168 protein-coding genes, 1 tRNA gene and 1 riboswitch (1 of these 170 only partly in view) are annotated in these 230,686 nt (G+C 71.4%); of the genes, 93 read left to right on the top strand and 76 right to left on the bottom strand.

Features of this window, described 5'->3' with window-relative positions; genetic code table 11:
- Nucleotides 1-4,576 carry the 5' portion of an ATP-dependent helicase gene (locus AWX74_RS10530; protein WP_207550294.1) on the bottom strand. It extends 308 nt beyond the left edge of the window, so the window shows 4,576 of its 4,884 coding nt (coding positions 1-4,576); its start codon is at nt 4,574-4,576; the stop codon falls past the left edge of the window.
- A 145-nt stretch (nt 4,577-4,721) separates the two neighbouring features.
- Here AWX74_RS10530 and AWX74_RS10525 point away from each other — a divergent pair, with 145 nt between their 5' ends.
- The 4 genes from AWX74_RS10525 to rny all read left to right on the top strand — a co-directional run bounded on the left by AWX74_RS10525 (nt 4,722) and on the right by rny (nt 9,453).
- Nucleotides 4,722-4,916, top strand: coding sequence for a DUF3046 domain-containing protein (locus tag AWX74_RS10525; protein ID WP_035955154.1), 195 nt, complete (start codon nt 4,722-4,724; stop codon nt 4,914-4,916).
- Nucleotides 4,917-5,279: 363 nt separating this feature from the next.
- The gene (gene recA / locus AWX74_RS10520; RefSeq protein WP_054564952.1) at nt 5,280-6,323 is read left to right on the top strand and encodes a recombinase RecA; all 1,044 of its coding nucleotides are present in this window, start codon (nt 5,280-5,282) and stop codon (nt 6,321-6,323) included.
- Between the two features lie 50 nt (nt 6,324-6,373).
- Nucleotides 6,374-7,009 carry a recombination regulator RecX gene (gene recX / locus AWX74_RS10515; protein WP_242666171.1) on the top strand — a complete coding sequence of 212 codons (636 nt, stop codon included), beginning with the start codon at nt 6,374-6,376 and terminating at the stop codon, nt 7,007-7,009.
- A 332-nt stretch (nt 7,010-7,341) separates the two neighbouring features.
- A complete protein-coding gene (rny, locus tag AWX74_RS10510; protein ID WP_091274348.1) occupies nt 7,342-9,453 on the top strand; it encodes a ribonuclease Y in 2,112 nt (703 codons plus the stop codon).
- 21 nt (nt 9,454-9,474) lie between these two features.
- Here the strand turns inward: rny and AWX74_RS10505 are convergent, their stop codons facing one another.
- From AWX74_RS10505 to AWX74_RS10490, 4 genes are all read right to left on the bottom strand, one after another.
- A complete protein-coding gene (locus AWX74_RS10505) occupies nt 9,475-10,344 on the bottom strand; it encodes an amino acid ABC transporter permease (protein ID WP_091274344.1) in 870 nt (289 codons plus the stop codon).
- Nucleotides 10,341-10,982: an amino acid ABC transporter permease gene (locus AWX74_RS10500; RefSeq protein ID WP_091274342.1), complete on the bottom strand. Its 642-nt coding sequence runs from the start codon at nt 10,980-10,982 to the stop codon at nt 10,341-10,343. The genes AWX74_RS10505 and AWX74_RS10500 overlap by 4 nt, the downstream gene beginning before the upstream one ends.
- 197 nt (nt 10,983-11,179) lie before the next feature.
- Entirely contained in the window at nt 11,180-12,148 is a 969-nt protein-coding gene (locus AWX74_RS10495; RefSeq protein ID WP_091274339.1) for a glutamate ABC transporter substrate-binding protein, read from the bottom strand.
- Between the two features lie 491 nt (nt 12,149-12,639).
- A complete protein-coding gene (locus tag AWX74_RS10490; protein WP_091274335.1) occupies nt 12,640-13,374 on the bottom strand; it encodes an amino acid ABC transporter ATP-binding protein in 735 nt (244 codons plus the stop codon).
- A 526-nt stretch (nt 13,375-13,900) separates the two neighbouring features.
- Here AWX74_RS10490 and miaB point away from each other — a divergent pair.
- The 6 genes from miaB to hflX all read left to right on the top strand — a co-directional run bounded on the left by miaB (nt 13,901) and on the right by hflX (nt 20,940).
- Nucleotides 13,901-15,430 (top strand): tRNA (N6-isopentenyl adenosine(37)-C2)-methylthiotransferase MiaB, encoded by a 1,530-nt coding sequence (gene miaB, locus AWX74_RS10485; protein WP_091274331.1) that lies wholly within the window; start codon nt 13,901-13,903, stop codon nt 15,428-15,430.
- Nucleotides 15,427-16,221 carry a class III extradiol ring-cleavage dioxygenase family protein gene (locus AWX74_RS10480; protein ID WP_091274328.1) on the top strand — a complete coding sequence of 265 codons (795 nt, stop codon included), beginning with the start codon at nt 15,427-15,429 and terminating at the stop codon, nt 16,219-16,221. Before miaB ends, AWX74_RS10480 begins: the two co-directional genes overlap by 4 nt.
- Nucleotides 16,218-17,117 carry a tRNA (adenosine(37)-N6)-dimethylallyltransferase MiaA gene (gene miaA / locus AWX74_RS10475; protein ID WP_091274690.1) on the top strand — a complete coding sequence of 300 codons (900 nt, stop codon included), beginning with the start codon at nt 16,218-16,220 and terminating at the stop codon, nt 17,115-17,117. The genes AWX74_RS10480 and miaA overlap by 4 nt, the downstream gene beginning before the upstream one ends.
- A gap of 53 nt (nt 17,118-17,170) precedes the next feature.
- Complete coding sequence (locus AWX74_RS10470; protein ID WP_091274324.1) at nt 17,171-18,310, top strand: EAL domain-containing protein; 1,140 nt, start codon at nt 17,171-17,173, stop codon at nt 18,308-18,310.
- Complete coding sequence (gene dapF, locus AWX74_RS10465; RefSeq protein WP_091274321.1) at nt 18,307-19,242, top strand: diaminopimelate epimerase; 936 nt, start codon at nt 18,307-18,309, stop codon at nt 19,240-19,242. The genes AWX74_RS10470 and dapF overlap by 4 nt, the downstream gene beginning before the upstream one ends.
- Nucleotides 19,243-19,431: 189 nt before the next feature.
- Complete coding sequence (gene hflX, locus AWX74_RS10460; protein WP_091274316.1) at nt 19,432-20,940, top strand: GTPase HflX; 1,509 nt, start codon at nt 19,432-19,434, stop codon at nt 20,938-20,940.
- 107 nt (nt 20,941-21,047) lie between these two features.
- Here hflX and lexA read toward each other — a convergent pair whose 3' ends face one another.
- Nucleotides 21,048-21,797 carry a transcriptional repressor LexA gene (gene lexA, locus AWX74_RS10455; protein ID WP_054564940.1) on the bottom strand — a complete coding sequence of 250 codons (750 nt, stop codon included), beginning with the start codon at nt 21,795-21,797 and terminating at the stop codon, nt 21,048-21,050.
- Nucleotides 21,798-21,906: 109 nt separating this feature from the next.
- Nucleotides 21,907-22,551, bottom strand: a complete 645-nt coding sequence (locus AWX74_RS10450; RefSeq protein WP_091274312.1) for a hypothetical protein — start codon at nt 22,549-22,551, stop codon at nt 21,907-21,909.
- 333 nt (nt 22,552-22,884) lie between these two features.
- On the opposite strand from AWX74_RS10450, the gene AWX74_RS10445 reads away from it, so the two are divergent.
- The 3 genes from AWX74_RS10445 (at nt 22,885) to AWX74_RS10435 (ending at nt 27,522) form a co-directional block, all read left to right on the top strand.
- Complete coding sequence (locus tag AWX74_RS10445) at nt 22,885-23,136, top strand: LysM peptidoglycan-binding domain-containing protein (RefSeq protein ID WP_091274309.1); 252 nt, start codon at nt 22,885-22,887, stop codon at nt 23,134-23,136.
- 232 nt (nt 23,137-23,368) lie between these two features.
- Nucleotides 23,369-24,019: a transcriptional regulator NrdR gene (gene nrdR / locus AWX74_RS10440; RefSeq protein ID WP_226932923.1), complete on the top strand. Its 651-nt coding sequence runs from the start codon at nt 23,369-23,371 to the stop codon at nt 24,017-24,019.
- A 497-nt stretch (nt 24,020-24,516) separates the two neighbouring features.
- Complete coding sequence (locus AWX74_RS10435) at nt 24,517-27,522, top strand: vitamin B12-dependent ribonucleotide reductase (protein ID WP_091274302.1); 3,006 nt, start codon at nt 24,517-24,519, stop codon at nt 27,520-27,522.
- A 539-nt stretch (nt 27,523-28,061) separates the two neighbouring features.
- On the opposite strand, the gene AWX74_RS10430 is transcribed toward AWX74_RS10435, so the two are convergent.
- Nucleotides 28,062-29,759: an amylo-alpha-1,6-glucosidase gene (locus AWX74_RS10430; protein ID WP_242666170.1), complete on the bottom strand. Its 1,698-nt coding sequence runs from the start codon at nt 29,757-29,759 to the stop codon at nt 28,062-28,064.
- 990 nt (nt 29,760-30,749) lie between these two features.
- Between AWX74_RS10430 and AWX74_RS10425 the strand changes: the two genes are divergently transcribed.
- A complete protein-coding gene (locus AWX74_RS10425; protein WP_091274294.1) occupies nt 30,750-32,027 on the top strand; it encodes a sigma-70 family RNA polymerase sigma factor in 1,278 nt (425 codons plus the stop codon).
- Between the two features lie 221 nt (nt 32,028-32,248).
- Here AWX74_RS10425 and AWX74_RS10420 read toward each other — a convergent pair whose 3' ends face one another.
- Nucleotides 32,249-33,895, bottom strand: a complete 1,647-nt coding sequence (locus AWX74_RS10420) for an AMP-binding protein (protein WP_311984600.1) — start codon at nt 33,893-33,895, stop codon at nt 32,249-32,251.
- A gap of 200 nt (nt 33,896-34,095) precedes the next feature.
- On the opposite strand from AWX74_RS10420, the gene AWX74_RS10415 reads away from it, so the two are divergent.
- From AWX74_RS10415 to AWX74_RS10390, 5 genes are all read left to right on the top strand, one after another.
- Nucleotides 34,096-35,397, top strand: coding sequence for an acetoin utilization protein AcuC (locus AWX74_RS10415; RefSeq protein WP_091274680.1), 1,302 nt, complete (start codon nt 34,096-34,098; stop codon nt 35,395-35,397).
- Nucleotides 35,394-38,174, top strand: coding sequence for a bifunctional acetate--CoA ligase family protein/GNAT family N-acetyltransferase (locus tag AWX74_RS10410; RefSeq protein WP_091274289.1), 2,781 nt, complete (start codon nt 35,394-35,396; stop codon nt 38,172-38,174). The genes AWX74_RS10415 and AWX74_RS10410 overlap by 4 nt, the downstream gene beginning before the upstream one ends.
- A 134-nt stretch (nt 38,175-38,308) precedes the next feature.
- On the top strand, nt 38,309-42,361 hold the full coding sequence (locus AWX74_RS10405) for a SpoIIE family protein phosphatase (protein WP_242666169.1): 4,053 nt from the start codon (nt 38,309-38,311) through the stop codon (nt 42,359-42,361).
- A 99-nt stretch (nt 42,362-42,460) separates the two neighbouring features.
- Nucleotides 42,461-43,285: an ABC transporter ATP-binding protein gene (locus AWX74_RS10400; RefSeq protein WP_091274282.1), complete on the top strand. Its 825-nt coding sequence runs from the start codon at nt 42,461-42,463 to the stop codon at nt 43,283-43,285.
- Nucleotides 43,286-45,051: 1,766 nt separating this feature from the next.
- Complete coding sequence (locus AWX74_RS10390; protein WP_006542630.1) at nt 45,052-45,393, top strand: histone-like nucleoid-structuring protein Lsr2; 342 nt, start codon at nt 45,052-45,054, stop codon at nt 45,391-45,393.
- Nucleotides 45,394-45,649: 256 nt separating this feature from the next.
- Here AWX74_RS10390 and AWX74_RS10385 read toward each other — a convergent pair whose 3' ends face one another.
- Entirely contained in the window at nt 45,650-47,056 is a 1,407-nt protein-coding gene (locus AWX74_RS10385) for an aminopeptidase P family protein (protein ID WP_091274677.1), read from the bottom strand.
- A 2,173-nt stretch (nt 47,057-49,229) separates the two neighbouring features.
- Here AWX74_RS10385 and AWX74_RS10380 point away from each other — a divergent pair.
- Nucleotides 49,230-50,411 (top strand): LCP family protein, encoded by a 1,182-nt coding sequence (locus AWX74_RS10380; RefSeq protein WP_311984601.1) that lies wholly within the window; start codon nt 49,230-49,232, stop codon nt 50,409-50,411.
- Between the two features lie 128 nt (nt 50,412-50,539).
- Here the strand turns inward: AWX74_RS10380 and AWX74_RS10375 are convergent, their stop codons facing one another.
- From AWX74_RS10375 to ppgK, 4 genes are all read right to left on the bottom strand, one after another.
- Nucleotides 50,540-51,643: a YihY/virulence factor BrkB family protein gene (locus tag AWX74_RS10375; protein WP_091274278.1), complete on the bottom strand. Its 1,104-nt coding sequence runs from the start codon at nt 51,641-51,643 to the stop codon at nt 50,540-50,542.
- A gap of 163 nt (nt 51,644-51,806) precedes the next feature.
- Nucleotides 51,807-52,007 (bottom strand): DUF7455 domain-containing protein, encoded by a 201-nt coding sequence (locus tag AWX74_RS10370; RefSeq protein WP_006542635.1) that lies wholly within the window; start codon nt 52,005-52,007, stop codon nt 51,807-51,809.
- A gap of 162 nt (nt 52,008-52,169) precedes the next feature.
- Nucleotides 52,170-54,905: a septation protein SepH gene (gene sepH / locus AWX74_RS10365; protein WP_165615555.1), complete on the bottom strand. Its 2,736-nt coding sequence runs from the start codon at nt 54,903-54,905 to the stop codon at nt 52,170-52,172.
- A gap of 417 nt (nt 54,906-55,322) precedes the next feature.
- Nucleotides 55,323-56,150, bottom strand: coding sequence for a polyphosphate--glucose phosphotransferase (gene ppgK / locus AWX74_RS10360; RefSeq protein WP_091274271.1), 828 nt, complete (start codon nt 56,148-56,150; stop codon nt 55,323-55,325).
- A gap of 495 nt (nt 56,151-56,645) precedes the next feature.
- Here ppgK and moaA point away from each other — a divergent pair, with 495 nt between their 5' ends.
- From moaA to AWX74_RS10345, 3 genes are all read left to right on the top strand, one after another.
- On the top strand, nt 56,646-57,632 hold the full coding sequence (gene moaA / locus AWX74_RS10355) for a GTP 3',8-cyclase MoaA (protein WP_091274264.1): 987 nt from the start codon (nt 56,646-56,648) through the stop codon (nt 57,630-57,632).
- Nucleotides 57,629-58,384, top strand: a complete 756-nt coding sequence (mobA, locus tag AWX74_RS10350) for a molybdenum cofactor guanylyltransferase (protein WP_091274262.1) — start codon at nt 57,629-57,631, stop codon at nt 58,382-58,384. Before moaA ends, mobA begins: the two co-directional genes overlap by 4 nt.
- A gap of 70 nt (nt 58,385-58,454) precedes the next feature.
- Complete coding sequence (locus AWX74_RS10345) at nt 58,455-58,769, top strand: DUF6457 domain-containing protein (RefSeq protein WP_091274260.1); 315 nt, start codon at nt 58,455-58,457, stop codon at nt 58,767-58,769.
- Between the two features lie 58 nt (nt 58,770-58,827).
- Here AWX74_RS10345 and AWX74_RS10340 read toward each other — a convergent pair whose 3' ends face one another.
- On the bottom strand, nt 58,828-59,259 hold the full coding sequence (locus AWX74_RS10340; RefSeq protein WP_054564928.1) for a hypothetical protein: 432 nt from the start codon (nt 59,257-59,259) through the stop codon (nt 58,828-58,830).
- A 549-nt stretch (nt 59,260-59,808) separates the two neighbouring features.
- Between AWX74_RS10340 and AWX74_RS10335 the strand changes: the two genes are divergently transcribed.
- Both AWX74_RS10335 and AWX74_RS10330 read left to right on the top strand, forming a co-directional pair.
- Nucleotides 59,809-60,477, top strand: a complete 669-nt coding sequence (locus AWX74_RS10335; RefSeq protein ID WP_054565428.1) for a hypothetical protein — start codon at nt 59,809-59,811, stop codon at nt 60,475-60,477.
- Nucleotides 60,474-62,978: an AAA family ATPase gene (locus AWX74_RS10330; protein WP_091274257.1), complete on the top strand. Its 2,505-nt coding sequence runs from the start codon at nt 60,474-60,476 to the stop codon at nt 62,976-62,978. The genes AWX74_RS10335 and AWX74_RS10330 overlap by 4 nt, the downstream gene beginning before the upstream one ends.
- 88 nt (nt 62,979-63,066) lie before the next feature.
- On the opposite strand, the gene AWX74_RS10325 is transcribed toward AWX74_RS10330, so the two are convergent.
- The gene (locus AWX74_RS10325; RefSeq protein ID WP_091274253.1) at nt 63,067-64,554 is read right to left on the bottom strand and encodes an MFS transporter; all 1,488 of its coding nucleotides are present in this window, start codon (nt 64,552-64,554) and stop codon (nt 63,067-63,069) included.
- 248 nt (nt 64,555-64,802) lie between these two features.
- Between AWX74_RS10325 and AWX74_RS10320 the strand changes: the two genes are divergently transcribed.
- A complete protein-coding gene (locus AWX74_RS10320; protein ID WP_091274249.1) occupies nt 64,803-65,390 on the top strand; it encodes a DUF222 domain-containing protein in 588 nt (195 codons plus the stop codon).
- 181 nt (nt 65,391-65,571) lie between these two features.
- Here AWX74_RS10320 and AWX74_RS10315 read toward each other — a convergent pair whose 3' ends face one another.
- From AWX74_RS10315 to AWX74_RS10275, 9 genes are all read right to left on the bottom strand, one after another.
- Nucleotides 65,572-66,975 carry an acyl-CoA carboxylase subunit beta gene (locus AWX74_RS10315; protein WP_091274247.1) on the bottom strand — a complete coding sequence of 468 codons (1,404 nt, stop codon included), beginning with the start codon at nt 66,973-66,975 and terminating at the stop codon, nt 65,572-65,574.
- A gap of 340 nt (nt 66,976-67,315) precedes the next feature.
- On the bottom strand, nt 67,316-68,542 hold the full coding sequence (fabF, locus tag AWX74_RS10310; RefSeq protein ID WP_054564923.1) for a beta-ketoacyl-ACP synthase II: 1,227 nt from the start codon (nt 68,540-68,542) through the stop codon (nt 67,316-67,318).
- The gene (locus AWX74_RS10305; RefSeq protein ID WP_006542261.1) at nt 68,539-68,787 is read right to left on the bottom strand and encodes an acyl carrier protein; all 249 of its coding nucleotides are present in this window, start codon (nt 68,785-68,787) and stop codon (nt 68,539-68,541) included. The genes fabF and AWX74_RS10305 overlap by 4 nt, the downstream gene beginning before the upstream one ends.
- Before the next feature lie 176 nt (nt 68,788-68,963).
- Nucleotides 68,964-69,902 carry a beta-ketoacyl-ACP synthase III gene (locus AWX74_RS10300; RefSeq protein WP_091274245.1) on the bottom strand — a complete coding sequence of 313 codons (939 nt, stop codon included), beginning with the start codon at nt 69,900-69,902 and terminating at the stop codon, nt 68,964-68,966.
- Nucleotides 69,899-70,888, bottom strand: coding sequence for an ACP S-malonyltransferase (locus tag AWX74_RS10295; RefSeq protein ID WP_091274243.1), 990 nt, complete (start codon nt 70,886-70,888; stop codon nt 69,899-69,901). Before AWX74_RS10295 ends, AWX74_RS10300 begins: the two co-directional genes overlap by 4 nt.
- A gap of 207 nt (nt 70,889-71,095) precedes the next feature.
- A complete protein-coding gene (locus AWX74_RS10290) occupies nt 71,096-72,739 on the bottom strand; it encodes a PucR family transcriptional regulator (RefSeq protein WP_091274241.1) in 1,644 nt (547 codons plus the stop codon).
- Nucleotides 72,740-72,760: 21 nt separating this feature from the next.
- Nucleotides 72,761-73,291 carry a lytic transglycosylase domain-containing protein gene (locus AWX74_RS10285; RefSeq protein ID WP_091274239.1) on the bottom strand — a complete coding sequence of 177 codons (531 nt, stop codon included), beginning with the start codon at nt 73,289-73,291 and terminating at the stop codon, nt 72,761-72,763.
- A gap of 192 nt (nt 73,292-73,483) precedes the next feature.
- Nucleotides 73,484-74,239 (bottom strand): tyrosine-protein phosphatase, encoded by a 756-nt coding sequence (locus AWX74_RS10280; RefSeq protein WP_091274236.1) that lies wholly within the window; start codon nt 74,237-74,239, stop codon nt 73,484-73,486.
- Nucleotides 74,240-74,318: 79 nt separating this feature from the next.
- Complete coding sequence (locus AWX74_RS10275; RefSeq protein WP_091274233.1) at nt 74,319-75,059, bottom strand: NeuD/PglB/VioB family sugar acetyltransferase; 741 nt, start codon at nt 75,057-75,059, stop codon at nt 74,319-74,321.
- A gap of 279 nt (nt 75,060-75,338) precedes the next feature.
- On the opposite strand from AWX74_RS10275, the gene AWX74_RS10270 reads away from it, so the two are divergent.
- On the top strand, nt 75,339-76,310 hold the full coding sequence (locus AWX74_RS10270; protein WP_165615554.1) for an NAD-dependent epimerase/dehydratase family protein: 972 nt from the start codon (nt 75,339-75,341) through the stop codon (nt 76,308-76,310).
- 5 nt (nt 76,311-76,315) lie between these two features.
- On the opposite strand, the gene AWX74_RS10265 is transcribed toward AWX74_RS10270, so the two are convergent.
- The gene (locus AWX74_RS10265) at nt 76,316-78,370 is read right to left on the bottom strand and encodes a nucleoside-diphosphate sugar epimerase/dehydratase (RefSeq protein ID WP_091274229.1); all 2,055 of its coding nucleotides are present in this window, start codon (nt 78,368-78,370) and stop codon (nt 76,316-76,318) included.
- 115 nt (nt 78,371-78,485) lie between these two features.
- Here AWX74_RS10265 and AWX74_RS10260 point away from each other — a divergent pair, with 115 nt between their 5' ends.
- From AWX74_RS10260 to AWX74_RS10250, 3 genes are all read left to right on the top strand, one after another.
- The gene (locus AWX74_RS10260) at nt 78,486-80,318 is read left to right on the top strand and encodes a tyrosine-protein kinase domain-containing protein (protein WP_091274224.1); all 1,833 of its coding nucleotides are present in this window, start codon (nt 78,486-78,488) and stop codon (nt 80,316-80,318) included.
- A gap of 224 nt (nt 80,319-80,542) precedes the next feature.
- Entirely contained in the window at nt 80,543-82,282 is a 1,740-nt protein-coding gene (locus AWX74_RS10255; RefSeq protein ID WP_242666166.1) for a DUF4012 domain-containing protein, read from the top strand.
- Nucleotides 82,283-82,380: 98 nt separating this feature from the next.
- Nucleotides 82,381-83,691, top strand: a complete 1,311-nt coding sequence (locus tag AWX74_RS10250; protein ID WP_131799444.1) for a hypothetical protein — start codon at nt 82,381-82,383, stop codon at nt 83,689-83,691.
- Nucleotides 83,692-83,930: 239 nt separating this feature from the next.
- Here the strand turns inward: AWX74_RS10250 and AWX74_RS10245 are convergent, their stop codons facing one another.
- From AWX74_RS10245 to AWX74_RS10230, 4 genes are all read right to left on the bottom strand, one after another.
- A complete protein-coding gene (locus tag AWX74_RS10245) occupies nt 83,931-85,196 on the bottom strand; it encodes an NAD(P)/FAD-dependent oxidoreductase (protein ID WP_091274216.1) in 1,266 nt (421 codons plus the stop codon).
- A gap of 207 nt (nt 85,197-85,403) precedes the next feature.
- Nucleotides 85,404-86,147: a succinate dehydrogenase/fumarate reductase iron-sulfur subunit gene (locus AWX74_RS10240; RefSeq protein WP_091274213.1), complete on the bottom strand. Its 744-nt coding sequence runs from the start codon at nt 86,145-86,147 to the stop codon at nt 85,404-85,406.
- 265 nt (nt 86,148-86,412) lie between these two features.
- Nucleotides 86,413-88,377 (bottom strand): fumarate reductase/succinate dehydrogenase flavoprotein subunit, encoded by a 1,965-nt coding sequence (locus AWX74_RS10235; RefSeq protein WP_091274210.1) that lies wholly within the window; start codon nt 88,375-88,377, stop codon nt 86,413-86,415.
- A gap of 1 nt (nt 88,378) precedes the next feature.
- Nucleotides 88,379-89,083, bottom strand: a complete 705-nt coding sequence (locus AWX74_RS10230; RefSeq protein WP_091274207.1) for a succinate dehydrogenase cytochrome b subunit — start codon at nt 89,081-89,083, stop codon at nt 88,379-88,381.
- Nucleotides 89,084-89,174: 91 nt separating this feature from the next.
- Here AWX74_RS10230 and AWX74_RS10225 point away from each other — a divergent pair, with 91 nt between their 5' ends.
- From AWX74_RS10225 to AWX74_RS10200, 6 genes are all read left to right on the top strand, one after another.
- On the top strand, nt 89,175-90,107 hold the full coding sequence (locus AWX74_RS10225) for a LysR family transcriptional regulator (protein WP_091274204.1): 933 nt from the start codon (nt 89,175-89,177) through the stop codon (nt 90,105-90,107).
- A 338-nt stretch (nt 90,108-90,445) separates the two neighbouring features.
- A complete protein-coding gene (locus tag AWX74_RS10220; protein WP_091274664.1) occupies nt 90,446-90,817 on the top strand; it encodes a hypothetical protein in 372 nt (123 codons plus the stop codon).
- A gap of 419 nt (nt 90,818-91,236) precedes the next feature.
- Nucleotides 91,237-92,331 carry an amidohydrolase family protein gene (locus AWX74_RS10215; protein WP_091274201.1) on the top strand — a complete coding sequence of 365 codons (1,095 nt, stop codon included), beginning with the start codon at nt 91,237-91,239 and terminating at the stop codon, nt 92,329-92,331.
- A gap of 190 nt (nt 92,332-92,521) precedes the next feature.
- Complete coding sequence (locus tag AWX74_RS10210; protein WP_091274198.1) at nt 92,522-93,478, top strand: CAP domain-containing protein; 957 nt, start codon at nt 92,522-92,524, stop codon at nt 93,476-93,478.
- A 358-nt stretch (nt 93,479-93,836) separates the two neighbouring features.
- Nucleotides 93,837-97,172: an ABC transporter permease subunit gene (locus tag AWX74_RS10205; protein WP_091274197.1), complete on the top strand. Its 3,336-nt coding sequence runs from the start codon at nt 93,837-93,839 to the stop codon at nt 97,170-97,172.
- Between the two features lie 8 nt (nt 97,173-97,180).
- Nucleotides 97,181-97,909 (top strand): ABC transporter ATP-binding protein, encoded by a 729-nt coding sequence (locus AWX74_RS10200; RefSeq protein WP_091274194.1) that lies wholly within the window; start codon nt 97,181-97,183, stop codon nt 97,907-97,909.
- A gap of 341 nt (nt 97,910-98,250) precedes the next feature.
- Here AWX74_RS10200 and AWX74_RS10195 read toward each other — a convergent pair whose 3' ends face one another.
- From AWX74_RS10195 to soxR, 3 genes are all read right to left on the bottom strand, one after another.
- Nucleotides 98,251-99,507: an ABC transporter substrate-binding protein gene (locus AWX74_RS10195; protein WP_091274191.1), complete on the bottom strand. Its 1,257-nt coding sequence runs from the start codon at nt 99,505-99,507 to the stop codon at nt 98,251-98,253.
- Nucleotides 99,508-99,825: 318 nt separating this feature from the next.
- Nucleotides 99,826-100,578 (bottom strand): NADPH-dependent FMN reductase, encoded by a 753-nt coding sequence (locus AWX74_RS10190; RefSeq protein WP_091274188.1) that lies wholly within the window; start codon nt 100,576-100,578, stop codon nt 99,826-99,828.
- A gap of 113 nt (nt 100,579-100,691) precedes the next feature.
- Nucleotides 100,692-101,159 (bottom strand): redox-sensitive transcriptional activator SoxR, encoded by a 468-nt coding sequence (gene soxR, locus AWX74_RS10185; protein ID WP_054564902.1) that lies wholly within the window; start codon nt 101,157-101,159, stop codon nt 100,692-100,694.
- Between the two features lie 258 nt (nt 101,160-101,417).
- On the opposite strand from soxR, the gene AWX74_RS10180 reads away from it, so the two are divergent.
- Nucleotides 101,418-102,611, top strand: coding sequence for a UDP-glucose--hexose-1-phosphate uridylyltransferase (locus AWX74_RS10180; RefSeq protein ID WP_091274659.1), 1,194 nt, complete (start codon nt 101,418-101,420; stop codon nt 102,609-102,611).
- A gap of 135 nt (nt 102,612-102,746) precedes the next feature.
- Here AWX74_RS10180 and AWX74_RS10175 read toward each other — a convergent pair whose 3' ends face one another.
- From AWX74_RS10175 to AWX74_RS10160, 4 genes are all read right to left on the bottom strand, one after another.
- Nucleotides 102,747-103,865 (bottom strand): CE1 family esterase, encoded by a 1,119-nt coding sequence (locus tag AWX74_RS10175; RefSeq protein ID WP_242666165.1) that lies wholly within the window; start codon nt 103,863-103,865, stop codon nt 102,747-102,749.
- A 399-nt stretch (nt 103,866-104,264) separates the two neighbouring features.
- On the bottom strand, nt 104,265-108,533 hold the full coding sequence (hrpA, locus tag AWX74_RS10170) for an ATP-dependent RNA helicase HrpA (protein WP_091274655.1): 4,269 nt from the start codon (nt 108,531-108,533) through the stop codon (nt 104,265-104,267).
- A gap of 649 nt (nt 108,534-109,182) precedes the next feature.
- The gene (locus AWX74_RS10165; protein WP_091274182.1) at nt 109,183-109,644 is read right to left on the bottom strand and encodes an anthrone oxygenase family protein; all 462 of its coding nucleotides are present in this window, start codon (nt 109,642-109,644) and stop codon (nt 109,183-109,185) included.
- A gap of 391 nt (nt 109,645-110,035) precedes the next feature.
- Entirely contained in the window at nt 110,036-110,902 is an 867-nt protein-coding gene (locus AWX74_RS10160) for a helix-turn-helix domain-containing protein (RefSeq protein ID WP_006545544.1), read from the bottom strand.
- A 1,558-nt stretch (nt 110,903-112,460) separates the two neighbouring features.
- Between AWX74_RS10160 and AWX74_RS10155 the strand changes: the two genes are divergently transcribed.
- The gene (locus AWX74_RS10155; RefSeq protein WP_006545546.1) at nt 112,461-112,697 is read left to right on the top strand and encodes a DUF397 domain-containing protein; all 237 of its coding nucleotides are present in this window, start codon (nt 112,461-112,463) and stop codon (nt 112,695-112,697) included.
- Between the two features lie 632 nt (nt 112,698-113,329).
- Nucleotides 113,330-114,049 carry a hypothetical protein gene (locus tag AWX74_RS10150; RefSeq protein ID WP_091274651.1) on the top strand — a complete coding sequence of 240 codons (720 nt, stop codon included), beginning with the start codon at nt 113,330-113,332 and terminating at the stop codon, nt 114,047-114,049.
- 337 nt (nt 114,050-114,386) lie between these two features.
- On the opposite strand, the gene AWX74_RS10145 is transcribed toward AWX74_RS10150, so the two are convergent.
- Complete coding sequence (locus tag AWX74_RS10145) at nt 114,387-115,106, bottom strand: hypothetical protein (RefSeq protein ID WP_226931270.1); 720 nt, start codon at nt 115,104-115,106, stop codon at nt 114,387-114,389.
- Between the two features lie 721 nt (nt 115,107-115,827).
- Between AWX74_RS10145 and AWX74_RS10140 the strand changes: the two genes are divergently transcribed.
- Nucleotides 115,828-116,235, top strand: coding sequence for a PPOX class F420-dependent oxidoreductase (locus AWX74_RS10140; protein WP_054564894.1), 408 nt, complete (start codon nt 115,828-115,830; stop codon nt 116,233-116,235).
- Nucleotides 116,236-116,293: 58 nt separating this feature from the next.
- Here the strand turns inward: AWX74_RS10140 and AWX74_RS10135 are convergent, their stop codons facing one another.
- Nucleotides 116,294-116,875 (bottom strand): hypothetical protein, encoded by a 582-nt coding sequence (locus AWX74_RS10135; RefSeq protein WP_091274175.1) that lies wholly within the window; start codon nt 116,873-116,875, stop codon nt 116,294-116,296.
- Nucleotides 116,865-117,806: a ParA family protein gene (locus AWX74_RS10130; protein ID WP_006544859.1), complete on the bottom strand. Its 942-nt coding sequence runs from the start codon at nt 117,804-117,806 to the stop codon at nt 116,865-116,867. The genes AWX74_RS10135 and AWX74_RS10130 overlap by 11 nt, the downstream gene beginning before the upstream one ends.
- A 512-nt stretch (nt 117,807-118,318) precedes the next feature.
- On the opposite strand from AWX74_RS10130, the gene AWX74_RS10125 reads away from it, so the two are divergent.
- From AWX74_RS10125 to AWX74_RS10115, 3 genes are all read left to right on the top strand, one after another.
- A complete protein-coding gene (locus tag AWX74_RS10125; RefSeq protein WP_006544860.1) occupies nt 118,319-118,786 on the top strand; it encodes an SCP2 sterol-binding domain-containing protein in 468 nt (155 codons plus the stop codon).
- Between the two features lie 593 nt (nt 118,787-119,379).
- Nucleotides 119,380-119,634: a hypothetical protein gene (locus tag AWX74_RS10120; RefSeq protein WP_006544861.1), complete on the top strand. Its 255-nt coding sequence runs from the start codon at nt 119,380-119,382 to the stop codon at nt 119,632-119,634.
- An 808-nt stretch (nt 119,635-120,442) separates the two neighbouring features.
- Nucleotides 120,443-122,395 carry an ABC transporter ATP-binding protein gene (locus AWX74_RS10115; protein ID WP_165615562.1) on the top strand — a complete coding sequence of 651 codons (1,953 nt, stop codon included), beginning with the start codon at nt 120,443-120,445 and terminating at the stop codon, nt 122,393-122,395.
- Between the two features lie 26 nt (nt 122,396-122,421).
- Here the strand turns inward: AWX74_RS10115 and AWX74_RS10110 are convergent, their stop codons facing one another.
- The gene (locus tag AWX74_RS10110; protein ID WP_091274171.1) at nt 122,422-124,101 is read right to left on the bottom strand and encodes an alkaline phosphatase D family protein; all 1,680 of its coding nucleotides are present in this window, start codon (nt 124,099-124,101) and stop codon (nt 122,422-122,424) included.
- A 476-nt stretch (nt 124,102-124,577) separates the two neighbouring features.
- On the opposite strand from AWX74_RS10110, the gene AWX74_RS10105 reads away from it, so the two are divergent.
- Nucleotides 124,578-126,062: an LCP family protein gene (locus AWX74_RS10105; protein WP_091274165.1), complete on the top strand. Its 1,485-nt coding sequence runs from the start codon at nt 124,578-124,580 to the stop codon at nt 126,060-126,062.
- A 152-nt stretch (nt 126,063-126,214) separates the two neighbouring features.
- On the opposite strand, the gene AWX74_RS10100 is transcribed toward AWX74_RS10105, so the two are convergent.
- Together AWX74_RS10100 and AWX74_RS10095 are read right to left on the bottom strand one after the other, a co-directional pair.
- Entirely contained in the window at nt 126,215-126,580 is a 366-nt protein-coding gene (locus tag AWX74_RS10100) for a winged helix-turn-helix transcriptional regulator (RefSeq protein ID WP_091274162.1), read from the bottom strand.
- A 20-nt stretch (nt 126,581-126,600) separates the two neighbouring features.
- The gene (locus AWX74_RS10095) at nt 126,601-126,882 is read right to left on the bottom strand and encodes a hypothetical protein (protein ID WP_091274158.1); all 282 of its coding nucleotides are present in this window, start codon (nt 126,880-126,882) and stop codon (nt 126,601-126,603) included.
- A 244-nt stretch (nt 126,883-127,126) separates the two neighbouring features.
- On the opposite strand from AWX74_RS10095, the gene AWX74_RS10090 reads away from it, so the two are divergent.
- The 5 genes from AWX74_RS10090 to AWX74_RS10070 all read left to right on the top strand — a co-directional run bounded on the left by AWX74_RS10090 (nt 127,127) and on the right by AWX74_RS10070 (nt 133,564).
- Nucleotides 127,127-127,199, top strand: a tRNA-Asn gene (locus AWX74_RS10090).
- A gap of 431 nt (nt 127,200-127,630) precedes the next feature.
- A complete protein-coding gene (locus tag AWX74_RS10085) occupies nt 127,631-128,119 on the top strand; it encodes a mycothiol transferase (protein WP_091274154.1) in 489 nt (162 codons plus the stop codon).
- A 722-nt stretch (nt 128,120-128,841) separates the two neighbouring features.
- On the top strand, nt 128,842-131,172 hold the full coding sequence (locus tag AWX74_RS10080) for a PKD domain-containing protein (protein WP_091274150.1): 2,331 nt from the start codon (nt 128,842-128,844) through the stop codon (nt 131,170-131,172).
- Between the two features lie 166 nt (nt 131,173-131,338).
- A complete protein-coding gene (locus AWX74_RS10075) occupies nt 131,339-131,971 on the top strand; it encodes a hypothetical protein (RefSeq protein ID WP_226931272.1) in 633 nt (210 codons plus the stop codon).
- 774 nt (nt 131,972-132,745) lie between these two features.
- Complete coding sequence (locus AWX74_RS10070; RefSeq protein WP_091274147.1) at nt 132,746-133,564, top strand: class I SAM-dependent methyltransferase; 819 nt, start codon at nt 132,746-132,748, stop codon at nt 133,562-133,564.
- Between the two features lie 89 nt (nt 133,565-133,653).
- On the opposite strand, the gene AWX74_RS10065 is transcribed toward AWX74_RS10070, so the two are convergent.
- The 3 genes from AWX74_RS10065 to AWX74_RS10055 all read right to left on the bottom strand — a co-directional run bounded on the left by AWX74_RS10065 (nt 133,654) and on the right by AWX74_RS10055 (nt 135,795).
- Entirely contained in the window at nt 133,654-133,953 is a 300-nt protein-coding gene (locus tag AWX74_RS10065; RefSeq protein ID WP_091274143.1) for a hypothetical protein, read from the bottom strand.
- Between the two features lie 80 nt (nt 133,954-134,033).
- On the bottom strand, nt 134,034-134,897 hold the full coding sequence (locus AWX74_RS10060) for an SDR family oxidoreductase (RefSeq protein ID WP_091274140.1): 864 nt from the start codon (nt 134,895-134,897) through the stop codon (nt 134,034-134,036).
- Nucleotide 134,898: 1 nt separating this feature from the next.
- Complete coding sequence (locus AWX74_RS10055) at nt 134,899-135,795, bottom strand: SDR family NAD(P)-dependent oxidoreductase (RefSeq protein ID WP_242666164.1); 897 nt, start codon at nt 135,793-135,795, stop codon at nt 134,899-134,901.
- Between the two features lie 106 nt (nt 135,796-135,901).
- Between AWX74_RS10055 and AWX74_RS10050 the strand changes: the two genes are divergently transcribed.
- From AWX74_RS10050 to AWX74_RS10040, 3 genes are all read left to right on the top strand, one after another.
- Nucleotides 135,902-137,257 carry a flavin-containing monooxygenase gene (locus AWX74_RS10050; protein ID WP_091274137.1) on the top strand — a complete coding sequence of 452 codons (1,356 nt, stop codon included), beginning with the start codon at nt 135,902-135,904 and terminating at the stop codon, nt 137,255-137,257.
- Nucleotides 137,254-137,970 (top strand): TetR/AcrR family transcriptional regulator, encoded by a 717-nt coding sequence (locus tag AWX74_RS10045; RefSeq protein ID WP_207550293.1) that lies wholly within the window; start codon nt 137,254-137,256, stop codon nt 137,968-137,970. The genes AWX74_RS10050 and AWX74_RS10045 overlap by 4 nt, the downstream gene beginning before the upstream one ends.
- Before the next feature lie 122 nt (nt 137,971-138,092).
- Complete coding sequence (locus tag AWX74_RS10040) at nt 138,093-139,016, top strand: alpha/beta hydrolase (protein WP_091274134.1); 924 nt, start codon at nt 138,093-138,095, stop codon at nt 139,014-139,016.
- Nucleotides 139,017-139,083: 67 nt separating this feature from the next.
- Here AWX74_RS10040 and AWX74_RS10035 read toward each other — a convergent pair whose 3' ends face one another.
- Nucleotides 139,084-140,772: a glycosyltransferase gene (locus tag AWX74_RS10035; RefSeq protein ID WP_242666163.1), complete on the bottom strand. Its 1,689-nt coding sequence runs from the start codon at nt 140,770-140,772 to the stop codon at nt 139,084-139,086.
- A 569-nt stretch (nt 140,773-141,341) separates the two neighbouring features.
- On the opposite strand from AWX74_RS10035, the gene AWX74_RS39470 reads away from it, so the two are divergent.
- On the top strand, nt 141,342-141,581 hold the full coding sequence (locus AWX74_RS39470; RefSeq protein WP_131799443.1) for a hypothetical protein: 240 nt from the start codon (nt 141,342-141,344) through the stop codon (nt 141,579-141,581).
- 124 nt (nt 141,582-141,705) lie between these two features.
- On the opposite strand, the gene AWX74_RS10030 is transcribed toward AWX74_RS39470, so the two are convergent.
- Nucleotides 141,706-142,365, bottom strand: coding sequence for a TetR/AcrR family transcriptional regulator (locus AWX74_RS10030; RefSeq protein ID WP_091274127.1), 660 nt, complete (start codon nt 142,363-142,365; stop codon nt 141,706-141,708).
- A 249-nt stretch (nt 142,366-142,614) separates the two neighbouring features.
- Here AWX74_RS10030 and AWX74_RS10025 point away from each other — a divergent pair, with 249 nt between their 5' ends.
- The 3 genes from AWX74_RS10025 to AWX74_RS10015 all read left to right on the top strand — a co-directional run bounded on the left by AWX74_RS10025 (nt 142,615) and on the right by AWX74_RS10015 (nt 145,903).
- Nucleotides 142,615-144,132 (top strand): MFS transporter, encoded by a 1,518-nt coding sequence (locus AWX74_RS10025; RefSeq protein ID WP_091274635.1) that lies wholly within the window; start codon nt 142,615-142,617, stop codon nt 144,130-144,132.
- A gap of 824 nt (nt 144,133-144,956) precedes the next feature.
- On the top strand, nt 144,957-145,325 hold the full coding sequence (locus AWX74_RS41200) for a helix-turn-helix domain-containing protein (RefSeq protein WP_242666162.1): 369 nt from the start codon (nt 144,957-144,959) through the stop codon (nt 145,323-145,325).
- Nucleotides 145,326-145,693: 368 nt separating this feature from the next.
- Nucleotides 145,694-145,903: a response regulator transcription factor gene (locus tag AWX74_RS10015; protein WP_091274121.1), complete on the top strand. Its 210-nt coding sequence runs from the start codon at nt 145,694-145,696 to the stop codon at nt 145,901-145,903.
- A 142-nt stretch (nt 145,904-146,045) separates the two neighbouring features.
- Here the strand turns inward: AWX74_RS10015 and AWX74_RS10010 are convergent, their stop codons facing one another.
- The 4 genes from AWX74_RS10010 to AWX74_RS09995 form a co-directional block, all read right to left on the bottom strand.
- Nucleotides 146,046-146,975: a hypothetical protein gene (locus AWX74_RS10010; protein WP_131799442.1), complete on the bottom strand. Its 930-nt coding sequence runs from the start codon at nt 146,973-146,975 to the stop codon at nt 146,046-146,048.
- Between the two features lie 283 nt (nt 146,976-147,258).
- On the bottom strand, nt 147,259-147,657 hold the full coding sequence (locus tag AWX74_RS10005) for a peptidase inhibitor family I36 protein (RefSeq protein ID WP_091274115.1): 399 nt from the start codon (nt 147,655-147,657) through the stop codon (nt 147,259-147,261).
- Nucleotides 147,658-147,767: 110 nt separating this feature from the next.
- On the bottom strand, nt 147,768-149,039 hold the full coding sequence (locus AWX74_RS10000) for a sensor histidine kinase (RefSeq protein WP_091274113.1): 1,272 nt from the start codon (nt 149,037-149,039) through the stop codon (nt 147,768-147,770).
- The gene (locus tag AWX74_RS09995; RefSeq protein WP_091274110.1) at nt 149,036-149,692 is read right to left on the bottom strand and encodes a response regulator transcription factor; all 657 of its coding nucleotides are present in this window, start codon (nt 149,690-149,692) and stop codon (nt 149,036-149,038) included. Before AWX74_RS09995 ends, AWX74_RS10000 begins: the two co-directional genes overlap by 4 nt.
- Nucleotides 149,693-149,893: 201 nt before the next feature.
- Here AWX74_RS09995 and AWX74_RS09990 point away from each other — a divergent pair, with 201 nt between their 5' ends.
- From AWX74_RS09990 to AWX74_RS09975, 4 genes are all read left to right on the top strand, one after another.
- Nucleotides 149,894-150,445 carry a hypothetical protein gene (locus tag AWX74_RS09990; RefSeq protein WP_131799441.1) on the top strand — a complete coding sequence of 184 codons (552 nt, stop codon included), beginning with the start codon at nt 149,894-149,896 and terminating at the stop codon, nt 150,443-150,445.
- Nucleotides 150,442-151,560 (top strand): peptidoglycan-binding protein, encoded by a 1,119-nt coding sequence (locus tag AWX74_RS09985; RefSeq protein ID WP_091274104.1) that lies wholly within the window; start codon nt 150,442-150,444, stop codon nt 151,558-151,560. The genes AWX74_RS09990 and AWX74_RS09985 overlap by 4 nt, the downstream gene beginning before the upstream one ends.
- Nucleotides 151,557-152,282, top strand: coding sequence for an ABC transporter ATP-binding protein (locus tag AWX74_RS09980; protein WP_311984605.1), 726 nt, complete (start codon nt 151,557-151,559; stop codon nt 152,280-152,282). Before AWX74_RS09985 ends, AWX74_RS09980 begins: the two co-directional genes overlap by 4 nt.
- Nucleotides 152,283-152,368: 86 nt before the next feature.
- A complete protein-coding gene (locus AWX74_RS09975; RefSeq protein ID WP_242666161.1) occupies nt 152,369-153,553 on the top strand; it encodes an ABC transporter permease in 1,185 nt (394 codons plus the stop codon).
- A gap of 31 nt (nt 153,554-153,584) precedes the next feature.
- Here AWX74_RS09975 and AWX74_RS09970 read toward each other — a convergent pair whose 3' ends face one another.
- Both AWX74_RS09970 and AWX74_RS09965 read right to left on the bottom strand, forming a co-directional pair.
- Nucleotides 153,585-154,301, bottom strand: a complete 717-nt coding sequence (locus tag AWX74_RS09970; protein ID WP_226931276.1) for a class I SAM-dependent methyltransferase — start codon at nt 154,299-154,301, stop codon at nt 153,585-153,587.
- Between the two features lie 101 nt (nt 154,302-154,402).
- The gene (locus AWX74_RS09965; protein ID WP_091274096.1) at nt 154,403-155,980 is read right to left on the bottom strand and encodes an aminotransferase class V-fold PLP-dependent enzyme; all 1,578 of its coding nucleotides are present in this window, start codon (nt 155,978-155,980) and stop codon (nt 154,403-154,405) included.
- Between the two features lie 37 nt (nt 155,981-156,017).
- Nucleotides 156,018-156,133: riboswitch (SAM riboswitch) on the bottom strand.
- Between the two features lie 395 nt (nt 156,134-156,528).
- On the opposite strand from AWX74_RS09965, the gene AWX74_RS09960 reads away from it, so the two are divergent.
- The 7 genes from AWX74_RS09960 to AWX74_RS09930 all read left to right on the top strand — a co-directional run bounded on the left by AWX74_RS09960 (nt 156,529) and on the right by AWX74_RS09930 (nt 164,333).
- Nucleotides 156,529-157,830, top strand: a complete 1,302-nt coding sequence (locus AWX74_RS09960; RefSeq protein ID WP_091274093.1) for a COG4705 family protein — start codon at nt 156,529-156,531, stop codon at nt 157,828-157,830.
- Nucleotides 157,831-157,985: 155 nt separating this feature from the next.
- Nucleotides 157,986-158,591 (top strand): GNAT family N-acetyltransferase, encoded by a 606-nt coding sequence (locus AWX74_RS09955; protein WP_091274090.1) that lies wholly within the window; start codon nt 157,986-157,988, stop codon nt 158,589-158,591.
- Nucleotides 158,592-158,776: 185 nt separating this feature from the next.
- On the top strand, nt 158,777-159,460 hold the full coding sequence (locus AWX74_RS09950; protein WP_091274086.1) for a response regulator transcription factor: 684 nt from the start codon (nt 158,777-158,779) through the stop codon (nt 159,458-159,460).
- Between the two features lie 160 nt (nt 159,461-159,620).
- Nucleotides 159,621-160,457: an undecaprenyl-diphosphate phosphatase gene (locus AWX74_RS09945; protein WP_091274083.1), complete on the top strand. Its 837-nt coding sequence runs from the start codon at nt 159,621-159,623 to the stop codon at nt 160,455-160,457.
- 79 nt (nt 160,458-160,536) lie between these two features.
- Entirely contained in the window at nt 160,537-162,036 is a 1,500-nt protein-coding gene (locus tag AWX74_RS09940; protein WP_091274081.1) for a sensor histidine kinase, read from the top strand.
- Nucleotides 162,037-162,169: 133 nt separating this feature from the next.
- Nucleotides 162,170-162,832 (top strand): response regulator transcription factor, encoded by a 663-nt coding sequence (locus tag AWX74_RS09935; RefSeq protein WP_242666160.1) that lies wholly within the window; start codon nt 162,170-162,172, stop codon nt 162,830-162,832.
- Nucleotide 162,833: 1 nt separating this feature from the next.
- The gene (locus AWX74_RS09930) at nt 162,834-164,333 is read left to right on the top strand and encodes a sensor histidine kinase (protein WP_091274077.1); all 1,500 of its coding nucleotides are present in this window, start codon (nt 162,834-162,836) and stop codon (nt 164,331-164,333) included.
- A gap of 44 nt (nt 164,334-164,377) precedes the next feature.
- Here AWX74_RS09930 and AWX74_RS09925 read toward each other — a convergent pair whose 3' ends face one another.
- Entirely contained in the window at nt 164,378-164,755 is a 378-nt protein-coding gene (locus AWX74_RS09925; protein ID WP_479724494.1) for a PepSY domain-containing protein, read from the bottom strand.
- Between the two features lie 266 nt (nt 164,756-165,021).
- Between AWX74_RS09925 and AWX74_RS09920 the strand changes: the two genes are divergently transcribed.
- Complete coding sequence (locus AWX74_RS09920) at nt 165,022-165,873, top strand: phosphatase PAP2 family protein (protein ID WP_091274074.1); 852 nt, start codon at nt 165,022-165,024, stop codon at nt 165,871-165,873.
- A gap of 181 nt (nt 165,874-166,054) precedes the next feature.
- Here the strand turns inward: AWX74_RS09920 and AWX74_RS09915 are convergent, their stop codons facing one another.
- From AWX74_RS09915 to AWX74_RS09900, 4 genes are all read right to left on the bottom strand, one after another.
- A complete protein-coding gene (locus AWX74_RS09915) occupies nt 166,055-167,293 on the bottom strand; it encodes an AbrB family transcriptional regulator (RefSeq protein WP_242666159.1) in 1,239 nt (412 codons plus the stop codon).
- A 744-nt stretch (nt 167,294-168,037) separates the two neighbouring features.
- Nucleotides 168,038-168,724, bottom strand: coding sequence for a DedA family protein (locus AWX74_RS09910; protein ID WP_091274071.1), 687 nt, complete (start codon nt 168,722-168,724; stop codon nt 168,038-168,040).
- A gap of 232 nt (nt 168,725-168,956) precedes the next feature.
- Nucleotides 168,957-169,880, bottom strand: coding sequence for a M56 family metallopeptidase (locus AWX74_RS09905; RefSeq protein ID WP_091274068.1), 924 nt, complete (start codon nt 169,878-169,880; stop codon nt 168,957-168,959).
- Nucleotides 169,877-170,305, bottom strand: coding sequence for a BlaI/MecI/CopY family transcriptional regulator (locus AWX74_RS09900; protein WP_091274066.1), 429 nt, complete (start codon nt 170,303-170,305; stop codon nt 169,877-169,879). The genes AWX74_RS09905 and AWX74_RS09900 overlap by 4 nt, the downstream gene beginning before the upstream one ends.
- Before the next feature lie 227 nt (nt 170,306-170,532).
- Here AWX74_RS09900 and efeU point away from each other — a divergent pair, with 227 nt between their 5' ends.
- The 3 genes from efeU to efeB all read left to right on the top strand — a co-directional run bounded on the left by efeU (nt 170,533) and on the right by efeB (nt 174,142).
- Nucleotides 170,533-171,426, top strand: coding sequence for an iron uptake transporter permease EfeU (gene efeU / locus AWX74_RS09895; protein WP_091274063.1), 894 nt, complete (start codon nt 170,533-170,535; stop codon nt 171,424-171,426).
- 77 nt (nt 171,427-171,503) lie between these two features.
- On the top strand, nt 171,504-172,694 hold the full coding sequence (gene efeO / locus AWX74_RS09890; protein ID WP_091274061.1) for an iron uptake system protein EfeO: 1,191 nt from the start codon (nt 171,504-171,506) through the stop codon (nt 172,692-172,694).
- On the top strand, nt 172,691-174,142 hold the full coding sequence (gene efeB / locus AWX74_RS09885; RefSeq protein WP_091274058.1) for an iron uptake transporter deferrochelatase/peroxidase subunit: 1,452 nt from the start codon (nt 172,691-172,693) through the stop codon (nt 174,140-174,142). Before efeO ends, efeB begins: the two co-directional genes overlap by 4 nt.
- Before the next feature lie 640 nt (nt 174,143-174,782).
- Here the strand turns inward: efeB and AWX74_RS09880 are convergent.
- Nucleotides 174,783-175,238 carry a UTRA domain-containing protein gene (locus tag AWX74_RS09880; RefSeq protein ID WP_091274055.1) on the bottom strand — a complete coding sequence of 152 codons (456 nt, stop codon included), beginning with the start codon at nt 175,236-175,238 and terminating at the stop codon, nt 174,783-174,785.
- Nucleotides 175,239-175,337: 99 nt separating this feature from the next.
- On the opposite strand from AWX74_RS09880, the gene AWX74_RS09875 reads away from it, so the two are divergent.
- Entirely contained in the window at nt 175,338-175,730 is a 393-nt protein-coding gene (locus AWX74_RS09875) for an FAD-dependent oxidoreductase (RefSeq protein WP_242666157.1), read from the top strand.
- A gap of 15 nt (nt 175,731-175,745) precedes the next feature.
- On the opposite strand, the gene AWX74_RS09870 is transcribed toward AWX74_RS09875, so the two are convergent.
- The 5 genes from AWX74_RS09870 to AWX74_RS09850 all read right to left on the bottom strand — a co-directional run bounded on the left by AWX74_RS09870 (nt 175,746) and on the right by AWX74_RS09850 (nt 180,559).
- Nucleotides 175,746-176,753: a potassium channel family protein gene (locus tag AWX74_RS09870; RefSeq protein ID WP_091274048.1), complete on the bottom strand. Its 1,008-nt coding sequence runs from the start codon at nt 176,751-176,753 to the stop codon at nt 175,746-175,748.
- Between the two features lie 135 nt (nt 176,754-176,888).
- A complete protein-coding gene (locus AWX74_RS09865; RefSeq protein ID WP_091274045.1) occupies nt 176,889-177,494 on the bottom strand; it encodes a TIGR03086 family metal-binding protein in 606 nt (201 codons plus the stop codon).
- Between the two features lie 33 nt (nt 177,495-177,527).
- The gene (locus AWX74_RS09860) at nt 177,528-178,031 is read right to left on the bottom strand and encodes an SRPBCC domain-containing protein (protein ID WP_091274042.1); all 504 of its coding nucleotides are present in this window, start codon (nt 178,029-178,031) and stop codon (nt 177,528-177,530) included.
- A 16-nt stretch (nt 178,032-178,047) separates the two neighbouring features.
- A complete protein-coding gene (locus tag AWX74_RS09855; RefSeq protein WP_054564846.1) occupies nt 178,048-178,413 on the bottom strand; it encodes an ArsR/SmtB family transcription factor in 366 nt (121 codons plus the stop codon).
- Nucleotides 178,414-178,537: 124 nt separating this feature from the next.
- Nucleotides 178,538-180,559, bottom strand: a complete 2,022-nt coding sequence (locus AWX74_RS09850; protein ID WP_091274040.1) for a WD40 repeat domain-containing serine/threonine protein kinase — start codon at nt 180,557-180,559, stop codon at nt 178,538-178,540.
- 615 nt (nt 180,560-181,174) lie between these two features.
- On the opposite strand from AWX74_RS09850, the gene AWX74_RS09845 reads away from it, so the two are divergent.
- The 5 genes from AWX74_RS09845 (at nt 181,175) to AWX74_RS09825 (ending at nt 191,328) form a co-directional block, all read left to right on the top strand.
- Nucleotides 181,175-182,782: a DUF4407 domain-containing protein gene (locus AWX74_RS09845; RefSeq protein WP_091274037.1), complete on the top strand. Its 1,608-nt coding sequence runs from the start codon at nt 181,175-181,177 to the stop codon at nt 182,780-182,782.
- A gap of 125 nt (nt 182,783-182,907) precedes the next feature.
- A complete protein-coding gene (locus AWX74_RS09840) occupies nt 182,908-184,959 on the top strand; it encodes a hypothetical protein (protein WP_091274034.1) in 2,052 nt (683 codons plus the stop codon).
- Nucleotides 184,956-186,092 carry a hypothetical protein gene (locus AWX74_RS09835; RefSeq protein ID WP_226931277.1) on the top strand — a complete coding sequence of 379 codons (1,137 nt, stop codon included), beginning with the start codon at nt 184,956-184,958 and terminating at the stop codon, nt 186,090-186,092. The genes AWX74_RS09840 and AWX74_RS09835 overlap by 4 nt, the downstream gene beginning before the upstream one ends.
- Nucleotides 186,089-189,589 (top strand): hypothetical protein, encoded by a 3,501-nt coding sequence (locus AWX74_RS09830; RefSeq protein ID WP_242666156.1) that lies wholly within the window; start codon nt 186,089-186,091, stop codon nt 189,587-189,589. Before AWX74_RS09835 ends, AWX74_RS09830 begins: the two co-directional genes overlap by 4 nt.
- On the top strand, nt 189,586-191,328 hold the full coding sequence (locus tag AWX74_RS09825) for a hypothetical protein (RefSeq protein WP_091274029.1): 1,743 nt from the start codon (nt 189,586-189,588) through the stop codon (nt 191,326-191,328). Before AWX74_RS09830 ends, AWX74_RS09825 begins: the two co-directional genes overlap by 4 nt.
- A gap of 77 nt (nt 191,329-191,405) precedes the next feature.
- On the opposite strand, the gene AWX74_RS39925 is transcribed toward AWX74_RS09825, so the two are convergent.
- From AWX74_RS39925 to AWX74_RS09810, 3 genes are all read right to left on the bottom strand, one after another.
- A complete protein-coding gene (locus AWX74_RS39925) occupies nt 191,406-192,146 on the bottom strand; it encodes a hypothetical protein (RefSeq protein WP_165615552.1) in 741 nt (246 codons plus the stop codon).
- A 153-nt stretch (nt 192,147-192,299) separates the two neighbouring features.
- Nucleotides 192,300-194,405, bottom strand: coding sequence for a hypothetical protein (locus AWX74_RS09815; protein WP_091274024.1), 2,106 nt, complete (start codon nt 194,403-194,405; stop codon nt 192,300-192,302).
- A gap of 38 nt (nt 194,406-194,443) precedes the next feature.
- A complete protein-coding gene (locus tag AWX74_RS09810) occupies nt 194,444-195,613 on the bottom strand; it encodes a hypothetical protein (protein WP_091274022.1) in 1,170 nt (389 codons plus the stop codon).
- Between the two features lie 381 nt (nt 195,614-195,994).
- Here AWX74_RS09810 and AWX74_RS09805 point away from each other — a divergent pair, with 381 nt between their 5' ends.
- The 5 genes from AWX74_RS09805 (at nt 195,995) to AWX74_RS09785 (ending at nt 204,707) form a co-directional block, all read left to right on the top strand.
- Nucleotides 195,995-196,690 (top strand): hypothetical protein, encoded by a 696-nt coding sequence (locus AWX74_RS09805; RefSeq protein WP_091274019.1) that lies wholly within the window; start codon nt 195,995-195,997, stop codon nt 196,688-196,690.
- 82 nt (nt 196,691-196,772) lie between these two features.
- Complete coding sequence (locus AWX74_RS09800) at nt 196,773-198,059, top strand: protein kinase domain-containing protein (RefSeq protein WP_193209828.1); 1,287 nt, start codon at nt 196,773-196,775, stop codon at nt 198,057-198,059.
- A 27-nt stretch (nt 198,060-198,086) separates the two neighbouring features.
- Nucleotides 198,087-199,217, top strand: coding sequence for a hypothetical protein (locus AWX74_RS09795; protein ID WP_091274014.1), 1,131 nt, complete (start codon nt 198,087-198,089; stop codon nt 199,215-199,217).
- A 1-nt stretch (nt 199,218) separates the two neighbouring features.
- Entirely contained in the window at nt 199,219-201,651 is a 2,433-nt protein-coding gene (locus AWX74_RS09790; protein WP_091274012.1) for a hypothetical protein, read from the top strand.
- Nucleotides 201,648-204,707: a penicillin-binding transpeptidase domain-containing protein gene (locus AWX74_RS09785; protein WP_091274010.1), complete on the top strand. Its 3,060-nt coding sequence runs from the start codon at nt 201,648-201,650 to the stop codon at nt 204,705-204,707. The genes AWX74_RS09790 and AWX74_RS09785 overlap by 4 nt, the downstream gene beginning before the upstream one ends.
- A 23-nt stretch (nt 204,708-204,730) precedes the next feature.
- Here the strand turns inward: AWX74_RS09785 and AWX74_RS09780 are convergent, their stop codons facing one another.
- Complete coding sequence (locus AWX74_RS09780; RefSeq protein ID WP_091274008.1) at nt 204,731-205,558, bottom strand: TIGR03620 family F420-dependent LLM class oxidoreductase; 828 nt, start codon at nt 205,556-205,558, stop codon at nt 204,731-204,733.
- 175 nt (nt 205,559-205,733) lie between these two features.
- Here AWX74_RS09780 and AWX74_RS09775 point away from each other — a divergent pair, with 175 nt between their 5' ends.
- From AWX74_RS09775 to AWX74_RS09760, 4 genes are read left to right on the top strand one after another with little or no spacing between them, the layout of a single operon-like run.
- Entirely contained in the window at nt 205,734-206,408 is a 675-nt protein-coding gene (locus AWX74_RS09775) for a sigma-70 family RNA polymerase sigma factor (RefSeq protein ID WP_226931278.1), read from the top strand.
- On the top strand, nt 206,392-207,573 hold the full coding sequence (locus tag AWX74_RS09770; RefSeq protein ID WP_091274004.1) for a DUF4367 domain-containing protein: 1,182 nt from the start codon (nt 206,392-206,394) through the stop codon (nt 207,571-207,573). Before AWX74_RS09775 ends, AWX74_RS09770 begins: the two co-directional genes overlap by 17 nt.
- On the top strand, nt 207,570-208,589 hold the full coding sequence (locus AWX74_RS09765; protein WP_091274001.1) for an ABC transporter ATP-binding protein: 1,020 nt from the start codon (nt 207,570-207,572) through the stop codon (nt 208,587-208,589). Before AWX74_RS09770 ends, AWX74_RS09765 begins: the two co-directional genes overlap by 4 nt.
- Nucleotides 208,586-209,587 carry an ABC transporter permease gene (locus AWX74_RS09760; protein WP_226931279.1) on the top strand — a complete coding sequence of 334 codons (1,002 nt, stop codon included), beginning with the start codon at nt 208,586-208,588 and terminating at the stop codon, nt 209,585-209,587. Before AWX74_RS09765 ends, AWX74_RS09760 begins: the two co-directional genes overlap by 4 nt.
- Nucleotides 209,588-209,675: 88 nt before the next feature.
- Here AWX74_RS09760 and AWX74_RS09755 read toward each other — a convergent pair whose 3' ends face one another.
- The 3 genes from AWX74_RS09755 to AWX74_RS09745 form a co-directional block, all read right to left on the bottom strand.
- On the bottom strand, nt 209,676-210,371 hold the full coding sequence (locus AWX74_RS09755; protein ID WP_091273997.1) for an ABC transporter ATP-binding protein: 696 nt from the start codon (nt 210,369-210,371) through the stop codon (nt 209,676-209,678).
- A gap of 6 nt (nt 210,372-210,377) precedes the next feature.
- Complete coding sequence (locus AWX74_RS09750; RefSeq protein WP_091273995.1) at nt 210,378-213,311, bottom strand: ABC transporter permease subunit; 2,934 nt, start codon at nt 213,309-213,311, stop codon at nt 210,378-210,380.
- A 190-nt stretch (nt 213,312-213,501) separates the two neighbouring features.
- Nucleotides 213,502-214,680, bottom strand: a complete 1,179-nt coding sequence (locus tag AWX74_RS09745; protein ID WP_242666178.1) for an ABC transporter substrate-binding protein — start codon at nt 214,678-214,680, stop codon at nt 213,502-213,504.
- A 422-nt stretch (nt 214,681-215,102) separates the two neighbouring features.
- Here AWX74_RS09745 and AWX74_RS09740 point away from each other — a divergent pair, with 422 nt between their 5' ends.
- The 4 genes from AWX74_RS09740 (at nt 215,103) to AWX74_RS09725 (ending at nt 219,702) form a co-directional block, all read left to right on the top strand.
- Nucleotides 215,103-216,566: an aldehyde dehydrogenase family protein gene (locus AWX74_RS09740; RefSeq protein ID WP_193209829.1), complete on the top strand. Its 1,464-nt coding sequence runs from the start codon at nt 215,103-215,105 to the stop codon at nt 216,564-216,566.
- A 67-nt stretch (nt 216,567-216,633) separates the two neighbouring features.
- Nucleotides 216,634-217,638 carry an LLM class flavin-dependent oxidoreductase gene (locus tag AWX74_RS09735; RefSeq protein ID WP_165615550.1) on the top strand — a complete coding sequence of 335 codons (1,005 nt, stop codon included), beginning with the start codon at nt 216,634-216,636 and terminating at the stop codon, nt 217,636-217,638.
- Between the two features lie 50 nt (nt 217,639-217,688).
- Nucleotides 217,689-218,441: an SDR family NAD(P)-dependent oxidoreductase gene (locus tag AWX74_RS09730; RefSeq protein ID WP_091273989.1), complete on the top strand. Its 753-nt coding sequence runs from the start codon at nt 217,689-217,691 to the stop codon at nt 218,439-218,441.
- 49 nt (nt 218,442-218,490) lie between these two features.
- Complete coding sequence (locus AWX74_RS09725; RefSeq protein WP_165615549.1) at nt 218,491-219,702, top strand: cytochrome P450; 1,212 nt, start codon at nt 218,491-218,493, stop codon at nt 219,700-219,702.
- Between the two features lie 262 nt (nt 219,703-219,964).
- Here AWX74_RS09725 and AWX74_RS09720 read toward each other — a convergent pair whose 3' ends face one another.
- Both AWX74_RS09720 and AWX74_RS09715 read right to left on the bottom strand, forming a co-directional pair.
- Entirely contained in the window at nt 219,965-221,197 is a 1,233-nt protein-coding gene (locus AWX74_RS09720; RefSeq protein ID WP_091273983.1) for a cytochrome P450, read from the bottom strand.
- 37 nt (nt 221,198-221,234) lie between these two features.
- On the bottom strand, nt 221,235-222,497 hold the full coding sequence (locus AWX74_RS09715) for a cytochrome P450 (RefSeq protein WP_091273981.1): 1,263 nt from the start codon (nt 222,495-222,497) through the stop codon (nt 221,235-221,237).
- Between the two features lie 200 nt (nt 222,498-222,697).
- Here AWX74_RS09715 and AWX74_RS09710 point away from each other — a divergent pair, with 200 nt between their 5' ends.
- On the top strand, nt 222,698-224,215 hold the full coding sequence (locus tag AWX74_RS09710) for an NAD(P)/FAD-dependent oxidoreductase (RefSeq protein WP_193209830.1): 1,518 nt from the start codon (nt 222,698-222,700) through the stop codon (nt 224,213-224,215).
- Between the two features lie 184 nt (nt 224,216-224,399).
- On the opposite strand, the gene AWX74_RS09705 is transcribed toward AWX74_RS09710, so the two are convergent.
- The gene (locus AWX74_RS09705) at nt 224,400-225,011 is read right to left on the bottom strand and encodes a TetR/AcrR family transcriptional regulator (protein WP_091273979.1); all 612 of its coding nucleotides are present in this window, start codon (nt 225,009-225,011) and stop codon (nt 224,400-224,402) included.
- Nucleotides 225,012-225,200: 189 nt separating this feature from the next.
- Here AWX74_RS09705 and AWX74_RS09700 point away from each other — a divergent pair, with 189 nt between their 5' ends.
- A complete protein-coding gene (locus AWX74_RS09700) occupies nt 225,201-226,697 on the top strand; it encodes an NAD(P)/FAD-dependent oxidoreductase (protein ID WP_091273976.1) in 1,497 nt (498 codons plus the stop codon).
- 57 nt (nt 226,698-226,754) lie between these two features.
- Here AWX74_RS09700 and AWX74_RS09695 read toward each other — a convergent pair whose 3' ends face one another.
- Complete coding sequence (locus tag AWX74_RS09695) at nt 226,755-228,767, bottom strand: glycosyltransferase family 2 protein (protein WP_091273974.1); 2,013 nt, start codon at nt 228,765-228,767, stop codon at nt 226,755-226,757.
- Between the two features lie 614 nt (nt 228,768-229,381).
- Here AWX74_RS09695 and AWX74_RS09690 point away from each other — a divergent pair.
- The gene (locus AWX74_RS09690) at nt 229,382-230,575 is read left to right on the top strand and encodes a glycoside hydrolase family 53 protein (protein WP_091273971.1); all 1,194 of its coding nucleotides are present in this window, start codon (nt 229,382-229,384) and stop codon (nt 230,573-230,575) included.
- Nucleotides 230,576-230,686 lie beyond the last annotated feature (111 nt).

Genomic DNA, 230,686 nt, shown 5'->3' with positions numbered 1-230,686 from the left:
CCGCCGGACGTGGGGGCCACGGCAGCGCGGCGCCGTACGGATTCGCCGGATCCGCCGCGGCGAGCACGACAGCCCGCGCATCGGCTTCACCCGGACGCGGCACACCGAAGCCCGCCCCGCCGGCCAGGCGCGTGCTCGCGACGTGCCCGGCGCCCGCGCCCGCCATGCCCGCGCCCGCCATGCCCGCACCTGCTGCCATGCCCGCACCTGCCATGCCGGCTCCCGTGGCGAACGGTCCGGCGGCTGCCCGGTCGGGCTGGCCCGAGGCTGCCCAGCTGGGCTGGTCGGCGGCGTCGCGCTGAGCCGCGGCGATGGCGCGGAGCCGGTCGACGGCGCCCGGGACGGCGAACTGCGCCGCACCCAGCGACTCGACGAAGTAGCCGCGGCGGCAGCGCCCCGCCTCCTCGAATGCCGCCAGCACCCGGTAGACCGCCGCGAAGCCGCCCGGCGTGTGCTCGGCGGCGACCGCACCGCGGGTGACGATGCCGTGCCGCTCCAGCAACGCCTCGGCCAGTGCATGCGCGCGCCGGGTCGGGTCGCTCTCCCGCTCGGGGAGCAGCGACCACCGGCCACCGACCGTCGGAGGGCCGGTCCGGCGCGGCATCACGGGCCGCCCGCGGCCGAGCCGGGCGACCCGGCCGCGGGGGGCCCGGCGGCTCGCCTGCGCCGGATGGCCCGCTCCGAGCTGGACGCGCAGCGCGGCGAGCGTGTCGTTGGTGACCAGACCGGCCCACACCAGATCCCACAGGGCGCTCGCGAGGGCGGTGTCCTCGACGAGCCCGGCGTCGTCGAGGCTGCCCACCCGGTCGGAGAGGCCGCGGAAGAACAGTGCCTGGCCGTCCGCGAGCGCGTCCAGGATGGCGCGGTGGGCCGGGCCCGCCGCCGCGTCCGGGTCGGGCTGCGGCAGCAGGTCCTCGGCGGTCTCGGCCAGGACGAGGGTGAGCCACCCGTCGTTGCCGGGCAGCCCACCGGAACCGGCCCACAGCACCTCGCCCGTGGCACACAGCTCGTCGAGCATCGCCGGCGCGTAGTCGCTGACCCGGGACGGCAGCACCAGCTGCTCCAGCGAGCTCGCCGGCACCAGCGCGCCCTGGAGCTGCTCGATGGCACGCAACACCCCGTCGACGCCCCGGCCGCGCCGGGTCGTCACCGACTGCCAGGCTGGCAGGAACTCGCCCATCGCCCGAACCGGGACGGCCTCGACCTCCTTGCGCAACGCGGCGAGGCTGCGCCGGCGCAGCGCGCGCAGCACCCCCGCGTCGCACCACTGCTCACCCGCGCGGTCCGGGTGCAGCTCGCCGCGGACCAGACGCCCCTCGGCGGTGAGCCGCTCGAGCAGGCCTTCGACCACCGCGATGCCGAGCCCGAACCGGCCGGCGACGTCCGCGGACTCGAACGGGCCGTGTGTGCGGGCGTAGCGTGAGATCAGGTCACCGAGCGGATCGCGCACCGGCTCGGTGAACGCGGCCGGAACGCCGACCGGCAGTGCCACGCCGAGCGCATCGCGCAGTCGGCCCGCGTCCTCGACCGGAACCCACCGCTCGGCCCCGGTGATCCGTACCCTGATCGCACGACCGGCCCGCTCCAGCGATTCCAGCCAGGAGTGCTCCACGCCGCGGGCGGCGGCCTCCTCCAGGCTCAGATCCCCGAGCACCCGCAGCAGATCGGCCGCGGACTCCGCGTCCCGCGCGTGTCGTTCGGGCACCAGCCGCTGCAGCTCGGCGACGATCCGTTCGAGAACGCGGGGATCGATGAGCTCCCGCAGCTCCGTCTCGCCGAGCAGCTCGGCGAGCAGCGAGCTGTCGAGGGAGAGGATCTGGGCGCGGCGCTCGGCCAGCGGGGCGTCGCCGTCGTACATGAACGCCGCGACGTAGCCGAACAGCAGCGACGAGGCGAACGGGGAGGGCGCCGTGGTCTCCACCTCGACGACCCGCAGCGACCGTGCGTCGACCTCGCGCATCAGCCCGACCAGGGCTGGCACGTCGTAGACGTCCTGCAGGCACTCACGCATCGTCTCGAGCACGACCGGGAAGTCACCGAACGTGGCGGCGACCGACAGCAGATGCGCGCTGCGCTGGCGCTGCTGCCACAGCGGTGTGCGCCGGCCGGGGGTGCGGCGCGGCAGCAGCAGGGACCGGCTCGCACATTCGCGGAAGCGGCTCGCGAACAGGGCACTGCCGCCGACCTCTGCGCGCACGACCGCCTCGATCTCCGCGGGGTCGAAGACGACCAGCTCCGCCCGGGGTGCCTCGGCCGCGTCCGGGACGCGGGCCACCACACCGTCGTCGGTGTGCATGATCTGCACCTCGGAGCCGTACCGTTCCCGCAGGCGGGCACCGATCGCCAGCGCCCAGGGCGCGTTCACCGGCGCCCCGAACGGCGAGTGGACGGCGAGCCGCCAGTCACCCAGCTCATCCCGGAACCGTTCGACGATCAGATGCCGGTCGTCGGAGAGATGGCCGGTGGCCGCCCGCTGCTCGTCCAGGTAGCTCAGCAGGTTGCCGGCAGCCCAGTCGTCCAGCCCGGCCGCGCGGACGCGGGCCGTCGCCGCCTCGGGCGCCAGCGTGGCCAGCTCCCGCAGGAACGCGCCGAGGGCACGGCCCAGCTCGGCGGGCCGGCCCGGCGCGTCCCCGTGCCAGAAGGGCAGCCGGCCGGGCCGGCCGGGCGCGGGCGTGACGAGCACCCGGTCCGGCGTGATCTCCTCGATGCGCCAGCTCGACGAGCCGAGCAGCACGACGTCGCCGATGCGCGACTCGTAGACCATCTCCTCGTCGAGCTCGCCGACCCGGCTGGCCTTCTCCCCGAGCAGGAAGACACCGAACATGCCACGGTCGGGAATGGTGCCGCCGCTGGTGACGGCGAGCCGCTGCGCCCCGGGCCGGCTCGCGAGCACACCAGTGGCCCGGTCCCAGGTGATGCGGGGACGCAGCTCGGCGAAGTCGTCGGACGGATAGCGCCCGGCCAGCATGTCCAGGACGCCCTCGTACGCCGAGCCGGGCAGGCCCGAGAACGGTGCCGCGCGGCGAACCAGCGCGCCCAGTTCGTCCACCTCGCGGTCCTCCATCGCGAGGATCGCCACGATCTGCTGCGCCAGCACGTCCAGCGGGTTGCGCGGGTAACGGACGGCCTCGATCTGCGCGGAGCGCATCCGCTCGGCGACGACGGCGCATTCCAGCAGGTCGGAGCGGTGCTTGGGCAGGACCACGCCCCGGCTCGCGGCGCCGACCTGGTGCCCCGCCCGCCCGATCCGCTGCATACCGGCCGCGACGCTCGGCGGTGACTCGATCTGCACGACCAGATCGACCGCGCCCATGTCGATGCCCAGCTCGAGGCTGGAGGTCGCGACCACGGCGGGCAGCCGCCCGGACTTCAGATCGTCCTCGATCAGCAGGCGCTGCTCGCGGCTCACACTGCCGTGGTGGGCACGCGCGACCTCGACGCCCACCGGTGGCGCGGCGCCGCCGGCCGGACCCATCAGATCCGCCGGTGACAGACGCACGGTGCTTTTCACCGTGGTCTGCCCGCCAGCCGTGGCCTGTTCGAACCCCATTGTCTGTTCGAACCCCGTGGCCTGTTCGAACGCCGTGGCCTGCTCGAGGCGGTCGGCGTACAGCTCGTTCAGCCGGGCGCACAGACGCTCGGCGAGCCGCCGCGAGTTCACGAAGACGATCGTCGAGGAATGGGAGAGGATCAGATCCAGCACTCGCTCCTCGACCGCGGGCCAGATCGACGCGCGCGGGCCCGGGCCGGCGGCGGGCCCCTCGGCGACGGCCTCCAGCGGCAGGACCTGTGGCGGCGTCATCGGTGTCGGTGTCTCGTCGAGGTTCGCCATGTCCTCGACGGGGACGGCCACCTCGATCTGCAGCGTCTTCTCGGACGGCGGTCGGATGACCGTCACCGGGTGTGGCCCGCCGAGGAAACGGGCGATCTCCTCCACCGGGCGCACGGTCGCGGACAGCCCGACCCGCTGCGCCGGGGCGTCGAGCAGATCGTCGAGGCGTTCCAGACTCAGTGCCAGATGCGCGCCCCGCTTGGTGCCCGCGACGGCGTGGACCTCGTCGACGATCACAGTCCGGACGCCGCGCAGGGCTGTGCGGGCGGCGCTGGTGAGGATCAGGAACAGCGACTCCGGCGTGGTGATCAGGATGTCGGGCGGAGTCCGGCCGAATGATCGGCGTTCGGCGGCTGGAGTGTCGCCGGAGCGGACACCGACGGACACCTCCGGGACGGGCTGGCCCAGCCGCGCGGCGGCGGCCCGGATGCCGGCGAGCGGCGCCCGCAGGTTGCGCTCGACGTCGACCGCGAGTGCCTTGAGCGGGCTGACATACAGCACCCGGCAGCGCAGCGTCGGGTCCGCCGGAGGGTCGGAACGAGCCAGACCGTCCAGCGACCACAGGAAGGCCGCGAGCGTCTTGCCGGACCCGGTCGGCGCCACCACCAGGGCACTCGCGCCTCGGGACACGGCCGACCAGGCCCCGGACTGGGCCGGGGTCGGCGCCGCGAAGGACGAGGCGAACCACTCGCGGGTCGGGGCCGTGAAGGCGGCGAGGGGGTCCGGGACGTCCGAGGCGGTCACGGCATCAGTCTGCTTCCTGCCACCGACACAAATCCCGCGGTCCACGGCCGGGTCCGCCCGGCGTCGCCGGACGGTCACCGGACGGTCGCCGGTATGAGGACCCGGCCGTGGCCGGGGCGCGGTCGGCGGCGTGCAGACTGGAGCGGTGCGACTGACCGAGTTCTGGGCGAACATGAACAAGCAGTTCGGCGCTGCCTACGCCGACTCGCTCGCACGCGACCACGTGATCGCCGGTCTGGGCGGGGCGACGGTGGAGGCGGCGCTGCGGCGGGGGGACGACGCCAAGCAGGTGTGGCGCGCGGTATGTGACGAGTTCGACGTGCCGGCTCGCGACCGCTGACGCCGGCACCTTGGTGGGCCCGGCGTCGAGTTGGTGGCAGCCGGTCGCGGCGGATGGCCGCGGCCGTGGGCGGCCACGGGTGGTGGCCGAGTGGCGGCAGTGGCGGGTGAGTGGTGGCCGAGCGGCAGTGGGTCGTGGCCGAGTGGCGCCGGAACCCGGCCCGGCAGGTGTGCGGGGAGCGGTGGGGCCACCCGTTCGGGTGAGCCGCGGCGTGTCGTTGAGGCTTCGAACGAATGTTCGGCTACTGTTGTCCACATGCTCTCCGATGTCCACAGAAGCGACCCGGCTCTCGAAACTGTCGGACCCACCCCCTAGCGTCGGATCGTGGCCAAGACTCGACGACCTCTGCATGGAGTAACTCCAATGGTTGGACCCGACCGCGAGAAGGCGTTGGAGAACGCCCTTGCGCAGATCGACAAGCAGTTCGGCAAGGGCTCGGTCATGCGCCTGGGGGACGACACCAGGCCGCCGATCCAGGCGATCCCGACCGGATCGATCGCGCTCGATGTCGCGCTCGGTATCGGGGGTCTTCCCCGTGGGCGCATCATCGAGGTCTACGGGCCGGAGTCGTCCGGAAAGACCACGGTCGCCCTGCACGCTGTGGCGAACGCCCAGGCGGCCGGTGGTATCGCGGCCTTCATTGACGCGGAGCACGCGCTTGACCCTGAGTACGCGGGCAAGCTGGGCGTCGACACGGACGCGTTGCTGGTCTCCCAGCCCGACACGGGGGAGCAGGCGCTGGAGATCGCGGACATGCTGATCCGCTCCGGCGCGCTGGACATCATCGTCATCGACTCGGTGGCTGCCCTCGTGCCGCGTGCCGAGATCGAGGGCGAGATGGGTGACAGCCACGTCGGCCTGCAGGCCAGGCTGATGTCCCAGGCGCTGCGGAAGATCACCGGTGCGCTCGCGAACTCGGGCACGACCGCGATCTTCATCAACCAGCTCCGGGAGAAGGTCGGCGTCATGTTCGGCTCCCCGGAGACGACCACCGGTGGCAAGGCGTTGAAGTTCTACGCCTCCGTCCGGCTGGATGTCCGTCGCATCGAGACCCTGAAGGACGGGCAGGAAGCCGTCGGTAACCGAACCAGGGTGAAGGTCGTCAAGAACAAGATGGCGCCACCTTTCCGAACGGCCGAGTTCGACATCGTCTACGGCGGCGGCATCAGCCGTGAGGGCTCCCTCATCGACATGGGTGTCGAGCACGGCATCATTCGCAAGTCCGGTGCCTGGTACACCTACGACGGCGACCAGCTCGGCCAGGGGAAGGAAAATGCGCGTTCATTCCTGCGCGACAATCCTGATCTGGCGAACGAGATCGAGAAGCGGATCAAGGAGAAGCTCGGTATAACGCCGGCGCTGGACGCTGACGCGGATGCGCCCGCTCCGGTTCCGGTCGACCTCTGACCCGGGGTGCCGTGTTCCCGCCCGAGCTGTCGTCAGCTGTGCAGGATGTGGTGAAGGGGGAGAGCGGGCCGGCGGCAGCGGATCGCTCGTCGGTCACGTCGGGTGCCTCTGCGGCGTCGGCCCGCGCGGGCCGGGCCGACCCGTTGGCAGCCGCGCGGGAGATCTGCCTGCACCAGCTCGCGGCCCGGCCGCGCAGCCGGGCAGAGCTCGCGGCGGTGCTGAGTCGCCGGGGCGTCGAGGAGGAGATCGCCGGGCTGGTTCTCGATCGTCTGGCCGAGGTTGGTCTGGTGGACGATGAGGCCTTCGCGGCCGCGTTCGTCTCGTCGGCCCGGGCTGGGCGGGGATTGGGCCGTCGCGCGCTCGCCGTCGAGCTGCGACGGCGCGGGGTGCAGCCCGAGGTGTCGGAGGAAGCCCTGGCGGCGGTCGGCACCGAGGACGAGGAGGCGACCGCACGTTCCCTCGTCTCCCGGCGTCTTCGTGTCATGGAGGGCCTGCCGGCATCAGTGCAGGCCCGCCGGCTGGCCGCCCTGCTCACCCGAAAGGGCTATCCGCTCGACCTCGTCCGGCGAGTCGTCGAGGAGGCGGTCGAGGCGGTCGTCGAAGAGGAGGCCGAAGAAGCGGACAGCGACGTCGACAGCCTGGACCGGGGCGTGCAGCGCCGGCCGCGGAGCCGCTGGCAAAGCTGAATGGGTGGCTCCCTCCCGGCTGTCCGGGTGCGGTGGATCGGCGATGTTTTTCTTGACCGAATGAAAGTTACAGACCTACCCTTTCACAAAGGTGCAAGGGTAGCCGCGCGTATGCGGTTCCAGATAGCTGGCCAACTTCACATCAGGGCGGTGTTCCTTCGACCGTCGGTGGTCCTGCGCTGTCGGCAGGCTCGGCTTTCGGTGCCGATGTGCCCTCCGGTGGCCTGATTTAGGGCACCGGTCGATACGTGCCGCCTGCTCGCTGGCTGGTCCTGGTCCCGTGCACCTCACGCCTGTCATCACAGGCGTGAACAGAAGCGGGAGGAGCAACCGTGGGTGTCGCACTCATAGCGCTTCTCGTCCTGCTTCTTCTCGCAGTGGTCGGTCTGACCGTCGTTCTGTTGCACCTGGTGCGGGCTGGAACGCTCGGCGTAGGCGGCGGTGTCGCTCCCGGTAAGCAGGGTGACCCGGACGGCGCTTCCACCGCTTCCACCACTGACTCCACCCCTGCGGCCAACGCCCCTGTCACAGATGACACCGCCGGCGCGCCTGTCATCGCGGATACCGCTGTCACCACGGATGCTGACACCGCTGTCGCTGCTGACGGCGTGGCCCGGCCCACGCCGGACGTTCCCGCTCGTCTGGACGGTTCGCCTTCGCCCGATGCGCGGGCGGACGCCCAGGCCCAGGCGGAGTCGGTCGACCCACAGGCGCCTGAAGCCGGCGAGGAACGGGCCGCGATTGTGGGGGCTGCCCAGGCAGAGGCACCTCAGGTGGAGCCGGCTCAGGCGGAGACGGCACTGGTGGAGGTAGCCCGAAACGATCTGGCCACCCTGTCCGCGAAGCTGGTCGACCTGCGGCGGCAGGCCCGCGACGCCGAGGACGACGCCGACCGCATCCGGCGGCGCGCCGAGCAGGACGTCGCCGAGCAGATCGCGCGAGTCGATCGTGACGTCGCGCAGATCCGTCGGCATGCCGAGGAGGCAGCGGAGGCGATCCGGGTGCGGGCCGCGGAGGATGCCGAGCTGCGTGCCTCGAAGGCCCGGACGGAGGCGCTCGAGGCGATCCGGGTGCAGCGCGAACAGCTGCGCGCCGAGCTGGAGGAGGACCTGCGCTCCCAACGGGCGGAGCTGCGTGGCTGGGACAGCAGGGTGGCACAGCGCGAGCAGCGGCTGGCGGACCAGGCCACCGCCGTCGAGGACCGGGCTCGGCGGCTGGAGACCCGGGAGGAGGAGCTCGCCGCCCGGGAGGTGGAGCTGGGTGGCCGTGGTGCCGAGCTGACCGGCCTGGAGACCCGCCTGCGTCAGGAGCTCGAACGCGCCGCCGGCCTGACCTCCGCCGAGGCCCGCACCGAACTGGTCAAGGTGGTTGAGGACCAGGCGCGCCTCGACGCCGCGGTTCGGGTACGGGAGATCGAGGCCCGGGCGGAGGAGGAGGCGGAGGATCGCGCCCGTCGGATCGTGACCCTCGCCATCCAGCGGGTGGCCTCCGAGCAGACCGCCGAGTCGGTCGTGTCGGTGCTGCACCTGCCGAGTGACGAGATGAAGGGCCGCATCATCGGGCGGGAGGGGCGCAACATCCGGGCGTTCGAATCCGTCACCGGCGTCAATGTGCTTATCGACGACACGCCCGAGGCGGTGCTGCTGAGCTGTTTCGATCCGGTGCGCCGGGAGACGGCGCGCATCACCCTGGCGGCGCTGGTGTCGGACGGGCGTATCCATCCGCACCGCATCGAGGAGGAATACGCCCGCGCCGAGCGGGAGGTGATGGCGAAATGCGTCCGGGCCGGGGAGGACGCACTGATCGATGTCGGTATCGCAGAGATGCATCCGGAACTGATCACCCTGCTCGGGCGCCTGCGGTATCGGACCAGCTACGGGCAGAACGTCCTGGCGCATCTCGTCGAATGCGCGCATCTCGCGGGAATCATGGCCGCCGAGCTGCGGCTGCCACCGGCCATCGCGAAGCGCGGCACGCTACTGCACGACCTCGGCAAGGCACTGACGCATGAGGTGGAAGGCTCACACGCGCTGGTCGGCGCGGAGATCGCCCGGCGTTACGGTGAGCACGAGGACGTCGTGCACGCGATCGAGGCGCATCACAACGAGGTCGAGCCGCGTTCCATCGGCGCGGTGCTGACCCAGGCGGCGGACCAGATCTCCGGGGGGCGTCCCGGGGCGCGCCGCGACAGCCTGGAGTCCTACGTCAGGCGGCTGGAGCGGATCGAGCAGATCGCCGGGGAACGGCCCGGCGTCGAGAAGGTCTTCGCCATGCAGGCCGGCCGCGAGGTGCGGGTCATGGTTGTCCCGGAGGTCGTCGACGACGATGCCGCGCACCTGCTCGCCCGCGACGTCGCCAAGCAGATCGAGTCCGAGCTGACCTACCCGGGCCAGATCCGGGTCACCGTTGTCCGCGAGACCCGCGCCATCGGCCTGGCCCGCTGACCCCAGGTCGCCGACGCGCGCTCAGGCGGCCACGTCGACGCCCGTGCCGGCGCCCGCGCCGGTGGCCGCTGCACCGGTCGAGCCGCCCGCGCGGACGGACTGGCGACGCTCCAGCCAGCGTGCCGTCAGGGACAGGCTGCCGTTCACGATGATGTAGATGACGGCCAGCGTCGTGTAGATGGGCAGTGCGTACCGCCCGCCGAGGTACTCCACCGCGGTACGCCCCTGCCGCAGCAGCTCGGTGTAGCCGATGACGAAACCGAGCGAGGTGTCCTTGAGCAGGGTCACCAGCTGGCTCACCAGCGTCGGCGACATCCGGCGGACCGCCTGCGGAAACTGGATCAGGGCGAAGATCTGCGTGCCGCGCATCCCGAGCGCCGCCGCGGCCTCCGTCTGGCCCCGGTCGATGGACAGGACGCCGGCGCGGAAGATCTCGCTGAGCACCGCGCCGTTGTAGGCCGTGAGGCCGAGGACCAGCGCCCAGAAGGCCGAGAGGTTCACGCCGAGCGCGGGCAGGCCCAGAAAGGCGAAGAAGATCAGCATGAGCAGCGGCAGGCCGCGCAGCGTCTCGACGAGCACGGCGGCCGGCCTGTGGATCTCCGGGCGGGGCGACAGCCGGGCGAAGGCGAGTGCCACTCCCAGCGCGACGGCGAACACCATGCCGGTCGCCGCGGCGCGCAGCGTGTCGAGCAGCCCTTCCCACAGCAGGGTGCGCAGGTCGGGCTCATCGATGAGGACCCGCCAGACGTCGGCGTCGAGCCGCCCGTTGTCCGCCAGCCGGCGCACGGCGAGCACGGCGAGTGCCGCCAGCATCGCGACGGCCAGCACGCTCGCGACGAGGATGCGCCGCCGGGCACGCGGACCTGGCGGGTCCGCCAGTTGGAGGCTCACCGTGGCTCCCCTCTCAGCCGGCGCTCGGCAACACCGACCGCGCCCGCCAGCGACAGCGTCAGCACCAGATAGCAGACGATCCCGGCGAGCAGGATGGCGATGACGTCACCGGGGTTGGCCGTCGCCAGCCCCTGGCTGACGCCGGTCAGCTCCTGCACGCTGAAGGCCGCCGCGATGGACGAGTTGCGGATGAGCGCGCTGCCCACGCTGCCCAGAGGCTGGATGACGTTACGGAAGGCCTGCGGCAGGATCACCAGCCGCAGGCTCTGCGAGAAGGTCAGGCCGAGGGCACGTGCGGCCTCGGCCTGACCGACTTCCACGCCGTTCACACCGGCCCGAACCGCTTCACAGACGAAGGCCGTGTGGTAGATCGTCAGCGCCATCACCGCGAAGGCGAAGAAGCTGAAGACGATGTCGACCTGCGGAAGTACGAAGACCACGAAGAAGAACACGATGGTCAGCGGCGTGTTGCGAACCGTCTCCACATAGGCCGTTCCCGCCCAGCGCAGCGGCGGGACCGGGCTTACCCGCATGGTCGCGAGGACGCTGCCGAGCAGCAGCGCCCCGACGGCGGAGAACAGGCTCAGCCCAAGGGTTCGGACGAAGCCGTCGCGGAAGACGTGCAGGTTGTCGAGCACCGCGTCGATGGGAGACCACCCGTCGTGGAATCGGCCGTTCCGGCTGGCACCGGCCGGTCTCGGCTACGCCGGCCGCCTCGGCTGTCCGGGCCGCGGCGGCCGGCGAAGGATCAGACCGGCGAAGGTTCAGATGTGCGTTCGCGATCAGACGTGCGTAGGTAGTCGGACATGCACAGGTAGTCGGACGTGCGTACCTGTCAGGAGGTGTAGTTGTCGACCGCCGGGGGCTTCGGCATGTTCGGCTCGACCTTGCCGAGGGTCGACTCGTAGGCCTTCTCGTACCGGCCGTCGGCGTAGGCGGCGGTCAACGTCTCGTTGATGAAGGTGCGGAACTCGTCGTCACCCTTGGCGATGCCGATCCCGTACGGCTCGGTGCTGAACGGCTTGCCGACGAGCTTGAAGGTGCCCGGGTCGGAGTCCATCAGCCCGAGCAGGATCGCGTTGTCGGTGGTGACGGCGTCGACCTGACCGTTCTTCAGGGCCTCGGCGCACTTGCTGTACACGTCGAACAGGACGAGCTTGGCCTGCGGCGCCTCGGTGCGGATCCGCTCGGCCGGGGTCGAACCGCTGACCGAGCAGACGTTCTTGCCGGCCAGGCTGTCCTTCCCGGTGATGGCGGACTCGCCGGCCCGCACCATCAGGGTCTGGCCGGCCACGTAGTACGGGCCGGCGAAGTCAACGACCTGCTTGCGCTTGTCGTTGATGGTGTACGTGGCGACCACCATGTCGACCTTGTGCTGCTGGATGAACGGCTCGCGGTTGACCGAGACCGTCTCGACGAACTTGACCTTGTCCGCCGGGATGCCGAGCGCGTTGGTGATGATCTTCGCGATCTCGACGTCGAAGCCCTCGGGCACGCCGCGGAGGTTCTTCAGCCCGAACAACGGCTGGTCGAACTTGGTGCCGACGGTGATGGTTCCGCCCGCCTGCAGCTTGGCCATGGTGCTGCCGGCGGGGAAGGTCGTGGCGGGTGGGGCCGCGGGCTCGACCTCGGCTTCGTCGTCGCTGCCGCAGGCGCCCAGCGCGAACACCGCGAGCAGCGCGGTGCTGAGCAGCAGTGCCGTGCCACGCGCCGTCCGGCGCCTGGGTTCACGGTGGCCGGCGGCTGCCGCCCGCGAGGTCGTGTGAGCCGATCGCTGTCTGGTCCGGGTGAGCGACATGCGCATGAGTAATCCCCTGGAGAAGGTTGGCGTCGGAATTCAGGTATCGGTTTCGGCGAACCTCGTTCGCGGGCCGGACGACGCCCGGCCCGACAACACTAGCCAGCGCGCCGCCGATGACTCCGCATCGGTGACGCGGCAACAGTGACCAGGTACCGGGAGGGCGTCTCGGCCGGCGAGGGACTTCGCCGGTGGAGTAGCTCGCCGAGGGCGAACCAGGTGACTGGTTGTGGTCCGATCAAATCCTGCGGGACGACCTCGGAGCGGCCAGGTCAGCGGTGTGTTCAATGGTCCTTTTCCATCTCACGGTCCATGATCCTGGATGTCTCGAGTCGAGTCCGGGGATGGGAAAGGCTTGATGGGCGTTCTCCATCGTCGACTCGGCCGCGTCCCTCTCCCTGACCACGCGCCGTGAGACGGAAAAGGTTCAATGAGTCTTTTCCATCGTCGGCTCGGACCTCGCCCCTCCCGGTCACGTGTCGTGAGATGGAAAAGGTTCAATGGGTGAGAACCTTGGCCAGGAAGTCCGCCGCTCGTTCGCTGCCGGGCGCGGCGAAGAACTCCCCGGGGGGCGCGATCTCCAGGATCTGCCCGTCGGCCATGAAGGCGACGCGGTCGGCCGCCGAGCGGGCGAAGCCCATCTCGTGGGTGACCACGATCATCGTCATCCCGGACGCCGCCAGCGACCGCATGACGTCGAGGACCTCCTGGATCATCTCCGGGTCGAGGGCGGAGGTCGGCTCGTCGAAGAGCATCAGCTTCGGTTCCATCGCGAGGGCTCGCGCGATCGCGGCGCGCTGCTGCTGGCCGCCGGAGAGCTGGCGGGGAAGGCGGTCCGCCTTGTCGGCGATGCCGACCCGCTCCAGCAGCGCGCGGGCCGCCTGCTCGGCCTCCGCCCTCCCGACGCCCAGCACCTTGCGCGGCCCGAGGGTGATGTTGTCCAGCACGGTGCGATGCGCGAACAGATTGAAGGACTGAAAGACCATGCCCACCTGGGCACGCATTCGCGCCAGCTCGCGGCCCTCCGCCGGCAGCGGGCGGCCGTCGAAGGTGATACGGCCCTCGTCGATGGTCTCCAGGCGGTTGACACACCTGCAGAGCGTGGATTTACCGGAGCCCGACGGGCCGATGACGCACACGACCTCGCCACTCTCGACGGCCAGGTTGATGTCGCGCAGCACCCGGTTCCGGCCGAAGGACTTTCCCACGCCCTCCATGGTCACCAATGCCATGACATACCCCCGAAACCCGGTTCCCGGCCGGCGGGCGTGGATGCGGACGCTGACGTGGTACCACCCGAAACCTGACGGCGAACGTGTCGACGAGATCGGTGGCGCCCACCCGGAACGGCTTCCGGCTGCGGTGTCGTGCTCCCGAGCATTTATGGATGTTACGTCCCAGCCATTCGTGACGGTGCCGGCCGGTGGAGTTCTGCCGGTCAGGCAACGGGGTTTACCTGCCATCCCGACGGGTGACGAATCGCCCGCCCAGGGTGGAGGCGCGCCGCCAGCCGGGGTGGAAGGGAGACCGGCGTCCGCGTGGGTCCGGGCCGGCCACCCCAGCGGTAGCCCGCGCGGCCTGGATCGTCCGGGCGTCGTGACCCGACGTGGTGACCCGACGTGGTGACCCGACATCGTGCCCGCCCGCTGCCCGACGTGGTGACCCGACGTCATGGTCCGGCATCGGAGGACGGGCACGGACCATCGCCCGCGATCGGCGCGTCGAACGGCGACCGCGGGCGGGCCGTACGCTGGTCGGGTGAGCGGACGCAGCTATCAGGTCCGGACGTTCGGCTGCCAGATGAACGTGCACGACTCCGAACGGCTTGCCGGCCTCCTGGAGTCGGCCGGTTATGTGCCGGCGGCACAGGGAGCCGACGCCGACGTCGTCGTGTTCAACACCTGTGCGGTCCGTGAGAACGCCGACAACCGGCTGTACGGAAACCTGGGTCACCTGTACCCGACGAAGAAGAACAATCCCGGGATGCAGATCGCCGTCGGCGGGTGCCTCGCCCAGAAGGACCGCTCGGTGATCCTCGACCGCGCGCCCTGGGTCGACGTCGTCTTCGGCACGCACAACCTGCACCGGCTGCCCGTCCTGCTGGAACGGGCCCGGCACAACGCGGCGGCCCAGGTGGAGATCGCCGAGGCGCTGGAGGTCTTCCCCAGCAGCCTGCCGGCGCGGCGGGCGAGCCATCACTCGGCCTGGGTGAGCATCAGCGTGGGCTGCGACAACACGTGCACGTTCTGCATCGTCCCGAGTCTGCGCGGCGGTGAGCGCGACCGGCGCCCCGGTGACGTGCTCGCGGAGGTCGAGGCGCTGGTGGCGGAGGGCGCGCTCGAGATCACCCTGCTCGGCCAGAACGTGAACTCATACGGGCGGTCACTCGGTGACCCGGGGGCCTTCGCGAGGCTGCTGCGCGCCTGCGGCAACATCGAGGGCCTGGAGCGGGTGCGTTTCACCTCGCCGCATCCCCGCGACTTCACCGACGACGTCATCGAGGCGATGGCGCAGACGCCGAACGTGTGCCCACAGCTGCACATGCCGCTGCAGTCCGGGTCCGACGCGGTACTGCGGCGGATGCGGCGCAGCTACCGTCGCGAGCGCTTTCTGGGAATCGTCGAGCGGGTGCGCGAGGCCATTCCCCACGCGGCGATCACGACCGACATCATCGTGGGCTTCCCCGGCGAGACCGAGGAGGACTTCGCCGACACCCTCGACGTCGTCCGTGCTGCTCGTTTCGCCGGGGCGTTCACCTTCAAGTACTCGCCCCGGCCGGGCACACCGGCCGCCGAGATGGACGGCGCCGTCGACCCCGCTGTCGTCTCCGAGCGCTACGAGCGGCTCGCGAGCCTGCAGGACGAGATGTCCTGGGCGGAGAACCGCGCGCAGGTCGGGCGCCGGGTCGAGATCCTCGTCTCCGAGGGCGAGGGCCGGAAGGACTCCGAGACCGGCCGGCTCTCCGGCCGGGCGCGAGACGGCCGGCTCGTCCATCTACTGGTGACCGGTCCGCACGCCCAGGACGGTGTCGTGCGCCCGGGCGACGTGATCGAGGCCGTGGTGACCAGGGGTGCCCCGCACCACCTGACCGCCGACGGGCCGCTGCACAGCCACCGGCGGACCACCGCCGGCGATGCCTGGGAGGCCGCCAGATCGCGCGGCTCCGAAGCCGGCTCGGAGGCTGGCCCGGAGGTTCTGTCGCCGGCCGGCTCGGTGTCCCCCGGCTCAGGGCAGCCCGCCGTCTCGCTGGGGATGCCGACCCTGCGTACCGGGCCTGCCGCGCGGTGACGCTGCTCGCCGCGGCCGTCTGCCCGCACCCGCCGCTACTCGTCCCGCAGGTCGCCGGCCGGGACCCGATCGACGTCCGGGATCAGGCCCTGGCTGCCGTGCGCCGGCTGTGCGCGCTGGAACCGGATCGGATCGTGCTGGTCGGAGACGACGCGACGGAGGCCGTGTACGACGAGATGTCCGTCGGCTCGCTCGCCGGCTACGGCGTCGATCTGATCTTTCCGCTCGCCCGGGCGGCCACGGCGAAGACCACGGCCACGGCCCCTGCGGCAACCCCAGGCGTGGGTGTGGGTGCCGGCTCGAGCCGACGTCTGCCGCTCTCGCTGACGATCGGCGCCTGGCTGCTGGGTGAGGTGGGCTGGGCCGGGCCCTGTGCGGCCCGCGGCGTGCCCGCCACGACGACTCCGGCCGCGGCGGCCGAACTGGGTGCCGGCCTCGTTGACGCCGCGGCGGCGGACGGATCGCGGCTCGCACTTCTGATCATGGGAGATGCCAGCGCCCGCCGCACGGTCAAGGCGCCCGGCAGCCTCGACCCGCGCGCCGACGCCCACGACGCGTCGGTCGCCGCGGCGCTCGCGGCGCTCGACGTCGACGCGCTGCTCGCCCTCGACCCCGAGCTGTCCAGGGATCTCCTCGCACCTGGCCGGGCGTCCTGGCAGGTCCTCGCGGGCGCCCTGCGCCGCGCGACGCCGACGGATCCGGCGAGGTCCTGGCGCAGTGAGGTCCGCTACGACGACGCACCGTTCGGCGTCGGCTACCTTGTCGTCGGGTGGGAGCGCAGCGGTCGATGAACGAACGCCGTGGCCCCGTCGTCGCGGTGGTGGGCCCGACCGGCGTGGGGAAGAGCGACTGGGCCGTCGAGATCGCCCTGGAGCTCGGCGGGGAGATCGTCAACGCCGACTCGATGCAGCTCTACCGGGGAATGGACATCGGCACGGCCAAGATGCCGGTCGAGGAGCGCCGCGGGATCCCGCACCACCTGCTCGACGTGTGGGAGGTGAGCCGGACGGCCGATGTCGCCAGCTACCAGCACGACGCACGGGCCGTCATCGATGGCCTGCTCACGGCGGGCCGGCTTCCGGTCCTCGTCGGCGGCTCGGGCCTGTACGTGCGAGCGGTACTCGATGACCTGGCCTTTCCCGGGACGGATCCGGCGGTGCGCGCGCGGCTCGAAAAGGAGCTTGCCGAGGTCGGGCCGGGGCCCCTGCACGCCCGACTCGCGGCGCTGGCCCCCGACGCGGCGGAGGCGATCCTGCCCAGCAACGGGCGCCGCATCGTCCGGGCACTGGAGGTCGTCGAGCTGACCGGCACCTTCGTGGCCACCCTGCCAGAACACAGCTCGATCTACGACGTGGTCCAGGTGGGTCTCGATCGCCCTGATCTCGACGAGCGGATCGAACGCCGCGTCGAGCTGATGTGGCGTACCGGGCTGGTCGAGGAGGTCGAAGAACTGGCCGCACAGGGCCTGCGGGACGGCCGCACGGCCTCGCGGGCGCTGGGCTACGCGCAGGTCCTGGCCGCGCTCGACGGGGCAATGGGCTCAATGGCCGAGGCCAAGGCGGCCACGACCATCGCCACCAGGCGTTTCGCCCGGCGGCAACGGTCGTGGTTCCGGCGAGACCGGCGGATATCCTGGTTCGACTCTCCGGATCTCGCCGAGGTGCGACGTCTGGTCGGCGCGCTCTGACGGGTGGTCGGCCTCCTGCCGAGGCGTCTGGAACACGGCGTCTGGAGTCTGACGTGACCGCGCTCGACATCGGCCTGGTGCCCGCGCTGTACGCCTCGTTCGACGACGGCACGCTGCGCCTGCACTACCAGCCCGACGTCGACCTGCGCAGCGGCTCCGTGCCCGGCATGCGGGCGTACCCACGCTGGGCGCATCCCGAGCTGGGTCTGCTGGGCCCGGCGGACTTCATGCCGGTCGCGGCGGCAGCGGGGCTGGTCGGCCAGGTCCACCAGTGGGTGCTGCGGATGGCGGTCACCGAGGCGCGCACCTGGCATCGCATGGCGGCGGGCACCGGGGTCCGCCCGCCCCGGCTGTGGGTGCGGGTCGACAGCGCCCAGCTCGGCCGGCCGGACTTCTTCGACGAGATCGAGCGGCTGGTCCTCGGGCGGTCGCTGCCACCTGGGGCGATCGGCCTGCAGTTCACCGAGAACACGCTGGCCTTCGCGCCGCCGGGCCTGCCCCACCTGCTCGGGCGGCTGCGTGCGCTGGGTGTCGCGGTCGGCGTCGACTCGTTCGGTACCTGGTCCGCGTCGGTGGCGACGCTCGACAAGCTGCCGCTGGATCTCGTGCGGATCGATGGGCGCTTCCTGCGGGCGACGATCCGCGACCTGGAGGGTCAGGCGGTTTTCGCGTCCATGCTCCAGATCGCACACCGTCGCCGCATGGTCGTGGTCGCCGAGGACGTCGACACCGCGGCGCTGGCGGCCGCCGTGGGGCGGACGGAGTGCGACCGGGTCTGCGGTCCGCTGTTCTGCCCGCCCGTTCCGGTCGAGGACGCCCGGATGATCGCGCTCGGCCGGGGTCGGCCGGACCGTTGGTACAAGCCGTGGACGGACTCCTGGGAGGGCGTCGGCACCCGTCGCCCGACCGGCGAGCCGTCGAATCCTTCGAGCTCGGCCAGCTCCGCCGACTCGGCAGGCTTTGGCAGCTCCGCCTACTCAGCCAGCTCGGCCAGCTCCGGCAACGCTGCGAACAGGGCGGGCCCGGGAAGCGGTCATGCGGGCGCGGCGGGTCGTGCGGGCCGGCGGACGCCCGCGGGCCCGCCACCCGCGGCACCGCCACGCGACCCGGCGAGGGCGTGCCAGGACTCGCAGAACGGACGTCCCGGCAGTTCCGGACGTGGTGACCGCTCTCGGGCGGCCACGGCCGGATGAGGCGCCCGGCGCCGTACGATCGCCGCGTGCGGTACGTCAAGGGACACGGGACAGGCAACGACTTCGTCATCCTTCCGGATGCTGACGGTGATCTCGACCTGTCGACACAGCTGGTGCGCGCGATCTGCCACCGCGGAACAGGGGTCGGTGCCGACGGGGTGCTGCGGGTGGTCCTCGTCGCCGCGGAGCCCGCGGCGGCGGCCTACCTGGGCGCTGCCCGCTGGTTCATGGACTACCGCAACGCCGACGGCTCCATCGCCGAGATGTGCGGCAACGGAGTCCGGGTCTTCGCGCGGTATCTGGTGGACGCCGGCTACGAGATGCCTGGCAGCCTCGTGATCGCCACCCGGGCGGGCCTGCGCTCCGTCGAGGTGCCGCCGGCCGGTGACGTGAGCGTGGACATGGGCCCGCCGGCGTTCGCCGCGGGCACCGTGCCGGTCACCGTGGTCGGCCGCGAGTTCGCCGCGGTGGGTGTTTCGATGGGCAACCCGCACGCGGTCTGCTTCGCCGACGACCTGGGGCCGTCCGAGCTGGCGCGCCTGGACCTGGGCGCTCCCGTCTTCCCGGCCGAGGCCTTCCCCGACGGGGTGAACGTCGAGGTCGTCGTGCCGAGTGCGGATGGCGTCGCGATGCGGGTCTTCGAACGCGGCGTCGGCGAGACGGCCTCCTGCGGCACCGGCGCCTGCGCGGTGGCGGTCGCGTGGGCGGCGCGGGTGGGCGGTACGCCGCCGTCCGAGGTGCTGGTCGATCTTCCCGGCGGGCGCCTGACCGTTGACTGGCGGGAGACGACCGTCATTCTGCGCGGTCCCGCCGTTCTTGTGTCTGATGGTGTCCTTCGTCCCGAATGGATCCGCCAGGCCGCCGAGGTCGCCTCCGGTACTGCCGCTGCGGGTGCCCAGGCACTGGTTCCCGCCGGGACCGGCCGGAGCTGACCGACAGGGCCGTTCCTACCGGGCGCCGGGCCGGTAAACGGCTCGCGATCGCGGCACCGGCGTGTCACTCTGGGGCTGCGGAGGTTCCGCTGCGCCGGGGCACCGAGCCCGGGTACAGCGGCACCGGCCCGCTCCCGAACGGGGCGGGCGGAATTCGACGGTCACCGTGCCGCGTTGAGAACGGATGGTATGAGTCTTCCCGCTGACGCCGCCATGGCGTCCACCCGGTACCCGAACCCGAACCTGAGCCCGAGCTTCGACGGCGACGACGGGGGCGTGGTCCTCCTCGGTGACGGCGAGGGGTTCTCCTTCTTCGACGAACAGGGCGACGGCTTCGACCTGGAGGAGCGCGGCGCGCTGCGCCGCATCCCGGGTCTCACCACCGAGCTCGAGGACGTCACCGAGGTCGAGTACCGCCAGCTCCGACTGGAGCGGGTGGTGCTGATCGGGGTGTGGACCTCCGGGAGCCTCCTGGAGGCCGAGGCGTCGATGACGGAGCTCGCGGCCCTCGCCACCACCGCGGGCTCGATGGTGCTGGACGCGCTCGTGCAGCGCCGCGACCGGCCGGACACGGCGACCTTCGTCGGTTCCGGCAAGGCCCGAGAGCTCGCGGACGTCGTCGCGTCGACCGGTGCGGACACGGTGATCTGCGACGGCGAGCTGACCCCTGGGCAGCTGCGCCAGCTCGAAGAGGTCGTCAAGGTCAAGGTGATCGACCGGACGGCGCTCATTCTGGACATCTTCGCCCAGCATGCGACGTCCCGGGAGGGCAAGGCCCAGGTGGAGCTGGCCCAGCTCCAGTACATGCTCCCGCGGCTGCGTGGCTGGGGTGAGTCGATGTCCCGGGCCGCCGCGAGCAGTGGTGGCCGGGCGCCCATCGGTACCCGCGGCCCTGGTGAGACGAAGATCGAGACCGATCGGCGGCGGCTGCGCACACGGATGGCCAAGCTGCGGCGCGAGCTGGCCGCGATGGCCACCGTCCGGGAGACGAAGCGCTCCTCGCGGCGGCGGGGTGCCGTGCCGGCGGTCGCGATCGCCGGGTACACCAACGCCGGGAAGTCCTCGCTGCTCAACCGTCTGACCGGAGCCGGTGTGCTCGTCGAGGACGCCCTGTTCGCGACCCTCGACCCGACCGTGCGGCGGGCGACCCTGCCCGACGGGCGGGTGTTCACCCTGGCCGACACCGTCGGTTTCGTCCGGCATCTGCCGCACCAGATCGTCGAGGCGTTCCGGTCGACGTTGGAGGAGGTCGTGGACGCGGATCTCGTCCTGCACGTCGTCGACGGTTCGGCACCGGACCCGATGGGGCAGATCACGGCGGTCCGTGAGGTGCTCGCCGAGATCGACGCGGCCGGGGTTCCCGAGCTCGTGGTCGTCAACAAGGTCGACGCGGTCGATCCGACGACGTTGGCGGTGCTGCGCAAGGCGGTTCCGGACGCCATCTTCGTCTCGGCTCGGTCCGGAACGGGCCTGGCGGAGCTGGTCGACGCCCTCTCGGAGCGGATACCGCACCCGGAGATCGAGATGTCACTGCTGGTGCCCTACACCCGTGGTGATCTCGTCTCCCGGATCCACCGCGACGGCGAGGTGCTGAGCGTCGAGCACACCGGCGCGGGCACGGCGGTGGCGGCCCGGGTGCCGGTGAGCCTTGCCGCCGAGCTGGAGCCCTTCAGGGTCGCTGAAGCCCTTCGGAACTGACCGAGCCGGCGGGAAGCCGAGCCAGGGGCCGCCTGGCTCGGCATGGCGGCTGGCTCGGTGGCCGGCTCTTCCCCAGGGGGCCAGCGCCCCCTGGGGTCGCGTTCGGGTCAGACCCGGCGCATCACGGCGACGATCCGGCCGAGGATGGTCGCGTCCTCGGCCGGGATGTCGGAGAACGCGGGGTTCTCCGGCGCCAGCCACACCCGGCCGTCGCGCTGGCGGAAGCGCTTGACTGTCGCCTCGCCGTCGATCATGGCCGCGACGATCTCGCCGTTGTCGGCGACCGGCTGCTGGCGGACGACGACGTAGTCACCATCGCAGATCGCGGCATTGATCATCGACTGCCCGACCACCTTGAGCAGGAACAGCGTGCCCTCACCGACGATCTCCCGCGGGAGCGGGTAGACGTCCTCGACGGCCTGCTCGGCGAGGATCGGCCCACCGGCCGCGATTCGCCCGATGAGGGGCACGTAGGTCGGAGTGCCGCCCTCGGCCGCGACGGCACCACCCACCTCCGCCGGCGTGGCGCCGGCGGAGCGCAGCCGGGCGCCCGCCTTCTGGCCGCCGATCGGCAGCACTTCCATGGCCCGCGGCCGGTTCGGGTCGCGCCGCAGGAAGCCCTTCTCCTGGAGCACCTTGAGTTGGTGCGCGACGCTGCTGGTGCTGGTCAGACCGACAGCCTCGCCGATCTCGCGGACGCTCGGCGGATAGCCGCGCTGCTCCACCGCGGCGCGGATGACCTCGAGAATCCCCTTCTGTCGTTGCGTGAGGCCTGAGGCGTCCGCGGGGCTGTCGGGAAGATCCCGGACATTGCCGCGGGCGTCGCCTCGGCGGGTACCCCGTGCCTGGCTGGTCATCGCCTACCGCTCTCCCTGTCGATGCATCCGGCGGCGGGGCTTCGCCCGCTACCGGCTTCTCCGCGACCGGTGGCTCGGCGGTTCCGCAGCCGGCGGGCCACCCGGTCGATCAACCACTTTGTCCTATTAGTAGCTTCTGACCGGTTCGGGTGGATTCTCCGTGCTCGCTTCTTCTCGCACGATCGTCCACAACTGATCGTCCTTGACGGTAGTCGGCCGGTCGCCGAATCTCAAACGTCTGTTCGAGCGTGTCGGGGGAAGTGTGCGTGGCGGCCGTGTAAGAATCGCTCAGGTGTTCGAGCGGGCGGATGCTCGCGCCTGGGAGGTTGACATGGCCGACCCTGATCTGGCCAACGCTGATCCGGCCGACCCTGATCTTTCCCGCGCCGGTCTGGCTGATGCCGACGTGACCGACGTTGCCATTGTCGATATCGCCATTGTCGATGTCGATGCGGCCGACCGTGACCTTCGGCCGGCCGCTGGCGACGTTGGCGTGGCTGCTGGCGATGTCGACATCGCGGATGGCGACCGGGCGCTCGGCGGGGGAGCCGGTCCTAGGTGTCGGGCGTTCCGCGTCGGCGCGGCGCGGCGGTCCGCGGCCGTCGGAGGAGGTGCGCCGGCGGGGGGCGGCCATGGTGGTCGCGCGCGTCCGCGTCCTCGTGCTCGCCGTGGTGCGGCGGTCAGCGGGGTCGTGGTGCGCGGCCAGGCGGTGCGGGGCAGGGCCGTGCGTGGTGGTGATCGGCGGCCGGCGCATCGCTCGGCCCCTTCTCGTTGTCTCGGCAGTGGTCCTTCACCTGCGGCGGGCCCGTGCGGCGCACAGCCGTCCTCGGCGGCGGTCGACTGCGGCGAGGCCCAGGTCATCGAGATGCCCGGGCTGGAATGGCGTGCCCGCGCCGTCGGGTACGCGTTGCCGCCGCCCGGTGGCCAGAGGCTACGGACGAGACCACGGCGCCGGTGGCTGAGTCTGCGGCGCAGCTCGTCCCCGAGCTCGCGAGCCCAGCCCCCGGGCGCGCAACGGCTCCGTCCGGGCTCGCGACGCCGCCCGCGGCGACAGCCGCCGCTGAGGCTGACCCGGCGGGGCAGGCTCGTGTTCGCGGCGCTCGCGTGCCTGTCCGGTGCGCTGGTGCTCTCGCTGGCGTTGGTCACCGCGTCGCAGGCGTTCACGGCCACCCCGGTGGACTGTCAGGTCCACGTGGTGCGCCAGGGCGAGACGCTCTGGGAGGTGGCGCGCGGGATCGACCCCGAGGCCGACACCCGTGCGGTTGTTCGTCGGCTCATGTCCCTGAACGATCTGCCCACCGCGGATCTCGTTCCCGGCCAGCCGCTCTGCCTGCCCTGACGGTGGCCCGCCCGACGGCCGGCCACCGGGCGGGATCGGCTGCCGATCAGGTGGCGGCGGCCCCGCGGCAGCGACACGCCGGAGGGGGAGGGGCGGTGTCGGACCTGTCGGGTGCGTGCGCTACGGTGAACACAACATCTTGTAGTTACAGCACCGTAAGTCATCCACAGGTTGTGCATCGATATCCACAGGTTGTCAGTTGGCCACCCCCGGAGGGTGGTCGGCCGGTGGCATGTGGGCACCTGCTGGGGCGTGCTCCGCGTGTGGCAGCCAAGCCGCCCGGAGCGGAGAGGAGTGTGCCGTGCGCTGTCCCTTCTGCCGCCATTCCGACAGCCGTGTCGTCGACAGCAGGGAGGCCGAGGAAGGCGCCGCGATCCGGCGGCGCAGAGCGTGCTCGGAGTGTGGGCGCCGGTTCACGACGATGGAGGAAGCTTCGTTGCGGGTGCGCAAGCGTAGCGGTGCCACCGAGCCGTTCAGCCGGGCCAAGGTGATCGTGGGCGTGCGCAAGGCCTGCCAGGGGCGCCCGGTCCGGTCGGACGATCTCGCGCTGCTGGCCGAGCGGGTCGAGGAGACGGTGCGTTCCTCCGGCTCCGCGGAGGTGGCTGCCGAGGACGTCGGCCGGGCGATACTCGGCCCGCTCCGGGAGCTGGACGAGGTCGCCTACCTTCGGTTCGCCTCCGTCTATCTGGCCTTCGAGTCACTCGCCGACTTCGAGGTGGCGATCGCGGCGCTTCGTGCCGACGCGGGGCAGAGCTCCGAGGCCGCAGGCGCCCCGCTGGCGGAGTCGTCCCGGGCCGCCGGCCCGGAGCTGGGCGCCGCCGGGCTCACCCGCGGGCCGCACCTCGCCGCCGCGCCGGGCCTGCGCGCGGCCGCGGGCCCCTGAGCCGCCGCAGGCCCCTGAGCCGCCGCGGACCCTGAGCCAGGCCGGGTGCGGCCTCGGCCAGGCCGGGTCGGGTGTGGGGCGGCCCGGGAAGTCGGGGCATTCCCGGCACCGGGCGTATCACTGACAACCGCACCGGCAACCGCACCGCGCTGAACCACCGCGGCCCGACCACCGCGACTGACCACAGCATCATGATCGCGCCCTGACCGCCGCGCCACGTCGCTCCACCACCGCCACGAACCACTGCATTCGGCGGTCGCCTGCGCCACCACAGCCGTCACCGCATCGCGCACCGACGGCGTGGTCGCCTGCGCTGCCACAGATCCCAAAGCACGTCGGACCGATCGGCAACGAGGCTGATCCGGTCATTTCGGCGTGCCATCCAACGGCGGGGCCACCTGCCCGGCGAGCGCCGAGCCCGGCGTGGACCGGGCTCATCGGGCAGGTAACTCCGGCCGCCATTGTTGAACCTGTCGAAAGCGAACACGAGGAGTGCCATGACCGAGACCCGCGGCAAGGGCAGCAGATCGGCCGCGAAGGTGGCTGGCCTGAAGATCCGGCGGGTTCGAACCACGCCCGGCGTCCACCCCTACGACGAGGTGGAGTGGGAGACCCGGGACGTCGTCATGACGAACTGGCGTGACGGTTCAGTCAACTTCGAGCAGCGCGGGGTGGAGTTCCCGGCCGCCTGGTCGGTGAACGCCTCCAACATCGTTGCCAGCAAGTACTTCCGCGGCGCGCTCGGCTCGGCCGAGCGCGAGTCGTCGCTGCGCCAGCTCATCGACCGGGTCGTGCACCGCTACACAGTGGCCGGCCGCGAGAACGGCTACTTCGTCTCCGAGGACGACGCCGAGGCCTTCGAGCACGAGCTCACCTGGATGCTGCTGCACCAGGTTTTCAGCTTCAACTCCCCGGTCTGGTTCAACGTCGGGACCTCGGCGCCCCAGCAGGTCTCGGCCTGCTTCATCCTCGCCGTCGACGACACCATGGAGTCGATTCTCAACTGGTACCGGGAGGAGGGGCTGATCTTCAAGGGCGGGTCCGGTGCCGGCCTGAACCTCTCCCGGATCCGGTCGTCGAAGGAACTGCTCTCCTCCGGCGGAACGGCGTCCGGCCCGGTCAGCTTCATGCGTGGCGCCGACGCCTCGGCGGGCACCATCAAGTCGGGCGGCGCGACCCGCCGTGCCGCGAAGATGGTCGTGCTCGACGTCGACCACCCCGACATCGTCGAGTTCGTGGAGACGAAGGCACGGGAAGAAGACAAGATCCGTGCCCTGCGTGACGCCGGGTTCGACATGGATCTCGGCGGCCGTGACATCGCCTCGGTGCAGTACCAGAACGCCAACAACTCGGTCCGGGTAAACGACGAGTTCATGCGGGCCGTCGTCGACGGGACGTCCTTCGACCTGCGCGCCCGGCTGGACAACCGGGTGATCGAGTCGGTGGACGCCAAGGGGCTGTTCACCACGATCGCCCAGGCGGCCTGGGAATGCGCCGACCCGGGCATCCAGTACGACGGGACGATCAACGACTGGCACACCTGCCCGGAGTCCGGGCGGATCTCCGCGTCGAACCCGTGCTCGGAGTACGTCCACCTGGACAACTCCAGCTGCAACCTGGCGTCGCTGAACCTGATGAAGTTCCTGCGGCCGGATCGCACCTTCGACGCCGAGGCGTTCGTCGCGTCGGTCGAGCTGATCATCACCGCGATGGACATCTCGATCTGCTTCGCGGACTTCCCGACCCCCGAGATCACCACGGTGACCCGGGCCTACCGCCAGCTCGGCATCGGCTACGCCAACCTGGGCGCGCTGCTCATGGCGAGCGCCCGGGCGTACGACTCCGAGGGCGGGCGCTCGCTCGCCGCGGCGATCACCTCGCTGATGACGGCGACGGCCTACCGCCGCTCGGCGGAGCTCGCCGGCACGGTCGGCGCGTACGACGGCTTCGCCCGCAACGCCGACGCGCACCGCCGCGTCGTGCGCAAGCACGCGGCGGCGAACGACGCCGTCCGCACCGTCCACGCCGAGGACGCCCGGCTGATCGCGGCCGCCTCAAAGGAGTGGGAGCGGGCGCTGTCGGTGGGGGAGAAGAGCGGCTGGCGCAACGCGCAGGTCAGCCTGCTCGCCCCGACCGGGACCATCGGGCTGGCGATGGACTGCGACACCACCGGGATCGAGCCCGACCTGGCCCTGGTGAAGATGAAGAAGCTGGTCGGCGGCGCCAGCATGAAGATCGTGAACCAGACGGTGCCGGCGGCCCTGCGGGCGCTGGGCTACCCGGAGGAGACGACCGAGGCGATCGTCGAGTTCATCGCCGAGCACGGCCATGTCGTCGACGCCCCCGGCCTGCGCCAGGAGCACTACGAGGTCTTCGACTGCGCGATCGGTGACCGCGCGATCAGCCCGATGGGGCATGTCCGGATGATGGCGGCGGTCCAGCCGTTCCTGTCCGGTGCGATCTCCAAGACGGTGAACATGCCGTCCACTGCCACGGTCGCCGACGTCGAGGAGATCTACCTCGAAGGCTGGCGGCTCGGGCTCAAGGCGCTGGCGATCTACCGGGACAACTGCAAGGTCGGCCAGCCGCTGACCGATGTGAAGGGCGCGAAGCGGGACGCCGAGGCGGCCGCCGCCGCCGACGCCGCGCTCGCGGGTGCCGCAGCCGCGGCCACCGCCGGGGTCACCGCGGCCGGGCTCCCGCAGTGGCCCGCCGGCCCCGGGGAACACCGCCCGGTCCGGCGGCGGCTGCCCAAGAAGCGCCCGTCGCAGACCGTCTCGTTCACCGTCGGCGGTGCCGAGGGCTACATGACCGCCGGGTCGTACCCGGATGACGGCCTCGGCGAGGTCTTCATCAAGATGTCGAAGCAGGGCTCGACGCTCGCCGGCGTGATGGACGCCTTCTCCATCGCGATCTCCATCGCGCTGCAGTACGGCGTCCCGCTGGAGGCCTACGTCAGCAAGTTCATCAACATGCGCTTCGACCCCGCCGGCATGACCGACGACCCGGACGTGCGCATCGCCCAGTCGATCATGGACTACCTGTTCCGCCGGCTGGCGCTGGACTACCTGACCGAGGAACAGCGCGAGGAACTCGGCATCCTCTCCGCATCCGAGCGGACCAGGAAGCTGTCCGAGCAGTCCGGTGGCCCGGCGGCCGGCCCGGCGGAACCCGAGGTCGACATCGAGGCGCTGCGGACGTCCGCGCCGGTGGAGGGTGACGCAACGGCCGCCACCGGTGCCGGCGCCGGCACCGGTGGCGCCGATCGCGCCGCACGTAACGGGGCGGCCCCGTCGGCCGGAGTGGGCGGCCTCAGCGGCCCGGCCGCGGGTGCAGGTCCGGAGCTGGTGGCGCGTGAGCTCCGCGTGGCCATGCCGGGCGGCTCGCTCACCGCGCAGACCGCCGTCGACGCCCCGCTGTGCTTCACCTGCGGGGTGAACATGCGCCCGGCCGGCAGCTGCTACGTCTGCGAGCAGTGCGGCTCCACCAGCGGCTGCAGCTGACACCGAGCGCTGGTGCGGCAGGGCACCAGTGCGGCAGGGTGGGGGTGGCGAGCGAGTCCGCCTCGCTGCCCCCACCCTGCCCGAGACTTCAGATCCGTCCCGAGGGTTTTGGCGAGTCGCGAGAAGTAAGGATCTTTGTCGTTCCTGAGCCTGTCACGGACTGGCGCCGATCAAGATCGCCGGCCGAACGTGGCCGAACCTCCGGGAACCCGCCAGCCCGCTTTGACGAGTCGCAAGAGTGAAGGATTCTGGTTGTTCCCACGACCAAAATCCTTCACTCTTGCGGGTTCCCAGGTGGGCCCGTGCCCTTTTTATCCATTTCGAGATGAATTGCCGGGCGCTGCGCGGGAGGTTCGGGATCTTCGATGGGTGGCCGTGCGGTGCGGTTCGCCCTCCGTCGGCACGGCTCCGCCAAGCCCATGGCGGTGCCCGGATCCGCCGCCTCTCAGGGATTCTGCTACGAGCTCTCCGCTACGAATCTGTCGGGCCTCCGGCCGCGGAATCCGCGGCACTTCTGTCACGGATTCCGCGGGCTTCCTTCACGGATTCGTCGTGTTGTCCGCCCTGGTCAGGGCCACCTGTGGGTGGGTGGCGAGGATGTCGATGAGCAGGGCCGACGTCCAGGAGAAGCGGTTGCTGCCGGCGCCGGAGCCGTCCAGCGGCGAGTAGTACTCGAACATCGATCCGGACGCGCGGATCACCTCGACGGTGTTCGCGCGGATCGCGTCGGCGGCCTCCCGGCGGCCGTAGCGGTCGAGCCCGTCGGCGATCAGCCAGTTCATGTTGACCCAGACGGGGCCCTGCCAGTAGCAGCGGGGCAGGAAGGCCGGGTCGTCGGTGGGGACGCTGGCGATGCCGTACCTCGCCCAGTACCGCGGCGACAGGAGGGTCTTCACCAGACCGTCGACCTGGTCGTCCGGGACGACACCGGCGTAGAGCGGCAGGAAGCTCGCGATGGTGGGGTGGTGCAGGAGCTCGCCGGTGCGGAAGTCCCGGCTGAAGTAGAGACCGTCCGACCACAGCTCACTCATCGCCGCGCGGCTGCGCCGCATCGACCGGGAGAGCCAGCGGGGGATGGGGATGCCCGCCTCGTCGGCGATCGTCACGAGGTGCTCGTTCGCGCGGATCAGGATCGCATTGAAGGCGACGTCCTGAACCAGTGGGACGAAGGTGTCTCGGATGGTGCGAAAGTCGTAGCGGCTGCGGCGCAGCTCGCGGACGATCCGGTACAGCGTGAACAGGTCCGCGGAGGTCAGCCGCTCGTCCGGCGGCACCTCCTTGGAGTCACGGCGCAGCGCGTCGAGCGCGTCGTCGCCGTTGATCCGGCGCAGCGCCCGCACGGTGCGCGGGGCGACCGGCTTGGTCATCTCCATCCAGGTCGGGGTGTTGTCCATGCCCGACTCCCAGGAGTGGACCAGCGCGACCAGCCCGCTGTCGTCGGGGTCGCGCTCGCGGTAGAGCCACTCGTGGAACCGGATCAGCCCGGGTGCCAGGCGCCGGTAGAAGTCGACCCGCTCGTCGCGGGTCATGGCCTCCCCGACCCGGACGGCCGCCTCGGCGATCATGGGTGGCTGGGTGACCCCGGTCGACTGGACCCCGCCCGCGGTGGTGCACACGCGGTCGCAGCGCCACCGCTGCGGGCCCGCATGGTAGTAGTCGGTCGTCTCCGCGAAGATCACGTGCGGGATCATGCCGCCCGGCCACTGGCCCCGCAGCAGGGAGAGCAGTTCGGCCGCGGCGCGCGCGGGGTCGAGGTGGCGCAGCCCGATGGCGATGAAGCAGCTGTCCCACAGCCACTGGTGTGGGTAGAGGGTCGGCGACGGGCGGGTGATGTCACCGAGGTCGTTCGCGCGCAGGACGCCGACGGCCGTCTCGCGCAACGCGGCGAGGTCGGCCGGCAGCGGAATCTCGCCGGCTGGCGACGGCACGGGTGGTGCCGGCGGCGTGGCGGAGGCTGACGGTGCCGCGGGCACCGTTGTGCCGGCGCGGGACCCGGCGACCTCGACAGTGGTGGGCATCACATCGACCGGGTCGGCCGGGCCGGCCGGGCGGGGGACGTCGATGGCGGGCACCTCACCGCTGCCGGCGGGGTCCGCCAGTGGCCGGTTGGGGCCTGCCGATCCCACCGTGGGGTGGTCGGCGGCACGGCCGGTCGGCGTCTCCGGCGGCGCCGCGGCAGGGGAGGCGCCGCGCGCGGAGGCCGGCGTGATCGGGCTGGACGAGGAGTGCGCGGGCATCGGGGAAACCGACATCGTGAGAGAGTAGCGGTTACACCCCGTGCTCGTCTGGTGGGGGTCCCCGGCGCGGCCAGGGGTGGTGGAAGAAGGTTGCGCAGGGGCTACCGAAGCGTTGCATCGAGCGCGTCGTTCGCCGGTGAATCAGCAAAAACGCCAGGTTCGGGGCTCCTGTGGTGGGTGTGGGGGTGGCGTGGGTGGCCGAGGTGCCCGGCGCGGTGAGGGCTCGCCCCGCGGCGGGGGCGCGCACCATGAGTTGTTACCGAGAGTGATCATCGGTCTTGCTGCGGGAAGATCTACGTCGGGGTCCGCCTCTGGCCGGCTGGTGCGCGCCGACTCCGCCGTGTGGGCGAAGAAGTCGCGGTTCGGTGGCGCGGCGAGGTGGGGGTTGATGCGGTCCGTGAGCGTCGCGAGTCGTTACCCGGAATACATCCGCCGGCGCGGCGGGCTGGTTGTCCGTGGATCGGCTCACGTCGTGCCGGCGGCCGTGTGGTTCGGATGTGATCCGTCTCTCGCCGGCGGCGGCGCTCCGGACGGGTGAAGTGGCGCTCATGGGGGTACGGAGTCGGTCTGTCGGTGGCCTGATCGTCTCTCTGTGGCATCGGCGCAGCTGGTTGGATGGTGTTCGCTGGCGGAGGGCGTGCGTGGTGGACCCTCGCCGCGGCGCGCGGAAGGTGACGCCGATCTCTGGATCGAACTCCCGAAAGTGGTGTTACGGCAACGCTGCGTTGTGAACTGTCACTGACAGTCGAGGACTGACCGTGGAAGCCGCCGAGATAGTTGCTCGTTCTCACCACACCGCGCGATCTGCCAGGTAGTCTTCGCGACAGCGGGTTCAGCGTCCCGAAGGCAGGGGTCTACACTTCTCTGTAGGCCCGGCGATCGCTGACGTCCGGCTGTGCCTGCACGGGAATGGTTGCGCCTCTTCGGTCGTTACCTCCACGTGCAAGGAAGTAGACGACCCACCCGCACCGACCATCGGATCTGCCACTGATGACGCTGCCTGCCCTGGAACTAGCCGAGCGCACCGACGAGTCACGCCCGCGTCCGCGGCGCCCCCGTCGCTCCGCTTCTCCTGTCCGTAACGCTCCAAGCCGCACGCTCGCCGCGGTCCCCGATGAGCTCGATGAGCTCGACGTCTCCGCTGTCGCCGAGCTCATCGCCCGTGGTCGCGAGACCGGGGAGCTCAGCCGTGCCGAGCTTCGCGAGGCCCTTGAGGCCGCTGATATCGGCGTCGAGCTGCTGCCCGCGCTGATCGCCCGTCTCGGCGCCGCTGGAATCGACCTCGTCGAAGAGGAAGAGGAAAGCGAGCGCGCCCCGGCCGGCGCCACCACGCCTGGCCGGACCGTCGCCGACCACGCCGGTACGGCGGACCTCGTCCGCATGTACCTGCGCGAGATCGGCAAGGTTCCGCTGCTCAACGCCGCTCAGGAGGTCGAGCTCTCCAAGCGCGTCGAGGCGGGGCTGTTCGCCGAGCACAAGCTGGAGACCGGTGAGGACCTCGCTGAGGACCTCCGCCGTGACCTGGGCCTGCTCGTCAAGGACGGCCAGGCCGCCAAGCAGCAGCTGGTCTCCGCCAACCTGCGCCTCGTGGTGTCGGTGGCGAAGAAGTACAGCGGCCGCGGCATGACCCTGCTGGACCTCGTCCAGGAGGGCAACCTGGGCCTCATCCGCGCGGTCGAGAAGTTCGACTACGCGAAGGGCTACAAGTTCTCGACCTACGCGACCTGGTGGATCCGCCAGGCCATCGGCCGCGCGCTGGCCGACCAGGCCCGAACGATCCGCATCCCGGTTCACGTGGTCGAGCAGATCAACAAGATCACCCGGCTGCAGCGCCAGCTCGTCTCGACCCTCGGCCGTGAGCCGACGGACGAGGAGCTCGCGTTCGAGCTGGACATGCCGATCGAGCAGGTCGTCGAGCTGCGCCGTTACGCGCAGGACACGGTGAGCCTGGAGACGTCCGTCGGTGACGACGGCGACTCCGTGCTCGGCGACTTCATCGAGGACTCGGATGCGACGTCGCCGGCCGACGCTGCGTCCTACGGCGCCATGCAGGACGAGATCGACAACGTCCTCGGCGCGCTGAACCCTCGTGAGCGCGAGGTCATGCGGCTGCGTTTCGGTCTCGCCGACGGAAAGCAGCACACGCTCGCCGAGGTCGGCAACCGGCTCGGGCTCACTCGTGAGCGCATTCGCCAGATCGAGCGGGACACGCTGCGCGAGCTGCGTAAGCCCGCCGTGGCCGGGAGGCTGCGCGAGTTCCTCGACTGACGAGCGGGCGGCTGGGCCGAGGTCGTCTGATGGGCGCCGGCAACGCGGGCCGGCGCCCGTAGCACAGCCCGGAGCAGGGGCAGCCGTCCTCGCTCCGGTACGGGTGGTCGGAAGCCGGATCCTCGCCATGAGGATCCGGCTTTTCCTATTGGAAGCCGGCCTGTCGAAACCGGGCCGGCGAGACGCCAGCCCGTCAGCGGGCGGCCCCAGCGGCCGGCGTGTCAGTAGCCTGCGCGGACGCCGGATGGCAGGAGCGTCGGGTACAGGACGTTGCCCACGGCGAAGGCCCCCGACGGTGTCAGGCGCGCGTACTCGTTCTGCGACCACCAGCCGGGGAAACGTGCCAGCCGGGTCTGGAAGAGCCACGATCCAGCTGGATCGCCCCAGACGAACAGTGGCATCGACGGCATCGGCATGGTCACGACCAGCTCACCGTCGACGTCCGCCGGGCCCCTGGCCGGGTAGCCGGCCGGGTCGACCACGGCGACGGCGCAGCCCAGCGCCGCGCCGGCCTCACCGGCCCGCACCGGCGCGGTGGGCAGCGCCGCGATCGTGGGCGCGCCGAGGTCGCCACCGCCACTCATGGCGCTGAAGGCGACCGACGGGCTCACCGTCTCGTAGACCCACGCGGCCGCGTCCGGCGTGAACGGCGATCCGAAAGCCGCCACGGTGCGCAGCAGTGAGAGATCGGCGACGCTCGCCGGCACCAGCCCCGAGCCGTGGCACGCCTCGACGAACGAGGCGGGCAGGCCCAGGCAGGTCACCTCGACCGCCTCCGCGAGCCGCCACAGGATCGACAGGTCCGGCCGGGCCGGGCTGCCGTCGTACAGGACGATCGCCGACCCGGTGAGCAGGCCGGAGACCAGGAGGTTCCACGTGGCCTCGCCGGTGGTGGCCAGCCAGCAGAAGCGGTCGTCCGGCCCGAGATCCAGGTGGAGCACCAGCGATTTCAGATGCTCCAAGAGGATCCCGCCGTGCCCGTGGACGACGGGCTTCGCCACGCCGGTGTCCGGGGAGCTGAACTGGATCCATAGCGGCGCGTCAAACGGGAGCCGGGCCCAGGCCAGGTCCTCCGTCGCGGCGAGCAGGTCGTCCCAGGAGGTCAGGGCCGGGGTCCGCGCCTGCGCCGCCCGGGTCAGGGCATCGGCCGCGAGGTAGGGAACCACCACCGTCGCGGCCAGATTGGGCAGGCGGCGGGCCAGGTCGGCCAGCGACTGCACCGAGTCGAAAACCTGGCCCTCGCGGGTGTACCCGTCGACGCCGATCAGCACCTTCGGCGTGATGGGGGCGAAACGGTCGGCGATGTCCGCCAGGCCGAGCTCGGGCGGGCCGCAGGCCCACACCGCGCCGAGGCTCGCGGACGCCAGCATCGCGACCACGGCCTGCGCGCCGCTGGGCAGCACCGCGGCGACCCTGTCTCCGGGGCCGACACCGAGGCGGCGCAGGCCGGCGGCGGCCCGTGCGACCTGCCGTCGAAGCTCGTCCCAGCTGACGACGGTGGTCACGCCGTCCTCACGGACGGCGATGATCGCGGGTGCGGGGCCGCGGCGGCTGAGCGCGTTCTCGGCGTAGTTGACGCGTGCGGAGGTGAACCAGCGGGCATCGGCCAGCCCGGTGCCGGTCAGTGCCGGGCCGTCGCCGCGGTCGCCCTCGACGGCGCAGAACTCCCAGACCGCGTCCCAGAAAGGGCCCGGTTGGGTGACCGACCAGCGGGCGAGCCCGGTCCGCTCGGCGAAGGACACGCCGTGGTCCTGTGCGAGCCAGTCCTGGAAGCGGGTGACGGATGCCTCCGCGACGCGCTGGGCCGACGGCTCCCACAGCACGGTTCCCACCGGCGTGCGTGACGGTGCGGCGCGTGACGACGCCACGCGTGACGTTCCCGAGCCGGTGGCCGCGAAGTGGCCCGTACCCGCGGGCGACTGATCGCGCGATTCGTCGTCTACTGGACTTTCATCTCCCGCCACGTGATCTGACCCTAACGTGTCCTCGCCGGTCAATCGCCCGCGAGTCGACGAGCGGTCGTGCCGGAGAGCCACGGGAGTTACCGTCTTGTCGTGTGAGCGGGTCCGTGAACGTCCAGCCAGTGCAGTCGTGGTCGGTCGGGTCCTCGGAGGCTGATCGGGCCGCCGGGGATGGCGGCCCGGGCGACGGCACCCTCGTGGTCTGGGACCCGGGGATGCTCGACTACAACTTCGGCCCGGCCCATCCGCTGCATCCGGTCCGGCTGGCGCTGACCATGGAGCTGGCCACCGCGGCCGGCCTGCTGGAGGCGCCCGGGCTCACCGTCGCCGCCGCCGGCATGGCCGCCGACGAGCTGATCGAACTGGTACACGACCCCGACTACGTGGGCGCGGTCCGCGCGGCCTCGCCGGGCTCGGCGGCGGGCAGCCTGCTGGCGGCGAGATACGGGCTCGGCACCGCGGACAATCCTGTCTTCGACCGGATGCACGCCGCCTCCGCCCTCATCACCGGCGGCACGCTGGCCGCGGCGCGGGCGGTGTGGGAGGGCACCCACCGCCATGCGGTGTCCCTCGCGGGCGGCCTGCACCACGCGATGCGCGGTGCGGCGAGTGGGTTCTGCGTCTACAACGATCCGGCGATCGCGATCGCCTGGCTGCTGGCGGCCGGTGCCACCCGGGTCGCCTACGTCGACATCGACGTCCACCACGGTGACGGGGTGCAGGCCGCGTTCTACGACGATCCGCGGGTGCTGACCATCTCGCTGCACCAGAGCGGAATGTCGCTGTTCCCCGGGACCGGCTTCCCCCGGGAGGTCGGTGAGGGCAGCGCCGAGGGCACCGCGGTCAACGTCGCACTGCCGCCGGCCACGGGTGACGCCGGCTGGCTGCGGGCGTTCTCCGGGGTGGTGCCCGTCCTGCTGCGCGCGTTCCGGCCGCAGGTTCTGGTCACCCAGCACGGGTGCGACACGCACCTGCTCGACCCGCTCGCCGACCTGCGGCTGTCCCTGGACGGGCAGCGTGCCTCCTACGAGGCGCTGCACGCCCTGGCCCACGAGGTCTGCGAGGGCCGCTGGGTGGCCTGCGGCGGTGGTGGCTACGCCCTGGACGCCGTGGTTCCCCGGGCCTGGACCCAGCTGCTGGCGATCGCCTCGCACACCACCCTGGACGGGGCCCGCGCGCTGCCCGAGGAATGGGTCGCCGCGGCTCCGGCCAGGGTGCGGGCGGCGACCGGCCACACCTCGGTCGGCGCCGCCGGCATGCCGTCCACCTTCGGCGACGGCGCGTCGACGCGCTATCACCCGTGGGACGCCGGCACCGGCGACCAGGACGATCCGCTCGACCGGGCGGTGGCCGCGACCCGCAACATGGTGCTGCCCCTGCACGGCCTCGACCCGCTCCGGGACCGTTGAGCGCCGCGCCGCCCGCCGCGGGGCCGCCACCGCAGCCATCACCGCAGCCGCAGCCGCAGCCAGCACCGCAGTCGCAGTCGCAGTCGCAGTCGCACGACTATCCGGCCCACTGGGAGGCCGACGTCATCCTCTCGGACGGTGGCACGGCGCACATCCGTCCGATCCGGCCGGCGGACGGGGAGCTGCTGCGGCCGTTCTGGTCCCGGCTGTCGACCCGGACGATCTACTTCCGGTACTTCAACGTCCGCCGCGGCCTCAGCGACGCCGACATCGCCCGGACGACCAACGTCGACCAGCGGGTCCGCGGCGCGCTGGTGGCACTGATCGGTGGTGAGCTCGTCGGGCTCGCGCACTGGGAGCGCGGGCAGTCACCGGACGCCGGGCCCACCCCCGAGGCGGAGGTCGCGTTCCTGGTCGAGGACGCCCAGCAGGGCCGCGGGATCGGCTCCGTGCTGCTCGAGCACCTGGCCGCCGCCGCGGCCGAGCGGGGGGTGCGGCGCTTCGACGCCGACGTGCTCAGCGAGAACCAGCAGATGATCAGGGTTTTCCTGGACGCCGGCTACACGGTGTCGCGCGCCTGGGAGTCCGGGGCCGCCCACCTGTCGTTCGACATCGCGCCCACCACCCGCTCCGTCGATGTGATGCGAGCCAGGGAGCACCGGGCCGAGGCCGCGTCCGTGCACCGGCTGCTGCACCCACGGGCGGTGGCGGTGATCGGAGCCGGCCGCGACCGGGAATCGCTCGGCAACATCGTCCTGCGCAACCTGCTGGCGGGCGGGTTCGACGGCCCGGTCTACCCGGTGAACCCCGTGGCGGCGGCCACCGGCGGCGCCGTCGCCTCGGTGCGGGCGTACGCGTCGGTCGAGGACACGCCGCCACCGGTCGATCTGGCGGTGCTGTGCGTGCCGCCGGGCGAGATCCCCGGCGTGGTCGCCTCCTGCGGCCGCCACGGTGTGCGCGGCCTTGTGGTCATGACCGACCAGCGCGATGACGAGGCCGACGCCCGGCTCGCCTCCGACGCCCGCGCCCGCGGCATGCGGGTGGTCGGCCCGGCGAGCCTGGGCCTGCAGAACGTCGCCGCCGGCCTGAACGCCTCGCTGGTGAACCAACTGCCCGCCCCCGGACGCATCGGCTGCTACTCCCAGTCCGGCCCGCTCGGTGGCGCGCTGCTGGAGGCGGCGGCCGCGCGCGGGCTGGGCTTCTCGGTCTTCGTCTCGGCGGGTGACCGCGCCGACGTCAGCGGTAACGACCTGCTCCAGTTCTGGAAGGCGGACACGTCGACCGGTGTCGCCCTCATGCATCTGGAGACCTTCGGCAACCCGCGCAAGTTCGCCCGGCTGGCCCGCTGGCTGGGCCGTGACACCCCGGTGGTCGTCGTCCTCTCCGAACGGACACCGTTGGACGAGGCGCTGCTGCGCCAGGCCGGGGTGATCGGCGTCGACCGGGTCTCCCAGGGGCTGGACGTCGCGCTGCTGCTCGCCACCTGCCCGCTGCCGGCGGGCAACCGGGTGGCGGTCGTCGGTGACTCACGGGCTCTGGTCCGGTTCACCGCCCGGGCGGCGGACGCGGCGGGGCTCGCGGTCGAGGAGGTGCTGCTGCCGGCCGGCAGCAGCACCGAGGCCTTCCGGGCCGCGCTGGTCTCCGCCGCCTCCCGGACGGATGCGCTGATCACCGTCGCGGTCCGGCTGCCCACGTCGCTGCCGGGCCCGAACTCGGACCTGAACCCGGACCCGGACCCGGCTCCGGCGGCTCTCGGTGCCGCCGCCGCGGCGAGGGCCGTCAGCGTGCCCGTCCTCGCCACCGTCCGGGGCACGCGGGTGCCACCGGAGCTGTCCGGGCTCCCGGTCTACTTCTCGCCCGAGGCCGCGGTCGGAGCGTTGCGCGGAGCGGTCGCCTACGCCGACTGGCGTGCCCTGCCAGCGGGGACCATCCCCACCACGCCGGTTCGGCGCGACGAGGCCCGGCGACTGACCGACGGTGTGACCGGCCGGCTCACCGCCGGCGCCGCGAGTGAGCTCCTCGACTGCTACGGCATCGACGTCGTTCCCAGCCAGGTCGTCCGGAACGCGGACGAGGCGGTGGAGGCGGCCGAGCTGTTCGGCTGGCCGGTGGCGCTCAAGGCCCGCGCGAGCCGCTATCGGCACCGGCCGGAGCTGGGTGGGCAGCGCCTCGACCTGGCGGACCCGGCGGTGCTGCGGACGGCCTGGCGGTCACTGGTGGAGCGCGTCGGGCCGGACGGCCCGATCGTCGTGCAGCGGATGGTGCCGACCGGGGTGGCGGTGGTCCTCGGCGCCGAGGAGAACCCCCGCTTCGGTCCGTTGGTGTCCTTCGGGCTGGCGGGCGCGGCGACGGAGCTGCTCGGCGACCGGGTGCACCACATCCTCCCGCTGGCCGACGCCGACGCCGCGCGGCTGGTCCGGTCCGTGAAGGCGGCACCGTTGCTCTTCGGCTACCGCGGCGCCGCCCCCGTCGACGTCGCCGCGCTGGAGGACCTGCTGCTGCGGCTGGCGCGCCTGGTGGACGAGACCGGCGCGGTGCGGCGCCTGGCCCTGGAGCCCGTGATCGTCTCGGCGGACGGGGTCAGCGTGCTCTCCGCGGAGGTCGTTCTCGCCCCGCCGATCCCGCGTGCCGACGCGGGCCCGCGTCGCTTCTGGCGGGCGGGTTCCCAGGGCGAGCCGGCGGGTTCCGCGGCGGGTGCCACGGCGCGTGTCGCGGAGGCCGACACACAGCCCGGTTCGGCACAACGTGTCCCCACCGTCCACAATCGTCTGCCATGACCACGCCGTACCCTGCCCAGCCAACAGGCCGGCCGTCCGACGGCCCTGAGACGGGCGGCCGTGACGCCGTCGGTGACGAACCCGCTGGATCGGCTGGCCCGGGTCCGGTTCCGGGCCAGCCGGGCGGGGAGCGGGTGGGATCACCCGTCGTCGGCTGGGACGACTTCGGCCGGGCTCTGGACGGCTGGAACGACCAGAGCAGCGAGAACGGCTGGTCGTCCTACCCGGACGTCACCGGTGCGCGGGCCGCCGTCGGCCAGCAGCGGACCCCGTCCGGCTGGGAGCCCCTCGTGGGGGATGACGACAGCGAGACCCACGGGCCGCTGTCATCGGCGGGCTTCCCGCTGCCAGTGCCCGCACGGCCGCCGGTACCGCCGCCCACAGCGCCGCCGCCTACGATCCCGCCGCCGCCGACTGTGCCGCCGCCGACCAGCGCGCCACCGGCCGCGCCGCTGTCAGGACCGCCGCTGTCCGGCCTGCCGCAGTCGGTTCCTCCTCTGTCAGATCCGCAGCCGCCCGTCCCGCAGCCGGCAGCGTCGTCGATGCCGCCGCCGACCGCCACGCCGCCGCCGACCGCCACGCCTGGGCCGGGGCCTGGGCCGGGGCCGGGGACGCCTGGGCCGGGAGCGTTCGGGGCATCGGCCGCCGGCCCTGGCACGGACGGAGGCCTTCTCGCGGGGGAGCCCGGGTCGGGCTTCGCCGGCATCCCCGGCTTCCCGTTGACGCCTCCACCCGGCACGGGTGTGGCGCCACCGTCTGATTTCGGTACGTCCTGGCGCGGTCCGGCCCTCGAAAACAGCGCGGCGGCAGGTGGCGCGGGCGGCGGTCCCGGTGGATTCGGTGGTTCCGGTGGTTCCGTGGGTCCGGGCAGCGCGGTCCCGGCCCTGTCCGCGACCGGCGCCGGCGCCGGCACCGAGCCGGGCTCGTCACCGCCGCTGCCCACCGATCTCGTCGGCCAGGCCCTGCGCGAGGCGCTGTTCGACCGGGCGCCCGTCGGGCTCGCCCTCTACGACACCTCCGGCCGGTATGTCCGGGTCAACGAGGTGCTGGCCAGCCTCAACGGCCGTTCCGCCGCCGAGCATCTCGGCCGCACGATGCCGGAGCTGCTCGGCGACATCGGCCAGGAGATGGACGTCCTGCTGGGGCGGGTCCTGCGGACCGGTGAACCGGTCACCGATCTTGAGATCGGGGTCGCCACGGGCGGCTCGGGGCCGAACCAGACCTGGCTGGCCAGCTGGTACCCGGCCACGGACCGGCTCGGCGCGCCCGCGGGAGCGGTCCTGGTCGCGATCGACGCGACCCGTGCGAAAGCCGCCCAGGCCGACCTCGGCCGGTCCGTGGCCCGTGAGCGCGCGCTGGCGGAGGCCACCGCCGCCGATGTCTTCCACGGCGGCCCGGACGGCGCGCTGGACACGGATCTGCCCCGCTGGCGTGCCATGACCGGCCAGTCGGGCGCCCAGACCGCCGGCTTCGGCTGGCTCGACGCGCTGCACCCGGACGACCGGGACCGGGTCCGCCGGGCCTGGCGCGCCGCGGTGGAGCGCCGGGAGCCGTTCGACGGCGAGTTCACCATCCAGGACGTCCTCGGCGCCCCCCGGAAGATCACCGCGCGGCTGCTTCCGACGGCGGTGGACGGCCAGCAGGGCCAGCACGTCGAGTGGGTCGGCGTGCTCACGGACGTCACCGAGGCCCGGTCTGCCGCGGTGACGCGGGCGTCGGTCGCCGCGGCCGCGGACGAGGCGGCGTGGCGCCGGGAACAGTCCCGCCGCCTCACCACGGCGCTCGGCCGGGCGGTGACGGTCGACGACGTGGTAGCCGCCGTGGTCGAACACGGCGGTCGCGCCGCGCGTGCCATCAGCCGAGGGGTCGCCCTGATCGACTCCGCCGACGACCGGCTCCGGTTCGACGCCCTGGTCGGCGCCTCGGCGGAGTACGCCGCGCACTGGTCGGAGGTCTCGCTCGGCGCGATCCATCCACTGGCCGAGGTGGTCCGCGGCCGGCGGCCGATCTTCCTGGGCAGCCGGGACGAGCTGAGCGCGCGCTGGCCTGTCGCGGAGCTGCTCGGCGCGGTCGAGTCCGGCCCGGAGCACAGCTGGGCCCTGCTGCCGCTGGTGACTACGGACGCGCCGTTCGGCGTGCTGCATCTGGGGTTTCCCGACGCACGCGAGTTCGGCGGCGACGACCAGGACTTTCTGCTGACGCTGGCTGAACAGACCGCGCAGGCGCTGGAGCGCGCGACCCTGTTCGAGCGGCTCGCCACCGAGGCGGCCGGGCGGCGGGTCGCCCGTGAGGAGGCCGAGGCGGAGCTCGCCGCGGCGCGGCTGGCCGCCGAGGCCCATCAGGCGGTCGCCGACGGGGCGCTGCGGCGGCTCGAGGTGCTCGCGCAGGCCAGCACCGCGGTGGCCGCGGCCGCGGACGCCGACCGGGCGCTGGCCGCGCTGGCCTCGGTCGTGGTCGGCGAGATCGCCGACGTCTGCCTGATCTACCTGAACCCCACGGTGGACGATCTGGAAGCGGCGGACGCGGCCGCGGGTGTGCGCCCGGTGGCCGCGGCGGTCAGGAACGGCCTGACCGCCGCGCCGCTGCCCGGTGGACCCGCGCTCGTGCTGCCCGCGACCGGCCCCCTGGCCGCTGCCGCCGACGGCGACGATGACGGCGACGGTTCGCCTGGCCGGACCGTGCCCGTCCTGTTGTCCCTGGGGGAGGGCACGGCGCTGCCCGGCGATCCGACGTCCACGGGCCTGGCGCCCTTCCTGGACGGAGCTCTGGCCCCGGACCTGGCCCGCTGGGTACGCGACGCCGAGGGCCACAGCGCCGCCGCGATCCCGATCATGCGGCGTGGACGTCCCGCCGGGGTCATGGTGATGATCGCGGCCGGTGAGCGGGCCGCGTTCACCAAGGACGACCTGACGTTCCTCACCGAGATCGCGGCCCACACCGCGCCGGCGCTGGAGCGCGCCCAGGCCGGTGGCCGGGCCGGTGGCGAGGCCCGTGCGCTCCAGACCGCCCTGCTGCCGCGGATGCCCGTCGTGGCCGGCCTGGAGCTGGCGGCCCGGTATGTCCCCGCCGGGGATGCGGACGAGGTCGGCGGTGACTGGTTCGACGCCATCGACCTGGGCGCCGGCCGGGTGGCCCTGGTCATCGGGGACGTCATGGGCCGCGGCCTGCGCGCCGCGGCGCTGATGGGGCAGCTTCGCAGCGCGGTGCGCACCTGCGCCCGGCTGGACCTGCCGCCCGTGGAGGTCCTCACCCAGCTCGACCGGCTCGTCGCCGACCTCGGCGAGGATCTGATCGCCACCTGCATCTACGCCGTGCTCGAGATCGAGACCGGTCAGCTCACCCTGGCCAGCGCGGGCCATCCGCCGCCGCTGGTGGTCGCTCCGAACGGGCTGGTGTCGCGCCTGTACATGGCGGTCGCTACGCCGCTCGGGCTGGCCCGCGACGCGATGACCGAATACACCGTGCAGCTGGGTCCCGGGGCGCTGCTCGCCCTGTTCACCGACGGGCTGGTCCGGGGGCGGTCCACCGACATCGACGCGGGCGTGTCGAACCTGGCCGCCGTGCTCGCCCGCCCGGCCGAGGACTGGGACGGCCGGCTCGACCTGCTTGCCCGGGCCGCCTGCGCGGCCGGGTCGCGGGCGGGCGATGCTCGTCCGGACGGCCCGGGTTCGGGCCCGGGTTCGGGCCCGGCGCCCGCACCGGCGTCAGCGTCGGGGCCGGGTGACGATGTGGCCCTGCTGTTGGCCAGGCTGCCCGAGGCGGGCCCGGCGGTGGATCCACTGGACGTCACCGTCGATCCGGCCGGCGGTCTCAGCCAGGTTCGGGCACACGTCCGGGTCGCCATGGAGAACGCCCTGGTCGCGCCCGCGGTGATCGACACCGTCGTGCTCGTGCTGTCCGAGCTCGTCGGCAACGCGCTGGTGCACGGCCGGTCGCCGCTTTCGGCGCGGGTCCGGCGGATGGGGATCGCGGGCGGGGCCGCGGGCGCTGGTGGCGGGAGCTCTCGGCGGTTGCTGATCGAGGTCACCGACGCCGGCGGACGGATGCCGCGCCGGCGGCACGCCAGCCCGGACGACGAGGCGGGCCGCGGGCTCGACCTGGTCGGGCGGCTCGCCATGCGCTGGGGTACGCGCCCCTTGCCCGAAGGCAAGCTGGTGTGGGCGGAGATCGATCCGGACGACCTCTGATCGTCCGGGCCTTCGGCGGCCGGCCATCGAGAGGGCGCAGGCGGGCTTTCTCGCGGCCGGGCCGTCGGATCCCACGCCGCCTCGCGTAACGTGAGCGTCATGCCGGAAGCGGTGCTGCGCCTAGAGAACGTCACGGTCAGGCGCGATGGGGTACACCTGTTGCGGAACGTGAACTGGGTGGTGAACCAGGGCGAGCGCTGGGTGCTGCTCGGCCCGAACGGCGCTGGTAAGACGACGCTTCTTCAGATCGCCTCGTCACGGCTGTTCCCGACCGCCGGCGAGGTTGATCTTCTCGGCGAGCGGATGGGCCGGGTCAATCTGCAGGACATTCGCTACCGGGTCGGGGTGGTCAGCCCGGTTCTCAGCGACAAGCCGCCGAACCACGAGCGGGTGCTCGACGCGGTGGTCACCGCGGGCTGGTCGGTGCTCGGGCGCGGCCGCGAGGAGTACGACGAGGTCGACCTCAAGCGGGCGGCGGATCTGCTGAGCCAGTTCGGTTGCCGGAGCCTGTCCGAGCGGAGCTTCGGCACCCTCTCCGAGGGAGAGCGTAAGCGCGTCCAGATCGCCCGCGCGCTGATGACCGACCCCGAGCTGCTGCTGCTGGACGAGCCGGCGAGCGGCCTCGACCTCGGTGCCCGGGAGGCGCTGCTGCGGCGGCTCACCCGCTTCGCGGCCGATCCCGGTGCTCCGGTCACGGTCCTTGTCAGCCATCACGTGGAGGAGATCCCCGTCGGGGTCACCCACGCGCTGCTGTTGCGCCGCGGCGAGGTTCTCGCGGCCGGCCCGGCGGCCGAGGTTCTGGTCTCCGAGCATCTGTCGGCCTGTTTCGGGCTTCCCCTGGAGGTGACGGCCGCGGCGGGCCGGTACTCGGCTCGACTGGCCGCTCCGGGGCCACGGCGACCGTCTGCTTCGGTCTCAGCCTGATCTCCAGCTTCGACTCGGCCGGCCGTTTCGGTCCGGCCCGTCCGTCCGGCCGGTCCAGCGCGGGCCTGACCCGCATCGGATGCCGGCCGCAGCACTGGCACCACCTGGCCTGATGCGGCGGCCGGGCGGGGATTCCCGCACCGGGCCCACCATCCTGGGTGGCTTCGTGGCGGCGGCCTCGTGGTGAGTGGCTTCGTGCACGGGGAACGCAACCGGTGGGTGCCCGCGCAGGCGCCGTGGCGATGGCGGGCCGTCGGTCCCATGCCGGTGTTCGGGCCGGCTGGGGGCCTCGGGATCCCGTACCGGATGTGGCCCGGCCCGATGGCGAGGGGTCGGGCGCCTGGGCGAGCGGCTCAGAGCGTCTGTGTGCCGCGCCGCGGCGAATCCGGGGTTTCATTTACCCTCTCGCCTTTCGAAGGCTTGTCTGACCCGCTGAGGCGGCCCGCTGGCTCTCGTGTGGGCAGGCGTGCCGGTCGGCCACGGAGCGCGGTCCCGCCGGCGGTGTCGCAACGCCCGACGGGCCGTCATCTGGCGGGCCGAATGCCTGACGGGTGAGAGCCTGACGAGTGGGTGGCGGCGGGCCGAGTGCCTGATGGCCGAGTGCCTGACAGCCGAGTGCCTGACAGCCGAGCGGAGCAGGGCCGATCCACGGATGGCGCGAGGGCTATTGGTTCGGTGGCCGGAACTTGTCGGCTCCCGGGGCCGTGCCGGGTGGGTGTGATTCCCCGCATAGTGATTTCCGGCATATAGGTGTACTGACCCCGTCAAGGACATCCCGGAGCCAGCCAGAGCCCACCACCCGTGCGCCCAGCGCGCGAACGCGATCTCGCAGTGCCTGATCCGATGTCACGACCAGAGTCGGTGGTGACGTGGTGCGTACCGCTTCCACGATCGTGTCGTCCCCACTGGCCGGTGCATGGATCACCAGGAGCCGTGGGGGTTCCACGCTCATTCTCAGTAACGGTGACTTCAGTTCCGGTGCTGCTGCCGGTGTCCGGTCTTCCCGGTCGCCGGCGGAGATTTCGCTCGTACCGGCCGCGGTTGGTGCGAACTTAGCCATGGTCGGCCCGGCCGGTACACCGGCCCGGGCGGCTCCCTCGAGAACAAGAAGCACCTGTGACGGTCGATCCGCCGGAGTGCGGAGTCCATCCGGCCGGCTGAGCAGGGTGAGAATGTCCCTGTGTAGTCGCCCGGCGGCGGCGGCGCGATCCCGCCACCAGCCGTCTGGTCGTGTGCCAATGACGTTCGCCGCGTCGACGACCCAGGTGAGCCGGTAGTCCATGGCAGTCGGGCGCATAGCGTCAGGAGCGGAATCCGGCGTACTCATCCGGCGCCGCGGGTCGGCTTTGGCAAACACGACGGTGGGTTCACGGGCCCGGGCTTGACCAAAGACGCCGCTGCGCGGGTGGCCTCGTTTGCCGGGCAATCGAACGGTCCGGAGGCGTACGAAGCCTGCTGACCGTCCGCGTACCGGTGTCTCGGTGCCGAGGCGGGTCGCCGGTGGGTTGCCGCGTGCCGTCGTCGGGACGTTCGTGGGTCGACGTTTCGAACCGGAAGGTGTGATTCGAAGAACATGATCATCTCTCTATCATGTCGATGTCGATCCACTCCTTTGGGCTGCGTCGTGCGTCCACTCGCGGTGGCCACTTGCGCCATCGTCACGGTTGCCGCGCGAGTCTGACGAACCAGGCGTGACAGTTCACGGTGTTCTCGTGGTAATACTAGACCCGTAAGTTCTGCGGTCCGCTGACCTGAAGGAGAGTGGCATGGCCCAGAAGACCATCGTCTCGTTGATTGACGATCTCAGCGGAGAAGAGGCCGACGAGACAGTCCGGTTCGGACTGGACGGCGCACAGTATGAGATCGACCTGTCGGAGAAGAACGCCACGAAGTTGCGGGAGTCGCTGGCGCCGTTCGTCACCGCCGCTCGTCGTTCCGGCGGGCGCGCTGCCAGTGGCCGGCGTGGCGCCCGGGCCGCTTCGCGGCGTACCGGTGGAACCGACCGCACCGCCGACATTCGTGAGTGGGCGCGCAGCAACGGCTACACGGTGAGTGACCGTGGGCGTATCGCGTCGAACATCGTTGAGGCGTACGACAAGGCTCACTGAGCCAGGTCCCACTGCTTTACGGGTCGACGTGTCGAGTCATCGACCCAGGTACTACCCGAGCACAACCCTGATAGTTGGTGTGGGTCTCCTCGGGCCGGCGGCCGAAGAAGACGTGATCATGTTTCGCGTCCTGGTTCCTGCCCATCGAGTGGTCGATGGGCAGGAACCAGACCACGTTGTGTCGATTGCCGGCCAGTGGCCGTACTGCGGCCGGGGGCGACCAAATGGGCGGCCGGCCGGCTGGATCCCCGTGGTTTCAGTACCTGACGGCTTCGCCGGCCATCCACTTTTCGACATCGTCGGCCGAACGCGGGAGCGCGGCCGACATGTTCCGACTTCCCTGTGACGTCACCAGGATGTCGTCCTCTATCCGGACGCCGATCCCACGAAGCTCCGGTGGGACGGTGAGGTCATCGGGCTGGAAGTAGAGGCCCGGTTCGACGGTCAGCACCATCCCGGCCTCCAGCGCCGCATCCCGGTATGTCTCGTCGCGTGCGTGCGCGCAGTCGTGCACATCCAGTCCGAGCATGTGTGACGTGGAGTGCAGCGTGTAGCGCCGATGCAGACCGGCACCCGGTGCCTTCGGATCCTCGCTGAGTGACTCGTCGGGCGTGACCGGAAGCAGCCCCCAGTCGTGCAGGGCCTGTGCGATCACCCGCATCGCCGCGCGGTGTGGATCGAGGAAGGCCGCACCTGGCCGGACCGCCGCTATTCCAGCCTGTTGTGCCTGGTAGACGATCTCATGGACCTGGCGCTGCAACGGGCTGAAGCGTCCGTTCACCGGCAGCGTCCGCGTCACGTCCGCGGTGTACAGCGAGCGGCTCTCGACGCCCATGTCGAGAAGCGCCAGGTCACCGGGCCGCACGGGGCCGTCATCCCGCACCCAGTGCAGTGTTGTCGCGTGTGGTCCGCAGGCCACGATGGATCCGTAACCGACGTCGTTGCCGTCGACCCGGGCCCGCCGCCAGAAGGTTCCCTCCAGCCAACGCTCACCGTTGGGCAGTGTCGCCGCATAACCGAACTCGGTCACACACTCGGTGAAGCCGACAATGGTCGCGGCGACCGCCTCGTCCAGCCGCGCGATCTCGAAATCATCCTTGACCAGTCGAAGTTCGGACAGCGTCTGGGCGAACGCGGCATCCCGGTCGACGGCCGTGCCGGGCGGCGCCCAGCGGCTCACCGCCCGATCAACTCGGCTGTCCAGCCCGCGCAGAACTCTCGTCCTTGCCGGAGAGAGCTGGGCGAGTGCTTCGGGCAGTTCCGGCAGCGGCCTGCATTCGATGTCGAGCGCGGCTGTGGTCTCCCGCACGCCAGGGCGAGGGCCGACCCATAGTTCGCCGTATCGGCGATCGGTGTAGAACGCGGAGCTGGAGCGGTCGGAACGGTCGGCGAGATAGAGCACGGCGTCATGGTCGCCGGCCGCGTTGGGATGCAGGATCAGGACGGCGTCCGGTTCGTGACAACCGGTGAGCCAGAAGAAGTCACTGCCCGGGCGAAACGGGTAATCGGTGTCGTTCGCCCGCACATGGAGCCCACCGCTCGGTACGACGAGTGTGTCGGAGGGGAATCTTGTGGTGAGAAGCCCACGCCGCTTGGTGGTGTAGGGAGCACAGTCGTCACGCGGTGCGACGGTCGCGTCGACCGGTGCCCACCCGCTCGCCATGAAACGCCTGAAGGCCGCGTGGGGCGTCTCATCGTGTTTGGCCTGTCCGTTCCTGTCCGGTTCGTCCGCGGCTTGTTCATCCGTCGTCACACCGCCCGCGGCGGGCAGTGGTGCCCGTGGATCCGTGGCAATCTTCGCCGACTCCTGTGGCCGAGTTGTCCCGATCGTCGGCCGGGACGATTCCTGATCCTCCTCGCCCGGGTTTTCCGCGGACCCCGTTGCGGATGCGGCCGGTGCGGAGACACCCGTCGAAGACCGGACGGACGCCACTTCCGAGCCGCCCGAAGTGAGAGAGCTCCGTTGTGCGCTGTCCGCGGTCGGGCTGTCCTGCGACGGGGCCGCGGCGGGGTGTGAAGCTGGTGTTTGGTGGGACTGGGCGCTCATACCGTTAACGGTAGGCCGATCGAGCCATGGTCGGGTAGCGGCGCTCGCTGTGGCGGACCCGGCCGGTTCGCGTCGCGGCTCATCTCGCACCGGATCTCGCCCAGATTTTGTCTGGATCCGTTAGCGATGATGATGCGTACTCATCGTGACACCTGGAGCGTCCGGTGCGACGCTCGAGAGGCGGTACGGTCCGCGATCCCACGGCCCGGTCACCGGCAAATGATCGTCGCAGTTCACGGGGAGTGGCGGCGGTTCGCAATCAGGCGTTCCGCACCCTGGCGCGATGCGACGGACCGTAACTTCACGTCGCGGATCGTTGCCGACATCGGTGTTCGGCCGGAGATGTTCGGTGGAAGAACTACCGGGGTGGTTGTGATAGGGGCCCAACCTGTGGGGGAGGGGTACGTCGCCTTCGGTTCGTGCCACGTCTCGGCACCGAATTCGGGCGGGGGCGCTCCGGCGACGGGTAAACCGGTGCACCCGTGGGCGGAAGGGGCGCGGGCCTCGGCCACGGGGGGCAGAGTATGGCGTTCATCACTTACCGCCGGTCGCGGTGAGGGTGCAAACCCGCCAGGTCGATCGTGGAAGACCAGTCGATCGTGGAAGACCAGGACTTCCGTGTTATCGGCGCCACCGGTGCCAGCCCGCGACGCGCGGTGCCCGGAGGCCGGGTGGTAGCGACGATTGCGCCGGGTGGAAGGCACTGGTCGCGGCCCTCCAATTTCTAATCCTTTCAAGTCTGGTGGTATTCAGACCGCGTGATCGCCGCGACGGGCCGGACCCGGGTGGTCCGTCCATCGGCCGCGGCCGCGCCACCACCAGGCGGCCGGGCTCCGCGACCGGCGTCCGCGACGTGGCTCCGCGAACGGCGTCCCCGGCCCGGCCGGTGGGCTCGGCGGGACGGCGTCGCCTGCCGGCCGTGCCCGTGCCTGTGCCTGTGTCGGCTGTCGGACGTCGGGCGGTATCGGCCGGATGTCGGCGGTTTGATGATGTCGACTGTCGAGTCGGGCAATCAGATGCCGGACAGAGATATCGGTAGAACCCTGCGGGTCGCCAGAACACAGGTAGAAAAGGGTGGGCCGCTGTGGTGGTCCGCGTAGCCGTGCCGACCGAGGCTCGCGGCTGCCGCGGCGGCCGTGGGGATGTCGAGCGGCGTCGGCAGCGGCCAGCCTGGTGCGGCGTCGGATGAGATTCCGACGGCCTTCGGCGGTCGATCCAGCCGAAGGTTCGACGGGCAGGCGCTCGGCGGCAGGAGTCCGCCGGCTCCGTGGGGGCGACGTGGCTCGTCCCGGCGGGTGAACGAGGGGACGTGGCCGTGAGCTGGCCTCCGAACAATGACGATCCGGGCCACTGGGATCCGCGTGACCGTCGTCGCACGCCACCGGGCCGAGGGTCTGGCCGACCGCTGCCTCCGGATTCCGGAGCACCTCGGCAGCCCGGAGCACCTCGGCAGCCCGGAGCACCCCGACGCCCCCCGGCGCGCCAGCCCCGGCCCCAGGAGCGCCCGGCGGCCCCGGAACGCGGTGGTCCGCCCCGTCCGGGCCAGGCACGTCCCACTCCACCGCCCGCGGGGGGTTCCGCCCGGCGTGCGCCCGGAGGGGAGAACTGGCCTGCCGGCAGCTGGCCGCAGCGTGAGCCGAGGCCAGCTCCGAACGGTCCTGCCCGCCACGGCCCACCGGGTGGACCGAACAGGTCGGGTAGGCCGGGCGGGCCTCGCGACCCCTATGACTCCTACGAGCCCTATGGGCCCGCCCCCGACCAGGAGGAGCAGCGCCGGCCGGTCAGTGGGATGCGCCGCACCGTGACGGCGTGCGCGGCGCTCGTCTCGATCGTCCTTCTCCTGGGGGCGACCACCGGCTGGGCCGTGCTGCGGCACTACGACGGCAAGGTCGGGCGTGTGGAGCTGAAGTTCTCCGACGCCTCCGCGCGCCCGGCCGCGGCCGGGGCGGGCACGCAGAACATCCTTCTGGTCGGCTCTGACACCCGGGCCGGTACCGGGGGCGAGTTCGGGCAGACCGAAGGGCAACGGTCGGACACCACGATCCTGGCCCACCTCGATGCCGACGGCTCGACAACCCTGCTGTCCTTTCCTCGGGACCTCTGGGTCCAGATACCCGCCTACACCGACTCAGCCGGTGTCGCGCACGAGGCGCAGAAGTCCAAGCTCAACGCGGCCTTCGCCTACGGCGGGCCGTCGCTGCTCGTCCGCACGATCGAGACGCTCACCAACATCCGCGTCGATCACTACCTGCAGATCGACTTCGTGGGCTTCCAGGCGATGACGGACGCACTCGGCGGCGTGACGGTCTGCGTGAAGGAGCTGTCGGCCGATCTGAAGGCGCGCGGCTTTAACAACCTCAGCGACCGGTACTCCGGCTGGCAGGGGCAGGTCGGCACCAACACGCTCAACGGTGAGCAGGCCCTGGCGTTCGTCCGGCAGCGCTACGGCCTTCCGGAGGGCGACATCGACCGCATCCGTCGCCAGCAACAGTTCCTCGGTGTGGTCTTCAGATCGGTCGCCTCGACCAGCACGCTGCTGAACCCGAAGAAGCTCCTGGATGTCGTCGACGCGGCCACCTCCGCCCTGACCCTGGATCAGAACACCTCGCTGGCCGACCTGCGTCTGCTGGCCATCCGGATGCAGGGGATCAGCAGCGGTGCGGTGACCTTCGCGACCGTGCCGGCCACCCCGGGGAGGGCGGGCGAGCAGTCGGTACTCCTGGCGAAGCCCGATGAGCTGGCGGAGCTGTTGGACAAGCTTGGCGGCGCCCCGCAGCGCAGCGCCGCGGCACCCCGCACCGGCGACACGACGATCACGTCCGCACGTGCGGTGAACTGGTCACCCGCCATGGCCGCCCACCCGGCCAGGACGGCCAGCCTTGTGACGCAGCTCGACGAGGTGGCGCCTGGCACCGTCATGTTGGCCCAGGCCGCGCCCGCGCCGGCGGAGGGAGCCGGCTGCACCTACTGAAGCCCGCCCGCACCTGCGCCAGCCCGCACCTGCGCCAGCCCGCACCTGCGCCAGTCCGCGCGCACCTGTTGAAGCCCGCACCCGTGCTGACATCCGCCCTGGCGAGAGCCGAGGGAGATGCCAGCACGCTAGCGCGGACGGGCCCGATGCTCACCGCCCCGGCGTGGGCGGGGCGGTCGTTCGTCCAGTGCGGCGTTCAGCTCCGCGCCGAGCAGCACCGCGAGCGCGGTGATGTAGAAGAACAGCAGCGCCGCCACCGGTGCCGCGAGCGAGCCGTAGACAAGCTCGTTGCTGAAGACCAGCTCCAGGTACATCCGAAGCAGATAGCTGCCCACCAGCCAGAGGAACAGCGCGAGGGCGGCGCCCGGCAGCGCCCGTCGCCAGGGGCGTCGCTGGGGCAGTGCGAGGTGGTAGAGCGTCGTCAGCATGGCCAGCGCCACCACGCCGACCACGGGCCAGAAGACGTCCCGCAGCAGCTCGTCCACAGCTGGGTGCCGGCCGGCGTCGAGCAGGTCGGAGAGCAGGCTGGGCCCGAGTACCAGCGCGGGCAGCAGGATGACGCCGGTCGCGACCTGGGCCATGAACAGCCACAGCGCGAGCAGGCGGCTGCGGACCGCGGAACGGAGGTCCCGCTGGCCGTAGGCGATCGTGATCGTGTTGACGAAGGTCGCCATGGCGGTGGACCCGGTCCACAAGGACAACAGGAAACCGATGGAGATGACGTCCGGGCGGCCGCGAGAGAGGATCTGGTCGATCGTCGGCCGGACCGTTCCGTCGACCACCGACGCGGTCAGCAGGTTGTCGGCACCGCCGAGGATGCTCTGCCGGACGTTGTCGACGGCATCACCGCCGAGGATGTCGCCGAGGTAGCCGATCGCACCGAGCAGCGCGAGCAGCAGCGGTGGCATGGAGAGCAGCTGCCAGAAGCCCGCCTCGGCGGCGAGCCCGAGGACGCGGTGCCGCCACGCGTTGGCGACCGTCGCCCGGGCCAGTCGCAGCGCGCCCCAGGGAACCCAGGACCTCGGTTGCAGCAGCCGACGGGCAAGATCTCGCACGGCCTCGCCCCGATCTGGGCCATCCGACCGCGCGAACGCCCGGAACCAGGTCAGGGCGCGCAACGCCCGCCTTGCGGCAACCCGCGCGCTGTTCGGCAGCGCACGGCTCTGCAGTGCACGCAGCCCACCTTCCGGGGCAGCCAGGGTGCGGCCCGGCTCGTTCCCGGTGGTGGACACACACTTACCGTATGACTGCCCGGCTATGGCGCGGGTGAGGGCACCGGAGCTCGGCAGCCGTCAGCAGCGGCTCGTACGCCCGGCCTGGCGGCCACGACACCAGGCCGGACGTGAGTCGGGGGCATGCCGTGCGATCACGGCATGCCCCCGGTTGCGTGATGTGTCAGGAGACACTCAGCTTTTCGGTCTCGTCGTGGTACTCGACCGCGACCGAGCGGAGCTTGGAGTCGTGCGACTTCGCGTGGTGGCGGCAGAACAGCAGGTCTCCGCCCCCAGGCAGAACGACCCGGACGTAGGCCTGTGCGCCGCACCTGTCGCAACGGTCGAGGTTGGTCAGCGTCGGCTTCGTGGTAGTCCCTGTCACACCTTCTCCAACTGTGTTGAGCGGCCAGACGTTCCGCCTGACCATGTGACGGTTTACTCACAGCCGGCTCTCTCGGCGTCGTTGCACCCAGAGCGGCTTCCGCTGCCGGTGCCCCATGGTGGCGGACCGGTGGCGGACCTCGCCTTTGGTGCCCCCCGCCGGTCAGGGCCGGCGAGCACCAAACACGATGTCGTCCCATGCTGGCACCGACTTGCGTCCGCGTCGACCGCCTGCGGGACGTTCGCTGCCACGACCTGTCCCGTTCTGGCGCCCACGATTACCCGCAGCAGTGGTCTGATTGCCCTTGGACGTCTTCGAGGTGCCGTCCGTGGCGTCTTCCACACTGTCGGCATCCGCCGAGGTCGGCGCGGCTTCGGCCGCCGTCGCCGGTGCGGTGGCGGCAGCCTCGTCGAACGCGGCGTCAGCGGTGGCGGTGGCGGCGGCGGTGGCCGCGGCGGCGTCTGAGCCTTGGGCTGCGCCGGCGTCAGCGGGCACCCGCTCGTCCGGAACGAAGTCACCGGCTGGCGCGGTGCCGGCTGGTGTGGTGCCGGCGGCGCGTGCGGCCGCCGCGGGCGTGCCGGTGGCGGAGGCCTGCGGCCGTCCGGTCGCGGCCCGGGCTGCCGGCGCCCGGCGGGCCCCTCCGGCCGCCGCGGCGGCCGCGGCGGGGCGCCGCGCTGGCCGTCGACTCGCCCCGGCGTCGTGGGTCTCGGCGGCGGGCACAGCGGCTGCGGGCGCGGTCGGGGCGGGTGCCACGGGCTCCTCGGGCGCGACCGCCGCCGGCGGCCGGGTAGCCGCGGCCGCGCGTCGCGGCGCTGCCGGCTCCTCCGCCGCCGCAGCCATGCTCGCGGCAGCGGCAGCGGGTTGGCCTGGCAGGCCCGCGTGTGGCGGCTCGCTGCCCGGCTCCCGGGCCGGGACGGCCTCGCTATCTGGGACGGTCTCGGCCGCGAGGTCGGCGTCGAATGCCGCCGCTGTGCCGTCGAAACCGTCGCCCTCGAAACCGTCGCGGTCGAGCCGCTCGTCCTCGAATCCGAGCCGTTCGCTCTCGAACTGTTCGCCGGTGGCGCCGTCGGTCCCGAATCCCTGGCGGTCGTCCGGCTCGGCCCAGCTCTGCGTAACCTCGTCGCCGGCAGCCTCCGCCGGCTCACGGACCTGCGCGGGCCGGTGCGGCGTGATCCGGGCGGGGGCGGCGGTACCCGCCCGGTCGCTGACCGGAGCGTCGTGGCCGGTGGGCACGCTGTGGTCGGCAGGAACGTGGCTGTCGGCAGGAGTGTGGCTGTCGGCGGGAGCGTGGTGTTCGACCGGCGACACGTCGTCGGATCCCGCGACCGTGCGGTCGCGGGATCCGAACCTGCCCGTCGGCGGCGCCGCGCGCCGGCCGGCTGCCTGCCGGCTGGGAACGCCGGGCAGCCCACCGGGGCCTCCGGGCCACGGGGTGGCGGCCGCGCGGCGCGCGGCGGATGCTGGGCGGCTCGGCGCGGACGGCGCGGCGGGGGTGCTGGATGGGGCCGAGAACTCGTCGGAGGCGCTGGCAGCGGGGCCGGTACCGGCGAGGTGTCTGCCTGCGGCGCGTTCCCTCCTGGACCCGTCGGCGGGGACGCGCCGTTCCGGCACCGCGCCGGCTTCCGTGGTGGGGCGCAGCCCGCCGTTGCGGCCAGCGCCGATCCGGGTCGGCCCGGTGTGCTCGGGTGACCTGGCACGGGGGGCGCCGTGGCCGGAGTTGCCGCCGCGGTCGGGCGCATAGCCGGTGGGCCGGTATCCGTCCGCGTCACCATCGGCCTCATGGCCGGTGCCGTATCCACGGGCCTCGTCGCCGGTGGTCTCGGACCCGGCGGTGTCGTACCGGGCGGTGCCGTAGCCGTTGGCCTCGTAGCCCGTGGCGTCGTAGCCGTTGGCCTCGTTGCGGTACCCGGCCTCGGGCCCCGGCCGACCGGGCGCGGCCGGGGCGTAGCCGGCCCGCTCGTAGTCGTTGGCCTCCCGGCCGGCGGTGGCGGCCGGGACGGATGCGCCGGCCGTGGCCGGCCCGTGCGCGGCCGGGGTGAATCCGTCGCCGTCAGGCTGCGGTGAGTAGTGGTCGGCGGGCTGGTAACCGGCCTCGTCCGTGGTGGATCCGTACCCGGCGGAGGAGCCGCCCGGCGGGTAGCCCGTCGCGTTCGCGACCGCCGCGGACGGGAAGGCCGCCGGCGTGGCGGGATGCGACGACGGCTGGCTGTAGCCCGCGGCAGCGCCCATCGCGCCCGGGTGAGCCGGTGCGGCCCCCTGGTCATGCACGAGCGTGAGCGCGGGTCCGCCGGGGCGTGCCGGTGGCTGTGTGGGCGGCTGCGCCGGCGGGGGCTCGGCGGACTCGGGGGCGACCAGCGCGCGGGCGGCGTCGTCGTGCGGGCGCACGCGACGGACCACCGGGTCCCACGTCCAGCGGGCGCAGCGACTGTCGGAGGTGAGCTGAACCAGCCAGATCCCGTCCACGCGGCGCCAGGCGTCCCACTGGGCGGTCTCCGGGTCGTCCTGGACGCTGAGCAGGCGTGAGTCGACGACCTCACCAAGCGGGCGCCCGGGGATCCCGCCGGGATCCTTGGGCAGCAGCGCCGCCCGGGCCTCCTGGACCACTCGGGCACGTTCGGCGAGCACGGGACCCTCGTACCGCTCGACCCGCTCGACCGGGATGCCGGCGGCGCGCGCGACGTCCGCCGCGGTCTCACCGGCTCGCAGCCGCGCCTGGATCTCACGGGGGGTCAGCGCGCTTTCCGCGCGTACTTCACTACGTCGGGCCCCGCGCAGGGCCGCCCGTAGTCGATCATCGACGGCGACACGGAACTGTTCCGCGTCGCTCCGCCCGGCTGCGTCGGCGAGTACGAGGTAGCCGCCGTCCTCGCTGAGTGCGACCGCCCGCAGCTCGCGCATGGCGCCTTCTCCTCCCGTCGATCTCCTGCCGTGGGGCCGCCGCGGCGCACACACCGTGCCGCGGCGCCCGCACGGGGCCGAACACCGGTGTGCCCCGCTGGACACCCTGAGGGCGCACCGGAGCACGGAGTGCGCGCGCAACCGCCTCGCCGCCATGCGTCCCGGTAGGTGACAGCCTGCCATTGATGGCGCCAGACAGTCGCATTGCGGCGGACGACACGCACAGTCTGACTCTCGCCGAAGGTTCTGGACACGTCGGGGGCTTGTCGGCGGGGCCGGTGTGACGAATCACCGCCCGAGGTGCCACCCGTTCCGGATGGCCCGTTCGGGTGGTGTCGGTGTCGGTTTCGACGCCGGCTTCGGTGCCGGATTCGTTGGGCGCGAGGGGCGCCGCCCGCCTCGGGGGCGCCGCCCGCCTCAGGGGCGCCGGCCGCCGGGGGGCCTCGTCGCCGGGCCGCGGCGGCGGGTCGGTCGTGGCACCGGCCGCGGGCGGGTCTGGTCACCGACGGCGACGAGGGCGGCGCCGATGATCCCCGCATCGTTCTGGAGCTGCGCGGGGACGACCTTCGTCCGCAGCTGGAGATGATCGAAGAACTTGTCGGCCTTCTTGCTCGCACCGCCGCCGATGATGATCAGATCTGGCCAGAGCAGGGCCTCGACCGTGGCCAGATACCGGTTCACGCGCTTGGCCCACTTGTCCCAGGAGAGGTCCTCGCGCTCCCGGGCCGCCTCGGAGGCCTTCGTCTCCGCGTCGTGGCCGTGGATCTCCAGATGCCCCAGCTCGGTGTTGGGGACCAGCTGCCCGTGGAGGAACAGCGCAGTGCCGATGCCGGTGCCGAAGGTCGTCATGACGACGAGACCGGACGTGTCGCGCCCGGCGCCGAAGGCCATCTCGGCGACTCCGGCGGCGTCGGCGTCGTTGACGACGGAGACCTCGGTGCCGCCCAGAGCCGAGCCGAGCGCGGTGGACAACGTCGCGGACACATCGGTGTCCACCCAGCTTGGATCGACGTTCGCCGCGGTGCGCGCGACCCCGGACTTGATCACGGCGGGGAAGGTCGCGCCGACCGGACCCGACCAGTCGAAGTGCTCGACCACCTGGGCGACGGTCCGGGCCACCGACTCCGGGTCCGCCGGACGGGGCGTGGGAATCCGGAAACGGGGCGCGGCGAGCGTTCCGTCCTCGATGTCAACCGGGGCGCCCTTGATGCCGGTTCCGCCGATGTCGACCCCGAAGACCCGCATCTACCCCGTCCTCTCCGTCATGCTCCGCAGTGTTCCGCTTCAGCGCGCCCCACGGTGCGCCGGGGCGCCGCAGGCCGTTCGTGGTCCGTTGTACGTACGTCCCGTCGCGGTATGTCAGGTCGACGTACCGTGTCTCGCGATGTCGTTGTGTCGCCGTGCGTCCGGCGTGTCGCTCTGTGTGCCCTCCGCCGGAGGTCGGCGCTGACCCGGCCGGGCCTCGGGCGCGGAGGCCGCCCGGTACCGGGCCGGTCGGTGTAGCGGGCCGGCCTGCTGGCACCTGTTGTAGTTTCGCAGGCCGGCGGGGCGTCGTGGCAGCGACGGGCGCTTTCGGCGGTGACGGTCGTTCATATGTGGCACGGTCAGCTCGCGCCGGTCGGTTCCCCGCGCTGCGTCGTCGCGCCCCCCGGGCGGTTCGGCGGTCGGTTCGGTGGCCGGTCCGCGGCTGGTGGCGGGCCAACGCGTGTGCCGGGTCCGCGGCCCACCTACTCTGGCCAAATGCGGCTAACCGATTCCTACGGGCGAGTCGCGACTGACCTGCGGGTGTCGCTGACCGACAGGTGCAATCTGCGTTGCGCCTACTGCATGCCCGCCGAAGGCCTCGACTGGCTGCCGAGCGCCGAGGTGCTGACCGACGACGAGGTGCTGCGGCTGGTCGGGATCGCGGTGACCCGCCTGGGCGTCACGGAGATCCGGCTGACGGGCGGCGAACCCACGCTGCGCCCCGGTCTGGTGCACCTGGTCGAGCGGATGTCGGCGTTGTCGCCCCGGCCCGAGATCTCGCTCACGACGAACGGCCTGCGGCTCGGTGGCCTGGCCGCCGACCTCGCCGCCGCCGGCCTCGACCGGGTCAACGTCTCCCTGGACACCCTTCACCCAGACCGTTTCGCCCGGATGACCCGCCGTGACCGGTTGGACGACGTTCTGGCGGGCCTGGCCGCGGCGTCCGAGGCCGGTCTGACTCCTGTCAAGGTCAACGCGGTACTCGTCCGTGGCCTGAACGACGACGAGGCCGCCGCCCTGCTGCGCTGGAGCCTGCGGCTGGGGTACGAGCTGAGGTTCATCGAGCAGATGCCGCTCGACGCGCAGCACGGCTGGCGCCGCACGGAGATGGTCACCGCCGGCGAGATCATGGAGCTGCTTCGGGCGGAGTTCACCCTGGAGCCGATGCCCGGGCGGGGCAGTGCCCCGGCCGAGCGGTTCAGCGTTGATGGTGGCCCCGGCACCGTCGGCGTGATCGGCTCGGTGTCGGCGCCGTTCTGCGCCGCCTGCGACCGGGTGCGGCTCACCGCCGACGGCCAGGTGCGCAACTGCCTGTTCGCGCGGGAGGAGTCCGATCTGCGCGGGCCGATGCGTGCGGGCGCCGACGACGAGGACCTGGCGCAGCGGTGGCGGCACGCGGTCTGGGGCAAGCATGCCGGCCACGGCATCGACGCCCCCGGCTTCCGCCAGCCGCAGCGGCCGATGTCCGCGATCGGCGGATGACCGCGCCCGTCCCGGGCGCCCTCGGAGCCCCCGGTACCCAGGGAGCCCTCGGAGCTCAGGGATTCCAGGGAGCCATCGGAGTGCGAGGATTCCAGGGCGTTCAGGGCGACGCCGAGCCGTGGGACGCGCTCGTGCTGGCGGGTGGGGCGGCCCGGCGCATGGGCGGCGACGACAAGGCGGTGCTGAGCGTCGGCGGAGCCCGTCTGCTGGACCGGGTGCTCGACGCCGTGGCGGCGGCCCGCACGGTGGTCGTCGTCGGGCCGCAGCGCCCGCCGGTACCGGGCACGCGCGCGGTCAGGTGGGCCCGTGAGGACCCGCCCGGCGGCGGTCCGGTCGCCGCGATCGCCGCCGGTCTGCGGCTCGTCACGGCCACCCGGGTCGTCGTGCTGGCCGTGGACCTGCCGTTCCTCGGCGCCGCTGAGGTTCATGGCCTGCTGGACGCGGTGGCGGCCGGCGGTGGCCCCGGCGGCCCGCAGGTGGCGCTGCTGAGTGACCCGGCCCAGCGGCCGCAGTACCTTGCCGCCGCCTGGCGCACCGTCACGCTGCGAGCCGTACTGCCGGTCGACCCGGCCGGCCGGTCGGTGCGGTCGCTGCTCGCGGGCCAGTCGGTGCGCACCGTCGCCGCGACCGAGCGCGTCTGCCTGGACTGCGATGATCCGGCTGCCCTCGCCGTCGCCAGGGCCTGGGCCGTCAGCCCGGTCCCGGTCCCCGACCCGGGCCCAGGACCGGGACCGGGACCGCTCCCCGAGTAGGCGCCGGCCGCGGGCGAGCGGTAGAAGGCAGGCGGCAGGCGGCCGCGGTGTCGGACAGGTGAGGTGGCTGATGGCGAGCACGAGCACGAACACGAACACGAAGCGGCCGGAGGACGGCGGGATCGAGGCCGTCCTGGATGGGTGGACGGCCCGGGTGGTCTCCGTGCTCGGGCTCGCGCCCGACAGCGTCGACGCCACGCTCGTTCTCGACCTCACCCGCGATGTGGCGCACGGTGTCGCCCGGCCGGCGGCTCCGCTGACCGCGTTTCTGGTGGGGCTGGCGGCCGGGCGGGCCGGCGGCGACTCGTCTGCTGTCCGGGCCGCCGTCGACACGGTGCTGGCGCTGCTGCCGTCCGGCGACGGTGCCGGAGATGGCGAGCCGTGACGGCCCGCGTGTCGGGACCTGGGCGGTCGGCGTGCCGTGACCGGCGGCGGTGCCGCGGTCAGCGCATGCGTATCGCGCCGGTCTCGTCCAGGTAGCCCCGCATGTCGATGGCCATGGTGTGGACGTCCTCGGCCGCGGGTTCGGGGGCGTCGTCGGGCCCCGGGGCGTAGCGGAACGCCAGCCGCGGCAGCATCTGGGTGGGGGCGTCGACCAGCCCGGGGGCGGCTTCGATCAGCCCGGACTCCCAGTCGAGCTCCTTGCCGCTCAGCGGCCCCGACGGCAGGCTCTGCGCCGCCGGTGAGGTCGTGACCAGCACGAAATCGACAATGCCCAGGACCGCGATCACCGCGAGCGCGGGCAGCGCCGCGATCGGCTGCCACGCCGCCAGGCCGACCATGACGAAGACGGTGACGACGGTCAGCCCGCCGACGATGTGCCTGCGCACCGGGGGCAACGCGGGCACTTTGCGGCCACGCCGGTAATGGGCCATACCCAACAGTGTGCCCCCTGGGCCGCAACTGTCCGGAACGTGGGTGGCTGTTCGTCGCATGGCGGTATGCCCCGCCTGGCGTCGGTGGCTGTCGGTGACTGTCGGCGGGGCCGTAGGCAGTGCCGTCGGAAGTGCTGTTGGCCGCGCTGGCACGGGCCTGCGCCAGTGCTGCCGTGGGTCTGCCGGCCATGGGCCGACCGTGGCGGTCACTGTGGGTAGTTACCGAGTGGCGCCCCCGGGGAGGGGGCCGCAGGGTGGAACCCGGCGGGGCCCGCGAACGGAGGAGTCGGCCGCGACAGCGGAGGGTATCCGCAATGACCCTTTCCGGCGAAATCCAGGTGATGTTGCGCCGGAACGAGTCACACTTGTCATGGGAAATGTGGATCCATGGCCCGGTGCCGCACCATGGGATCGACCTCGCGAGGCTGGAGGATCGCCGTGGAGGTTAAAAGTCGTGGCCACCTGCCGCGGCCACTGCCACCAGCCCGGCCGAGACGCGGGCCGTGGTCGCGCCTGAGGTCAGGCCCCGTCCTGGTCATCGCCGCGGTGGTGGCACTGCTGGCCGGAGCGGCCGGATGTGGTTCGCCTAGTTACCAGTATGTGACGAACAAAAAAGACGGCGCGTTCCTGAAAGTGCCGGCCGGCTGGACGCATCAGGAGATGCCTGGCCCCGCGCTGTTCGGAATCGATGCCCGCAATGTGAGCCCGGAGATGCTGCGAACCCTCATGTCGAGGGAGTGGGTGGTCGGGCTTGACGCGTCGGAGAAGTTCGACGAGACGAGTCTGTTCGTTCCGGATGCCGCGTTGCCGAAGGGTTTCGTCCAGGTTCGTCATCTCCTCCCGGAGGAGGCCCGTTCGGTCTCCACCAATGATCTGCGCAACTTCGTCGTGACCGTCGACGACGCGGTCGCGGCGCAGGAGGAGGCGGTGCGCCGCGACCCCTACGGCGCGCGGCTCGCGCCGAGTTTCCTTCTGCTGCGGGACGAGTCGGTCTCGCGGGACGCCGGCGTCCATGGCGTGCATCTGATCTACCAGGTCGCGACCGCGGCCGGTCTGGTGACCATCGACCAGACGAGCCTGCTGGACCAGAACCAGACCGTGCTCTACCAGCTCGTCCTGGCCTGTTCGGCGTTGTGCTACGCCCAGCACGGCGTGCAGATCAGCGAGGTGACGGGCTCGTTCACGATCAAGCCGACGGACCGAGGGCAGAAGGCATGAGCACAGGCGACCGGGCGCGAGGCACAGAATCCTCCGCCACCGGCAGTGCGACCGAGCCGACGCAGCCGAAGCTGCCGGTGCAGCCGAACGGGCCGGATCAGTCGGAGCCCGATGGAGGCTCGCCGGCCGGTACCGGGCAGCGTCGCCGTCCGGCGGCGTTCTGGGACAGGGCGAAATTCCTGCTCCTGCTCGGAGCGCTGTTCATGTTCGTGGTGGCGGCGGATGTCTCCGGCAACCCGCTGATGACCTGGGGTGACGCGTTCCGCATCCAGGCGGAGTCCAGCTGGTGGATCCTGGCGCTGCTCGGCCTGGAGATCGTCCACCAGGTCCACATCTTCCTCGGTGAAAGATCGTCCGCCTACTACCTGTTCTGGACGGACAAGGTCTTCGGCCGCGCCGAGCGCCGGCTGCTGCGCCTCAACGACTGGAACCGGTTCCGGGTCAGCCGTGCGCTGAAGCTCGTCACGGCCTTCGCGCTCTTCCTGTTCATCTACGCGCGGATCGTCGACCAGTCGGTCTTCGAGGCCATGGTCGGCCTTCCCGGCGCCGCCTGGGACGCGATCCCCTACGTGCTGCAGCTCGTGCTGCTGCTGCTCGTCGTGGTCGGTCAGTTCGTCGCGATCTTCTGGTTCCTGTCCAAGGGCGGCGTCGAGGTCTACTTCCCGGAGGACATCAAGACCCGCTTCTCGGACGTCTGGGGCCAGGACCACGTGGTCAGCCGGGTCCGGGAGAACGTCTTCTACCTGGAGCGCCCCGAGGAGATCGAGGACCGGGGCGGCTACGTCCCGGGCGGCATCCTCCTGTGGGGCCCGCCTGGGACGGGTAAGACGCTGATCGCCGAGGCGGTCGCCGGCGAGACCGGCAAACCCTATGTCTTCGTTGATCCAGGCGCCTTCTCCGCGATGTTCGTCGGCGTCGGCATTCTGAAGGTGAAGTCGCTGTTTCGGCGGCTCCGCAAGCTTTCGCTGCGTTACGGCGGAGTGATCGTCTTCTTCGACGAGGCCGACACCCTTGGTAACCGAGGTCAGCTCGCCACCGGGTTCGGTGGAAAGCTCGGCGGTGCCATCGGGGCGTCCACTCGCGGGAACGGAGTCTTCTCCGGCGGGCCGGGCACGTTTTCCGCCGCGCACAGTGCGTTCGGGGTGCCCGTGGGCCCGCACTCGCCCGACGTCTGCAACGGGTTCTCCTATCTGGACCCCTCCGCGCAGGCCCGAATCGCCCGTGACCACACCGAGCGGCACAACTTCGTGATGGGTGGAATGGGTGGCGGCGGCGGGAACTTCGACGGAACCCTGCAGGCGCTGCTGACCGAGATGTCCGGGCTGAAGAAGCCCCGCGGATTCCTCAACCGGGTCGTCCGGCGCACGCTCGGAATGCGCCCGAAGCCGCCGCCGAAATACCGAATCCTGGTCATGATGGCGACGAACATGCCCCAGTCGCTGGACGAGGCGCTGCTGCGTCCCGGTCGTATCGACCGCATCTACAAGGTCGGCTACCCCAGCAAGGAAGGCCGCATCAGGACCTTCGAGGGGTACCTGGCCAAGGTGAGCCACGAGCTGACGCCCGAGCAGATCGAGCGTCTGGCGATCATGAGCCCGGAGGCGACCGGAGCCACCATCAAGGACACGGTCAACGAGGCCCTCGTGCAGGCCATCAAGGATGGCCGGGAGGTCATCACCTGGCAGGACATGCTCCGCGCCCGAGTGATCAAGGAGTACGGCCTCGCCGACGACCACGAGCACATCGCGCGTGAGCGGCACAGCATCGCCCTGCACGAGGCCTGCCACGCGGTGGTCGCCTACCGGACCCAGCGTGGCCGGGTGATCGACCTGGCGACCATCGAGCGGCGCGGCGGCGTCGGTGGCTTCGTCGCGCACGTCGCGGTCGAGGACCGCATGTTCATGTGGAAGTCGGAGATGGAGACCCAGGTGATGGTCTCGCTGGCCTCCCTGGTCGGCGAGCGCATGTTCTTCGACGGCGACAACACCGTCGGCGTGGGTGGTGACCTGCGCACCGCCACGCTGCTCGTGTCCGGCCACATCTCCGCGTCGGCGATGGGCGAGACGCTGGCCTCCCGATCGGTCATGATCGAGAGCCAGCTGGGGCAGGCGTCCATCGATGTCGACCGGCCCTTCGGCGAGCAGGTCGAGGCCAAGCTGCGCGAGCTCTACGAACGCACCGAGGCCGTGCTCGCCGCGAACCGGCGTGAGGTGCTGGCCATGACCCATGCCCTGGAGAAGTACAAGACGGTCAGCGGGGAGGACATCGAGGCCATCATGGAAGGGGTGGCCGGGCCGACCATCGACGGCAGCAGCTACCTCGACCCCGGCTTCCTGGTCCTGGTGGAGGACTACCACCGCACGGCCGCGCTGGCACACCGCGGGCCGCAGCAGCGGGACCTTCCCCGGGAGCTGCCCGGGCTCGGCAAGGCGGCGGCCCGCGAGGCGCGGCAGGCCGCGCCGCAGGTGCTGCCGGAGATGCCGTCGCCCTCCGAGAACTGAGCTGACGGCGCGGAACGGTGCCGACGGCTGACGCGGGCATGGCCACAGGTCTGCCGTCAGCGCCGTCTGCCGTCGGCGCCGTCGGCCATCAGACGTCCTGCAGGGCGGTGGCGGAGCGGCCCGCTGCCGGGACCTGCCCGGCCGCTCCTGGACGCCCGGCGCTCCCTACCCCCAGGGCCGGCCTGGCCGCCGGCTCGTCAGGTCCGTCCGGCCCGTCCGGCCCGTCCGAGACGTTCGGAACGTTCGGAACGGAGCCGGCGGGCACAACCTGGCACGTCTGGGCCTGCTCGGACGCCACCGCCGCTGTCGCGCGGTCGGCGGCCTTGCGTAGCGAGGCCAGGGCATAGAACGCTCCGGCGACGGCGGCGGCGCCGGCCAACACCAGCCCGGCACGGGCACCGAAGGTCTGGGCCACCCAGCCCGCGATCGGTCCACCGACCGGCGTCGAGCCCAGGAACGCGACGGACCACAGCGCCATCACCCGGCCGCGCATCTCGGGCGCGGACGACAGCTGCACGGTCGCGTTGCCGGTCGCGATGAAGGCGACGCTGGCCGCACCGACCAGGACCAGCGCGACTACCTCCAGAGCCAGCGTCGGAGCCGCCGCGGCGAGCAGGAGTACCACGCCGAACAGCCCGGAGGCCAGGGCGAGGGCGGCGATGCCGACGCTGCGGCGCCGGGCCACGAACAGGCCGCCGACCACGGCACCGGCGCCCATCGCGCCGGTGAACAGGCTGTAGGTCGCCGCGGAACCGTCGAAGGTCTCGCGCGCGACCAGCGGCAGGACCACCTGGAACTCGTACGCGAGTGCGCCGACCACCGCCATCATGATCAGAGGGACCCGCAGCCCGGTCGTCCGCATCGCATAGGCGAGGCCGGAACGCACCTGGCCGGGCGCCCGTGCTACCGGCTTGCTGGGTACCAGCGCACCGGCGTCCATCCGGCGCAGCGCCAGGACGACGGCGGCGAACGACGCCGCGTTGAGCAGAAAGCAGCCGCTGGTCCCGATCAGGCTGATCACCAGCCCGGCGATCGCCGGGCCGACGACCCGGGCCGCGTTCACGGTCACCGAGTTCAGCGTGACCGCGTTGGGTAGATGCTCAGCCCCGACCATCTCCTGGACGAAGCTCTGCCGGGTCGGGTTGTCCACCGCGGTGATCAGTCCGATCGCCGCCGCGAGGGCCGCGACCATCCACAGCCGCGCCACGCCCGTCAGATCCAGGATCCCGAGCAGGGCGGCGAGCGCGGCCAGCGAGACCTGGGTGCAGATCAGCAGCCGGCGGGAGTCCGAGCGGTCGGCGATCAGACCGCCGTAGGCACCGAAGAGCAGGACGGGCAGGAACTGGGCCGCGGTGACGAGGCCGAGCTCGGTGCCCGACGCGCCCAGCGAGAGGACCAGCCACCCGAGGGCGATCATCTGCATCCAGGTGCCGCACAGCGAGACCACCTGGCCGCCGAGGAAGAGGCGGAAGTTGGGCACCTGGAGCGCGGCGAACGTGCCGGTCCGCGACCGTGTGCTGTCGTGTGCGCCGACCGTGTCGCGCTGGACCACCCTCGACGTGACCGTGCGTCTCATACAGTGCACCTCCGTTCCGGTCAACGTCTCCATGCCGCCAAATTATTTCGCGATGCTAAGTAATTTTGCGGACGACTCTGGCCCGGATGGGCGCCTCGTCGGCTCGGTGACCCGACGTCGGCGACCCGGCGCCGTCTGTGTGTGGCGAGGCGGGGTGGTGCTGGGGTGCGCGACCGAGTAGTGTCGAACATACGTTCGAAGACGACGTTGTCGGCGGCGCGTGGGCGTGCGGGAGTCGGGAGGTCGCGATGAAGGACGTCGACGAGCAGGTGGCTCACCTGGCCGCGGTGGATCCAGCCGATCTGCCGGACGGCGAGCTGGCGGTGCTCGTGACCGACATGCGGCGGCTCGTCGACGCGACGGATGCCTGCTGGATCCGGCTGCTCGCCGAGTTCGACCGCCGCGGGCTGTGGCGGCGTGACGGCACCAGGTCGGCCGCGGCCTGGCTGCGCCGGGAGTGCAGGCTCGTGCATCCGTCGACGACAGCCGCGCTGCTCGTGGCGAGTGTGCTGCGGGTCCTGCCGGTGACGGCGGAGGCGTTCCGGGTGGGCTCGATCAGCTTCGAGCACGTCAGGGCGATCGCGCCGGCGGCGGAGGGCGGCCGGGTCGACCTGGTGCGCAACGCGGATCCGATCTTCGCGCGCGCGGCGCTGTGGATGAACCCGCGTCAGATGGGCAACGTCGTGCGGACGTGGATTCGTCTCACCGAGACCGAGCATCCGGAGCCCGCGGCGCCCGCGGAGAACTCAACGCCTGTGAAGAACTCAGCGCCCGCGGGGAACTCAGCGCCCGCGGAGCGCCTGGAGCCGCCGGAGGGGGCGCCCAGCGGTCCCTGAAGGCGGCCTGCGTCGGCCCCGCGACGGCGGGGGCGGGGGCCCGAGAGCCTGGGCGGCCAACTACCGGGGCCGGCCGAGAGCGGGGAATCCCGGCCGGGCCGGGGGGCGCCCGGTATGCGTCCGCCTCGCTGTCAGCGGCACACCGGGTGCGACTGACAGCGAGGCGGAGACGAGCGCAGAGCTACAGCGGGATGTTGCCGTGAACGTTCTTGTCCGTGCGGGCGGCGGCCAGCGCCTCGGCGAGCACGGTCGCGACCGCGCCACGGGTCTCGCCCGGGGTGACGACGGCGTCCACCACACCCAGCTCGACGGCACGGTCGACGCCACCGACGGTGCGCACGTGCTCCTCAGCCAGCTCGGCCACCACATCCGAGCGGCGCTGCGCGGGAACCTCGGCGATCTTCCGGCGGTGGATGATGCCGACCGCCGCCTCGGCTCCCATCACCGCGAGCTGGGCCGTGGGCCAGGCGTAGACGGCGGTCGCGCCCAGGCACCGGGCGTTCATCGCGATGTAGGCGCCGCCGTAGGCCTTGCGCGTCACGACGGTGACCCGGGGAACGGTGCACTCGGAGAAGGCGTACAGCAGCTTCGCGCCGCGGCGGACCACGCCCTCCCACTCCTGGCCCACTCCGGGCAGGTAGCCGGGAACATCGACGAGCACCACCAGCGGGACCCCGAAGGAATCACACATCCGCACGAAGCGGGACGCCTTCTCCGCCGACAGCGCGTCGAGGCAGCCACCGCGGCGCAACGGGTTGTTCGCGACGACGCCGACGGTGCGCCCGCCGATGCGGCCGAGGGCCGTCACGATGTTGCGGGCCCACTTCGGGTGCAGCTCGATGACCTCGTCGTCGAGCAGCCCGGCCACCAGCGGGCGGACGTCGTAGGCGCGGCGCGGGTTCTCCGGCAGCAGCGCACCGAGCTCGCGCTCCGGGACGTGGCCGATGGCACCCTGGTCGGCCAGCAGCGAGGTGATCGCCCGGGTCTTCTCGAAGGCGGCATCGTCGGAGTCACAGGCGAGGTGGACCACACCGCTGCGGGTCGAGTGCACCTCGGGCCCGCCGAGGCTGTCCGCCGTGCACTGCTCGCCGGTCACCGAGCGGACCACGTCCGGGCCGGTGACGAACACCTTTGCGTCGGGCCCGGTGATGACCAGGTCGGTCAGGGCCGGGCCGTAGGCCGCGCCGCCGGCCGCGGCGCCCAGCACCAGCGAGATCTGCGGCACCAGACCGGAGGCCCGGACCGTCGCCGCGAACACCCGGCCGACCCCGTCGAGCGAGGCCACACCTTCCTGGAGGCGTGCTCCGCCGGAGTGCCAGATCCCGATGACGGGGCAACGCATCCGGACGGCCGACTCGATCGCGTGCACGATGCGGGCGCAGCCGTCCCGCCCCATCGCACCGCCCTGGACGGTGGGGTCCGTCGCGAAGGCGACGACCTCGTTTCCGTCGACAAGGCCCTGGCCGGCGACAACTCCCGAGCTGTCGGCGGCGGCGAACAGAGAAAGGGAATCCGGGTCAAAAAAACGGCTCAGCCGCGCGACAGGTGTTCTCGGGTCGGTGCGATCGATGGTGGACAGACTCACCGTAGGTCTCCTAGGTTGAGCGGTATCAGTCTGCTCCTGCGCAGATGGCAGCGATGGACCTGGCTGCCGCGGGCTGTGGAGGGCGGCTACAGCCTGAGCCGGAGAAGCCGTGCTGTGAGCCTTTTCCTTCCCACATCTGTCGAATGCTGTTGAGGCAGGTTCAGCGTCGATGATGGAAAAGGCTCGGTAAAGCGGAAAAGCTGTGTTGTCATGCGAAACCGTGCGTTGACAGATGCGTGTCCGGGTTTCCCAGGCATGCCGTCGCCGGTACGTCGGCATGATGCCCTGGGAAGACGCCGAACTCTGTCACACCGTGAATCCGTCTTGCGTCGTGATTCTGTTACACCGTGAAGGCGAGGCAGACGTCGTGCCCGCCGAACCCGAACGAGTTCGACAGCCCGGCGCCTGTTCCGAGCTCACGGTTGTCGATGCTCACGACGTCGAGAGCGATCTCGTCGTCGAGCGCGTCGAGGTTGCGCGTCGCCGGAACGATCCGCTCGCGCAGCGAGAGGAGCGTGACCACGGCCTCCAGCGCGCCAGCCGCCCCGAGCAGGTGACCTGTCATCGACTTCGTCGAGGTCACCGCGATCGAGTCGAGGGCGTCACCCAGCGCCAGCCGCAGGCCCACGCCCTCGGCGACGTCGCCGATCGGCGTCGACGTGGCGTGCGCGTTGATGTGGATCACATCCGTGGGCTCCAGCGAGGCCGAGCGCAGTGCCGCCCGTACCGCCCGGGCGGCACCCGCACCGGTCGGATCCGTCGCGGCCACGTGGTAGGCGTCCGAGCTGATACCCGCGCCGGCGAGGGTGCCGAGCACCCGCGCTCCCCGGGCGGCGGCGTGCTCCGCGGACTCCAGCACGAGAACGGCCGCGCCCTCACCGAGCACGAAGCCGTCCCGGCCCTTGTCGAACGGCCGCGACGCGGTCTCCGGCGCGTCGTTGCGCTTGGAGAGCGCCTGCATCTGGGCGAAGCCGGCGATCGGCAGCGCGGCGATCGCCGCTTCCGTGCCGCCGGCGATCACGATGTCCGCCCGCCCGGCGCGGATGATGTCCAGCGCCAGCGCGATCGCCTCCGAGCCGGAGGCACAGGCGCTGACCGGAGCGTGCACACCGGCCTTGGCGCCGAACGCGAGGCCAACCGTGCTCGCCGGGCCGTTCGGCATCAGCATCGGGACGACGTGCGGGGAGACCCGCCGCGGCCCCTTCTCCCGCAGCACGTCGTGCTGGTGCAGGAGAGTGAGCACGCCGCCGATCCCCGACGCGACGCACACCGCCAGCCGCTCGGAGTCGACCTCCGGCGAGCCCGCGTCAGCCCACGCCTCCCGTGCGGCCACCAGTGCCATCTGCTGGCTGCGGTCGAGGGTTCTCGCCTCGACGCGCCCCAGCGGAGGCTCCACGGCCAACGGGGCGGCGATCTGGACGGGGAGCTGTTCGACCCAGTCCTCGGTCAGGCGACGCGCGCCGGAGCGGCCGGAGAGCAGCCCCTCCCACGTGGACGGCACGTCGCCGCCGAGGGGAGTGGTTGCCCCGAGGCCGGTGACGACGACCTGCCTGGGGGTGGGTGTCACGCGGCGACACCCGCCCGCTGGATGTAGGAGACGGCGTCACCGACGGTCTTGAGGGTCTTGACGTCCTCGTCCGGGATCTTCACGCCGAACTTCTCCTCGGCCGCCACCACGACCTCGACCATGGACAGGGAGTCGACGTCCAGGTCGTCGATGAAGGTCTTGTCGGCGGTGACGTCCGCCGGCTCGACACCGGCGACTTCCTCGAGGATCGCGGCGAGGCCGTCGAGGATATCCGCTTGCGACATTGCTTTCCTCCTGGTTGCGGGATGCTGGTTACGCGAACCGGTCGAGCCGGCGGCTGACGGTCGGCCCCAGGTGGGCCGGCCCGGTCAGCGATGGTGCGTGCGGTGCCTCGTCACGGGGGCGATGACACAGGGGAACGGGTGCTCGGGGGCAGTCGACGCACCCGGGGACATGGTGTTCAGGGGCATCGAACCACCTGCCCGCAGTAGGTCAGGCCGGCGCCGAAGCCGAACAGCAGTACCGGGTCTCCCGAGACCACCTCGCCGGCTTCCATCATCCGGTCAAGTGCGAGGGGGATGCTGGCTGCGGACGTGTTGCCGGAGTCCACCACATCGCGGGCGATCGGCACGTCGGGCACGCCGAGGCCGCCGGCGAGCGCCTCGACAATACGCAGGTTTGCCTGGTGCGGCACGATCGCGGCGAGATCCTCGGGCGCGATTCCGGCCCGTTCGCAGACCGTGCGCAAGGTGGGGACCAGCGAGATAGCCCAGCGGAACACCGCCGGGCCCTCCATCCGGAAGGCGTTGTCACCGCGCCCGGGAACCTGGATCGCCTCCGGCCGCGAGCCGTCGTGCCCCCAGACGGCCGGGCCGATCCGGTCGGCGTCGGCCGGGCCGATCACGACCGATCCGGCGCCGTCCGCCAGCAGGATGCAGGTGGAGCGGTCGCTCCAGTCCGTGTAGTCGGAGAGCCTTTCCGTCGCGACGACCAGGACGTGCCGCGCGCTGCCGGCCCGCACCATGTCGGCGGCGGTGGAGACCGCGTAGCAGAAACCGGCGCAGCCGCCGTTGATGTCGAAGGTGCCGGCGCTGGACGCACCGAGACGAGCGGCGATCTGTGGCGCGGTTCCCGGGATCTGTGACGGCGCGGTACAGGTCGCGCCGATGACGGCGTCGACGTCCGCGGCCGCCAGCCCCGCGGCGGCCAGCGCCTTCTCCGCGGCGTTGGCGCCCATCACGACCGTCGACTCCTCGCTGTCGGCGATGCGCCGCGTCGCGATGCCGGTCCGGGTCTGGATCCACGCGTCGGAGGTGTCGACCTGGCGGGTGAGGTCGTCGTTGGTGACCAGCCGGGCCGGCCGGTAGGTACCCAGCCCCAGCATTCCCGCGCCGGTCATGAGCTCGCCCCGACCAGCGGGGCCGCCTGGGCGGGCACCGCCGCGGCGGCGGGCAGGTGCTCGGCGACGAGCTCGCGGGCCGCGTCGAGATCTGCCGGTGTCTTCACCGCGACGATCTTCGCTCCACGCAGCTCACGGCGGGCGATGCCGGCCAGCGTCCCGGCGGGCGGAAGCTCGATCACCGCGGTGACGCCGGCTTCCCGCATGGCGGCGAGGCACAGGTCCCACCGCACCGGCGCGGCGACCTGGGTGACCAGCCGGGCGACCAGGTCGGCTCCGTCGTGGACGAGTGCGCCGTCCGCGTTGGAGAGCTGGCCGAGTGCCGGCGTACCGGGCTGGATTCCCGGGGCGACGGCGCGCAGCGCGTCGCGGGCGGGCGCCATGTGCTGGGTGTGGAACGCGCCGGCGACTGACAGCGGACGCAGCTTCGCTCCGGGGGGCGGGGTGTCGGCAAGCCGGGTGAGATCCGCCAGGGTGCCGGCGGCGACGATCTGCCCGGCGCCGTTGCGGTTCGCGGCGGTCAGGCCCAGCGCCTCCACCGCGGTGGCGATCTCCTCCGGGTCACCGCCGAGCAGCGCGGTCATGCCGGTCGGCGTCCGCGCCGAGGCCTCGGCCATCGCGCGGCCACGCAGCCCGACGAAGAGCAGGGCGGCCTCCGGGGTGAGGGACCCGGCGATCGCGGCGGCGGTGATCTCGCCGACGCTGTGCCCGGCGACCAGCGCCTGCCCGCCGGCGGCGATGGCCGGCGATGCCGGCAGCAGGCCGAGCCGCTCGGCGGCCAGCAGGCCGTTCGCGACGATCAGTGGCTGGGCGACGGCGGTGTCCCTGATGGTGTCCGCGTCTGCTTCGCAGCCGAGGTCGATGAGGTCCAGCCCGGCCGCGGTGGAGTACCAGCGGAGCCGGGACTCGACGCCGTCGAGCTCCAGCCATGGACGTAGCTGTCCAGGCGTCTGAGCACCCTGTCCCGGTGCGAGGATCGCGAGCACGTATCCACCTAACCCCGTGTGGCCGGTCGTTGTCGCTGGTGACGAGTCACCGATGTCTCGTCAGCTCATTGTGGATGCCCTACAAAGGGCCGGCGCCGACGGTACGTTAGTCCTGGTGCGGGTCACCTGGTTGTAATGCGGTGACCCGGCAGTAAATCTGCTTGCTGTGACCGTTGTCGCACCGCCGGCGCCAGCCGGTTGGGGCGGTCACGGACGGGGTCGTGGTCCGGGGCGATCTGTAGGTTGCGCACCGTCGAGACGGCCGAGAACAAGGGCGATGTGCAGGACGAATCGCTCCCGGTGATCGGCCGGGTCGAGCCCGCAGAGATCCGCGGCCTTGCGTAGTCGGTAACGCACCGTGTTGGGGTGAAGGTAGAGGGCCCGGGCGGTCGCCTCCAGCGACGCGCCGTAGTCGAGGTATGCGCCGGCGGTCTCCAACAGCGGGCTGCCGGCGTTTTGTAGCGGCAGATACACCTTTCGGATGAGGCTCTGGCGCGCCTCCGGATCGCCGGCCAGGGCCAGCTCGGGCAGCAACGCGCTCGCCGAGACCGGGCGCGGCGCGGCGGGCCAGGCGCCGACGACATCCGCGGCGGCGAGCGCCGCGCGGGCGCAGTCCGGGGCTCCGGTGAGATCCGCGGCGATCGGCCCGACCACCACCGGGCCGGGGCCGCACGACGGCAGCAGGGCCCGGCCGGCGTCGAGTGCGGTCTCGGCGCCGCCGTGGCCGGCGCCACCACCCGAGGCGCCCGAGGTGCCCGAGCCACCGGCTGCGCCGTCCGCCGGGCCGGCTCCGGTACCGCCCGCCGCGGCGGAGGCGGCGTGGGAATCCCCGCCGGCCGGGCCGAAGGCCCCGCCGACCACCATCACGAGCCGGTTGTGGTGCACACCGGCGAGCACTTCGAGCCCGGCGGCCCGCGCTCGCCGGTGGACCTCGTCCACCGCGGCCTCCGGGGACGTCGGCGGTGCCGGACCGACCACGACGGTGACCGCCGGTGGGTTGCGCCAGCCGACCGCCGCGGCCCGGGACGGCAGGCTGCGGTCGACATCGCCGCGCACGACCTGGTCGACGACCAGGGCCTCGAGCCGTGCGTCCCAGGCCCCGCGTTCCTCGGCGGCCCGCGCGTAGACCACCGCGCCGGCGAAGGCGATGTCCCTGGAGTAGCGCAGGACGTCCGCAAGCAGGTACTGCTCGTGCTCCGGCCCGGCGAGGGCGGGTACCTCCACCTCGATCGCCTCGACGGCGACCCGCACCAGGTCCACGAGGCGGCGGAAGGTGACCGCGCGGACCAGCTCGCGGGGCGCCACCCGGAAGACGTCGCCGGACAGTTCCCGGGCATGCTCGGGGCGCCGGCACCAGGCCACGAAGGAGGAGATCCCGGCCTGCACGACCAGCTGGATGTCAGCGCGGTGGCGCGCGGACATCCCCGGATACCAGGGAAGCACCTCGGTCATCCGGGCCGCGGCCCGGGCCGCGAGATGCCCGCTGGCCCGCTCGACCCGGCGGATCACCTCGTCGGTCGTCCCACGGGCGTGCGCCGGCCCGCCGCCGGAGGCGCCCGCCGCTCGCCGCTCGCCGCTCGCCGCGCTGCTGCCGTCACCGCCGTCGGCGTCGCTGTCGGGTTGCCAGGCCGGTGTGGTCACGTGACCAGGGCCCGCGGTGGACGACACCGGGGTGGACGAGGAGAAGGACGCAGAAGTCGCGGGGGAGAGCGACGGCGGCAGCAGTGGCGGCTCCGCCAGGGGTTCGTCGGCCCGCACACCTGCGGACGGGGCGCGGTCGAGTGCGGCGGCCGGGCCGAGCCTGCTGCCCGGGGACGCCTCGCCTACCTCGCCTGCCTTGTCGACCGCCACGACATCCAGGATGACATGCCGTCAGAGCTGGTCGGAGTAAGTGGCTGCCCAGTCATGCACCCGTGCGACGTAGGCCCGGGTCTCGTCGAAGTCCGGGATGCCCCCAGCGGTGCGGACGGCGACCGGGCCGGCGTTGTAGGCGGCGAGGATCAGCGAGATGCGGTCGCCGGGAAGATCTGCCAGGGACTCGGCGAGGTGGGCCTCGTAGTTCGCGGCGGACGGGATCGCGTCCCGTGGTTCCAGCGGATCGGCCAGCCCGTCGCCGCTGCCGTCGACGCCGAACTGCGCCCAGGTCGTGGGCAGGAACTGCATCATTCCGCGGGCGCCGGCGTGCGACACGGCCCGCGGGTCGAAGCTGCTCTCCACCCTGGCCTGGGCGGCGAGCTGGGCCGCCGTCAGCACTCCGTAGGTGGCGGCGGCGGCCTGGAAAACCGGAACGAGGTCGGCGGGCACGTCCTCGAAGGACCGGTCGAAGATGTGGCTGCAGCCCGAGAGCAGGGAGATCACGATGATGGTGATCAGAACCGCGGGGGCAGGTGCGCGCCGGATCATGCCCCTCATTGTCGGTTCCGCCTCGGCGATGTGTCCGTGTGGTCGGGAACTTTCGGGTTACAGCCGTGGCACGGCAGCAGGCGGCTCGGCGCACGTCTGCCCGGCGCACGTCTGCCCTGCGCACGTCTGCCTTGCGTGCATCGCGCCGGCACCTGTCGCGCCGGCCGGCGTCGACGCGGCGGAACGACACCCTCACTCGACAAGGCGGGTCCGCAGCGAGTGCAGGTCGGCCTCGGTGACCCCGGCGTGCAGCGCCCATGCCGTCGGCCCGCCCCAGATCCGGTCGACGGCTTCGAGGAAGCCGCGCATCACCTCCGGTCGGCAGCTCAGACTGTCCACCGTGATCGCGTTGTCGGTCCGGCGGTAGGAGGGGCGTCGCGCCAGCCGCGCGTCGACCAGCGCGATCCGTTCGTTGGTCAGCGTGTAGTCGCTGATGATCGATTCCCGGTCGACCCCGACGATGTCGAGCACGAGCGCGGCCAGCACGCCCGTGCGGTCCTTGCCCGCCGCGCAGTGGAACAGCGCCGGCCCGGTCGTCGGCTGGGCGAGCAGGCGGACGGCGCGTGCCGCGGCGTCCCCGGCCAGCCGCAGGTAGCCCAGGTAGCGCTCGACCCGAGCGGCCGAGTCGAGATCCACGACGATGGCCGCGTGCCGCGGGTCGCCCGGCATCACCCACTGGCCCGGCAGGAACGAAAGGTGGTGGTAGACGACGCTCTCGAACTCCAACGGCCCGCGCCCCTCGTGCGCCACCTCCTCCTCGGCCCGCAGGTCGAGAACGGTGCGCAGGCCGAAGGTCTGGCGCAGCCGCACCACATCCGCCGGGGTGAGCTCCTGCAGCGTGTCGCTGCGCAGGAGCACACCGCGGCGGGTCAGCCTGCCACTGGATGTCGGCATCCCGCCGAGGTCACGGGTGTTGTCGGCGCCTGCGAGATCGAACCACCGATGCACCCGTTGATCATAGAGCCATTCTCGTCGCCGTTCTGGCCTCGTGGCAGGCCTGACCCTGGCCTGTGGGAGGGAACAGGCCCTACAGGTCGGCCCGTGGGGCGCCCGGCTCGGGTTCGGGCTTTCGCGGCGAGACGATCGGGGGGCGCGCTTCGGAGACGCGGCCGTCCGACGCGTCGATGGGGCGCGCCGGGACGCCGGCCACGACGAGCCCCGGCCGTACGTCCTCGGTGACGACGGCGCCCGCGCCGACGACCGCGCCGGCACCGATCCGGGTGCCGCGCACGACACTCGCCTGCATGCCGACCCATGCTTCGGGGGCCACCTCGACCGCGCCACCGAGACGGGCGCCCGAGGCGACGGTCGTGTAGTCGCCGAGGCGGCAGTCGTGGGCCACCCCGGCGCCGATGTCGACGACCACGTGCCGGCCGGTCTCGATGTTGGTCGTGAGGCTGGCGAGCGCGCAGACGATGGTTCCGGGCCCGAGCTTGACGTCGCCGCCGAGGTAGGCACGGGGGTGGACGAGGGTCGCCGGGCGGCGGCCACAGGCGCTCGCGTAGCGGTCGATGCGTGCGCGCGACGCACCGGCGGCGACACCGATCAGGTAGTCGGCCTCCAGCCGGGTCAGCAGGTCGAGCCCGCCGAGCACCGCGGTTCCGCGCCGCGCGAGTGGGTCGGGGTCGACCTCGCCGTCGTCGAGAAACCCCAGGAAGCGGTAGACATCCTCGGCGGCGGCGGCGTTGATCGCCTCGACGAGGTCCAGGAGCTCGCGGCCGTGACCGCCGGCTCCCACGATGACGAGCTGGCGTCGGTCGTCGGACACGGGGCGACCGTAGAGCGATGACCGCTCTCGTTCAATCGGACACTCTGAGTAGTCAAAGTGCGAGTGAAGATGCCGTTCGTGCGCATCGGGTGGACGTGTCGGGCCGGTCGGGATGCGCTTCTCGGGAATGGTGCCGCCGCGCTACTACTATGAGTGTTCGGTCGACTTCTTATGGTGTCCAGATATGCGCGGGGCTGGTTGACCTCAGGGCCCAGGCGCTTCGCAGGGAGTGATCCGGACGATGCAGGTGGGACGCGTGGAACCGGTGGGGCGGGCTCGGTGAGGGTCGTGGTGACCGGCGGTGCCGGCTTCATCGGCGCCCACCTGACCAGGGCGCTGCTCGCCCGCGGCTGCGAGGTGGTCGTCGTTGACGACCTGAGCACCGGTGCCCGGTCGAACCTGACCGGGCTGTCGGTGAAGCTCGTCCTGGGCAGCGTCACCGACCGGGAGCTCATGGAGGAGGCCTGCACCGGGGCCGCCAGCATCGTGCACCTGGCGGAGCGGCCGTCCGTCGAGAGATCGCTGCTCGACCCGCTGGCCACCCACCACGTCAACGCGACGGGCACGCTCACCGTGCTCGACGTCGCGCAGCGCAGCGAGACGCACGCCGTGATCGTGTCCTCGTCGGCGGTCTACGGCGACCGTGACGGCCGCCCCTGTGCCGAGTCCGATCCGCCCTGGCCGTGCAGCCCGTACGCGGCCAGCAAGCTGGCCGCCGAGGCCTACGCGCTCGGCCACCAGGCGAGTTTCGGGCTCCCCGTGCTGGTCGTGCGGCTGTTCAACGTCTACGGCCCGAACCAGTCGGCCCGGGCGGCGCATGCCGCCGTGATTCCGTCGTTCATCGACGCGGCGCTGCGCGGCCGTCCGCTGAACGTGCACGGCGACGGACGTCAGACCAGGGACTTCACCTATGTGGGCGCGGTCGCCGAGCTGCTCGCGGAGGCGGCCTGGCGCCGGATGACCCACCCCGGGCCGGTCAACCTCGCCTTCGGGAGCAGGACGGACCTGCTGTCGCTGGTCGGCCACCTGGAGGTGGTCCTCGGGCGTCGGCTGGAGGTCGCCCACAGTGCTCCCCGCACCGGGGACATCCGCCACTCGCGCGCCAACACGGACGTCATGCGGTCGCTTTTCGGTGCTGTCGAGGGCCAGGACCTGCGTGCGAGCCTTGCCGCGACGGCCCACTGGCACCGGGCCCGCCTGCATGAGAGCGCGGCCGGCACGACTCGCGTTGTCGGTGGCCCGCGCCGCTGATCGATCTACCGCGCCGGGCTCCCGTCTCCCGCTCCCGCCGGCTCGGGAGCAGCCGTCCGTTCGGGGGTGGCCGGCCGCCGGGGCGCCGGGATGCCGAGCCCGTGCTCCGCGACGTGTGGTTCGCAGACGTGTGGTTCGAAACGGCGCGGGTTGGCGGCGAGCGTGTCCGCGGCGAGCTGGTCGGCGGTGTGGTGGCTGGCGGTGTGGTAGCTGGTGGCGAGCTCGGCGAGGGCGGCGCGCAGCACGTCCGGTTCGGCGTACGGGTCGACGGACCAGGCGTTCGCCGGGTCCAGCGGTGGCACCGGGACCTGTGAGATCAGCGGGTGACGCGGTCGGGTGTCGAGCTCGTCGGCGCCGAGCAGATCCTCGTGCAGCTTCTCGCCCGCGCCGAGGCCGGTGTACACGATGCCGACCGGCTTGGGTGCCCGCAGCGCGAGCCGGCGGGCGACGTCCGCGATACGGACCGGTTCCCCCATGTCGAGGACGAGTGCCTCGCCGGGCGAGCCCAGCGCCGCGGCCTGCAGGACGAGCTGGACGGCTTCCTGGATGGTCATGAAGTACCGGGTGACCTCCGGGTCGGTGACGGTCAGCGGCCCGCCGGCGGCAAGCTGGCCCGCGAACACCGTCAGAACCGATCCGTTGCTGCCGAGCACGTTGCCGAAGCGGACGCTGACCAGCACGCCGGTGGCCCGTGCGGCGATGTGCGCGGTCAGCCGCTCGGTGATCCGTTTCGAGTAGCCGAGCACGCTTCCCGGGTTCGCGGCCTTGTCGGTCGAGATGTTGACGAGCCGCAGCACCCCGCTGGCCGCCGCGGCCTCCAGAACGTTCAGCGTTCCCCAGAGGTTCGTCTTGACGGATTCTCCGGGAAAGCGCTCCAGCAGGGGCAGATGCTTGAGGGCCGCCGCGTGGAAGACGACCTCCGGCCGACGCCGCTCGAACAGGCTGGTGATCAGATCGACGTCCCGGATGTCGGCGAGAACAGTGGAGTCGTCGTCGAGCATCGCCCGGCCATGCAGGGAGAGCTGGACCGCGCGCAGCGCGGACTCGTCACGGTCCAACATGATCAGCTCTGCTGGGTCGAACGCATGGATCTGTCGGCACAGCTCGGAACCGATCGATCCGCCCGCGCCGGTCACGAGCACCCGCCGGCCGGCCAGGTACGCCCTGGCGGCCGTCATGTCGGTCTGGACCTGGCGGCGCCCGAGCAGGTCGGCGAGGTCCAGGTCACGGATGTCGCCGACACCGACGGTGCCGTCGATCAGGTCGACGACCCGAGGGAGCACCTTCACGGCGAGCCCGGCCGACTCGGCGAGCGCGCTGATCTCCCGCAGCAGGGCGGCGTCGGCGCTCGGGATCGCCACGAGCAGCGTGCGGGCCGCCGTCGCCGCGGCTACGGCGGGGATGGCCTCCCTCCCGCCGCGGACCCGGACCCCGGAGAGCTGCAGGTTCCAGGTGCTGGGGTCGTCGTCGAGCAGCGCCACCGGTAGGTAGGGGCTGTCGGGTGTGCGCAGCATCGCGGCGATCACCAGCTGGCCGCCGTCGCCGACGCCGAAGACGATCACCGGCTCGGCGGCCTCCGGCGACGGCCGGCGCAGCCGCTCCTCGATCCGCCGCCACAGATAGCGGATGCCGAACATCAGTACCAGGGTCACCGCGCCGCCCAGCGGCGGGACGCTCAGCGGAATCGGGCGTGGTGAACCGAATGCGAGAACGACCGCCAGTACTCCGGCCACGGTGAGTGCAACCGCGATCACAATGCCCAGAATCTCGTCGAATCCGCCGAACCGGTACCGGCCGAGGTAAAGGTGCAGCGCGGTGCCCAGGAAGTGCAGCAGGCACAGCGCGAGAAAGAGAATGACCCAGAAGTCGGGGTCCGCGAGTGCGGCCGGATCCAGGTCGAGCCGTCCGACCTGTGCCGCGATGAGGCCGAATGCCAGCGAGCAGACGTCCAGAGCGATCTGCAGGCCGACACGTTGACGGAGATTGAGCCGCGACACGCGCTGTGCCAGGCCTGTCGTCCACAGACCGTGACGCGGCCCGTCTACTGTACGTCTCCACATGAGTCCACAGAGTAACTGTGGCTGTGGGTAAATGACCGACTACCAATTGGTAAGTTGCGTTTGCTGAGTGTCACGGTGAGTGTTCGGGTGAGCTTCCCGGGAAGGCGGTCGACGAGTGGAACTGCGCGAATATGTGCACGTCCTGCGTCGAAGTTGGTTGCTTGTGCTGGCGTGTGTGCTGCTGGGCGGTCTGCTCGCGGCGGCGACCAGCTGGCGTCAGACGAAGATGTACGCGGCCTCGGTGACGATGGTGGTCTCCTCCTCCGAGGAGGCCGCGAACGCAGCGAGCGCGTACCAGGGCGGGCTACTCTCGCAGCAACGGGTCAAGTCGTACGCCAACCTCGTCGCCAGTGAGCGGGTCGCGAGTGATGTGATCGCCCGGCTCCACCTGGCGGAAAGCCCTGCCGCTCTGAGCGCGCGGATCGAGGCACAGGCCGTGCCGGACACCGTCCTGCTGCGGGCGGTTGTGCATGACGCCGACCCCCAGCGGGCGAAGTCGATCGCGGACAGTGTCGGCGAGGCCTTCTCCGCGGCGGTCGAGCGGATCGAACGGCCGGCCGAAGACGAGCCACCGTCGGTGCATGTGAGGGTGTGGGAACGAGCCAAGGTGCCGACCGCACCGATCTCTCCGCAGCCCGTCCGCAACGTGGCCATCGGCCTGTTCCTGGGCGTGATCGTCGGGATTGCCGCCGGCATCGGCCGGCACCGTCTCGACACCAGCATCGGCGGGGACTCCGACGCGAGCGTGATCACGGGCGCCGCGACCCTCGGCATGATCGGCTACGACTCGGATGCCGGCCGCCACCCGTTGATCGTCCACCTCAGTCCTCACTCGCGGCGCGCGGAGGCTTTCCGCCAGCTCCGTACCAACCTGCAGTTCGTCAACATCGACACCGGCCCGCGGTCGATCCTGGTGACCAGCTCGGTCGCGCAGGAGGGCAAGAGCACGACCGTCTGCAACCTCGCGATCGCCCTCGCCCAGGGCGGGGCGCGCGTGTGCCTGGTCGAAGGCGACCTGCGGCGACCGTCCTTCGGTGAGTACCTGGGAATCGAGTCCGCGGCGGGGCTGACGTCGGTGCTGATCGGCGCCGCGGAGCTGGACGACGTGCTCCAGCCCTGGGGCGAGGGCCGGGTTGGTGACGGACGGATCGAGATTCTGCCCAGCGGCCCCGTCCCGCCGAACCCGAGTGAGCTGCTCGGCTCGCGCAACATGGCGGAGCTGCTCGAGGTTCTCGACAGTCGCTTCGACATCGTCCTGATCGACACGCCGCCCCTGCTGCCGGTGACGGACGCCGCCGTTCTGGCCACCCGTGTGGATGGTGCGCTGCTCGTCGCCCGTACCGGCCGGACGCGCCGTGAGCAGCTGCGCCGGGCGGTCGGGGCGCTGCGGGCAGTGGACGCGAACCTGCTCGGCACCGTGCTCACGATGATGCCGACAAAGGGCGCCAACTCTCACTACTACGGCGACTACGAGATCTATGCCCCGCATCCTCGGCACCTGCGTTCCCGCGGGGAGGCCGGCATCCCGAACGAGTTGTCGCCCGCCATCCCGGCCCAGGGCCGGGTTCGGGCCACCTCCGCGGCGGGCACGTCGTCGTCCGACGGCAGGCCGGCCGACAGCAGGCCGGCCGACGGAGGGTCGTCCGACACCCGGGTGGCCGATGGCCGCGCCGCCAAGCCGACGGCGGCTGCGCGCAAGGCGGCGACCAGGGCCGCGGTCGAGGCTGACAGCCGGCTCGGCGGCCGTCGAGGCTCCCGATCAAAGCCGCGTTCGGCCCCGGAGCCGTCCACGCAGTCAGCGACGTCGGCGGCGGCGGAGGGGACGGATCAGGTGAGCGCCGAGGATTCCCCGGCGGTCGAGATCGCCGCGCAACGGCAGCCGGATGAACCCACGGCACCGCTGGCCTACGGCACGGCCGACTATCCGGACCACCCGGCGGGCCGGTGACGGAGCCGCCGACGGGGGGAGCGGAGCAGCCGTCCGCGCCGTCGGCACTGCCGGCGGCGCGGACCGCGCCGCCGGTGCGGGAGACGGCAAGGCCCGCAGGGGAGCCGGTGGGAGGGGATGGCCCCGGACGCCCGAGAGGCGGCCGGGGCCGACTGCAACACCCGCGGCGACGGTTCATCCTGGCCGCCGCTTTGCTTGCCGTGGTGGTGTCTGCCGGTGCCTGGGTGGGTGTGCGCGGACTGCTCGCCCGGTCGCAGCTGGAGGCCGCCCGGGCCCAGATCACCGGGCTGCAGTCCGCGCTTTCGGGCGGCGCTGTCCCCGGGGCGGCGGACCTGCGCCGAACAATGGACGAGATCGTCGCGCGGACGAACTCGGCCCGGTCACTGACGTCCGACCCGCTGTGGTCGCTGGCCGGGCATCTCCCGTTCGCGGGCTGCCCGCTGCGTTCCAGTGCAGCGCTCGCCGCCGCGCTGGACGGGGTGGCGACGAACGCGCTGGGGCCGGTCGTCGAGCTGGGGAACCGGTTGGACCCCAGCACCCTGCGGTCGGGTACGGCGATCAACGTGACGGCGCTGGCCTCGGCCCGGGCTCCCGCCGAGCGGGCGCGCGTGGCGGTCACCTCGTTCGAGAACGCGGTGCGGCGGGTGTCGCCCTGCGACGGCCTCGGTGATCAGCTGGGCGTCGACGCGGCCCGGAGCGAGGCGGCCGCGACCGGCGAGAAGCTGCACGGCGTCCTGGACAGCCTGGTGCTCGCCACCCGGCTGGGCCCGGATCTGCTCGGCGCGAGCGGGCAGCGCCGCTACCTGCTGGTTGTGCAGAACCCGGCCGAGTCACGTGCGAACGGCGGCATCATCGGCGGGTTCGGCGTGCTGACGGCCACCCGTGGCCGGCTCGAGCTCGACGACATCTCCGGTAACGGGAACCTGCCGGGCGGTCCGACACAACTGCGACCGGCCATGAAACTGCCCGCGGAGTTCGCGACCCGCTACGGCCAGTTCTGGCCGGCCCGGGTGTGGGCGAACGCGAACCTCACGCCGGACTATCCGACGGCGGGGCAGCTCTACTCCGCGCTCTACCGGTCTGGTACGGGTAAGGCGGTGGACGGGACGATCAGCCTCGACCCGACGACCCTGGCCTACCTGCTGGCCGTGACCGGCCCGGCGGTCCTGCCGGACGGCCAGACGGTGCGGGCCGATCAACTGGTCGAACTGGTCGAGTCCCGGGTCTATGCGCAGATCGACGATGTCCACCGGCGCGACGAGTTCTTCGCCTCGGTCGGGGAGGCCGTTTATCAGGCTGTGGTCACCGGCGGGGGTTCCGCGGGTGACACCGCGAAACTCCTCCGGGCGTTGGCGCGTGCCGCCGGCGAAGGGCGCCTGCTGGTGTCAAGTAACCACGCCGAGGAGGAGGCGACGCTTTCGACGACCGCACTCGGTGGGGCACTGCTGGATGTTCCCGGGCCTTTCCTGGGAGTGGTGACCCAGAACGCGTCGGCGAGCAAGCTCGACTTCTGGCTACGGCGCAGTACCGAGTACCGCATCGACCGCCGGCCGGACGGAACCGGACTTGCGACGATCACTGTTTCGCTGACGAACGCCGCACCGGAGGGTCTCAGCGATTACGTCCGCAACCGCGGAGACGTCGACATCCCCGGCTGGCGTAATGAAGGGGCGCAGAACAACATCTGGATCTCCCTCTATACCGGGCGCGGGAGCGTGCTCGTCGATGCCAGCGTCGACGGGAAGCCGATCTCGCTGGCGGTGGGGGAGGAGAAGGGGCGCCCAGTCCTGTCGAGCTATCTGACGGTTGACCGGGAGCAGACTCGGACGCTGCGGGTCCGGGTGCTGGAGCCTTCGGCCGGACCTGTGCTGACTCTCCGTAGTCAGCCTCTGACGTTTCCCGAGCGCCTCGTGGTAGAGGGGCTTCCTGTGGAGCGACCGTGGTCACGGAGAGTTATTGGATGACGGCTGCGGGTCGTAGACACGGAGAGTAACTCTCTGTAGTCTCCCCGTAGTCAATCATCCGACTGCTTGAACTGATCACCCGCAGGGAGAGTATCTGAATGAAGTTCCGAACTCTCGGCGTCGCGCTGGTAGCGGGCGGCGGGCTGGCGCTCGCTGCGCTGCCGGCTTCTCCGGCGACGGCATTCGATGACAAGGACAGACCCTACCCACCCGTCTCCTGTGCCGGAGACAGCGGGGAAGGTCATGTCACCAAATCCCTTCTCCTGTTGGGTGAGCACACGACCTTCAGTGGATGTGGATTCGCGCCTAACACATCAGTCGATATTCAGATCGACGGAGTCAGCACCATCTCGGCCTCCGTGAACGGCTCCGGGCTCTTTAGCCAGCAGATCACGCCCGGCACCGTGGGCACCCACATTCTCACTGGCGTGGGTGTGGCGGGCGGGCCCACGACGGCGTTCCCGGGCGCCGACGACGAGGAGTTCTCCGACTCGGCCGGCGGCGACACGTTCGCTGACCCGGCCGGCGACGAGTTCGACGACGGCTTCGGCGACGGCTTCGGTGACGGGTTCGACGACGGCTTCGACGACGAGGGCACGCCGCCGGCGGACGATCTGCCCGTCGACGGAGCATCGCTCGGCGGCCCGGACGTGGGCGGCCCGGTGGTCGACGTTCCGCCGACCACCAGCGACGTCCAGCCACCCGCCACGGTGGACAGCCCGGCCGAGGACTCGCCGGGTGGGCTCGCGTCCGTCGTCCATCCGTGGAAGAAGACCCGGGTCGTCACCGCCAAGGTCACCGTCATCGGTATCGGCCAGGGTGGGATCGACCCGATCGTGGCGGCTGATCTGATCAGCGACTGGGTCCGCTGGGGCCTGGACCACGACAAGGACCGGTTCAGGGACGGGAACGGTTCCTGCTTCGGTGACGGGTTCGACAAGGACCGCAACAAGGACTTCGACAAGGACCGCAACAAGGACTTCGACAAGGACCGCAACAAGGACTTCGACGACAAGAACATCCGCAACGACAAGGATTTCAACGACAAGGACCGCGTGCACCGTGACGGCCTTGCCGCCCCGGTGGTCACTCCGCTGGCCGACGGTGACAAGGACGGCCGCTTCAACGACAAGGACGGCCAGTTCAACGACAAGGATGGTCTGTTCAACGACAAGGACCGGCGCCGGGACGGTGACTGCATCATCGCTGGTGGAGTCGTCGGTGTGGGCGTCGGTGGAGCCGGGGTCGGTGCGGCTGGTGCCGGTGCTGGCGCTGGCGCTGGCGCGCTGCCCTTCACCGGTGTCGAGACCGGCGCGATGATGTCGATCGCGATCGCGCTGCTCGGTGGCGGTGTCCTGCTCCGGGTTGCCGCCCGGCGGCGTCGGCTGGCCGGCCGGGTGCAGGGCTGACCTGGACGGATAACCAGCGGGGACAGAGACCACATCCCCAGGGTGGAATGATCCAACCCGGCGACTGAGGACGATCGTCCGCAGCCGTGGCGCGGACACGCGGCCACGGGCCGTGGTCAGGACAACCGGAACCGTTGGTTGATTCACGGTGCATCCGGTGCCACCCATGAAAGGCACGGGCCGCCCGCGTAGAGCGCGGGCGGCCCGTCGCCATGCCAGCCGTCGCCGGTCAGCGACGATCAGCGGGAACCACGGCGCAGCGGATCGAACGGAGCCAGCTCGGCGGGCAGGCGCCCGTCGACGAGCGTCTCCGCCACCAGCCGGCCGGTGATCGGCCCCAGGGTGATGCCCCACATGCCGTGCCCCCCGGCCACATGTACCCGCGGCGAGAGCGTCGGCCCGATGAGGGGGAGCCCGTCCGGGGTGCATGGCCGTGGCCCCATCCACTCCAGGGCGCGGGCGTCGAGATCGACACCGCGCAGCAGCCTGCGCGCGGCCGTGACGATCGCGTCGATGCGGCGTGGGTCGGGCGGTGCGTCCGGTCGGCGGAACTCCATCATTCCGGCGACTCGCAGCTCGGCGCCGATCGGTGTGCACGCCACCCGGGCGCCGGGAAAGTAGAGCGGCCCGGTGGGCGGCTCCTTCACCGCGACGCTGAAGCTGTAGCCGCGTCCGGCCTGCACGACGGTCCGCACGCCGAACCGGGCCGCCAGCGGCGACAGCCAGGCCCCGCCCGCCAGCACCACCGCGTCGAACCGCACCGGCGGACTGGCATGGTCGGCCATGGTCAGCACCACCCGGGAGCCCAGGTCGATGACCTTGTCGACGGTGATGCCTTCCCGGATGACCCCACCGCGCTCGCGCACGGCATCGGCCAGCGCGGCCACGAACCGGCCGGGATCGCAGTAACGCTGGCCGTGGATCTGGATCACGTCGGTGATCTGGTCGGACAGCAGCGGTGCCAGGTCCCGGGCCGCCAGCGGGTCGAGATCCTCGGCGTCGACGGGCTGGCCGCAGTGGCGCACCTCGTCGAGCTCGGTGCGGAACGCCTCGGCGCCGGCCCGGTCCTGAAAACAGGCCAGGAACGGGGCGGCTGCCCTGGTCGGTGCCGCGACCCCGCCGTCGGCGAGCTCGTCGAAGGCTTCCAGGCTGCGCTGGGTGAGCGGAGAGAGGGCGCGCATCGCCCGGCGCCAGCGGGCCTGGGTGCTGTGCCGGACGAACCCGGCGAGGAAGCGGGCGAGAACGGGGTCGGCGGCGGGCGGCAGGAACACGGGGGAGTCCGGGCGCAGGAACATCCGCAGCCCGTAGCTCAGCACCGCCGGTTCGGGCAGTGGAGTGGCCAGACCCGGAGTGAGCCATCCGGCACTGCCCCAGGACGCACCGGCGCCGCCGTGCACCGGACCGGGCGTCACCCGGTCACGTTCGAGGACCGTGACGCCCACACCGCGTTCCTGCAGGTACCAGGCCGTGCAGAGGCCGACCATGCCGGCACCGACGACCGCCACCTGATCCGGGCGCGGATCAACAGACAAACCAGACGGGGGACGAGGGTCCACGCCCCAGATGTTCCCCCGCACGGGCGGTTCAGCCGTCCGGCCCGGGTGAGCTGGCCCAAAAGGGCCCGCCCACGGGCGGCGGCCGGCACGCTCCGTGCCTGTCGCCGCCCGTGGGCGGGGTTGTGCGGGTGCGGGTGCGACCGAGGCCGCGGCTGGCTACCGCTTGGTCAGGGCCCGCAGGTACTCGCGGTTGAGGTTGCCGATGCTGGTCAGCGGGATGCCCTTCGGGCAGGCGACGGTGCACTCGCCGGTGTTCGTGCACCCGCCGAAGCCCTCTTCGTCCATCTGCGCGACCATGTCGCGCACCCGGCTCTCGCGCTCCGGCGCGCCCTGCGGCAGCAGGTTGAGGTGGGTGACCTTGGCCGAGGTGAACAGCATCGCCGAGCCGTTCGGGCAGGCCGCCACGCAGGCACCGCAGCCGATGCAGGTCGCGTTGTCGAACGCGGCGTCGGCGATCGGCTTCGGCACCGGCGTCGCGTGCGCCTCGGGCGCGCTGCCGGTGACGACCGAGATGTAACCGCCGGAGCCGATGATCCGGTCGAAACCGGAACGGTCGACGACCAGGTCGCGCACCACCGGGAAGGCGGCCGCGCGCCACGGCTCGACGTCGATGACGTCGCCGTCGGCGAACTCGCGCATGTGGAGCTGGCAGGTGGTGGTCCGGTCCCGCGGGCCGTGCGCCTGGCCGTTGATGACCACGCCACACATGCCGCAGATGCCCTCGCGGCAGTCGTGGTCGAAGGCCACCGGGTCTTCGCCCTCGAGGATGAGCCGCTCGTTGAGCACGTCGAGCATCTCAAGGAACGACATGTCCGGGCTGACATCGGCCAGCTCGTAGGTGACCATGGCACCGCGGTCCTCCGGGCCGCGCTGCCGCCAGATCCGAAGGGTGAGGTTCACGGTCGGGGCTCCTTCGAGTGCTGTGTGGCTCGTCGCGCGGCATGCGGACGTCCGTGATCGCGCCGCCTGCGGCGCTGTGGAAGCGGATGGCAGGGAACAGGGGCAGGGGCGGATGCACAGGCGGCTGGTGCCCCCGGAGTCAGTGCCCCCGGAGTGATCCCCCCAGTGGCCTCCGGAGCTGGTGCCCCCGGAGTGGGTGCCCCCGGAGCCGGCCGCCACCATGCCGCCCCGACGGGGGCGGCCGGGCGACGGCCGGCAGCGAGGATCACGAGTAGTTGCGCTGGGCCAGGTGGACGTAGTCGAACTGGAGCGGTTCCCGGTGCAGCACCGGGGCCCCGCCCGTGTACTCCCACGCCGCCGCGTACGCGAAGTTCTCGTCGTCGCGCAGTGCCTCGCCGTCCGGGGTCTGGCTCTCCTCGCGGAAGTGCCCACCGCAGGACTCGGCGCGGTGCAGGGCGTCGATGCACAGCAGCTCGCCGAACTCGAGAAAGTCCGCGATCCGGTTCGCCTTCTCCAGCGACTGGTTCAGCTCGCCGGAGTCGCCCGGCACCTTCACCCGCCGCCAGAACTCCTCGCGAAGCTCCGGGATGCGGGAGAGCGCCTTGCGCAGGCCCGCCTCGGTGCGGCCCATGCCGCACTCGTTCCAGATGATGTCACCGAGCTCGCGGTGGAACGAGTCGGGCGTGCGATCGCCGTTGACTTCCAGCAGCCGGCCGAGCCGGCCGGTGACCTCACCGAGGACGGACGTCACCGCGGGGTCGTCCAGGCTGACCGAGCCCAGCTTGGTGCTGGCGATGTAGTTGCCGAGCATGGGGGGCAGCACGAAGTAGCCGTCGGCCAGGCCCTGCATGAGGGCGCTGGCGCCGAGGCGGTTCGCGCCGTGGTCGGAGAAGTTCGCCTCACCGATGACGAACATGCCCGGGATGGAGCTCTGCAGGTCGTAGTCGACCCACAGCCCGCCCATCGTGTAGTGGACGGCCGGGTAGATCCGCATCGGGACCTTGTACGGGTCCTCGCCGGTGATCCGGTCGTACATCTCGAACAGGTTGCCGTACTTCTCGCGGACCTTGTCCTCGCCCATGCGCTTGATCGCGTCGGCGAAGTCCAGGTACACACCGAGGCCACCCGGGCCGACACCGCGGCCGTCGTCGCACTGGTACTTCGCCGCACGCGACGCGATGTCACGCGGGACGAGGTTGCCGAACGCCGGGTAGATCCGCTCCAGGTAGTAGTCGCGCTCGGCCTCGGGGATCTGGTCGGGCGAGCGGGTGTCGCCCTTCTGCTTGGGCACCCAGATGCGGCCGTCGTTACGCAGCGACTCGCTCATCAGCGTGAGCTTGCCCTGGTACTCCCCGGAGCGGGGGATGCAGGTCGGGTGGATCTGCGTGTAGCAGGGGTTGGCGAAGTGCGCCCCGCGCCGGTGCGCCCGCCACGTCGCCGTGGTGTTGGACCCCTTGGCGTTCGTGGAGAGGAAGAAGACGTTGCCGTAGCCGCCGGTGGCGAGCACGACCGCGTCCGCCAGGTACGGCGTGATCTCGCCGGTGACCAGGTCACGGGCGACGATGCCACGGGCCCGGCCGTCGATGACGATCAGGTCGAGCATCTCGGTCCGGGGGTGCATCTCCACGTTGCCGGCGTCGATCTGGCGCGACAGCGCCTGGTAGGCGCCGATCAGCAGCTGCTGGCCTGTCTGGCCCCGGGCGTAGAACGTCCGCTGCACCTGCACACCGCCGAAGGAGCGGGTGTCGAGCAGGCCGGAGTACTCGCGGGCGAACGGCACACCCTGCGCGACGCACTGGTCGATGATCTGTGTCGAGATCTGGGCGAGCCGGTAGACGTTCGACTCGCGGGCGCGGAAGTCGCCGCCCTTGACCGTGTCGTAGAACAGCCGGTAGACGGAGTCGCCGTCGTTGCGGTAGTTCTTCGCCGCGTTGATGCCGCCCTGCGCGGCGATCGAGTGCGCGCGCCGGGGCGAGTCCTGGAAGCAGAACTGGATGACGTTGTAACCCTGCTCGGCCAGCGTCGCGCCGGCCGCGCCGCCGGCGAGGCCGGTGCCCACCACGATCACGGTGTGCTTGCGGCGGTTGGCGGGGTTGACCAGCTTGGCGGCGAACTTGCGGCGGTCCCAGCGGGTCTCGATCGGGCCGTCGGGTGCGGCGGTGTCGGCGATGTCGTCGCCGACCGTCCAGTAGGCGCTTCCGCCGGAGCCGAGAGACGTCGTCTCAGGCATCTCAGTCCACCAATCCGGCCAGCACGGCGATGGGAACGACCATGAAGCCCGCCGAGATGAGAACCGCCAGAACGGTCGCGGCGATCTTCAGGTTCTTCTCCCGGGCCGCGCTGTGCACGCCGAGGGTACGAGCAGCGCTCCAGAATCCGTGATGGATGTGTAGTCCGAGCGCTAGCATGGCGATGATGTAGAAGAGTGTGACCCACCACACGGAGAAGCTGGACACCACGTTGTCGTACGCGGCGCCTTCGACTCCGTTGCGGTTCAGCGTCAGAGCCGTGAAGTCGAGGAGGTGGTAAATGATGAACAGGGCGAGGACGATGCCGCCATACCGCATCGTGTTCACGGCGTAGCTGGCCTCGAGGCGCTGCCGGTGTGAGTACTTCTGCGGCCGGGCCTTGAGGTCACGCCGGCTGAGCTGGTAGGCCGACGTCGCGTGCAGCACGACTGCCACCGTCAGGACGGCCCGCATGATCCAGAGGAACCAGGCTCCGTGGAGCGCGGGGTCGCCGATCGTGCGCAGCCAGTGCGCGTACTCGTCGAAGCTGGTGCGACCGAAGAAGATCTTCAGGTTGCCCAGCATATGGACGAGTAGATAGAGCAGCATCACTGCTCCGGTGACGGCCATCACGGCCTTCTTGCCGATGGTCGACCGCCAGAAGATGCCTACGGGGGACGTAGGCCGCGCGTCGTTCGTTACAGCCACGCTGCGAACCCTAGGGATAAGTTCCCGAGTGGTCCAAGACATGATGGACCTGAGCTCGATAGCCTCTGCCTATCCTCGGCTACTCTTAGGTGTGCAGCTTCATCAGCTTGCGTATTTCGTCGCCGTCGCCGAGACCAGGCATTTCACTCATGCGGCAGAGCGTGAGCACGTGGCGCAGCCCTCCCTCTCGCAACAGATCCGTGCCCTGGAACAGGAGCTGGGAAGTCCACTCTTCAACCGAATGAGGGGGAACATCACACTGACGGTGGCGGGTGAGACCCTGCTGCCGCTGGCACGTCGGATCCTCGCCGACACCGAGACGGCCCGCCGCCAGGTGCAGGAGCTGCTGGACCTGCGCACCGGCACCGTCCGGCTGGGCGCGACGCCCAGCCTGTGCACCGGCTTCCTGCCCGACGTGCTGTACGCCTTCCACCGGGAGTACCCCGGCATCCGGCTGATCGTCGAGGAGGGCGGCTCCCGTGACCTCGTCCGTAACCTCGCGCAGGGGAACCTGGACCTCGCGCTGATCATCCTGCCGCTGCACAGCTCGGACCCGGCACTGTCGACGACTCCGCTGCTGCGCGAGGACCTCGTCCTGGTCACCTCGGAGAACTCGCCGCCACCCGCACGAGACGGTCAGCTGCGGGTGGGCGACCTGCGCGGGCGGCCACTGGTGATGTTCCGCCGCGGCTACGACCTGCGGGAGTTCACTGTCGGGGCCTGCCGGCTGGGCGGGTTCGAGCCGACGTTCGCCATCGAGGGCGGGGAGATGGACGCGGTCGTCGGCTTCGTCGAGGCCGGTCTGGGCGCGGCCGTCATCCCGAGCATGGTCGCCCGGCGGCAGCGGCTGCGCAGCACCTCGTTCGCCCCGCCGGGCCTGCACCGGACGATCGGGCTCGCGCACCGGCGCGATGTCGAGCCGCCGCAGGCGGCCCGTGAGCTGCGGCGCAGCCTGCGGGCCTACCTGAAGAGCACAGCCGCGGCCGGAACCCTCCCGCCTGGAACCGATCTGCTGCCGGACTGACCGTCGCGGACCTGCGTCATACGGTCAGATTTTTTACTTAGTTGTGATCATTGCCGTTCGCTGGTGATCCGGATCTGGCTAGCGTTGCCGAGATCGGAGCTTCTGGCGGTGGGTGACGGATTCGTGCACCCGAAGGTGGGTGCGTGGTCGTGACCGTGCTCGGTGATCGGGCCGAGCGCATCGGCCTGTGGGCCGGGATGCGCCGGCGGGCGGAGAGCACCCGGACCGGGCGGTCGACGGTGGCCGTGGCCGTCGCCGCACCGGCGCAGCCGGAAAGCTCATGGGAGCTCTCGGAGCGAGACGCTCCGAACGCTCGGGAGACTCGTGCGGGAGGAACTGTGAACAGCGTCGACGTAGCCCTCAAGGAGGCAATGGCCACCGAGGGTGCGATCGGGGTCGCCCTGGTGGACTTCACCAGCGGGATGACTCTCGGCACCCTGGGCAGCAGCCACAGCTTCGACCTGGAGGTGGCCGCCGCCGGCAACACCGACCTGATCCGGGCGAAGATCCGGACGATGGAGAGCCTGGGGCTCGCCGACACCGTCGAGGACATCCTGATCACCCTCGGGCGGCAGTACCACCTGATCCGCCTGCTGCAGAGCCACACCGGGCGGGGGCTGTTCCTCTACCTGGTCCTCGACAAGTCGCGCGCCAACCTCGCGATGGCCCGGCACCGGCTGCGCACCATCGAGTCGTCCCTCGACATCTGAGCGGCGGACGCGGCGCGGTGGCCGAGGACCTGCCGCTACCCGAGGTGAGGGCTCGCCGGGCCTGAGCCGAGGTCACCGCCGCGCGGGTGGCCCGGTTTGGCGAGTCGCAAGAGCGAAGGATTTTCGTCGTTCCGGCAACCAGGATCCCAACTTCTTGCGGATCGCCAGGTGCATCTACGCCCCTTTTGTCCAGCTTGAGATGAAGTGCTGGTGCTGGGTGGCGGTGCGGGATCTTCGATGGGTGGCCGTGCGGGCGAGGTTCGCCTTCCAGCGACCCGGCTTCGCGAAAGCCCACGCTGGTGGCCCGGATCCGCCGCGTCCCAGGATTCCGCCGCGGACTCTATGTGGCCTTTGCCGCACTCGGTGAAGCGGGGTGCCGTGGTGGTGGTCGCGGGCCGGCCCGGGTGAAGGATGGTGGTGTGACCACCACGCCGACACTGCGGATCACCGGGCGGGTTCTCGTCGGGCCCGAGGACGTGCGGGACGACGTCTGGGTCGTCGACGGGCGGGTGACCTTCACCGCGCCGGTCGGCGCTGCCGCGCGGGACGTCCGGACCCTTTCGGGCTGGGCGGTTCCCGGCCTGGTCGACGCCCACTGCCATGTCGGCCTCGTCTCCACCGGCGCCACCGACGCCCGGACCGCCGAGGAACAGATCCTCGCCGACCGGGCCAGCGGCGCCCTGCTGCTGCGCGACGCGGGATCACCGTCGGACACCCGGTGGATCGACGAGCGCCCGGAGCTGCCACGGCTGATCCGCGCCGGCCGGCACATCGCCCGCCCCAGGCGTTACCTGCGCGGCTACGCCGCCGAGGTGGAGCCGGGCGATCTCACGGCCGAGGTCGCCGAGCAGGCTCGTCGTGGGGACGGTTGGGTCAAGCTGGTCGGCGACTGGATCGACCGCGCCGAGGGTGATCTGGCGCCCTGCTGGCCGGCGGAAGCGGCCCGTGCGGCCATCGAGACCGCCCACGCGGCCGGCGCCCGGGTCACCGCACACTGTTTCGCCGAGAGCTCGCTGGTCGATCTCGCCCTCGCCGGCATCGACTGCGTCGAGCACGCCACCGGGCTCACCGGCGAGACCATCGGGCTGTTCGCCCAGCGCGGCATCGCGATCGTGCCGACCCTGGTGAACATCGCGACGTTCCCCCAGATTGCGGCCGGTGCCGAGGAGAAGTTCCCCGCCTACGCCCGGCACATGCGTGACCTGCACGCCCGCCGGTACGACACGGTCGCCAGCGCCTTCGAGGCGGGCATCCCGATCTACGTCGGCACGGACGCGGGCGGCTCGCTGCCCCACGGCCTGGTCGCCGACGAGGTCGCGGAGCTCGTCGCCGCCGGGCTCCCGCCCCGCGCGGCGCTCGGTGCGGCCTGCTGGGACGCCCGCCGCTGGCTGGGCCGACCGGGCCTGGACGAGGGCGCCTCGGCCGATCTCGTGGTGTACCCGGCCGACCCGACCGCCGACGTCCGCGTGCTGCGCGCCCCGGAGCTGGTCGTCCTGCGCGGTCGGGTGGTCTGACGGGCGGTCTGGCGGACCGCCTGACTGCCTGACGGGCAGTCTGACCTGGCCGGGTTGCGCCCGGGGAACCTCGGGCCCGGCCACTCGTTGTAGCCGGTGCGGGCTCTGACCCGGATGGGCGGTGCGGTCGCGCGGTGCGCGCGGTCGGGCGGTGCGGGCGGTGCGGCGGCACCCAGGAGCGGGAGGCCAGATGGCGGAGCTCGTGTCCGGAGCCAACACCGAGCTGTCCGGCACCGTGATCTCCATGGAGCTGCCAGGCCCCTTCGATCTCTCGGCGCTCGTGCTCGGGCCGGACGGGCGGGTGTCCGGCGATCGGGACATGGTCTTCTACAACCAGCGGTCGGCACCAGGCGTCATGCTGCGCGCCACGCCGGGCTCGCCGGCCATCGAGCTCGATCTGAGCCGGCTGCGCCCGGGTGCCGAGCGGGTCGTGCTCGTGGCCAGCCCGGCGGACGGCGTCACGCCCTTCGGCCGGCTGCCATCGCCGCAGGCGACTGTCAGCGCCGCCGGCCGCACCGTCGCAACCCTGCGCCCGCCGCCGCTCGGCACCCAGACGGTCCTGCAGATCGCCGAGATCTACCGGCGCGGGCCGGGCTGGAAGCTGCGAGCGCTCGGCGCCGGGTACGCGGACGGGCTGGCCGGCCTCGCCCGTGACTTCGGCGTCGACGTGGACGACTCGCCCCCGGCGCCCGCTCCCGGGCGGTCGGCGCAGGTGCCCGCTTCCGGGCGGTCGGCGCCGGTTCCGCCGCCCGCGGCCCCGGGGGACGTCCTCGCCGAGGTGCTGGCGCTCACCAACGCCGAACGCGCCCGGGCGGGGCTGGCCGCGCTGACCGCCGAGCCCCGGCTGGCCGCGGCGGCCGCCCGGCACAGCGCGGACATGGCCGCCCGCGGCTTCTTCGCCCACGACACCCCGGAGGGGATCAGCGTCGCCGACCGGGTCCGGGCCGCCGGTTACGACTACTCGGTGGTCGCCGAGAACATCGCCGCCGGTCAGCGGACGGCACGCGAGGTCGTCGCCGGCTGGATGGACAGCCCTGGGCACCGGGCGAACATCCTGCGGCCGCAGGTTCGTCAGCTCGGCGTCGGCCGGGTCGAGGGAGGCGAGTACGGCGTCTACTGGACGCAGGTCTTCGGGTCGCCCAGGTGATCCTCCGGGTGCGGAGGTGATCAGGTACCCGGTCGTGGTGCCACCGACAGGTGTGCGCGGGGCCTGTGGCGGATGTGGCGTAGGTCCGATTGCGGTGGCCGCGTCGAGCCGAAGGTCCTGACCACGCCGACCGCGAATCGGGCCGGGCGGGGCCGGAGATCGCAAATTGTGGGTGGTTTGCTTGCCGAGCAGGTCTTTGTGACCATACGTTCCCAGCTGTCACCGTGATCCGTGATCAGGGTTGTTCGCGTTGATCAGGTGGGTCCACGTCGCGTTCGTGGGCCATGTCCGGAGGCGCTCGTGGCCCTCCTTGAGCGCAGGCAGACACCGGCCACCGGTGTGATGCGAGGTGGTGGCCGTGAACGACGTCATGGGCTACGTCCTGTTGAGCCTGGGCACCGGTGCCCTTTACGCACTGGTCGCCACGGGTGTCGTGGTGGTGCAGCGGGGCGCAGGTGTCCTGAACATGGCGCAGGGTGCGCTGCTGGCCTGGTCCGCCTACGCGTTCCACGGCGCGAGCAGCGTCTGGGGGCTGCCGCGGGCACTGGCGGCGCTGCTCGCCGTCGGCTCCACGATGGCCATCGGGGTCGCCTTCCAGCACCTGGTGCTCCGCCCGATGCGCCAGGCGACGGCCGTGCTGCGCCTGATGGCCACGCTCGGACTGCTCATCGTCATCCAGTCGTCGCTGACCCTGATGTACGGCAGCGACGTGCGGAACTCGCCGACAGTCCTGCCGACGTCCAAGGTGACGTTGTTCGACACCGCGGTGGGTGTGGACGTCTTCACCCGCCTCGCGGTGGTGGTCGTGGTGGTGGCGGGGCTGTGGGCGGTGTTCCGGTTCACCACGCTCGGGCTCGCGGCGACCGCGGTGACGGAGAACGCGCGGGCCGCGGCGACCCTGGGCTGGTCGCCGGACGCCGTGGCGAGCTGGGCCTGGCTCGCCGGGTCCGCGCTGGCCGGGCTCGGCGGTGTGCTGCTGGCGCCGCTGCAGAACCCGCTGTCGGCCGGTGGGCTGATGCTGCTGATCGTGCCGGGCCTGGCCGTCGCCCTGGTCGCCCGGTTCAGATCACTGCCGGCGGTGCTCGTCGGCGCGCTGGCGCTCGCCGCGGTGGAGCTGGAGCTGCAGGTTCACCTGGTGGCGGACCATCCCGTCTGGCGGGGTGTGGACCGGGCTGTTCCGCTGGCGGTGATCGTGTTCTATCTGGCGGTACGCGGGCGCGGTATTCCCGACCGCGGGCATGTCGCCGAGCGTCATCCGTCGCTGGGCAGCGGCCGGGTGTACTGGCGGGCGCTGGGTGCCGCGGTGGCCGGCGCGCTCGTCTGCATCTGGTGGCTGCTGCCGGCGCCCTGGGTGAACGCGCTGAACGCGAACGCCATCTGGGCCATGATCATTCTTTCCGTGGTGGTGCTGGTCGGCTTCACCGGCCAGCTCTCCCTCGCCCAGCTCGCCTTCTCCGGGACGGCGGCCCTGATCGCCGGACGACTCGTGGCGGTGCAGGGGTGGCCGCTGGAGGCGGCGCTCGTCGTCGGGGTCGCCGGGACGGCGCTCGTCGGGGTGCTGTTCGCGCTGCCGGCGCTGCGGACCCGGGGCCTGCAGCTCGCCGTCGTCACCCTCGGCCTCGGTGCCGCGGTGGACGCCCTGCTGTTCCAGCGCGGGTACCACTCGCCGGCGCCACCGAGCCCGCTCGGTGACCTTTTCGGTGACCTCTCCAGGCTGGAGGGCACCGAGGTCGGCGACGCCACCCTCCTCGGCGTCCACCTGGACAAGGTCTCCGACCCGCGTGGCTTCGCCACCCTGTCCCTGCTGGCCTTCACCGTGCTGGCGCTGCTCGTCGCGAACCTGCGGCGCGGACGGGCGGGCCGGCGGCTGATCGCTGTGCGGACGAACGAGCGTGCGGCGGCCGCCCTCGGGATCAGCGTCGTCGGAGCGAAGATCTACGCCTTCGCGCTCTCGGCGGCGATCGCCGGCTTCGGCGGGGTGCTGTACGCCTTCTACGCCTACGGTGAGCGGGGCAACATCGACTACGGTGGCGGGCTGTTCTCGCCGTTCGCGTCGATCCTGCTGATCGCCTACGCGGTGGTGGGCGGGGTCGGCTGGACCAGCGGCGCCTTCGCCGGCGCGACGATGGCCGCCGACGCGCTGGCGACCCGCATCGGCGCCTGGGTGGGAAGCCTGCTGGCGCAGCTGGGTGCCGTCCTGCGGCTGCTGCTGGCCGCGCTCGCCGCGATCATCGGCCTGGCCGTCGGGCGCGCGGTCGCGCCGCGCCGGCCGGCGCCGGTGGGCGGACCGGCGAGCAGGCCGGCGGGCGGGTCTGAGAGGTGGCCAGCGGGTGAGCCGGCGCCGGGCGCGGGCGAGTCCGGGCCGCGTGGCGCCGGGCGCCTGGCCGGGCGTGCGCTGCCCTGGCTGACGGCCGCCGTCTGCGCGGGCGTCGCCTTCGCGGCGGGCGGGCGCATCGTCGACTGGCTCGCGGATCTCGACCGCTACGTCCCGCTGATCGGCGGTCTGGTGCTCGTCACCGTGCTGTCCCGGTCGGGCGGCGGCATGGCGCCGGAGAACGCCCGCAACGCCCGGCGTGTGCTTGAGCGCCGTTTCCCGGCCGCCCTCGAGCGGCGCGCGGCCGCGGACGCCGCCCGGGTCACCCGGCTTCTCGGCGCGGTGCCGGCGATCGGCACCGCCGCCGCCGCTTCGGCCGCTCCGGTAGCCCGCGCCGCTCCGGTTCCTCCCACCCAGCCCGCCGCTCCCACCCAGCCCGCCGCTCCCACCCAGCCCGCCGCTCCCACCCAGCCCGCCGCTCCGGCCCAGCCCGCTGCTCCCGCGGGGCTGGTAGCCACCGGGCTGGAGACCGGGCCGATGCGCCAGGTCGGATCGGTCGGGTATCCGGCCCGGCCGGCGACGCTCTCCGCCTGGGGGCTCTCGGTGCGCTTCGGTGCGGTGGAAGTGATCCGCGGCGTCGATCTGCGGGTGGAGCCAGGCCAGATCGTCGGCGTCATCGGCCCGAACGGCGCCGGAAAGACCACAGTGATTGACGCGATCACCGGCTACACGGGGTCGGTCTCGCAGTCGCTGATGCTCGGTGAGGCCCGCCTCGACCGCCTGCCGGCCCATCTGCGCGCCCGGGCGGGTATCAGCAGGTCGTTCCAGAACCTGGAGCTTTTCGAGGACCTCACCGTCATGGAGAACATCCAGGCCGCCTGCGACCCACGGGACGCCCGCGCCTACCTGGGGGACCTCGTGCTGCCCCGGGCCCGTCCACTGCCGGCCGCCGCGGCGGCCGCGGTCGAGGCGTTCGGGCTCCGCGCCGACCTGCTCCGCCCGGTGTCGGAGCTGCCCTACGGCCGCCGCCGCCTGCTGGCGATCGCCCGCGCCGTCGCGACCTGCCCGTCCGTCCTCCTCCTCGACGAGCCGTGCGCGGGGCTGGACGAGAACGAGAGCGCGGGAGTCGCGACGCTGCTGCGCCGGCTCGCGGACCACTGGGGCCTGGGCATCCTGCTCAACGAGCACGACATGGAGGTGGTGATGCGGATCTGTGACCAGGTCGTGGTCCTCGACGGTGGCGAGGTGATCGCGCGCGGCACGCCCGGCCAGATCCGCGTCAACGAACGGGTGCGCGACGCGTACCTGGGACCGGCCGACCCGGCCGTCGCGAGCAGTCCGACCGGCCCGGCCGGCCCGGCCGCCGGAACCAGGCGTTGACCCCCGGCATGGGGCCGCGCGCGGTCCCCGACGCGGGGCCCAGGAGCGGCACACCCGTCCTGAGCGCGCGCGGGCTGTCGGCCGGCTACGGGGACGCCGGGCCGGTGGTGCGTGACCTCGACCTGGAGCTGTGGCCGGGTGAGGTCGTCACGTTGCTCGGGCCGAACGGTGCCGGCAAGACGACGACGTTGCTGGCCCTGAGCGGTGCGCTGCAGCCGCGCTCCGGCGTCGTCCGCTGGGGCGGCCAGATCACGACCGCGCCGCTGCACCAGCGCGCGCGGGCCGGCCTCGCCCTCGTCCCCGAGGACAAGTCGGTGATCATGAATCTCACGGTTCGGGAGAACCTGCGGATCGGCCGCGCGGACGTCGGCCTCGCCCTGGAGACGTTCCCCGAGCTCGAAAGCCACCTCGACCGACGGGCCGGGCTGCTCTCCGGCGGACAGCAGCAGATGGTGGCCCTGGCCCGGGCCCTCGCCCGCCGCCCCGCCGCGCTGCTGGCCGACGAACTGTCCCTCGGCCTGGCCCCGCGCCTGGCCGAACGGCTGCTCGGTGTGGTCCGGGCCGCGGCGGACGGAGGACTGGCCGTGCTGCTCGTGGAGCAGCACGTGCGCAGCGCACTCACCGTCGCGGACCGGGTCATCGTGTTGAGACACGGGCAGATTGCCTGGTCGGGCTCCGCGGAACGGGCGCGGGAGGCTCCCGACGTTCTGCTCGGTGCCTACCTTCCGCTCGCCTGACGCGGGCGACCGGGCTTGACGATTGCGGCCGCCACATGGCATTTCGTATCAAGGGCGGCGAAAAGGGGCGCGGAGTCCGCCAGGTACTGCGCAAAAGTCGAGGATTCTGGTCGCCAGAACGACCACGATCCTCATTTCTTGGCAGCCAGCAGCCAGCAGCCAGCCGCCAGCAGCCGCCAGCCATAGCCCGAAGCCCGGGATTCTGCTCCATGCTCCGGAACGACCAGAATCCTCCGCTCCTGCGACTCGCCCGCCCGGTGACGGCCAGCGGGTCTCCCGGGCGGCGCCGATCAGACGATCAGCGCCGCCCGGTCCTGGTCGCGCTGATCAGGACGTCCTGATCAGGAGGCGCCCTGCTTCAGCAGGGTCATCGCGTCGTAGGTCTCCGGCCCGAGCGACACGAACCCGCCGGTGGCGCTGTCCCACCGGGCACCGCGCATCGTCGTGTTGAAGACCCGCTCGACGCCGGGAACGGGGTTCGGGGTGGTGAAGTCCAGCGGCGGAACCAGGCCGAGGTCGAGCCCCTTGGTCTTCCCCAGCTGGTCGAGCAGCGCCTGCGAGGTCAGCTCGCCGGGGACGGCGTTGCCGACCTTCTCCGCCACCTGCACGGAAAGCCAGGCGGCGGTGGTCCCGGTCGCCGAGCGCAGGTCGGCGGCGGCGTCAGCGTCGCCGGCCTTCTCCTCGGCGTCGAGCTCGGAGATCATCCGGGCCAGCTCGGGGAACTCGCCCTGCTGGCTGAGCTCTGGGAACGGACTGGCGACAACGAGGTTGTCGGCGGCCGCGCCGAGGCTGGCCAGGTACTTCTCCGAGAGAGTGCCGGCCGCGTGGCAGGTCCGCAGGCCGGTGCCCGCGCCCTTGATCACGGCGTAGGCGGCCTGGTCGAACACCACGAGCACCGCCCCGTTCGCCTTCGCCCTGGTGAGCTGGGTGACGGTCGGGGTGAAGTCGCTGGTGGAGATCGGGATGCGCAGTTCGGGGGCGAGCGGTGTGCCGACTGCCCGCGCGCCCGCCTGGGCCATCGTGATCAGCCGGTCGCTGTAGGACAGGTCGTACCCGACCAGGCCGATGCTCGACGCGCCGGCCTTGCGTAGCAGCGACGGGCAGACGGCCGGGTAGAAGGTGAGCGGGCTGAGCATGAAGCTCACCTTCGAGCTGAGCTCGGAGCCATCCGCCGCGATGCCGGCCGAACCGATGGCGGGGATGCCCGCCTGCTCCAGGATCGGCATGATCCCACCGGAACCGGAAACCGCCGACACGACGGCCAGGACCTTCTCGTCCACGGCCCGCTGGGCGCATTCCTTCGCGGCCGCGGCGTCGTTCTTCTCGTTGCAGTGCACGATCTCCACGGGATGGCCCTTGATCCCGCCGCGGACGTTGACCGCGCGGGCGGCCGCCTTCGCCGCCGCCACCAGCTCGGGATAGTTGCTGCCGGTGGTCCCGACCGGTGCGATGACCATGAGCTTGACCGGGGTGCCCGATCCGGCGGCCGCGCCATCGGAGGCGGTCCCGCTGCTGTCGTCGCTCCCACCGCAGGCGGCGAGAGCCATCGCGGCTCCGATACAGGCTGCGCCGAGCCGCAGGCCCAGACCTCGTCTCACCGGCTAGTCCTTCCTTGTGCTGCTGGCGGGCTGGCGGGGCGGCGTGTCGGGCGCAGGCACCCGCGCAACCCCGGAAAGCCCCGCCACGGTAGCCCTGTCCGGATGTGATCCCTACGGCAGGTGAGTCGAGAATCCGCTGGTGTGGCGTTTACCTAACGCTACGCACAGTTTTCGGGGATCTGCGGCCACGCCGGGGCGAGGCCGCACACACCCGTCCGGAGCAGCCGCGGATGCGCGGCCAGGCGGCGCGAGGAGACGTCCAGAGCCTTTCATCAGGCCGCCGCGCTCGCCCGGGTCGCGCTCAGCTGGCCAGGTGGCTCAGATGACCTGCGACCAGGCATAGGTGAAGCCCATGACCTGGTCCGTGAGCGTTTCCAGATGGCTCGCGGCCCGCCGGTCGAGTACCTCGCCGCCCGCGCCGAAGGGCGCCGTGGAGGTGTCGATCGAGACGCCGAGGGGAGTCGGCCAGCCGCGCAGCGCGTGGACCGAGGAACGCAGCGCCGCGAGCGTGGTGCCCGCGGTCTGGGGGCCGTCCGCGCAGACGATCAGCCCGACGGCACGTCCGTCGAGGTAGGGGCGCGGTGCGTCCCGGAGATCCTCCAGGTAGTCCAGCGCGTTCTTGACCAGCCCCGACACACCGCCGTGGTAGCCGGGAGTGGCGATCACCACCGCGTCGGCCCGGGCGATCTCGGCGACCAGCCGGCGAGCCGCGGGAGTGCGCTCGACCTGCTCCGGAACGTACATCGGCAGGTCGATGTCGACCGAGCCGAGCAGCACCGTCTCCGCGCCCGCCGCGGCCATGGACCGCAGCACCGTCTCCAGCGCGCGCAACGACGCCGACTCCGGCCGGGTCGTCCCGCCTAAGCCCACGATCGTCGGGCGCCGCCGACGATCCGGGCGGGCGGCCTGGCCGCTGCGCACGGCCAGCGCGGCGAGGTCGCTGAGGACGTCCCCACCCGCCCGGTCGGCGGGGCGTGATCGCCTGCTCGCGTCCCGGCGGGCGAGCGGTTCGCCCTCACCCGTGTGCACACCTTCACCGCTCGACGTGAACGCGCTGTGCGCGTCGACCATCGACTCCTCCTCGTCGCAAACCGCTGCCGATCTCGCCCGCGGGACCTCGTGGGACGAAATCTGCCTACCGCAAGGCGTGGGGCGGAAGCGACGGAAAGCGTACTGGCAGGTGTTCAGTGCCGATCGGCGCGGCGTCGCAATGCGGGCGGCAGCGCCACGGCCCCGGGGCCGAAGACGGCGACGTGGTCGTCGGGGTTCGACATGTGGCAGCGCCGCAGCGACAGGCAGCCACAGCCGATGCAGGTGTCGAGGCCGTCGCGCAGCCGTTCCAGTGCCTCGATCTGCTCGTCGAGCCGGCTGCGCCAGGCCCGCGAGATCGCGGTCCAGTCGGCCTTGGTGGGAGTACGTTCGGCCGGCAGGCGCTGCAGCGACTCGCGGATCTCGTCCAGGCTGAGCCCCACGTTGCGGGCCGCGCGGATGAAGGCCAGCCGACGCAGGGCGTGGCGCGGGTACCGGCGCTGGCCGCCGCTGGTCCGTGTTGTGCTCAGCAGCCCTTCCCGCTCGTAGAAACGCAGCGCCGAGGCACTGAAACCACTGCGGCGCACGACTTCACCGAGGGTCATGGCGTCCGAGGCGTCCATTTCCCGACCGTACAGCGGTCAACATGAAGTGAGCTTTAGGTTTCCGGGCCGGCGGCCTGACTCCGGGCTCGCTACGATTTGACCGTGCTTGCCGCGGTTCCCCGATCAGATGACGGTCCCGTGCCGGACGACCATCCGGGCCCGAGCGGTACGGGTCCGAACCGTGCAGCCCCGAACGGTGCAGCCCCGAACGGTGCAGCCCCGAACGGTGAAGCTCCGAACGGTGCGGGCCCGAACGGTGCGGGCGCGCAGCCCGGTGTGCTGGCCCTGCCGGCAGCGGCCGGCGGGCCGGAGGCGGCCGGCGAAGGCGCGCATCGGCGCTTCGACCCCCTTACCGGGCGCTGGATTCTCGTGTCGGCGGGCCGGGTCGCGCGCCCGTGGCGCGGCGGCGAGGAGAAGGTCGCCACCGACCTCCCCGCCTACGATCCCGAATGTCATCTCTGCCCTGGAAACGCGCGGGCCTCCGGCATCGGGAATCCGGACTATGACGGCGTCTACGTGTTCGAGAACGACTTTCCGGCGTTGCGACCCGGATCTTCCGACGCGCCGGGCGGCTGGCTGGGCGAGGCCGCGCCGAACACGGCGAACGGTGCGCTGCCACACATGGCGGACGGTGCGGCGCCGATGTCCGATGCCCGGGCGTCCGCGCTGCTGCGGGCGGCTCCGGGTGCGGGAACCTGCCGCGTCGTCTGTTTCGACCCACGCCACGACCTCACCCTGGCCAGCCTGCCCCTCGAGCGGGTCCGCGCGGTTGTCGACACCTGGGCCGACCAGGAGCGCGATCTGGCCCGTACCTGGACGTGGGTGCAGATCTTCGAGAACCGCGGGGCGGCGATGGGCGCGTCCAGCCCGCATCCGCACGGCCAGATCTGGGCGTCGTCGTTCATGCCGGACCTGCCGGCCGCCGAGGACCGTTCCCAGCGGGCCTACCTGCAGGCGCAGGGGACCTCCCTGCTCGTCGACTACGCGGCGCTGGAGTCCGACCTCGACGCGGCGAGCGCGGCGTCCGAGCCGAGCCGGGTGGTGGTGGCGGACGACCACTGGGTCGTCGTCGTGCCCTACTGGGCGCTGTGGCCCTTCGAGACGCTCCTGTTGCCCCGCCGCCCGGTGCGCCTGCTGCACGACCTGACCGGTCCGGAGCGTGACTCGCTGGCAGGCGTGCTGCGTTCGCTGCTGCGCACCTATGACGCCTTGTTCGACAGTCCCTTTCCGTACTCGATGGGCTGGCATGCCGCCCCGGGCCCGCACGACGGCTCCGCTGGGCAGGCGACCGAGCACTGGCAGCTCCATGCCCATTTCCACCCGCCGTTGCTGCGGTCGCCGACGGTGCGCAAGCACGTGGTGGGCTACGACCTGTTCGCCGGGATGCAGCGCGACATCACGCCTGAGGACGCCGCCGCCCGCCTGCGCGCCGCTCGCCGCCGCGTGACAGAGCCGCCCGCCGCCGTGTGAACCGCCGGGCAGGTCCCGAGCTTCGGCCTGCCGCTGCTGCCGAGCAAAGCCTGAGGATTGTGGTCGTGGGGACGACCGAAGTCCTCAGATCCTGGAGCCGCCGCGGACCGGGCCGGGCCGGTGGTCGGTGGTCGGTCAGGGTGTGCCGGGAAGGGCGTCGTCGGCGTCGCCGTCCACGCCCTGCTGGCTGGCCAGGCGTTGCTGGGAGGAGAACTCCCAGAGCTTCCCGGTGGCCCACCACGGCCAGTCGTGACCGCCGTCCCAGGGCACACCGACCACCACCGACGAGCTGGTCACCCGCGAGGATTCGGTGCGTGAGTCGGGGAACGTGACCTTCACGTAGTCCGACCAGCCTCCGCGCCAGGGCACGGTCGTGTCCTGGGTGCCGTGGATGTGCATCATCCGAATGGGCGCCTGCTGACAGGGCACGAGCAGCGCGCCGGCGACGACTCCGGCGGCGGCGAAGACTTCGGGCGCCTCGCAGACGGCCCGCGCCGCCATCATGCCGCCGTTCGAGTAGCCCCAGACGTAGACCCGGGTCGGGTCGACCGGGGTTCGTCGTTCCACGTCCGCCACGAGCTCTCGCAGGTATGCGACGTCGTCGACACCGTTCACGCCCGCGCAGCAGGTGCCGGAGTTCCAGGCCCCGTCGATCGCGTGCCCGTAGGCGAGGACGAATCCGTGCTCGTCGGAGTACGGGGTCGCGCCACTGAGGTCGCGCATCGCGGCCGCGTCGTGCAGGTACGCGTGAAGGAGGATCACCAGCGGTCTGCGCTGCCCCGCCTGGACGGTGGTGTGCAGGTCGTAGCTGCGTCCGGACGCCAGTGTGACGAGCTCGGTGTAGGTGGCGCCCGCCGCGGCGGTGGCGGCGGGGGAGGCCGGCGTCACGGTCGACGACGCCGCGCCGCTGGTGGGCGAGGCCGCGGTCCCAGCGGCCGCGGTCCCAGCGGCCGCGGTTCCAGTGGCCGCGGTTCCAGCTGATGAGGAGACCGAGGCCCCCGACTTGGCGGCGGCGGTGCCCTCGGGCGCCGCGGCATGCCGCGCCGCACCGGTCGTGGTGCCCGTCGCGGGGGCGGTCGTGGTGCCCGGGGAGGCCTCGGCGACCACGTGCGCGGCGGAGGCGGCGCTCGTCGCGGACGGGAAGCCGGTCGCCTCCAGGGCGATCTGTGTCGTGAGGAGGGCTATGAGTGGCAGGCCGACGGCGACGAGGAGCACGATGACTCGTCGGTGGCCGAACGCCACTGCACCCCCCACCCGGGCTCTCGATCAGGCAGATACAGGCAGATAGATGTAAGTCGCTGACTTCGCCGCGGGCCGCGGCCGACGTCATCGTAATAGCGCCTCGGATCGGTGCTGACGGCCCTACCAGCCGTGATGCGGGCCGCGGCGGCACCGCCACCCCGGGTGGCCCCCGATGGTCATCCGCGGGGTGCGGTCGGCGGGCGAGCCGCCCATCCATACCCCACGGCCGCAGTTCGAAGATCTGCCGCTTTTGGTCGTTGGAACGACCGAAAGCCGCAGATCTTGTCCGGAAGCAACGCCAGCCGGCGGCGGCCCGCAGCCGCGGGAGCCGGCGACCCGGTGTGGTCCGAGACCCGGTGTCGTCCGAGACCCGGTGTCGCCCGAGACCCGATGGTTTCAGACCCGGTGCCGTCAGGGATGACGAAGTCCGTCGATCGCCCGGTAGATGCGTTCCTCGGAGACCGGGTACGGCGTGCGCAGCGCCTGCGCGAACAGGCTCACCCGCAGTTCCTCGATCATCCAGCGGACCGCCGTGACGGGCTCCGCCGCGGCGGCGGCCGGGCCCAGCTCCTTGACCAGCTCGCGGTAGGCCGTCAGAACATGGCCCACCCGGGTGGTGAGCTGGCGATCCCGGGCGGCGTCGCCGGGCAGCCGGTCGACGCGCCGCGCGGCGGCGGTGAGGTAGCGCTCAAGATCGGGCAGCCGCTCGAAGCCCGTCCGGGTCACGAAGCCGCGGTGGATCAGGTCGTCCAGCTGGCCACGCAGGTCGGCCGTGGTCGCCAGCAACGCCGGGCTGGTCAGGGTGCGCAGGCTCCGGTCGACCTGGTGCGCCAGCGCCAGCACCCGCTCAGTGGCCCGCACCACCGCCAACGAGCGCTCCGGCAGCTCGGCGCGCACGACCTCGAGCAGGGCCCCGAAGCCGGCCTCGTCCCGGGCGGGCCCGCCCGCCCGGCGCAGCAGTGTGTCCACGGCGCAGGCGACGCAGTCGTCCAGCAGGTCGCTGACGTCGCGGTGCGGGTTGTTGCTCAGGGCCAGCTTCGCCGCGTTCGGCAGCCGACCGATGATGCCCCGGACGGGGGATGGCACTCCCAGCAGCAGCAGCCGCCGGGTGCCGGCCCACATCGCGGCGTCGGCCTCGTCCGGGTTGTCGAAGACCCGGACGGACACCGACGCGCCCTCGTCCACGAGCGCCGGATGGGCCCGCACGACATGCCCGCCGCGAGTGCGCTCGATCACCGTCGGCAGGGTGCCGATCTCCCAGGCCCGCAGGCCCGAGCGTTCCACCCCCGCGGCGGCGGCGGAGACCACCGCCCGGGTCTTCGGCCGCAGCCGCGCCCGCAGCTCCGCCAGGTCCTTGCCCTCGGCGAGGGTCGCCCCGCGGTCGTCGACCACCCGGAACGTCATCCGCAGATGGGGCGGCAGCATCTCCACCAGCCGGGGCGGCGCCCAGACCCCGGGGGGCAGCGCGGCCCCGCTCATCCGGTGCAGCTCCGCGGCGACCGCGTCGGCCAGCGGATGGTCGTCCGGGGTGATCCGGTCGAGCACGGCCCGCGCGTAGTTCGGCGCGGGCACGAAGCCGCGCCGGACGACCTTGGGCAGCCCTCGGATCATCGCGGTGATCAGCTCCTCGCGCAGCCCGGGCACCTGCCAGGTGAACGGCTCGGCCGGCAGCGTCCCCAGCACCGGCAGCGGCACCCGCACGGTCACGCCGTCGGCGGCCTCGCCGGGCGTGAACTGGTACGTGAGCGGCAGCTCCACCTCACCGGCGACCCAGACGTCCGGGTAGTCCTGCGCGCGGATCGCGCCGGCGCGGTCGTTGACCAGCATCGCCGCGGAGAAGTCGAGCAGGTCGGGCTGCGTGCGCCGGGTCGCCTTCCACCAGGTGTCGAAATGGCGGCCGGAGACGACGTCCGCGGGGATCCGCTGGTCGTAGAAGTCGTACAGGGTCTGGTCGTCGACGAGGATGTCGCGGCGTCGAGCCCGGTGCTCCAGCTCCTCGACGTCCGCGAGCAGCTCCCGGTTCGCCTGGAAGAACGCATGCCGGGTGTTCCAGTCGCCCTCCACCAGCGCGTGCCGGACGAACAGCTCCCGGCTCACCACCGGGTCGATCCGGCCGTACTGCACCAGCCGCGCGGTCACCAGCGGGACGCCGTAGAGCGTGACCTTCTCGTAGGCCAGTGCCGCCGCCTGCCGGCGCGACCAGTGCGGCTCGCTGTAGGTGCGGCGCAGCAGGTGCTCCGCCAGCGGCTCGACCCAGTCGGGCTCGACCCGCGCCACCGTGCGGGCCCACAGCCGGGACGTCTCCACCAGCTCCGCGGCCATCACCCAGGTCGGGATGCCGGGCCCGCGCCGGTCGCCCTGGGCGTCCGGGCCCTCGTCGGCCCCGCCGCCCGCGCCACCGGCGTCCGCGCCGGCTGCCTGCGGGCTCTCCGGCCGCGCCGGCCGCCGGCGGGCCAGCCCGGAACCCGGGAAGATCGCGAACCGGGCACCGCGTGCCCCGAGGTAGTCCTTCTTCTCGGGCTCGTAGCGGCCGATGTGGGACAGCAGCCCGGTCAGCAGCGCCTGGTGCAGCGACCGGACGTCCGCCGGGCTCTCGTTGGGCGCCAGCCCCAGGTTCCGCGCGATCGAGCGCAGCTGGCCGTGGACGTCCTGCCACTCCCGGATACGCAGGTAGTTCAGGAACTCGGTGCGGCACAGGCGGCGGAACTGGTTGGACGACCGCTCCTCGCGTGCGGTGCGCAGGTGCTGCCACAGGTTCAGGATCGACAGGAAGTCCGACGTCGGGTCGGTGAACCGGGCGTGGGCCAGATCGGCGGCGGCGCGCTGCTCCACCGGCCGTTCCCGCGGGTCCTGGATCGCCAGCGCCGACGCGATGACGAGGACCTCCGACAGGCAGCCGAGCTCCCCGGCGGCGAGCACCATCCGGGCCAGCCGCGGATCGACCGGAAGCTGGGCCAGGCTGCGCCCGACCGGGGTGAGCCGCCGGCCGGGCTCGGCGTCCTCGACCAGCGCCCCCAGCTCGGTCAACAGCCGAACACCGTCGGTGATCTGGCGCGTCTCGGGTGCGTCGAGGAACGGGAAGTCGGCCATCTCGCCGAGTCCGAGGGCCTCCATCTGCAGGATCACCGAGGCGAGGTTCGTCCGCAGGATCTCGGGATCGGTGAAGGCCGGCCGGGCGAGAAAATCGTCCTCGGCGTACAACCGGATGCAGATACCGTCGGACGTCCGCCCGCACCGGCCGGCGCGCTGGTTCGCCGAGGCCTGGGAGACCGGCTCGATCGGCAGCCGCTGCACCTTCGTCCGATGGCTGTACCGGGAGACGCGGGCGAGCCCGGGGTCGATCACATACCGGATGCCCGGCACGGTCAGCGACGTCTCGGCGACGTTCGTGGCCAGCACGATCCGCCGCCCGGTGTGCGGGCTGAACACCCGGTGCTGCTCGGCCGACGACAGCCGTGCGTACAACGGCAGCACCTCGGTGGCCGGGCGGTCCTGCCGGGCCAGCGCTTCCGCGGTGTCCCGGATCTCCCGCTCGCCGCTGAGGAACACCAGGATGTCGCCCGGTCCCTCGGCACACAGCTCGTCCACCGCGTCGCAGATCGCCGAGACCTGGTCCCGCTCGCTGTCCCGGTCGGACTCCCGGTCGCGATCCCGCTCCCGGCCTCGGTCCCTGGCGCGGTCACGGTCGCGGTCGCGGTTCCGCTCGCGTTCGCGCTCGCGTGCGGGGCTTCGATCCGAGCCATCGTGGCGGTCACCGCGGTCACCGCGGTCACCGGCGTCGCCGCCGTCGGAACCGGTGAGAGGTCGATACCGCATCTCCACCGGATAGGTGCGGCCCGACACCTCGATCACCGGCGCTCCGTGAAAGTGGCGGGCGAACCGGTGCGGATCGATCGTCGCCGAGGTGATGATCACCTTGAGGTCCGGGCGGCGGGGGAGAAGCCCGTGCAGGTAGCCGAGAATGAAGTCGATGTTGAGGCTGCGCTCGTGCGCCTCGTCGATGACGAGCGTGTCGTACTGGCGCAGCATCCGGTCGGCGGTGAGCTCGTTGAGCAGGATGCCGTCCGTCATCAGCTTGATGAGGGTGGTGGGCCCGACCCGGTCGGTGAACCGCATCTGATATCCCACCAGTCCGTCAGTGGCCGCGCCACCCGGCTGGTCGGGCTGATCGCTTGGATCGGTTAGATCGGTTAGATCGTTTGGGTCGGGCTGGTCGGTTTCGGAGGGTTGGCTGGGCCGGTCGGGTCGGCCCTGCGCGGGGGCGGTGATCCGCTGGTCGCGCCCCGCGATCGTGCTGCCCAGCTCCGCCGCGATCCGTTCGGCGACGGTACGTGCCGCGATCCGCCGTGGCTGGGTGTGCCCGATCATGCCAAGCACCCCGCGGCCCAGCTCCAGGCACAGCTTGGGGATCTGCGTGGTCTTTCCCGAGCCGGTCTCACCGGCGATGACCACGACCTGGTGGTCACGGATGGCGGCCAAGAGCTCGTCCCGGCGCTGACTGACGGGCAGCTCCTCCGGGTAGTGGATGAGCGGCACGCTCGCCTGCCGCGCCGCGACCCGAAGGCGTGCGGCTTCGACGTCGGCCGCGATGCGTGCGATGGAGGACTCGCGCGCGTCGGCGTCCCGCGTCTTCCGAGCCCGGTCGAGGCGGCGGCCGAGGCGATGCGCGTCGACGGCCATCAGCCGGGGGAGATGAGCGCGCAGCTCCGACAGCCGCGGCGGCGGCGATTCGGCTGGAGAGATCACTGGCAGCGTGTGTCCCGGGCGGTCGTCGGATCGGCGTTCGTGGCTGCCTCGGCGGGCGCAGGTGGCGACCGGCGGACTACCCGACCGGTCACACTCCGCCCGCGCCGAGGCGGGTGGGCGCCGCCGTGGCGTGGCGGGGCTCCCGGGGGAGCATTGTGCCCGGGACGCCGCGTGCGGGCACCTGCTTTTCCAGCGTTCGGATGGCCGAACACATTCCCGCCGGGCCCCGCGGTGGCCGGAAGCGGTGGCGCCGCGAGGTGGGGCTGCGAGGTGGGGCTGCGAGGTGGCCTGGCGCCGCGGTCTGACTGCGCGTGGTCAGAAGGTTGTCGGTGCGGCTCCCTGGCCGGTCTTCGCCATCGAACGCTTCTACCGGCCATGCCGACAATCCATGACAAGCCGGATGAAAGGGGTGCGGAGTCGTCTGCCAATCCGCAAGAAGGAAGCATTTTGGTCGTCCCAGCGACCGAAATCCTTCACCCTTCGGACTCGCCCCACCGGGCCACCGCGTTCGGGGGCCCGGCCGCGTTCGCATACCGGCGTCGAGCGGGGCGGCCAGGACATCCGTACCGGCCAGCCTGCTGTATCAGGCGGCGGTTGCCGCCACGGCGAGGAGTACCAGAGCGCTGACGGCGGCGGTCGTCCGGATCGAGTTGAAGAAGTCCCAACGGGCACGCTGGGCCTGCCAGTCGCTCGGCGGCGCCTCCGGCTTCCAGGTGGCCATCGCGTTGTTGATCGGAAGGTCACCCCGCACGGTGACGAGGATGTTGGTGAGAACCGCGGCCGAGGCCACCGCTGCGAAGATCGCGGAGGTGGACGCGCCATCCACCGCCGCGGCCACGGTCAGGGCCACGGCCGAGAGCAGGCTGGTGATCTGAAGCGGCTTCATCAGCTTCGGGTAACTGATGTCGAAGGCCTGCTTGACCAGCACGTATGAGGTTGTGGGCAGCGAGTGCAAGGCGGGTCGAACCGCGACGAGGCCAATAGTCATCGTCCCCGCGACGAGCCCGGTCAGAACGAGGGAGACCACGACGAGTGCCGAGACCATGGCTTCCGGCTCTCCATCCTTCAGGCGTGGCTGAGTGGATGCATTCATACCAAGCCGGGATGGTCCGGGTGACCCACTGTCCTTTTCATGCAAAGCACCTGGCCAGGGCCGTGAACGGGCGGCGCTCGCACTGCTCGCGGCCGCGGCGCGCCCGCTGTGCCCCCGCACCCGGGGCGATATGCCAGGTTGGCATGTCACGGCCGGATCGGGCCAGGGCCGGCCGGGCGGGACCGGGCTGGGCTGGGCTGAGCCGGGCGGTTCCATGCAGTGGTTCCATGCACAGCGGAACCACGCGGATCCAGATCGGCGCAGGCGCGGGTGGAGATCAGGCCGACCGGCGGGCCGGCCGACCAGCCGATCGAGTGGCGGGGCAGCGGGCGGCGCGGTGGTTTCAGAGCTGGGCGACGATCCGGTTCAGGAGATCGGGTGTGGCGGCCGGCGGCGGGCTGTCCACCGTGAGACGGTTCATTGCATTTGCATAAATGTCTACTTCTTCCCTTTTGTCCATATAGACGGCGCCGGTGAGCTGCTCCAGGTAGACCACGTCGGGCAGGTCCGACTCGGGGAAACGCAGGATCGTGAAGGCGCCGCCCTCCGCCGCATGGGCGCCGAAGGTGAACGGCATGACCTGCAGTGTCAGGTTCGGCAACGCGCACATCGTGATCAGGTGTTCGAGCTGGCGACGCATCACCTTGGGGCCGCCGATCGGCCGGCACAGCGCGGCCTCGTCGATCACCACCCACAGCCGGAGTGGGTGCTCACGGTAGAGGATCTTCTGCCGGTTCATGCGCACGCTCACCCGGCGCTCGATGACGTCCGGGGGGTCGCCGGCGCTGCCCTGGGTGATGACCGCCCGGGCGTATTCCTCGCTCTGGAGCAGGCCTGGGATGAACTGCAGCTCATAGGTTCGGATGAGCTGCGCCGCCTCCTCCAGCCCGATGTAGGGCTGGAACCAGTTCGGCAGGACGTCGCCGTAGCCGTGCCACCAGCCCGGGCGGTTCGCCTCGCGGACGAGGGTCAGCAGCGGCTCGCGTTCGTCCTCGTCCGTGACTCCGTACAGGGTGAGCAGGTCCTCGACGTCGCGGCCCTTGAAGCTCACCCGGCCCAGTTCCATCCGGCTGATCTTCGATTCGGAGGCCCGGATGTGGTAGCCGGCGTCCTCGCGACTTATGCCCTTTTCCTCCCGAAGGCGACGCAGCTGCGAGCCGAGCAGGATCCGACGGACGGTCGGACCGCCTCCCGGCTGAGTGCTGGTCACTGTCGGCCCCCTTGACATAGGTCAATACAAGAGTACGTCATTCGATCTTCTACCCTCGTTCACCCCGCGGCCTCTCGACCCGGTTCAACCGGTTCCGCCTTCGCGTTGTGAACTAGATACGTATACACGGTTTACGTTGAGTGTTCGGCACCGGCTTGGCTTGACGAGTCACAAGCAGGCGTGATCAGGCCCTTCCGAGTACCGCCTGTTTCATTGCCGCCCACACACCGTCGCATTCCTCCTCGACGTGGACCGTGCCGGGGGAGGCGCGACCGGGTGGCTGCGGCATCGATGGTGGCCCGGCCGGTCGGATGGGTCGGTCGCCGATTCCTGCAAGGACTCCACCATCCCGGGGAGGCTTCTTTGCCATGGCCGGCGCACGGACCAGGTGCCTGGCCCGGGGCCTGTCTCCGAACCCCCTCGAACCGGTCGGTGTTGCCGGAACCTCACTGTGGCAGAAGGATCACGCTGTGGTCGAGCAGTAGTGCTCCGTCGGGGGGTTTTCCGCAACGGTGCGTGTCCTCTTCCACTGTCGGGCCGCGAAGCCGCCCGCGGCCGCATGGCGCGCACCGCCTTCCATTGTCCTTCTGTGTTGTTCATGTGGGGTGCCGTTCATTCGGTGCTGTCATCTCGGCGGGCCGGTCGGCACCGTGCCGCTTCACGCTGCCGCGGTGTCACATCCTGCCGGCCCGGCGAATACCCGGCGTGCGGCCCCGGTGCACCCGCCGGAGTCGGACGGCGTGTTGACCGTACAGGCTCGCCATGGCGCGTCCGGTGGGTGAGGGGACCTTCGTCGTTGCCTGGATGGTGGGCCGCCGCCGCCCTGCCGCGTAGGTCGCGGTGAGCTGGCCGGGTGCCCGCAACCCAGCTCGGAGCACACATCGCGGCATCCGCGGGGTGTATCCCGGTGCCATTTCCGTGGCGTGTGGGGGAGCCGTTCGTCATCGGAGGCACCCGGGCTGAGAGGGCACGATCGGGTAACCGGCTGCGATGGAGGCGCGTCGAACGGGTTACCCCCGCGGGCCGTGTTTACCCGGCCCGTCGTGGGTCGGGCGGAGATCGGCGCCGGCCGCGGACTTTCGATTGGTTGCTCCCGGCACCCTCGTCGCCCCTCGTTGGAGCCCGCGGTGGACCGGAGGCCGCGGATGCCGCGCTGTCATGGCCGGTGTGAACTGGTTGCCAGTGGGTGTGGCCTGGTCGTTTCACGGTGCCAGAACTTTGATCCTGCGTTGCTTTGATGTCTCAAAGGGGTGGCACGGTGGGGGAGGTGGGGTCCTCGTGAGCGAACGCTGGATGCGGCAGGCGAGCGTCGTGTGCACATGGATAGCGGTCCGATGCACGTGCACACGCGCGTGCTGTATCGTGAGCCGAAGTCCGTGCAAGCGCACGAGCTGACCCCCGGAGGGAGGTAGGACGAGGCCTCTCGTCGGCTTGGACCCCTTGCGCGTGGGGCGGTTTCGTGGCCGCGGGCGAGCCGTGAGCCGCCTGAGAGAAAAGGCTCCCAGACCCTCGGTAGCACTCGCCTGGCTCCGGACGAAGGAACTTCAGGAGATCGACCTTGTCCAAGATCTACAGTGGTATGCCGGCCACAGCACTTCAATGGGTCACGTGGCAGAAGAGCCGGCGGAGTAACTCCCAGGGCAACTGCGTCGAGATGGCGCGGCTACCCGGAGACGCTGTGGCTGTTCGGAACTCCAGGCATCCCGACGGGCCCGCTCTGGTCTACACGCGGGCCGAGATTGAGGCACTCATCCTCGGTGCCAAGGATGGGGATTTCGACAACCTGCTCATCTGATGGGAACGACCGTGTCGGTACTCGGTGAGTACCGGGGGACTGCCTCTGGGGGTGGCGGTCACCGTGAACCACGGTCTATCCCCGTCCTGGGCGGGTACCCGGAAAAGCCGGGGCGAGGCCCCGGTCGCACTACCTGTAACCGCACCACCTGTAACCCGTACCGCCTGTAAGTGCAGCACTGATAACGCCGTGCCATCGCCAGTGCACCACCTGCTAACGCACCAACGCCGACTAGCGGGTAACCGGATTGTGCGGGGACCAGCCGACTGCTCGGCGCTACGACGGGATCTTGCGATCTCGAGGTAGTCCGCCCCGCTGGGTCGCGACCGGACACCGGCGTCCGGTCGGCGATCTCGTCAGGGGCTGGCGGATCTCCCCGCCGCGGTTTTCCCGCTGAGCCATGCACGGGTCTCCACGAGCCCTGTGCGGCCTGTCTGGAGGTTGTTGGTGTGAGCCGGTACGGCAGCGATCTGGCAGGTTCCTGCCGGCTCGGGCCTTCTCGACTGCCTGCCGCTGATCCGGCGGCGTCCTACCGCCGCGTCGCGGCTGGGTTCGACACCTACCGATTCGACCTCGACCCGCCGGGGCTGCCGCGAGCGCTGCCATGCCCTGTGCGCGCACCGGAGAGCCGAATGACGCCGCCGATCACCGATCGGATCTTCACGTCCGGGGATCTCCCGCTACTGTCGCTGCCAAGGGCCGACGGTCTGATTGTCTGCCGTTGGCTGCCCGACCCGGCCGTGGCTCGGCTGGGAGGTCCCGCCGACGTCGACACCCTGCTGGAGCGGCGCCGCACACAGGTGAGTTTCGACATCGTGGAACCGAGCTGGCTGGCGCGGGCCGCCGCCGAGCGGGTGCGTGGGCCGGGTGTCGACGCGGTCGTGATGCACGAGCATGGCGGCCTGCCCGGCCGAAGTGCGCTGGCGCTGGCCTTCGCCTCGCACCTGCGTTCGGTGTTCCTGCGTGCCGAGCGGCAGGTCCACGTCATCACCTCCGGCACCCGTCCGGACCTGACCGGCCTGGCCGAGCTGGTCCGCGTGCCGCATCTGGTCACCGTCACGGATGCCACGGGCGCCGTCGCGGACGCCGTCGTCTGGGAGGTCATGACCGGTGGCGAGTTCGACGCCTGGCTGGACGGCGCACCACGCCCCGACCAGTGCGCGATCGAGTCCCACCTGCCGGGCCTGCTGCGGCTGCGAGGCCTGCACCGGGCCGGCCGGCTCGACCGAAGGCGCTGCGCGGTCCTGGCGGAGGTCTTCGGCGAGGGCGGGGAGAAGACGATCTCCGCGACATTGATCCACCGGTTCCCCGATGTGGTTCTTCCGCTGGCGGCCGCCACGGTGGCCGCCTAGGGAACCGAAGCTTCGACCGGCGACCGGCGACCGCCCCGATCGGCGACTGCCCCGACCGATTACGCCCCGCCGGCGACAACGCCCCAGAGTGCCCGGACGATGGCTGTGCGGGTTCCCGGATTGGCTGAGTGCAGCCGGGTGAACACTCTTCGCGCTGGTCAGGTCGAGTGTGACCAGCCATCGCCGCCGCCCCATTGCATTGGACGGCACGAGGGTGCAAACATGTACCAGCTGCCCGGGGATCCCCCCGTACCCCGGGCGGCCTTTTTTATGTCCGTTCCCGGCCATCGCCGCGTTTCGGGCCGGACTCGGCGAGACCCGGCCCGGCAGCCAACCGTCAGCGGGGCCAAGGGCGACCTTGCCGCGAGGCGGTCCCTGGTCGTGTGGTCCTCAGGTTGCCCGTCTCCTCAGTCGTGACGCTGGTGCGGTTTGGGACGAGGCGGTCGGGTATCTGGACGAAGGTCGGCGTGCCGGGTACCGACCCATCGGCTCGGATCTGCCCGACTGCCTGGTTCAGCGCGGCCTCGACGAGGCCCGGCAAGCCGTCGATCATCGACGGAACCGCGTAGATCGCCCGAGGGAACCTGCGCAGCAGGTCCACGGCGGCGGTGACCACCGAGGGCATCTCGCGGAACACCCGTTCCACCTGGACGGCGGCGCTGGAGCCGTCGGCGAGGCGGGCGACGCCGTCCGGCACGAGCGCGCCGGCGGCGACCACCGCCTCGTTCTCCGCGCGCCATCGGCGCGGACTCACCCAGCCGACGACCGCGACGCCCGCAACCGGTGTCTGGTGTTCCAGGAGCAGCCGGGTCCGTGCGGCCTCGGCCGCGTGCACGGCCGCGGTCACCGGCTCGTCGGCGCGGTGGTCGACCTCGCCGACGAGGCGCGCACCGTTCTCGGTGAGGCGGACGATCCGGCCCCGGTTGGCGAACAGGCCGTCCGCGTGGACCAGATCCGCCTGCATCCAGCGCCGAACCACCGCCCGCGCCGCGTCGCGGGAGGTCTGCATCGCGGGGTCGAGCACGATTGCCAGGTCATCCTCGTAGGCCGAACCCATCTCCAACAACCAGGTCAGGCATCGAAAGTCGCGCGCGTTTACCCGTACGCGCCCTTTGTCCGATCTTTGCTTTCTGGCCGCCTGTACCATTTTGTGCCTTTCCTTGGCGCCGGTGCAGGCGCCGCCACAGTGTCCCCTCTGGGGCATCGAACCCATAAGGGACGCCCCGCGCTGGGCCGGGCAGGCTCGGGCCGGGACGTTCGGGGTCGATTCCACGGCTGGCCAGCTTGCGCGGGGGTCCTTCCGCGAGCCGGTTCATTTTTAGTGCAAATAGCTAGACGATATTTGTCTTTGCTGGACCTCAACGCTTCCGTGTTCCGAGTACTGGCCGGACCGCGAAGGGCCGGACCTGAACTCTGCTCGGGGGGTGCTGTGACCTGGGCCGATGTTGCTTCTATGGGCTCGGTCCACTGTTGCCCGCTCCGCGTTCGAACGTCGGGATGTTTGTCGGGTGCCCGATTGTGTCAAAGAGGTGCATGCTGTCAAGGGGGTGTGGTGTGCCGGTCGGAATCGGTCGGTTTGCACATGCATTTTGCAGCCTACTCCTGTCGGTCGCGCGCGAAGTGAGCAGGAACGGGCTTCCGTGCGCTTTCCGACTCCATGGCTGATGCCGGCGCGGCCCGGCGGCGGCTGAACACGGGGCGGCCGTGCCGCGTGGATCCTTCGGGCTTACCGGCCGGGCGGCGGGACGCCCGGCCGGGCGCGGACTACGGTTCCCGCCATGCCGTCAACCGTGACACTGCCAGCGTGGACCCAAACCGCGAAGTATCTCGCTCTGACCACATTCCGCAAGGACGGACGTCCCGTCTCGACGCCGGTCTGGTTCGTGGTCAACGGAGCGGAACTGTTGGTCCTGACGGACGAGAGCAGCGGGAAGGCACGCCGGCTGCGCAGCTCGCCGCGGGCGACCGTCGCCCCGTGCGACGCCCGCGGGCGGGCCTCGGAAGGCCCGATCGAGGTCATGGCGGAAATCGTGCCGGAGCGGACCGGAGCGACCCGGGCCATGGTGAACCGCAGATACCGGTTGGCAGCCCCGCTGGTGGCGGCGACGTCGAAGGTTGTACGCACGGTGCGCCGGCGTGATCCGGAGCGCCCGACCGCGATCCGGATCACGATGCCCGGCTGGTAGGGCTGGTAGGGCTGGTAGGTCGCCGGCCCGTGTGCCTGGGCCCGGTGCCCCGCGGCGGTCAGGTTCGGTCGGGGGCGGCTATCGCCTCCGAGCGCAGCCGCTGGCCGACGGTCCCTTCAACGATCTTCTGCAGCACGGCCGGCCGGGGATCACGCCCGAGGACACCCTTGATTTCCAGGTCGGCCGCCAACTTCCGCAGCGCCGGGACGGTGAGCGGGCCCAGGTCGTCGATCATCCCCATGGCGGCCTCTCGGCTGGGGGCGGCCCGCAGCGACCGGCCCAGCGCCGCCAGCATCGCCCCCGCGGGCGGCTCCACCGGCGCGCCGTGTCGGGTGGCAGCGGCGGCCCGGCGCGGGCGGCGGCTGGCCGCCCGGGCGGCAGCCGCCGCGCCGCCGCGCGGCTCCGCGCTGCGCGGACCGGTGTTGCCCGCGTCGCTCGTTTCGACGGCGTCTGGTGCGACGGGCACCACCGTGAGGCGGGCGCGGCCGGTCGCGAGGTCGCCGACCTGCCGTGCGTCGAGGGTGGCCAGCAGTTCCGAGAGACGCCTCAGCACGAGAATTCCGATGTCGGCCGGGTCCGTTGCCCCGAGCGGAGCGTCACGGGTCACCGCGCGCGGGGAAATCCCGGTGTCAGTACCCACGGTTCGCCGCCCCGATCCGCCGCAGGAACTCGTCGACAAGGGCGCGCAACTCCACCGCCAGCGCCCGGGGTATGCGCTCGGAAAGTACCACGGGCAGCCGCGTACCGGCCGCTCCGGCGAAGTAGGTGTTGCTCTCCCGGACCATTGCCTCGAAAACCGGGACATCGAGGCTGCGTACCAGGTCGATGTGCGGCTGCATGGCGTTGATGGGCTGGCCGCCGTAGTACTGCACCATGGTGAAGACGATGCCCAGAATCCGCGGGTCGAGCCTTTTGACCTCCGGATGCCGGTCCGACTGCAGCCCGGCCACCCGGTTGTACTCCCAGGTGAAGCGGTGCAGCCGGCTGAGGAGATGCTCGATACCCAGGGTCGACAGCTCGTCCGGCCGCGCCGGGATCAGCAGGTGGTCGCAGGCGGCGATCGCGGTGCGGGTGATGACACCGAAGTTCGGTGGGCAGTCGATGAGAACCAGGTCGTAGTCGTGCGGGTGCAGCGTTGCCAGGCCGGTGACGAGCCGCTGATAGACGTCGAAGTAGTACCGGGTGGACCGCTGGGCCTGCGCGCCCCCCAGCCGGGCGGCCAGGTTCATCTCCACGTCCCCGAGGGAGAGATGGGACGCGACCAGCCCGAGCGCGCCGCCGTTGTAACTGATGGCCGAGTTGACCACCGGCGGTGAGGTGATGAACGGCGAGAGGTGCGGGACATAGGCCTCGCCGCGCCACGCCTCGAACCACTCCTTGATGGTCCGGTCGTCAGCGAGATTCGCACGCCATTCGTCGGGGCGGTAGAAGGAGAAAGTGAGACTCGCCTGCGGATCGAGGTCGATCATCAGTACGCGCTTTCCCCACCGGGCTATGTCCGCGCCGATGTTGGCGGTGAGTGTCGTCTTTCCTACCCCACCCTTGTAGTTGACGACTGCCACGACTTTCACGGCATCCTCGCTCCCGTACCCCGGCTGGCGCTGCTAAGAGGTAACCACATGCCGGTTCGAGGGCATTCGTGTGGCATGCCGGGAGCCGCTGACCGCCGGCCACCGGCTGCGCGGTGCCCGATCACCGGCCGACCTGCGGACGGATCCGCCCGGAGGTGCCCGGTAGGCGTTCCGGCACTCCGTGCATCCGTGCCGGCCCGAGCATCCGATGTCCTCCCGATGTCCGTCTGACGTCCTTCCGAGGCACCTGAGGCGCCTGAGGCGTCTCTCGGGGCGGCTGGCGTCTCCCAGGAGCCTGGGGCCGGCAGGCGTCCCGCGATCACCGACCGCCGACCGATACTTCGGCGTACATCATGCTGAACAGAGAAAATTATGGCGTAGGTGTTGATCGGGCCCGCGAGTGGCTCTTCTGGGTGACAGGGGGCCGATCGGATCGTCCGAGGGGCGCGACATTATGGGGCGTACCGGCATCTGGCCGGCGACCCGCATCGGCGCGGCATCAGGGAGCCACCATGTCCGATCCATCTGTTGATCTAGCTGCCGACCCGGCCACCCTGGTGGACCGGCTGGCCTCGCTGTCGGAGTCCCAGACCGAGGAGCTCCTGCGGGGGCAGCGCGGGGACGCCGTCCTCGACGAGCTGTTCGCGCGGATGCGCGACAGCTTCCAGCCCGAGAAGGCCGGGGGCGAGGACGCACTGGTCCAGTTCGAGCTCGGCGGTGGCCCGGGCGGTGTGACTCGGGTTTTCGCGCTGTCCATCCGTGCCGCGGTGTGCGAGCTCACCATCGATCCGCCCGGCGGCGCCGTGCCGGCTGACGATCGCACCGTTACCGTGCGCACGGATCGGGTCCGCCTGGTTCGCGTGGTCACCGGTCAGGCGAACGCGGCCAAGCTCTTCCTCACTCGCAAGATCAAGATTGACGGTGATCTGAAGTTCGGCGGGCAGGTGGTGTCCTGGTTCGGGGTCACTCCGGAGAACTGAGTGGCGTGCCGGGGCGTGGGGCGGCGGCCAGCTGCCGGCGGCGGCGGCCGGCGGGTGATCCGGCTGCCGTGCCTGCGGCTGGCTCTCGCTCCGGCGAATGAATGTCCGGTGTAGGGCCACTCATCTGGCATGGGTCAGTCGTGAACCGGTGTGTCGGGCGAAAATAATCCATCCCGCGGTGGTGGTGGTCCGTGCATCGGTACCCTGCTCGAAGGGCGGGGTCGGACGTGCCCCGCGTGGCAGCCTCGCCGCTGGCTTCCCGCGGTCCGCGCCTGATGTCAGTACCGCTGCCGCCGCGCTGTCGCCTTCGCGCTTTGCCTTCATCCGACGCTGTCGTCACGTCGCCCTCATCACATTGAGGTTCAGTGCCTCGGGCTCTTGTGGCTGGATGCCGGTGCCGGGTAGCTGCCGGCGGTCGAGTACCACCACGCCCGAAAATCGCGCGTACGCACGGTTGCATTTGTGTACTGACCGTAGATGGGCCGAGGGTGCTTCACGCCGCCAGCCCGGTTCTACGCAATCACTGTTGCCCGGGGTGTTGCCAAGACTTCCCATACACGCAACCATCTATCACCGTGACCTGTGACGACGTAATGCAAGTGGCCGACCCGGTCGAACGGGCAGCGCTCGCCGACCAGCTCATGTGGACGGCGAGCCAACAGCGTTCCGCGCTACGCGGTGTCCGGGCCGCCGCGATCAGGCAGGCTCTTGAGGATGGGTCGACCACGGCCGAGCTGGCCCGCCGGATGCGGGTCACCGAGGCCGACGTCGCCTGGATGGCTGATCATCCGGTGTCCACGCTGCGGGTTGTTCCGCTGAAGCCCGAGCGAGCGATGCGCATCGCCTGAGCGGGTCGTTTCCGCGGTATGAGGGACGTCGTCCGGTCAACGGCGACCGGGCACACTCCTTCGCTGTCCCTTCCCCGATCCGCCCCGGACGGGCGGAGCGGCCACCGGCCGCACCGTCGACTCCCGCCCCGGCCGTGTTTCCCCCGCCGGGTTCGCACCTTCTTCGACGCCCTTCTCGTGCGTCTTCGTCCCCGCTTTCCCGGTGGCATCGACAGTGAGCCTTTCCGTCTCACGGTGCACGGTCAGGGACGCCGCAGGTCCGAGTCGACGATATAAGGCACAGTCGCGCCCATGGCTTCTAATGCCCGGAATCGCTGCGGCGGCCCGCTTCGGCAGTTGCCTTCCGCCTGTCGCCACCGCCTTCTCGGCTGTGGCTCGCGGACGTGTCGCACCGGCCTTTTTCCGCGTCTGTGGCCGTTCATCTTTTCTGTCGTAATTTGTCGGCAAGCAGGCCGTTGACGGACCGGTGGTCAGTTAATACGCAGGCCTTTCGGTCGCCGCGGACGGCTTCTCCGGTTCCGCCGGCACGCACCCGACGTCCCGCCTGCGCGCGGGCCGGGCTCGCCCGCGCTTCGGCCTCGGCCTGCGCCCGAGCCGCCGGCTCCGCATCCAGGTCTGCCCGGTCCGTCCTGGCCGGTCCCGGCCCGAAAAGCGTTTGACCTCAAGCTCGGTTGAGGTCTTACTGTCGCCGCACGTGGCCGGGATCGGCCGTCCGAGGCGGCCGCGTGGGCACACGAAACTGTCGGTACGGCGTGCTTCCATGCCTGCGACAGAGCTGGATCTCGACGCGGACAAGGTGGTGTTGTCGATGAGCCTGGAGTCCACGGCCTGGCACTCGATGTACTCGATGATGCACGCACAGCGGGAACGGCGGCCGTTCTCCCGCGCCACCGTTCGCCGCATCGCGGGCTTCGCGGCGCCGCACCGGCGCAGGCTGGGCTGCTTTCTGGTGACGAGTGTCGCGATGGCTGTCCTGGCGGTCGTCACACCGGTCCTCGCCGGCCGGGTCGTCACCGCCATCGTGGACGGGTCGCGTCCCCGGGTGGTCGTGCTCCTGGCCCTGGTGATCGCCGCGATCGCGGTGGTCGAGGCCGGGCTCGGAATCCTCAACCGCTGGCTGTCCGCGGGCATTGGCGAGGGGCTGATCCTCGACCTGCGCACCGCCGTCTTCGACCACGTGCAGCGAATGCCGGTCGCGTTTTTCACTCGGACCAGGACCGGCGCCCTGGTCAGCCGGTTGAACAACGACGTCATCGGTGCTCAACGGGCATTCAGCGACACGTTTTCCGGCGTTGTCGGCAACCTGGTGTCACTGCTGCTCACGCTCGTGGTGATGGTCAGCCTCTCCTGGCAGGTCACGCTGTGCGCGCTCATTCTGCTTCCGGTGTTCGTCCTGCCCGCGCGGCGGATGGGTTCCCGGCTGGCCGGGCTGGAGCTCGAGGCGGCCAACCACAACGCGGCCATGGGCTCGCGCATGACGGAACGCTTCTCCGCCCCAGGCGCCACCCTCGTGAAGCTGTATGGGCGGCCCGCGGAGGAATCCGCCCAGTTCGCCCGCAGGGCCCGCCGGGTGCGCGACATCGGCGTACGTTCCGCGATGCTCCAGTGGGTGTTCCTGTCGGCGCTCACGCTGGTGTCGGCGCTCGCGCTGGCACTCGTCTACGGGCTCGGCGGGTACCGCGCGCTGCGGGGCGACCTGGAGCCGGGCGCGGTTGTCGCGCTCGCCCTGCTGCTGACCCGGCTGTACGCACCGCTCACCGCCCTGGCCAACGCCCGTGTCGAGATCATGAGCGCGCTGGTGAGCTTCGAGCGGGTCTTCGAGATCCTCGATCTGGCGCCGCTCATCGTCGAGTCGCCGAACGCGCGGCCGGTGCCCGACGGGCCGGTCAGCGTGGAGTTCGACGAGGTCGACTTCGCCTACCCGACCGCCGAGGCCGTCTCCCTGGCCTCGTTGGAGGAGGTCGCCGTCCTCGACGAGCGCGGCGGCGCCGAGGTGCTCCACGGCGTGTCCCTGCGGGCGGAACCCGGTCAGATGATCGCCCTGGTCGGGTCGTCGGGCGCGGGCAAGTCGACGATCGCCCAGCTCATCCCGCGTCTGTACGACGTGGGCGCGGGCGCGGTGCGGCTGTCCGGGGTCGACGTCCGGGAGCTCAGCGCGGACTCGCTGCGCCAGGCCGTCGGCATGGTCACCCAGGACGACCATCTCTTCCACGACACGGTGCGCGCGAACCTGCTGCTGGCGCGGCCCGAGGCGGGCGACGAGGAGCTCTGGGGCGTCCTGCGCCGGGCCCGGCTCGCGGAGCTCGTCGAGGAGCTTCCCGACAGGCTGGACACGGTGGTCGGCGAGCGGGGCTACCGCCTTTCCGGTGGGGAACGCCAGCGGCTCACCATCGCACGCCTGCTGCTCGCCCGGCCCCGAGTTGTGGTGCTGGACGAGGCGACCGCGCACCTGGACTCGACCTCCGAGGCCGCCGTGCAGGCAGCGCTCGCCGAGGCCCTCGCGGGCCGCACCGCCGTGGTCATCGCCCACCGGCTCTCGACCATCCGCTCCGCCGACCAGATCCTGGTCGTCGAGGCCGGCCGGATCGTCGAGCGGGGCAACCACACCGAGCTGCTGGCGGCGGGCGGTCGGTACGCCGAGCTGTACCGCACCCAGTTCGAGCAGCGGGACCAGACCGGGCAGCGGGACCAGGCCGGGCAGCGGGACCAGGCCGGGCAGCTGCCCGTCCAGCCCGGTCCCACCCTCGTCGGCGCGGGCTGACCGCGCCGACGAGACGCCAGCACAGGTCAGCCGGCCTGCAGGCCCTTCGACCAGAGGACGTTCCCGGCGACGTCGACAAGCTGGGCGGTCAACGCGCGCGAACGGCCGTCGATCGCCAGCCGGCCGAAGAACTGCAGGCCCGCGGAAGGCGGCAGGTTCGACTGACCCGCCGGCGGGGCCTTCACGAAGACCTGCTCGGGGCCGAACGTCGAGTCGAGAGTGTTCGGCCCGAACGTGCCGGCGTTCGCCGGGCCGGCGACGAACTCCCAGAACGGGTCGAAGTCGCGGAACGCGGCCCGGTCCGGGTGGTAATGGTGCGCAGCCGTGTAGTGGACGTCCGCGGTGAACCACACGGTGTTGCGCACCTTGTTGCGGCGGATCGACGAGAGGATCTGAGCGATCTCGACCTCACGCCCCAGCGGGGCACCGGCGGCGCCCTGGGCGACACCCTCGATGGCGGTGCCGTCGGGGACGAGCAGGCCGATCGGCAGGTCGTTGGCGATGACCTTCCACGTGGCCTTGCTCTTCTTCAGGCCGTCGATGAGCCAGTCCCGCTGGGTCGCACCCAGGATCGCCGCACCCGCGGGGTCGTTCTGGCCGTCCGGGTTGGCGTTCTTGTAGCTGCGCATGTCCAGGACGAAGACGTCCAGCAGCGGGCCGTAGGAGATCTTCCGGTAGATCCGGCCGTTCGGGTCGCCGCGGCCCTGCAGCAGCGGGGTGTACTCGTACATCGCCTGCTTGGCGCGGGCGGCGAGCACGTCGACGCGCTTCTCGGTGTAGCGGGTGTCCGTGGTGAGGACCTCGCCGGGGTACCAGTTGTTCGTGGTCTCGTGGTCGTCCCACTGGAACAGCCACGGCACCTCGCGGTTGAACGCCTTCAGGTTCGCGTCCAGGAAGTTGTAGCGGAAGTTGCCGCGGTACTCGGCGAGGGTCTCGGCGACCTTGCGCTTCTCGTCGATGACCAGGTTGCGCCACACCGTTCCGTCGGCGAGCGTCACCGTCTCGGCGAGCGGGCCGTCGGAGTACACGAAGTCACCGGAGCAGATCGCGAAGTCCGGCGACGTCCGGCGCATCGTCTCGAAGATCTTCATGCCGCCGAGGTCCGGGTTGATGCCCCATCCCTGCCCGGCGACGTCGCCGGTCCACACCAGCGACACGTCCCTGGCGCGAGCCGGTGCGGTCCGGAACCGGCCGACCAGCGTCTCGCCGCCGCGGCGCGGGTCGTCCGCCGCGGTCAGCTTCACCCGGTAGAACACCTCGCTGCCCGGGGGCAGACCGTCGACCGCGACGATGCCGGTGCGGTCCGTCGCGTCGGTCAGGCGGGTCACGCCCACCGTGCGTGCCGAGCGGAACGACTCCGTCCCGGACACCTCGACGGTCATCAGCGCCGGCCGGTCCGAGCGCGCCCAGATCACACCGCTGCGGGCGGTGACCTCACCGGACTGGATGCCCGAGGTGAAGGTCGGCCGACCACCCAGCACCTGCCCGGGGGTGCTGCCCGAACCCGAAGCCGAACCTGAGCCGGCCCACGCGGCCGGCGAGCCGAGCCCGCCAGCCAGGCCCATGGTCCCCGCGGTCGCGATGACGGCGCCACCGCGCAGCAGTGCCCGGCGCCCGATCGCGGCGGACCCGAGCGACCCGGCCTCGATCGCCCCACCAGTTTCGCCCGCGTCGGTGGCAGGTGTCCGGTGGTCAGGTGCGGTCATGGAGTGTCCCCATTCTCGGTGCCGCACCGTGCACCGCGCCCCCGGGCGTCATCCGCGCCACCTGCGCGGCGGCTCCGGCACGGCGTCAGCGTCGTTGCCCCCAGCGGGGAAAAGAGTGGCAATCATGGCGGACTGTCCGTCGACAGCCGACCGACGACGTGGTGAACGTTGCGGGACGGGAAAGTGGGGACCTGACGAGCGCGCCGATGCCGCACCCGATGCCCCACTGACGCCGCCCCGCACGTCAAGTGGACCGATGACCAGCGGCGACGGGACCACCGGGTGGTCTTGCCGTGTCGGGCATCGCCTAGAATTTCCGGCCCAAGCGCTGTTTGAGCAGGGCGGCGGAGGGAGACCGTGGGTTGAGCGGGCTGCCGGGAACGACACGAGATCCACAGCGGCGTCCGAGGACGCTTCCGTTCGATCTTCGTGCTGGTGGTATTCCGCGACGCAGCGCGTCATCGCGGCTCGCCAGGGTGACCCTGGGGATCCTGTCGGTTCTGGTCTTCATCGTCACGGCCAGCGGCTGGGCGTTCTACACCTACGTGAACGAGAACACCGACAGGGTCAACCTCAGCCTGGGCAGCGACCGCCCCGAGCAGACCGAGGGAGCCACCAACTACCTGATCGTCGGCACCGACAGCCGGGCGAACAGCGGCGGAGCCTACGGCGACGTCGAGGGGCAGCGCTCCGACACCACGATCCTCGTGCACTTCAGCGAGGACGAGACCGTGACCATGCTGTCCTTCCCGCGTGACACGTACGTCCAGATCCCCAAGTACACCGACAGCGCCGGCAAGGTTCACGCCGCACACAAGAACAAGTTCAACTCGGCCATCTCCGACGGCGGGCCCTCGCTGCTCGTCCGTACGGTCGAATCGCTCACCAACCTGCGCATCGACCACTACGTGTCGATGGACCTGGAGGGCTTCAAAGCCATCACCGACGCCATCGGGGGCGTCGACGTGTGCGTCCTGCCGTCGACCTTCAAGGAGTACGTCTCCGAGAACGGCCGCACCAGCCGCAACACGAACGACCCGATGAGCGGCTTCGTGGGCGGCCCCGGGACCGTGCACGTCAACGGTGAGCAGGCCCTCGCGTTCGTCCGGCAGCGCCACGGCCTACCCGGCGGCGACCTCGACCGCATCCACCGCCAGCAGCAGTTCATGGGAGCGGTCTTCCACAAGGTCATCGGTGGTGGGGTGCTGAAGAGCCCCAGCAAGCTGGAAGGGCTGATCAGCACCGCGACCGGGGCACTCACCCTCGACGACAGCACCGAAATCATGGACCTTCGCAAGCTCGCCAGCAGGCTGACGGGCATCGCCTCCGGCGGCATCGCCATGCAGACCCTGCCGACGCACGCACCGGGCCCGACCGAGGGCGGCAACGAGCGAGGCGAGATCCTCATCGGCGGCCAGCGAGTGTCCGTGCAGCTCTACAACCCCGCAGACCTTGAGAAGATCATCGCGCCGCTCGGCGGCTCCACCGGCGTGGCCACCACCGGCACCGGCTCGGCCGCGATGACCGTGCAGGTCTTCAACGGCACCAAGATCGCCGGTCTCGCCGCGGGCGCCGTCGACGAGCTCACCGCCAAGGGCTACCAGGCGACGAACGCGGGCAACACCACCGACAGCAGCAACTACGTGACCTCCCGGGTCCGTTACGGCGCCGGTATGCAGGACGCGGCGACCGCCCTGCAGGCCCTCGTGCCGGGCGCACGCCTGGAAAGCGACGCCAGCATCACCGGCCTGCAGCTCATCCTCGGGACGTCCTTCGACGGCCTCACGGACGCCCCGGTGACCGCACCGTCCGCCGCGGCGCAGTCCACCGTCGCGCACGCCGGTTCCGCCGCGGCCACAGGTCCGGGCACCCAGGCCCCCGCGGACGCCGGCGGCAGTGCCGGCGCGGCCGCTCCAGCACCTGAGGCTGCCGCGCCAACCGCCCCGAACTGCACCTACTGATCCCGGGCCTACCGGTACCGCGGCCGCCGCCGTGGTTGCCGTTGCCGTTATCGCCAAGCAAGAAATGAGGATTTCGGCTGCTGCGGCAACCGAAACCCTCGCTTCTTGCTGATCGTCAGGCGGCGTTTTGTCTCGTTTGCGCGATCCCGCGCCTACCGATGGCCGGGCTCGTCCGAGGCGCTGCTGGCTGAACCCTTCGGCACCCGCTGGCGTGGGCTGAGCGACGTCCACTCCTGCGCCCAGCCGGCCAGCGGCTCCAGCACGCCCAGGAGCCGCCGCCCGTGGCTGGTCAGGCGGTACTCACCCGCCTCGTCCACCTCCACCAGGCCCGCTTCACGCAGCTCACGGGTCCGCTGGGAGAGCTGGGACTCAGCCGCACCCACCCGCGCGGCCAGCCCCCGAAACGAGGACGAGCCGCCGCGAAGACACCAGAAGACCGCGAGCGCGTGCCGCCGGCCGAGCAGGTCCACCAGCGTGAGCAGCTCCTCCGGCGCCCCCGAGCCGGACGGACCACTCACGCCATGCGTGTGCCGGCTGCTCAGCGGGCTCGCACCCCCGCCCCGTTCGAGCTGTGCGCGTCGCGGGGGAGCGCGAACGGGGCACTGTTCACATCAGGCTCCGTTCCACCGAGCATCGCGCGCACCCGGTGGAACAGCGCCCCGGCCTGCGCGGACACCACCCCGGCCACGCTCTGGACCTCGGGACGCTCCCGCACCTCGCGGGCCTGGCGCATGATCGCGTCATAGTGCTCGCGGCCACCACGCGCACCCAGGACATATCCGACGCCAAGGGCGATGGCCACACTGGGCCTGATGCGCATGGTTCCTCCCGGGGGGCAGGGCCGGGCGGGCGCGGCCGACTCCGCTGGCGCTCCGGCATGTCACTAGGCTTGTTTACTACCCCACCGGCAGCACCCGGGGAACCTCAGGTAGGCTGACGGACGTCAGACACGATCTGGACCGCCGATCTGGACCGCGAGATCGCCGATCTACCCGGAGCTGGTTGCCGGGTGACTGGTGTACGATCTGCGAGGGTTCCAGGTTCGTGGATGGCGCCCAGAACGGTCCTGCGTAGCTCAATTGGCAGAGCAGCCGGCTGTTAACCGGCAGGTTATAGGTTCGAGTCCTATCGCAGGAGCATCACCGCAGGTCACAGCCTTGATCGTAAGTTTCTGATCAAGGCTTGAGTCATTTTGAGCCTTAGAACTCGTCGTCATTCGACCACTTGCGACGTCTCCCGACTTGTCGGCTACATGATCGCCGAGAGGGTGGATCTGGTCCGGTCCTCCGGCTTCCGGAGCCGCCGAAGGTCTTTTCGGTGGAGGCTGGCCGCACCCTCGTACGTACGGGCCTCCCCATGCGTCGGTGTCGACCGGGTGACCACGGCGATGCGTGGAAGGTCCGGGGTCAGTGCTTCGTGGTCGGCTTCTGATCGATCAAATGGGCGTGTTCGCGGTGCGGGCACGATGACGGCGGGGCGCGGCCGCACCTCGGGCTGTGCCGGTAAGAAGCGCGTCACCAGCCGCAAAGATCCGTCATTGTTCTTTTGGTCCAGAAAGCTGACAATTCATGTTCATATGGCCCCGAATGACCACTGGACCCGAACGTCTCATGTTGGAGAGCATGCTCGACCGCAACCGGCAAGCGCTCATCGACACCGCGCGAGGGCTGTCCGAGGCCGACGCGCGGCGGCGCCTGGTCGTCTCACTCACCACACCGATCGGCCTGATCAAACACGCCGCCACCGCTGAGCGCATCTGGTTCCAACGCACCCTGCTCGGCCTGGAGGAGTCCGCATGCGACGGCTACGCCACCGGTGACGACGGCAGTTTCGTTGTCGCCGACGGCGAAACCCTTGCCGACGTGATCGCCGAATTCGAGCGCGCCAGCGAGCGCTCCCGCGTGATCGCCGCCGACTTCGAGCTCGACGACACCAGGGCGCACCCCCGCGCCGGCGACGTCAGCCTACGGTTTGTCTACCTGCTCCTGATCGAGGATTTCGCCCGTCACGCCGGCCATGGTGACATTCTCCGAGAACAAATCACCGCCGGACGATAGGCGTTGGCAGAGTTGCGCAAGATCTGGTTGCAACTCAGGTATCGGTCCCGGGCCGTGGTCCTTCGTCGGGCAGGCGGGCAGGCGGGCAGGCGGGCAGGCGGGCGGGCGGGCAGGCGGGCGGGCGGGCGCCAGAGTTCACTGTCGACTCGGCTGTCGAAGCCCTCGTAGTACTCCGCGCGTCGACGTGGCGGACCTTCATTCGTGGTCAGGCTTGGGCGCCGCCGTTGGATCGGGTTATGAGCCTGTCGACGTCGGAGTCGCGAGCGACGCGAGGCGAGTGGGGCACGTGTTGTCCTCGACCTCGGCGGCCCTGACCTTTACTACGGCGCGGCGGGTGACGACATCGAATGCCCGCGCCACGGAGGCTTCGACACCTGCTGTGATCGGCAGGATGAGCACATCCAGGTGCTGCGCCTGCTCGACTGCTCTGGCGTGTCCGGCGGATGCCGCGCGGTGAATTCTCCTGTCGTCTCCCCGACAACGAAATCCGGCCCGAGGCCTGACCAGCGGCTGCGGGAGCTGGCGCTCTGTCCGGTCATCGATCCGGGGGACTTCGTCGGGGGGATCATTGCTCTCGGCCATGCGCCTGCGGCGATAATCAGCCGCGTGGGGCGCCACCCGCCTGACGGATGACGGCTGCGGCCGTACCTGTGGTCAGGTAGCGGGGCCTGCGGCCGGCCTTCCGGCAGGAACCATTCGTTCGACGGGCGCAGGTGGGTAAAATGGCAGGCAGGGAGACGGGGCCGCGGCGGCTGTGGCTGCTCCGCGCGTCGCTGGGTTTCCTGCTGGTCGCGTGCGCGGTGACCATCGTCGCCTGGCGGTCGCCGGGGACACCCCCGGCCCGGGCCGCGAACCTGGACGACAGCTCCGCCTGGCTGCCATCCACGCCCGCCTGGGCCGGAGTGCTGGTGGACGGGGCGTCGGCAGCGGTGATCCGTCGAGTGTCTCTCCTGGGAGAGCCGTTGGCGGTCGCCCAGTCGGGGCCGGACGCGTTCGCCGTCCTGAAGGACGGTGCCGTCCAGCGCATCGATGGTGCGACGTTCGACCTGGGCGCTCCGGTGTCGTTCGTCGACGCTGAAACCAGAAACGCGGATGTCGGGCAGCTCGCCGACGGGCAGCCGCGGCTGGAGATCCGGGCCACGCCCAGTGCGGTCTTCGTCCGGGACCGGCTGACCGGCGTGGTCAGCATCGCCGACCCGAAGACGCTGCGGACCGTGCGGACCTACTCGCTGGCGGCCCCCGCCGGCATGGCTGAAGGGGCGACGATCAGCGACGCCTCGGCGGGTGCCGACGGCCAGGCACGGCTCTGGGCTGTCGACGGCACCGGCGGGCTCGTCAGAATCGACGCCGCCGGCACCCGCGTCTGGCGGAACGTGGTCAGCAACCCGGCGCTGGTGCAGCTGGTGACGGTGGCAGGCAGGCCCTACCTCGTCGACTTCGCCGCCGGCACGGTGCGAACGATCGGGGCGGACGGCCTCGGCGACGAGCACACATGCGTCGAGCCGCTGTCCGATCTGCGGACGGTCGAGGTCATCGGCTCCAGCCGGGGGACGGCGCTCTACCTGGTCAACAGCCAGCGGGGGGTGCTGGTGGTCAGTGACGTCGCGGCGGGCGGTTGCGCCACGGCGGCACTGTCGATCGCACCCGAAGGTCACACGCTCGGGCAGCCGAAGGATGCGGCGGGGCGCGTGTTCATCCCCGATCTGACCACCGGTGCGATCATCGTCGTGGACACGACGGACCCGGCCCGCCCGCGGGTTCTGGCCCGCTCGGAAGTGGTGCACGGGCCGAGTGCCGCGCTCGAGCTGGTCGCGCAGGGCACGTTGATGTTCTACAACGACCGTAATCGTGACATCGCCGGTGTCATCCGCGCGGACGGCACCGCTTCCGAGGCACACGAGTTCGACCGGGGCGCAGCCGGCGTCGCCGCGAACACGCCGTCCGGCCCGGCGCAGACGCCGCCCCCGGCGCAGACATCCCCTCCGGCACAGCCGTCACAGCCTGCGCAGACCTCCGCCCCGGCGCGGACGCCCCAGCCGACGCGTACCGCCGAGTCGAGGCCGGTCGTGCCGGTGGTGCCGTCCTCGTCCCCTTCGACGCAGGCTTCCGAGCCGCAGCCGCGCACAGCGCCGCAGGTCAGCAACTCGCCGACCGCTGCGCCGCCGACCGCTGCGCCGCCGACCTCGGCGCGGCCGCCCGCACGGTCCGGTGTTGAGATCCGCGTGACCGCCCAGCAGGTCACGACTGACAGCACGGTGACCCTGCGGGTCGTCCCACTGGGCGACACGGCACCGGTGGCCAGTGCCAGCTGGTACTACGGCGACGGCGCGAACGGGATGGGTCTCGACGTCACCCATTCCTGGGCCGCGGCCGGGACCTACACCGTCAGCGTCAGCGCCCAGCTCGTCGGCGGTGGTACTGCCACGGAGCAGGTCTCCATCACCGTGCGGCCGCGGACGGCCGCCCTCCCGTCGTCGCCGCCCGCGCAGCTGCCGACCGGAACGCAGCAGCAGCCGTCGTCGGCCCGCCCGACAACACCCGGCGCGTCGCCGACGTCGCCGACGTCGCCGACGTCGACCCGGTCGACGACTTCACCGGTGCGGACGACGACGCCGCCTGCTCCGACTCCGACTCCGACCCCGACCCCGTCGACGGCTCCGCCGGTGCGGACGACGCCGCCGTCGCCGAGCCCGTCCCTGTCGCCGACGACGGTGGCGCCGACGACGGTGGCGCCGACGACGGTGGCGCCGACGACCGTGCCGCCGGCGCCGTCCACCTACTCGGAGACGTCCAACCACGGCGGGCACACGTGGACGAACTACCAGACCGCTGGTGGTACGCGCGGCCCGGACATCGGGTACCACCAGACGGTGCAGGTGTCCTGCCGGGTGCGTGGCTACGTCACCCCGAACGGGAACGACTGGTGGTACAGGATCGCATCGTCGCCGTGGAACAACGCGTACTACTCCGACGCGGACGGCTTCTACAACAACGGCCAGACCTCCGGCCCGTCGAACACCGTCTGGGTCGATACCAGGGTTCCGCTGTGCTGATGGCGCGATAGACGAGGCGGCGGCGGCGCGTGCCCGACCGCCGCCGACAACGCGAACGGCGAACGGCGCCGGCGGGGCTTTCCATGGAACGGTGTATTTTCGGCCGTGTCGACTTTGCTGAGCGCTGACAGCATGGTCGGGTCACGGGGGGAATATGATGAAGGTAATGGTGCGCGCGCTCCGTGTGATGGCTGCGGCCATCGGAGTGGGCCTGGTGCTGTCGACGGGTGCCTGCGGCGGCGGATCGGCCGGGTCCGGCGAGGCCGACGGGGCCGGCACCGTCACCACATCGCCAGGTGCCTGGGCGACCGACATACCCGTTGAGCTGGCCGGAGGTGCTTCGTCACCGTCAGCCGCCGCCGCGGCGGCGGCCGCGGATCCGGTCGCGGCGCCAGGTGCCGGGGGCGGCGCGGCGACGCAGTCGGCGGGGGACGCGGGAACCGGTCCGCTCGCTGGAACAATTGTTCCCGCGGATTTTCCTATCCCGCCGGGAGCGACCGTGACGGTTTCCGAGGCAAAGGCGACCGACGCGACCATCAGGCTTGAGCGAATAGCTCCCGCCGCGGCCGTCGCCTACTATCGCGCGGCTTTGCCTGGTGCCGGTTACAAGTTCTTCCAGGAGGCCGGTTCCGAGGGGCGGACAAAGGTGACCTTCACCGGGCGGAGCCAGAGCGTTCAGGTGCTGGCCGGTGGTACCCGGACTCCCGACCTGGTCCTTGTCATCTTCACCCAGTGCACGAGCGCGGTGAGCGGTGGCGACATCGAGGGCCGGCGCAGCGACCGGGTCGCCTGCGTCTGATCCGGCCTGCGTCTGATCCGGCCTGCGGTGCTGGCTGGCCTGTGGTGCTGGCTCGTCCCCCTCGGTTTCACCCTCCACCAGCACGCCCAGATTCGTGATCGACGACGGGACGAGTCCGAGGAGCGGAGGGTGTTCGTCGTTCTGGCGACCGTAGTCCTCAGATCCTGCTCGTCGGCAGCCGCAGCCACGGTGACAGCCCGGGCTTAGGATCCTGGTTGTTCCGGAGGCCCGTGGCGGAATTCTGAGACGCGGCGGATCCCGGCTACCTGCACGGGCCTGACGGAGCCGTGTTGACGGAATGCGAACCCCACCCGCACGGCCACCCATCAAGGATCCCGCACCGCCGCGCGTGCACCGGTAATTCACCTCAAGGGGCGCAAAAGGGGTGCAGAGTCGCCTGGCGACCCGCAAGAAAGAAGGATTTCGTTCGTCGGAACGACCAAAATCGTTCACTCTTGCGACTCGCCAAACTGGGCTGCCGGGCTATCCGGTTACCGGGCGCCGAGGTATCGGGTGCGCGGAGGTCCGGCCGTGTTCGTGGAGTGCGAACCTCCCCGACCAGCGACCAGCGACCAGCGACCTTGATCGATTTCGGTCCGCGACGGGCTTCCTGGCGACCGCGGCCCGTAGGTCCTGCTCGGTAGCGGCGGTAGGCCGAAGCTCGGGAATCGCGCTCGCCCTGTCGTCGTCTCAAATATTGGGATCATAGTTTCGAACTATGAGATAGGCTCGGCGTGGAGACGGATCGATCCGTAGCGAGAAGGGCGAGGTGCGATGACGACACCCGCGAACACCTACACACACGGCCATCACGAGTCGGTGCTCAGGTCCCATCGCTGGCGCACGGCCGAGAACTCGGCGGCCTACTTGTTGCCGGCGCTGCGGCCCGGGATGACGTTGCTCGACATCGGCGCCGGGCCGGGCACGATCACCGTCGACCTGGCCGAGCGGGTGGCGCCCGGGCAGGTCACGGCGGTGGAGATCAGCGAGTCCGTACTGGAGCTGGCCCGGGCGGAGGCTGCCCGTCGCGGCGGGACTGCCGCCGGCGGAATCGTCTTCGCCGTGGCCGACGTCCACTCGTTGCAGTTCGACGATGATTCGTTCGACGTCGTGCATGCCCATCAGGTTCTTCAGCACGTCGCAGACCCGGTGCTCGCGCTGCGCGAGATGCGTCGGGTGTGCCGTCCTGGTGGTCTCGTCGCCGCTCGGGACGGCAGCTACAGCGACTTCGTGTGGACGCCGAGGCCGCCCGAGCTCGACGAGTGGCTCGATGTGTATCTGCGTACCGCGCGGGCGAACGGCGGGGAACCGGATGCGGGGCGCCACCTGGCGCAGTGGGCGCGCGACGCCGGGTTCACCGAGGTCGCGGCGACGAACGACGACTGGGTGTACGAATCAGAGGCCGATCGGCGCTGGTGGGGGCAGATGTGGGCCGAGCGGATCCTGCGCTCGGACATGGCGTCCCAGGCCCTGGCCGGCGGATTTGCCAGCCAGGCCGATCTGGAGCGGATCTCGCGGGCGTGGCGTGCGTGGGCAGCCACGCCCGGAGCGTCGATCACGATCCCGAACGGCGAGATCCTCGCCGTCGCCTGAGCCTGCTCTTTCGCTGCGCCGCGCTGCGCCGCGCCGCCCGCACCGCGTCGAGTCGCGTTGGCGGTTGGTCGAGTCGAGGTCGGTCGAGGTCAGGAGTGGCTGCCCGACGTCGGTTCCGCGGGGCCGCCCGTCAGGGTTGACCACCGGGCCCGCCAGGACATCACCGACCAGCCTGACGCGGCGCTCATCACCGAGCCGAAGCTCGCCCAGGAACCGACGCTCAGGACGGACACGGCCGAGCCGATCGAGCCGATGGACAGAACCGAGCCGATCGAGCCGATCGAGAGCACGGAGCCCTTCGACCACAGGCACAGGACGGAGTCCTCCGAGCCGATCGACAGCCGTGAGCCCTTGCGTGCTGACAAAGCGGAACCACTCTGCGTGCGCATGGGTCCATCATCGCGCCACCGGGGCTGGCGGGGCTGCGCTGCCCGCCAGCCCCGCAGCCCCGGTGGCGCTGCGGGCTCCGTCAACGGCCGGCCGCGTGGGCGGCGGCCCGGCTGCGCTGGTTGGCGACCCAACGCACCGCCGAGCGGCGCAGCAGTCCGGGTGCGAGCCGGTGGAAGCGCCAGGCCATCCGGGCTGACCGGGGCGCGATGAGCAGGGCCCGGTCGGCGGCGACGGCGGCCAGCACGTCCGCCGCCAGCTGGTCGACGTCGTAGGGCTTCCGGATGCCCTGGTCCTTCAGGAAGAGATCCCGGCTGTCGAAGCTCCCGATCGCGCCCTTGTCGAGGATCGGCGTGTCGACGCTGGACGGGCAGACGACCGTCACGCCCACGCCGTGCGCGGCCGCCTCGGCCCGCAGCGCGAGGGAGAGCCCGACGACGGCATGCTTGGTCATCACGTAGCTGGTCAGCAGACCGGAGGCGACCAGGCCGGCCAGCGAGGCCACGTTGACGATGTGCCCGCCGCCGGCGGCGATCATCCTTGGGTACGCCGCGGTGACACCGTGCACCACCCCGCGGATGTTCACGTCGATGATCTGGTTCCACTGGGCGGGGGTCAGCTCCGTCGTCTCGCCGCCGAAGACGATGCCGGCGTTGTTGACCAGCAGGTCGAGCCGTCCGTCTCGGGCCACGACGTCGGCGACCGTCCGCTCGACCGCCGCCGCGTCGGTGACGTCGAGCCGGGCGGAGCGGGCGCCGGGCAGGTCGCCCGCGGTGCGGGCCGCGGCGGCCTCGTCCAGGTCGGTGCAGATCACGGTCGCGCCGGCGCCGGCCAGGGCGCGGCACAGGGCGGCACCGATTCCCGACCCGCCGCCGGTGACCAGTGCCGTTGTGCCGGCAAGCCGCCCCGCACGGCTCCCGGCGGGGTTCCCTCCGTCCGCGGCCATCTCAGCTGTCCCCGAACGCGCGGGCGAGGTGGGTGAGCATGTTCGGGTAGCGGAGCATGTGCGCGCCGCCGTTGATGTCCAGGATCTCCCCGGTGATCCAGGCTGCGGCGTCCGAGCACAGGTAGAGGGCGGCCTGCGCGATCTCCTCCGGTGTGCCGGCCCGCCCCAGCGGGGTGTTGGCCAGGTAGTCCTCGGTGATGCCGGGGATTGCGGCGGCGGGGGCGGTCAGCGGGGTGGTGACCAGGCCGGGCGCGATCGCGTTGACCCGGATGCCTCGTTCGGCGAACTCCAGGGCGGCGACCTGGGTGAGCATCGACAGCCCCGCCTTGGCCGAGCAGTAGGCGGCAAGGCCCACGCCGGGCTGGCGGGCGTTGAGCGACGACAGTGACACCAGCACCCCGCCGCGGCCGAGGTGGCGCCCGGCGTGCTTGGCGACGAGGAAGCCGCCGGTGAGGCTGACGTCGACGACGGCGCGGAACTCCTCCAGCGACTGGTCGGCGATCAGGCCGAGGCTGCCGATGCCGGCGCTGTTGACGACGGCGTCCAGCCGGCCGAGCCGGTCGTGGACCCCGTCGAACAGGCCCGCGACCGATGCTTCGTCGGTCACGTCGGCGGTGGCGCTCTCATGTGGCCTGCCCAGTCCGCCGGCGACCTCCGCCGCCAGCGTGCCGTCACGGTCGGCCACCACGACCTGGTAGCCGTGTGCGGCTAAGACCTCGGCGGTGGCGCGACCGATGCCGGAGGCACCGCCCAGGACGACCGCGACCCGACCGGCTTCGCGCCCGCCTCCGTCACCGCCTGCTTCTGCCTGCGTGCCAGCGCGCGTGCCTGCCTGCGTGCCTGCCGGAGTCCCGGCCTGCGGATCCTGCTGCGCCCCGGTCTCCACCGCTGTCTCCACGGTCGGCTCCACCGTCACCCCTCACGCGTGTCAGCTTTTGTTGACATGTGTCAGGTCAGTTCCTAGTCTGTGCCCGGCACCTCTGTCCAGTCCCCTGGAGGAATCCATGAACGGGCCTCGCACGGCGGTTATCGGCGCGGGCATCAGCGGCCTGACCGCCGGCAAGATGCTCGGCGACTACGGAGTGCCGTACACCTGTTTCGAGTCGTCCGACCGCCTCGGTGGCAACTGGGCTTTCGGGAACCCGAACGGGCACAGCAGTGCCTACCGCTCGTTGCATATCGACACCTCGCGGCACCGGCTCTCGTTCCGGGACTACCCGATGCCGGACGACTATCCGGACTTCCCGCACCACACCCAGATCAAGGACTATCTGGACGGGTACGCCGACGCGTTCGGGCTACGCGAGCGAATCGAGTTCGAGAACGGTGTGACGCACGCGGAGCATCTCGACGGCGGCGGCTGGCGGCTGGCCACCGCCGACGGGAGCACCCGTACGTTCGACTTCCTCGTCGTCGCCAACGGCCACCACTGGGACCCGCGTTACGCCGACTTCCCCGGCACGTTCACTGGCCAGACCCTGCACTCCCACCACTACATCGACCCGGAGAACCCGCTGCGGTTCAAGGACTCACGCATCCTGGTGGTGGGCATCGGCAACAGCGCCGCCGACATCACCGTCGAGCTGTCGTCCCGAACGCTGCGCAACCAGGTGACAATCTCGACCCGGTCCGGCGCCTGGATCGTGCCGAAGCTCGTCGGTGGCCAGCCGGGGGACAAGCTCTACCGCACCCTTCCGTACGTGCCGCTGAACTGGCAGCGAAACGTGCTCCACTTCTTCAACATCCAGTCGGCGGGGCGGCCCGAGCGGTGGGGGCTGCCGGCCCCGAAACACCGCCTTTTCGACGCCCATCCGACGCAGTCGGCGGAGCTCCCCGTCCGTCTCTCCAGCGGGGACGTCACCCCGAAGCCGAACGTCAGCCGGCTGGACGGATCAACCGTCCATTTCGAGGACGGGACGTCCGGCGAGTTCGACATCATCATCTACGCCACCGGCTACAACATCACGTTCCCGTTCTTCGACGAGGACTTCGTCAGCGCGCCCGACAACCGGATCCGCCTGTACAAGCGGATCCTCCTGCCGGGGCTGCCCGACCTCGCGTTCGTCGGTTTCGCCCAGTCGACGCCGACCCTCTTCCCGTTCGTCGAGTGCCAGTCGCGCCTGGTGGCCGCCTACGCGGCCGGCCAGTACCGCCCGCCGTCCGACACCGAGATGGACCAGGTGATCACGGCGGACGAGCAGAAGTACATCGGCCGGATGGTCGACCGTCCACGGCACACTCAGCAGGTGGACTACTTCCTCTACGAGCACGACATGCGCACCAGGGAGCTGCCGCGGGGCCGGCGCCGGGCACTCGCCGAGGGCCCGGTCCCGCTGACCGCGGCGACGGCCCTGAGTTGAGCGGTGAACAGGTCGGCGTCGGCGATCCGCTCGACCGGCGCGCGCCCCAGCGCGGTGACCAGCGCCGGGCCGCGATGATGCGGGCGCTGGACGAACTCCTCAAGGAACGCGACCTCGACGAGATCAACGTCGCCGCGATCACCGCCGAGGCGGGGGTCAGCCGGTCCGCGTTCTACTTCTATTTCGAGGACAAGGCGGCCTGCGCCGCCGCGCTCGGCTCGGACGTCTACCAGGAGGTCCTGTCCGCCACCCACGCCCTCATCACCACCGGCGGGCCACCGAGGGAACGGATCGGCAGGACGATCCGGGCGGTGCTCACCAGTGGTGAGAAGCACAGGCACCTGATCCAGGGAATGCTGGTCGCCCGCCAGCGCAGCGAGACCGTCCGCAGGCTGTGGGACGAGTACCGGGAGTCGTTCATCGGCCCGCTCGCGGAAATGATCGACGCGGAGCGGGCCGCCGGCACCGCCTCCGCCGGGCCGGACAGCCGGGCGCTCGTCACCGTTCTGCTCGAGCTCAACGAGCGCAGTCTCGAGCAGCTGAGCACGGGCGGTCCGCTCAGCGCGGATCAGCGCGCCGAGGCGCTGACGGCGATCTGGCTGCGCACGATCTACGGCACCGATCCCGATCCCGGGCCCGGCTCTGGCCCCGAAGCCGACGCCGACGCCGACGCCGATCCCGCCCCCTATCCCGACGAAGTGACCCGCCCCTAGCCATACCCGGCTCGCCGCCGCCGCCGCCACCGCCACCCCGCCTCTGCCGCCACCGCCACCGCCACCGCTGCCGGCGGAGGCGGGTGGGTGACGGAGGCCGGCCACGAACGATCGGACCGCAGATGACCAACTCGCAGCTCACCTACGAGGAACGCACGTTCCGTTCCGGGGACGCGGACTGCGCGGCCTGGTGGTTCCGGGCCGCCGACGACAGTCTGGCGACGGATTCCGGCCGGCCCGCCGTGGTGATGGCCCACGGGCTGGCCGGTACCATGGACTCCGGCCTGGAACCGTTCGCCGTCGGTCTCGCCGCGGCCGGGCTGGACGTCCTCACCTTCGACTACCGCGGTTTCGGCGCGAGCGGCGGAGGCCCGCGTCAGACGGTGTCCCTCGCCAGGCAGGCGGACGACTACCGGGCCGCGCTGACCGTGGCGGCCGGGACCCCCGGCGTCGACCCGTCCCGGCTGGTGCTGTGGGGGGAGTCGCTGTCGGGTGGCACCGTGCTGCAGGTCGCCGCCGGCCGGGCCGACATCGCCGCCGTCATCTCCATGGTCCCGCTGCTGGACGGGCCGGCCGCCGCGCTGTACGCGTTCCGGACCCAGCCGCCGCTGATGGTGGCCCGAACCTCCGCCACCTCCCTGGCCGCCCGGCTGGGTGGGCTGGTCGGCCGCCCCGCGCCGATGATCCCGGTGGTCGGGCCGCCAGGCCGGTCGGCGGCGCTGACCCCGCCCGGCTACTACGACGACTACCTGGCGATCGCCGGCCCGACGTGGCGTAACGAGGTCGCGGCCACCCTCGGCGGCGAGATCGGGCCGTTCCGACCGGGCCGGACGGCGGCCTCGGCGCTGCGCAGCCGCTGGCTGGTCCAGATAGCCGACTTCGACCGGGCCGCACCGCCGTACGCGACCGCGAAGGCCGCCTTCCGCGGCCGGGCCGAGGTACGGCACTACCCCTGCGACCACTTCGACCTGCACGCCGGCAAGCCGTGGCACGAAGCCGCCCTCGCCCACCAGGCCGCCTTCCTGCGCCGGGCACTGCAGCCGTAGGCACCCCGTGCCCGAGCCACGGGCAACCGCCCCCGCCTCGGGAAGGACGTCCCCCCAGGCCCTCAGGTCAGCTGGTGAGCAGGGCTGTCGTGGCGAGGCCGAGCACCGTCACCGCGATGGCGGCCCGGATGGGGAGCTGCGCCCGCTCGACCGCCGAGGATCGTTCCGAGAGCGCGGACAGCGGCCCGGCGATCATCGCCAGCAGGGCACCCGCCCACACCAGGGCGGACAGGTCGGCCACGTCCGGGTCGAGCCCGACCACGACGATGGTGGCGATCAGCGCGGCGGCGAACAGGGCCTGGGGGAGCAGCAGAAACGACATCCGGGGCAGTGCGGTCTTTGCGGTGGCCCCGGATTCGGGGCGCCCGGCGAGCACGACGCGGACGAAGGCCAGCGCGTAGAGCGGCGCGTTGAACAGGGTGCTGGCGATCGTCCGGTGCGCGCCGCGCAGGCCGGTGTGGCGGGCGACGACCAGCATCGACCCGACCAGGTAGGGCAGGGCGTGCAGCACGTAGTCGGTCAGCGAGACCCCGGCGGCGATCTGCACCCCGGCCAGCGCGTTCATCGGCGGCCCGAGCAGGAACATCATCTGCGCGCACGCCACCAGGTAGCCGACGCCGGTGTGCAGGTAGTGGGCGCGCTGCCAGCCGGTCAGTCCCGGCTTGCGCAGCGGGTTGTCGAACAGCAGCAGGCGTAGCCCGTCCATCGCCCACCGGCTGCGCTGCTTGGCGTACTCGGCGGCGGTCGCCGGCGCGATGCCGACGGAGACCGGCTCCGGGTGGTAGACACTGCGCCAGCCGCGGGAGTGCAGCTCGTAGGAGGTGTGCAGGTCCTCCACGATGTTCCATTCGCTGAACCCGCCGGCGGACGTCAGGGCCGACCGCCGGTACAGGGTGCCGTTTCCGCAGGAGGAGGCCGCACCGTCCCGGTCCTTCGCCGGCTGCACCGCCCGGTACAGCATCGGCTCGGCGTTGTTGAGGACGTCGTACCGGCCGACGTCGAAGCGCTGCTCGGTGCAGACGAAGCCGACCTGTGGGTTGCGCAGGTAGCCCAGGACCCGTTCCGCCAGGTCGGGGACGGCGATGTGGTCGGCGTCCAGCGTCATGATCGCCTCGGAGCCGGTGCGCGCGAGGGCGTGGTTGAGGTTGGCCGCCTTGCCCTTCGCCCCGGTCGTGCGGGTGAAGCAGGTCAGCCCGAGCCGGGCGGCGAGCTCGTCGATCTCGCGCCAGTTCTCCCTGCGGGCGATCCGGCCGTCGTTGAGCACGTAGGTGCGGTGCGGGTAGTCGATCGCCAGCGCGGCCCGCAGCGTCGCCTCGACGATCTCCACCGGCTCGCCGCAGACGGTGACGAAGACGTCGAGGGTGCCGGTGGGCATGGGCGGGCGCCGCACCCGTCCGGGCCGGATCCGGGATGTCATCAGCGCCGTCCACACGATCGTGAGGTAGCTGGCGACCTCCGCGCAGTAGAAGAGGAACCCGGTCACCCCGGAGCCGCCCAGGGTGCCGGCTCGCCAGGTCAGGTACCCGGCGCCGATCAGGATGACCGCGATCGCCAGGCCGGGCCCGGTGGCGGCCGTGAGCCGTCCGACGGGCACCCGCTGCCAGGTGTCGTCCTCCGTCAGCGGCGCGGGACCGGCGAGGGTTTCGAGCGCGGTGGCGCGGCGTGCCGCGGGGCGTGTCGCGATTGACGTCCGCAGGTTGGACCCCGGTGCGGTGGACCCCTGTGCGGTGGGCCCCTGTGCGGTGGACCGCTGCACGGGAATGGGGGGAGCTGCCGGAGTCGTGGTGTTGACCGCTGCGGGTCCGGCGGAAGCGCCTGGAACAGTGGAAAAAGCGGGTGCCCTGGACAGGGAGGTGGCGCTCCCGCTGAATCCTGACAACTGAGGCCGCACGAAGCCGTTTTCCACCGCCCAGGACGTGACGTCGTGGTCATCCGTACTGTTTGTGTCCTCGGGCCGGGCCTGGTCCACCACACGATCTCCTCTCGGTGTTCGGCGGCATCCTCCCATCTCGTCTTTTGTTCGAATGCACCGCCTGGTGGCTGGCTCGGCCCACCCGTGAGAAATCGACTGCCTTCTGGGGGTTCCGTGCGCGGGGCGCGTAAATGTCCAGAACATGGCATTAGGATCGGCTTGGCCTGTACGGGTTCCACGCCTCGGCATCGTCTGATCCGCGACATTCCGGCATGCCGTTAAATTCAGGTGATGAGGATGTTGCTGTGATCTTCTGGATCGGGTGTCGGCGGGTGAATGCGGTTGGATAAATGAGAAGCCTGTCGCAGGTGTCCGGGATGTGGTCGGGGCCCTTCGGGGCAGGTTGGTCGTCCGTGGCCGGGCCGTCATCCGCCGTGGATCGTGATCATGTTGGCGACCAGGGTGAACGCCCGACGCCGATGCGCCGTAGCGTCGAAGATCCACATGGGCTGGGTGGCGTTGGGGGACTTTCGGTCGCCGGGCGAGCCTGTCGCGGATCCCCGGGTTTCGGCTTCCATCCGCTGTCGCTGTCGCTGTCGCTGTCGCTGTCGCTGTTGCTGTTGCTGTTGCTGTCGCTGTCGAGCAAGAAATGACGATTTCGGCTGCTACAACAACCGAAATCCTCGTTTCTTGCGGATCGTCAAACCGGCTCGCGTCCTGTTTGCGCCTGTTGGGGTGAATTACTGGCGCTGTGTGGCGGCGCGGAATCCCGGTGGATCATTCAATGCGGGACAGTATTCTTTCGACCTCGTCCTCGGTCGGTGCCGCAGGTGCGGCCGTACCCACGCGGTCGGAGTCCTGGAGCATGAAGCCGTCGATGATGGATTCGACGTAGCGCCGCCAGAGATCGGGGCGTATGTCGACGGGGTAGCCGAGATTTCCCGTAAGCAGGAAGATCATTGGAAAGTCGGTGGCGGTGAAGTCATCTCGAAGGCGACCGCTGGCCCTGGCTCGGGCCACGATGCGCGTGATGACCGGCAGCAACCGCTCGCGCGCGAGCTCCTGGTTTCGTTTGGCGGCGGACATCATCGCCTGCCACAGCGCACGGTCGGAGAAGTGGTACTCGCAGGTGCGAACAATCGCCGCGCGCAATGCCTCGATCGGGTCGGAGACCTGCTCGGCCGCGAGCATGATGTCGCGCGCGGTGTCGAACCGCTGCTCGATCAGGGCGCCGAGCAGTGCTTCCTTGTCGGCGAAGTGCCGGTAGACCGTGCCGACCCCCATGCCTGCCGCGGCGGCGAGCTGATGGAACGTGACGTCGAGTCCGCGGATGGCGATGAGTCTGTCGGCGGTCTCAAGCAGGATGGCGCGATTGCGTACCGCATCCTTACGTGCACGCGGAGCGTCGGAGCCGCTGACCGTAGGTGTGGCGGACATGGGTGCATTCACTCCCGCGGGTGGGGTCGATGTCGTAAGGCTAGCTACCCGGTGTAGCGGGTGGGTCGGTAGGCGGTGGTGCGTCGAGTTCTACGGACCCGGGGCTGGGCCCAGCACGACCGATCTGTCGATCAGTGTGCTGCTCGTCGTGAACAAGGCCACCACTTCACAAGTGGACCGGAGGTGTCCGCTTCCGTTAGCTTGGCTGAAGCGGACCAGTGATGTCCACTTCGATCAGGCGGGATGGTCATGTCGCTAACAGGTACGGAAGCCGGCGTCGCAGCACAGGCGCCGCCACGGGCGGACGGGGGCTCCGCCAGCCTCAACGACAAGCGCTGGTGGGTGCTGTGCGTGCTCGGCCTGGCCCAGCTGATGGTCGTCCTGGACGGGACGGTGGTGAACATCGCGCTGCCGTCGGCCCAGCAGGCACTGGACTTCAGCAACGACCAGCGCCAGTGGATCGTGACGGGCTACGCGCTCGCCTTCGGCAGCCTGCTGCTGCTTGGCGGCAGGCTGGCTGACCTGTACGGGCGCAAGCGGATGTTCCTGCTCGGTCTGATCGGGTTCGCCGTCGCCTCGGCCGTCGGGGGCGCGGCGACCAGCTTCGCCATGCTGGTGGCGGCCCGGGTCGTGCAGGGTGCCTTCGGCGCTCTCCTCGCCCCGGCCGCCCTGGCGCTCCTGAGCACCACCTTCACCGACGTGAAGGAACGCTCCAAGGCGTTCGGCATCTACGGGGCGATCGCCGGTGGCGGCGCGGCCATCGGGCTGCTGCTCGGCGGCGTGCTCACCGAGTACCTGTCCTGGCGCTGGTGCATGTACGTGAACCTCTTCTTCGCCGCGGTGGCGTTCGTCGGCGGCGCCCTGTGGCTGCGCCACGAGATGGAGCAGGAGCGGCCGAGGATCGACATCCCGGGCATCGTGCTCGTCTCCACCGGCCTGTTCGCCCTGGTCTACGGGTTCTCGCGGGCGGAGACCGACGGCTGGTCCGACCCGGTGACGATCGGCTGCCTCGCCGCCGCGGCGGTGCTGCTGATCGCGTTCGTCGTCGTCCAGCAGCGGGTCGCGCAGCCGGTTCTCCCGCTGCGTGTCGTGCTCGACCGCTACCGTGGCGGGTCGTTGGTGGCGATGCTCATGTCGGGCGCCGGCATGTTCGGGGTCTTCCTCTTCCTCACCTACTACCTGCAGCAGAACCTCGGGTTCAGCGCGGTGAAGTCGGGCCTCGCGTTCCTGCCGATGACGGCCGCGCTCATGATCTCGGCGCAGTTCGGGTCGGCGGTGCTCACGCAGCGAGTCGGGCCGCGCTACATCATCGCCCCTGGCCTGGCGATCGCGGGCGTCGGTCTGTGGATGCTCACCAGCATCGATCTCGGTTCGACGTATCTGGGCAGTGTCCTGCCGCCGACCATGATCTTCGGGGCTGGTATCGGTGCGGTCTTCGCCTCCGCGATGAGCCTGAGCACCGCGGGCGTCGAGGCCAAGGACGCCGGTGCCGCGTCCGCGATGGTCAACACCGTCCAGCAGGTCGGCGGCTCGGTCGGCACCGCGCTGCTGAGCACCATGGCGGCCACCGCCGCCGACAACTACGTCGACTCGCACGCGCCCGGCCCGATGCTGCCGGTGCTCGCCTCGCTGGAGAGCTACACCACCGTGTTCTGGTGGAGCGCGGGAATCATGATCCTCGCCGCCGTGATCACCGCCGTCGTCCTGCCGGGCCAGGTGCGCCAGCCCGGCGAGAACGAGGAGGAGGTCGTCGCCATCGGCGGCTGACCGGCCCCGCTCGCGGGCCCCCGCCGACAGCCCCGCCCACGGGGTGCGTGCCCGGCATCAGCCGGCAGGCGGGGGCCATGTAGGAGAGTGCGGGAGGACGGCGCTGGACGTCGTCGGAGCCACTGCCGGCGCCCAGACGGTCGGTGGCTGCTGAGCCGGTGTCGACCCGCCGCCCCGCCCGGCTGGTCCGGTGGGCGCCGACCTGGGCCGCGGTGCCGGGGTGGTTCTCGCCCCGGCCGCCGAAGGTGTCGCGGACGATCCGGTGCCGCCTGGAGCACCGCCGAAGCCGGTGGCGCGGCGGTGGAGCGTTCCCTGCCGGGTGTGCTGTTCCACCACGGCCAGGGCTGGCACGGCTGGCCGGTATATCGGTGGCCTGAATTCCGGTCCGGCGCCGTCGCCCATTGTTCACCGGTGCGCCCGGGATATTTTCATCCCGAAATATTTCGGTGTTCCGGGTGGTTATGGCAGCTGGTCGCCGGCCTGCTGGCCGGCTCGCTCGATTGACGGCGACGGTCACCGGCTGAGCTTCGACGGTGTCTTCGATGCAATCCGGTTGACAGTCGCAGAGAGTTCTGACACGCTCACTCGGTGGGCTCCGATGGTGTGGCGGAAAACTTTCTAATTCCTTGCCATCGGTCTATCTGCTCACGGTTGATGTCGACTTTCGTCTCGCGTTTAACGGGAATGTTCGAGCTGTTTCCCGGCGGTTTCGTCGGGGTCTGCCTCCCCGCCGCCGCGTCGCTGTGACGAGGCCAGGGCAACAGGAGGGCTCTCCGCGGCGGCGTCCGGAGTGGGATGTGGCTTCATCCATCGGGCTTCGGGTCGTGCCGGCCGATGACGCGGCCGTTCTGCTCGAGGCGGTGGCGGAGCTGCTTGTTTGTTTCGGCTACGACGTCGTGGTGCAGTCGGATGTCGATGATGATGCCGTGGGGCTGCTGGTCGGGCCGGGCGAACATCGACCGGATCCCCTTGACGCGCTGACCGATCGTGAACGTGAAGTGCTCGCCCTGATTGCCCAGGGGCGTTCCAACCGCTCCATCGGTGATCGGCTCGCCCTCACTCCTCGAACGGTCGAGTCCCACGTGCGCAGCATCTTCACCCGGCTCGGCCTGCAGCCTCAGCGCGCGGACAACCGCCGGGTGCTGGCTGTTCTCGCCTATCTTGAGGCAACCGGGCACCATCCGGCCAGCTGATCCGCGGTGACCCGCGTGGCTCGGTTTGCTCGGCGTGAATCGGCGTGAATCGGTTTGGGTAAGGATGACCTGGATGTGCCGCCCGGTCTCCATGGAAATACGTGTTCTGCCTTCTGGGTCCTGTCATCTTTGTGTTCGCGGTCTTCAGTGCTATCCCTGATGTCTCCGTCCGAACAATCGGCGAGGATCAATCCTGATCGAGTGGTGCGAGCTGATCGGCGCCGTCGTGGACGCCGCCCCGATGGTGACGTCTGCAGTGGAGACTTTCCAGGTCATAGCCGGCGCATGAATCTGCGGGCCGATTGGGTGCCGATGTTCGATCGTGCCGCAGCCCGCGATCGGTGACGTAGGACACACGGGGAGAAGCCTTGACGGAAACTGCTTCGCTGTCTCATCGAGAAAGGGCCGTGCTGGCGAGCTTCGCCCGCGGCCACACCTATCTGCAGATCAGTCGACGGCTCGGTATCACGGTGGCCACCGTGGACACCTATATGCGCCGGGTTCGGGCGAAGACCGGAGCTGTCAACACGGCGGAGCTGGTACGGCTGGGCCTTCAGCTGGAGTGGCCGGTCGTCTGACCGGTCGACAAAGGCGCCACGGGCCGATGCTGGCCCGTGGCGCGCGTGGAACATGCATGGACCTCCATGGACGTGCGTACATGGAGGTGAGCGCGTCGGCGTCCAAGTGCGGATGTTCGTGCGCGGAGGTGGTGGTCCGGCGTTACTGGGCGACCTCGGTCGCGGTCCGGTCCCTCGCGGCGAGCGCGGCCCGGGTTCTCGCGAAACCGGTGGGATCCGCATCAATGGCACGCCGCTGGTACGCGGACTCCACGGTGAACCATTCGCCGACCAGGTTCGTCCGGGCCTTGCAGGCGATGTCGGCGAGCGCCACCGCGATCTGGGTGGTGCTCGGCGGCGAGGTGAAGGCCGGATCGCCGGCGACGACCAACGGGTCGGCGTAGTGGTAACCGGCCTCCTTCATGCAGGCCGACCAGGCGACGAAGACCGCTCGGACCCGGCTGTCCCTCTTGGTCACCTCGAAGGTTCCCATCTGCAGGTTGTTGCCGCGGCGCAGGTCGTCGGGCTTCGGGACGGACCGCACCAGAGCCCGGTCGGCCTCGCCCAGGCAGCCATCTGCTGGTACCGCCAGGCCGTGGACCACGGACGAGCCCTGACCGGTCAGCACCGTCTGCCCGTCGGCGTCAAGATCCGGCCTCGCTGGCTTCGGCTGTAGCGCCGGATCCCGTGCGCCGAGCCCGTACCCCGCGGTTCTGGCCAGCTCGGCGTCTGTGATGCCGTACCGGCGGTCCGTGAGACTGACCGGACCGTAGATGCCCCCGGGCGTCGGCTGGACGTCGTATCGCACGCCGAACCGGGCCATGCAGCGCTGGATCAGCGTCAGGTTGGCCTGACTGAGACGGTCGAGCTGGTCCTGGGTGGGCAGATAGTCCTCCACCGGGAGCCGTAGTCCCGAGCTGGCCAGCAGTTTCGGTGCCGCGCCTATCGCCGGTTCGGCCGGCTCGGCTGGTTCGGAGTCGGGCTTTCCCCCGGCACAGCTGGCGAGCAACACCAGCGCGGCGAGCACGGCAAGCGCGGCGAGCACGGAGTCCACACCGGCGCCTGCTCTCGGTTTCCGGCGGTTCAGGGCCATCTAAGCTCTCCCGGACGGCGGAACGGACCGGTACGGCTGCGGCCGCCGCGCCGCGACAGCCGCCACGGCGCACGACCGGCCGCAGCCGTCCGTTCGGAACGAATTTCGTGACCGTGCTCAGGCGATCAGGCGGTCGGGCGCACAGAACCGCGCCTGGCAACCAGGCCGGAGCGTTGATCGGTACGGAAGGCCGATCGGCGAGCCTTCTCCATCCCACGGTGCACGGTCAGCGACGCCGCAGGTCCGAGTCGACGATGGAAAAGGCTCAGTGCGTTGCGCTGGATCAGCAGGAGGCCGACGACCAGTAAGCCGACGAGATCGTGTTCTTGTACGTCGCGGAGGCGTTGCCCACGTAGCCCGCGGACAGGCAGCCGTGCGAGCCCGTGTAGCTCGCGTTCGTGAACACGTGCCACCAGTAGCTGTCCCGGTTCCGGTAGGACTCGGTGTTGTCGTTCGCGGAGATGCTGGTGCCGGGGAACACGTCCCCCGCGAAGTTGTCGTCCGACACGTAGAGGTCGAACACGTAGCCGCTCTGGTTCTGCAGGTAGTAGAGGCCGAACTCGCCGGTCTCCAGCACCCCGTTCTTGTGCGTGGCCGCGTCGGCCGGCGCAGCCACCCCGAGCGCGGTGGCGAGACATGTGGCGAGCACGGATGTTGCCGCGAACGCGCGCTTGAGCTTCATTCCCGTCTCCCTTTAGGAAAGTGTCCGGTCGGACAGGGTCAATCCTTCGGGGGATGGCCGGATCGTGACAGTCACGAGCATTCGTTTCTTGACCAGGTCCGACGGAGATGCTAGGGGAACTGCCCGTCGGAGTCGTGGTCGTGGGTGAGTGCCGGCCGTGCTCTCGGGGCGAGATCGTCGTGGTTCTGCCTGGTGGCCGCCGGGATCGTCACCACCACATCCAGCCCGCCCTCCGCGCGGGCGGAAGCGGTCACCGTGCCACCGTGGGCCTGCGCCACCGAGCGGACGATGGACAGGCCCAGGCCGCTGCCGCGGGCCGAATGGACGCGGTTCGTCGCCCGGGCGAACGGCTCGAACAGCGCGGGCACGCTGCTGGGGGCGATCACCGGCCCGCTGTTGGTCACGGTCAGCCGGGCCGCGCCGTCGATCGGGCCGGCGGTGAGACGCAGCCAGCCGCCGGCCACGTTGTGCCTGATGGCGTTCTGCAGCAGGTTCTGCACGAGCCGGTCGAGCAGGAGCCGGTCGCCGCTCACCGTCACCGGGCGGGCCTCGGCGTCGAGACGCAGCCTCAGCCGCTCCGCCTCCGGGCGGGACAGGACCAGCCCGCCCTCGACGACCTCGGCGACGTCGACCGGCCGCGGGTCGGCCACGCCGTGCTCGGCGCGGACCAGCGCCAGCAGCCCGTCCACCAGCCGCTCGTGCCTGGCGTTCACCGCCAGCATGGTCTCGCCGAGCCGCACCAGGTCGGGGGAGGCGTCGGGGCGGGCCATCGCCACCTCGAGCAGCGTCTGGTTGATCGCCAGTGGTGTCTTGAGCTCGTGGGAGGCGTTGCCGACGAACTGCCGCTGCGCCGCGAACGTGGCGTCGAGCCGGGACAGCATGTCGTTGATCGCGACCGTGAGCTCCTTCCACTCGCCGTTGTCCTCCGCCACCGGGACGCGTTCGCGCAGGTTGCCGTCCGCGACCCGGCGGGCGGTGGCGATGATGGGGCGCAGCGGGCGCAGGGTCGTGCCCGCCGCGAACCAGCCGACCGCCAGACTTGCCACCGTGAACCCGGCGACCAGGACCAGCCCACGATCGACCAGCGGGTCGAGGGTCCCCGCGCGTAGCTGCTGCCGGAGGGACCGCTCCGCCTCCGCCGCCCGGGCCTTGGACCGCTCGATCTGCTCGTCGGAGGCGGTGGGCCCGACGGCGGCGGGGTCGAGGTCGACGGTCTGCAGCGCGATGGAACGCTCGACGAGCAGGTAGGTGGCGAGCAGGGTCGAGGCGCCCACGACCAGGCCGAGAGCGGCGAACATCAGCGCCAGCCGGAGGCGGACGGCCGACCGCCCGGCGGCCCGGCGGGCAGACCGCCCGGCGAACCACGCAGCGGGCCCGGTCAACGTAGCCGATACCCCGCGCCGGCGACCGTCTCGACGAGCTGGGGCTCACCCAGCTTGCGCCGCAACGTCATCACGGTCACCCGGACGACGTTCGTCAACGGGTCGATGTTCTCGTCCCAGACCTTCTCCAACAGCCGCTCGGCGCTCACGACCGCGCCCTCGGCCAGCAGCAGCTCCTGGAGCAGCCCGAACTCCTTGCGTGACAGGGGGAGGTGGCGGCCGTCCCGGCTCGCCTGGACGCGGCCGGGGTCGAGCTCGATGCCGGCCCGGTGCAGCACCGGAGGGGCCGCGGGCCGCGCCCGTCGGGCCAGCGCCCGCACCCGGGCGACGAACTCGGCGAACGCGAACGGCTTCGGCAGGTAGTCGTCCGCCCCGAGTGACAGGCCGGCGACCCGATCATCGATCTCGCCCGCCGCGGTGAGCATCAGCACTCTGGTCGCCGCACCTGACGCGACGACCTGACGGCAGACCTCATCGCCGTGGGTGAGCGGAAGATCGCGATCGAGGACCAGGACGTCGTAGTCGTTGACCCCCAGCCGTTCGAGCGCCTCGGCGCCGTCGTAGGCCACGTCGACCGCGATGGCCTCGCGGCGCAGGCCCTCGGCGATCGCGTCGGCCAGCAGCTGCTCGTCCTCGGCAACCAGCACGCGCATCAGCGCCTCCCTTCGAAACCCTCGGGCGTCGAACCTCGAACATCGAACCTCGGGCCTGGAACCCCGGACGTCGGACCGGCCGCGGTGCTGCGGTGATTGTCGAGGAGAACGGGATAAGAACTGCGTAAGTGTCGTCGCTTACGGTGACTTTATCTCCGCGCGGGTTGTATCCGTGACATGAAGAACACGCCAGGTCCTGGAGTGAGTCGGCGGCGGAGAGCGCTGCTGGGCCCCGCGCTTGTGATCGGGCTGGCCGCGTTGGTCCTGCCCGCCGGTTGCGGAGGCGACAGCGAATCGCCGCAGGTGGCGTCCGTCGCGAACGGCGCCACGACGGCCCCCGCCGCCGGGACCGATCGCGACAGCCAGATCAGGCGGTATCGAGACTGCCTCGTGACGAACGGCGTCACCCTGCTCGACCAGCCGACCGAGGAAGGCATGCCGCAGATCGACAAGGTGCGGACGAACCTCGGGGTCGTGGACGCCGCCTCGCAGAAGTGCCGGTCCCTGCTGCAGGCCGTCTTCGACGCGGAGCGGCCCGACCAGGACGCCATCGAGAACCAGCGGAAGCTGGCGGAGTGCATCCGCGGCCGCGGCGTGCCGGACTACCCGGACCCCGACCCGGTGACCGGCGAATCGCGGGTCAGTGACCAGTTCGCCGCCCGGATCAAGGATGACCCGAACGTGGCCTCGGCCGTGCTCGCCTGCCAGCAGCAGGTCAATCCGTCCAGCACCGGCGGGACGGTGGGCGGGTGAGGAGACGCACCGGCCTGGTCGTGGGCGGGGCGGCGGCCGCGCTCGCCCTCACCGGCGGTCTGGTGATCGTGAGCGTCGGGTCGGGCGGGTCGTCGGAGGCACCGGCCGCGGCGGCACCGCCCACGGACACCGCCGAGGTCATCCGCACCGACCTGGTACAGACCGCCTTCGTCGACGGAACGCTCAGCCACGGCCCGACCCAGCCGGTCGATTCCCGGGCGAGTGGCACCCTCACCTGGCTGCCCGCCGCCGGTGGCACGGTGGACCGCGGCCAACCGCTGCTGCGCGCGGACGAACAGCCGGTGGTGCTGCTGTTCGGCGAGCTGCCGATGTACCGCCAGCTCGCGCCCGACACGGTCGGCGCGGACGTCGAGCAGTTCGAACGGAACCTGAGCGAGCTCGGGTACACCGGCTTCCGGGTCGACGAGCGCTACACGGCTGACACGGGTGCTGCCGTCCGGCGCTGGCAGCGGGATCTGCACCGCAACCAGACCGGCACGGTGGAGATCGCCGATGTCATCTACCGGCCCGGCCCGGTCCGGGTGGCCAGCCGGGTGGCCCGCCTCGGCGCGAGCGCGACCGGGCAGATCCTCACCTGCACCGCGACGACGAAGATGGTGACCGCTCAGGTCCCGGCGCAGAACACCGCCTGGGCGGTTCGCGGCGGTGCGGTGGACGTCGTGCTGCCGTCCGGCACGGCCGTCTCCGGCGTCGTCGCGGACGTCGGCACCCAGCAGTCGGCCAGTCAGCCGGACGCCGGCGCGGACAGCTCCGCCGGCGGGACCGGAAACGGTGGCGGCGGGGCCGGTGGTGGCGGGGGAGCACAGCAGACGACGGTGCCGATCACCGTGACCATCGCCGACCAGGGTGCGGTCGGTGCGCTGGACCAGGCTCCCGTCAAACTGCGGCACGTCCTGGCAGAGCGGGCGGACGTACTGGTGGTTCCGGTGACGGCGCTGCTCGCGACGATCGAGGGTGGCTACGCGCTGGAGGTCGTCGCCGACGGTGGCGGAACCCGGATGATCCCGGTGCGGACCGGCCTGTTCGCGGACGGCCGGGTCGAGGTCAGCGGCACCGAGGTCAGGGCCGGTCTGAAAGTGACGGTGCCGACGTGAGCGCCGGCACGGGTACCGACCTGAGTACCGGTGCGGGTGCCGAGGTGAGCGCAGGCCCGAGTGCCACCGCGGTGGTGCGGATGGAGGGCGTCTCCAAGCTGTACGCGGGCGGTGTCGTCGCGCTGCGCGACGTCGACCTGACCATCGACCGCGGGGAGATGGTGGCTGTCGTCGGCCGCTCCGGCTCCGGGAAGTCGACGATGCTCCAGATCATGGGCACCCTCGACCGGCCGTCCACCGGGCGTGTGTACCTGGACGGTCACGACGTCGCCGCGCTGCCCGACCGCCGTCTGGCGGCGTTGCGGGCGCGCCGCATCGGCTTCGTCTTCCAGAGCTTCCACCTCGCCGAGGGCGTGCCCTGCCTGGACAACGTGGCCGACGGGCTGCTGTACGCCGGTGTCGCGATTCGTGAACGGCGCCGGCGGGCCGAGGCGGCGCTGGAAAGGGTCGGGCTCGGGCACCGGCTTCGGCACCGGCCCCACGAGCTCTCCGGCGGGGAGCGGCAGCGGGTCGCCATCGCCCGTGCGGTGGTCGGCGCCCCCAGCCTGCTGCTGACGGACGAGCCGACCGGCAACCTGGACACAGCCTCGGGGGCCGCCGTGCTGGACATCCTGCAGGATCTGCACTCCACCGGCACCACCGTCGTCGTGATCACGCACGACCGGGACATCGCCGAGCGGCTCCCGCGCGAGATCCGGCTGCGTGATGGACGGGTGGTCTGATGGAGCCCACACCACCCCAGCGCGAAACGCCGCGGCCCGAGGCGCCGCAGCCTGGGACACCTCGGCCCGAGGTACCCCGACCCGAGGTGTTGCAGCCGGCGCGGCTCGGCGTTGCCGACACACTCCGGACCGGCTCCGCCGGCCTGCGCTCCCGGCCGTTGCGGGTCGGGCTGGCAGCCCTGGGGATCGCGCTCGGCGTCGCCGCGTTGGTCGCCGTCCTCGGTGTCTCCTCGTCCAGCCGTGCCGACCTGGACCGGCAGCTGGCCGCGCTCGGCACCAACCTGCTCACCGTCGAACCCGGGCAGACCGCACTGGGAGGCAAGGCCCGCCTGCCGACCGAGTCCATTCGGATGGCGGCCCGGATAGGACCGGTGTCCTCGGTGTCCGCGACCGGGCGGATCAACGCCGCGATCTACCGCAACGATCACGTCGACGCCGGGAACACCAGCGCGATCGCGGTGCTGGCCGCCCAGCCGGGGCTGCCGGTGGCGGTGGGCGGTGCCATGGCCGAAGGCCGCTGGCTTGACCAGGGGACGTCAAAGGTGCCGGCGGTCGTCCTCGGCTCCCGCGCGGCCACGAAACTCGCGATTCACCAGGCCGGCCTGCGGGTCTGGCTGGGCGGTCAGTGGTTCGGTGTCCTCGGTGTGCTCGAGCCCGTCCCGCTCGCCCCCGAACTGGACAACGCCGCCCTGGTTGGCTGGGGCGCCGCCGAGACCTATCTGGGCTTCGACGGACATCCCACGATGTTGTACACGCGCTCCGCGGAGCCGCAGGTCGAGGCGGTCCGCACGGTCCTGCCGGCGAGCGTGAACCCCCAGAACCCGTACGAGGTCCGGGTCTCGCGCCCGTCGGACGCCCTGGCCGCGCAGCGTGCCACCCGCCACACGCTGGACCGTCTTCTGCTGGGGCTGGGCGCGGTCGCCCTCGTGGTCGGCGGGGTCGGCGTGGCCAACACCATGGTCATCTCGGTGTTGGAACGGCGGGGCGAGATCGGGCTGCGACGTGCCCTCGGCGCGACCCGGGGCCAGATCCGCCTGCAGTTCCTCACCGAGTCGCTGCTGTTGGCAGCCCTCGGTGGGCTCGGTGGTGTCCTGCTGGGCTCCCTCGCCACGGCGGGGTACGCGGCAACCCAGCACTGGCCGGTGGCCATTCCGCTGGTCGCCTGGCTGGGCGGCCTGGTCGTCACCCTCCCGATCGGCGTGGTCGCGGGTATCTACCCGGCCATCCGCGCGGCCCGTCTCACCCCCGTGAGCGCACTGAACACACCTTGACGGCGAATCACGTAGCCGATGGCCACTCGGATCAGCGCAGCCGGCGGGCGCGCAGAACCACATCGTCGGTGTGGTGCGCACCCGCCCCGCCCTCGGGCGCGATCCGCGGGCGCTGCTCGTCGCACTCCACCACCCAGTCGTCGTCGAGCAGCGCGGCGACCATCGAGGGCCAGACGTAGTCGGCCGGGTTGAAGCCGCCGTCGTGCACCGGCTGGACGTCCATGCCGGCGTGGTGCACGAGCAGCAGCAGGCCGCCGGGCGCGACGGCGGCGAGCAGGGCCCGTTCGGCGGCGGCGTCGGGGGTGCGCAACAGGGCCGGGTACTGCGCGGAGACGAGGTCGAAGGACGCCGGTGGCAGCACTGCCGGCGCCGCCTCCGTCAGTTCGGCGTGCACCCATCGTGCCGTCACACCGGCGTCACGGGCGTGCTCGGCCGCTCTCCGCAGCGCGACACCCGAGACCTCGAGCGCGGTCACGTCCCAGCCGCGGTTCGCGAGCCAGACGGCGTCCGCACCCTCGCCGCAGCCGACGTCAAGGACCCGTCCGGGTGTGAGCCCGGAGACCTCGGCTACCAGGGCGCCGTTGGGCTGCCCGCTCCACAGCCGCTCCCGCTCGACGTACCTCCTGTCCCACTCCGCCTGCACCGCGAGGTTCCCGAGATAGCCGTCGGCGGGGGAGAGGACGTCGGGCGAGGCGGCGTCGGGTGCGGGTGCGGGCACGGGCGATTCGGCGGTCAGTCTGTCGATCATTGGGCCACTCTCGCCCAGGGTGCGTCCGTCCTCCAACATTGTTTGCCGAACTGGCAAACCCGCGTTGGGCTGTCCGCTCACCCCGCGGGGGAGATCGGAGATCAGGTGCCGCAGGGCGAGGTGGCAGGCACCCGGGCGGCCGGGGTCGATGCCACCCATTCGGGCAGGGCCCGATCGTCCGGAGTCGGAGCCCAGCCGCCCGGGCCGCACGTGTAACCCCAGCGGGGGCCTCCGGCCAGGTATTCGTCCAGTGCCTCGATGAGCTGGTCGACATCGGCGGTGGTCGAACCGACGCCGACACTGGCGCGCAGCGCGCCGCCGGGGGCTCCGAGCCGCCGCAGCAGCGGATGCGCGCAGAACCGGCCGGCGCGCAGGCTGATGCCGTGCTCGGCGGCGAGATACACGGCGACGGCGTCCGGGTGATGCCCGGAGAGTGTGAACGTGACGACACCGACCGGAGCGCGCGTCCCGTCCGTGCCGGCGGCGGGCCAGCAGGCCAGCACCCGGACGCCGGGCAGAGCGCCGAGCCCGTCCGCCAGGCGGTGCCGCAGGGCCAGATCGTGCGCGGCGAGTGTCTCCGCGGGCAGTTGGGCCAGCGTGCGGCAGGCGGTCGCCAGCGCCGCCACGCCGGGCAGGTTCGGGGTGCCGGCCTCGTGCCGCGCCGGCGCGTCCGCCCAGGTGACGGAGTCCGGTGTGACCTCGCGGACCGCGCCGCCACCGGCCAGGTAGGGCGGGGCGGCATCCAGCCAGTCACGCCGGCCGACCAGCGCCCCCGCCCCGAACGGGGCATACAGCTTGTGGCCGGAAAACGCCAGGTAGTCGATGCCGAGGCCGGCCAGGTCGATCCGGGCATGCGGGGCCAGCTGGGCCGCGTCGACGAACAGGCGGGCGCCGGCGTCATGCGCGACGGCCGCGAGCCGGGCCAGCGGCAGCCGCTCCCCGGTCACGTTGGAGGCCCCGGTGACCGCGAGCAGCGCGGTCGGCTCGGCGCGCAACGCCGTGACGAGCGCGTCCAGCGTCTCCTCCGGAGTCGTTCGGGACTCCACCACCTCCCGGCGCACCGCCGACCACGGCAGCAGGTTCGCGTGATGCTCCAGATCGAGAACCACCACCCGGGCGGCCCGGCCCACCGCGTGCGCGACGCAGTGTGCGAGCAGGTTCACCGCATCGGTGGTGTTGCGGGTGAACACCACCGTGTCGTCCGTTCGCACGCTCAGGAAGCGGCCCACCTCGTCGCGAGCGGTCTCGTACACCGCGGTGCAGACCTGCGAGCCGAAGCCGGCTCCGCGGTGCACGCTCGCCGAGTACGGCAGTAGCCGGGCCACCTGGTCGGCCACGGCGACGAGGCTGGGTGCGCTTGCCGCGTAGTCGAGGTTCACATGGCGGATGCGGCCACCGCCGACCAGCGGGACGTCCAGATCGGCTCCGACGACGGGCAGCAGCGCGTCGTGCCCCGCGCTGGCTGCCGCCGGGCCAGCCCAGGGCGGCAGGACCTGACGGTCGCGGAACCTGGCCGGGACAGCCCGCGCCGTGGTCATGGCCCGGGCCGCGGGCTCGGTGCGAGAGGCGGGCGCGGTGCGAGACGCGGGCGCGGTGCGTGCGCCGGGAACGGTCTGTGCGGCGGGCGCGGTGGCGGCGCGGGCGGCGGGATGGTCAAGGGCAGGCTGAACAGACGGCACAGCCGTGACTCCTTCGGGTCCATCGGACCCCGGTGAGGGTCCGCACTTGCCACGCCCGACACCCGGACGCGGCCTGGTCACAACCGGGGGCACCCCGCCGCGGAGGAGGGTTGCCGGCCAGCAAGCCCGGACTTGACGCTGGCACTCTTGACCTGGATGAGCGCAATGTGACCTGATCGATCACCGTGCGCTCGTCGTGCTCCCACGAAGGCGGGACCACGACGCCGCCTGAGGTCACATACCGAGACTCAGAGCGACGCGGACAGACTACCTCTCCGACCGGCCAGGTCGACAAGCGCCTGAGGGTGCCGTATCCGTCCCGGCCGCCCTGCCGAGCGCGTCCCAGTAGCCCGCTGAACCCTGCCAGACCCGTCACGGGTCCTTTCGGCGCGCAGCTGGCAGGCACGACCGGTCATAGCGCGCCGCCTGCCCGGATCCGTCACACGTTCCTTACATGAAGCGATGAGCAGGCTGTCGGTGACATAGACACCCCGACCGGATGGCCGGCCGTGCTCCATCGCCGGCGTGGCGGACCAGGAAAGAGACCCATGACCAGACAGCACAGCCTGGCCCGCGCGGATGGATCTCCCGCGCCGGTCCGTCAACGGCTCAGCAAGGTCCCGGAGGTGACCGCGCTTTTCTGGGTCATCAAGGTACTGTGCACAACGGTCGGTGAATCCGCCGCCGACTTCCTCAACGTCAACCTCGGTCTCGGCCTGACGGGCACATCCGTCGTCACCGGGGTTCTGCTCGTCGGTGCGCTGATCGTGCAGTTCACCGTGCGGCGCTACGTGCCGGTGACGTACTGGCTCGCGGTGGCGCTGGTGAGCGTGTTCGGCACGCTGGTGACCGACAATCTCACGGACAATCTCGGAGTTCCGCTGGAGACGAGCACCCTGGTCTTCGGCGGTCTGCTCGGGCTCACCTTCCTGGCGTGGTACCTGGTCGAGAGAACCCTCTCGATTCACTCCGTCCTCACCGCGCGGCGTGAGGCCTTCTACTGGCTGGCTGTTCTGGTCACCTTCGCGCTCGGCACGGCAACCGGCGATCTCATGGCCGAGGTCCTGGGGGTCGGCTACCTGATGACGGGAGTCATCATGGTGGCGTTGATCGCGGCCCTCGCGGCCGGATGGCGAAACGGGCTCAATCCTGTTCTTTCCTTCTGGCTGGTCTACGTTCTGACCAGACCGCTCGGCGCGTCGATCGGCGACTATCTCTCCCAGTCGCAGGATGTGGGCGGTCTGGGCCTGGGCGCTACGGTGACAAGCCTGATCTTCACGGCCGGCATCATCGTCATCGTCGTCTATTTCTCGGTCACCAGAGCGGACGTCATCCCGGCCACCCCGGCCACCCGTTCGGCCGCGGCCGGCTCCGGCTCGGGTTCCGACTCCGGCGCGAGGCCGGGGCGGGGTGGCCTGGTGCAGACGATCGTCGTCGTCTCCCTCGTGCTCGTCACCGCGGGGACGGGATACTTCCTGCGCAGGTCCGCGCTGGAATCCGACACGTCGGGCCTGGCCCCGGCCAGTGATCAGGCGTCCGGCGGCGGTCAGGCGGCACCGTTCTCGCCCCTGGGGGACCTCTCGAAGTTCGCGACCATAACCCAGGACACGCTGGACCGTCTGAACGCCGGCCATCAGTCGGCGGCCACGTCCCGCATCGGTGACCTCGAAACCGCGTGGGACAACGCCGAGGCCCGCCTGAAGCCGCGGGACGGCGCAGCCTGGACCGCGATCGACGACAGGATCGACACCGCGCTGCGCGCGCTCCGCTCGACGCACCCGGACGTGAACCGTGAACGGTCGGCGCTGACCGGCCTGCTGACCGACCTGCGCCCGCAGGCCGGTACCTGAAGGCGAGGGGGCCTCGTGGGGCGCGAAGGCCCCTCGCGGGCCCGACCCGCCTGATTTCATGTCGATGTGCCGCATCACCTGAGCCATCCCGGGGTCCGCAGCCCGGCCCGCGCTGTCGGGCGGGTGCATCGACCGAACCGCCTCCGGCCGGCGTCATGACAGGCGTCACCCGCGGGGCGGTTCCGGCGGGCCGTTCGCAGGTGGTGGTCAGGCCGGCGAGGCTGTCCGACGCCGCCGCGATCCGGGCCATCTACGCGCCCTACGTGCTGGATACACCCATCACCTTCGAGGTGGAGGTGCCCAGCGAGGAGGTTGTGCGCGCACGCATGACCGCACGGCCGTTGATGCCCTGGTTCGTCGCCGAGATCGAGGGCGAGGTCGCCGGCTACGCCTACGCCAGCCAGCACCGGGAGCGCGCGGCCTACCGCTGGTCGGCCGATGTCTCGATCTACCTCGCCGGCCGGCAGCGCCGGCGCGGGCTCGGCCGGCTGCTTTACACCCGGCTGATCGACGAGGTGCGAACGCTCGGCTATGTGACCCTGTTCGCCGGTATCGCCCTGCCGAACGAGGCCAGCGTGGGCCTGCACACCGCGCTCGGGTTCCGGCCGGTCGGTGTCTACCCCGCGGTCGGCCACAAGGCCGGCCGCTGGCACGACGTGGGCTGGTACGCGCTGCTGCCTCCGGGAAGCCCGCCTGCCGACCCGGCCGAGCCCCGGGAATGGGACGTCGACCACCACGCGTCCGAGTCCGCCGCCGGCTGACCGCCTGATCGCCGCGGCCGGCCATCGCGCCGGGCGCCGCCAGACCCGCCGCGGGCACCCGCCACAGGCCCTGAGGGAGCTGAGGAGCTGAGGAGCTGAGGCGCTCCCGTCGAGCTCACATCCGTCGAGCTCACATCCGTCGAGCTCACATCGAACTCAAATCCGCGGCGACCTATCGTTCGGTCATGCGGGTGCTGGTGGTGGAGGACGAGACGCGCACCGCCGCGCTGCTGCGCCGGGGCCTGGCGGAGGAGGGGTTCGCGGTCGACGTCGTCGCGGACGGCGCCGACGCCGTGTGGCAGGCCACCGAGATCACCTACGACGTGATCGTGCTCGATCTGATGCTGCCGAGCCTTGACGGGTTCGAGGTCTGCCGGCGGCTGCGCGCCGCGGGGCGCTGGGCACCGGTGCTCATGCTCTCGGCCCGCGGCGCCGTGACGGACCGCGTCCGCGGGCTCGATGTGGGTGCCGACGACTACCTGGCCAAACCGTTCAGCTTCGAGGAACTGTCCGCCCGCATCCGGGCCCTGATCCGCCGCGGTGCCCACGAGCGCCCGGTCGTCCTGGACGTCGACGGGCTGCGCCTGGACCCGGCCGCGCGCACCGCGAGCCGCGACGGTGTCCCCCTGGACCTGTCGCCGAAGGAGTTCGCGCTGCTGGAATACCTGATGCGCCATCCCGGTGAGGCGCTGCGCCGCACTGCCATCCTCGAACACGTCTGGGACTTCGCCTACGACGGAACCTCCAACGTGGTCGACCAGTACATCGCCTATCTCCGTCGCAAGATCGACAAGCCTTTTGGTACGACGCAGCTGGAGACGGTGCGCGGGGCCGGCTACCGGCTGCGGACCAGCGCCCGGACGGACTGACCCCACCGGGCGCCGCCGCGCCTGCGTCCGGGCAGGGACGAATCTCATCGTCCTCACATGATCCCGGTCCTAACGTGCACTTCCGTCACCGCGCGGCCGTGGCCACCGCTGCCACCGGCGCGACCGCCGCCGCGCCCGAATCCGCCAGGAAAGGCGACCAGTGAGTGCCATCAGTGTCGGGCAGGCCCTTGTTCTCGGTGTCGTCGAGGGCGTGACGGAGTTCCTTCCGATCTCCTCCACCGGTCACCTCAAGATTACCGAGGGGATCATGGGCCTTCCCGTGGACGACCGGTCGGTCGTCGCCTTCACGGCTGTCATCCAGGTGGGCGCGATCGGGGCCGTGCTGGTCTATTTCTTCACCGACATCCGCCGGCTGGCGACCGCCTGGGTGCGCGGGCTGGCCGACCGGGAGCTGCGCCAGCACCACGAGTTCCGGTTCGCCTGCTGGATCTTCTACGCGACGCTGCCGGTGGTCGCCGTCGGGCTGGCCGCCAAGTCACTGATCGACGGGCCGCTGGCCTCGCTCTGGATCGTCGCGGGTTCGCTGCTCGCCGGAAGTGCCTTCATGTGGTTCGCCGACCGGTTCGGCCGGCGCAAACGGGGTGAGGACGACATCGATCTCACCGATGCCATGGCCGTGGGGTCGTCCCAGATCCTGGCCCTGCTCTTTCCCGGGTTCTCCCGTTCCGGGGCGACGATGTCCACGGCGCTGGTCCGTGACCTGGACCGGGTGGCAGCCACCCGGCTGTCCTTCTTCCTGTCGATTCCGGCGCTGACCGGCGCCGGCCTGTACGAGCTGAAGGACGCGGTCGGCGGCGGTGTCTCCGCACTGCCGCTGGTGGTCGGCACCGTGGTCTCCTTCGCCGTCGCCTACGCCTCCATCGCCTGGCTGCTGCGGTATGTGGCCCGGCATTCGTTCGACGTCTTCGTCGCCTACCGGATCGTGGTCGGGCTGGCCCTGTTCGGGCTGCTGGCCACCGGCGCGCTGGCCGCGTGAGCGCCCGCCGTCCTGGTCATCATCGTGGGGAGCCGGCGTTCCGCCCGGATACCGGAAGATCACAGAGGAAGCGTCGTTCGTGCCACTGCGAGTGAGACTGACCCTGCTGTTCGCGCTCGGCACCTCGCTTGTGCTCGTCGCCGCCGGCGTGCTCTTCTACCTGCTGCTGCGCAATGACCTGCAGAACTCAGTCGACGCCAGCCTGCGCACCCGCTTCTCGATCCTCGCCGCCCAGCTCCCGGAGGCGTCCGATCCGGCGGCGGAGCTGAAGGAGGCCGGTGCCGGGCCCGCTCAGCTCCTGCGCGCGGACGGCACCGTCATCGCCTCGACCGACGTCGCGGGTTCGGTGCCGCTGCTCGACCGGGACCAGGCGGCGGCCGCCCGCACGGGCATGACCTCGCTCACGCTCGAGGTGGAGCAGCACCGGGGAACGGACACCGACGAGCAGGACGTACGCGCACTGGCCGGGCCGCTGCCCACCACACCGCTGCCCACCACACCGCTGCCCACCACACCGCAGCAGAGCGCACCGCGGCAGTCCGCCCCGCGGCAGTCCGCCCCGCAGCAGATCATCCTGGTGGTGGCGACGGAGACCGACCTCGTGGATGCCGCCGAGGACCGGATCCGCAACATCATGATCGCGGCGACGGCGCCGACGGTGGCCCTCGCCGGGCTCGCGGCCTGGCTCCTCTCGGGCGCCGCGCTGCGCCCCGTCGACCGCATGCGCCGGCAGACCGCCGCCATCAGCGAGTCCGACAGCGCCGCCGAGCTGGACGTCCCCGCCACCCGGGACGAGATCGCGGCGCTGGCGACCACGATGAACGACCTGCTGCGCCGGCTGAACGCCGCCCGCGCCCGCGACCGGGCCTTCGTCGCCGACGCCGGGCACGAACTGCGCACCCCGCTGACGAACCTCAAGGCCGAGCTCGACCTCGCCGGGCGCCCCGGCCGCACGCGTGACGACCTCGTCGAAGCGGTCGGCAACGCCGCCGAGGAGACCGACCGCCTCATCCGGCTCGCCGAATCCCTGCTCACGCTCGCCCGGATGGACAGCGGCATCATCACCCCGCGCCGGCTGTCCGTCGGTGACCTGCTCGACCGGGCCAGCCGGTCCGCGGCCGGCCACGCGCAGACCAGGGACGTCACGATCCGGACGGACGCCGACCGCATCCTGACCGTCGACGCCGAGCCCGACCTGCTGCGCCAGGCCGTCGACAACCTCCTGGCCAACGCCATCCGGCACGCTCCACCCGGCACCGCCGTGGAGGTGGTGGCCCACCTGGCCGAGGGTGGGTCGGCCGTCGCCGTTCAGGTCCGCGACCACGGCCCGGGCTTTCCCCCGGGATTCCTCCCGCACGCCTTCGAACGTTTCCGCCGGTCCGACAGCGCCCGCACCCGGGATCACGGCGGGACGGGCCTGGGGCTCGCCATCGTCGCCGCGACCGCCCAGGCACACCACGGGACCGCCGCGGCCAGCAACCATCCCGACGGCGGCGCCGTCGTCACCCTCACCCTCCCGACCAGCCAGCCCCCCGACGTCGGCATTCCCGGCCCCGGGACCGATGAGAACCCCGCCTGAGCATGCCCACCATGCCGCCGCGTGACGGGGTTCGCCCGGGTGGGACGGACCCGTCGCGGCCGCGTTCCCGCCGGCTCGTTCAGGTGGGATTCAGCCGCCACGCGGAACCCTGACCGGCGTGCGGATTCTCGTGGTGGATGACGACCCGAGCCTGGCACGTGCGCTGAAGCGGGGCCTGGAGGCGGAGCGGTTCGCGGTCGACGTCGCCCTGACCGGCCCCGACGGGCTGTGGCGGGCCGCCGAACACCGCTACGACGCGATTGTGCTGGATGTGATGCTGCCCGGTCTGAGCGGCTACACGGTGTGCAGCCGCCTGCGGGAGGCCGGGAACTGGGCGCCGATCCTGATGCTGACAGCCAAGGACGGGGAGCTGGACGAGGCGGAGGCACTCGACACGGGCGCCGACGACTTCCTCACCAAGCCGTTTTCCTATGTGGTCCTGGTCGCACGCCTGCGGGCGCTGATGCGCCGCGGGGCCCGCGAGCGGCCGGTCGTGCTGACAGCCGGCGATCTGCGCCTCGATCCCGCATCACACCAGGCGTGGCGGGGCGAGACGCCGATCGAGCTGACCCCGCGGCAGTTCGCCCTGCTGGAATGCCTGATGCGCCGGCCAGGCCAGGTGATCTCCAAGCGGGAGATCCTGGGGCAGGTGTGGGACTTCGCCTTCGACGGCGACCCCAACATCGTGGAGGTCTACGTCCGTCAGCTGCGTCGCCGCGTGGACGAGCCGTTCGGCCGCGGCGCCCTGCAGACCGTGCGCCTGGTGGGCTACCGCGTCGACCCGGCTGGCGGGTGAGATGCGGGGCCTGTGGCGTCGGCGGGCGACGGTCCGCGCCCGGGCCGCCGCGGTGGCGACCCTGGTGGTCGCCACCGCCCTCGCGGCCGGCGCCGCGGGGCTGCTTCTCACCCTGAACAGGTCGCTGGTCCGAGGGCACGACGACGCCGACCGGGCACGGCTGCGTGACCTGGCGACCATGGTCGAGGCGAACGCGGTTCCCCGGGTCGTCCCGGTGCCCGGTGATGACGATGTGGCGCAGGTGGTCGAGAGCTCCGGCCGGGTGCGCGCGGCCAGCGAGAAGGTGCTGGGCCAGCCGAGGCTGACCTCGTTCGAGCCGAACGGCTCCGATCCGGCCGTGCGGACCGTTCTGTGGACGTCCGGCGGCGAGTCCGAGAAGTACCGGATCTGGGCGCTGCGAGTGCCCGCCGCCACGGACGGCGAACGCAATCTGGTCATCTACGTCGGAAGCAGCGTGGAGACCGTTCAGGAAGCCGTCACCACGGTGCAGGGGGCGTTGGTCACGGGCCTGCCGGCGCTTGTCGCGCTGGCGGCTGCGGGCACCTGGCTGGTCGTCGGCCGCGCGCTGCGGCCGGTGGAGGCGATCCGGGCCGAGGTCGCGGACATCACCGGGGACATCGGCGGGCGCCGGGTACCCGTGCCGCTCGCGCGTGACGAGATCGCCCAGCTCGCGTCGACGATGAACGACATGCTCGACCGGCTGCACGCCGCGGCCGAGCGGGAGCGGCGGTTCGTCGCCGACGCCGCCCATGAGCTGCAGAGCCCGCTCGCCGCCTTCCGGACCCATCTCGAGGTCGCCCTGGCCCATCCGGACACCGCCGACTGGCCGTCGACCGCGGACGAGCTGCTCGACGGCAGCCGGCAGATGGAGCGCCTGGTACGGGATCTGCTCTTCCTCGCCCGCACCGAGAACAGGCGGAGCCAGCCTGGCCGGGACGCCATGAACCTGCTGGATCTCGACGACGTCGTCATGGCGGAGGCCGCCCGGCTGCGCTCGCTCGGCCGGGTGGCCGTGGATGTTTCCGGAGTGTCGGCGGCCCCGGTCCACGGCCGGCGGGACGAGGTCGCGCGGCTGGCGCGCAACCTGCTGGAGAACGCCGAACGCCACGCCAGGTCAACAGTCACCGTGACTGTCCGTACCACCGGGACCGCCGCGGTGTTCGTCGTGGCGGACGACGGACCTGGGGTGCCGCCTGAGGACCGCGAGCGCATCTTCGACCGGTTCACCCGCCTGGACACCGCCCGCACCCGGGGGACCGGCACGGGGCTCGGGCTCGCGATCGCGAAGGAGATCGCCCAGCGGCACGGCGCCACCATCCAGCTCGACGACGCCGATCACGATCTTCGGGACGTCGACATCGACGTCGAGGCCGCCGTCGCCGTCGAGGTCGACGGCGGTGTCACCCCCGCCCGGTGTGTCGGCGGGCGCGGGGCGCGGTTCGTCGTGTGCTTCCCCCTGCCGGCGATGCCAGGGGCAGCTGCCTGCGCCGCGGGGGGCTGATCCCCGCACCTCGCGAGGGCGGGGATCAGCGGACCGGATCGACGTCACCCGGCGACGTCGTCCGTGGGGTCCTCGGGGCCTTCGGAGTCCGCGGGGTCGTCGGGACCGGTCTCGGAGTCCGCGACCGCGCCGATCACCGTGAAGTCGCGGTCCAGGGCGACATCCACGACTCCCTTGTCGGGTGTGGTGACCTCGACCTGGTAGTAGCCGTCCTCGTCGCCGACCTCGGTCTCGGTCACCTTCCCGCCACCGGTGTACGCCAGCGCGGCCGCGCTGGCCTGCCCCAGTGCGGGCCCGGTGATGGGAGTCGCGTTGTCGTCACCGCCGCCCGATGCCGAGGCCGCGGTCACACCGCCGCCCACCATCGCGGCGATCAGCGCGCTTCCCGCCGCGCCAATGATCATCTTCTTCCGTCGAGTCATTGCCTGGAGCCCTTCGTCGTCGTCCTGACCTCAGCCGCGTGACCGCGGCGACCGCAGCGTGACCGAGGACGCCTGAAGCACCGCTGAATGCGACGGCAGGCAGGAGGCGGCCGCGGGCGGTGGGGCCGGCCTGCGGCCGGGGCCAGGGTGCTGCGACAGCGTGGGGAGAAAGGCGGTATGTGTTTCACATCGTCCGTACATGTCGGCTGTAGCAGTCTTCGGTCGAGCGTGCGTGCCACGCCCGAAACGACCGGGAGGGGCCGCTGGTGAGCTCGGCATCCGAACTGCCGGCGGGCGCACCCGGGCCGGAGCGGACCCGCACCGAAACCGCGCGCCGCCTGGTGGCCGGTGTATCGGGTCTCCTGCTGGCCGGGCTGTTGTGCGCGGTCGTCAGCAGAAACGGAAAGCCGTTCGCGCTTGACGCCAGGTGGCACCGCTGGGCGCTGGACCACCGCAGCGCCACGTTGTCCGACATCGCCGTCGCGGTCACCGACACCGGGGTCGGTGCCTGCGCGTACGGTCTCGCCGCGGTCGCCGGCGCGGTCGCGGTGGGACGACGTGGACGGTGGTGGCTGGGCGCCGTCGTCGCGCCTGCGGCGTTGCTGATGGCTCAGCTGCTCCGGACGTCCCTGGCGACCGTTGTCGGCAGGGCGCGGCCACCGCTCGCGGACTGGATGACCCACCCTTCGGGTTTCGCCTTCCCGTCCGGGCACACCACCACTTCGGCCCTGGTCGCCGTGGGTCTTGCCGCGGTGCTGTACCGCCGGGCGAGGCGTCGGACCACCCGGGTCTCCGCTGTCGTCCTCCCAGGTCTGTGGGCGTTCGCCGTGGGGATCAGCCGGATCTTCCTCGGAGTGCACTGGCCCACCGACGTTCTCGCCGGATGGCTGCTGGTGGCAGTCCTGGCCTGCGTCTTCCTGCCGCCGTTGGCCGCCCTGCTCACCTGGGTCGGGCGGGACCGACCGGACCCGCCGGTCGAGCCGGACCCGCCGGACGAGCCGGACCCGCCGGTCGAGCCGGAGTTGTCGCTGCCGCGCGCACCACGCCGGAGTGCCGGGGCCCGGGCCGGTGAAAGGGCTGGAGAAATGCCCCCCGGCAGCCGCGAAACGGATCGTTGAAAGGTTGCTCGCGCTCGTGTTCGGCCTGGTGGGCTTCGCTCATACCCGGGAGAGGCGCCGGGTCGCGGCGCCCGGCGCCGGAGTGACGCCGGCCAGCGCATCCTGACCCGACCAGCCGACCCCCTCGGCGGCAGGCGCATCTCGGCGTCCGGGTATCCAAGCGCGTCGACGACTCAGTGACTCAGCGCCGGTGATCATCCGCACCGTTCCGCACGTCGGTGCGTTCGGCGGGCCGTCCAGTCATCCGGCGGGCCGCCCACCGGATGACCAGCGGGGTGAGGAGCACGACGAGGAACAGTCGCAGGCTCTGGACGACGGCGACGACGGGGACGTTGGTGTGGGTGGCCGCGGCAGTCGCGAGGACGGCGTTGATGCCGCCGGGGGTGGTGGCGAGGTAGGCCTCCAGGAAAGGCACCCCGGCCAGGTCGGCCAGGATCCAGGCAAAACCGGCGCAGGCCAGGCAGATCACCACGATGCCGCCGAGCAGGTGCGGTATGAGGTGCCCGATGTGCCGGATGGCCGGGCGGGTGAAGCGCAGGCCGACCTCGAGCCCCACGAGGACCCAGACGACGTCCTGCAGTGGGCCCGCGGGCGCGAACCCGGGGGCGATACCGGTGGCCAGCACGGCCCCGGCCACCAGCATCGGCCCGAGCAGCGACGGCGCAGGCAGCCGGCAGCCCCGCCCGACGCGGCTGCCGGCCACGCAGATGAACAGCAGGGTGGCCAGGCCGGCGAGCTGGTGCGACGAGTCGACCAGACGGGACAGATTCGGAAACGACCCGGGGGCGGCGTGCCCGGCGCCCGGCCCATGCAGCGCCAGCACGACCATCGGGGCGGAGAAAGCGACCAGCCCGACCCGCAGGTACTGGGCGAAGGCGACCACGCGGCTGTCCGCACCGAGGTCCTCCGCGTAGGCGACGATCGCCGCGGACCCGCCGGGGATCAGGCCCAGGACCGCATCCACCGGGCGGGTCCGGGTCCGGTACGCGATCAGCACCGCGACCCCGGCGCAGACGGCCACCGTGGCAGCGGTGACCACGGTCAGCGCAAGTGCCTGGCCTGCCGCCGATGCCAGTTGCGACGGGACGAGATACGACCCCATGAGCGCCCCGAGCACCGCGTGCGACGAGCGGGCGGCGGAGGCCGGCACCTGCCGGTGCACCAACCCGGTGACGGCGAGGGCCGCTCCGACGGCCAGCGACATCACCAGCTGGGGTGCCGGCACCGAGACCATCTCACCGATCTCGCTGAGCAGGTAGCAGGCGATGGTGAGCACCATCCAACCCGTGGCCTGCACGCCTGCCCGGGAGCGCGTGCCTGCTCGGATGTGCACGGATGCCCGTGGACCGGGGCGTGTCGTCATCCCGGCATCGGCCCGCCGGTCCGGAACCTGGGAATCCGCGACTGTGGAGAAGATCATCGTCACCGCCGGAAGGTTTCATCGTCCGCCAGCTGGCCCGGACGTCGTCTCAAACGAGGGACGTAACTAACCCTGCCCGTCGAAGATGTGAATTCTCTGAAAGCCGGGCACTTTTAGGTCGACGCTGTTGGTGGCTCGCGTCACCTCGTTCGCAAGTGAGCTGGATCGCCCTTTCGGGATCTTTCCTTGTGTCCATTCGTGGTCTGGGTGTCAGTGGCCCGGCGGGGTGGGGTGATGTGCCGGGGTGACGCCGGCTGGGCGCAGTTCTTCGCCCGGCCCGACGGAATTCATGTCTTCATGTTTTCCCGTGATCTCCCGGGTGGAGCGCCGTCACCGACGATCCAAGGTCGGAGTCCGTCGGCGGGCGAGCGTCCCGGCTACCCGTCGCTGCCGGGAAAGAACTGAGATCGGTGGCTGGGGTGCCTGTCGACATCCCGATCCCGAGAAATGGCGGATCCGGGGTCGTCGATATCGACCTGGCGGGTGGCGCGGAGTGAGTGCGGACCGCCGCATGGTGACCCACCGGAGATTCCGCGCCGCCACACGGTGACAGAAATTCGCGCCAACAAACGACAAGTGGGACATGGCGCCACCTGGTAATCCGCAAGAAATGAGGATTTCGGTTGTTCGGGCAGCCAAAATCCTCACCTCTTGCTTGGCGGCAGCGGCAGCGGGAGCGGGAGGAGTGGCAGCGGAAGTCCGAGGCTCGGGATTCTGCGTATAGATCCAGATGGCTGAGATCGGTCACCCGGCGTCGCCGCGAACGGCGTGCTCCTGAGATTCCGGGCGGGCCGCCACGGCCTTCCGGCGGCGGGCGCGCAGAACCTCGACCAGAATCGGAATGACCGAGATCACGACGACGAGAAGCAGAATTACCTCGACGTTCTGCCGGATGAAGTCGATCCTGCCGAGAAAGAAACCCAGGATCGTGACGCCGCAGCCCCACAGGACGGCGCCGACGATGTTGTAGACGACGAAGACCCGGTAGTGCATGGCGCTGACGCCCGCGATGACCGGGGTGAAGGTCCGCACGACGGGGACGAAACGAGCCAGGACGATCGACCGCGGGCCGTGCTTCTCGAAGAACCCGTGTGCCTGGTCGACGTACTCCTGGCGGAACAGGCGGGAGTCCGGGCGGCGGAAGAGCGCGGGGCCGGCCTTCCGGCCGAAGAGGTAGCCGACCTGGTCACCCAGGGCCGCGGCGGTGCCGACGAGGGCACAGGCGAGCCACAGCGGCGTGGACACCTCGTCCCGGGAGATCAGCAGGCCGAGGGTGAACAACAGCGAGTCGCCGGGCAGGAAGAAGCCGACCAACAGCCCGGACTCGGCGAAGACGACAAGCAGGACCACGGCCAGGCCGGCCTTGGCCAGGCTGTCCGCACTGATGAAGCCCGGCCCCAGGGCCAGCGTGTTCGATGCGATGCCGGTCACTGCCGAGGGCCTCCCGCGAGTCCGGCGACGGGGCCGGGTACCCGTCGATCCGTGACCGCACGGTAGGCCGGCGGCGATGTGAGTTCGGTGTGAGCGCGCGCCGCTGTGCGGCTGTGCCGTGCCGTGCGGCTGTGCCGTGCGGCTGTGCCGTGCGGCCGTGCCGTGCCGTGCGGCTGTGCCGTGCCGGGCGGCGGTGCCGCCGGGTGGCGGTGCTGCCGTGCGGTGCCGTCGGTCAGCCGCCCGTCGCGGCCTCGGAGACCTCGACGATGCCGTGCAGGTAGAGGACGACCGCGACCGTGCTGGCCCAGCACACCAGGGTCGCGACCGTGAGCAGAACACCCGCCCAGGTCCGGCGGGCCGGCGGCTCCAGAAGGTCCTGGACCCGGTCGACGACATGATCGTGGGCGGCACCGAGCAGGTGGGGCGGCACCGCGGGTCGGGCGAGCGCGGCCAGGCCCAGCGCCTGGGCCACGGTGGAGGGGTCGCCCACCGCGCGGACCGCGGCGGCGTCGGCCCACCGCTCGATCGCGTGGTCGACGGCGCGGGTCACCATCGCCGCCGGGGGACTGGCCGCGGCGGCGAGGCGGGTCAGCTGTGCGTAGCGGTGGTGATGATGACGCAGGTGGGCCTGCTCGTGGGCGAGCAGCGCCCGGCGTTGCGGGCCGCTCAGCAGGCGCAGCATGCCGGTGGAGACGACGACGCGGCGGTGGCGGCCCGGAACCGCGTAGGCATGCGCGTCATCGTCGGCTACGACAGCCAGTTCACCCACGGCGGGAAATGCTCTGACCGCGGCCGTGGTCCGGCGTGCGGCCATCACCACCCGGATCAGGTGGACGCCGGCCCGACCGAGCAGGACGAGCGCCAGCGCGCCCACGGCCAGGCCGACGATGCTCGGAACCGGCAGCATCGCGCGCAGGACCGGGATGGACCAGTCGCTCGGGTGCGCGGCGGGGAAGACGGCAACGGTACTGAGATAGGCGGAGTACGACAGCCCGGTCTCGGTGCCCAGCGACACCGTCACCGCGAAGGTGGTGAGAAGCACGGTCGCGGCCGCCGGCGGGAGCAGGCGGGCAGCGCGCGGCGCGGCCAGACCGCCGACGAGGCCGACCACGATCGGGATCATGATCAACCCGAACACGACGGCGATTCTGGTCACTGCGGCCCCTGTTCCTGCGCGTCGGATGCCGGCGTCGTCTGGTCGGGTCCGGGGTGGCGGGCGAGCAGTTCCCGCAGGATGCGTTCCGAGTCCTCGTCGAGGGTTCCGACGAACTGGGACAGCACCCTGGCGCGGTCCGTGCCGGCGTCGAGCAGCTTCTGCATCTGGCGGGCGGTTAGCCCGGCCTGGGTCTCCGACAGGCTGCCGACCAGCTGGTATGCGTAGGCCCGGCCCCGCGGGACGCGGGTCAGCGCCTGTTTCTCGTGCAGGCGTCGGAGTGTCGTCAGGATGGTCGTATAGGCCAGGTCATCACCCAGCTCGGCCTGCACCTGGGCCGCGGTCATCGGCCCGTCGGCGGCGGCGAGGCAGGCGACGACCTCGTTCTCCAGGCCGCCGCTGGGGCGGGGGTGAGTTCGGCCGGCCACTGATGCCTCCCGTCGCTCGTCGCTCGCTGCCCGTCGACGCCTGGTATCCCACGTCTCCCAGCAGATTGTGACAGCGCGTTGTGCGGGGGAGTCGCCCACTGTGGGCTCGTTGTGCCGGCTCGACCCGATGGCGGGCGGAAAGCAAGCTTGCGTTTTCGGTGAACATTAGGTATGCCTTACCTCCACAACTATCGTCAGATAGTTGTTGATCTGGAGGATCGAGCGCCGTGTTCGCCAACTACCTGATCGGCCTGCGTGAGGGCCTTGAGGCCGCGCTGGTCGTGAGCATCCTGATCGCCTACCTGGTCAAGGTCGGCCGACAGGACCGGCTGGTGCTCGTCGGCGGCGGTGTCGCGCTGGCGGTCGCCGTCAGCGTCGGCTTCGGGGCGCTGTTGACCTACACGTCGACGACCCTGCTGGCCGACTTCAGGAGCCAGGAGATCTTCGGCGGCACGATGTCGGCGATCGCGGTCCTGTTCGTCACCTGGATGGTGTTCTGGATGCGCCGCACCGCCCGCGGCATGCGGGCCGAGCTGGACGGACGGCTCGCCTCGGCGCTGGAGCTCGGCGCGTTCGCCGTCGCCCTCACCGCCTTCCTCGCCGTGGCCCGGGAGGGGCTGGAGACGGCGTTGTTCTTCTGGTCGGCGGTGCAGGCCGCGGGGAGCACCACCACACCCGTGATCGGGTTCTCCCTGGGCATCGTCACCGCGGTCATCCTGGCCTGGCTGCTGTACCGGCGGTCGGTCCGCCTGAACCTGGCCCGGTTCTTCACCTGGACCGGTGCCGGCCTGATCGTGATCGCCGCCGGCGTGCTGGCCTACGCGGTTCACGACCTGCAGGAAGGCGGCGTCATCGGCGGCCTCGGCACCCTCGCCTTCGACGTCAGCGACCAGATCTCACCCGGCTCGTGGTACGGGGCGCTGCTCAAGGGCGTCTTCAACTTCACCCCGCAGACCACCGTCGCCCAGGCGATCGCCTGGACCGCCTACCTCGTCCCCGTCATGGCCGTCTTCTTCCTCGGCCACCGGCTCCGCTCCGGCGAGCCGAGCCAGTCGAGCCAGCCGGGACCGGCGGGCGCGGCGGGCCAGGTACCGCCCATCCCGTCGGAATCGACCAGCTGACGGCGCCGTCGGCAGCCGCCACCGCGGTCCGCCTCCGACCGATCCTTCGCACCGCCCAGAACCCCTGAGGAGAACCAGTGAGATCGCCTGTCAGTCGTGCCCTGCGCCTGGCCTGTCCCGTCGTCCTGGCCGCGACCCTGGCCGCGGCCTGCTCGTCGGACGAGACGGCCAGCTCCGGCTCGTCCGGGGCGGCCGGCGCCGGCGGGGGACCGGTGGCCGTCAAGGCAGGCGACAAGAAATGCGAGGTGGCCAGCGTCGAACTGGCCGCGGGCCGGCACACCTTCGCGGTCACCAACACCGCGTCGCAGGTCACCGAGGTGTACGTCTACGCCGCTGGCGACCGGATCATGGGCGAGGTGGAGAACGTCGGCCCGTCGACGAAGCGCAATCTGATCGTCGACCTGCCAGCCGGCGAGTACCAGGTGGCCTGCAAGCCCGGGATGGTCGGCGACGGCATCCGCACCGCGCTCAAGGTCACCGGCAAGGCCGCGCCGCCGCAGACGCTCGACCAGAACCTGCAGACCGCGGTCACCTCGTACCAGACCTACGTCGAGTCCGAGACCCAGGCGCTGGTCGACACAACCGCGACCTTCGTCGCGGCGATCAGCTCGGGTGACCTGGCCAAGACGAAGGAGGCCTACCCGGCCGTGCGCCTGCACTACGAGCGGATCGAGCCGATCGCGGAGTCCTTCGGTGACCTCGACCCGCTGATCGACATGCGGATCGACGACGCCACCCCCGAGACGCCGTTCGTCGGGTTCCACGCGATCGAGCAGAAGCTCTTCGAACAGAAGACCCTGGACGGGACACAGCCGCTCGCGACCGCGCTGACCACGAACGTCGGCAAGCTCAACGAGCTGGTCAAGACGGTGGAGCTCACCCCCCTGGTGATGGCCAACGGGGCGAAGTCGCTGCTGGACGAGGTCGCCGCGTCCAAGGTCACCGGCGAGGAGGAACGGTACTCCCGCATCGACCTCGTCGACTTCGCCGGCAACGTCGACGGCGCCAAGTACGTCTACAGTGCGCTGCGCCCGGCCCTGCAGGAGAAGGACCCCGAGCTGGTGTCCACCCTCGACAAGCGTTTCCCGGCGCTGGTGAGCCTGCTCGACACCCACCTGGCCAAGCCGGGAGACAACGGCTACATCCCCGGCAGCCCTTACGTCTCCTACGACACCCTCACCCCGGAGCAGGTGAAGGCCCTCGCTGTCGAGGTCGACGCGATCTCCGAGCCGATCGGGCAGATCGCGGGAGTCGTGACCAGCAAGTGAGCCCCTCACCCGACCCCGGCGGCCCGCACGGCCGCGAAAGTCAGCCAGCACCGGACTCGGCGCCGACCCCGGCGTCAGCGGCTCCGGCTGCGGCCCCAGCTCCGGCTGCGGCCCCAGCTCCAGCTCCAGCTCCGGCTCCGGCTCCGGCTCCGGACCCGGACCCGGCTCCCGCGTCACGCGGCTTCAGCCGTCGCCGCATCGTCGGGCTCCTCGGCGGCGCCGCGGTCGTCAGCACGGGTGTCGGCGCAGGTGGCACCGCCGCCGCCTTCGCCGTCTCCACCACGGACGACGGGTCACCGGAGTCGGGCCAGACGGTGCCGTTCTTCGGCCCGAACCAGGCCGGCATCGTCACCCCGGTTCAGGACCGGCTGCACTTCGCCGCCTTCGACCTCGGCGCGACCGCCACCCGCGAGGACCTGATCGCGCTGCTCACCGCCTGGACGAACGCGGCCACCCACCTGACCGTCGGGACGGATGTCGGCACCGGCGCGGTGACCGGCGAGCCAGGCGCACCGCCGGACGACACCGGTGAGGCACTGGGGCTGTCGCCCGCCCGGCTGACCCTCACGTTCGGCTTCGGCACCAGCCTGTTCACCGACGCCACCGGCAAGGACCGCTTCGGGCTCGCCGCCTCCCGCCCGCCGCAGCTCGCCGACCTGCCCGCCTTTCCGGGAGACGCGCTCAACCCGGCCCTCAGCGGTGGCGACCTGTGCGTGCAGGCCTGCGCCGACGACCCCCAGGTCGCCGTGCACGCCATCCGCAACCTGGCCCGACTCGCCCGCGGCACCGCCTCGGTGCGCTACTCCCAGCTGGGGTTCGGCCGCACCAGCTCCACCTCGAACGCCCAGGTCACCCCGCGCAACATGATGGGTTTCAAGGACGGTACGGCCAACATCAGGGCCGAGGACACGGCCATCATGAACACCCAGGTCTGGGTTCAGCCCGGCGACGGGCCGGCCTGGATGACCGGTGGCAGCTATCTCGTCAGCCGCCGTATCCGCATGCTCATCGAGCCCTGGGACAGCACGCCGCTCACCGAACAGGAGCGGGTCATCGGCCGCGCCAAGGGAAGCGGTGCGCCGCCCGGAAAGAGCGACGAGTTCGACCCACTGGATTTCGGGGCCAAAGGTGCCGACGGTGAGCCGCTCATCGATCCCAACGCCCACGTCCGACTCGCCCACTCATCCCATAACGACGGCGCCGTGATCCTGCGCCGCGGGTACTCGTTCACGAACGGCACCGACGACCTGGGCCGGCTCGATGCCGGGCTGTTCTTCATCGCCTACCAGCGCGACCCACGCAAGCAGTTCGTGACCATCCAGAAATCGCTGGCCGGCAAGGCCAACGATGCCCTCAACGAATACATCCAGCATGTCGGCAGCGGACTGTTCGCCTGCCCGCCGGGCGTCCAGCCCGGAGAGTACCTGGGCCAGAAGCTTTTCGAATAGGCCTCCCAGCGACCAGGATTCGCGGGCCTGGTCCTGCCTGGTAGCTTTTCGTAGCTCGAATCGGTAGCTCGAAGATCTGAGGATTTCGGTCGTTCCAACAACCGAAATCCTCAGGTCCTGCCCGGCCGCGGCGGAAGCCTGAAACCGCGGCTTGAAGATCCTGGGGTTTTGGTCGTGCTGGAGCCTGCCGCAGGTTGGCGCCCATCAAGATCGCTAATCGGTGGGCGGAAAGGTTCGCGCTCCTCGAACGCGGCCGGACCTCCGAGTGTCCGGTAGCCCGGTAGGCCCGGTTTGGTGGGTCGCAAGAGTGAACGGTTCTGGTCGTTCCGACGACCACAATCCTTCCTTCTTGCGGGTCACCAGGCAGCCCTGCGCCCTTTTTGTGCCTCATGAGGTGAATTGCCGATGCTGTGCGGGAGCCTCGATGGGTGCGCGACGATCTCGCCGACGGTCTCGTGGCCGAGAATCGAGGGGCAGGGCTGGCGGCGCCGGCCGCCGTCTCCCCGAGGACGCGGTAGACCTCCTGCCCGTCGTCGATGGTGGTGCCGGCCATGTCGAGGACGACCAGGTCGATCGACGGCGCGATCGACGGCGCGATCGACGGCGCGATCGAGGGGGCGGTCAAGGGTGCCCTCCAGGCTCAGCGGGTCGGAGTCGCGGCCGCCTTGCGGACGAGCGCGCAGCGCGCGTCGAAGGTGTTCTCGAGGGTGAAACTGACCACCGCGGGCAGGTACCGGTCGTCGTGGTATTCGAGGACCTCGCCGTCGGGGTCGCGGGCGGTGCGCTGCTGGCGGAGCAGCGGGGCCCCTGCGGTCACGCCCAGGTGCAGCGCGTCGACGGGGTCGGCGGCGACCGCGTCGATGACGTGTGAGGCGGTGGCGAACCGGACCCTGCGGGAGATCAGGTGCGCCCACATCGACCCCGAGCTGGTGTCGAAGTCGAACAGGTGCCGGCCGACGTGCTCGACGAACGTGCCGCGCTCGAGCATCGCGCGCTCACCGTCCAGGTAACGCAGCCGCAGCACCTGCACGACCGGTACTCCCGGCGGGACGTTCAGCACCGTGCTGGCATGTTCGTCGGCCGGGCGCAGTGCCAGTTCGAGTGTGTGCTAACGAGAAACGAACTCTCGACGACGTCATTTCCGGCCTGTTGACCAGGCTGTGGAGCGTGGCTGACCCTGCCTCTCATGACAGGTTTGGACGGCGTTCGAACGGACGTCGTGGTGGTCGGCGCCGGCATCGTCGGGCTGGCTCACGCCTTCGACGCCCACACCCGTGGGCAGTCGGTCGTCGTCGTCGAGCGTGACGACCGGGCCGTCGGAGCCTCCGTGCGCAACTTCGGGCACGGCTGCGTCACCGCACAGTTCGGCCCGGCGCTCGACCACGCGCTGCGGTCGCATGGCGCGCTCGGCGAGCTCGCCGTGCCGTTCATCGTCAACCGGCGGCTGGCCCTCCCGCCGGCGGCGCTGGGGCTGGGTGCCCCCGCCCGGCACGGGAACCCGGCCGCGGTCGTCCACAACTACGACGCCTTCTACGCCGCCACCACCCTGGCGCACCTGTCCCGGACCGACGCCGAGGCGGCGCCCTGACCCGGCGCGCAGCCCTCAGCCGGTGCCGCCCGGGTCGGGATGATCGCCGACGTCGCGAACCGTGATCAGGCGGTCGCCGCGGCGGATCGGCGCCGCCTCCGGCTCGTCGTAGCGGATCAGGCGGCCGGCGCGGACGAGGGCGAGAACCGGATCCAGGCATTCCCGGGGCCCGCGGCCGACCTCTTGCTCGGCCGCGGCACGCTCGGTGAGCCGCAGCCCCACCTCGGACGTCAGCAGATCCTCGAACACGTCGACGACCCGGGGGCTGCGGGTCGCCAGCCCCAGCATCCGGCCGGCGGCGTCCGAGCTGGTCACCACCTGGTCGGCGCCCCCGCGGCGCAGCAGCGGGATGTTCTCCGCCTCGCGGACGGCCGCCACGACCACCGCGTTCGGTGCCAGGTCCCGGACGGTGAGCGTGATCAGCACGTTCGCCTCGTCGGAGTCGGTCGAGATGATCACCGCCCGGGCGCGTTCGGTCAACGCCTCGCGCAGCACGGCCGTGCGGGTGCCGGAGCCGACGACGGTCGTGAGCCCGTCGCGGCCCGCCTCGGCGAGCGCGTGCTGGTCCGGGTCGACGACGACGATCTGATCCGCGGGCACGCCGTCGGCCCGCAGCGCCCGCACCGCGCTGCGCCCCTTCACCCCGTAGCCGACGACCACCACATGCTGATCCACCCGCCGCCTCCACCGCCCGACCCGGATGGCTTCCCGCGAGCGCTCGGTCAGCACCTCCAGGGTGGTGCCGACCAGCAGGATCAGGAAGATCACCCGGGCCGGGGTGATCACCAGGACGTTCACCAGCCGAGCGCTCGGCGTGATCGGCGCGATGTCGCCGTATCCCGTCGTCGACAGGCTGACGGTCGCATAGTAGGCGGCGTCCAGCAGGCTCAGCGGGCTTCCCTGGTTGTCGGCGTAGCCGTCGCGCCCCAGGTAGACCACGACCACGGTCCCCAGCAGGATGAGTGCCGCCAGCGTGAGCCGCTGCGCGATCGCCCGGCCGGGCCCGCCCTGCGGGCGCGGCACCGAGATCCTCGACCGCGCCCACCCGGCCTCGCCGTCTCCCGCCACGGTCGTCAGTCTCGCGCTCCCGCGCCGCCGCGCGTGTGAGCCGGGACCCCGGACGTCCGTTGCTCAGGGGACTCAGGGGACTCGGAGGGCTCAGGACGGTTCGGGCCGCCAGTGCGGGTCGCGGCCGATGAACCCGAGCAGGCGGGTCTGGGCGTCGGCGCCCGCGGGCACGGCGACCGCCGGCCCGTACTGCCCGGATGACCGCAGGACGTCCTCCATCTGCGCCATTCCGTCGACGAGCTGGGCGCAGAAGGCGGGGTCGAGCCGGTCGTCCTGCCCGGTGGCCCGGGCGAGATCCCAGGTGTGCATGAAGACGTCGGCGGTGTAGATCATGTCGGTCGCGTTGGTGACCGACAGCTCGCCCACGTGCGGGTTGCGCAGGATGTGGGCGGCGGTGGCGGGGTCGTCGAGGAGCTGCTGAACGGCACCGGCGTGCACCTGCCAGGCACCTGCCGGGTCGTCGTCGACGGACGGGCCGTGGGGCAGCGCCGGTCCGCCGCTGGCTTCGAGGAAGCCGGCGAACCACTCGCACAGGTGCCGGACCACGTCTCGTGCGGCCCACCCGGCGACGGGTGTGGGGGCGTCCCAGTCGCGGGTGCCGAGCACCCGGTCAGTGAACGCGCCCGCGATCAGCCGATGGCGCTCGGCGGGTGAGAGCCCGGCAGGTGAAACGGAGAGCGTGGAGTTCTCGGTCATGGATGTCGTCCCTTCGCCCGGCTGGTTCCCGGTTCAGACGGTGCCTGAGGAGACCAGGGCGGCCAGCTTGGCGTAGCCCTCGTTGATGCCGGTCTCCATTCCGCTGCGCAGCCAGGCGTCGCGGCCGTCGAAACTGTCGACCAGCGACTGGGCGTGCAGCCGGGCCCGGCCGTCACCGAGATCCTCGAACCAGATCGTCTCCAGCGCCACGTGGTCCGGCTCGCCCTCGAAGCTGAAGGTCTGGACGATCCGGTTGGGGCGCACGTCGTGGAAACAGCCGCGGAAACGGAAGTCCAGGCCGTCGCGGCGCGCGACGTAGCGCCAGCTCCCGCCGTTGCTGGCATCCCAGTGCTCGATGGTGGTGACCATCCCGTCCGGCCCGACCCAGCGGGCGAACAGGTCGGGGTCGGTGTGCGCGCGGAACAGCTGCTCCGGCGTGGCGACGAAATCCCGGGTGAGCCGGATCAACGGCACGTTCGGGTCGGCCTCGATCCGGGTCGTCTCGATGGCGGTCGTGGCACTGCTGCTGGTGCTCATCAGTCTTTTCCCTTTCTCAGGCCGACTTCTCGCCGGCGATGTGGGACGGGTCGGCCGCCGCGGGGTCGTTCAGCGCGGCGAGCACCGCGTCGAGGCGGCGGTAGCGCTGCTCGGCCTGGCGGCGGTAGCGCTCGATCCAGCCCGTCATCAGATCGAGCACCTGCGCCTCCAGGTGGACGGGGCTGCGGTGGCCGGGGCCGGTGCGGCTGACCAGGCCCGCCTGTTCAAGGACTTTCAGGTGTTTCGAGACCGCCTGGATGCTCATGTCGTAGGGCGCGGCGAGCTCGCCGACGGTGGCGTCGCCCGCCGTGAGCCGGGCGACGAGATCCCGCCGCGTCGGGTCGGTGAGGGCTGAGAAGAGCCGTGACAGCTGATCCACCATCACCCCATCTAACCTCAACCGGTTGGTTGAGGATGAAGGTAGAGCGGGTGGGCGGCTACGTCAACCATCTGGTTGACGGGAGTGTCCCGGCAAAGGAGTGTCCCGGCAAAGGCGCGCAGGGGCCTCAGCCCCGCCGCGGCGGGGCCGTCGTGGTGAACCTCGTCCACAGGCGTACCGTGCCGTCCTCGCCGGCGCTGGCGAGGATGTCGCCCTGCGGGCCGAACGCCACCGAGCGCACCCGGTCGGTGTGGCCGCGCAGTGGCTCGCCGAGGGGCTGGGGCGCGGCCGGATTGGTCGTGTGCCACAGGCGCACGACCTTGTCGAAGGCCGCGGCGGCGAGAATCTCCGCGACGGGTGAGAAGGCCATCGCGTTCACCCCGGCGCGCCCGCGGCCCCGCATCGGCTGGCTGAGCGACCGCGGATCGGCCGGATCGGCCACATCCCACAACGTCACCGTCGCCCTGCCGACCCTCGTGGCGCCGGCGCTCGCGCCGGCGAGGGTGTCGCGACGCCGGGAGAACGCCACCGCGTCCACCTGGCCGAACTGGTTGCCGAGCCGGTCGTGGATGAGCTGGGGGTTGGTCGGCTCGGTGAGATCCCACAGCCGAATCCTCTGGTCGGCCCCGCCGCTGGCGAGGATGCGCCCGCTCCGGGAGAACGCCAACGAGCACACCGAGCCCTGGTGGCCCAGCAGTGGCTCGCCGACCGGCCGCGGGGCAGTGGGATCGGTGACGTCCCACAGCCGGATCGCGGTGTCCCTGCTGCCGCTGGCGAGGATCCGCCCGTTGGGCGAGAACGCCACCGAGCTGACCTGGCCGGCGTGTGCGAGCGGTTGCCGGCCGGAAAGGCGCAGTGCTGTCGGGCCGGTCGGTCTCCACAGCTGGACCGTCCGGTCCGCGCCGGCGCTGGCCAGGATGCTGCCGCTCGGGGAGAAGGCCAGCGACAGGACGGTGCCGTCGTGGCCCTGCAGCGGCCCGCCGAGGGGCCGGGGGCTGACGGGGGCGGTGAGGTCCCACAGCTGGATGCGCTGATCGGCGCCCGCGCTGGCGAGGATCTTCCCGCGCGGGGAGAACGCCACCGCGTGCACCGGCTTCTCGTGGCCGCGCAGCGGGGCCCCCAGAGCTCGCGGGTCAGAGCCGCGAGACGTGTCCGAACGGTTCAGGCGTGGGGTCCTGATGACGTTGGGCCCGGTGGGGCGAAGGATCTCGATCAGTTCAGGCAGGTCCGTCAGATGCAGCGGGAGGCCCGTGCGTGCCTTGTCGGCCCAGCCGGGGCCGTAGGCGTCGGTGGCGGCGTGGGCCAGGGCCAGGGCAAGCTCGGCGGCGCTGGAGTAGCGGTCGCCGGGCCTTCTCGCCAGGGTGCGCAGGACGACCCGGGCGATCCGGTCGTCCACGGTGCCCATCGCCGGCGGCTGGTCCCCGGTCCCGGTTTCCGGCCGCGCGATGTTCCCTTTGGGGCCGAACGGGAGCCGACCGGTCAGGAGCTGGTAAAGCACGACACCGAGGGCGTAGATGTCGGTCGCCGGGGTGAGCTTCCCCGCGGTGATCTGCTCGGGTGCCATGTAGGCCTGGGTGCCGACCACGTTGTCGGTGTGGACGGCCTGGCCCACATATGACTTCGCGAGCCCGAAGTCGCCGACCTTCAACGTGTTGTCCTCGGCGAACATGATGTTCGCGGGCTTGATGTCGCGGTGCAGCAGTCTCTGGTGGGCGTGGTTCAGCCCGGCGGCGGCCGCAAGCCCCACCGCGCATGACTGCTCGGGCGAGAGCCGCTCGCGCCGCCCGTTCAGGGTGGCACCCGGAAGATATTCCATCACGACCACCTGCAGGTGGTGCTGCCCGAAGATCTGGCTGAACGAGTCGTATACCTGCACCACATGCGGATGATTAAGCTCGGCCAGTCGCTGCGCCTCGTCGGTCACGCCGATAATTCCCTTGACGGCAACCCGGCGATTCAATTGTTTCTGGGTTGCCTCCAGCACCAGCCCGTACCCACCCGAGCCCAGTTCGGGGCCCAGGGCGATCTCCGGTCGCCGCGCTTTTACCGCAGCTGGTATCGCCGACCTGAGCCACCCACGGCGCTGCTCCAAATTAGCGAGCAGGTAGTGGTTAGACCAGTTCGCCTCGTGGTCGTTCGCCCCCGTCATAGTGCAGCCATCATAGTGGCTGGCCGGGCCCTGTCCGGGGCTTGCTCGGAGGCTGGCCAGAGCCTGTCCGGGGTGGCTCGCAGGCCCGCCGGCCGGTTGATGCCGTGGTCTTCCGGTCCGTAGCCCGGTGGATTTCCCAAAGAGAGGGCAACCGTGGGCGGAGGTGTAGCGGGTGCGTGGTTGTCGGCCTCGCGGCCAACCTTGGTTGCTATGAGGCAAAGGCTCTGCCTGCTGGCCCGGTTATAGGCCGGGCTCGCGCCCCGGCCTCGGCTGTGATTTGCCCGCGGTGTGCGGTACGTTCATTCCGAGAGTCGGTATGCGGGTGTCGGGTGCATCGGCCTGAGCTGCGTACACCTGAGCCGCATCGGTCTGAAGCTGCCTGCACGGGAGCGATGGTTGGTCGCCCCGCGGCGGGCCCGCGGGGGAGGGGAGTGGTCGGGTGGCGCGGCAAGGCCGCCGGCCGGCGGGTGCCGGCACACATCCCGCCGGCCCCTGCGGCCGCGGGGTAATGCGGGCGGGGCTCTGAGGGGCACCTCAACATCGGGCTGGGCGAAACATCGGGCTGGGCGGGCCACCGGCCACCCACACCGACAGATGGCGTAAACGGGGAGCGTCATGTCGAACGACAGTTTTTCGCAGGACCGGGGGTCAGGGCTTTCCGGGGGTTCCTGGCCGGGCGGTCTGCCTGACGAGGACCCGTGGGCGGAGGGTGGCAGGCGCCGGTCGCGTCCGACCCGGGTGCTGCTGTGGCTCTCCGGCGCCAACACCGATATTCTGGATCGTTTTCCCTCCGACGTCCCGAAGTACGTGGGCATCGGCGCCGCCGTGCTCACCACGTCGACCATGGCTGGTATCTCCTGCGCCTTCGCGCTACGGATGGCGCTGGGCCTGAGCCCGTTCTTCTATCTGCTTCTCGGGGTGGCCTGGGGTTTCGCCATCATGAGCCTCGACCGGTGGCTGGTCGTCTCGATGCAGCGCCGGGACCACTGGTATCAGATTCTGCCGATCGCGATTCCCCGGCTCGCCCTCGCGATACTGATCGGCGTCGTGATCTCGACGCCGCTCGTGCTGCGAATCTTCGAGGCGGAGATCACGACCGAGCTCTCGCTCATGCGCAGCGAGCGCGACAGCGAATTCCTGGCCACCACGCAGACCGACGAGCGCGGCACGCGGATCAAGGCGCTGGAAGCGGAACAGAAAACGCTGCAGGCCACGATCGACACCAGCACCGACACCGTGGACGTCAGCACGGACCCCGACGTCGCGCGCATACAGAAGCTGGTCGATGCCAAGCAGGAGCAGTACGACGCCGCCGAGCAGGCTGTCATCTGCGAGAACGAGGGGACCTGCGGCAGCGGCAAGGTCGGCCGCGGCCCGGCCTACACGGAGAAGGTGGCGCTCCGGGACCGGTACCGGGATGAGCTCAGTGTGCTGAACGGCCAGCTCACCACCGCGCAGGCGACCGCGCGGTCGAAGGCCACCGACACCAGGGGCGCGGCGCAGAACACCGCGAAGGGCCGGCTGAAGACGGTCGAGACGGAGCTCACGGACCTCAGGACGGCGCGCACGGCGGCCATCGAGAACTTCCGCAAGGAGAACGGCAAGGAGAACGGCCTGCTGATCCGCATCGAGGCGCTGGACAACCTGACCGCGCACCGGCCGGCCCTGGGCCTCGCGCACCGGTTCCTGCTGTTGTTCATCACGGCGATCGAGTGCCTGCCGATCATCGTCAAGTTCATCATCTCCGTCGGCCCGGCGAACGACTACGAGCAGGCGGTCGCCCTCGACGGGAAGAGCCGGCTGCGGGCAGAGGAGGAGCGCATCCGGCACCGGCGGGCGGCGGCGATCATGGCGAACGCCGGGCTGCACCGACGGCGGGCCATCGGCGTGGAGATACAGACCGAGGCGGCCGAGCATGCCAGCGAGGCCGCCCTCAACCAGCTCAAACGCCGGATGACCCGGGATGCGAGGCGCAACCCGCAGGCCTACATGGATCCGACGGCGTTCTCGACCCGGCGCCCCGCTCCGGTGCGGCCGGTCCCGCCACCCCGGCGGTCGCGGCTCGACAACCTGCTGGGGCGAATCGGGCTGCAGCAGGTCTCCAGCGGGCAGCACCCCAGCGGGGAGCAGTACCAGCCCTACCCGAGCAACGAGCCGATCCCGCCCTCAGGCCCGTTCTTCGACGGCGATTCCGGCAACGGCTACGGCCAGTGGCGGAACTGACCAGCCAGGCGTGACCGGGCCCGCGGGCCGCAGGGCCCGGGCCCCGCGGCCCGCGGGCGAGACCGGCGGGTGTGTACCGCCGGTTCGTGACGGGGATCCGGCCGGGCGGCTGACTTCGACGACTCATGAGGGACGACGACGCGGTGAGCTGGAGCGCGGCCGAGGCCGCGGTGGGCTGCCCGGTGTGCCGGCGGCGGGTGGCGGAGCGGGACACAGCCTGCCCGCGGTGCGGCTGGCAGCTGCGGAGCCCCCATGTGCTCGGCGAGATCACGGCACAGCTGCGAAAGGCGTTCGACACCCGGCTGGCCCAGGCCAGGCGCAGCCACGACCTGCGGTCCGCCGCCCGGGTGCTGGCCGCGGCGGAGCAGCCCGACCCCGATCTGCCGGTCCGTCTCGCCGCGTTCATCCGCGGCGGGGACAGCACCGCCACGGAACTCGCCGCCGAGCTGGTTGAGCTGGCCGAACGGGCCGCCACCCCGGCGGCCGCGGCGGCCGACCGGCCGGGTCTGCGCGAGCCCGAGATCGTGCTCGGCCCGCTGCTGCGGCGGATGGCCTCGGGTGGCCCCACGCGGATCGCGGTCATCGAGCTGCGGCCCGACGCCGTCGTCGTCAGCACCCTGACGACCGGCTCCGACGGGCAGCCCGGCCGGCTGGCGGCCGCCCGGGAGTGGGCCTGGCCGGACCTGCTGCCAGCCCTGCCCACGGACCCCGACGCCCGCCGCCTGCGCCTCGCGGCGGGTCTGGAGGAGGACATCGCGCTCGGTTCGCTGGTGCCGGTGCTCGCAGCGGTGGCTGAGACGCTGGCCACCGAGATCCTGCTGATCCGGCCGGCGGTCGACTGGCCGGTGACCAGCCAGGTCGCGGACGCCCTGGCCGGCGAGCTGGGTCGGGCTGCCGGGTCGCGCCGGGCCGACGGCCCGCCCGCGGTCCAGCAGGCCCGGGCCCGGCCCCGGGAGCCCTTCGCCACCGCACTCGAGGCCTCGCGCCGGCAGCTGCCGCTCGCCGTCGGCTACGGGCTGGTCGTGGCGGACGTCGACCGGGTCACCCGCGGGGTGCGCCTCACCACCCGGATGCTCTTCCCGCCTGGCACCGTCATCGCCGACGGGCAGCCTCCCACCGCCGAGATCACCGTCTCGGTGCCGGCCGCCGCCCCGCCCGAGCTGGCGTTGGTGATCGTCGCGGGCGGGGTGGCCGGCGCGGGCGGGGTGGCCGGTGCCGAACCGCATCCGGACGGCTGGGCACCGATCACGGTCGGCTGGGCCGCGGCGACCCCGCGGGCCGACCTGCGACTGCGGTTCGCCCTGGATGGGCCGGGCCGGATCCGCTTCCTCGAACCGGCCGGAATCCGGGTGCACAATCCGGGCTGGCCGGAGCTGCTGGCCCGGGTCCCGCAGCGTTACGGCGCGGACCCGGTGGACGTGGTCTGCCTGGTGGAGATGGCGGGAACGGCGCAGGACGTGCTGCGCCGACTGGGGCTGGTCGACGATCTGATCGCCCTGGTCGTGGCCGAGCATCCCGACGCCGACGCGGTCCGCTTCGTGGTGCTCGGCTACGACGACCACGACTACCTGGGCCAGGGGTGGCCTGACCAGGGGCAGGTGGTGCGGACCGTCGGGCCGGCAGCGGGCCTGCAGGTCCGGGTGGCGCTGCGGGAGTGGGGCCCGAGCGTTCCCCAGCACGACCTCGCCGCCCCGCTGGAGGACGCGCTGGCCGTGGCGGCCCGGCTGCCGTGGCGGCCGGGGGCTGCCCGCGCGTTGGTGACCGTCGCCGCCAGGCCTCCGCATCCACCGAGGCAGCGAACCGATGACCTTACGCTTCCCTGCCTGGACCGGCACGACTGGAGAACACTCATGGACAGCCTGGCCACTGTGCAGCCCCCGCGTCGGGTGGCCGTTTGCGGGCAGGAAGCGTTCCTTGCCGGCTCCGGCGCTGGAGCCGGAGCCGGTTTCGGTTTCGGTGTGGCTGGCGGTGGCCGTGCCGGTGGTCCGTCCGGGGCCGGTGCGGTCTGGCGGGTGCTGGGTGCGGACGCGCTGCTCCTGCTCGAGACGGCTTCCGCGCAGGAGGTGGCCGACGCGCTGGGGCTGTTCGCCGGGTCCGCCGGGCAGCCGCTGCCGCTGCCGCTGGCACCGGCGTCGGCGTCGGCGTCGGGCGTCGCGTCGCCGGGTGGCCCGCGTTGACGCGTCCGCCGGCGGGCCCGCGCCCGTCGCCCCGGGGCCGGGTGCGCCTCGGGCTCTGGGGAGCGACGAGCAGCGGGAAGACGACCCTGATGGCCGCCATGCAGCTCGCCGCCATCCAGCACAAGCCCCGCGAACCGGGAGGCAGACACGTCCGGTGGACCATCACCAGCGCGGACCGGGCGACCGGAAGCGCATTGGAAAGGCTGCGGAGCACCCTGGTCCAGGACCATCGTTTCCCGCCGGCGACGCTGGCCAACACACCGTTGCGGCTCATCTTCGAGGGCCGCGTGCTGCGGCCGGGCTCGAGTCCCGCGCGGCCGAGGCCTGAGCGCACGCCGCCGATCGATTTCACCCTCGACTTCCTGGACGTCTCCGGTGCGTTGTACTACCGGGGCGGTGGAAGCGGTGGCAGTGAGATCAGCACCCTGGACGGCGGCAGCGGCAGCGGCAGCGGTGGCGGTGGCGGTGGCGGTGGCGTCGAGGACGACGGGCTGAGGTTCGACGACGACGAGACCAGCGCGCCGACCCCGGCTCGCCGCCCTCCGGACCGGGGCGCGGCGCAGCACGAGGAGCTTGTCGACCACCTGGTCCGCTGCGACGGGATCGTCCTTCTCTTCGACCCGATCCGGGAGCGGGACCGCGCGGACGGCGACAACTACGCCTATTTCGATGCCATGATCAACCGTGTGCTCGAGAAGGTCCGCACCGCGGGGCGAAGCCGGGGTGGGCTGCTGCCGCACCACCTCGCCGTCTGCGTCACGAAGTTCGACGACCCCCGGGTGCTCGGGGTCGCCCTGGACGGCAGGCTCAACACGCTGGCCAACGGATCGGGGCCGCCCAGGATTGAGAGCGATGTCGCCCATCGCTACTTCGATCAGCTCTGCAACAGATCGACCGGCGCCTCCCATCTACGAGACGCGATCGGCGGATTCTTCGACCCGTCGCGGGTTCGCTTCTACGCGACTTCCTCCATCGGGTTGTTCGTCGGCCCGGACGGCCGGTTCAACCCCGTCGACTACTCGAACATCGTGATGACCGGTGGGGTGCCCCGCATCCGCGGCCGGGTGGCGCCGATGAACGTCCTGGAGCCGGTCGTGGGCCTGGTGACCCGGATCAACGGGGAGCGCCGGTGACCGGCACCGTCGGCTTCGAATGGGCGCTGCTGGGCAAGGAGCCCGGGCAGCGCGAGGACTACCAGATCCTGTGCGCCGGCGGGGCCCGGCTTCGACCGGCGACGCTGGAACGCATCATCCAGCATTTCTCGCCCGGCTCGCCGGCCGGTGAGCGCGCGGGCGAGCCGGACGCGCTGCCGTGGATCACCTTCACCGCCGCGACGTCCGGCGAGACGCCCTACGTGGGAGTCGCGATCCGCGAATGGCCCGCGGACCCGGCCATGGCGGTCGACGCCACCGGCCGGGTCGTCATCCCCACCCGCTTCTTCTGCCTGCCGCTGGACGACTTCCGCCGTCACCTGGGGAGTTTCACGGCGCTGTACGAGGCGGTGCGGGTGGCGACCGTGAGCCAGCTGCGCCGGCTTCCCGAGGTCACGGGCGGCCAGGCGCTGTCCCTGCGCCCCGCCGCGTCGCCGCCTCGCCGCGCGGGTGCACTGGCCAGCCCGGCCCTGCGTTTCCTGCGCGGCGCGGTCGTCACCGCCGCGTTGGCACTGGACGGTCCGGTCGTGGTGCGTCCCGTACCCGAGCTGGCCACCCATTCGGCCCGGATCGCCTTTCTCGATCTGGTGGCCGCGCTGCTGCCGGCCGGCGCCGAGGGCGCTCTCGCCGCCGGTACCTGGGTCGACGTCGCGACCAGCCACCGGCTGCGCGTCGCGTTCGGACAGGACCTCGGCGGCACCGGCCGGCTGGTCGACCCGACGGCACCCCCGCGGTTCGGCCCGCCGAACCCGAACGACGAATGGGCTCCCCGCTACGCCTCCCTGCTGGCCTACCTGATCGACGGCAACCGGCCGGCCGACCACGGCGCCGGTCACGGGCTCGGCCACGACGCGGGCCGTGACAACGGGCTCGCCCCCGCCCGAGACCACGGGCTCGGCCACGACCACAGCCACGACCACAGCCACGGCGACGGCGACGGCGGGTTGCGCACAGTCCTGGGATGGCTTGCCGAGGACACCACACCGCGCAGTTTCAGCCGGCCCGGGGAGATCTTCCAGGCTCTCACGGAGACCGCCGCGCTGGACCTGGCCACCCGGTTCGCCGCCGGGAGGGCAGGCCCGGAGCACCTCCGGCGGCACCTGGCCGCCCTGCCCGCGCCGGCGGACCCGACCGGCGTCCTCGTCCCGCTGCTTCTGCCGTTCGCCCGGCCGGAGGACCTCACCCTGGTCGCCCGCCACTGGGCCCCGGCGCTGGCCCCGGCGGTGGTCGACCTCGTGGTCCGGCTCTGCGCCGCGGGTGGGCGGGAATACCGGGACCTGGCCTCGCACCTGCAGGGTGCCCCCGAGGCGATGTTCGCCGCGATCGTCGGCGGGCTGCTGGAACCGGGAACGGACGACGACCCGCCGCCGGCGGACGCGGTCGAGCTCGCCGCGGACATCATCCGGGAGCACGGAGGGGCGACCGGGGACCGGGCGACCTGGGCCCCGGTCCGCAACGGGCTCGCCGCCAGCCCGGCGCGCACCCTGCAGGTACTGGTGCGGTACTTCGCCAGCCGGGGGGTGCCCGGGCTGCTCCAGCTGGTGGAGTGGCTGGCCGCCGCCGGGCAGCCGCAGACCGACGCGGTGCTGCGCCCGTTCCGCGTGCTGGGCGGCAACAGCCAGGAGTCCGTCGGCCACCCGGATCTCACCGCGGTCGGTGCCGCGGACGGGATCGGTGAGGCGGCGATGCTGACCGTCGTCCGGCTCGCCGGGTGGAGCGGCCGGGCCGAGGCGCTGACACCGGCGCTCGAGGAATGGCTGTGGGCCGAAGCCGACCGGGCTCCGTTCAGCGTCGCTCGCCGCAGAACCTGGACGGCTGCCCTGGACGAGCTGTGGCCGGACCGCCGCGCCGACGAGCGACAGCGGCTCGGCAGGCTGATCGGCGAGCCCAAAGCCCGCCGCCGGCTGCTCCGCCGGAACACGGAGCCCACCGACGGCGAGGCGGCGCCAGACGACCCGTCGTCCCGGCTGGCGGCGGGCACCCGCGTCCAGCTCGGCGCCGGCTGGGTCGACCCGGCCCCGTCACCGCAGCCCGCTTCGGCGGACGGCCGCGGAATCTGGGAGCTCGCCCGGCTGTACACCCCCGGCGTGCGCCGCGACGGGCCACCGGGCGGGACGTCCGACGGGCTGGTGCTGTTCGGTGACGGCGGTGGGCGGCTCGCGGTGTGCGGCGCGGACTGGTGCTGCCACACCGGCCTCGCGCGGTTCCTGGATTCGGGGGTCGGCATCACCGGCCTGGGCCTCGCGGCCGCCGCGTCGGCGTCGTCCGGCTCCCGGCCGAGCCGGCTGCAACTCGTCGCCGCCGACCAGCGCCTGGGTGCCCAGGACGTCGACGCGTTCGGCTTCGGCGCGGTCGCCGCCGTCGCCGCCGGGCTGCTCGACGGCCCGGTGTCGGTGGTCGGCGCCCCGCCGGCCCTGACCACCGAGCAGCGCCTGCGCTTCATCGAGGGAGTGCTCGCCCTGCTGCCGGCCGGTCTGCTCGCCGGGGTGGCCGTGACCACCGCGACCGACAACCCGACCCCGTTCCGGCTGGCCTTCACCGCCCAGGCGCAGATCTCCAGCGGGCAGTCGAGGCTGCTGGTTCGCTGGGGTGACCTGCCGGAAGCCGCGGAGCCGCCGAGCGGCTACGGCCGTGAGTACTTCCGCCGCCTGCTGGCGGCCCGCACCCTCTTCCAGGACACCGCCGGCCTGGTCCACGCGTTGTCCACCTGGCGTGACCCACTGGACGTCGACCAGGCCGAGGACCTGCTCGACGTGCTCACCGACACGAACCCTGCCTTCGTCTCCCCGCTGCCGGCCAGCAAAAGCCTGGAGAAGGCCCGCAGCCGACGGCGGGCGGCGATGGCCGGCAGGTTCGCCCGGGAGCCCGAGGAGGCCGACGCCCTGCGGATCCTGCTCTCCGGCGGCACCATGGCCGACCTGCAGGACGCCATCGTGTTCGCCAACCGCCTCGAGACGTTCCAGCGCCTCGACGGCATCCTCGCCCGACTGATCCGCGGCGACGGGAGGGACAACGACCGGGTCGCACGCACGCACGCGGGAGCGCTCCTGCTGCTGCAGCTTTCCGGCGGCGGAGAGGCCGTCCGGGCGGCGCTGCAGGAGCTGCCCGAGGCCGCGGTCTCCTGGATCATCCATCTCACCAGGTCGGGCAGCTTCGCGGCGCTGAACGCCGCGCAGGGCGGGTGGCTCCGCTGGCTCACTCCGCCGAGCGGGCAGCTGCCGCCGCCGCTGGCCGTCTTCCAGGCGCTGGCGACCCCGCGTCCCGCGCCGATCGACCTGCGGCTGCTGGCGGTCCATGGGGATGATGCGCTGTTGGCCGCGCTGCAGATCGCCCGCTACGGCGAACGGCACGGGCCGCCGGGCCGGTTCGCCCAACTGCTGAGGGCCCTGCATCACACTCGCCCAGCACTGGTGGACTCGTTCCTGCGGAGCGGGGCCGCCGGTTCGAGTGCCGCCGCCGTGGCGGGGCCGCCCAGATGAGCGCCAGGCCACCGGGCCACCGGGCGGGCGTCGACTTCGGCACCCAGTTCACCAGGCTCGTCATCGTGGACGCCGACGCCGACGCCGACGCCGATACCGACCGCGACCGCGCTACCGACGCAGGGCCTGGCGCTGGCGCCGGCGGCCGGGCCGGGGCGTGGATGGTCACCGGTTCCGCCGCTGCGCGACCGCGCGGCCCGGTGGCGGCCGGGCGGGACCTCCTCGCGACGCTGGCCGCGGACAGCGAGATCACGATCGCGGGTGAGGCCGGCCCGTGGGATCTGCGGTCCGTCGGCGGCCTCGCCGTCGCCGTGACCGGTGACTGCTTCGCGACCGACTCCGCAGCGCAGGTCCGGGCGCGGCTCCAGCAGGCGCTGGCGGCCGGGCTGGGGCTGCCCCAGGACGCCGTCGCCGTCCACAGCACGGCGGTGTGCGCCGCGGCCGTCCGGGCCGACCAGCTCGCGGTGGACGGGGGGCCGGGGATCCCGGGGCGCCTCGTGCTGGTCTGTGACATCGGCGCGGACTCGGTCGAGGCAGCCCTGGTCGAGGTCGCCACCGCCCCGGCTGGCACCGCTTCGGCCAGCACAGCTTTCGCCGGCGCCGTCCCGGCGGGTAGCGCCCCGGCCTCGGCGGGCGTGGGGACCGTCCGGCTGTTGGAACGCTGGATCCAGCCTGGGTACGCCGGCCGCGGTTTCGCCGTGGACGCGGTCCGGCGAGCTGGCCACGCCGGTCCCGCCGGTCCCGCCGGACGCGTCGGACCCCGGGCATTCGGTGATTCCGGTGACGACACGGTGCCGATCAGGACGGAGAACGACCTGGTCCTGACGTTTCTGCGGGGTGCCCGTGCCGGCCGGGAGCCGATCGGCGCCGGCCCGGTCGGGACCACGGCCGATCCCTACCGGGACGCCGGCAGCGCGCTGGTCTTCGGACCCGGCCGGGAGCTGCGCGCGGGCCAGCTGGCGGCGGCGTTCGAGCCGGTCGCCCAGACGGTGCGGGCCGCCGTCGGCGGGCTGCTGCGCCGGCGGGTTGACCTGCGCCAGCCGGAAGGCCTGCGCCAGCCGGAAGACGGGGATGCCGTGGCGCGAGGCGGAGCCTCCTGGCCGGAGGTGATCGTCGTCGGCGGCCTCGGCTTCCTGCCGTCGGCGGTCGAGGCGGTCCGGACAGCGGTCGCCGAGGCCTGGCCGGCCGAACTGCCCGGCGGCTCGGCCGTCTCCGATGTCTCCGGTGTCTTCGGCGTGTCTGACGTCTCGGGCGTCCTCGGCGAAGCTGAAGCCGCCGGCGGCGGGGAGGCGCAGGTGCCGGTGTGGCCGGTCGCGGAGCCCGAGTACGCGGCTGCCCGGGGAGCCGCGCTGCTCGCCGCGGCGAGGGTCCGCGGGACGGAGCTCTACCCGCACACGGTGAGCCTGCGCGTCCACCGTGTCCTGGCCGGCCGGCTGACCGGCGGGAGCCTGCGGGTGATCTCGGCGGGAGACGTCCCGATGGAACGGTGTGAGCTGGCCGGCGAGCTGATCACGGTCCACCATGACGGGTCCGCGGGCGGCGTGCTCGTCGTGGACGTCCAGGCCGACGGCGACCCGCCGCGGGCGCTGCGGGTGCCGCTCGGCGCCGAGCTGCCAACCGGCGACTACCACGTCGGGGTGAGGCCGGACCGCTCACAGCTGGGCGCGCTGCTGCTCAGCCCGGCCAGCGGCGGCCCGCCCACGGTGCTGCCGCTGGGCCGGTACCAGCGCCGGCCTTAGCGCCGCGTCAGGCAACGTCGGCACTTCGGTGACCTGGCGTCGGTCCGGCACTCCCGCGCAGGCCGCGGATCCAGGCGTCAGCCCCGGCCGGTCCATGTCGTGCCGGGTACGGCGGGCTGGGCCGTCACTCCGCCCCACAGCACCAGCGGCCGTAGCACGTCGTAGGCCTGGCCTCCGTCGAAGCTCGTGAACACGGCGGGATCGGTGCTGTCGACGTAGGCGAAGCTCGGGCAGTCATCGGTCCCCGTGCCCGTATCGGTGACCTGGACCACTTTGCCGGTGTGAGCTTCCAGAACCGTCATCCGGTAATTGCTGCGCAGTAGTCGAACGTTGCCGCCGAGGTCCTCGCACACGATTCCGGACGGAGACGAACCGGTCCGGGTGACGCATGCGACGAGCTGTGTCCGGCTGAGATCCGGGATGAGGGCACCGGATTGATCGCGGGTGAGAACATTGAATGCACCACGAAGGTCGTCCGGCGGATCGCTCCAGAGAATGGAGGTGAGGGCGACGGCACCGGTGTTCTGGCCAGGCTGGAGCCCTTCGATCGGATGTGGCGCGGGCCCGGTATACGGCGGCATCGCCGGTATGTATCCGCCGTACCTGCACATGGCCTGCAGGCCCTCGCTGCTGGCCGGATGCGCCTGGGGCGTCCGGGCCGTCGGAAGTGGCGCCGTGGAGTCCGGACCAGTCGGGCCGCTGGTCCCGGAGCAACCCACAAACGCGGCCACCGTCAGCGCGAACAGTGCGGCGCCGATGAGACGGCCGCGAGGCCGCGACCGCGTCACATGGCTGGCGGCATATCTTTGAACGTGCACGAAGCAACCTTCCCTGTGCGGGTCAACGCAGGTTCGATCCTGCACCTGGGAACGGGGCACGAACACTGGACCGGAGGATTCTGGTCGTTGGAACGACCAGAATCCTCCGTTGTTCGCTCGCGGCCTCCGCCTCCTCGGCGGCAGGTCTCCCGGTCAGATTTTCGGTAGCCAGATACGCCACTGCCGGCCGGCTGGCAGGTTTCTGGCCCACGGGTTCCTGATCAGGAAACGGCCGACCACCTTGATCAGAACGGCCAGCCCGGGTGGCCGATCACGCTGGTCGATGTTGGCCTGGACCAGGCGGACGAGCTGCTCCAGCACCCTGAGCATGAGGTCCACCTGCGCCTCGTCCTGAGGCCAGCCGGTGTCGAGGATGGAGCGGGCCAGGGCGGTCAGGGCCTGGTCGACCCGCCCATCCGCCCCCTGCTCCCGCACCAGGGTGGCGAAGTGCTCCTGGAACGCCGCCGTGTAGTCCGTCGCCATCGTGCTGATCCGGCGTCCCAACGGCCTGCCGGGGGCTTCGCCCAGGATCAGCAGGAGTACGTCGTAGCGGGCCGCCCTGCTCGGGGTGCCGAAGCGGAAGCCGCGGATCTCGGCGGCCCAGTCCTGCCGGTGCCGCGGCGACAGGGCTGGGACGGTCTGCCACAGCCAGGGATCCAGCAGGACCACCATGGCGGCGCCGGTGCCGCGGAGCCGGGCGAGCTGGGAGAGCGACAGCAGGTAGCGGGCCCGGCCGTGCAGCGTTTCGACGACGTCCGGGTTGGGGGAGCCGTCGAGAACGGCGCGGAAGGGGCGCGTCTGGTCGGCGAGCTCGGGCGCGACCTCCAGCCAGCGCAGCCAGCGTCGCGTCGACGCCGTCGCCTGCCGCTCGCCGGCGGTTCCTGCGTCCATGGCTGTGCCTGTGCCTGTGTTCAGGGCGCCCTCGAGGCCGAGGTCGTCGAGAACGGCCAGGCGGATCAGCTCGAGGGCGAGGTCGTCCCGGGGCACCTGCGCGACCACGGCGAGCAGCCGCCGGCTGAACCTCCGCGTCGCGTCGTCGTCGCGCGGCCGCTCGTCGTCCCAGGCGGCGCGCACCAGCTCGGCGACCTCCTCCACCGCCTTCTCCTGGACGGCCTGCCACTGCTCGGCGTCCGTGTCCGTCGGGGCGGTGTCAGGCAACAACCGGCCCGGGGCCAGCCGCCGGGCGACCAGGGCGGCCAGCGCGTCGGCGGTGTCGCCCCCGCCCATCTCGTGCAGGTGGAAGTAGGCGCGTGCGGTCGCCCTGAGTCGATGCCAGGCGGCGGGGTAGGCGGTCGGGTAGCCGGTGAGATGGGTGACGAGGGCGGCCAGTGATCCGCCTGCCTGGTCGCGCAGCCGCAGCAGCAGATCGAAGTAGTCGGCGGCTGGGCCCGGCAGCTGGGCGGGCCGCGGTCGCGGGTCGCGCCAGCGCAGAACCAGGTCACCCTGGCGGGGCTGGTCGGTGAAGGCGAGCCGGATCCGGTGAGCGGCGCCGCTGACCGCCCAGGTGCTGGCGGTCAGCCGGGCCCGCTGGCCGTAGGGCAGCAGCGCCGCTACCGCGTCGAGGAATCGCAGCCGCGTCCGCGCGGTCGGCTCGTCGCGGCTGGGGGCCGGGAAACCGAGGATGGCCACCCTGCCGGCCAGGACGAGCGCCGCGGCCTCGGCTGCCAGTAAGAACCACTGCTCGTCGTCGGTGGCCAGGCTTTCGGCGATCCGTGCCGGGTCGAGGCGCGGCACGGTGACGGGCAGGCTGCCCACGGCGGTCGCCGTCACCGCGGGCTGGGTTCCCGTCGCCGAGTGCTGGAGCATCGGGCGCTGGAGCATGGGGCGCTGGATCGTCGGGCTGGCCAGAGCGGTGTGCAGGCCCGCGTAGGAGACCGGAGCGGCGGCGAGCGCGCTGAACGGGACGCAGAGGTAGCGGGTGTGCGCGATCGGGCGCCCGGACGCGTCGGCCTCGTCGGACCAGGTGCGTTCGGCGATCCCGAGCACGGTCTGCCCGGTGTTGCGACCGAGTGGGGCGTAGCTCACCGTCACCCAGGGCAGCGACCCGGGCAGGCTGGTGCGCTGAGCGTGTGGCGGTGTTCCGGGGGAGTACCGGTGCAGGATCGTCTGGTAGGCGGATCTGCTGAAGTAGGCCTCGTTCGACCGGAGGACGACGTAGTCGGTGAAACCGCCGCGCTCCTTGCCCATGAGCGCCCACCCGACCCGCAGGGTGGGCCCGCCCGGCGTTGGCGGCCCGGGCGGTGCGGCCGGCGGGCTCACAGCGTCGGCCTCACAGGCCTGGCCTCACAGCTTTGGCCTCACAGGTCTGGGGGTGGGCCGGACCGGGTGAAGTCCGAGAAATCCGAGTCCAGCTCCGAGTCCGGCTCCGGGGATTCCGAGGATTCCGGGGATTCCGCGGGTTCCGGGATGATCGGCGGTGGCAGCGGGTTCCGCCGGATCTCGTCCTCCAGCCACAGGAACGGCTCGAGCACGTTGATCGGCCGGATTTCGCCGCGGATTCGTGGGCGTCCGTCCGGCCCGGAGATCACGTTCTGGTTGTCGCGGTGCCGGAACAGCCGGCCCGGCTGCACATAGAACCCGATGGACGAGGTCGCGAAGTAGGCCACCCGATCGGGGTCGAAGAACCGACGGATGATCCGGCGAACCTGGGCGGCGCCGCCTGCCTCCCGGCCGTCGCACAGCCGCTCGAAGAGTTCGGCGGCGTACTCGCGGGGCACCTCGGGCAGCAGCAGGTCGTTGTCACCGCTGAGCATGTAGCCGTTCTGGCTGGCCACCCGGTAGATACCCGGATCGTCGATCTTGTTGACGCAGACCGCCAGGTAGTGCGGCAGCCGTCCGTTCCGGATCCGCCCGGATTCGTGGGACAGCCGGCCGATCTGGTCGAGCACCCGGGCGAAGTACTGGAAGGAGTTCTGTTCCCGGTGCTCGGTGACCGGGTCGAACAGGTAGACCAGCCCGTCGCAGTCGGCCATGGTGCGCATGACCTCGTCGGCGTCCGCGCCCGCGGTCTGCTCGGGGTCGAAGAGCGGGAGCCCCTCGTCCTCGTCGTCGTAGTAGTCGTGGTAGGGGTCGTCGAGAACCTCGCCGAGATGGTTGCGGAACATGTAGCCGCCGACGTCCAGCGTGTTGACCTCGAACACCTGCTGGCCGGTGGCCAGCGGGCGCCGCAACCGCCTGCGCAGCCACGCGTTCAGCCCGCGTGGCGCCGGGTCCGGGCGGTAGAAGAGCCAGGAGAGCGGCTCGGCGGCCTCCGTCGCCACCGGGAACTTCTTGTCCGTGGTCAGGACGTCGACGTTTCGGCTCAGGAACGTCGACGACGCCGGGTTGGCCCCGATGACCATCCAGCGGTCTTCTCGGACCTGCTGGCCGGCGGCTATCTGCAGGGCGGCGAGCATGGTCGTCTTGCCGCTCTGGGTGGCTCCCCACAGCCCGATGCGCCGCTGGACCGGCGACCCGCTAGGCGCCATGGCCGGACCTCGGGCTGGCTCCCGCCGTACTGCTGCTGGTGATGCTGCTCATGTGCCCCGTACCGCCCCCGATCCGGTGACCGACTGGGGCAGAACCGCCAGCGGCGGGGCAAATCTACCATCATCGTCACGCCCAACCCGGCTACTGACGGCGACCGGGATGCCGTTGCCGCCGGCTGTCCGGGTGCTGACGGACGCAGGACCCTCACTGTTGTGAGTAATCTTCGCATCATAAGATGACAATCTGCACTGCTCGTGTACCGGGGGGCCGGCTGTGTATATGGGGGACAGGCGCGCGTGAGACTCGGGCCGGAATGGGACCGTTTACGCGAATGGGCCAGGCACAAGGCCGTCAGCGCACGTGGTCACTCTTCATCTGACGTGCTGGAGCAGATCGCCTGGCGAACACTCGACGAAAGTCGGCGGGCGACCTGCGGCGAGGCACTCGTCGCCCCCCGCCGGGTGCGGGTGCGGCTCAACTCGGACGATGCCAGGCGGGCCGAGACGTCGTTACGGACTCTCGGGCTCGAGCTGAGCCAGGCGGGCCCGGCGGTCCAGGACGTCCTCACCGCCGCCCTCGAACGGGAGGGCCGGCGACAGGTCTGGTTCCACGACGACTTCTCCGTGATCCTCGACGGCACTCCCGGGGTCCGGCAGGGCCGTCCGCAGCTCACGGTCGAGTCGCGGGCCGACTGGGGCCTGCAGGCGTTTCTCGCCGACCCGCGGGACTCCGGCCGGGACCGCTCCCGGTCGCTGGGACCGGCCACCGTCATCAACCGGGACCTGGTGTTCGGCGTCTCGCGCCGGCGCGACTCGCACATCTCCGCCGAGGCGCATGCCGAGGTCCGCGTCAATCCCGACGGCCGGGTCACGATCACCCCATCACGGGACCCGCGTCACCAGGCCGTCGTTGGTGACACCCCGCTGGTCGCGGAGGTCACGCTGTCTCCCCGCGATCCGGGCTACCCGTTGCAGGTGGGGCACACCTGGCTGAATCTCTTCTGGGACCAGGGCTGGTTCATCTTTGACGACACGGCCGGGCGGGCGTTGCCGGCGCCGAGCGTGGGGCACCGGTGAGCAGAATTGATCATGCAGATGGCTCTGTTGGTGCTCCTGCTCGGGAACGTCGCGTTCGTCGCCTGGTGGGCGGTGCATGACCATGACTGACAGCGGCCTTGCCGGCGGTATCGACGGTGACACCCCGGAAGGCCCCCGGGGGAGCTGGTGGGTGCAGTTCGACCCCGAGGACGAGGTCAGCGGGCCTCCGTACCAGGTGCAGCGCGGCACGCTGCCCGGTCCGGGCGGTGTGGCGCAGGCCGTCGCCCGCAAGCGGGTCTCCCCGGCCGACGGGCAGGCCGCGGAGGATCTCCGCGCGGAGATCGAGATCCTGCTGACCCTCTGGCACGCCATGGAGCGCAACGGGCCGCGCCCGGACCGCCACCGCCCCTTCCGGTACCCGGACCAGCTCGTCCGCCTGATCGGTTTCAGTGAGCACGGCGACGCCCCGTTCTTCCTCACGACGTCGCTGTCCCACGGCGAGACGCTGGGGCGGCGGCTGCGGCGCGCGGGTCCGCTGGGCGCGGACGAATGCCGTCGGCTCGCGGCCAGCCTGTTCCACGGGCTGTACTGGCTGCAGGCCGCCGAGATCGTGCACCGGGACCTCACCCCGGAGAACATCCTCTGGGATGGCCAGACCGCGCTCATCTTCGACTTCAGCCACGCCTGCTGGGCGGGGGCGCACCGGCCGCACGTGGAAGCGCCGCCGTGGAGCACGCTGGACCCGCCCCGCGCCGACCTGATCGCCGATTTCACCGAGGACGTCTCCCGCGCCTGCTGGCTCATCCTGCACGCCGCGACCGGCGAGCCGCCGGAGTCGCTGCGCAGCTGGCGCCCTGATGCCGACGGCTACTGGTCCCGAGGCGACCAGCAGTACCCGGACTCGGTCCCGGACTGGTCCGGTGGAAGCTCGTCCGTCACCGAGCCGAACATCTCGACCTGGTTTCCCGAGGGATTCTTCGCGGATGTGTTCGAGCCCGGTTCCCCGGTGGTCGCGGCGGAAATGCTCGCGCGGCTGCGCGAACGGCGGCCCGAGCACCGGACGCGGTATGACCCCGCGGGGATGCTGGCCGGGCGGGACCGGTTCAACGGCCTGGTGAAGGACAAGGAATGGCGCCGGGCGCCGGTTGCGCCGTCGTATCCTCCGCCGGGCCGCAGGCGGGCCGGCCACAGCCGCCGCCGGCCCGAACCCGGGCCCGGGCCCGGGCCCGAACAACCCCACGACGAGCCGCTTTCCCACAGACAGCCTCCACCGGATCCGTATCCGGATCTGGGACCGGGACCGGGACCGGGCCCGGTCTCGGGTGATCTGGCCATGAAGGTGATCGTCGCCATCGTCACGATCGTGGTGTTCCTGCTTGTGGTGATCGTCGGTCTGGGCAGCCTCTAGCGGTGGTGAGGAACGGGGGACAGAGCTGTGGCTGAGGTACGATGCCCGATCTGCCTGTACGTCTTCGATGAATGGCCGGACGCGTACGAGGGCGAGTTCTACGAGTACGACGCCGAACGGGATGTGTACGAGCCCGTCGACGAAAGCCTCCTGCGCAGTTTCCGGGAGGACGACCAGGACCAGCACCGGCGGCGTTTCCAGGCCTGGCTGGCAAGCAAATACCTCCGGTGCCCGAATCCCTTCAAGGACCCGACGCACTACCTCTTCTACCCCTACGGCTGGTATGGCGAGCCGTTCGTCATAGGGATGGTCGGGGCGACGACGGTAGGTAAGAGCCACCTGCTGGCGGCGATGATAGGCCAGCTGGTGAACCAGCGGGGCCTCGACGATCTCGGCCTGTCGGTGACGGTGGCCGACCCGCGCCGGCACCGCGAATACGTGCGTGACCAGGTGGATCCGCTGCTGGGCAGGTCGGCGGTACTGCCCGCCACCCTGACGCCGGAGGACGAGGCGGTGTCCTTCGTGGACGCCGTGATCATCACCAATCTCCGGACCCGGCGGGACCGTCTCGTCACCTTCTACGACATCCGGGGCGAGGATTTCGCCAGCAACCGGCGTTCCTCCGATTTCGTGAACGCCGCGGGGGCCCTGGTCTTCGTCGTGGACCCGCACCACAGCGGGCTGGCGGGCCGCCCGGGGAAGATCGACGACGAGGCCTTCAACGCCGTCCTCGGGAAGCTCAAGCTCGTCGGCCGGATGGATCAGCGCACCGGCCTGTTCGACATCGACGCCGCCGTCGTCGTGAACAAGTCGGACGTCCTGCGGTTCCAGCCTCCGGTCCAGGACTGGTACCGCCGGGAGCGCACCCGCGGCGAGGTGGACCTGGACGACATCCTGGACGAGAGCACCGTCGCCTACGGGCTGCTGTACAGCCGGAACGCCACGGCCTGGCTCGCGCCGGTACGTGAATGCCGGCGGGCGACCCTGCACTTCGCCTCGGCGACCGGAACCGAGGAAGCCCTCGACCGGCCCGGGTACTACCGCCGCCGCGTCCAGCCCAACCGGGTACTGGAACCGCTGGTGGCGGTGCTGGCGATGGCCGGCATCATCGACCGCGCGGTCTTCGTCGGTGACCGGACCGGAGAGGTGGGCATCTGACGTGTCCAGCCCTGGCAGCGCCGCCGACCCGCACCCGATCCATCAGATCGTCTACCACTGGGTGCCGGGCCAGCAGTCGCCCCTCGGCCAGGAGGGCGTCGGGCCGGCGCTGACCTCGCTGGAGGACCTGCGGCGACTCGCGGCCTGGAACACGCGGCTGCTCAGCACCGTGCTCGCCGCCTCCGGGCAGGGACCGGACGGATCGCTGTGCTACCTGCGCTTCGGGCCGGACGAGGCCGAGGGGGAGGCGGCGGTCATCCGCAGGGTCCCCGCGCTCGACCCGCAGGGCCGCGTCTCGGTCCTCGCGCATGCCCTCGTCGGCCCGGAGCACATCCTGCCGCCACGCCTGGCGCTCGCCCTGCGGGCCTGGCCGCGCTGGTTCGGGGCGGGGTGGCACGGCGGCCTCGGACCAGCCGCCGGGCAGGTCGACGCCGTCCGGCTGCGACGTCCGACGTCCGCGGCGGGACTGCGTACCCCGGACGTCGAGGCGTCGCTGCGCGGGCTCGCCGTGGCCGCACGGGAGCTGGACGAACCCCTGGTCCAGCTGGTGGCCGGAGTGCTGGCCGACCCGGCCGGCCAGGTCAGCGCCGTCGGATACCCGGGCTGGGTCGACCCGCTGATGTTCGGCCTCGTCGAGGTTCTCGACGACCTGCTGGGCGGACTGCCCGGCCACGACTGGTCGTTCTCCACCGCCGAGACGGCGGAGCGCCGGTCCCCGCTGCGGCACATCTTCCTCGACCGCACAAGCCACTCCGACTTCGAGCAGACCCGGCTGCGCGTGCGATACGGGTCCGCGCTGCCGCCGGAGGACTTCGGCGCCGCCGCGGAGGTCGCCGTCGAGCTGGTGGAGGCCTACCGGGAGTACGGGCCGGGCGGAATGACCAGGGTGGCCCGCGCGCTCGCCGATCCGCTTCCGGACTCGCTGCCCGCCGTGGCGCCCTGGGTCGTCCGCGCCGCGAGCGCGCCGATGGCGGCCTCCGGTCATCTCTGGTCCCTGCGCCGGGTGCTGCAGGGCCGCGGCGGTGAAAGCGACTCGGCCGAGATCGGGCGGCCGGAGACCGCCGCGCTGCTGCGTGACGAGATACGGCGCCTGCGCGCGGACGGCTTCGGGTGGCTGCGCAGCGGCTGGCGGATGGGGACGGCCCCGGTGCTGGTGGCGTCCGCCGAGCCCGTGTGGGCGATCCTCGGTGAGCGACTCGTCGAGGCTGTGCTCGACGAGTCCCTCGCCGCCGCGTCGGACGACGTGCCTTCCGTGGCCGGCGCTGGTGACGGCCCCGACCCGGGCGTGGGCGACCTCGATCGCAACGTCGAGCGCGCGATCCAGCGCGCGGTGAGCGAATGCGGCCTCGGTCCGGCCGCGGTGCGGACCGTCGTGGAACGCTGGTGGGAGCGGATCGGTGCGAGCGAGCCGGGCGCCGCCGGCCGGCTGCGCGCCGCGCAGACCGCCATCAGGATCTGGGCCGAGGCCGGCCACCCCGACCGGGACCGCCCGTGGGCCGGGAACCACCCGCCGGCCGGCCTGCCCGACCCGGCGCAGCGACGGGAGTTCGGGGTGGTGCTCGCGCTCGTGCTGGCCGGCGTGCCGCTCGGCCGCGTCGCCGAACAGCTTCCCACCGGGACGGACGCCGCAACCCTGGCGACCACGCTGGCCGTCACGCTGCACGTGCTCAACAACCGGCTCGGGCACGGCGGGGACGCTCGAGTCATCGCGGACAGCGTGCTCGAGCCCGCCAGGGCGCGTGGGCAGATCCGCCGCCACCTCGTCGGCCCGAAGCTCGACCCGCTGTGGGCCGAGCCCGCGCAACTGCCCGAGCCCGCGCTGCCGGAGTCCGTGCTGCTGCCGGGGGCCGTGCTGCTGCCCGAGCCCGCCGTGGAACGCCGGCTGATGGTCGACCTGCTGTTCCGGCCGGAGCTCGAAGATCCACGCGCCGACAGCGGCTGGCAGTTCGCCGAGGAGCTGCGCGGTCTCCTCCAGCACGGTCTCCCCCCGGGCCTGGTCGCCGAGCTTCTGACGGTCGCGCGGGACGTGGCGACCTCCCCGCCGGCCGAGCCGGTGCTGAGCGCGTTCGTCGTCGACCAGTGGCTGGCGCGGCTCGGCCACCCCCCGCTCACCCCACGCCAACGCCAGCCGCGCAGGCCCGCTCCGCCCCGGTCGGCGCGGACGAGCCGGCCGGCCGCTCCGTCCCGGCCGATGCCTCCTCCGGCCGTGCACGCGCCCGCGGCCCGGAAGGCCGCTGCGGCCCCGCCGCCCGCCAGCGGCCTCGCGGGCAGGCGGGCACCGGGCCGACAGAGGCGAACCCCGCAGACGCCCGACCCACTTGACCAGATGCGCGCCGAGGACGCCGAGCGCCGGAGAAGCTGGCTGATCTTCTGGCTCTGCATGGCCGGGGCGACCGTCCTCGTCATCGCGATCTTCCTGCCGCTGCTCACGTGAGCACCGCCGCCACGGGTTTCGGCACGGTGGGCGGACGTCGATCGCGGGACCCGGTCGCGCCCTCGCGCGCCGCGTGGCCGGGCCTGTTCTTCGCCGCGCTGGTCTTCGCCCTCTGGTGGCACCGGCCGGCCATGGTGGACCCGATGTGGGCCGTGGCCACCGTCGCCCTCCACACCGTGATCACGGTGCTCCTGCTCCGGGGCGCCCGCCGCGTCGGCGACCCGGCCCTCGGCCTGCTGGTGGTCACCGTCCAGGCGCTCACGGCGCTCGGGTTCGTCCTGCGGATGCGGGTCGGTGTCGGGGACCAGATCTCGCTCGGCGCCTACCTGGTCGCCGTCGCCGTCGGCGTCGGGCTGTTCCACCTGGGCCGGTCGCTCGCGCAGACCGACCGGCGCCGGGAGGGCCCGGCGCGGAACCGGTGGATCAGACGGAACGCGCGTACTGGAAACGCGCTGCTCATCCTGGTGGTCGTGTCCGGTGTGCTGGCGCTGAGAGCACCCATCGAGCGGGGCGCCCAGATCGGCCTCACGCTGGGCCCGCTGCACGTCCAGCCGACCGAGGTGTTCCGGTTCAGCCTGCTCGGCTGGATCGCGTTCCGGCTGAAGGCGCCGCCGGACGCCCCCCGCCTGTTCGGCTCCTACCGGCCCCCCGGGGCCGGCCGGGCACTGATCGAGTACGCGCTGGTACCGGCCATGGTGGCCACCGCGCTCTTCGTCAAGCTCTCCGACCTCGGGCCGGCGGTGGTGCTCTTCATCGGCATCGTCGGCCTGGTCGTCCACCTCACCGGCCGCTGGCGCTACGCCGCGGCGGCGACCGCCTCGTTCGCGGTGCTGGCAGCGGTCGCGATGCTGCTGGGCGTCGGTGTGCTGGGCGACCGGCTCGCCCTCTGGAAAGACCCCTTCTACATGGGCGAACACGGCTCGGGGCGGGCGCTGCAACAGCCCGGGAAGGCGCTGCTCGCCTACGCCCGCGGCGGGCTGCTCGGCGCCGGGCCGGGCCTCGGCCGGGTGGACAGCATCGGCACCGAGCGCCAGAACGACTTCATCCTCGCCGTGCTCGGTGAGGAGCTCGGCCTCGTCGGCACCCTGCTGACCGGTGCCCTGTACGCCCTGCTGCTCATCCAGCTGTTCCGGCTGGCCCGGCGGGCCGGTGAGGAGTCCTGGCTGCGGGCCTGGCTGGTCGGGCTTTCCGTCATGCTGGCCGCCAACATCGTCTGGCCGGCGCTGGCGACGACCAGGGTGCTGCCGATCTCCGGCATCACCACCCCGCTGCTCTCGGCCGGTGGGACGTCCATGCTGGTGGTGCTCGGCATCGTGGGGCTGGCCGCGGGCTGCGCCGGCCCCAGGCCAGCCGCCTCCGCCGCCGCCGCTTCCGCCCCTGTTCCCGGTTCCGTCGCTCCCGGTCCGAGCGGCGCGGCCGGCCGTCACGTGACGAGGGCCGGGCGTCGGTCGCCGCTGACCTGGCGGGCGCCGGCACTCGCCGGGCTGCTGGCACTCCTCACCGCCGGCTCGCTGCTGAACGCGCAGCTGATCACCGCCGGCGCCTGGCTGGGCGACCACGACCGCGGCCGCGGGATCGCCCGCACCGAGCGGGCGACGTTCAACCGGGGCCGGATCCTCTCCGCCGACGGCATGGTTCTCGCCGCAACGGTCGGGTCCGGCGTCGACGCGACCCGCCACGGGACGTCCACGGGCCTGCCGATCGGTGATTTCCGGCCGTCCAGGAAGGACACCGACGGCACCGGGCTGGAGAACACCTGGGCGCTGCAGCTCGAATGCGGCACCCGGCCGGAGGAGGGCCTGGCCGGCCCGCGCGGTCTGCTGGGGCAGCGATGCCAGCCCGCAGACGTGCGGACGTCGTACAACGCCGAGATCCAGGAGGCGGCGGTCCGCGCGCTGGCGGAGGCGAAGCAGGCCGCTCCGGGATCCCGCGGCGCCGTCGTCGCCCTGGACCCACGCACCGGAGGTGTGTTGGCCATCGCCGCCGACGACGACCTCGCGACCACCGTCACCGGGGACGCCAGCCAGCCCGGCTCGGTGTTCAAGATCGTCACCGCTGCCGCCATCGACCCGGCCAGGCTGAACGCCTACCACCTGGCGCCACACAGCAGCCTGCCCCTGCCGGACGGCCATTCGCTGCGGAACTTCGGCGGAAGCATCTGCCCCAACAGGGACATGGTCGGGATCCCGGCTCTGGTGGACGCGCTGCGCCAGTCCTGCAACACCGCCTTCGCCGTGGTCGGCAAGGACATCGGCCCGGAAGGCATCACCCAGGCGGCGGCCGCCTTCGGGTTCAGCACGCCCGGCCCCGGCCCCGCTGACAGACCCGGCGGCCAGCCCGCTGACAGACCCGGTGGCCAGCCCGCTGACAGACCCGGTGGCCAGCCTGGTGGCCAGCCCGGCGACAGGCCTGCCGGGCAGCCCGCGGACAGGTCGGGTGCCGCGTCCGCCTGCCGGGCCCTCGGGCTGGAGCCGATTGGAAAGCACCAGTGCGACCTGGACGGCCTGTCCGTCGACGTGTCCTCCGTCGAGTCCGGCACCGCCGACGGCGAGCGCTGCCTGCCGGAGCACCTGGCGATCGGCCAGGCCTGCGTCTACGCGACGCCGCTGCAGATGGCGCTGGTCGCCGCGGCTGTCGCCGCGGGAGGCCAGCTGCGTCCACCGCACATCGTCGAGCAGGTCGAGCGGGACGGCTCCGTCCTGTGGAAGGCACCCGCGGGTCAGTCGCGGCCGGTCATCCCGCCGGAGAACGCCGAGATGATCCGAACCGGCATGGTCGAGGCCGTGAACGCGGGCACGGCGAAGGGGGCCGCCGTTCCCTGCGCCCAGGTCGCCGCGAAGACCGGAACGCCGGAGACCGGGCCGCCCTCGGCCAACCCCGACACCAACGCCTGGACGGTGGCGTTCGCCCCGGCCGAGGAGCCGGAGGTCGTGGTGGCGGTCTACCTGAAGGCACCCGCCGGTGGCCATCTCACCGGAGGCGCGAACGCGGCCCCGGCCGCCGCCACGACGCTGCGGACCGCGCTGGTCGCCCTGAAACGGGCTGACCGCTGCTGAGCCCGCACCACCGGATCAGGTGCTCAGGGAAGGAGCGCGTCGGCGAACCTGCCCAGCCAGACGCCTGCGGGCTGGCTGCCCGCGCTGATCCGCAGAACGACCTGGTCGGCGCCGGCGGCGTGGTATTCGCGGATGCGGGTGACGATGGTGTCGAGGTCTCCCCACGCTGTCACCGCGTCGAGAAGCCTCGCATCGAGACCTGCGATCTCGGGCTCGGTGAATCCCATGCGCCCGAAACTGCGCCGATAGCCGGGCACGGTGCTGAGAAACCTGATGCTGTCGGCGGCGATGGCCCGCGCCGTCGCCGGATCCTTCTCCGGGATGACACTGAGCAGGACGGCGATCGCCGGGTCGGCCCCGAGCGTCACCCGTGCCTGCGCGACATATTCGGGGGTGACCAGGAACGGATAGGCGCCGGCGGCACGGTCCCGGGCGAGCGTCAGGACCCTCGGGCCGAGCGCGGCGAGGATCCGCGCCGACGCCGGTACCACGGGCTTCTCGTTGTCGAGAACGTCGAGATAGGAGCTGATCGTGTGCAGCGGCCGGGCACCGTGCGCGCCACCGAGGCCGACGACGAACCGGCCGGGGAAGGACTCCTCCAGATCCGCGTAGGTCCGCGCCACCTCGCCGGCCGGCACCACATCCACGGAGAGAATGCCGCTGGCGACCTGGATACGTTCCGACCCGCGGACGACCCGGTCGATGACGGGCAGGTTGTTGCCCTGGCCTCCCGCCAGCCACAGAGTCGAATAGCCCGCCGCCTCCGCTTCGCGCGCGAAGGCGACTTCAGCGTCGGGCCCGTCAGTCGGCAGGCTGGAGGCGGCGATGCCAAGGGATCCGGAAGCGACCATGCACAGGGCAACCTCACGCTGGCTGCCTGTGTTCCGCGTCACCGGATCCGGCCGTGGTCGGCACCTGTCGCTTCGCCCGTGGCTCCCGTATCGCCCGCGTTTCCCGCATCGCCCTTCGGCCGTACCAGGACGCGGCTGTGTGTCACATTCGCGCGCCGGGCGGTGCTGTGTGGGTATGGACCTGATTCGGCACAGGCAGGCGGCGGGTGTCCCCGTCCTGGCGGGCCCCGGGGCGGCTGCCGTCACCGCGGCCCGTCGGGGCGGCGAAGGGGGCATCGCCGCCGGCGGGGGCAGAAGCGCCCGGGTGGCGCGATCCCGTCCGGCGCGCGGCGCGGCGGCAGGCGAGGCGGCAGCGGTGCGGCCTGACCTCGACGAGGTGTTCCGGCGTGACTACCAGGTGGTCGTCGGCGTGGCCGCCCGCGTGCTCGGCGACCGGGACCAGGCAGAGGACGTCGCCCAGGAGGTCTTCCTGTCGTTCAGCGGCTGCTCGGTTCCCGGGGCCCGGGCCCGTGGGTGGCTCTGCGTCGCCGCGGCCCACACCGCGCTGAACACCATCCGCTCGCGTCGTCGCCGTACCGGGCGGGAGGAGGCCGCCGCCACGGCCGAGCACGCCACCGAGCCGGATGTGGCCGACGCCGTGGTCCGGCGGGACGAGCACCGCCGGGTGCGCGCCGCCCTCGCCCAGCTTCCCCGCACCCAGGCGGTGGCGCTGGTCCTGCGTCACAGCGGCCTGAGCTACGCCGACGTCGCCGCCGCTCTCGATCTTTCCCCGACCAGCATTGGCACCACGGTGCGCCGCGCCGAGTCGGCACTACGCAAGGAGCTGAACCGCCATGGGTCACACGTCTGACGGCGTGCTGCGCCGGCTGCTCGACGAGCCGGCGGGAGTGACCGACGCCGACCGCGAGCACACCGCGGCCTGCCCACGCTGCCTGGCCGTGCTGGCCACGATGCGTGCCGACGCCGACGCCGTCCACGCCGCACTGTCCTTCGCCGTTCCCGCGGGCGGCGAGCACGCCGCAGGTGAGCATTCCGCGGGTGAGCGCGCCGTCGGCGAGCATGCCTCCGGTGACGTCGATGCCGCCTGGCGGCGCCTGGTCGCGTCCATGCCCGCCGCGGGAACGGGGCGTAAGGCGTCCGCCGCCGAGCGTGGCCGCGCGCACGCCCGTCCGCGCACCGGTCGGCCGTCGTTCGGGCGGCGGTTCGCGGGTCGCCCGGCCGTCGCCGCGCTGGTCGCCGCCGCGGTTCTCGCCGGCGCCGGTACCGCCGCCGCGAACGGCTGGCTGCAGATCTTCCAGACGGAACGGGTCGCGGTGATCGGCCTGGGCCCCGAGGATCTCGTCGCGCTGCCGAACCTGGGCGCCTACGGCGACCTCGACATGGTCAGCGAACCCGACCTGCGCGACGTGGACTCCGCGGCCACCGCCACCAGGCGGACCGGCCTCGACCTGCCCGCCGTGACCAGACTGCCGGGCGGCATCGTCGGCGAACCGGTCTACGAGACGATCGACCAGGTCGAGGCGGTGTTCACCTTCTCGGCGCAACGCGCCGCCCAGGCCGCGGCCGACGCGGGCGAGACCCTGCCGCCGGTACCCCCGGGTCTGGACGGCACCCGGGTGCGGATGGTCGCCGGTCCGGGTGCGGCCCGGGTCTGGTCCTCCGGCTCCGGGGCGCCGGGCCTCGTCGTCGCCCGTGCCGTCGCGCCCCGGGCGTTCTCGACCAGCGTCCCGTTCGAGACGGTCCGCGACTACCTGCTGTCGCTGCCCGGCCTGCCGGCCGACGTCGCGGCCCAGCTGCGCACCTTCGCAGCCGACGGCTCGACCCTGCCGCTGCCGGTGCCCACCGAGGAGGCCACCACCCGGGAGGTGAAGGTCAACGGCATTCCCGCCACCGCGCTGACCAGCCGCGACGGTACCCTCACCGCGGTTGTCTGGGTGCAGGGCGGGGTGGTGTGCGCCGTCGCCGGCTCGCTGACCGAGAACGAGATCCTCACCGTCGCCAGGGAGCTGCGTTGACGACAGTCGCCGAAGGATCCGCGCTCGACGCGGCAGCACGGCTGGTCGGGGACCTGCGACCGTCGTCCGCCGTGTGGGCCTCGGGCCTGCGCAAGCGGTACGGCCGCCGCACCGCGGTCGAGGACGTCTCCCTGGAGGTCGGCCGCGGGCAGGTGGTCGGGCTGCTGGGCCCCAACGGTGCCGGCAAGACCTCGGTGATCAAAATGCTGCTCGGCCTGGTCCGCCCGGACGCCGGCGAGGTGCTGCTGCTCGGGCGGCCGGCGACCGACCCGGCCGCGCGAGCCCGGGTCGGCTACCTGCCGGAGCTGTTCCGATACCAGCCGTGGCTCAGCGCGTCCGAGGTGATGGCCCTGCACATCAGGCTCTCCGGCGCCGACGTCACCGCCGGGGAGCGGCGTGACTGCCTCGGCCTGGTCGGCCTCGCGGGCCGCACCGACGACCGGGTGGGCGGCTTCTCCAAGGGCATGCAGCAGCGGCTGGGGCTGGCGGTCGCGCTGGTCGCCCGCCCCGAGCTCGTCATCCTGGACGAACCGACCAGCGCGCTGGACCCGCTGGGCCGCGCCGACGTCCGTGACATCGTGCTGGACCTGCGTTCGCGGGGCGTCGCGGTGCTGCTGAACTCGCATCTGATCGGCGAGGTCGAACGGGTCTGCGACCGCGTCGTGATCCTCGACCACGGCCGGGTCGCGGCCGCCGGCACCCTGGCGGAGCTCCTCGGCCAGCGTGAGCTGCGGCTGCGGCTCACCGACGTCCCACCCGCGGCGCAGCGACGTCTCGCCGCCGTCGGCCGGGTCGAACAGTCCGGCGACTGGTACACGGTGGCCCTGCCGCCAGACGAGGCCGGGGCCACCGGTGCCACCAGGCCCACCGGGGATGTCGTTCCCGGGCTGGTCGCCGAGCTGGTCGGCCTGGGCGTGCGGGTGCACGCGGTCGAGCCGGCGCGGATCAGCCTGGAGGAACGCCTGCTCGGCATTCTGCGAACCGGCACCGCCGGTCAGCCGGAGGGAGACCGTTGACAGCGCAGCAGGCGACGCCGGCCACGCAGCCGACGCCGACGCCGACGCCGACGCCGACACCGGCGACGCAGGCCAGGCCGCCGGCGCCGACCCAGTCGACGCCGGGGCGGACGGCACCCCGGACGACTCCGGAACGGCTGATGCCGGTCCGGACGGTGCTCACCATCGCCGGGCTCACCCTGCGGGAGGCCTCGCGGCGCAAGGTGATGCGTGCGCTGGGTGCGCTCACCGTTCTGCTGCTGGCGCTCAGCGCCTGGGGGTTCTCCCAGCTCGGTGCCGCGGCCGACGACGGCGGGCTCACCTCCGGCGAGAAGCTGATGGCCTGCTCCCAGATCCTCAACCTGGTGATGTTCGGCTTCAGCCTGATCGCGGCCCTGGGCACCGCCTTCCTCGCCGGGCCCACTCTCGCCGGGGAGACGGAGTCGGGCATCGCGCTGGCGATGCTCGCCCGGCCGATCCGGCGCTCGGCGTTCCTACTCGGAAAATGGCTCGGGCTGGTCGTGTTCGGCACCGTCTACGTGGTGCTCGCCGGCATCGCGCAGTGCCTGGTCGTGCTGGCGACGTCCGGCTACTGGCCGCCGGCGCCGGCGACGGCACTGGCCCTGCTCGCCGCCCAGGCGATCGTGCTGCTGACCCTGGCCGTCCTGCTGTCGACCGCGGTCTCGCCGATGGCCTCCGGCGTGGTCTCCATCGGGCTGTTCGGGTCGGCCTGGGTCGCCGGGGTGATCGGCGGCGTGGGCGCGGCACTCGACAACGAGGCCGTGGAACGGGTCGGCACCGTCTCGCGGATCCTGCTGCCCACCGATGGACTGTGGCGCGGGGCGATGCACGGCTTCCAGGACCCGTCGGTGCTGCACAGGTTCGCCGCGGGTGAGTTCGAGGCCTTCCCGTTCCTCAGCGTGCATTCGCTGACCGCCGCGTATCTGGCGTGGGCGGTGGTCTGGGTGGTCCTGGTCTGGAGCGTCGCGGCGGCCTCCTTCCGGCGCCGCAACCTCTGAACGACCCAGCTTCTGAACGACCCGGCTTCTGACCATCCGGCTTCTGACCATCCAGCTTCTGAACCACCCAGCTCCGTCCGGCGCCGGGTCAGTGCCCGATACCGAGGTACTTCTCGTAGATGTCGTCCGCGGTGATGTCGTTCGCCCTTCCGACGTGGATGACCGCGCCGTGGTTGAGGATGTAGACAGTTCTGGCCAGCGCCAGCGCGCGCTGTACGTACTGCTCGACCACGACGAGCGAGACGCCGCGCTCGGCCAGCCGAGCCAGCAGTTCGTAGATCGTGTCCGTCACCCGCGGCGAAAGCCCGAGTGAGGCCTCGTCGACGACGACGAGCCTGGGGCTGGTGATGTAGGCACGGGACAACGCGAGCATCTGCTGCTCGCCGCCGGAGAGGCTGCCGGCGGCCTGCCGGAGCCGAGTACCGAGAGCGGGGAAGAGGTCGACGACCTCGGCCGCGGACTTCTCGACGTCACGGCCACGAGCCTGGATCGCGATGTTCTCCCGGACGGTGAGCGAGGGAAAGATTCCTCGCCCCTCCGGGAGATGGCACACCCCACGCCGGGCATACCGGTGCGCGGGCTCCGCGGTCATGTCCTTTCCGTCGAGGGAGACCCGGCCGGACCGCGGCCGCAGGAATCCAGTGGCGGCGCGCAGCAGCGTGGTCTTTCCGGCGCCGTTCGGGCCGAGGAGCGCCACGACCTCACCGTCGCCGACGGTGAGGTTCACGTCGCGCAGAACTGTCGTGTCGCCGTAGCCGGCGGTCACCTCGTGAAGGGTCAGCATCGCCGGCTACTCGTGTGCGGGGAGGGCGAGGCGCTGGTCGGTGGCCGGTTCGGGCCTGCGCCCGGCCGGCTCGGGTCCAGCCGGCTCGGGTCCGTCCGCGGCAGGTTCGGGTCCGTCCGCCGTGGTGAGGGCCGCGCTGCCGAGATAGGCGGCGCGTACCCGGTCGGAGCTCTCCATCTCGCTGGGAATCCCCTCGAAGATCAGTTTGCCGAAATCGAGCAGATAGACGTGGTCGCAGATGCTGCGGACCAGGGTCATGTCGTGTTCGACGAGCAGGACGCCGCAGCCGCGCTCCCTCACCACCGTCTGGAGAACCTGGCCGAACTGCTCGGTCTCATGTTCGTCGAGCCCGGAGGACGGCTCGTCCAGCAGCAGCATGTCGAACGGGCCGGCGAGGGCTCGGGCGAGCTCCACCAGCCGCCGCTGCCCGATGGGCAGCAGCCCGACCTGGACGTCGGCGATCCGCGTCGTCCCCGTGAGCGCCAGTGCCTCGTCGACCGCCTCGGACAGCAGGCGGCTCGACGGGCGCGATCCCAGGAGGTGGGTGAACGGGTTCGCGCCGGCCAGGGAGGCCTCGCGGCCCATGCTCACGTTCCGCCGCACGCTCAGGCTGTTGAACAGCTCGGTCCGCTGGAACGTCCGGCCGAGCCCGCGCCGGGCCCGGCGCGCCGGCCCCTCCCGGGTGACGTCGACACCGTGCAGGAGGATCTGCCCGGAGCTCGGCCGGTTCAGCCCGCTGCACGCGTTGAAGGTGGTGGTCTTCCCCGCGCCGTTCGGGCCGATGAGGCCGGTGATGGCGCCGGGTGGTGCCTGCAGGCTGACGCCGGCCACGGCCTTGACCCCGCCGAAACGCACGGACAGATCACGGACGACCAGCCCGTCCCTGCCGGTGGGCTCGCGGCGGGACGAAGCGGATCGTTGCCGGGCGAGTGCCGGCCGCGGTCCGGCTGTTGGCGGTGGCTCAGCTGTTGGCGGTGGTTCAGCGGAACCGGCTGGCTCAGGTGCACTGCTGGTCGAGGGCGCGGTAATGGTCGGGGCGACGTCCGGCGGGGTGCTGGGCAGCGGGGTGCTGGGCAGCGGTGTCCGGCCGCCGAGGCGGTCGAGGAGTCGCCGTGCGGGTGCGGGCATGGTGCCGCCTCTTGTGCCGTACGCCGCGGTGGCCGCGCCGAGCCCGAAGAGCAGGGTGAGGATGTCGCCGGTCGTGTCCCCCGAGATGTAGGCGGGCAGCACGCTGTAGCCGATCGCCGCGACGATGGCGTACCACGGCTCGCCGACGGTGACGATCACGACCAGCACGACGAGGGTCAGTGAGTTGAAGGACGGATAGTAGGTGCCGACGCCGTAGTAGAAGAGCATGGCGTTGAGCGCCCCCGCCAGGGAGGCCACCGCCGAGGCGACGCAGAAGACGATCACCTTGAGCACGCTCGACGTCGTCCCGTGCGTCTCCAGCGCGAGTGGCGAGTCGGCCAGCGCCTCCAGCAGGCGGCCGAGCCGACCGTGGCCGATCGCGGTGATGCCCACGGCCACGAGCACCGTGATCACGAGTAGCAGGTAGTAGAAACCTTCGTCGCCGGCGAGGTCCAGGCCCGCGATCGACACCGCGGGGCGCGGCGCCTCCAGCCCCAGCGGTGACTGCCCGAACATGAAGCCACGGGTGTAGAAGACCTGCTCCGCGAGGATGCCGAAACCCAGTGTGGCCAGTGCGAGGAACACTCCGGACACCCGCACGGCCGGGATCGAGATGAGGGCGCCGACCGGCACCGCGACCAGTGTCGCCAGGATCAGCGCCGGCAGCCACGGCATCGTGCTCGCGAAATGCCCGAACGCCGCCGCGCCGACGGCGGCGAACGCCAGGTGACACAGCGAGATCTGGCCGGATCGGCGGACGAGGAGCCCCAGCGAAAGAAAGAGCATGATGTTGATGAGCGCCGCCGACCACACGGAGACGTAGCCCGCCTGGATCGTGGGGACCGCCGCGAGCAGGCCGACCGCCACCACGCCCGCCGACAGCCGCACCCGGATCGGCGCCTGGTAGGAGCGGCGGACATTCGCGACCGCCACGAGCCGCCGCTGCGTGAGCAGGCGGCGCGGGAGCACGATGAGGACTACGAAGAGGACGACGAACGGCAGCGCGGGTGCCAGCCCACCGATCCAGGTGGACGTCGCCGAGTACTTGTCGACCAGGGCGCTGGCGACGCCCATCACCAGACCGCCGACGAAGGTCAGCGGCAGGTTCGTGAAGTAGCCGATGGCGGCGGCCCCGAACGCCGCGAACACGACCGTGGTCAGGGTGACGCCGTCGACGAGCTGCCCCGGCGCCAGCAGCAGGCCCGCCACACCCGAGAAGAAGCTGCCGATGAGCCAGGCCCAGCGGCGGACCAGGACCGGATCGTCGCCGCTCATGGACACGAGCTCGTGGTTGTCGACGACGCCGCGCATGACGATGCCGATCCGGAAGGCCTGGAAGAAGCGGTACAGAATAGCCGCGGCCGCCGCGGACAGCGCGAAGAGGATGATTTCTTCCCAGGTGATGTTCACCCCGGCCAGCCGGACCGTCGACTGCGGCAGGAAATGCGGGAACTCCGGCGGGGTGGCCTCATGCCACAGCAGCCCGAGACTCGAGACGATGAGGATCAGGCCGACCGTCGCGACCACCTTGACGGTTTCGCTGGCACCCGCGAGCGACCGGGCGAGCAGCTCGAGTGCCAGCCCGAGCAGCGGCGCGAACAGGAGCAGAGAAATCGCGGCGGCCACCGGCCAGGGCAGGCCGTGGTCGACCCGCAGGAAATAGAAGCAGAAGGCGACGAGCGCCGCGACGGCGCCGTAGCCGAAGTTGAAGATTCCTGACGTCTTGTAGGTCAGAACCAGGCCGATTCCGGCCAGGCCGTAGACCGCGCCGGTCGCGAGACCGACGACGATGAAGGGAAGGAAGTCGTCCACGATGAGATCCGGCCTCCGGTGGCGAACAGACGGTTCGACGAGGGCGTGCCGGCCCGGGTCTGTCCTGAACCGGGCCGGCACGCCCGCTGGCTGGTGCTGACGGGGCTGCCGGCGCTCCCAGCGCTGTGACGGGGCTGGCAGCGCTGGTGGGGCTGGCAGGTGCTGGCTGGGCTGCCTGCGTAGCTGCCTGCTACGAGGTCGAGCCGTCCTTGCAGCTGCGCTTTCCGTCGTTGACCAGTGCCGGCTTGCCGTCCTGGACCCGTCCGACGTACCAGCAGTTGACCTGGTTCGCCTTGCCGGCGGTGAAGGTGAGCGGGGGCGCCCAGCCGTCCAGCGTCTCGTCCTTCAACGAGGTGAGGCCCTTGGTGATCGCCGCGGCCGACACGTCCTGCCCGGCGCTGACGCCGGACGACTCGACGCCGCGCTCGACGAGCAGCCCGCCGGTCCACACCTGGGCGGCCAGGGTCGTCCACGACTGTGGGTCGGTCCGCAGGCCGGGGGAGTACCTGTCGACCGCCTCGTTCAGCTTCTGGACCTGCGGCTGGTCCACGAAGAACGGCAGAATGGGGAAGGCGATCCAGAGGTTGTTCTTCGTCACGGCGTTGTCGACGAGCCGCATCGTGAAACCCGTTCCGGCCTCGATGAGGGTCGGGTGGAAGTCCTGGCGGGCGCAGTCGCCGGCGACCTTCTCGAGCACCGACGCGGAATGGCTCACATACAGTGCGGTGACACCGGCCTGCTTGGCCGCGACACACTGGGATGTGTAGTTGGCGGCGGTCGCCGAAATGGACGCGCTGTGGATGACCGGGAGTCCCAGCTCCTCGCCGACGCCCTTCATCAGACTGACGGTGTCCGCGCAGCTGGGTGACTCGGCGCAGTACAGGATGCCGAGGTTGGTCGCCTTCGCGAGCTTCGCGGTCGAGATGATCGCGTACGGCAGGGCGTTGGTCGTCTGCCCGGAGGGGTAGGCGTTCGGGTCCTTGCTGAACACCGCGTTGAAGAAGTCACCGCCGACAACCGGGATGCCGGCGTCGTCCGCAGCCTTGATCCAGGTCGAGACGAGCGTGGTGAGGTTGATGATGACGTCGACCTTGTCGGAGATCGCCGCCTTTGCCTTGGTGACGGAGTTTCCGGGGTTTCCGGCGTCGTCGTACAGCTTGAGCCTGACCGGGTGGCCGTTGATGCCACCGGCGGCGTTCACTGACTTCGACCACGCTTGCGCGACCTTGCTGGCGGGGCCGATGCTGTGCGCGAAGGATCCTGTACAACTGCAGATCACCGCCACGTTGACCGGTGTTCCAGCGGCTGCCGAACTGTTCGCGTCGGCCGAGTCGCCCGATCCTGAATCGCCACACGCCGCAACCGTCATGGCGACGAATGCCAGCATGGCTATCAGGAGCCTGCGTAAGTGCATTTCTCTCCCCTGTTTGGAGCGGCTAGGTGGGGGACTCTAGTAAATATTCACTCACTAATCAAGGCTAAGGAGTCTACTTTTTTACGTCGACCCGTCTAGGTAAATGTCCTAATTTGCGGCGATCTGTAGCATGTCGCAGCCGAAAAGGAGGGACCCTCCGTAGCTGATCGGGCACCGCTGTGTCCCGGCGAGCGTCGAGGGGTGGATGCGCTGCGTGGGTCAGCTGATGCTGGTTGCCAAGATAAAAGGTCTAGCGGAGTACATACTTACTCTGCTAATTTGCAAGGCGTCGCGCGCCCGCCGCGCCGGCCCCGGGGTGGCCGAGGCCCTCCTCGTCGGCGGAGCCGCTTTGTTCGCCAATTCGAACGGGGGTTGTCATGGCAGACACCGGGATGGACCGGACACGCCCACCCGTACATCTGTGCATCGGCGCCGAGCGGCTCGCCGCGGGGTCGGGTGGCACGTTCGAGCATGTCGATCCGTGCACCGGTGAAGTCGACGCGGTTGTTCCCCTTGCTGGGCCGGCAGAGGTGGAGCAGAGCGTGCGATTAGCGCACGAGGCCTTTCTGCGGTGGCGTGACGTGCGCCCCGCCGAACGGCGCAGGTTGCTCTTCCGGCTGGCCGACCTCATCGAGCAGAACGCGGACGAGTTCTCCCGGCGAGCGATTCTCGACAACGGTATGGCGGTGAGCTCGGCGGTCGGGCTGGTCGGCGGTGCGGTGGAGTGGACCCGGTACTACGCCGGTTTCGCGGACAAGATCTCCGGCCGGGTGGCGTCCTCGTTCGGCCCGGACGGCGAGTTCAGCTACACCCTCGCGCAGCCCTACGGCGTCATCGCCGCGATCATCACCTGGAACGGTCCGCTGACCTCCCTGTCGATGAAGGTTCCGCCGGCGCTCGCCGCGGGCAACACCGTTGTGGTCAAACCGTCGGAGCTGACACCGTTCGCCGCCGAGTTGTTCGCCGACCTGGTGGAGGCGGCGGGGTTCCCGCCAGGAGCGGTCAGCGTGCTGCCCGGCACCGGCGAGGCGGGAGCGGCGCTCGTCGAGCATCCGCTGGTCCAGAAGGTCTCGTTCACCGGTGGCCCGGTGACCGCGAAGGCCATCCTGCGGGCCTGTGCCGAGCAGATGAAACCGGCCTGCCTTGAGCTCGGCGGCAAGTCGGCCAACCTCGTTTTCGACGACGCCGATCTCGACGCCGCGATCGCCTGGGGGACGCTGCGCGTCCTCGGCACGGTCAGTGGGCAGGGCTGCGCCTTTCCGACCCGCATGCTCGTGCAGGAGTCGATCTACGAGGAGGCGATCGATCGGGTCGCGCGCCTGGTCAAGGGGATCCGGGTGGGTGACCCGTGGGACACCGCCACCGACATCGGCCCGGTCGTCAACCAGGCCGCGGTCGACCGCATCCTCGGCATGATCGAGCAGGCCAGGCTGGACGGCGCGCGGCTGGTCGCCGGTGGTGGGCGCCTTCAGGGGCCGTTGTCCGGCGGGTACTTCCTCGAGCCGACGGTGTTCGCCGACGTGGAGCCGAGCAGCGAGCTTGGCCAGGTCGAGGTGTTCGGCCCGGTGCTGTCGATGATGCCGTTCTCCACCGAGGAGGAGGCCATCGAGATCGCGAACTGCACCCGCTACGGGCTGTCCTCCTACATCCAGACCACGGATGTGCGCCGCGCGCACCGGGTCGCCGAGCGTCTCGTCGCCGGCGCGACCATGATCAACGGTGCGCCGAACATGATGGTGAACCGCCCGTTCGGCGGCCTGGGCCTCAGCGGCTACGGCAAGGAGGGCGGCCCGGACGGCCTGGCCGAGTTCCAGCGGATCAAGACCGTCGCGATGGTCTGACCGGCGCGACCGAATTCCAGACCAGAAAACGGTGAACGCGGTGGCGTTCGCCGGGGAAGGCAGATCCGTGGTCATTGGATCCGGTCCGGCGGGACGAACGATCTTCGGTCCGCCCGGTGCGGCATCGTCGGGCCAGCCGGTCTCGACTCTCGGCGTGATGCTTCCGGTCTTCGGCACCATCGACGGGAACATCAGGCCGTCGAGCATCGCCGAGGCGGCGGTCTACGGCGAGCAGCATGATCTCGACGGCCTGTGGCTGGGCGACCATCTCGTGCATCCGCTCCCATTGCTGGAGTCGATCGTGACGCTTGAGCATGTGGCGAGCATGACCACGCGGGTGCGCATCGGAACGTCGGTCATGCTGCTCGCCCTGCGCAACCCGCTCGCGGCGGCGAAGCAGCTCGCGACGATCGCTGCCTATCATCCGGAACGTCTCACGCTCGGCGTCGGCGTCGGCGGTGAGCATCCGGCGGAGTTCCGCGCGAGCGGGGTACCACTCGACCAGCGAGCCGCACGGTTGGAGCAGTCCGTGCTGCTCCTGCGTGAGCTCTGGTCCGGTGAGCCGGTCACCGCCGACGGTCCGCTGCAGGGGGTGCGCATAGCACCGATCCCGCCGCGGATACCTCTGCTGTTCGGCGGGCACACGCCCCCCGCGCTGCGGCGCGCGGCCCGGCTCGGTGACGCCTGGGTCGGCTTCTACAAGGACGTCGACGGGTTCCGCGCGGCCAGGGACACGATTGTTCTCGAACGGAAGCGACTCGGGCTGGAGGGCGTCGATTTCCCGGTCGGCATGGTGCTGCCGACCCTGATCACCGAGCGGGACACCGGTGCCGACGCCCGCGCCGCCGAGTTCATGCGCGGCGCCAGTACGAAGAACTTTCAGACCGACCCGGCGCAGTTCGTGCTCGCGGGCACTCCCGAGCGGGTCGTCGCGCGGCTCGCCGAATACCACGCCGCCGGGTGCGGGCACTTCATCCTCGCGATTCTCGACCAGGGCCAGGCGTACCTGGAGCAGCTCTCGGCCGTCTGCGCGCAGGTACTTCCCGCCGTGCGGTCCTGGGGGAGCGGGTAGCAGGCATCGCGATCCGGCGAGGACCAGGCTGATTCGACCAAGGGGAGAACATGGCACGTCTGGACGGCAGGATCGCCGTCGTCACCGGCGCCGGAATCGGGCAGGGCCGTTCCACCGCGCTTCGCCTCGCGCAGGAAGGCGCCAAGGTACTCGCCGTCGACGTGAGCGGCGCCGAGAAGGACACCGCTGCGCAGGCACCGGATCAGATCGAGCCGGTACACGCGGATGTCACCCGCGGCGACGAGGTTCAGGCGCTCGTCGCGGAGGCGGTCGGGCGGCATGGCCGACTCGACATCCTCTGCAACGTGGTCGGTGTCGCCGGCATCGCCCAGGCGCCGGTTCCCGACATCGACGAGGACGACTACGACAGGCTCCTCACCGTCAACCTCAAGAGTGTCTTCCTCGGCATGAAGCACGCGATCCCGGCGATGGTGGCATCGGGCGGCGGATCGATCATCAACTGGTCCTCGGTCGGCGCCCTGGTCTCGTCGCCGCAGACGGCCGTCTACGGCGCTTCGAAGGCCGGGATCCTCGCGATGACCCGCGCCGCGGCCCGTGAATGGGGAAAGGCCAACATCCGGGTGAACGCCATCTGCCCCGGCTTCGTCTACCCGACCGGCATGACTCTCATGGGCGAACGGGAATTCCCCGAAGCGGTGTCGCGGGCCGCCTCGAAGTCGGCGCTCGACCGCCCCGGCCACCCGGACGAGATCGCCGCCGTAGCCGCGTTCCTCGCCTCGTCGGACGCCTCGTACGTGACCGGCACCTACCTCGTCGTCGATGGCGGCTGGACCGCCGGCTAGCCCAGCCGACCGCCGAACAGTCCAACCGTTCACCGCTGGAGTGGGAGCAGTGACAGACTCGACCGATTTACTGTTCGACCCCACCGACCCCGCGACACGACGTGACCCCTATCCGACCTACCGGCGGATGCGCGCGGAGGCACCGGTATGGCGCTCCCCGGAAGGCGTCCACTACCTGTCGCGCTATCAGGACTGCTACGCGCTGTTCCGCAACCCGGCGCTCAGCTACGACACCCTCACGACCAGGGCGTTCCACGACTCGTTGTCGCCTGACCCCGCCGTGCGCGAACGCCAGCTCGCAGACGCCCGCAGAAGCAGGACGATCCTCGAGCTCGACCCGCCGGAGCACACCAGGATGCGGGGCCTGCTCACCCGTGCCTTCTCGGTACGTACCGTCGAGGCGAGCGAACCGATGATCAGCGGCTATGTCGACCAGCTCCTGGACGGTCTGAACGGACCGACGATCGACCTGGTGTCGGACTTCGCGGTGATGTTGCCCGTGCTCGTCATCTGCGACATGCTCGGCGTGCCGGTGGACGAACGTCACCAGTTCATCGCGATCGGCCACGCCGTCACCCGCTCGGTCGACCCCGGCGTGCCGGTCGACGACCGCAACGCCGCCAACCAGCGGCTGCGGGACTACATCGCCACCCTGGTCGCGATCCGGCGTGAACACCCCGGCGACGACCTGATGACCCGCCTCATCGAGGCGGCTGACGACGGCCGGCTCGCCGACGAGGAGGAGCTCCTCAGCAACACCGGACTGCTGCTGCTCGCCGGCTTCGAGTCGACGACGAACCTCATCACGAACGCGGTCTACCAACTGCTGAGCCATCCCGACCAGCTGGCGGCGCTGACCGAGGAGCCGGCACACATCCGCACCGCGATCGAGGAGGTGCTGCGCTTCGACCCGCCCGTCCACATGATGCGACCACGCACGATCACCGGCGACGCCCAGCTCGGCGACACGCAGTTCCACCAGGGCGACGCGGTCGTGCCCATGCTCGCCGCGGCGAACCGGGACCCGGCGGAGTTCGAGGACGCCGAGACCTTCGACATCCGCCGCAGCGTCAACCGGCACATGGGTTTCGGCCTGGGCCACCACATGTGCCTCGGTGCCGCGCTGGCCCGCATGGAGGCACGGCTGGCGGTCACCCGTCTGTTCGCCCGGTTCCCGGCCCTCGCACTGGCCACCGACGAGCCGGCGTTCCGGCCGCACCTCACGGTCCGCGGCTTCGCCGAGCTACCTGTCACCTTCTGACCGCTGACCGAGATTCCCGAGCCTCGGACCTTGGTTGCTGTCGAGCAAGGATTGAGGATTTTGGTCGTTCTGGAGCATGTAGCAGAATTCCGAGCCTCGAATTTTGACTGCTGCCGAGCAAGAGTTGAGGATTATGGTCGTTCTCGTAGCCAAAATGCTCAATTCTTGCGGATTGCCAAACGGCCCGGCGTCTCTTTTGTTCCTCTTGGGGTGAATTGTCGGCGCGGCGCGGCGACGGAGAAGGAACCACTGAGGTGCACCGCTAGGCGCGCCGCCGGGCCGGTTCGTGCACCGAGACGGGAAGGCGTTCCGGTCCGCGCAGGATCACGTTCGGCTTGAAGTCCGGTTCGTCGGTGAGCGGGTCGATGGTGATTCCCCGTTCGATCAGGCGGCGCAGCAGTGTCTCCATCTCGAGCAGGGCCAGCCCGGCCCCGAGGCAGAAATGCACTCCCAGGCTGAACGCGAGATGGCGCGGGGGAGCCGCCTGGCGTCCGTGGAAGCGGGTGACGTCGAGGCGGTCCGGGTCCGGGTAGGCGGCCGGGTCGCGGTTCGCGGCGGCGAGCAGCACCGCCACCCCGGATCCGGGCGGCAGCAGCTCGCCGGCGAGCTCCAGCTCGGTCAGCGCGTCGCGGGGGATCAGCTGGATCGGCGCGTCGAAACGCAACAGCTCCTGGACGGCGCTGGGAACCAGCTCCGGGTCGGCGCGCAGGGCGGCGAGCTGATCCGGGTGGCGCAGCAGCGCGAGCAGGCCGTTCCCGATCAGATTGACGCTGGTCTCGTGCCCGGCGTTGAGCAGCAGGTTCCCGGTGCCGAGCAGCTCGGTGTCGGAAAGCCCGTCACCGTTCTCGTCGACCGCGGCCAGCGCGCTGATCAGATCACCGGCCGGCTGGTCGCGCCGGGAGACGGCCAGCTCGCGGAAATAGTCGTAGAAGGCGGCCGTCGACTCGTCCCGCCGGGTCTTCTCCTCCGGGCTGAGCAGGATCTCCGGGTCCAGCCCGCGGGCGATGGCGATCGACCATTCGTGGAAGACCGGGTAGTCCGTGGCGGGAATCCCCAGCAGCTCGCACACGATGGTCATCGGCAGTGGATAGGCGAGGGCGGCGATCAGATCGGTCTCGCCGGCGGAGACCATGTCGTCCAGCAGCTGGTCGACGAGCCGCTCGATGCGCGGCGCCAGCCCTGAGATCATGCGCGGGGTGAAGGTCCGGCTGACCATTCCCCGCAGCCGGGTGTGCTGCGGCGGGTTCATGAAAAGAAACGAGTCGCCGCCCCGGAAGGCGCCGTCCGGGCCCTGGTTGTGCCCCCAGGACGGGTTCTGCAGCACGGCGGTGCATTCCGCGTGCCGGGTCACCAGCCGGATGCCGAGCGGCGTCTCGTGTACCGGCCCGCCCTCGCGCAGCTGCGCGAACAGGGGGTAGGGGTCGGCGCGGTGCGCCGGGCTGAACAGATCCAGCAGGATCCGGGTGACGTCGTCCGCGGGCAGGGTCGAGGCCATCGGTCCTCCCTCCGAGATCGGTGTCGGGCGATCGGGGTCAGGCCCGGGCGGCCATCTGCAGGGCGGCCAGACCACGAACGACGATGTTCGGCTTGTAGGGCGGGTCGTCGTCGAGCAGTTTGAGCGTCCCGGCCCGGCGCAGCAGGCGGTCGAGCAGGATCTCCATCTCCAGCTGCGCGAGCGGGGCGCCGAGGCAGTAGTGGATGCCGAGGCTGAACGCCAGCTGGTGCGGCGGGACGGGGGTCCGCTGGTGGAACCGGGTGACGTCGAGGCGGTCCGGATCGTGGAACGCCGCCGGGTCACGGTTCGCCGAGTTGATGAGAACGACGACTCCCTCGCCCTCGGCGAACGTGCGCCCGCCGATGGTCAGCGGCCGGGTGGCCGACCGGGTGGTCAGATGCACCGGCGGGTCGTAGCGCAGAAGCTCCTCCACCGCGGCCGGGACGAGCTCGGGCCGCTCGCGCAGCACCTGGATCTGGTCGGGATTGCGCAGCAGCGCGAGGACGCCGTTGCCGACCAGGTTCACCGTGGTCTCGTGGCCGGCGACCAGCGTCGTCACACAGGACGTCAGCAGCTCCAGCTCGGTCAGGACGTCGCCCTGGTCCTCGACGGCGGCGAGCGCGCTGAGCAGGTCGTCCGCGGGCTGGCGCTTGCGCTCGTCGATGAGCTCCCGGAAGTAGGCCTGGAAGTCCCGGGACGCGGTGCTGCGGTCGGCCCGCTCCTGCGGGCTGAGCAGGGCATCCGGGTCGAAGCCGCGCCCCAGCCACTGGGACCACTGCTGGACGAGCGCGTGGTCGGCGGCCGGCACCCCGACCAGCTCGCAGACGACGGTCAGCGGCAGCGGGTAGGCGATCGTCTCGATGAGGTCGAACTCGCCCGCGGCCAGCGCGTTGTCGAGCAGGTCGTCGACGAGCCGTTCGATGCGTGGCCGCAGGCCGGCGATCAGCCGGGGGGTGAAGGCCTTCCCGACCAGCCGGCGCAGCCTGGTGTGGTCCGGCGGGTCCATCCAGAGGAACGACGTCGGCAGCTCGGAGGCCGCCTCATGTGCCTCGACGTCCCCGTGCAGCTGCGCGGCCTCGTCGGCATGGCTCCAGGCCGAGTTCTGCAGGACGGTCACGCAGTCGCTGTGCCGGGTCAGCAGATACAGGCCCAGCGGAGTGCGGTGCAGGGGGCCGGCCTCGCGCAGGCTCCGGCACAGCGGATAGGGGTCGGCCCGGTGCTCCGGGCCGAACAGCGCGAGAATGGTCTCGGTCAGGTCGATCGTGTCTGATACGCCGGGTGATGCGGCTGACGCGTTCACCGACAACCTCCTGCTGCGGAAAGCCGTGCGAAAACCGTAAGGCGCCGGATGTCGAGACGGCGAACGATAGGTGGTTTTCATAATGTGATTGATTTCGGTCGAGCGCCTTGACCGGTGATTTTCACGGTGGGCAGGATTTCGCTGCTGAATCCTTGTGGATCGCGCCGCTGATCGCAGGCCGACAGCTGTGGGAGGGCGATGTGGCAGACGCCGGTAGCTCGGAGCGCCGTGGGCGGGCGGTGGTGCTCGGAGCGAGCATCGCGGGCATTCTCGCCGCCCGGGTCCTCGCCGACAGCTACGAGCAGGTGGTGGTGCTCGACCGCGACGACCTCACCGGGGTGCTCCAGCGCCGCGGCACCGCGCAGGGCCGCCACCTGCACGGGCTCATGGAACGCGGCCGCCGGATCATCGAGGACCTGTATCCCGGGGTGACCGCGGAGCTCGTCGGCCTCGGTGCGCCGACCACCGAGGTCCTGACCCGATCCCGCTGGTACCTCAGCGGCCTGCGGGTCCATCCGACGTCCACCGGCCTCACCACGGTGCTGGCCAGCCGGCCGCTGCTGGAAAGCACCCTGCGGGCCCGCACCGCCGCGATGCCCGGGGTGGAGATCCATGCGGGTGTCTCCGCGTCCGGCCTGGTCGCCGCACCCGCCGCACCCGACGGCGCGCTGCGGGTGGTGGGCGTGCGGGTCACGGCCACGGACGCGGCCACCGCCGCCGCGATCGACCACCTCAGCCAGGACGCACCCCGCCTTGACGGGGACGCGGGCGGCAACGGCCAGGTCGCAGCCCAGGGCGCCCGCGGCGGAGCCGTCATCGCGGCCGACCTCGTCGTCGACGCGACCGGGCGGGCGTCCCGTGCTCCCGACTGGCTTGCCGAGATCGGCTGCGACCGGCCGGTCGAGGAACGTATCGACATCGATCTGGGCTACGCCTCACGCACCTACGAGCGCCGCCCGGAGCACCTCGACGGTGACCTCGGTGTGGTCGTCTCGACCATGCCGGGCTGGCGCGGCGGCGGCGCGATCGTCCTCGAGGGCAACCGCTGGCACGTCACCCTCGGCGGCATGCTCGGCGACCACCCGCCCCTCGACGAGGCCGGCTTCCAGGCGTTCGCGTCCACCATGCCGGTTCCGGACGTCCACCAGATCGTCTCCACCGCCCGGCCGCTGGAGGATCCCGTCCCGCACCGGTTCCGCGGATCGGTGCGCCGCTACTTCGAGCGGCTGGCCGCGCCGCCCGAGGGCTTCCTCGTCATCGGCGACGCCGCCTGCAGCCTCAACCCGATCTACGCGCAGGGGATGACCGTCGCCGCCCAGCAGGCCGAGGCGCTCGCCGGCTGCCTGCGCGCGGGCCGCGCCGACCTGCCGCGGCGCTTCTACCAGGAGGCCGTCACCCGCATCGAGTTCGCCTGGCAGATGTCGACCAACGCCGACCTGAACTACCCGGGTGTCGTCGGCAACCGCACCCCCCGGGTCCGGATCATGAACGCCTACATCCGCCGCGCCCACATCGCCGCGCACCTGGACCCCACCGTCGCCCGGACGTTCATGCGCCTGGCGAACCTGGTGGAGCCACCCTCCAGCCTGCTGCGGCCGTCGATGATCGCCCGGATCCTGCGCCACGGCTTCTCGGCCTCCGTCCCCACTCCACGCACCGGTGCGTCGGCCGTTTCGAAAGCGTCGCCGGGCACCGCCGCGGCCCGGGCCTCCCGGTGAGAATCGACTGATTCGGTCCTGCCTCTGCCTCTGCCTCTGCCGCTGCCGCTGCCGCTGGCGCCGAGCAAGAAGTGAGGATTTCGGCTGCTACAACAACCGAGATCCTCACTTCTTGCGGATCGACAAAACCCTTTTGTCGCTGTTGGTATGAATTGGCGGCGCTGTGTGGCGGCGCGGGATCCCCTCAGTCGGAGGGGCGGTCGCCCGGGGCGTAGCCGCGGACGAAGAGCCCCACCGCGGAGCGCAGCGCCGCCTCGAGGGCGGGATCGTCGAGCCCGGGCGGGTGGTAGACGGCGAAGGTGCCGAGCTCGGTCATCTCCCAGACGGTGCCGCTGACCAGGGCGATGAAGTGGCCTGCGGCGCGGGCGGGGTCGTCGATGCGCAGCGCGCCGCCGTGGGCGAGGCGAGCGAGCTGGCCGATCAGCTCCGACCAGACAGGCGCCGCGACGCGCTGGCGCCACAGCTGCATGAGCGGTGGGTTGCGCGGGCCTTCGGTCTGAACGAGCACACGGAGCGAGGCGCTGCGTGGGTCGAGGAAGGTCGCCATGATCCGGCGCGCCAGCTCGTTCAGATAGACCTCGGGGTCGGGCAGCTCGCTGGGGAAGTGCGCCGTCGCCTCGCGCAGGGTTTCCAGCGTCGCGGTGATGTGCTCGTCGATCACGGCGAGGAACAGTGTCTCCTTGTCGCCGAAGTGGTTGTAGATGGTCTGACGGGAGACCGGCGTGGCCGCGGCGACGTCCTCCAGGGTGGTGGACGCATAGCCCTGGCGGACGAAGAGCTCCAACGCCGCAGCCATGATTGCCTCACGTTTGGCCGGGCGGCCCCGTGCGGGCGCACGCGGGGCTGGTGGGACTCGCTCGGACACCCCTTCAGCCTAGTCTTGGACGTCTGTGTCTAAAATTCTAGACGATCACGTCCTGATTGGCGTCCGGGTGCGTGGGCGCGGCGTCGCCGGCCACCACGGGGCCCTGCCGAAGGAGACGAATTGACCGAGGCTGAGCGTTCGCACACCGCCGTCATCGGTGCCGGCCCCGCGGGGCTGACCGCCGCCTACCAACTCGCCGCCCGAGGTGCGGCGGTGACGGTCTTCGAGGCCGACGACATCGTCGGTGGGATCAGCCGCACCGTCGTGCGTGACGGCTGGCGGTTCGACATCGGCGGGCACCGGTTCTTCACCAAGGTGGCCGAGGTCGAGGCGCTCTGGAACGAGATCCTGCCCGCCGACGACTTCCTGCTCCGGCCACGGATGAGCCGGATCTACTACCAGGGCAAGCTTTACGATTACCCGCTGCGGGCACTGAACGCCCTCGGGAATCTCGGGCCGCGCGAGGCCGCCCTCGCCATCGGGTCCTATCTGCGGGCCCGGATCCGTCCGCCGCGAGACCAGGATGCCAACTACGAGTCGTGGCTGGTGGCCCGGTTCGGCTGGCGTCTCTACCGGACGTTCTTCAAGACGTACACGGAGAAACTGTGGGGGATCCCGGTCAGTGAGATGCCGGCGGACTGGGCCGCCCAGCGGGTGAAGAACCTCTCCCTCTCCGCGGCGATCGTGAACGCGGTCCTCCCGAAGCGCAACCAGAAGAACATCACCAGCCTCATCGAGGAGTTCCGCTACCCGAAGCTCGGGCCGGGGATGATGTGGGAGGAAGCCGCTCGCAAGGTGGAGAAGATGGGCGGAGAGGTCATCATGAACTCCGCGGTGACGACGATTCACCGGGCCGACGGGCGAGCCGTCGCCGTCACCGTCACCACCCGGCCCGGGCAGCACCAACGGGTGCCGGCCGACCACGTCATCTCCTCGATGCCGATGTCGGCACTGCTCAGAAGCATCGACCCGCCTCCGCCGGCGGACGTCCTGGCGGCGGCGGACGACCTGCGTTACCGCGACTATCTGACGGTCGCGCTGATTGTGCCGCAGGAGTTCAGCTTCCCGGACAACTGGATCTACATCCACGATCCCGGAGTTCGGGTCGGCCGCATCCAGAACTACGGGTCATGGTCGCCGTATCTGGTCAAGGAGGGCCGCACCTGCCTCGGCCTGGAGTTCTTCGTGTTCGAGGGCGACGACATGTGGACGAAGCCCGACAGTGAGCTGGTCGCGCTCGCAACCGCGGAGCTGGAAGCACTCGGCCTGGTCCGCCCGGGCATGGTCGAGACCGGCTATGTCGTGCGGGTCCCCAAGGCGTACCCCACCTACGACCAGTACTACCGGCGCAACGTCGACGTCATGCGGCGCTGGCTGGAGGAGAACGCTCCGAACGTCTACCCCGTCGGCCGCAACGGAATGCACCGGTACAACAATGCCGACCACTCGATGCTGACCGCCATGCGCACCGTCGAGAACATTCTTGACGGCACCGGGCACGACGTGTGGGAGGTCAACGTCGAACAGGAATATCACGAGGAGAAATCGGCCACCGGCGCGAAAGCCCGGGCGACCGGCGGAACCGGCCGCGACGCACCGATCATCCCGCGCCGATAGCAGCGGGCCCTGGGCCCCGTAGGTCCCCACAGGCCCCCTGGGCCTCTGGCGCAGGGCTCAGATCGCCGAGATCGCGTCCCAGATCGGGGGCCAGCAGGCGACCGCGGTGACGACTGCCGCGGCGGCGAGCAGGCCCGTCGTCAACAGCGGGCGGGCTTGCCGGCGCAGCCGGATGGCGAAAGGCGCGCTGCCGCCCGGCGCGGCCCTGACCTCCTGCGCCACAACGAAGCCCAGGACCATCAGGAACACCAGTGTGTCCTGCAAAGCGAACAGGAGGTACCCCCCCGTCGCGCCCGCGTCGTAGACAGCGAGGTGAAACCAGCAGACCGCCAACGGCAGCACGGCCATGGCGATGTAGGGAGCGACGAGCCGCAGCGACATGGCGCCGGCGTCGTCACCGACACCCTTCTTTGTGATCATGTACGGCTTCTTGACCCGCAGCACGACCTGCACCAGCGCGGAAAGAACGATCACCCAGCGGGCCGCGTGCAGCACGATTCCGCGCCAGCTGAGACGCACCCGGCGCGGAACGTGCCACGGCCGGCTCCACCACCACACACCCGCCCCGACCGCGCTCAGCGGCAGGCTGTGGACGATGAACTCCAGGTAGTGAATCGTCGCGATGCGCCAGTTCAGACACAGCGCCGCCAGTGGCAGCGCGAAAAGGGTCACCATCGACAGGCACCAGAAGGTGTACCAGGTCTGCGAGAACAGGAACTGCGCCGCCTGCCGTGGCCGGTAGTTCCGCAGCAGGCGCGGTGTGTGCCAGAGCAGCACCTCGATCATCGAATAGGCCCAGGCGAACTGCTGCGAGAGGTAGGTCTCGAACGTCTCCGGCCCGTCGCCCACCGCGATGATGTCCGGGACGAAGACGCCCTGATACCCGCGCGCGGCGAGGCAGACCGTGTCGAGATGATCCTCGGCCCGGGTCGGCTGGAAGCCACCGATCTCACGGATCGCCGCGGTGTCGTAGGTGCAGTGGGAGCCGATGATGAAGGGAGTCCGGGAGAAGCCGTAGAAGCCCATCTGCAGCGGGCCCTGCAGCCCCAGCTCCTGCTCGGCGGCACCGCGGGCCGTCCAGTGCTCGAAGTTGCCGTAGACGCTCGGTGCCTGGACCCACTTCACCTTCGGGTCGGCGAAGTAGCCGAGGACCTGGTGCAGGTAGTCCGGGTTGGGAATGTGATCGATGTCAAGCTGGGTGAAATGGCTGTACTCGTGGCCGTACGCATCCAGCCAGGCGTTGACGTTCCCGGCCTTCGTCTTGCGCTTGAACGGCGGGAAACGCCGGTTCCAGCCCGCCACGCCCGACTTCCCCCAGCGGGCCTCGTCATGCCGGCAGAAATATCGGACGCCGACCGAGCGGGCCATCTCCTCGATCTCCGGCGAGGGGACCTTGTCCACCAGGATCCAGCTGTCGTGCGGATAGGTGATGCGGCTCATCGCGACCAGCTGACGCCGGACGATCTCCAGCGATTCCGACCCGGGAACGGTCAGGCTGACCACCGCGACCCGACCGATCGCCCCGGCATCCTCCGCCCGCCGCACCGGGATGCGGACGGGCCGCCGCATGTTTCCCACGAAGATCAGGTACATCGTCGCGAGGAAGGTGCCCACGTAGAAGAAGGACAGCGACATCAACACGAACAGCGGCGGGGAGCCGACGTTGCCTGGCCGCAGCCACCACTGCCAGAAGAAGACGACCGCGGCGACCCAGCAGACCACGACCAGCCGGTACTGCCAGGCCTGCGACCGGCTCATCACGGCCGCCGCCCGGACCCGAATCCCGGTTCCGTCCGCCGTCGCCGTCGCCGTCGCCGTCGCCGTCGCCGTCCGCCCGCGGCCGCGGCTCGGCACCCTCGGCCGACGCTGCACCGGCACGGTCACCTGGTCGACACCACCGACCGAAAGCGGCACCGTGACGTCATCCAGATCCAGGAAGGCGGTCACATCCGCGGCCTGGGACGGCACCGCGCCTTCGGCCTGGTAAGGCGTCGCGGCCCTGATGCCTGCGCCGGGCCCGGGCCCGGGCGAATACGCCGACGTCGTACCGTCACGCAGCGGGCTACGCACCGGTCTCTCCCCCCACGAACCGCGCACCATTGATGACGCGGCGAAAAACAACGAGCGAGCGGCTGGACGGCCTCGGGGTCACCGAATGCGCGGACAGGTGCCAGGGCCCGCGGCAGGCACGAAAAAACTTCCTGCGGTGTGGCGGATTCACCTGCCGGCAGCCCGGGTGGGCTGCCGTTGAATGGCGCAGGTCACATGGCCCGGACCCGTCGGCCTGAACGCGCGAGTGATCGACGAATGTGCTTCCGTCGCAACGTCCAGCCCCCTCCCGCATCCGATCGAGAGCCGAGGAATAGATCGGCATAGTCCGGACAGATGGTCACGCTAGGCCATCTCAGACGGCTTGGCAAAAGTGATGCACATAGCTGCCGGGTGGACACGCTGCGGCGCCACAGCGCAATCTGGTAACGCAGGTCACATTGTTTTCCTGCTCACATTCCCCATGGCTGGCGGCGATAGCTGAGATCACTTTCGGATAGCCGGGGAAAGATTTTCTCGGCCAGGTATCTTGCAGGACCTGGGGCGTTGTCCGTTCGGCCCGGGCGGTCGTGCGGGCCTTGGGCCCCGAGATCTCGGAGCCCGCGGGCCGGTCGGCTGGAAGGGGGCGGGCACCGATGCGGGGACGGCGCGCGCGGGTGGCCCCACCTGCCCGGGTAGCCCTGCCGCTGATCCTGGTCGTCGTTCTCGTGGTGGTGTCGGTGCTGGTCACGGTCCTGAACGGGCCCGGTACGCGCGCGGCGGAGGTCCTCGGTGTCCGCGGTGCCGACATCTCCTTCACGCTGCAGGAGGAGGCCGCCGGCACCGCCCTGTCCGACGGCGGGCAGCGACGTTCCGTCGAACGGATACTCGCCGCGCACGGAGCGAACTACGTCCGGCTGCGGGTCTGGGTGAACCCGCCCGCCGGTTACAGCGACGAGAAATCGGCGCTGACGCTCGCCAGGAGAGCGCGCGGTGCCGGGCTGAAAATCATGCTGGTGCCACACTACTCGGATTTCTGGGCCGATCCGCATGCGCAGGAGCCGCCGGCGTCCTGGCACAGGTCCGATCTCGCGGCCATGAAGCGGAGAATCGGCGACTACACCCGGGACCTGGTATCGAGGTTCGCCGCGCAGGGCACCCCGGTCGATATGATTCAGATCGGCAACGAAATCACCAACGGAATCCTCTGGCCACTGGGCTCAGTCCAGGCCGGCTCCGCCGACGAATGGGCGAGGCTCGCGGCCCTGCTGAACAGCGCCATCGCCGGCGCCCGTGAAGGCGCACCGGGCCGGCACCTCCCGGTGGTTCTTCATGTCGACAGCGGTGGGGACAGCGGCCTGTCCCGCTACTTCTTCGACAGCCTGATCCAGGCCGGTGTCACCTCCTTCGACATCATCGGCCTGAGCTACTACCCGTTCTGGAACGGCTCGCTGGCCGCCCTGCGCGCGAACCTCGACATGCTCGCCTCCCGATACCACCGGGAAATCCTCATCGCGGAGACGGCCTACCCGCGGACTCTGGCCGCGGCGAAGCCCGGCGACTGGGTCAGCACCCCCGACCAGCTACCGGACGGCGCCGCCCTGCCGGCGACTCCGGCCGGCCAGGAAAACTTCTTCGCCGCGCTGCGCCGGATCCTGAATGACGTGCCCGACCACCGTGGCCTGGGCTTCTTCGTGTGGGAGCCGGGCTGGCTCACCGTGAGCCCGAAACCCGGCGAACCGATGCCCGCGGCGAACCTGGCAATGTTCGACCGCGATGGCGCCGCGCTGCCCGGCCTCAACGCCTTCGCCGCCACCATGACCAAAGGTACGGATTCGATCGCCCACTGAACGTGGGTCCTCGTCGCGCCGGGATCCCTCCAGGGATGATCAGCGACTGCGCGGAGCCGCCCGACTCCCGCCGGAAAGCCGGTTGCGATCCCTCCAGGGATGATCAGCGAC

This window comes from Parafrankia irregularis (assembly GCF_001536285.1).
Classification (GTDB): domain Bacteria; phylum Actinomycetota; class Actinomycetes; order Frankiales; family Frankiaceae; genus Parafrankia; species Parafrankia irregularis.
The sequence above is the reverse complement of the archived record's forward strand: the minus strand, read 5'-3'. Positions and strand labels throughout refer to the sequence as shown.

What these genes read in the sequence shown, in the direction of transcription:
- recA (WP_054564952.1), top strand. Translation starts at nt 5,280, where the DNA reads ATGGTTGGACCCGACCGCGAGAAGGCGTTGGAGAACGCCCTTGCGCAG.
- AWX74_RS10495 (WP_091274339.1), bottom strand. Translation starts at nt 12,148, where the DNA reads ATGCGCATGTCGCTCACCCGGACCAGACAGCGATCGGCTCACACGACC.
- AWX74_RS10490 (WP_091274335.1), bottom strand. Translation starts at nt 13,374, where the DNA reads ATGGCATTGGTGACCATGGAGGGCGTGGGAAAGTCCTTCGGCCGGAAC.
- miaA (WP_091274690.1), top strand. Translation starts at nt 16,218, where the DNA reads ATGAACGAACGCCGTGGCCCCGTCGTCGCGGTGGTGGGCCCGACCGGC.
- dapF (WP_091274321.1), top strand. Translation starts at nt 18,307, where the DNA reads ATGAGGCGCCCGGCGCCGTACGATCGCCGCGTGCGGTACGTCAAGGGA.
- hflX (WP_091274316.1), top strand. Translation starts at nt 19,432, where the DNA reads ATGAGTCTTCCCGCTGACGCCGCCATGGCGTCCACCCGGTACCCGAAC.
- lexA (WP_054564940.1), bottom strand. Translation starts at nt 21,797, where the DNA reads ATGACCAGCCAGGCACGGGGTACCCGCCGAGGCGACGCCCGCGGCAAT.
- AWX74_RS10450 (WP_091274312.1), bottom strand. Translation starts at nt 22,551, where the DNA reads ATGCGCCGGCCGCCGATCACCACCACGCACGGCCCTGCCCCGCACCGC.
- nrdR (WP_226932923.1), top strand. Translation starts at nt 23,369, where the DNA reads ATGTGGGCACCTGCTGGGGCGTGCTCCGCGTGTGGCAGCCAAGCCGCC.
- AWX74_RS10435 (WP_091274302.1), top strand. Translation starts at nt 24,517, where the DNA reads ATGACCGAGACCCGCGGCAAGGGCAGCAGATCGGCCGCGAAGGTGGCT.
- AWX74_RS10430 (WP_242666170.1), bottom strand. Translation starts at nt 29,759, where the DNA reads ATGCCCGCGCACTCCTCGTCCAGCCCGATCACGCCGGCCTCCGCGCGC.
- AWX74_RS10425 (WP_091274294.1), top strand. Translation starts at nt 30,750, where the DNA reads ATGACGCTGCCTGCCCTGGAACTAGCCGAGCGCACCGACGAGTCACGC.
- AWX74_RS10400 (WP_091274282.1), top strand. Translation starts at nt 42,461, where the DNA reads ATGCCGGAAGCGGTGCTGCGCCTAGAGAACGTCACGGTCAGGCGCGAT.
- AWX74_RS10390 (WP_006542630.1), top strand. Translation starts at nt 45,052, where the DNA reads ATGGCCCAGAAGACCATCGTCTCGTTGATTGACGATCTCAGCGGAGAA.
- AWX74_RS10385 (WP_091274677.1), bottom strand. Translation starts at nt 47,056, where the DNA reads ATGGCGAGCGGGTGGGCACCGGTCGACGCGACCGTCGCACCGCGTGAC.
- AWX74_RS10380 (WP_311984601.1), top strand. Translation starts at nt 49,230, where the DNA reads ATGCGCCGCACCGTGACGGCGTGCGCGGCGCTCGTCTCGATCGTCCTT.
- sepH (WP_165615555.1), bottom strand. Translation starts at nt 54,905, where the DNA reads ATGCGCGAGCTGCGGGCGGTCGCACTCAGCGAGGACGGCGGCTACCTC.
- ppgK (WP_091274271.1), bottom strand. Translation starts at nt 56,150, where the DNA reads ATGCGGGTCTTCGGGGTCGACATCGGCGGAACCGGCATCAAGGGCGCC.
- moaA (WP_091274264.1), top strand. Translation starts at nt 56,646, where the DNA reads ATGCGGCTAACCGATTCCTACGGGCGAGTCGCGACTGACCTGCGGGTG.
- mobA (WP_091274262.1), top strand. Translation starts at nt 57,629, where the DNA reads ATGACCGCGCCCGTCCCGGGCGCCCTCGGAGCCCCCGGTACCCAGGGA.
- AWX74_RS10345 (WP_091274260.1), top strand. Translation starts at nt 58,455, where the DNA reads ATGGCGAGCACGAGCACGAACACGAACACGAAGCGGCCGGAGGACGGC.
- AWX74_RS10340 (WP_054564928.1), bottom strand. Translation starts at nt 59,259, where the DNA reads ATGGCCCATTACCGGCGTGGCCGCAAAGTGCCCGCGTTGCCCCCGGTG.
- AWX74_RS10330 (WP_091274257.1), top strand. Translation starts at nt 60,474, where the DNA reads ATGAGCACAGGCGACCGGGCGCGAGGCACAGAATCCTCCGCCACCGGC.
- AWX74_RS10325 (WP_091274253.1), bottom strand. Translation starts at nt 64,554, where the DNA reads ATGAGACGCACGGTCACGTCGAGGGTGGTCCAGCGCGACACGGTCGGC.
- AWX74_RS10320 (WP_091274249.1), top strand. Translation starts at nt 64,803, where the DNA reads ATGAAGGACGTCGACGAGCAGGTGGCTCACCTGGCCGCGGTGGATCCA.
- AWX74_RS10305 (WP_006542261.1), bottom strand. Translation starts at nt 68,787, where the DNA reads ATGTCGCAAGCGGATATCCTCGACGGCCTCGCCGCGATCCTCGAGGAA.
- AWX74_RS10300 (WP_091274245.1), bottom strand. Translation starts at nt 69,902, where the DNA reads ATGACCGGCGCGGGAATGCTGGGGCTGGGTACCTACCGGCCGGCCCGG.
- AWX74_RS10285 (WP_091274239.1), bottom strand. Translation starts at nt 73,291, where the DNA reads ATGATCCGGCGCGCACCTGCCCCCGCGGTTCTGATCACCATCATCGTG.
- AWX74_RS10265 (WP_091274229.1), bottom strand. Translation starts at nt 78,370, where the DNA reads ATGTGGAGACGTACAGTAGACGGGCCGCGTCACGGTCTGTGGACGACA.
- AWX74_RS10250 (WP_131799444.1), top strand. Translation starts at nt 82,381, where the DNA reads ATGAAGTTCCGAACTCTCGGCGTCGCGCTGGTAGCGGGCGGCGGGCTG.
- AWX74_RS10235 (WP_091274210.1), bottom strand. Translation starts at nt 88,377, where the DNA reads ATGCCTGAGACGACGTCTCTCGGCTCCGGCGGAAGCGCCTACTGGACG.
- AWX74_RS10210 (WP_091274198.1), top strand. Translation starts at nt 92,522, where the DNA reads ATGGCGGAGCTCGTGTCCGGAGCCAACACCGAGCTGTCCGGCACCGTG.
- AWX74_RS10200 (WP_091274194.1), top strand. Translation starts at nt 97,181, where the DNA reads ATGGGGCCGCGCGCGGTCCCCGACGCGGGGCCCAGGAGCGGCACACCC.
- AWX74_RS10190 (WP_091274188.1), bottom strand. Translation starts at nt 100,578, where the DNA reads ATGGTCGACGCGCACAGCGCGTTCACGTCGAGCGGTGAAGGTGTGCAC.
- soxR (WP_054564902.1), bottom strand. Translation starts at nt 101,159, where the DNA reads ATGGACGCCTCGGACGCCATGACCCTCGGTGAAGTCGTGCGCCGCAGT.
- hrpA (WP_091274655.1), bottom strand. Translation starts at nt 108,533, where the DNA reads ATGGCCGTCGACGCGCATCGCCTCGGCCGCCGCCTCGACCGGGCTCGG.
- AWX74_RS10165 (WP_091274182.1), bottom strand. Translation starts at nt 109,644, where the DNA reads ATGGTCTCGGCACTCGTCGTGGTCTCCCTCGTTCTGACCGGGCTCGTC.
- AWX74_RS10150 (WP_091274651.1), top strand. Translation starts at nt 113,330, where the DNA reads ATGACGCCGCCGATCACCGATCGGATCTTCACGTCCGGGGATCTCCCG.
- AWX74_RS10145 (WP_226931270.1), bottom strand. Translation starts at nt 115,106, where the DNA reads ATGGGTTCGGCCTACGAGGATGACCTGGCAATCGTGCTCGACCCCGCG.
- AWX74_RS10140 (WP_054564894.1), top strand. Translation starts at nt 115,828, where the DNA reads ATGCCGTCAACCGTGACACTGCCAGCGTGGACCCAAACCGCGAAGTAT.
- AWX74_RS10125 (WP_006544860.1), top strand. Translation starts at nt 118,319, where the DNA reads ATGTCCGATCCATCTGTTGATCTAGCTGCCGACCCGGCCACCCTGGTG.
- AWX74_RS10120 (WP_006544861.1), top strand. Translation starts at nt 119,380, where the DNA reads ATGCAAGTGGCCGACCCGGTCGAACGGGCAGCGCTCGCCGACCAGCTC.
- AWX74_RS10115 (WP_165615562.1), top strand. Translation starts at nt 120,443, where the DNA reads ATGAGCCTGGAGTCCACGGCCTGGCACTCGATGTACTCGATGATGCAC.
- AWX74_RS10110 (WP_091274171.1), bottom strand. Translation starts at nt 124,101, where the DNA reads ATGACCGCACCTGACCACCGGACACCTGCCACCGACGCGGGCGAAACT.
- AWX74_RS10095 (WP_091274158.1), bottom strand. Translation starts at nt 126,882, where the DNA reads ATGCGCATCAGGCCCAGTGTGGCCATCGCCCTTGGCGTCGGATATGTC.
- AWX74_RS10085 (WP_091274154.1), top strand. Translation starts at nt 127,631, where the DNA reads ATGTTCATATGGCCCCGAATGACCACTGGACCCGAACGTCTCATGTTG.
- AWX74_RS10080 (WP_091274150.1), top strand. Translation starts at nt 128,842, where the DNA reads ATGGCAGGCAGGGAGACGGGGCCGCGGCGGCTGTGGCTGCTCCGCGCG.
- AWX74_RS10075 (WP_226931272.1), top strand. Translation starts at nt 131,339, where the DNA reads ATGGTGCGCGCGCTCCGTGTGATGGCTGCGGCCATCGGAGTGGGCCTG.
- AWX74_RS10070 (WP_091274147.1), top strand. Translation starts at nt 132,746, where the DNA reads ATGACGACACCCGCGAACACCTACACACACGGCCATCACGAGTCGGTG.
- AWX74_RS10065 (WP_091274143.1), bottom strand. Translation starts at nt 133,953, where the DNA reads ATGCGCACGCAGAGTGGTTCCGCTTTGTCAGCACGCAAGGGCTCACGG.
- AWX74_RS10060 (WP_091274140.1), bottom strand. Translation starts at nt 134,897, where the DNA reads ATGGCCGCGGACGGAGGGAACCCCGCCGGGAGCCGTGCGGGGCGGCTT.
- AWX74_RS10050 (WP_091274137.1), top strand. Translation starts at nt 135,902, where the DNA reads ATGAACGGGCCTCGCACGGCGGTTATCGGCGCGGGCATCAGCGGCCTG.
- AWX74_RS10040 (WP_091274134.1), top strand. Translation starts at nt 138,093, where the DNA reads ATGACCAACTCGCAGCTCACCTACGAGGAACGCACGTTCCGTTCCGGG.
- AWX74_RS10030 (WP_091274127.1), bottom strand. Translation starts at nt 142,365, where the DNA reads ATGTCCGCCACACCTACGGTCAGCGGCTCCGACGCTCCGCGTGCACGT.
- AWX74_RS10025 (WP_091274635.1), top strand. Translation starts at nt 142,615, where the DNA reads ATGTCGCTAACAGGTACGGAAGCCGGCGTCGCAGCACAGGCGCCGCCA.
- AWX74_RS10010 (WP_131799442.1), bottom strand. Translation starts at nt 146,975, where the DNA reads ATGGCCCTGAACCGCCGGAAACCGAGAGCAGGCGCCGGTGTGGACTCC.
- AWX74_RS10005 (WP_091274115.1), bottom strand. Translation starts at nt 147,657, where the DNA reads ATGAAGCTCAAGCGCGCGTTCGCGGCAACATCCGTGCTCGCCACATGT.
- AWX74_RS09995 (WP_091274110.1), bottom strand. Translation starts at nt 149,692, where the DNA reads ATGCGCGTGCTGGTTGCCGAGGACGAGCAGCTGCTGGCCGACGCGATC.
- AWX74_RS09970 (WP_226931276.1), bottom strand. Translation starts at nt 154,301, where the DNA reads ATGATCGACAGACTGACCGCCGAATCGCCCGTGCCCGCACCCGCACCC.
- AWX74_RS09960 (WP_091274093.1), top strand. Translation starts at nt 156,529, where the DNA reads ATGACCAGACAGCACAGCCTGGCCCGCGCGGATGGATCTCCCGCGCCG.
- AWX74_RS09955 (WP_091274090.1), top strand. Translation starts at nt 157,986, where the DNA reads ATGACAGGCGTCACCCGCGGGGCGGTTCCGGCGGGCCGTTCGCAGGTG.
- AWX74_RS09950 (WP_091274086.1), top strand. Translation starts at nt 158,777, where the DNA reads ATGCGGGTGCTGGTGGTGGAGGACGAGACGCGCACCGCCGCGCTGCTG.
- AWX74_RS09930 (WP_091274077.1), top strand. Translation starts at nt 162,834, where the DNA reads ATGCGGGGCCTGTGGCGTCGGCGGGCGACGGTCCGCGCCCGGGCCGCC.
- AWX74_RS09925 (WP_479724494.1), bottom strand. Translation starts at nt 164,755, where the DNA reads ATGACTCGACGGAAGAAGATGATCATTGGCGCGGCGGGAAGCGCGCTG.
- AWX74_RS09915 (WP_242666159.1), bottom strand. Translation starts at nt 167,293, where the DNA reads ATGATCTTCTCCACAGTCGCGGATTCCCAGGTTCCGGACCGGCGGGCC.
- AWX74_RS09865 (WP_091274045.1), bottom strand. Translation starts at nt 177,494, where the DNA reads ATGACCGAGAACTCCACGCTCTCCGTTTCACCTGCCGGGCTCTCACCC.
- AWX74_RS09860 (WP_091274042.1), bottom strand. Translation starts at nt 178,031, where the DNA reads ATGAGCACCAGCAGCAGTGCCACGACCGCCATCGAGACGACCCGGATC.
- AWX74_RS09855 (WP_054564846.1), bottom strand. Translation starts at nt 178,413, where the DNA reads ATGGTGGATCAGCTGTCACGGCTCTTCTCAGCCCTCACCGACCCGACG.
- AWX74_RS09850 (WP_091274040.1), bottom strand. Translation starts at nt 180,559, where the DNA reads ATGACGGGGGCGAACGACCACGAGGCGAACTGGTCTAACCACTACCTG.
- AWX74_RS09845 (WP_091274037.1), top strand. Translation starts at nt 181,175, where the DNA reads ATGTCGAACGACAGTTTTTCGCAGGACCGGGGGTCAGGGCTTTCCGGG.
- AWX74_RS09840 (WP_091274034.1), top strand. Translation starts at nt 182,908, where the DNA reads ATGAGGGACGACGACGCGGTGAGCTGGAGCGCGGCCGAGGCCGCGGTG.
- AWX74_RS09825 (WP_091274029.1), top strand. Translation starts at nt 189,586, where the DNA reads ATGAGCGCCAGGCCACCGGGCCACCGGGCGGGCGTCGACTTCGGCACC.
- AWX74_RS09810 (WP_091274022.1), bottom strand. Translation starts at nt 195,613, where the DNA reads ATGGCGCCTAGCGGGTCGCCGGTCCAGCGGCGCATCGGGCTGTGGGGA.
- AWX74_RS09800 (WP_193209828.1), top strand. Translation starts at nt 196,773, where the DNA reads ATGACTGACAGCGGCCTTGCCGGCGGTATCGACGGTGACACCCCGGAA.
- AWX74_RS09780 (WP_091274008.1), bottom strand. Translation starts at nt 205,558, where the DNA reads ATGGTCGCTTCCGGATCCCTTGGCATCGCCGCCTCCAGCCTGCCGACT.
- AWX74_RS09775 (WP_226931278.1), top strand. Translation starts at nt 205,734, where the DNA reads ATGGACCTGATTCGGCACAGGCAGGCGGCGGGTGTCCCCGTCCTGGCG.
- AWX74_RS09770 (WP_091274004.1), top strand. Translation starts at nt 206,392, where the DNA reads ATGGGTCACACGTCTGACGGCGTGCTGCGCCGGCTGCTCGACGAGCCG.
- AWX74_RS09755 (WP_091273997.1), bottom strand. Translation starts at nt 210,371, where the DNA reads ATGCTGACCCTTCACGAGGTGACCGCCGGCTACGGCGACACGACAGTT.
- AWX74_RS09745 (WP_242666178.1), bottom strand. Translation starts at nt 214,680, where the DNA reads ATGACGGTTGCGGCGTGTGGCGATTCAGGATCGGGCGACTCGGCCGAC.
- AWX74_RS09740 (WP_193209829.1), top strand. Translation starts at nt 215,103, where the DNA reads ATGGCAGACACCGGGATGGACCGGACACGCCCACCCGTACATCTGTGC.
- AWX74_RS09730 (WP_091273989.1), top strand. Translation starts at nt 217,689, where the DNA reads ATGGCACGTCTGGACGGCAGGATCGCCGTCGTCACCGGCGCCGGAATC.
- AWX74_RS09720 (WP_091273983.1), bottom strand. Translation starts at nt 221,197, where the DNA reads ATGGCCTCGACCCTGCCCGCGGACGACGTCACCCGGATCCTGCTGGAT.
- AWX74_RS09705 (WP_091273979.1), bottom strand. Translation starts at nt 225,011, where the DNA reads ATGGCTGCGGCGTTGGAGCTCTTCGTCCGCCAGGGCTATGCGTCCACC.
- AWX74_RS09690 (WP_091273971.1), top strand. Translation starts at nt 229,382, where the DNA reads ATGCGGGGACGGCGCGCGCGGGTGGCCCCACCTGCCCGGGTAGCCCTG.